This is a genomic window from Haemophilus parainfluenzae T3T1, assembly GCF_000210895.1.
Lineage (GTDB): Bacteria > Pseudomonadota > Gammaproteobacteria > Enterobacterales > Pasteurellaceae > Haemophilus_D > Haemophilus_D parainfluenzae_A.
Window position 1 is genome coordinate 1,864,394 of the sequence record NC_015964.1, and the last position, 222,482, is coordinate 2,086,875.

General features: G+C 39.5%; 185 protein-coding genes, 7 tRNA genes, 3 rRNA genes, 1 pseudogene, 1 CRISPR repeat array and 2 riboswitches (1 of these 199 cut by a window edge). Of the genes and pseudogenes, 74 read left to right on the forward strand and 122 right to left on the reverse strand.

Going from position 1 to position 222,482, the window contains the following annotated elements:
• Positions 1 to 950 carry the 5' portion of a metalloprotease TldD gene (gene tldD, locus PARA_RS09200; RefSeq protein ID WP_014065530.1) on the reverse strand. It extends 499 nt beyond the left edge of the window, so only the first 950 of its 1,449 coding nucleotides appear in the window; it begins with the start codon at positions 948 to 950; the stop codon falls past the left edge of the window.
• 79 nt (positions 951 to 1,029) lie between these two features.
• Positions 1,030 to 1,878: a 16S rRNA (cytidine(1402)-2'-O)-methyltransferase gene (gene rsmI / locus PARA_RS09205; protein ID WP_014065531.1), complete on the reverse strand. Its 849-nt coding sequence runs from the start codon at positions 1,876 to 1,878 to the stop codon at positions 1,030 to 1,032.
• A gap of 69 nt (positions 1,879 to 1,947) precedes the next feature.
• Between rsmI and PARA_RS09210 the strand changes: the two genes are divergently transcribed.
• From PARA_RS09210 to lysS, 8 genes are all read left to right on the forward strand, one after another.
• Positions 1,948 to 3,669, forward strand: a complete 1,722-nt coding sequence (locus PARA_RS09210) for a penicillin-binding protein activator (protein WP_014065532.1) — start codon at positions 1,948 to 1,950, stop codon at positions 3,667 to 3,669.
• Positions 3,670 to 3,672: 3 nt separating this feature from the next.
• Positions 3,673 to 4,032 (forward strand): YraN family protein, encoded by a 360-nt coding sequence (locus PARA_RS09215; protein WP_014065533.1) that lies wholly within the window; start codon positions 3,673 to 3,675, stop codon positions 4,030 to 4,032.
• 12 nt (positions 4,033 to 4,044) lie between these two features.
• The gene (locus PARA_RS09220) at positions 4,045 to 4,629 is read left to right on the forward strand and encodes a D-sedoheptulose-7-phosphate isomerase (protein WP_014065534.1); all 585 of its coding nucleotides are present in this window, start codon (positions 4,045 to 4,047) and stop codon (positions 4,627 to 4,629) included.
• An 84-nt stretch (positions 4,630 to 4,713) separates the two neighbouring features.
• Positions 4,714 to 5,295, forward strand: a complete 582-nt coding sequence (dolP, locus tag PARA_RS09225; RefSeq protein WP_014065535.1) for a division/outer membrane stress-associated lipid-binding lipoprotein — start codon at positions 4,714 to 4,716, stop codon at positions 5,293 to 5,295.
• A gap of 273 nt (positions 5,296 to 5,568) precedes the next feature.
• Positions 5,569 to 7,839, forward strand: a complete 2,271-nt coding sequence (gene nrdA, locus PARA_RS09230) for a class 1a ribonucleoside-diphosphate reductase subunit alpha (RefSeq protein ID WP_014065537.1) — start codon at positions 5,569 to 5,571, stop codon at positions 7,837 to 7,839.
• 11 nt (positions 7,840 to 7,850) lie between these two features.
• On the forward strand, positions 7,851 to 8,687 hold the full coding sequence (locus PARA_RS09235; RefSeq protein ID WP_014065538.1) for a DUF4393 domain-containing protein: 837 nt from the start codon (positions 7,851 to 7,853) through the stop codon (positions 8,685 to 8,687).
• 9 nt (positions 8,688 to 8,696) lie between these two features.
• Positions 8,697 to 9,827 carry a class Ia ribonucleoside-diphosphate reductase subunit beta gene (gene nrdB / locus PARA_RS09240; protein ID WP_014065539.1) on the forward strand — a complete coding sequence of 377 codons (1,131 nt, stop codon included), beginning with the start codon at positions 8,697 to 8,699 and terminating at the stop codon, positions 9,825 to 9,827.
• A 283-nt stretch (positions 9,828 to 10,110) separates the two neighbouring features.
• Positions 10,111 to 11,619 carry a lysine--tRNA ligase gene (lysS, locus tag PARA_RS09245; RefSeq protein ID WP_014065540.1) on the forward strand — a complete coding sequence of 503 codons (1,509 nt, stop codon included), beginning with the start codon at positions 10,111 to 10,113 and terminating at the stop codon, positions 11,617 to 11,619.
• A gap of 138 nt (positions 11,620 to 11,757) precedes the next feature.
• Here lysS and PARA_RS09250 read toward each other — a convergent pair whose 3' ends face one another.
• The 7 genes from PARA_RS09250 to pxpB form a co-directional block, all read right to left on the reverse strand.
• Positions 11,758 to 12,903 (reverse strand): 5-methyltetrahydropteroyltriglutamate--homocysteine S-methyltransferase, encoded by a 1,146-nt coding sequence (locus tag PARA_RS09250; protein WP_014065541.1) that lies wholly within the window; start codon positions 12,901 to 12,903, stop codon positions 11,758 to 11,760.
• Between the two features lie 188 nt (positions 12,904 to 13,091).
• Positions 13,092 to 14,354: a cytosine deaminase gene (locus PARA_RS09255; protein WP_014065542.1), complete on the reverse strand. Its 1,263-nt coding sequence runs from the start codon at positions 14,352 to 14,354 to the stop codon at positions 13,092 to 13,094.
• Between the two features lie 9 nt (positions 14,355 to 14,363).
• Positions 14,364 to 15,590 (reverse strand): cytosine permease, encoded by a 1,227-nt coding sequence (codB, locus tag PARA_RS09260; RefSeq protein WP_014065543.1) that lies wholly within the window; start codon positions 15,588 to 15,590, stop codon positions 14,364 to 14,366.
• Positions 15,591 to 15,719: 129 nt separating this feature from the next.
• Positions 15,720 to 16,913 carry an NRAMP family divalent metal transporter gene (locus PARA_RS09265; RefSeq protein ID WP_014065544.1) on the reverse strand — a complete coding sequence of 398 codons (1,194 nt, stop codon included), beginning with the start codon at positions 16,911 to 16,913 and terminating at the stop codon, positions 15,720 to 15,722.
• A 48-nt stretch (positions 16,914 to 16,961) separates the two neighbouring features.
• Entirely contained in the window at positions 16,962 to 17,699 is a 738-nt protein-coding gene (gene pxpA, locus PARA_RS09270; protein WP_014065545.1) for a 5-oxoprolinase subunit PxpA, read from the reverse strand.
• The gene (locus PARA_RS09275) at positions 17,686 to 18,615 is read right to left on the reverse strand and encodes a 5-oxoprolinase/urea amidolyase family protein (protein WP_014065546.1); all 930 of its coding nucleotides are present in this window, start codon (positions 18,613 to 18,615) and stop codon (positions 17,686 to 17,688) included. The genes pxpA and PARA_RS09275 overlap by 14 nt, the downstream gene beginning before the upstream one ends.
• Entirely contained in the window at positions 18,612 to 19,253 is a 642-nt protein-coding gene (pxpB, locus tag PARA_RS09280) for a 5-oxoprolinase subunit PxpB (RefSeq protein ID WP_014065547.1), read from the reverse strand. The genes PARA_RS09275 and pxpB overlap by 4 nt, the downstream gene beginning before the upstream one ends.
• 212 nt (positions 19,254 to 19,465) lie before the next feature.
• On the opposite strand from pxpB, the gene fbp reads away from it, so the two are divergent.
• A complete protein-coding gene (fbp, locus tag PARA_RS09285; protein ID WP_014065548.1) occupies positions 19,466 to 20,470 on the forward strand; it encodes a class 1 fructose-bisphosphatase in 1,005 nt (334 codons plus the stop codon).
• Between the two features lie 86 nt (positions 20,471 to 20,556).
• Here the strand turns inward: fbp and lptG are convergent, their stop codons facing one another.
• Entirely contained in the window at positions 20,557 to 21,630 is a 1,074-nt protein-coding gene (gene lptG, locus PARA_RS09290; protein ID WP_041918328.1) for an LPS export ABC transporter permease LptG, read from the reverse strand.
• A gap of 11 nt (positions 21,631 to 21,641) precedes the next feature.
• Complete coding sequence (lptF, locus tag PARA_RS09295) at positions 21,642 to 22,733, reverse strand: LPS export ABC transporter permease LptF (protein ID WP_014065549.1); 1,092 nt, start codon at positions 22,731 to 22,733, stop codon at positions 21,642 to 21,644.
• A 104-nt stretch (positions 22,734 to 22,837) separates the two neighbouring features.
• On the opposite strand from lptF, the gene PARA_RS09300 reads away from it, so the two are divergent.
• Complete coding sequence (locus PARA_RS09300; RefSeq protein ID WP_014065550.1) at positions 22,838 to 24,313, forward strand: leucyl aminopeptidase; 1,476 nt, start codon at positions 22,838 to 22,840, stop codon at positions 24,311 to 24,313.
• Between the two features lie 59 nt (positions 24,314 to 24,372).
• Here PARA_RS09300 and PARA_RS09305 read toward each other — a convergent pair whose 3' ends face one another.
• A complete protein-coding gene (locus PARA_RS09305) occupies positions 24,373 to 25,224 on the reverse strand; it encodes an endonuclease/exonuclease/phosphatase family protein (RefSeq protein WP_014065551.1) in 852 nt (283 codons plus the stop codon).
• A gap of 221 nt (positions 25,225 to 25,445) precedes the next feature.
• Between PARA_RS09305 and ytfE the strand changes: the two genes are divergently transcribed.
• Positions 25,446 to 26,120, forward strand: a complete 675-nt coding sequence (gene ytfE, locus PARA_RS09310; protein WP_014065552.1) for an iron-sulfur cluster repair protein YtfE — start codon at positions 25,446 to 25,448, stop codon at positions 26,118 to 26,120.
• A 69-nt stretch (positions 26,121 to 26,189) separates the two neighbouring features.
• Here ytfE and PARA_RS09315 read toward each other — a convergent pair whose 3' ends face one another.
• Positions 26,190 to 28,115 (reverse strand): LTA synthase family protein, encoded by a 1,926-nt coding sequence (locus PARA_RS09315; RefSeq protein WP_041918329.1) that lies wholly within the window; start codon positions 28,113 to 28,115, stop codon positions 26,190 to 26,192.
• Positions 28,116 to 28,261: 146 nt separating this feature from the next.
• A complete protein-coding gene (locus tag PARA_RS09320; protein ID WP_041918330.1) occupies positions 28,262 to 29,536 on the reverse strand; it encodes a malic enzyme-like NAD(P)-binding protein in 1,275 nt (424 codons plus the stop codon).
• Between the two features lie 200 nt (positions 29,537 to 29,736).
• On the opposite strand from PARA_RS09320, the gene PARA_RS09325 reads away from it, so the two are divergent.
• The 3 genes from PARA_RS09325 to PARA_RS09335 are packed head-to-tail and all read left to right on the forward strand — an operon-like array spanning position 29,737 to position 32,266.
• Entirely contained in the window at positions 29,737 to 30,366 is a 630-nt protein-coding gene (locus PARA_RS09325) for a DUF1919 domain-containing protein (protein ID WP_014065555.1), read from the forward strand.
• A gap of 9 nt (positions 30,367 to 30,375) precedes the next feature.
• Positions 30,376 to 31,074, forward strand: a complete 699-nt coding sequence (rsuA, locus tag PARA_RS09330; RefSeq protein WP_014065556.1) for a 16S rRNA pseudouridine(516) synthase RsuA — start codon at positions 30,376 to 30,378, stop codon at positions 31,072 to 31,074.
• A 1-nt stretch (position 31,075) separates the two neighbouring features.
• Positions 31,076 to 32,266 (forward strand): Bcr/CflA family multidrug efflux MFS transporter, encoded by a 1,191-nt coding sequence (locus tag PARA_RS09335; RefSeq protein WP_041918277.1) that lies wholly within the window; start codon positions 31,076 to 31,078, stop codon positions 32,264 to 32,266.
• A 72-nt stretch (positions 32,267 to 32,338) separates the two neighbouring features.
• On the opposite strand, the gene PARA_RS09340 is transcribed toward PARA_RS09335, so the two are convergent.
• The 3 genes from PARA_RS09340 to PARA_RS09350 form a co-directional block, all read right to left on the reverse strand.
• The gene (locus PARA_RS09340) at positions 32,339 to 33,778 is read right to left on the reverse strand and encodes an alanine/glycine:cation symporter family protein (protein ID WP_014065558.1); all 1,440 of its coding nucleotides are present in this window, start codon (positions 33,776 to 33,778) and stop codon (positions 32,339 to 32,341) included.
• 137 nt (positions 33,779 to 33,915) lie between these two features.
• Positions 33,916 to 34,833, reverse strand: coding sequence for an N-acetylglucosamine kinase (gene nagK, locus PARA_RS09345; protein ID WP_014065559.1), 918 nt, complete (start codon positions 34,831 to 34,833; stop codon positions 33,916 to 33,918).
• A gap of 145 nt (positions 34,834 to 34,978) precedes the next feature.
• Positions 34,979 to 35,704 (reverse strand): phosphatase PAP2 family protein, encoded by a 726-nt coding sequence (locus PARA_RS09350; RefSeq protein ID WP_041918278.1) that lies wholly within the window; start codon positions 35,702 to 35,704, stop codon positions 34,979 to 34,981.
• 67 nt (positions 35,705 to 35,771) lie between these two features.
• Between PARA_RS09350 and ribA the strand changes: the two genes are divergently transcribed.
• Positions 35,772 to 36,419 carry a GTP cyclohydrolase II gene (gene ribA / locus PARA_RS09355; RefSeq protein ID WP_005696347.1) on the forward strand — a complete coding sequence of 216 codons (648 nt, stop codon included), beginning with the start codon at positions 35,772 to 35,774 and terminating at the stop codon, positions 36,417 to 36,419.
• A 44-nt stretch (positions 36,420 to 36,463) separates the two neighbouring features.
• Here ribA and PARA_RS10350 read toward each other — a convergent pair whose 3' ends face one another.
• Positions 36,464 to 36,607: a hypothetical protein gene (locus tag PARA_RS10350; protein WP_014065561.1), complete on the reverse strand. Its 144-nt coding sequence runs from the start codon at positions 36,605 to 36,607 to the stop codon at positions 36,464 to 36,466.
• A 123-nt stretch (positions 36,608 to 36,730) separates the two neighbouring features.
• A riboswitch (PreQ1 riboswitch) is annotated at positions 36,731 to 36,775 on the forward strand.
• Between the two features lies 1 nt (position 36,776).
• Between PARA_RS10350 and queC the strand changes: the two genes are divergently transcribed.
• From queC to gltS, 5 genes are all read left to right on the forward strand, one after another.
• Complete coding sequence (gene queC / locus PARA_RS09360; protein WP_014065562.1) at positions 36,777 to 37,454, forward strand: 7-cyano-7-deazaguanine synthase QueC; 678 nt, start codon at positions 36,777 to 36,779, stop codon at positions 37,452 to 37,454.
• Between the two features lie 195 nt (positions 37,455 to 37,649).
• Positions 37,650 to 39,548 (forward strand): DNA topoisomerase IV subunit B, encoded by a 1,899-nt coding sequence (gene parE, locus PARA_RS09365; protein ID WP_014065563.1) that lies wholly within the window; start codon positions 37,650 to 37,652, stop codon positions 39,546 to 39,548.
• Between the two features lie 16 nt (positions 39,549 to 39,564).
• The gene (gene nirK, locus PARA_RS09370; protein WP_014065564.1) at positions 39,565 to 40,758 is read left to right on the forward strand and encodes a copper-containing nitrite reductase; all 1,194 of its coding nucleotides are present in this window, start codon (positions 39,565 to 39,567) and stop codon (positions 40,756 to 40,758) included.
• A gap of 11 nt (positions 40,759 to 40,769) precedes the next feature.
• On the forward strand, positions 40,770 to 43,025 hold the full coding sequence (gene parC, locus PARA_RS09375) for a DNA topoisomerase IV subunit A (RefSeq protein ID WP_041918279.1): 2,256 nt from the start codon (positions 40,770 to 40,772) through the stop codon (positions 43,023 to 43,025).
• Between the two features lie 36 nt (positions 43,026 to 43,061).
• The gene (gene gltS / locus PARA_RS09380) at positions 43,062 to 44,276 is read left to right on the forward strand and encodes a sodium/glutamate symporter (protein WP_014065566.1); all 1,215 of its coding nucleotides are present in this window, start codon (positions 43,062 to 43,064) and stop codon (positions 44,274 to 44,276) included.
• A gap of 55 nt (positions 44,277 to 44,331) precedes the next feature.
• Here gltS and folC read toward each other — a convergent pair whose 3' ends face one another.
• The 4 genes from folC to rplY form a co-directional block, all read right to left on the reverse strand.
• Positions 44,332 to 45,636, reverse strand: coding sequence for a bifunctional tetrahydrofolate synthase/dihydrofolate synthase (gene folC / locus PARA_RS09385; RefSeq protein ID WP_014065567.1), 1,305 nt, complete (start codon positions 45,634 to 45,636; stop codon positions 44,332 to 44,334).
• 4 nt (positions 45,637 to 45,640) lie between these two features.
• Positions 45,641 to 46,531, reverse strand: coding sequence for an acetyl-CoA carboxylase, carboxyltransferase subunit beta (gene accD, locus PARA_RS09390; protein ID WP_014065568.1), 891 nt, complete (start codon positions 46,529 to 46,531; stop codon positions 45,641 to 45,643).
• Between the two features lie 65 nt (positions 46,532 to 46,596).
• Entirely contained in the window at positions 46,597 to 47,391 is a 795-nt protein-coding gene (truA, locus tag PARA_RS09395) for a tRNA pseudouridine(38-40) synthase TruA (RefSeq protein ID WP_014065569.1), read from the reverse strand.
• 103 nt (positions 47,392 to 47,494) lie between these two features.
• On the reverse strand, positions 47,495 to 47,782 hold the full coding sequence (rplY, locus tag PARA_RS09400) for a 50S ribosomal protein L25 (RefSeq protein ID WP_014065570.1): 288 nt from the start codon (positions 47,780 to 47,782) through the stop codon (positions 47,495 to 47,497).
• A 226-nt stretch (positions 47,783 to 48,008) separates the two neighbouring features.
• Between rplY and PARA_RS09405 the strand changes: the two genes are divergently transcribed.
• From PARA_RS09405 to cas2, 4 genes are all read left to right on the forward strand, one after another.
• Complete coding sequence (locus PARA_RS09405) at positions 48,009 to 48,614, forward strand: DedA family protein (RefSeq protein ID WP_014065571.1); 606 nt, start codon at positions 48,009 to 48,011, stop codon at positions 48,612 to 48,614.
• A gap of 327 nt (positions 48,615 to 48,941) precedes the next feature.
• The gene (gene cas9 / locus PARA_RS09410) at positions 48,942 to 52,100 is read left to right on the forward strand and encodes a type II CRISPR RNA-guided endonuclease Cas9 (RefSeq protein WP_014065572.1); all 3,159 of its coding nucleotides are present in this window, start codon (positions 48,942 to 48,944) and stop codon (positions 52,098 to 52,100) included.
• Positions 52,101 to 52,155: 55 nt separating this feature from the next.
• Positions 52,156 to 53,073 (forward strand): type II CRISPR-associated endonuclease Cas1, encoded by a 918-nt coding sequence (cas1, locus tag PARA_RS09415; RefSeq protein ID WP_041918280.1) that lies wholly within the window; start codon positions 52,156 to 52,158, stop codon positions 53,071 to 53,073.
• A complete protein-coding gene (gene cas2, locus PARA_RS09420) occupies positions 53,066 to 53,392 on the forward strand; it encodes a CRISPR-associated endonuclease Cas2 (RefSeq protein WP_014065574.1) in 327 nt (108 codons plus the stop codon). The genes cas1 and cas2 overlap by 8 nt, the downstream gene beginning before the upstream one ends.
• A 61-nt stretch (positions 53,393 to 53,453) precedes the next feature.
• Positions 53,454 to 54,545: a CRISPR direct-repeat array (repeat unit 36 nt; unit sequence ATTATAGCACTGCGAAATGAAAAAGGGAGCTACAAC).
• Between the two features lie 67 nt (positions 54,546 to 54,612).
• On the opposite strand, the gene PARA_RS09425 is transcribed toward cas2, so the two are convergent.
• Complete coding sequence (locus PARA_RS09425) at positions 54,613 to 55,224, reverse strand: riboflavin synthase (RefSeq protein ID WP_014065575.1); 612 nt, start codon at positions 55,222 to 55,224, stop codon at positions 54,613 to 54,615.
• A gap of 44 nt (positions 55,225 to 55,268) precedes the next feature.
• Between PARA_RS09425 and PARA_RS09430 the strand changes: the two genes are divergently transcribed.
• Positions 55,269 to 56,666: an MATE family efflux transporter gene (locus PARA_RS09430; RefSeq protein WP_014065576.1), complete on the forward strand. Its 1,398-nt coding sequence runs from the start codon at positions 55,269 to 55,271 to the stop codon at positions 56,664 to 56,666.
• Between the two features lie 39 nt (positions 56,667 to 56,705).
• On the opposite strand, the gene rng is transcribed toward PARA_RS09430, so the two are convergent.
• Positions 56,706 to 58,181 carry a ribonuclease G gene (rng, locus tag PARA_RS09435; RefSeq protein WP_014065577.1) on the reverse strand — a complete coding sequence of 492 codons (1,476 nt, stop codon included), beginning with the start codon at positions 58,179 to 58,181 and terminating at the stop codon, positions 56,706 to 56,708.
• Positions 58,182 to 58,298: 117 nt separating this feature from the next.
• Here rng and putP point away from each other — a divergent pair, with 117 nt between their 5' ends.
• The 4 genes from putP (at position 58,299) to PARA_RS09455 (ending at position 62,220) form a co-directional block, all read left to right on the forward strand.
• A complete protein-coding gene (putP, locus tag PARA_RS09440; RefSeq protein ID WP_014065578.1) occupies positions 58,299 to 59,813 on the forward strand; it encodes a sodium/proline symporter PutP in 1,515 nt (504 codons plus the stop codon).
• Positions 59,813 to 60,778 carry a tRNA 5-methoxyuridine(34)/uridine 5-oxyacetic acid(34) synthase CmoB gene (gene cmoB, locus PARA_RS09445; RefSeq protein WP_014065579.1) on the forward strand — a complete coding sequence of 322 codons (966 nt, stop codon included), beginning with the start codon at positions 59,813 to 59,815 and terminating at the stop codon, positions 60,776 to 60,778. Before putP ends, cmoB begins: the two co-directional genes overlap by 1 nt.
• Before the next feature lie 114 nt (positions 60,779 to 60,892).
• Complete coding sequence (locus PARA_RS09450) at positions 60,893 to 61,705, forward strand: hypothetical protein (RefSeq protein ID WP_014065580.1); 813 nt, start codon at positions 60,893 to 60,895, stop codon at positions 61,703 to 61,705.
• A 116-nt stretch (positions 61,706 to 61,821) separates the two neighbouring features.
• On the forward strand, positions 61,822 to 62,220 hold the full coding sequence (locus PARA_RS09455; RefSeq protein WP_197534113.1) for an ankyrin repeat domain-containing protein: 399 nt from the start codon (positions 61,822 to 61,824) through the stop codon (positions 62,218 to 62,220).
• A 50-nt stretch (positions 62,221 to 62,270) separates the two neighbouring features.
• Here PARA_RS09455 and rlmM read toward each other — a convergent pair whose 3' ends face one another.
• Complete coding sequence (gene rlmM / locus PARA_RS09460) at positions 62,271 to 63,359, reverse strand: 23S rRNA (cytidine(2498)-2'-O)-methyltransferase RlmM (RefSeq protein ID WP_014065582.1); 1,089 nt, start codon at positions 63,357 to 63,359, stop codon at positions 62,271 to 62,273.
• Positions 63,352 to 64,245 carry a transcriptional regulator GcvA gene (locus PARA_RS09465; RefSeq protein ID WP_014065583.1) on the reverse strand — a complete coding sequence of 298 codons (894 nt, stop codon included), beginning with the start codon at positions 64,243 to 64,245 and terminating at the stop codon, positions 63,352 to 63,354. Before PARA_RS09465 ends, rlmM begins: the two co-directional genes overlap by 8 nt.
• A 481-nt stretch (positions 64,246 to 64,726) precedes the next feature.
• Here PARA_RS09465 and PARA_RS09470 point away from each other — a divergent pair, with 481 nt between their 5' ends.
• The 4 genes from PARA_RS09470 to PARA_RS09485 all read left to right on the forward strand — a co-directional run bounded on the left by PARA_RS09470 (position 64,727) and on the right by PARA_RS09485 (position 69,412).
• Positions 64,727 to 65,758, forward strand: a complete 1,032-nt coding sequence (locus PARA_RS09470; RefSeq protein WP_014065584.1) for a branched-chain amino acid aminotransferase — start codon at positions 64,727 to 64,729, stop codon at positions 65,756 to 65,758.
• A 266-nt stretch (positions 65,759 to 66,024) separates the two neighbouring features.
• Positions 66,025 to 66,291, forward strand: coding sequence for an oxaloacetate decarboxylase subunit gamma (locus PARA_RS09475; RefSeq protein ID WP_041918282.1), 267 nt, complete (start codon positions 66,025 to 66,027; stop codon positions 66,289 to 66,291).
• A 15-nt stretch (positions 66,292 to 66,306) separates the two neighbouring features.
• Entirely contained in the window at positions 66,307 to 68,097 is a 1,791-nt protein-coding gene (gene oadA / locus PARA_RS09480; protein WP_014065586.1) for a sodium-extruding oxaloacetate decarboxylase subunit alpha, read from the forward strand.
• A gap of 10 nt (positions 68,098 to 68,107) precedes the next feature.
• Entirely contained in the window at positions 68,108 to 69,412 is a 1,305-nt protein-coding gene (locus PARA_RS09485; protein ID WP_014065587.1) for a sodium ion-translocating decarboxylase subunit beta, read from the forward strand.
• Positions 69,413 to 69,503: 91 nt separating this feature from the next.
• Here PARA_RS09485 and PARA_RS09490 read toward each other — a convergent pair whose 3' ends face one another.
• From PARA_RS09490 to PARA_RS09505, 4 genes are all read right to left on the reverse strand, one after another.
• A complete protein-coding gene (locus PARA_RS09490; protein ID WP_014065588.1) occupies positions 69,504 to 72,953 on the reverse strand; it encodes an acyl-[ACP]--phospholipid O-acyltransferase in 3,450 nt (1,149 codons plus the stop codon).
• Positions 72,950 to 73,591: a MerR family transcriptional regulator gene (locus PARA_RS09495; RefSeq protein WP_014065589.1), complete on the reverse strand. Its 642-nt coding sequence runs from the start codon at positions 73,589 to 73,591 to the stop codon at positions 72,950 to 72,952. Before PARA_RS09495 ends, PARA_RS09490 begins: the two co-directional genes overlap by 4 nt.
• A 126-nt stretch (positions 73,592 to 73,717) precedes the next feature.
• Complete coding sequence (locus PARA_RS09500; RefSeq protein WP_014065590.1) at positions 73,718 to 75,289, reverse strand: peptide ABC transporter substrate-binding protein; 1,572 nt, start codon at positions 75,287 to 75,289, stop codon at positions 73,718 to 73,720.
• A complete protein-coding gene (locus PARA_RS09505; protein ID WP_041918331.1) occupies positions 75,282 to 75,653 on the reverse strand; it encodes a YbaN family protein in 372 nt (123 codons plus the stop codon). The genes PARA_RS09500 and PARA_RS09505 overlap by 8 nt, the downstream gene beginning before the upstream one ends.
• 206 nt (positions 75,654 to 75,859) lie before the next feature.
• Here PARA_RS09505 and prlC point away from each other — a divergent pair, with 206 nt between their 5' ends.
• Positions 75,860 to 77,899 carry an oligopeptidase A gene (gene prlC, locus PARA_RS09510; protein ID WP_014065592.1) on the forward strand — a complete coding sequence of 680 codons (2,040 nt, stop codon included), beginning with the start codon at positions 75,860 to 75,862 and terminating at the stop codon, positions 77,897 to 77,899.
• Positions 77,900 to 78,007: 108 nt separating this feature from the next.
• Here prlC and rpsO read toward each other — a convergent pair whose 3' ends face one another.
• The 5 genes and pseudogenes from rpsO to PARA_RS09535 all read right to left on the reverse strand — a co-directional run bounded on the left by rpsO (position 78,008) and on the right by PARA_RS09535 (position 81,936).
• Positions 78,008 to 78,277 carry a 30S ribosomal protein S15 gene (gene rpsO / locus PARA_RS09515; RefSeq protein ID WP_005628925.1) on the reverse strand — a complete coding sequence of 90 codons (270 nt, stop codon included), beginning with the start codon at positions 78,275 to 78,277 and terminating at the stop codon, positions 78,008 to 78,010.
• A 132-nt stretch (positions 78,278 to 78,409) separates the two neighbouring features.
• Positions 78,410 to 79,255 carry a ModD protein gene (gene modD, locus PARA_RS09520; RefSeq protein WP_014065593.1) on the reverse strand — a complete coding sequence of 282 codons (846 nt, stop codon included), beginning with the start codon at positions 79,253 to 79,255 and terminating at the stop codon, positions 78,410 to 78,412.
• 9 nt (positions 79,256 to 79,264) lie between these two features.
• A complete protein-coding gene (locus PARA_RS09525; RefSeq protein WP_014065594.1) occupies positions 79,265 to 80,014 on the reverse strand; it encodes an ABC transporter ATP-binding protein in 750 nt (249 codons plus the stop codon).
• Positions 80,011 to 80,935: pseudogene (locus PARA_RS09530) on the reverse strand (FecCD family ABC transporter permease). Before PARA_RS09530 ends, PARA_RS09525 begins: the two are co-directional and overlap by 4 nt.
• 2 nt (positions 80,936 to 80,937) lie before the next feature.
• Positions 80,938 to 81,936, reverse strand: a complete 999-nt coding sequence (locus PARA_RS09535) for an iron ABC transporter substrate-binding protein (protein WP_014065597.1) — start codon at positions 81,934 to 81,936, stop codon at positions 80,938 to 80,940.
• A gap of 145 nt (positions 81,937 to 82,081) precedes the next feature.
• Here PARA_RS09535 and PARA_RS09540 point away from each other — a divergent pair, with 145 nt between their 5' ends.
• A complete protein-coding gene (locus PARA_RS09540) occupies positions 82,082 to 82,597 on the forward strand; it encodes a hypothetical protein (protein WP_014065598.1) in 516 nt (171 codons plus the stop codon).
• Positions 82,566 to 84,554, forward strand: a complete 1,989-nt coding sequence (locus PARA_RS09545) for a TonB-dependent receptor plug domain-containing protein (RefSeq protein WP_014065599.1) — start codon at positions 82,566 to 82,568, stop codon at positions 84,552 to 84,554. Before PARA_RS09540 ends, PARA_RS09545 begins: the two co-directional genes overlap by 32 nt.
• Positions 84,555 to 84,607: 53 nt before the next feature.
• Here PARA_RS09545 and hldE read toward each other — a convergent pair whose 3' ends face one another.
• A complete protein-coding gene (gene hldE / locus PARA_RS09550; RefSeq protein ID WP_014065600.1) occupies positions 84,608 to 86,038 on the reverse strand; it encodes a bifunctional D-glycero-beta-D-manno-heptose-7-phosphate kinase/D-glycero-beta-D-manno-heptose 1-phosphate adenylyltransferase HldE in 1,431 nt (476 codons plus the stop codon).
• Positions 86,039 to 86,135: 97 nt separating this feature from the next.
• On the opposite strand from hldE, the gene PARA_RS09555 reads away from it, so the two are divergent.
• The 4 genes from PARA_RS09555 to rnb all read left to right on the forward strand — a co-directional run bounded on the left by PARA_RS09555 (position 86,136) and on the right by rnb (position 90,990).
• Positions 86,136 to 87,071 (forward strand): Kdo(2)-lipid IV(A) acyltransferase, encoded by a 936-nt coding sequence (locus PARA_RS09555; RefSeq protein WP_014065601.1) that lies wholly within the window; start codon positions 86,136 to 86,138, stop codon positions 87,069 to 87,071.
• 243 nt (positions 87,072 to 87,314) lie between these two features.
• Complete coding sequence (locus PARA_RS09560) at positions 87,315 to 88,070, forward strand: Nif3-like dinuclear metal center hexameric protein (protein ID WP_014065602.1); 756 nt, start codon at positions 87,315 to 87,317, stop codon at positions 88,068 to 88,070.
• An 85-nt stretch (positions 88,071 to 88,155) separates the two neighbouring features.
• Entirely contained in the window at positions 88,156 to 88,944 is a 789-nt protein-coding gene (locus tag PARA_RS09565; RefSeq protein WP_014065603.1) for an SDR family oxidoreductase, read from the forward strand.
• Between the two features lie 66 nt (positions 88,945 to 89,010).
• On the forward strand, positions 89,011 to 90,990 hold the full coding sequence (rnb, locus tag PARA_RS09570; protein ID WP_014065604.1) for an exoribonuclease II: 1,980 nt from the start codon (positions 89,011 to 89,013) through the stop codon (positions 90,988 to 90,990).
• Positions 90,991 to 91,191: 201 nt separating this feature from the next.
• On the opposite strand, the gene PARA_RS09575 is transcribed toward rnb, so the two are convergent.
• Genes PARA_RS09575 through malQ form a run of 4 tightly spaced genes read right to left on the reverse strand, consistent with a single transcriptional unit; the run spans position 91,192 to position 97,442 of the window.
• Complete coding sequence (locus tag PARA_RS09575) at positions 91,192 to 92,856, reverse strand: PTS transporter subunit IIBC (protein WP_014065605.1); 1,665 nt, start codon at positions 92,854 to 92,856, stop codon at positions 91,192 to 91,194.
• A 10-nt stretch (positions 92,857 to 92,866) separates the two neighbouring features.
• Complete coding sequence (locus PARA_RS09580) at positions 92,867 to 93,658, reverse strand: endonuclease/exonuclease/phosphatase family protein (RefSeq protein ID WP_014065606.1); 792 nt, start codon at positions 93,656 to 93,658, stop codon at positions 92,867 to 92,869.
• Positions 93,659 to 93,669: 11 nt separating this feature from the next.
• Positions 93,670 to 95,937 (reverse strand): glycogen/starch/alpha-glucan family phosphorylase, encoded by a 2,268-nt coding sequence (gene glgP / locus PARA_RS09585; protein ID WP_080557647.1) that lies wholly within the window; start codon positions 95,935 to 95,937, stop codon positions 93,670 to 93,672.
• Positions 95,937 to 97,442, reverse strand: coding sequence for a 4-alpha-glucanotransferase (malQ, locus tag PARA_RS09590; RefSeq protein WP_014065608.1), 1,506 nt, complete (start codon positions 97,440 to 97,442; stop codon positions 95,937 to 95,939). The genes glgP and malQ overlap by 1 nt, the downstream gene beginning before the upstream one ends.
• 192 nt (positions 97,443 to 97,634) lie before the next feature.
• Between malQ and PARA_RS09595 the strand changes: the two genes are divergently transcribed.
• Positions 97,635 to 98,348 (forward strand): UTRA domain-containing protein, encoded by a 714-nt coding sequence (locus PARA_RS09595; RefSeq protein WP_014065609.1) that lies wholly within the window; start codon positions 97,635 to 97,637, stop codon positions 98,346 to 98,348.
• Positions 98,349 to 98,428: 80 nt separating this feature from the next.
• On the opposite strand, the gene tehA is transcribed toward PARA_RS09595, so the two are convergent.
• Positions 98,429 to 99,373: a dicarboxylate transporter/tellurite-resistance protein TehA gene (gene tehA / locus PARA_RS09600; RefSeq protein WP_014065610.1), complete on the reverse strand. Its 945-nt coding sequence runs from the start codon at positions 99,371 to 99,373 to the stop codon at positions 98,429 to 98,431.
• Between the two features lie 156 nt (positions 99,374 to 99,529).
• A complete protein-coding gene (gene serS, locus PARA_RS09605) occupies positions 99,530 to 100,819 on the reverse strand; it encodes a serine--tRNA ligase (RefSeq protein ID WP_014065611.1) in 1,290 nt (429 codons plus the stop codon).
• 238 nt (positions 100,820 to 101,057) lie between these two features.
• Between serS and PARA_RS09610 the strand changes: the two genes are divergently transcribed.
• Positions 101,058 to 101,276 carry a YdcH family protein gene (locus PARA_RS09610; RefSeq protein WP_014065612.1) on the forward strand — a complete coding sequence of 73 codons (219 nt, stop codon included), beginning with the start codon at positions 101,058 to 101,060 and terminating at the stop codon, positions 101,274 to 101,276.
• Positions 101,277 to 101,328: 52 nt separating this feature from the next.
• On the opposite strand, the gene PARA_RS09615 is transcribed toward PARA_RS09610, so the two are convergent.
• Positions 101,329 to 102,207, reverse strand: a complete 879-nt coding sequence (locus PARA_RS09615; protein ID WP_014065613.1) for a DMT family transporter — start codon at positions 102,205 to 102,207, stop codon at positions 101,329 to 101,331.
• On the reverse strand, positions 102,207 to 103,007 hold the full coding sequence (locus PARA_RS09620; RefSeq protein WP_014065614.1) for a hypothetical protein: 801 nt from the start codon (positions 103,005 to 103,007) through the stop codon (positions 102,207 to 102,209). The genes PARA_RS09615 and PARA_RS09620 overlap by 1 nt, the downstream gene beginning before the upstream one ends.
• Positions 103,008 to 103,140: 133 nt before the next feature.
• Here PARA_RS09620 and PARA_RS09625 point away from each other — a divergent pair, with 133 nt between their 5' ends.
• Together PARA_RS09625 and proA are read left to right on the forward strand one after the other, a co-directional pair.
• On the forward strand, positions 103,141 to 103,800 hold the full coding sequence (locus PARA_RS09625; protein ID WP_014065615.1) for a trimeric intracellular cation channel family protein: 660 nt from the start codon (positions 103,141 to 103,143) through the stop codon (positions 103,798 to 103,800).
• 15 nt (positions 103,801 to 103,815) lie between these two features.
• Positions 103,816 to 105,069, forward strand: coding sequence for a glutamate-5-semialdehyde dehydrogenase (proA, locus tag PARA_RS09630; RefSeq protein WP_014065616.1), 1,254 nt, complete (start codon positions 103,816 to 103,818; stop codon positions 105,067 to 105,069).
• A gap of 65 nt (positions 105,070 to 105,134) precedes the next feature.
• Here the strand turns inward: proA and PARA_RS09635 are convergent, their stop codons facing one another.
• From PARA_RS09635 to seqA, 10 genes are all read right to left on the reverse strand, one after another.
• Entirely contained in the window at positions 105,135 to 105,983 is an 849-nt protein-coding gene (locus PARA_RS09635; RefSeq protein ID WP_014065617.1) for a DUF808 domain-containing protein, read from the reverse strand.
• Between the two features lie 40 nt (positions 105,984 to 106,023).
• Positions 106,024 to 108,168 (reverse strand): DNA polymerase III subunit gamma/tau, encoded by a 2,145-nt coding sequence (gene dnaX, locus PARA_RS09640; protein WP_014065618.1) that lies wholly within the window; start codon positions 108,166 to 108,168, stop codon positions 106,024 to 106,026.
• Positions 108,169 to 108,184: 16 nt separating this feature from the next.
• Complete coding sequence (gene apt, locus PARA_RS09645) at positions 108,185 to 108,727, reverse strand: adenine phosphoribosyltransferase (protein WP_014065619.1); 543 nt, start codon at positions 108,725 to 108,727, stop codon at positions 108,185 to 108,187.
• Positions 108,728 to 108,840: 113 nt separating this feature from the next.
• On the reverse strand, positions 108,841 to 109,800 hold the full coding sequence (gene lpxM / locus PARA_RS09650) for a lauroyl-Kdo(2)-lipid IV(A) myristoyltransferase (RefSeq protein ID WP_014065620.1): 960 nt from the start codon (positions 109,798 to 109,800) through the stop codon (positions 108,841 to 108,843).
• A gap of 9 nt (positions 109,801 to 109,809) precedes the next feature.
• Positions 109,810 to 110,577, reverse strand: a complete 768-nt coding sequence (locus PARA_RS09655) for a TSUP family transporter (RefSeq protein WP_014065621.1) — start codon at positions 110,575 to 110,577, stop codon at positions 109,810 to 109,812.
• Between the two features lie 10 nt (positions 110,578 to 110,587).
• Complete coding sequence (mepA, locus tag PARA_RS09660) at positions 110,588 to 111,460, reverse strand: penicillin-insensitive murein endopeptidase (RefSeq protein ID WP_014065622.1); 873 nt, start codon at positions 111,458 to 111,460, stop codon at positions 110,588 to 110,590.
• 64 nt (positions 111,461 to 111,524) lie between these two features.
• Complete coding sequence (gene aroC / locus PARA_RS09665) at positions 111,525 to 112,598, reverse strand: chorismate synthase (RefSeq protein WP_014065623.1); 1,074 nt, start codon at positions 112,596 to 112,598, stop codon at positions 111,525 to 111,527.
• A 15-nt stretch (positions 112,599 to 112,613) separates the two neighbouring features.
• On the reverse strand, positions 112,614 to 115,958 hold the full coding sequence (gene mscK / locus PARA_RS09670) for a mechanosensitive channel MscK (protein WP_014065624.1): 3,345 nt from the start codon (positions 115,956 to 115,958) through the stop codon (positions 112,614 to 112,616).
• Positions 115,959 to 115,971: 13 nt separating this feature from the next.
• On the reverse strand, positions 115,972 to 117,324 hold the full coding sequence (gene menE / locus PARA_RS09675; RefSeq protein ID WP_014065625.1) for an o-succinylbenzoate--CoA ligase: 1,353 nt from the start codon (positions 117,322 to 117,324) through the stop codon (positions 115,972 to 115,974).
• Positions 117,325 to 117,328: 4 nt separating this feature from the next.
• Positions 117,329 to 117,970 (reverse strand): replication initiation negative regulator SeqA, encoded by a 642-nt coding sequence (gene seqA / locus PARA_RS09680; RefSeq protein WP_014065626.1) that lies wholly within the window; start codon positions 117,968 to 117,970, stop codon positions 117,329 to 117,331.
• A gap of 70 nt (positions 117,971 to 118,040) precedes the next feature.
• Between seqA and PARA_RS09685 the strand changes: the two genes are divergently transcribed.
• The 3 genes from PARA_RS09685 to fur all read left to right on the forward strand — a co-directional run bounded on the left by PARA_RS09685 (position 118,041) and on the right by fur (position 119,943).
• On the forward strand, positions 118,041 to 118,826 hold the full coding sequence (locus tag PARA_RS09685) for an alpha/beta fold hydrolase (protein ID WP_014065627.1): 786 nt from the start codon (positions 118,041 to 118,043) through the stop codon (positions 118,824 to 118,826).
• Between the two features lie 126 nt (positions 118,827 to 118,952).
• The gene (gene fldA, locus PARA_RS09690) at positions 118,953 to 119,477 is read left to right on the forward strand and encodes a flavodoxin FldA (protein ID WP_014065628.1); all 525 of its coding nucleotides are present in this window, start codon (positions 118,953 to 118,955) and stop codon (positions 119,475 to 119,477) included.
• A 31-nt stretch (positions 119,478 to 119,508) separates the two neighbouring features.
• Positions 119,509 to 119,943, forward strand: a complete 435-nt coding sequence (fur, locus tag PARA_RS09695) for a ferric iron uptake transcriptional regulator (protein ID WP_014065629.1) — start codon at positions 119,509 to 119,511, stop codon at positions 119,941 to 119,943.
• A gap of 97 nt (positions 119,944 to 120,040) precedes the next feature.
• Here the strand turns inward: fur and argG are convergent, their stop codons facing one another.
• The 3 genes from argG to PARA_RS09710 form a co-directional block, all read right to left on the reverse strand.
• Positions 120,041 to 121,375, reverse strand: a complete 1,335-nt coding sequence (gene argG, locus PARA_RS09700) for an argininosuccinate synthase (protein ID WP_014065630.1) — start codon at positions 121,373 to 121,375, stop codon at positions 120,041 to 120,043.
• 51 nt (positions 121,376 to 121,426) lie between these two features.
• Entirely contained in the window at positions 121,427 to 122,257 is an 831-nt protein-coding gene (locus PARA_RS09705; protein ID WP_014065631.1) for an NAD-dependent dehydratase, read from the reverse strand.
• Between the two features lie 72 nt (positions 122,258 to 122,329).
• Entirely contained in the window at positions 122,330 to 123,190 is an 861-nt protein-coding gene (locus PARA_RS09710; RefSeq protein ID WP_014065632.1) for a phosphoribosylaminoimidazolesuccinocarboxamide synthase, read from the reverse strand.
• 222 nt (positions 123,191 to 123,412) lie between these two features.
• On the opposite strand from PARA_RS09710, the gene prfC reads away from it, so the two are divergent.
• Together prfC and PARA_RS09720 are read left to right on the forward strand one after the other, a co-directional pair.
• Entirely contained in the window at positions 123,413 to 124,996 is a 1,584-nt protein-coding gene (prfC, locus tag PARA_RS09715) for a peptide chain release factor 3 (protein WP_014065633.1), read from the forward strand.
• 156 nt (positions 124,997 to 125,152) lie between these two features.
• Entirely contained in the window at positions 125,153 to 125,479 is a 327-nt protein-coding gene (locus PARA_RS09720; protein ID WP_014065634.1) for a hypothetical protein, read from the forward strand.
• 85 nt (positions 125,480 to 125,564) lie between these two features.
• On the opposite strand, the gene PARA_RS09725 is transcribed toward PARA_RS09720, so the two are convergent.
• The 7 genes from PARA_RS09725 to gloB all read right to left on the reverse strand — a co-directional run bounded on the left by PARA_RS09725 (position 125,565) and on the right by gloB (position 128,965).
• Positions 125,565 to 125,639 (reverse strand) — tRNA-Gln (locus PARA_RS09725).
• A 47-nt stretch (positions 125,640 to 125,686) separates the two neighbouring features.
• Positions 125,687 to 125,761, reverse strand: a tRNA-Gln gene (locus PARA_RS09730).
• A gap of 27 nt (positions 125,762 to 125,788) precedes the next feature.
• Positions 125,789 to 125,873: transfer RNA gene (locus tag PARA_RS09735), tRNA-Leu, on the reverse strand.
• Between the two features lie 5 nt (positions 125,874 to 125,878).
• Positions 125,879 to 125,955: transfer RNA gene (locus PARA_RS09740), tRNA-Met, on the reverse strand.
• A 123-nt stretch (positions 125,956 to 126,078) separates the two neighbouring features.
• Positions 126,079 to 126,762, reverse strand: coding sequence for a phosphodiester glycosidase family protein (locus tag PARA_RS09745; protein WP_231844650.1), 684 nt, complete (start codon positions 126,760 to 126,762; stop codon positions 126,079 to 126,081).
• A gap of 43 nt (positions 126,763 to 126,805) precedes the next feature.
• On the reverse strand, positions 126,806 to 128,128 hold the full coding sequence (hemA, locus tag PARA_RS09750; RefSeq protein WP_014065636.1) for a glutamyl-tRNA reductase: 1,323 nt from the start codon (positions 128,126 to 128,128) through the stop codon (positions 126,806 to 126,808).
• Between the two features lie 135 nt (positions 128,129 to 128,263).
• Entirely contained in the window at positions 128,264 to 128,965 is a 702-nt protein-coding gene (gloB, locus tag PARA_RS09755) for a hydroxyacylglutathione hydrolase (RefSeq protein ID WP_014065637.1), read from the reverse strand.
• Positions 128,966 to 128,975: 10 nt separating this feature from the next.
• Between gloB and PARA_RS09760 the strand changes: the two genes are divergently transcribed.
• Complete coding sequence (locus PARA_RS09760; RefSeq protein WP_041918283.1) at positions 128,976 to 129,692, forward strand: class I SAM-dependent methyltransferase; 717 nt, start codon at positions 128,976 to 128,978, stop codon at positions 129,690 to 129,692.
• Here PARA_RS09760 and PARA_RS09765 read toward each other — a convergent pair whose 3' ends face one another.
• Positions 129,693 to 130,031: a YegP family protein gene (locus PARA_RS09765; protein WP_005695704.1), complete on the reverse strand. Its 339-nt coding sequence runs from the start codon at positions 130,029 to 130,031 to the stop codon at positions 129,693 to 129,695.
• Between the two features lie 179 nt (positions 130,032 to 130,210).
• On the opposite strand from PARA_RS09765, the gene ycaO reads away from it, so the two are divergent.
• Both ycaO and gyrA read left to right on the forward strand, forming a co-directional pair.
• The gene (gene ycaO, locus PARA_RS09770) at positions 130,211 to 131,974 is read left to right on the forward strand and encodes a 30S ribosomal protein S12 methylthiotransferase accessory factor YcaO (protein WP_014065639.1); all 1,764 of its coding nucleotides are present in this window, start codon (positions 130,211 to 130,213) and stop codon (positions 131,972 to 131,974) included.
• 153 nt (positions 131,975 to 132,127) lie between these two features.
• Positions 132,128 to 134,773 carry a DNA topoisomerase (ATP-hydrolyzing) subunit A gene (gene gyrA / locus PARA_RS09775; RefSeq protein ID WP_014065640.1) on the forward strand — a complete coding sequence of 882 codons (2,646 nt, stop codon included), beginning with the start codon at positions 132,128 to 132,130 and terminating at the stop codon, positions 134,771 to 134,773.
• A gap of 97 nt (positions 134,774 to 134,870) precedes the next feature.
• Here gyrA and PARA_RS09780 read toward each other — a convergent pair whose 3' ends face one another.
• The 6 genes from PARA_RS09780 to sstT are packed head-to-tail and all read right to left on the reverse strand — an operon-like array spanning position 134,871 to position 140,269.
• Positions 134,871 to 135,428: a TorD/DmsD family molecular chaperone gene (locus PARA_RS09780; RefSeq protein ID WP_014065641.1), complete on the reverse strand. Its 558-nt coding sequence runs from the start codon at positions 135,426 to 135,428 to the stop codon at positions 134,871 to 134,873.
• A 23-nt stretch (positions 135,429 to 135,451) separates the two neighbouring features.
• A complete protein-coding gene (locus tag PARA_RS09785; RefSeq protein WP_014065642.1) occupies positions 135,452 to 136,057 on the reverse strand; it encodes an NAD(P)H-dependent oxidoreductase in 606 nt (201 codons plus the stop codon).
• A complete protein-coding gene (locus PARA_RS09790) occupies positions 136,054 to 136,509 on the reverse strand; it encodes an NfeD family protein (protein ID WP_014065643.1) in 456 nt (151 codons plus the stop codon). The genes PARA_RS09785 and PARA_RS09790 overlap by 4 nt, the downstream gene beginning before the upstream one ends.
• A 52-nt stretch (positions 136,510 to 136,561) precedes the next feature.
• Positions 136,562 to 137,476: an SPFH domain-containing protein gene (locus PARA_RS09795; RefSeq protein WP_014065644.1), complete on the reverse strand. Its 915-nt coding sequence runs from the start codon at positions 137,474 to 137,476 to the stop codon at positions 136,562 to 136,564.
• Positions 137,477 to 137,520: 44 nt separating this feature from the next.
• Complete coding sequence (modF, locus tag PARA_RS09800; RefSeq protein WP_014065645.1) at positions 137,521 to 138,969, reverse strand: molybdate ABC transporter ATP-binding protein ModF; 1,449 nt, start codon at positions 138,967 to 138,969, stop codon at positions 137,521 to 137,523.
• Between the two features lie 58 nt (positions 138,970 to 139,027).
• Positions 139,028 to 140,269, reverse strand: a complete 1,242-nt coding sequence (gene sstT / locus PARA_RS09805) for a serine/threonine transporter SstT (protein WP_014065646.1) — start codon at positions 140,267 to 140,269, stop codon at positions 139,028 to 139,030.
• A 273-nt stretch (positions 140,270 to 140,542) separates the two neighbouring features.
• Here sstT and PARA_RS09810 point away from each other — a divergent pair, with 273 nt between their 5' ends.
• Positions 140,543 to 140,992: a LexA family protein gene (locus tag PARA_RS09810; protein WP_014065647.1), complete on the forward strand. Its 450-nt coding sequence runs from the start codon at positions 140,543 to 140,545 to the stop codon at positions 140,990 to 140,992.
• 77 nt (positions 140,993 to 141,069) lie between these two features.
• Here the strand turns inward: PARA_RS09810 and PARA_RS09815 are convergent, their stop codons facing one another.
• The 4 genes from PARA_RS09815 to aceE form a co-directional block, all read right to left on the reverse strand.
• Complete coding sequence (locus PARA_RS09815) at positions 141,070 to 141,621, reverse strand: NlpC/P60 family protein (RefSeq protein ID WP_041918284.1); 552 nt, start codon at positions 141,619 to 141,621, stop codon at positions 141,070 to 141,072.
• Positions 141,622 to 141,784: 163 nt separating this feature from the next.
• Positions 141,785 to 143,209, reverse strand: a complete 1,425-nt coding sequence (gene lpdA / locus PARA_RS09820; RefSeq protein ID WP_014065649.1) for a dihydrolipoyl dehydrogenase — start codon at positions 143,207 to 143,209, stop codon at positions 141,785 to 141,787.
• Positions 143,210 to 143,300: 91 nt separating this feature from the next.
• Positions 143,301 to 145,211, reverse strand: a complete 1,911-nt coding sequence (gene aceF, locus PARA_RS09825) for a pyruvate dehydrogenase complex dihydrolipoyllysine-residue acetyltransferase (protein ID WP_014065650.1) — start codon at positions 145,209 to 145,211, stop codon at positions 143,301 to 143,303.
• Between the two features lie 87 nt (positions 145,212 to 145,298).
• Complete coding sequence (gene aceE, locus PARA_RS09830; RefSeq protein ID WP_014065651.1) at positions 145,299 to 147,965, reverse strand: pyruvate dehydrogenase (acetyl-transferring), homodimeric type; 2,667 nt, start codon at positions 147,963 to 147,965, stop codon at positions 145,299 to 145,301.
• A 307-nt stretch (positions 147,966 to 148,272) separates the two neighbouring features.
• Here aceE and mgsA point away from each other — a divergent pair, with 307 nt between their 5' ends.
• Positions 148,273 to 148,731, forward strand: a complete 459-nt coding sequence (gene mgsA, locus PARA_RS09835) for a methylglyoxal synthase (RefSeq protein ID WP_014065652.1) — start codon at positions 148,273 to 148,275, stop codon at positions 148,729 to 148,731.
• 85 nt (positions 148,732 to 148,816) lie between these two features.
• Here the strand turns inward: mgsA and PARA_RS09840 are convergent, their stop codons facing one another.
• Positions 148,817 to 150,316, reverse strand: a complete 1,500-nt coding sequence (locus tag PARA_RS09840; protein ID WP_014065653.1) for a YdgA family protein — start codon at positions 150,314 to 150,316, stop codon at positions 148,817 to 148,819.
• A 271-nt stretch (positions 150,317 to 150,587) separates the two neighbouring features.
• Between PARA_RS09840 and dnaK the strand changes: the two genes are divergently transcribed.
• The 4 genes from dnaK (at position 150,588) to dnaJ (ending at position 155,629) form a co-directional block, all read left to right on the forward strand.
• The gene (gene dnaK, locus PARA_RS09845; protein WP_014065654.1) at positions 150,588 to 152,489 is read left to right on the forward strand and encodes a molecular chaperone DnaK; all 1,902 of its coding nucleotides are present in this window, start codon (positions 150,588 to 150,590) and stop codon (positions 152,487 to 152,489) included.
• 120 nt (positions 152,490 to 152,609) lie between these two features.
• On the forward strand, positions 152,610 to 153,008 hold the full coding sequence (locus PARA_RS09850) for a GyrI-like domain-containing protein (RefSeq protein ID WP_014065655.1): 399 nt from the start codon (positions 152,610 to 152,612) through the stop codon (positions 153,006 to 153,008).
• Between the two features lie 75 nt (positions 153,009 to 153,083).
• Complete coding sequence (locus PARA_RS09855; RefSeq protein WP_014065656.1) at positions 153,084 to 154,352, forward strand: O-acetylhomoserine aminocarboxypropyltransferase/cysteine synthase family protein; 1,269 nt, start codon at positions 153,084 to 153,086, stop codon at positions 154,350 to 154,352.
• Positions 154,353 to 154,492: 140 nt separating this feature from the next.
• Entirely contained in the window at positions 154,493 to 155,629 is a 1,137-nt protein-coding gene (gene dnaJ / locus PARA_RS09860) for a molecular chaperone DnaJ (protein ID WP_014065657.1), read from the forward strand.
• 59 nt (positions 155,630 to 155,688) lie between these two features.
• Here dnaJ and modC read toward each other — a convergent pair whose 3' ends face one another.
• The 3 genes from modC to modA all read right to left on the reverse strand — a co-directional run bounded on the left by modC (position 155,689) and on the right by modA (position 158,303).
• A complete protein-coding gene (modC, locus tag PARA_RS09865) occupies positions 155,689 to 156,744 on the reverse strand; it encodes a molybdenum ABC transporter ATP-binding protein ModC (RefSeq protein ID WP_014065658.1) in 1,056 nt (351 codons plus the stop codon).
• Positions 156,731 to 157,420 (reverse strand): molybdate ABC transporter permease subunit, encoded by a 690-nt coding sequence (modB, locus tag PARA_RS09870; RefSeq protein ID WP_050797954.1) that lies wholly within the window; start codon positions 157,418 to 157,420, stop codon positions 156,731 to 156,733. The genes modC and modB overlap by 14 nt, the downstream gene beginning before the upstream one ends.
• Before the next feature lie 121 nt (positions 157,421 to 157,541).
• On the reverse strand, positions 157,542 to 158,303 hold the full coding sequence (gene modA / locus PARA_RS09875; protein ID WP_014065660.1) for a molybdate ABC transporter substrate-binding protein: 762 nt from the start codon (positions 158,301 to 158,303) through the stop codon (positions 157,542 to 157,544).
• A gap of 137 nt (positions 158,304 to 158,440) precedes the next feature.
• Here modA and PARA_RS09880 point away from each other — a divergent pair, with 137 nt between their 5' ends.
• On the forward strand, positions 158,441 to 159,208 hold the full coding sequence (locus PARA_RS09880; protein WP_014065661.1) for a TOBE domain-containing protein: 768 nt from the start codon (positions 158,441 to 158,443) through the stop codon (positions 159,206 to 159,208).
• A gap of 52 nt (positions 159,209 to 159,260) precedes the next feature.
• Here the strand turns inward: PARA_RS09880 and yfbR are convergent, their stop codons facing one another.
• The 9 genes from yfbR to PARA_RS09925 form a co-directional block, all read right to left on the reverse strand.
• Positions 159,261 to 159,857 (reverse strand): 5'-deoxynucleotidase, encoded by a 597-nt coding sequence (gene yfbR / locus PARA_RS09885; RefSeq protein WP_041918286.1) that lies wholly within the window; start codon positions 159,855 to 159,857, stop codon positions 159,261 to 159,263.
• Between the two features lie 6 nt (positions 159,858 to 159,863).
• A complete protein-coding gene (gene degS / locus PARA_RS09890; protein ID WP_014065663.1) occupies positions 159,864 to 160,886 on the reverse strand; it encodes an outer membrane-stress sensor serine endopeptidase DegS in 1,023 nt (340 codons plus the stop codon).
• A 3-nt stretch (positions 160,887 to 160,889) separates the two neighbouring features.
• The gene (ribD, locus tag PARA_RS09895; RefSeq protein ID WP_014065664.1) at positions 160,890 to 162,020 is read right to left on the reverse strand and encodes a bifunctional diaminohydroxyphosphoribosylaminopyrimidine deaminase/5-amino-6-(5-phosphoribosylamino)uracil reductase RibD; all 1,131 of its coding nucleotides are present in this window, start codon (positions 162,018 to 162,020) and stop codon (positions 160,890 to 160,892) included.
• A 1-nt stretch (position 162,021) separates the two neighbouring features.
• Positions 162,022 to 162,471, reverse strand: a complete 450-nt coding sequence (nrdR, locus tag PARA_RS09900; RefSeq protein WP_005695670.1) for a transcriptional regulator NrdR — start codon at positions 162,469 to 162,471, stop codon at positions 162,022 to 162,024.
• 77 nt (positions 162,472 to 162,548) lie between these two features.
• A complete protein-coding gene (gene recC / locus PARA_RS09905; RefSeq protein WP_014065665.1) occupies positions 162,549 to 165,908 on the reverse strand; it encodes an exodeoxyribonuclease V subunit gamma in 3,360 nt (1,119 codons plus the stop codon).
• A gap of 37 nt (positions 165,909 to 165,945) precedes the next feature.
• Positions 165,946 to 166,212: a DUF5374 domain-containing protein gene (locus tag PARA_RS09910; protein ID WP_014065666.1), complete on the reverse strand. Its 267-nt coding sequence runs from the start codon at positions 166,210 to 166,212 to the stop codon at positions 165,946 to 165,948.
• Positions 166,213 to 166,225: 13 nt separating this feature from the next.
• A complete protein-coding gene (locus PARA_RS09915) occupies positions 166,226 to 166,912 on the reverse strand; it encodes a DUF2572 family protein (RefSeq protein WP_041918287.1) in 687 nt (228 codons plus the stop codon).
• A complete protein-coding gene (locus PARA_RS09920; protein WP_014065668.1) occupies positions 166,909 to 167,625 on the reverse strand; it encodes a PulJ/GspJ family protein in 717 nt (238 codons plus the stop codon). The genes PARA_RS09915 and PARA_RS09920 overlap by 4 nt, the downstream gene beginning before the upstream one ends.
• The gene (locus PARA_RS09925) at positions 167,622 to 168,140 is read right to left on the reverse strand and encodes a hypothetical protein (RefSeq protein ID WP_014065669.1); all 519 of its coding nucleotides are present in this window, start codon (positions 168,138 to 168,140) and stop codon (positions 167,622 to 167,624) included. Before PARA_RS09925 ends, PARA_RS09920 begins: the two co-directional genes overlap by 4 nt.
• Positions 168,141 to 168,339: 199 nt before the next feature.
• Between PARA_RS09925 and suhB the strand changes: the two genes are divergently transcribed.
• A complete protein-coding gene (suhB, locus tag PARA_RS09930) occupies positions 168,340 to 169,140 on the forward strand; it encodes an inositol-1-monophosphatase (RefSeq protein WP_014065670.1) in 801 nt (266 codons plus the stop codon).
• 44 nt (positions 169,141 to 169,184) lie between these two features.
• Here the strand turns inward: suhB and bioB are convergent, their stop codons facing one another.
• From bioB to ompA, 9 genes are all read right to left on the reverse strand, one after another.
• Complete coding sequence (bioB, locus tag PARA_RS09935; RefSeq protein ID WP_014065671.1) at positions 169,185 to 170,201, reverse strand: biotin synthase BioB; 1,017 nt, start codon at positions 170,199 to 170,201, stop codon at positions 169,185 to 169,187.
• A gap of 73 nt (positions 170,202 to 170,274) precedes the next feature.
• Positions 170,275 to 170,904 (reverse strand): thiamine ABC transporter ATP-binding protein, encoded by a 630-nt coding sequence (thiQ, locus tag PARA_RS09940; RefSeq protein ID WP_014065672.1) that lies wholly within the window; start codon positions 170,902 to 170,904, stop codon positions 170,275 to 170,277.
• Entirely contained in the window at positions 170,897 to 172,501 is a 1,605-nt protein-coding gene (gene thiP, locus PARA_RS09945; RefSeq protein ID WP_014065673.1) for a thiamine/thiamine pyrophosphate ABC transporter permease ThiP, read from the reverse strand. Before thiP ends, thiQ begins: the two co-directional genes overlap by 8 nt.
• Before the next feature lie 5 nt (positions 172,502 to 172,506).
• Positions 172,507 to 173,505: a thiamine ABC transporter substrate binding subunit gene (gene thiB, locus PARA_RS09950; RefSeq protein ID WP_014065674.1), complete on the reverse strand. Its 999-nt coding sequence runs from the start codon at positions 173,503 to 173,505 to the stop codon at positions 172,507 to 172,509.
• 35 nt (positions 173,506 to 173,540) lie between these two features.
• A riboswitch (TPP riboswitch) is annotated at positions 173,541 to 173,633 on the reverse strand.
• Positions 173,634 to 173,777: 144 nt separating this feature from the next.
• Entirely contained in the window at positions 173,778 to 174,104 is a 327-nt protein-coding gene (gene grxD / locus PARA_RS09955; protein ID WP_005699458.1) for a Grx4 family monothiol glutaredoxin, read from the reverse strand.
• Positions 174,105 to 174,179: 75 nt separating this feature from the next.
• Positions 174,180 to 174,980: a TPM domain-containing protein gene (locus tag PARA_RS09960; RefSeq protein WP_014065675.1), complete on the reverse strand. Its 801-nt coding sequence runs from the start codon at positions 174,978 to 174,980 to the stop codon at positions 174,180 to 174,182.
• The gene (locus tag PARA_RS09965; RefSeq protein ID WP_014065676.1) at positions 174,973 to 175,422 is read right to left on the reverse strand and encodes a TPM domain-containing protein; all 450 of its coding nucleotides are present in this window, start codon (positions 175,420 to 175,422) and stop codon (positions 174,973 to 174,975) included. The genes PARA_RS09960 and PARA_RS09965 overlap by 8 nt, the downstream gene beginning before the upstream one ends.
• Before the next feature lie 9 nt (positions 175,423 to 175,431).
• Positions 175,432 to 176,013 carry a LemA family protein gene (locus PARA_RS09970; protein WP_014065677.1) on the reverse strand — a complete coding sequence of 194 codons (582 nt, stop codon included), beginning with the start codon at positions 176,011 to 176,013 and terminating at the stop codon, positions 175,432 to 175,434.
• Positions 176,014 to 176,114: 101 nt separating this feature from the next.
• Entirely contained in the window at positions 176,115 to 177,200 is a 1,086-nt protein-coding gene (ompA, locus tag PARA_RS09975) for a porin OmpA (RefSeq protein WP_014065678.1), read from the reverse strand.
• A gap of 411 nt (positions 177,201 to 177,611) precedes the next feature.
• On the opposite strand from ompA, the gene PARA_RS09980 reads away from it, so the two are divergent.
• Genes PARA_RS09980 through hemH form a run of 3 tightly spaced genes read left to right on the forward strand, consistent with a single transcriptional unit; the run spans position 177,612 to position 182,083 of the window.
• Positions 177,612 to 180,683, forward strand: coding sequence for an FAD-binding and (Fe-S)-binding domain-containing protein (locus tag PARA_RS09980; RefSeq protein ID WP_014065679.1), 3,072 nt, complete (start codon positions 177,612 to 177,614; stop codon positions 180,681 to 180,683).
• A gap of 15 nt (positions 180,684 to 180,698) precedes the next feature.
• Positions 180,699 to 181,115, forward strand: a complete 417-nt coding sequence (locus PARA_RS09985) for a hotdog fold thioesterase (protein ID WP_014065680.1) — start codon at positions 180,699 to 180,701, stop codon at positions 181,113 to 181,115.
• On the forward strand, positions 181,112 to 182,083 hold the full coding sequence (hemH, locus tag PARA_RS09990; protein WP_014065681.1) for a ferrochelatase: 972 nt from the start codon (positions 181,112 to 181,114) through the stop codon (positions 182,081 to 182,083). The genes PARA_RS09985 and hemH overlap by 4 nt, the downstream gene beginning before the upstream one ends.
• Positions 182,084 to 182,485: 402 nt before the next feature.
• Here the strand turns inward: hemH and PARA_RS09995 are convergent, their stop codons facing one another.
• The 9 genes from PARA_RS09995 to PARA_RS10035 all read right to left on the reverse strand — a co-directional run bounded on the left by PARA_RS09995 (position 182,486) and on the right by PARA_RS10035 (position 189,818).
• A complete protein-coding gene (locus PARA_RS09995) occupies positions 182,486 to 183,532 on the reverse strand; it encodes a porin (protein ID WP_014065682.1) in 1,047 nt (348 codons plus the stop codon).
• A 317-nt stretch (positions 183,533 to 183,849) separates the two neighbouring features.
• Positions 183,850 to 186,714 (reverse strand): valine--tRNA ligase, encoded by a 2,865-nt coding sequence (gene valS, locus PARA_RS10000; protein WP_014065683.1) that lies wholly within the window; start codon positions 186,712 to 186,714, stop codon positions 183,850 to 183,852.
• A 90-nt stretch (positions 186,715 to 186,804) separates the two neighbouring features.
• Positions 186,805 to 187,194, reverse strand: a complete 390-nt coding sequence (locus tag PARA_RS10005) for a hypothetical protein (protein WP_014065684.1) — start codon at positions 187,192 to 187,194, stop codon at positions 186,805 to 186,807.
• A gap of 2 nt (positions 187,195 to 187,196) precedes the next feature.
• Positions 187,197 to 187,520: a N(4)-acetylcytidine aminohydrolase gene (gene yqfB / locus PARA_RS10010; RefSeq protein WP_014065685.1), complete on the reverse strand. Its 324-nt coding sequence runs from the start codon at positions 187,518 to 187,520 to the stop codon at positions 187,197 to 187,199.
• Between the two features lie 217 nt (positions 187,521 to 187,737).
• Positions 187,738 to 188,064, reverse strand: coding sequence for a YceK/YidQ family lipoprotein (locus PARA_RS10015; RefSeq protein ID WP_080557648.1), 327 nt, complete (start codon positions 188,062 to 188,064; stop codon positions 187,738 to 187,740).
• Positions 188,061 to 188,366, reverse strand: coding sequence for a DUF2975 domain-containing protein (locus tag PARA_RS10020; RefSeq protein WP_014065687.1), 306 nt, complete (start codon positions 188,364 to 188,366; stop codon positions 188,061 to 188,063). The genes PARA_RS10015 and PARA_RS10020 overlap by 4 nt, the downstream gene beginning before the upstream one ends.
• Positions 188,367 to 188,389: 23 nt before the next feature.
• The gene (yqfB, locus tag PARA_RS10025) at positions 188,390 to 188,698 is read right to left on the reverse strand and encodes a N(4)-acetylcytidine aminohydrolase (protein ID WP_014065688.1); all 309 of its coding nucleotides are present in this window, start codon (positions 188,696 to 188,698) and stop codon (positions 188,390 to 188,392) included.
• A gap of 75 nt (positions 188,699 to 188,773) precedes the next feature.
• Complete coding sequence (locus PARA_RS10030; protein WP_014065689.1) at positions 188,774 to 189,355, reverse strand: hypothetical protein; 582 nt, start codon at positions 189,353 to 189,355, stop codon at positions 188,774 to 188,776.
• Positions 189,356 to 189,386: 31 nt separating this feature from the next.
• Complete coding sequence (locus tag PARA_RS10035) at positions 189,387 to 189,818, reverse strand: DNA polymerase III subunit chi (protein ID WP_014065690.1); 432 nt, start codon at positions 189,816 to 189,818, stop codon at positions 189,387 to 189,389.
• Between the two features lie 238 nt (positions 189,819 to 190,056).
• On the opposite strand from PARA_RS10035, the gene fumC reads away from it, so the two are divergent.
• Both fumC and PARA_RS10045 read left to right on the forward strand, forming a co-directional pair.
• Entirely contained in the window at positions 190,057 to 191,451 is a 1,395-nt protein-coding gene (fumC, locus tag PARA_RS10040) for a class II fumarate hydratase (protein WP_014065691.1), read from the forward strand.
• Positions 191,452 to 191,564: 113 nt separating this feature from the next.
• The gene (locus tag PARA_RS10045; RefSeq protein WP_014065692.1) at positions 191,565 to 192,167 is read left to right on the forward strand and encodes a chalcone isomerase family protein; all 603 of its coding nucleotides are present in this window, start codon (positions 191,565 to 191,567) and stop codon (positions 192,165 to 192,167) included.
• A 37-nt stretch (positions 192,168 to 192,204) separates the two neighbouring features.
• Here the strand turns inward: PARA_RS10045 and PARA_RS10050 are convergent, their stop codons facing one another.
• Complete coding sequence (locus PARA_RS10050) at positions 192,205 to 193,104, reverse strand: RimK family alpha-L-glutamate ligase (RefSeq protein ID WP_014065693.1); 900 nt, start codon at positions 193,102 to 193,104, stop codon at positions 192,205 to 192,207.
• Between the two features lie 130 nt (positions 193,105 to 193,234).
• On the opposite strand from PARA_RS10050, the gene PARA_RS10055 reads away from it, so the two are divergent.
• Positions 193,235 to 193,498, forward strand: a complete 264-nt coding sequence (locus tag PARA_RS10055) for a GrxA family glutaredoxin (protein ID WP_014065694.1) — start codon at positions 193,235 to 193,237, stop codon at positions 193,496 to 193,498.
• Positions 193,499 to 193,554: 56 nt separating this feature from the next.
• Here PARA_RS10055 and PARA_RS10060 read toward each other — a convergent pair whose 3' ends face one another.
• The 6 genes from PARA_RS10060 to rsgA form a co-directional block, all read right to left on the reverse strand.
• Complete coding sequence (locus tag PARA_RS10060) at positions 193,555 to 196,581, reverse strand: glycoside hydrolase family 2 TIM barrel-domain containing protein (RefSeq protein WP_014065695.1); 3,027 nt, start codon at positions 196,579 to 196,581, stop codon at positions 193,555 to 193,557.
• A gap of 121 nt (positions 196,582 to 196,702) precedes the next feature.
• Positions 196,703 to 197,902, reverse strand: coding sequence for a mannose-6-phosphate isomerase, class I (gene manA / locus PARA_RS10065; RefSeq protein ID WP_014065696.1), 1,200 nt, complete (start codon positions 197,900 to 197,902; stop codon positions 196,703 to 196,705).
• Between the two features lie 73 nt (positions 197,903 to 197,975).
• The gene (gene crr, locus PARA_RS10070; protein ID WP_005695636.1) at positions 197,976 to 198,476 is read right to left on the reverse strand and encodes a PTS glucose transporter subunit IIA; all 501 of its coding nucleotides are present in this window, start codon (positions 198,474 to 198,476) and stop codon (positions 197,976 to 197,978) included.
• Between the two features lie 59 nt (positions 198,477 to 198,535).
• Positions 198,536 to 200,263 carry a phosphoenolpyruvate-protein phosphotransferase PtsI gene (gene ptsI / locus PARA_RS10075; protein ID WP_014065697.1) on the reverse strand — a complete coding sequence of 576 codons (1,728 nt, stop codon included), beginning with the start codon at positions 200,261 to 200,263 and terminating at the stop codon, positions 198,536 to 198,538.
• Positions 200,264 to 200,341: 78 nt separating this feature from the next.
• Positions 200,342 to 200,599 (reverse strand): phosphocarrier protein Hpr, encoded by a 258-nt coding sequence (gene ptsH / locus PARA_RS10080; protein WP_005695633.1) that lies wholly within the window; start codon positions 200,597 to 200,599, stop codon positions 200,342 to 200,344.
• 162 nt (positions 200,600 to 200,761) lie between these two features.
• On the reverse strand, positions 200,762 to 201,799 hold the full coding sequence (gene rsgA, locus PARA_RS10085) for a small ribosomal subunit biogenesis GTPase RsgA (RefSeq protein ID WP_014065698.1): 1,038 nt from the start codon (positions 201,797 to 201,799) through the stop codon (positions 200,762 to 200,764).
• 75 nt (positions 201,800 to 201,874) lie between these two features.
• On the opposite strand from rsgA, the gene orn reads away from it, so the two are divergent.
• From orn to glnE, 8 genes are all read left to right on the forward strand, one after another.
• The gene (gene orn / locus PARA_RS10090; RefSeq protein WP_014065699.1) at positions 201,875 to 202,423 is read left to right on the forward strand and encodes an oligoribonuclease; all 549 of its coding nucleotides are present in this window, start codon (positions 201,875 to 201,877) and stop codon (positions 202,421 to 202,423) included.
• 93 nt (positions 202,424 to 202,516) lie between these two features.
• Positions 202,517 to 202,592: transfer RNA gene (locus PARA_RS10095), tRNA-Gly, on the forward strand.
• Positions 202,593 to 202,612: 20 nt separating this feature from the next.
• Positions 202,613 to 202,688, forward strand: a tRNA-Gly gene (locus PARA_RS10100).
• A 116-nt stretch (positions 202,689 to 202,804) separates the two neighbouring features.
• Complete coding sequence (tsaE, locus tag PARA_RS10105) at positions 202,805 to 203,275, forward strand: tRNA (adenosine(37)-N6)-threonylcarbamoyltransferase complex ATPase subunit type 1 TsaE (protein ID WP_014065700.1); 471 nt, start codon at positions 202,805 to 202,807, stop codon at positions 203,273 to 203,275.
• Positions 203,276 to 203,286: 11 nt separating this feature from the next.
• Positions 203,287 to 204,900, forward strand: coding sequence for an N-acetylmuramoyl-L-alanine amidase (locus PARA_RS10110; protein ID WP_014065701.1), 1,614 nt, complete (start codon positions 203,287 to 203,289; stop codon positions 204,898 to 204,900).
• Between the two features lie 8 nt (positions 204,901 to 204,908).
• Entirely contained in the window at positions 204,909 to 206,759 is a 1,851-nt protein-coding gene (gene mutL / locus PARA_RS10115; RefSeq protein ID WP_014065702.1) for a DNA mismatch repair endonuclease MutL, read from the forward strand.
• Between the two features lies 1 nt (position 206,760).
• Positions 206,761 to 207,714: a tRNA (adenosine(37)-N6)-dimethylallyltransferase MiaA gene (gene miaA / locus PARA_RS10120; protein WP_014065703.1), complete on the forward strand. Its 954-nt coding sequence runs from the start codon at positions 206,761 to 206,763 to the stop codon at positions 207,712 to 207,714.
• Between the two features lie 3 nt (positions 207,715 to 207,717).
• Positions 207,718 to 210,651, forward strand: a complete 2,934-nt coding sequence (gene glnE / locus PARA_RS10125) for a bifunctional [glutamate--ammonia ligase]-adenylyl-L-tyrosine phosphorylase/[glutamate--ammonia-ligase] adenylyltransferase (RefSeq protein ID WP_014065704.1) — start codon at positions 207,718 to 207,720, stop codon at positions 210,649 to 210,651.
• Positions 210,652 to 210,822: 171 nt separating this feature from the next.
• On the opposite strand, the gene rrf is transcribed toward glnE, so the two are convergent.
• From rrf to gmk, 9 genes are all read right to left on the reverse strand, one after another.
• Positions 210,823 to 210,938, reverse strand: a 5S ribosomal RNA gene (gene rrf / locus PARA_RS10130).
• Between the two features lie 147 nt (positions 210,939 to 211,085).
• A 23S ribosomal RNA gene (locus PARA_RS10135) occupies positions 211,086 to 213,983 on the reverse strand.
• A gap of 180 nt (positions 213,984 to 214,163) precedes the next feature.
• Positions 214,164 to 214,239: transfer RNA gene (locus PARA_RS10140), tRNA-Glu, on the reverse strand.
• A gap of 112 nt (positions 214,240 to 214,351) precedes the next feature.
• Positions 214,352 to 215,891: ribosomal RNA gene (locus PARA_RS10145) — 16S ribosomal RNA — on the reverse strand.
• The 16S, 23S and 5S rRNA genes sit together here with 1 tRNA gene alongside, the layout of an rRNA operon.
• Positions 215,892 to 216,211: 320 nt before the next feature.
• Entirely contained in the window at positions 216,212 to 217,003 is a 792-nt protein-coding gene (gene murI / locus PARA_RS10150; protein ID WP_014065705.1) for a glutamate racemase, read from the reverse strand.
• A 30-nt stretch (positions 217,004 to 217,033) separates the two neighbouring features.
• Complete coding sequence (gene recG, locus PARA_RS10155; protein WP_014065706.1) at positions 217,034 to 219,115, reverse strand: ATP-dependent DNA helicase RecG; 2,082 nt, start codon at positions 219,113 to 219,115, stop codon at positions 217,034 to 217,036.
• A complete protein-coding gene (spoT, locus tag PARA_RS10160; protein ID WP_014065707.1) occupies positions 219,115 to 221,235 on the reverse strand; it encodes a bifunctional GTP diphosphokinase/guanosine-3',5'-bis pyrophosphate 3'-pyrophosphohydrolase in 2,121 nt (706 codons plus the stop codon). Before spoT ends, recG begins: the two co-directional genes overlap by 1 nt.
• A gap of 75 nt (positions 221,236 to 221,310) precedes the next feature.
• Complete coding sequence (gene rpoZ, locus PARA_RS10165) at positions 221,311 to 221,577, reverse strand: DNA-directed RNA polymerase subunit omega (RefSeq protein ID WP_005698386.1); 267 nt, start codon at positions 221,575 to 221,577, stop codon at positions 221,311 to 221,313.
• Positions 221,578 to 221,637: 60 nt separating this feature from the next.
• The gene (gene gmk, locus PARA_RS10170) at positions 221,638 to 222,264 is read right to left on the reverse strand and encodes a guanylate kinase (protein ID WP_041918290.1); all 627 of its coding nucleotides are present in this window, start codon (positions 222,262 to 222,264) and stop codon (positions 221,638 to 221,640) included.
• Positions 222,265 to 222,482 lie beyond the last annotated feature (218 nt).

Consider the following 222,482-nt stretch of genomic DNA (forward strand, 5'->3'; position numbering starts at 1 on the left):
ACGCCTTCATCATCAATGGTTAGAGAACCACGGCGGTTTTGTAATGTACCATCATCCACAATTGTACATAATGGCGACGTCACCAACTCACCAATTTTACCCGTAAATAAGGAACTTTCTTTGCGGTTGAAATCCCCTTCCAAACCGTGTCCTACTGCTTCATGAAGCAACACACCTGGCCAACCAGCCCCTAATACCACTGGCATTAATCCTGCCGGTGCTGCGACCGCACTTAAATTCACAAGGGCTTGACGAACCGCTTCTTTGGCAAAATTAACGGCACGAATATCCCCATTTACCACTTCAAAGAACCAATCTAAGCCAAAGCGGCCACCTGAACCACAACTACCACGCTCACGTTTGCCATCTTCTTCCACGAGAACCGAAATGGATAAACGCACAAGCGGGCGAATATCTGCAGCAAGTGTGCCATCTGTTGCGACCACTAACACTTCTTCATAAATCGAACTTAATGCTGCAGAGACATGTGTAACACGAGGATCTTCGGCTCGAGCTGTACGATCCACGAGGTGCAATAACTCGATCTTTTTCTCTTTGCTTAAACTTTCTAATGGATTAATCGCCGCATAACGCTGAACCGCATTCACCGCATTAAATGCTTGAGGCGAAATTAAATTGCCTTCTTTAATTTGTGCAATACCTTTTACGGCCTCTGCACATTGTTGTAATGAGGCTAAGTTGATTTGGTCAGAATACGCAAAGCCTGTTTTTTCGCCAGAAACTGCGCGTACACCGACACCGCGATCAATATGAAAGCCACCTTCTTTAATAATACTATCTTCTAATACCCAGCTTTCATCTTGGCTTAATTGAAAATAAAGATCTGCATAATCAATATGACGATGTGACATCACATCAAAAATATTAAGCAATGATTGATGAGATAAATTGCTTGGTGCAAGTAAGGTATCTGAAACCTGTTTTAACATTTGTTCTCCGACATTTATAAAATTTAATTCTGCCAAATCACCCCTCGCCGCTCTTTGCTAAAAAGGGATAGTTTTTTGACTAATCTAAATTATCCAATCCAAATTGGTATAAGGCATTTTTCTTATAACCATAAAGTTCAGCCACAATTGCCGCGGCTTTTTTTAAAGGGAGCTCTTTGGCAATCAAAGTAAGTGCTTTAATTGCTTGCGGTGAAAACTCTTCGCTATCTTCTGATTTTGGTTTACCTTCCACAATTAACACCATCTCACCTTTCGTGCGATTCGGATCTTCACTTAACCATTGACGAAGATCACTTAATTTATCCCCTGCAATGGTTTCCCATGTTTTCGTAATTTCACGGGCAAGTACAACATAGCGTTCACCACCTAATACATCTTGCATATCGGCAAGGGTATCTAAAATGCGGTGGGTTGATTCATAAAAGATTAAAGTGCGGTCTTCTTCTGCGATATTTTCTAACTTATCTTTACGCGCCTTGGTTTTGGCCGGTAAAAAGCCTTCAAAGCAAAAACGGTCAGATGCGATGCCCGATGCGCATAATGCAGTAATCGCTGCACAAGCACCGGGTAATGGCACCACTTTAATGCCAGCCTCACGACATTGACGCACTAAATGAAAACCTGGATCGCTAATTAAAGGGGTTCCCGCATCTGAAATTAATGCAATATTGGTGCCTTGTTTTAGCTTTTCTACCAATACATGAGCTTTTTCTTGTTCATTGTGATCATGCAAGGCGAAAAAAGGCTTTTTGATACCATAATGGCTGAGCAATAAACCACTGTGTCGCGTGTCTTCCGCAGCAATTAAATCCACTTGTGAAAAGGTTTCTAAAGCACGTTGTGTTATATCTTGTAAATTCCCGATTGGCGTGGCGACAATATATAAAATTCCGGTTAAATCATTCATTTTTGTTTGCTTTTACATTGTGAGATAAGTAAGATCGACCATTATTGATTTATTCATTATGGAGCGAATATGTCTATTCTATTACAAGGCGGTCGTTTTAAAAAACGTTTAATGCCGATTTTATTGTCTGTTGCATTAGCGGGTTGTTCTAACTTATTTGGCAGCAGCTTTACTCAAACATTACAACGTGATGCCAATGCAAGTTCTGAATTTTATATGAACAAATTAGGACAAGTACAAGATAAAGAAGATCAACAAACTTACAAACTCTTAGCAGCACGTGTATTAATTACTGAAAATAAAGTGCCACAAGCCGAAGAGTTATTAAATGAATTGGTTGACTTAAACGAAGCACAACAATTAGACCGCGCTTTAGTCGAAGCACGTATCGCTGCGGCGAAAGGCGCTAATGAGATGGCTGAAAGTAAATTACGTGCACTCGATCTGACTAAATTAAGTCCATCACAAAAATCTCGCTATTACGAAACCTTTGCTCAAACAGCTGAAAATCGTAAAGATGTGATTGAAGCGGTGAAAGCGCGTATCAAAATGGATGAAAACTTAACAGACATTCAACGTCGTAAAGATAATGTTGATAAAACTTGGTCGTTACTCCGTTCTGCAAATACTGCTGTTATCAATAATGCCTCAGATGAAGGTAGCGTAGCATTAGGTGGTTGGCTCACCTTGATTAAAGCTTATAACGACAACATCCGTCAGCCAGTACAATTAAGCCAAGCGTTACAAAGTTGGAAATCCGCTTATCCAAACCACGTTGCGGCAACCTTTTTCCCTAAAGAGCTAGAAAGCTTGTTGAATTTCCAACAAACAAATTTAGCTCAAATTGGTTTAGTCTTACCTTTAAGTGGCGATGGCCAAATTTTAGGTACAACGATTCAATCAGGTTTCAATGATGCAAAAGGTGACTCAACCATTCCAGTACAAGTGTTTGACTCATCAACTACCCCGATTAATGACATTATTGCACAGGCAAAAGCATCGGGTATTAAAGCGTTAGTGGGTCCATTACTTAAACAAAACGTCGATGCCATCATTGCGAATCCAAGTGCAGTACAAGGCATGGATGTGCTCACATTAAATGCAACAGCAAATACTCAAGCAATTAACCAAGTATGTTATTACGGTTTATCTCCAGAAGATGAAGCAGAGTCTGCGGCGAACAAAATGTGGAAAGATGGTGTTCGTAACCCAATTGTGGCAATGCCACAAAATGATTTAGGACAACGTGTTGGTAATGCTTTCAACGTACGTTGGCAACGTTTAGCGGGTACAGATGCAAATATTCGCTACTATAACTTACCGGCTGATATTACCTACTTCTTCCAAGGTGCGCCGCAAGATACAAGTGCACTTTATGTCATCTCTTCACCAGATGAATTGGCTGAAATTAAAGGTTATTTAGATACCAGCAATCCGAATGTACGCATTTATGCAAGCTCTCGTTCTAACGCAGCAAGTAATACACCAGAATACTATGCGAAAATGAATGGCGTTCAATTTAGTGATATTCCATTCTTTAAACAAAGCGATTCTTCACAATATCAAAAAGTGGCCGGCTCAACTGGTGGTGAATTCCAATTAATGCGTTTATATGCAATGGGTTCTGATGCATGGTTGCTCATCAATCACTTTAATGAATTACGCCAAGTACCAGGTTATACCTTAAGCGGTTTAACCGGTCAGCTTAGTGCTGATTCAAACTGTGATGTGGATCGCGATATGACATGGTATCAAGTACAAGATGGTAACGTGGTAGCGGTTGCGAACTAATCCATGTTTTCATTAAAACGTCAACAAGGGGCGGGCTTTGAACATCAAGCCCGCCTTTTCTTAGAAACCAAAGGTCTCAAATTCATCGCTGCGAATCAATATTTCAAATGCGGTGAATTGGATCTTATTATGCAAGACGGTCAAACGATCGTTTTTGTTGAGGTACGTCAACGATCCAACTCAGCATTTGGATCCGCTGTTGAAAGCGTGGATTGGCAAAAGCAACAAAAATGGCTGAATGCTGCAAACTTATGGCTTGCTAAGCACGATCTGAGCCTTGAAGATGCGGATTGCCGTTTTGATCTTATCGCCTTTGGTAAAACAGCCAGCGATATTCAATGGTTTCCTAATTTCCTCGATTAATCTTTTCTAATTATGTTACAAAAAGTCAAAGATATTTATAGCGAAAGTATTCAAATTCAAATTTCTGCTTCTAGCCTACTATCAGAAAATATTGCCACCGCCGCACAAATGGTGATGCAATGTTTACTGAGTGGTAATAAAGTCATTGCTTGTGGAGTCTCTCGCTCTTATGCTAATGCACAATTTTTAGTATCAAATCTGCTTAATCGCTATGATTTTGAACGCCCTAGCCTGCCTTCTGTACTGCTTAGCCTTGAAAGTGCGGTCGGTTCTTCACTGGTTTTTGATCAACCTAGTGATCAACTTTATCAACATCAATTTAACGCTATTGCTAAACCCGGCGATTTATTGCTCGCCTTTGCCCCTTTAGGCACAGAAAAAGCCGTGCTAAATACGATTTCCAATGCAGTCAATAAAGAAATTCAGGTGATTGCTTTAACGGGTTCAAATAACGATGCTATTCAAGGTGTATTAGCTGAAACTGATTTAGAAATCTCCATTCCTGCCACTAAAGAAACACGTATTTTAGAAAATCATTTATTCGTGATTAACGCACTTTGTGAGCTTGTTGATAGCACACTTTTCCCAAGAGCTTGACATTAAAGGATTTTCCAACCAAACTATTTCTAAAATTAATTGACTAATTAATTAGCTCACTCATTTATAAAAAGGAGATTAATAATGAAATTGACCCCATTTAAAAAATTAGCCTTCGTCCTAGGCGCATCAATTATGTTACAAGGCTGTGTAGCTGCGGTTGTTGGTGGCGCAGCGGCTGGCGCAAAAGTTGCAACAGATCCTCGTACCATGGGTACACAAGTAGATGACGAAACCCTAGAAATAAAAGTTGAAAACGCATTAGATAAAGATGCACAAATTAAATCTGAAGGTCGTGTAAATGCTGTTTCTTACAGTGGTCGCGTCTTATTAATTGGTCAAGTACCGAGTGAAAGTGTAAAAGAAACCGCAACCAGTCTTGCAAAAGGTGTAGAAGGTGTAAACGACGTATACAATGAATTACGTGTTGGGCCAAAAATTACTTTTGGACAAATTACAAAAGACAGTTGGATTACGACACAAATTAAATCTAAACTCTTTGTAGGCGATAATGTAAAAGCAACAGATGTGAAAGTGATCACCGAAAACGGTGAAGTATTCTTACTCGGAAACGTCACTCAATCACAAGGTGACTCAGCTGCAGAAATTGCAAGCAAAGTCTCTGGTGTTCAAAAAGTTGTCAAAGTATTTAAATATTTGAATTAATTAATTTTTTAACTCTTAAAGTGCGGTCAAAAATCATCTTGTTTTTGACCGCACTTTTTCTTTACAAAGATTTACAAAAAAGATCCTGCCTAAAAAAACATCACTTAGAAGATAAGTCATTTATTTTAAATGACTTATCTTTTGTCAATAATGTAAGTAAAAAATTTACTGCTTGAATTCAATTTTAAAACACTCTATCTTGTGCATCGTTATTTTTCATAACACTATATCTTGTGTTTTTTAAAGTCATCTCTCTAGCAGGTTTTATCTCCCATGAACAAAGGATTAATGGTTACAAAGCGCGATGGTACGCTTGAACAAATCAATTTAGACAAAATTCACCGTGTGATTACTTGGGCGGCTGAAGGCTTGGAAAACGTCTCTGTTTCTCAAGTTGAATTGCGTTCTCATATTCAATTCTATGAGGGTATTCGTACCTCCGATATTCATGAGACCATTATTAAAGCAGCAGCAGACCTAATCAGCAAAGATACCCCTGATTATCAATATCTTGCTGCACGTCTTGCGGTTTTCCATTTACGTAAAAAAGCGTATGGCCATTTTGATCCACCTCGTTTATACGATCATGTGAAAAAATTAGTGCGTATGGGCAAATACGATCCTGCCCTTTTAGCCGACTATACTCGTGAAGAATGGGATGAAATGGATGGGTTTATTGATCACTGGCGTGATATGACCTTTTCTTATGCCGCAGTAAAACAATTAGAAGGAAAATACTTAGTTCAAAACCGTGTAACTGGTGAGATTTATGAATCTGCACAATTTCTTTATTTATTAGTTGCAGCGAGCTTATTCTCAAAATATCCACAAGAAACCCGTTTGGATTACATTCGTCGTTTCTACGATGCAACCTCAACCTTTAAGATTTCTTTACCAACGCCTATTATGGCGGGGGTTCGTACGCCTACGCGTCAATTCAGCTCTTGCGTATTGATTGAATGTGGTGACAGCTTAGACTCTATCAATGCTACCTCTGCAGCAATCGTAAAATACGTTTCACAACGTGCAGGTATCGGGGTGAATGCAGGTGCAATTCGTGCGTTAGGTAGCCCAATTCGTGGTGGCGAAGCCTTCCATACTGGCTGCATTCCATTCTATAAACACTTCCAAAGTGCCGTCAAATCTTGTTCACAAGGTGGCGTACGTGGTGGCGCGGCGACAGTTTACTACCCGATTTGGCACTTAGAAGTTGAAAGCTTATTAGTATTGAAAAATAACCGTGGTGTGGAAGATAACCGTGTTCGTCACATGGACTACGGCGTACAGTTAAACAAATTAATGTATCAACGCTTAATTAAAGGCGCAGACATTACTTTATTCAGTCCTTCAGACGTACCTGGACTTTATGAAGCCTTCTTTGCTGATCAAGATAAATTTGAAGAACTTTACGTGAAATACGAACAGGATCCAAATATCCGCAAACGTTCTGTAAAAGCCGTTGAGTTATTCTCTTTATTAATGCAAGAACGTGCATCAACCGGTCGTATTTATATCCAAAACGTGGATCACTGTAATACCCATTCACCGTTTGATCCGCTTGTTGCACCAGTGCGTCAATCTAACTTATGCTTAGAAATTGCATTGCCAACTAAACCATTACAACATTTCCATGATGAAAATGGTGAAATTGCCCTTTGTACACTTTCAGCATTTAACTTGGGTAAATTAGAGAATTTAGATGAGTTAGAGAGCCTAGCAGATCTTGCAGTACGTGCATTAGATGCATTACTTGATTACCAAGACTACCCTGTTCCTGCGGCGAAACGCTCTTCATTAGGTCGTCGTTCACTTGGTATCGGTGTAATTAACTATGCGTATTATTTAGCGAAAAATGGCGTGCGTTATTCTGATGGCTCAGCGAACGATTTAACTCACCGTACGTTTGAAGCAATTCAATACTATCTATTGAAAGCTTCTATGAACTTAGCAAAAGAATTAGGTGCATGTGAATACTTCAATGAAACCAATTACGCAAAAGGTATTTTACCAATCGATACATATAAGAACGATATCGATAGCTTAACGCAAGAACCATTGCATTATGATTGGGAAACGTTACGTCAAGAAATCAAAGAGTTTGGTTTACGTAACTCGACCTTAACCGCATTAATGCCGTCAGAAACCTCTTCACAGATTTCTAACGCAACAAATGGTATCGAACCACCACGTGGTCATGTAAGTATTAAAGCGTCAAAAGATGGTATCTTAAAACAAGTCGTACCGGATTATGAAAACTTAAGCGACAACTACGAGTTACTTTGGGATATTCCAAGCAATGATGGTTACTTACACTTAGTGGGCATCATGCAAAAATTCGTAGACCAAGCGATCTCTGCAAACACCAACTACGATCCAAAACGTTTTGAAGACGGTAAAGTACCGATGAAAGTGTTGTTAAAAGATCTTTTAACCGCTTACAAATACGGCTTAAAAACCCTCTACTATCAAAACACTCGTGATGGTGCTGAAGACAGCCAAGAAGATTTAGATGACGGCTGTGCAGGCGGTGCTTGTAAGATTTAAAGGGGTATATTATGAGTACTGAAGACATTGAAAAAGCCCTAAATCTTCTAAGAGCTGACTCTCCTACTAATATTCAAGCTATGTTAAATAGTGATAATCCTGATTTGAATGAAGCAGGGAAAATAGAAGCTAGATTAAAAAGAAAGGATGCTGAGAATAAAGAGAAAGTTAGAAACTTTTTTCCCTCACTCATTAATACAATAAAGGGGGGAAAAGCCCTTAAAAAGATTTCTGATAATTTTAATGAGCTTCCAGAATCAAGAAAAGATAGTATTGCAAATAAATATTTAAGACTAGCTGAATGTGATAAACACATTGAAATATCATCAATTCCAGCATTTGCAGATAGTGTAGAAAGGTTACACTATCTGGAAGATGAGCCTAACTTAGCTGAATTATTTGAAGAGCTACTAATAAGTACTATTGACTCATCCCAAAAAGAAGTTAATCATCCTGCTTATGTTGAGGTACTTAAGCAAATAAATAATCAAGAAGCAAAGAATCTTAAACTTATATTCCAAGAACATGAAACTCAGCTAGCTATATCTAATATAAATTTAGTAGTTAATGAAAAAGGGCACTACATAAGTCAAAGACAATACTTATTACCTCAGCCCTATTCATCTATTACCAAAAGAGAATTAGAAAATTGGGAGCGTCTAAAATTAATATCTATAAATATGGATGCATACTTAACTGATGAATCAGAATACATAGATTTAGAAGATAAAATTGAAGAAACTAATAAGACCCTCCCCTCTCCTAAAAGGTTAGAGATAAAAAAAGGCATATTATCTTTTACCGATTTCGGTAAAAACTTTGCTAAAGCAGTTGGCATTATAAAGTAGGAAAATAAAATGGCATACACCACTTTCTCACAAACTAAAAACGACCAATTAAAAGAACCGATGTTCTTTGGTCAAAACGTTAACGTTGCGCGTTACGATCAACAAAAATATGAGACTTTTGAAAAGCTCATTGAAAAACAACTTTCTTTCTTCTGGCGTCCAGAAGAAGTGGATGTGTCGCAAGACCGTATCGACTATGCCGCGTTACCTGAGCATGAAAAACACATTTTCATCAGTAACTTAAAATATCAAACCTTATTAGATTCGATTCAAGGCCGTAGCCCGAACGTCGCATTATTACCGTTAGTGTCTATTCCTGAATTAGAAACCTGGATCGAGACTTGGACATTCTCTGAAACCATCCACTCTCGTTCTTACACACACATTATTCGTAACATTGTGAACGATCCATCTATCGTATTTGATGACATCGTGACGAATGAAGAAATCATCAAACGTGCACGTGACATTTCTTCTTATTACGATGATTTAATCCGTGATAGCCAACTTTATAGTCTATATGGCGAAGGTACATACACGGTAGATGGTAAAGAATGTGTGGTGACATTACGTAACCTGAAAAAACAACTTTACCTTTGCTTGATGAGTGTGAACGCACTTGAAGCGATTCGTTTCTACGTATCGTTTGCTTGTTCCTTTGCCTTTGCAGAGCGTCAATTAATGGAAGGTAATGCAAAAATCATTAAATTCATCGCCCGTGATGAAGCCTTACACTTAACTGGTACACAGCACATTTTAAATATTATGGCTGCAGGTCAAGATGATCCTGAAATGGCTGAAATTGCAGAAGAATGTAAACAAGAAGCCTATGATTTATTCTTAGCCGCAGCAGAGCAAGAAAAAGAATGGGCGGATTACTTGTTCAAAGACGGTTCAATGATTGGTTTGAACAAAGACATTTTGGTGCAATACGTGGAATACATCACCAATATCCGTATGCAAGCAGTAGGTCTTCCATTACCATTTGGTGCGCGTTCTAACCCAATTCCATGGATTAACGCATGGCTTGTTTCTGACAACGTACAAGTAGCGCCACAAGAAGTCGAAGTGAGTTCTTACCTTGTTGGTCAAATTGACTCTAAAGTCGATACTAATGATTTCGGCGATTTCGATCTTTAATTAATCACTCTACGTAAAGACCGGTCAGTATTTTCAGAGTTTAAAACCTTTGGAAAATTGACCGCTCTTTTGTTTGTATGAATATCAAGACATGATGATAAACGTTTTGATTAAAAAAATAGCACAATTTTGCTTTCCTGCATTTATCACCAACACTTCCCCTATAAAACAGATGACTTCATTAAAAAAGGCTTAACAAAAAACCATGCTATGGGTAGAATAGAAGAAACCTTTTTATTTTCAATAAATCACATTCTAATTACAAACTAGCGAGGTAAAGGATATGTCTGAACAAGAAGTTAAAGAATTAGATCTCAATGGTGAAATGCAAGTTCGCCGTGAAAAATTAGCCGCATTACGTGCAAAAGGTAATGCGTTCCCGAATCAATTCCGCCGAGATGCCCTTGCTCAAGATTTACATGATAAGTATGAAGCCGAAGATGGCGAAGTATTAAAAGAAAAAGCCATTGAAGTGGCCGTTGCTGGTCGTATTATGACTCGTCGCGCAATGGGTAAAGCCACCTTTATTACTTTGCAAGATATGAGTGGCAAAATTCAATTATACGTTGCTCGTGATAACCTTCCAGAAGGCGTTTATGAAGAAGATGTAGGTAGCTGGGATTTAGGCGATATTATTGGGGTGAAAGGTACACTTTTCAAAACCAAAACCAATGAATTAACCATTAAAACAACGGAAGTTCAACTTTTAACCAAAGCGCTTCGTCCATTACCAAACAAATTCCATGGTTTAACTGACATGGAAGCACGTTATCGTCAACGTTACTTAGATTTAATTTCTAATGAAGAATCTCGCCGCACATTTATTATTCGTTCAAAAGTGATTGCGGGTATTCGTGAATTCTTTATTTCTAAAGGTTTCATGGAAGTAGAAACCCCTATGCTACAAGTGATTCCTGGCGGTGCATCTGCTCGTCCATTTATCACTCACCACAATGCATTAGACGTTGATATGTATCTTCGTATTGCACCAGAACTTTACTTAAAACGTTTAGTGGTTGGTGGTTTTGAACGCGTATTCGAATTAAACCGTAACTTCCGTAATGAAGGGGTTTCTGTTCGCCACAATCCAGAATTCACTATGCTTGAATACTACCAAGCTTATGCCGATTATCATGATTTAATGGATAATACCGAAGAATTATTGCGTAAATTAGCGATTGATATTCTTGGTACCACCATTGTGAAATACGGTGATTTAGAATTTGACTTCGGCAAACCATTTGAGCGTATTACACTACATGATGCAACCATTAAATATGGTGCAGATAAAGGTATCGTAAAAGAAGATCTTTATGACTTCGATCGTGCAAAAGCAACAGCTGAGCGCTTGGGTATCGAAGTACAAAAATCTTGGGGCTTAGGCTCTATCGTGAATGCGATCTTTGAAGAAGTGGCTGAACATCACTTAATTCAACCAACCTTCTTAATGGCACACCCTGCAGAGATTTCTCCGCTTGCACGTCGTAACGATGAAAACCCAGAAGTAACAGACCGTTTTGAATTGTTCATCGGTGGTCGTGAAATTGGTAACGGTTTCTCAGAATTAAACGATGCCGAAGACCAAAACGAACGTTTTGATGCACAAGTTGCAGCGAAAGAAGCGGGTGATGATGAAGCGATGTTTAAAGATGATGACTTCGTTGTGGCACTTGAACACGGTTTACCACCAACAGCAGGTGAAGGTTTAGGTATTGACCGCTTAGCAATGCTTTATGCTAACGCGCCATCTATCCGTGATGTGATCCTATTCCCTGCAATGCGTCAAAAATAATTAAATTGAAATAACATAAAAGGAAGTCTATTGACTTCCTTTTTTATTGTTTAATAAGTGCGGTCATTTTTTACCGCACTTTCATGAAAAAAAGAGATAACCATCTTAACGATTATCTCTTTTACATTCTAATTGAAATTATTTACCCCAAACTTCTTCCACGATACTACGGATAAATTCGAGTTTCTTCCATTGTTGTTCTTCCGTCAAGATATTACCCTCTTCCGTTGAAGCAAAACCACATTGTGGACTTAAGCAAAGTTGATTGATATCCACATATTGTGCCGCTTCTTTAATACGAGCAATAATTTCATCACGGTTTTCTAACTCGCCCGATTTAGAAGTGATTAATCCTAATACTACTTGTTGATTTTTAATAAAGCGTAAAGGTTTGAAGTCTCCTGCACGATCACTGTCGTACTCTAAGAAGAAACCATCTACATTACAATGACCAAATAAGGTTTCTGCGATAGGTTCATAACCACCTGCCGAGAACCAAGTTGAACGGAAGTTACCACGACAAATATGCATTGTAATCGCTAAATCAGCAGGTTTCGCAGCTACGATTTTGTTTAACATATACACATAATCTTTAGCAATTTGATCTAAATCTAAACCGCGTTCAGTATAGGTTTTACGTTTATCTTCAGCACAAAATTCGCCCCAACTGGTATCATCCAACTGTAAATTGCGGCAGCCTAATTTATAGAATATATTCATCGCATCAATATAAGCATCAGCAATATCATCTAATAACAACTGATTGTTATCTTTATAACGTTCAATTGGCTGATAATCTGTGGCACGTACTGTACAAATTAAATGAAGCATAGACGGAGAAGGAATCGTTAATTTGACTTCAGTCTCCCCTGCTATTTTTTGTAATGAGCGGTAATGTTCAACGAAAGGATGGCTCTCTGAAAAACCAACTTTATCCACAATTTTTAACGTTTTTGGACGTACATTATCGTGTTTAAATTGCACTGAGAATTTTTCAGCATCCACTTCTTTCACACCATCTAATGCGGCTAAGAAATCCAAATGCCAAAAAGTACGACGAAATTCACCATCGGTCACCGCATGTAATCCAACATTTTTTTGATGTTCTACCAATTTAGCAATTTCTGCATCTTCAACTTGCGTTAAATCAGTACAAGAAATATCACCACAACTACATTGATAACGAGCCTGTTTTAAAGCCTCTGGGCGTAAAAAACTGCCTACAATATCAAAACGATATGGCGCAGAAGTACGAATAGTAGCATTTGGAAAAAGTTTACTCATTTTGCTTTCCTATATTTAATTAATTTTAAGATAGATTGAGTGTAACAAAATTAACGTCCTCATTAAAGATTTAGACGTCTAGATGGATGTGAATTTTATTATGATTTTATATGAATGGAATTGATATAAAATTTAAAAAGAAAAGTGCGGTTTAAATTTCTCTTAAATTTTGACCGCACTTTCAATGATTAACGATAGTTTACTTGTTCACTATCGGATAAATGAATGGTGGTTTTTGCCAGCTGTGTCTCAGAAATCACTTTACCATGACGAATAGAATAACGTGTAGGAACTTGACGGCGTACGGCATCAAAGCCATTTTCTGCTGGCAATACAATAAAGTTTGCACTGTTACCTTCTTTGATTCCATAATCCGTTAAACCCAATGCTTTTGCACTATTTTCAGTGACTAGTTTCAAACCATCATTAATTTGACCATATCCCATTAACTGGCAAACATGTAATCCCATGTGTAATACCTGCAGCATATTCGCTGTGCCTAGAGGATACCAAGGATCAAACACATCATCATGGCCAAAACAAACATTGATGTTATTTTTGAGCATCTCTTTTACTCGTGTTACACCACGGCGTTTTGGATAGGTATCAAAGCGTCCTTGAAGATGAATATTCACTAATGGATTTGCAACAAAATGAATTTTTGACATTTTTAGTAGTCGGAAAAGGCGTGATGCATAAGCATTATTATATGAGTGCATGGCCGTTGTATGGCTTGCTGTTACCTTTTCCCCCATGTCATATTTCAAGGCTAATGCCGCGACAGTTTCAACAAAACGAGATTGTTCATCATCAATTTCATCACAGTGGATATCAATCTGTTTGTTGTACTTACGAGCAATATCAAAAGCGATATGCATGGATTCCACGCCATATTCACGGGTAAATTCAAAGTGTGGAATACCTCCAACAACATCAGCGCCCATCTCCATAGCCTGATCTAATAGTTTCTCGCCATTTGGATAAGACAAAATACCTTCTTGTGGAAACGCTACAATCTGTAAATCTACCCAAGGGGCGATTTCTTTTTTGACTTCAAGCATGGCTTTTAATGCTGTTAATGTTGGATCAGAGACATCAACATGAGTACGAACATACTGAACCCCATTTGCAATCTGCCATTTTAATGTCTTCCATGCTCGAGATTTTACATCTTCATGGCTTAATAATGATTTACGCTCAGCCCAACGCTCAATCCCTTCAAATAAGGTACCCGATTGGTTCCAATTAGGCTGCCCAGCTGTTTGTGTTGCATCCAAATGAATATGAGGCTCTACAAATGGCGGATAAATAATACCTTCTTCACCATCGAGTATCTCACCTGAATAATTAAAAACCTCATCTTGAGGAAAAATTCGACTAATTTTTCCTTCTTCAATTAAAATCTGCCATAACCCTTCTCGATTATGAATGTGTACATTTTTAACTAACATCCGTTTTCCTTATTTCATCGCTAATTTTTTACCGAGTAATGGTGTTAAAACCAAATAGGTAACTGCCCCACCAATCACCGCATTCACAGGGATAATGCCTGGTAATAATTTACCACAAGCCACACCAATAATGACTGAAACGATCGCAGTCCAATTTATATTTAAGAATTTAGCTTGTTCAAAATTTTCATAGGCTTTACGACGTAAAATATAATCAGCAATAATGACACCACCAATAGGAGGAATTGCTGAAGATAAGAAAGTCAGCCAGCCGACAAAATTATTATATAACCACAAGGCACATAAGGTTCCGATAATACCATTAACGACAGATAAAGTGCGGCTACTTAATCCCGTAATATTCGCAAAACCTAAACCTGAAGCATAAAGCGCATTATCATTTGTCGTCCAAATGTTTAAGCCGAGTACAATGATAGCTGGAATAATAAGACCTTGAGCAACCATCACATCAGAAATATCTGACATTCCCGTTACTGCCGCGCCTGCTGCACCAAAAATAAACATTAATGAGTTACCTAAAAAGAAAGCAATCATACTAATAATGATTGCTTGCTTTGCTTTTCGACCAAATCGAACAAAATCGGCAGTTAATGAGCCCGCACTAATAAAGGAGCCTACAACTAATGTGATCGCCATTGAGAGAGAAATGCTTTCTTTTGGCACAATATGTTGCAATACTTCTAAGCCACCGGCATTCGTAACGGCAAGGTAAACTGAGTAAGAACCTAATATGGCAATAGCTGGTACCGCAATAGTGGAAAGAATAGTTAGCGCTGAAATACCAAAGAAGACCGTAATCGTCATCAATAAACCAGAACCCAGAATTAAATAATTAACATCAATACCAGTTACTTTATTAACTGGGATTGCAAACATCGCCACGCCAACACCAAACCAACCGACTTGAGTGCCCCCAAGCAATAAAGATGGTAACCACGAACCTCTAATACCAAATGAATAGCGCGCTAAAATATGCGTGGTTAATCCTGTTTTAGCCCCAATATAGCCAAGAAAAGAGGTATAAATACCTAACATTAGGTTACCTAAAATAACGGCAAGCCAGAAATCATTATAGGTTAACGATGTCCCTAATGTTCCCCCTGTCCACATACTCGCTGAAAAGAATGTTAAACCTAACATGACAAATGTTAACGCTATCGCACCTTTTCGCTCATTATAGGGGACGGGCTTTAAACTAAAATTTTCCGAACTCATGAAATAGTCTCCTTCCTAATAAAAATCGAGGCATTCTAATACTAAGAAAACCAAAAGGCAAACGTTTGCGTAACCGCATAATCAAGAAATAGATAAAAAAATACCCGCAATTTCGCGGGTATTTTATCGTTAGCTAAGAAAACTAGATACATAAGAAATTATGGTTTTTCCACTTAATATTGCCATAATAATCACTACAAACCAGCCAGCAAAAGCTAAACAAATTGGGTGTTTATAGCTACCAACAATATTGCTTCGATAAGCGGCTAATAAAATCAAGGCTAGTGCTATTGGTAAAATTAAACCATTTAGGGTTCCCACAAAAACCAGTACAGCAGCAGGTTTCCCTACAGTGACAAGAACTGCTGTAGAAACCACTATAAACCCAATAATCCAACAGTTTCTATTTCGTTCAATTGTCGGACAAAGGCTCGTGAGGAATGATACCGATGTATAAGCGGCACCAATAACTGATGTGATAGACGCTGCCCAAATCACCACGCCAAATAAGATTTGGCCAAAATGGCCTGCCACGTATTCGAAAGGCGTTTCTGCTGGATTTTTAGGATTCAACGGAATCCCTTTGGCGACAACACCAAGCACTGCAAGAAATAATACAACACGCATGGTAGAGGCGATTAAAATAGCCGATACAGAGCTACGACTCACTTCAGCCATTGCTTTTTCACCCTGGATCCCCGCGTCTAATAAGCGGTGAGCTCCAGCAAAGGTAATATATCCCCCTACGGTTCCTCCAACTAATGTCACAATTGCGATAGGATCAACTTGCTCTGGAATAAAGGTACGATATGCTGCTTCTACTACTGGCGGTTCTGTTTTAAACATAACATACAAAGTCAGTGCAATCATAATAAAACCCATTAATTGGGCAAAGCGATCCATTAACAATCCTGCTTCTTTACGTAAAAAAATTAAAATTGCAATGATGCCACTGATAACAGCTCCTGTTTCTGGGGCGATACCAAAGATTGAATTAAGCCCTAGGCCTGCGCCCCCTACATTACCAATATTAAAAGCCAACCCTCCCATCACGATAAGTGACGCAAGAAAATAGCCCGCGCCTGGAAAAACAGCATTAGAAATATCCTGTGCTCGCTTTCCTGATACCACCACAATTCGCCAAATATTAAGCTGAGCACCAATATCTAACAAAATCGATAATAAAATCACAAAGCCAAAACTGGCTAATAAGGTGTTTGTAAAGGTTGCAGTTTGAGTTAAAAAGCCAGGACCAATTGCTGAAGTCGCCATTAAAAATGCCGCCCCTAGCACTGCATTTCGGCGGTGATTGATTGATGCCATAAAGCACCTCCCTTGTTAAGTTGATGTTGTGTGTTATGTTTATTCGGCTTATACCGTTATTGTTATATGATTTTTTTCTAATTCTTCCACAATGCGTGCTGCAAATTGTAGAGAATGTTGATTATCGCCATGTAAACAGATACTTTCTGCTTTTACTGGCACAAGGCTTCCATCAATGGCTTTGACTTGACCTTCTGTTACCATTTGTAACACTTGTTGAATGGCTTCCTCATCAGACTCCACCATTGCATTCGGTTGCGAACGAGGTACTAAACTCCCATCAGCCATATAATGGCGATCCGCAAACACTTCAGAAATGGTTTGTAAACCTTCTTCCTCAGCTACGCGTAACATTAAGCTGCCTGCTAATCCCATTAATTTTAAACTCGGATCAAATTGATAAATAGTTTGTGCAATTAAACGGGCTAACTTTTCATCTTTAGCAGCTTGATTGTATAAAGCACCGTGAGGTTTAACATAACTAATTTCCGTGCCTTCCCCATCACAAATTGCTTTTAAGGCACCAAGCTGATAGCGCAAATGTGCAATTAATTCCTGTTCAGGTAAATCCATCTGAGTTCGCCCAAAATTTTCTCGATCAGGGAAGCCTGGATGAGCCCCTATACGCACCTGGTTTTCTTTCGCAAATCTGACCGCACTTTGCATTTCTTTTGCTCCACCGGCATGTAAACCGCAAGCAATATTGGCAGAAGAAAGCAATTTTAATAAGGCCTCATCAAAAGGAAAACCTTCAGCAATATCGGCATTTAAATCAATTTTTTTCATCGACAATTCTCCTAATTTGATCGAGGTATATCTCATTTTTACGACGCAATTTTGCGGCTTGTTCTAAACTAACTGCCTCGAATTGAATGGTTGAGCCTAAACGTACCTGTGCCAACGCACCAAGATCCGCATCGATCACATTGGCAATTTTGGGATAACCGCCCGTAGTTTGTGCATCAGCCATTAAAATAATTGGTTGACCACTTGGTGGCACTTGTACGCTACCAAATTGAATAGCATGAGAGAGCATTTCCAGCGGTTGCTTTAATTCTAATTTTTGCCCTTGAAAACGATAACCCATGCGATCACTGTTGCTTTGCAACGTCCATTTACTTCGCCACCAATAATATTGGGATTTTCGTTTAAATGCCTGATATTCAGAGGACGGTAACGCATGAATAGTATGTTTAAGTGGAATAGGTGCAATCCCAATTTCACTACGCAAAATAGGATCATTTACCGTTTGCAGTTGATCGCCCACTTGTAAACCACGTCCTTCTATTCCTCCTATTTGAGCTCGGAGATCTGTACTACAAGAGTTCAATTCTTGGGGTAAGGTAAAACCACCTTGAACACATAAATAGCCATGCATACCAATTTTTGCACGTATCATTTTCAGAACTTGCCCAGCTCGTACCTGATAACGCCAGTAAGCAAAAACCGGTTTATCATCTAAGGTCATTTCATAAAATGCCCCAGTGACACAAAAATTCATATCCTGCTGGAATTGCAATGTAATACCACCTAAAGGGACTTCGATTGCCGGGGCATCCTCTGCATTACCTAGTAAAATATTACCAGCGCGTAACGCCAATTTATCCATTGCTCCACATTGACTAATCCCAAATCGACGTAAACCAAAACGGCCTAAATCCTGAATTGTTGCGCGGGATTGCACATCAATAACATGAATCATAATTCAATCCCCTCCACCACAAATTTCACCGTATCTCCTGCTTGTAATAAAGTAGGTTGTGCTTGATTTTTGTCAAAGAGCGCATGCTTAGTATGACCGATTAATTGCCATCCGCCAGGAGAGGAAAAGGGATAAATGCCCGTTTGAGCCCCACCAATACCAACAGAACCGGCAGGAACAAGTGTTCTTGGGACAGCACGACGTGGCGTGTGCAGGCTTTCAGGTAAACCACCTAAATAGGGAAAACCAGGTTGGAAACCAATCATATATACCGTATAAATCGGTTCGCTATGCATTTGAACAATTCGTTCTGGTGTGGTGTTATGTAATTTGGCTACTTCAGATAAATCTTGGCCTAATTCGCCGCCATAAATTACCGGGATCTCGATATGACGACCTTGAAAAGTGGATACTTTCAATTCTCCCCAACGTAGTTCCAAGCGCTGAATAAGCGGCTCAAAATCTACGTAAAAATCAGTGAAGACCGTGAGATTATTCATTCCCACGACAACTTCTACAATATCTTTCTCAGACTGTAGTTGGTTGGCAAACGCCCAGAGTTGGCGTTGTTGTTGAAGTGAAGCTGGTGGCGGTAAAGAGCAAACCACCGCCGACTCGCTGATCGGGGTTATATTCATAAGGTACCCTTTATTCTGATGTTGTGTTATTTGTTATTTTTTTGTTACACCTCTCTTTTAAAGGATATTTATAGGTTTTGTCAAGGTTTTGTATCAAAAATAAAATGTGACAAAGATCTCATTCTTCACATTTTGATCTCAATCAAAAGTGCCAAATAACATATAATAAAAGGGTCTATTATTTATTTAACAATTATAAAAAAGGAATAAACATGAAAACATTGAGTGAATTTATTGTTGAACGCCAAGCAGAGTACCCAAATGCAAAAGGGGAACTTAGTGGTATTTTGTCTTCTATTCGTTTATTAGCAAAAATCATTCATCGTGATATCAATAAAGCAGGTTTAACCAATATCCTTGGTCAGTCTGGTGTCGAAAACGTGCAAGGTGAAAGCCAAATGAAATTGGACTTATTCGCCCATAACACCATGAATGCAGCCCTCATGTCACGTGAAGAAGTGGCGGGTTTTGCTTCTGAGGAAGAAGAAAGCTTTATCGCTTTTGATACTGAACGTGCTCGTAATGCGAAATATATTATTTTGACTGACCCACTTGATGGTTCATCCAATATTGATGTGAACGTTTCTGTTGGTACGATTTTCTCTATTTACCGTCGTGTATCCCCTATTGGCTCACCTGTTACCTTAGAAGACTTTATGCAACCAGGTAATAAACAAGTCGCGGCGGGTTACATCGTGTATGGTTCTTCCACTATGTTGGTTTATACCACTGGTCATGGTGTAAATGGTTTCACTTATGATCCATCTATCGGTACATTCTGTCTTTCTCATGAAAATATGCAAATGCCAAAAGACGGTAAAATTTACTCCATCAATGAAGGACAATATCTTAAATTCCCACAAGGGGTAAAAAAATACATTAAATATTGCCAAGAGGAAGATAAAGCAACTAACCGACCTTATGCGTCACGTTATATTGGTTCATTAGTGGCAGACTTCCACCGTAACTTATTAAAAGGCGGTATCTACATTTATCCAAGTGCAACTAACTATCCAAATGGTAAGCTTCGTTTGCTTTATGAAGGCAATCCAATGGCATTCTTAGCAGAACAAGCGGGGGGTATTGCATCTGATGGTTACAATCGAATTTTAGATATTCAACCAAGTGAACTTCACCAACGTGTACCACTTTTCATCGGTTCCGCAGAAATGGTGAAAAAAGCCGAAGAAATGATGAGAGAATTTAAAGAAGATTAAATTCCTAAAGTGCGGTCAATTTTAACCGCGCTTTTTTAGCGAACAAAAAAGCGAACTTTATATGTTCGCCTTTTTCATTTTTTGTATTAATCTCGTTTTCTTGCAAGTAGCCACCAAATAATCGCCATAAACAAGAGGCTTGGCATTAGTGCACCTAAAAAAGCTGGCGCATTAAATACCACACTCATTTGTCCAAAAATTTCATTGACGACATAGAACAAGAAACCAAAACAAATCCCCGTTACGATTCTCGCTCCTGCAGTGACACTACGTAATGAACCAAAGATGAAAGATAACGCAAGCATCATCATTACACCTACAGAAAGGGGCTGAAAAATCTTACGCCAATAGGTTAATTCAAAACGGCGAGAATCCTGTCCTGTTTGTTTTAAGAAAGCAATATATTCATACAAACCGGAAATAGATAATGACGTTGGACGTAATGAAACTGCGCCTAATTTATCTGGCGTTAAGCTTGTTGCCCAATCTTCTGTTAAACGGTTTGTTGTGGTAATTTGTTCTTTTGATACCGCTGAATTATTCACTTGACGCAACTGCCATTGATTATTTTCAGCAGAATATTGTGCTTGATTTGCATGCTTCAAATGAGTGAGATTACGCTGTTCATCAAAGGTATAAATATAAATATCTTCTAATTGTGCATCATCGGTAATACGACGAACATACACGAAATTATTACCATCTTTTGCCCATACACCATTTTTTACCGAAAGCATTGAACCACCGGAAAGTGCACGAGTACGCATATCACGAGCAAACTGTTCAGTTTGTGGAATCCCCCACTCACCAATAATCATAGTAAAAAGCACCAGTGGAAGTGCCGTTTTCATGACAGCTAATCCAATTTTAAAACGAGAAAAACCTGCGGATTGCATGACCACTAATTCACTGCGGCTGGCTAAATTACCTAAAGCAATTAAGGCACCTAACAAGGCCGCCATTGGGAAAAAGGTTTCCACATCTTTAGGAATGGTTAATCCTGTATAAGCCACCGCTTGCCAAATATCATAAGAACCTTTACCTACGCTACGAAATTGTTCTACAAATTTGATAATTGCCGAAAGGCCAACCAACGTAAATAACGTGGCAAAAATTGCCCCTAAGATGCTTTTACCGATATAACGATCAAGAGTATTCATTAACATTGTTATTACCCTTTTCTGAATACACGACGGAATTTATGCATAGCAGTGCTATCCCAACTATTCAGCACAATCCCTAAAATTAAAAAGGCGATATTTACCAACGGCATTAACAAACCTGCATCAAGCTTATCAGCCCCCCCCGCAGATTTAAATGAGCTTTGTAACAAGAAGTAAATTAAATAAAGCAATAATGCTGGTAAGATTTTTGCGAAACGACCTTGACGAGGATTCACTTTACTCATTGGTACAGCAATAAGCGCCATTAAAGGCACCGCTAAAATTAAGGTAATTCGCCAATGCAACTCTGCTTTTGCGGCTGCACTTTTATCTTTTAATAATTGCTCAAAAGATAATTCAGCGGCTTCATCACTTTCCGAGTTTGTCTCTTGATGGCCTAAATACGCTTGGTAGTCATCAAAATGTGTAATACGAAAATCAGGAAGTACGGATGTGCCTTCTACACGCAAGGTATTCTGTAAATTCAAGACTTGGTCACCATTCGGTAACGCTTTTAATTCACCTTTTTCAGCCGTAACCACTGATGGTTTAGTTTGGCCTTTGGCTTTCATTTGGAAAAGATAAACATCACTGATTTGATTACCGTTAATCTTATCAATGAATAAGACGAAATTATTGTTGCTTGTGGACATGAATTGACCAGAAGCCAATGCCCCCATGGTTGGGTTCGCTTTAGCATCTTCGACAATCGCCGCTTGCTTTTGAATGGCCCATGGAGAAAGCCACAATGCATTGTAAGCAGCCAAGCCAGCTGTGAACAAAGAAAGAATTAACGCCACACGAACAAGGATACGTTGTCCCACACCACAAGCCCGCATTACCGTAATCTCACTTTCTGCGTAGAGTCGACCGAAAGTCAGCAAAATGGCGATAAACAAACATAATGGCAACATTAATTGCGCCATTGTCGGCATCCCTAAACCAAGTAAAGAGAACACCAGATCGGCGGGAACCTTACCATTTGCCGCTGAACCAAGTACGCGAACAAGTTGTTGGCTGAAGAAAATTAAAAGCAAAATAAACAAAATCGCAATCTGGCTTTTAAAGACTTCTTTCGTTAAATATCGGGTTAATATCATTCTTTTTTCTAACTAAAAAACACGGGAAACTGGCTAATTTAGATGGCGTATGATACCTTATTTTGACTGATTTAAATAGCAAATTAGCAACATAAGGAAATAACATGAAATATCAAGCAAACTCAACCGCACTTTCTCAATCAACCGATTGCCTTATCATCGGCATTTATGAGAACAACGAATTGACAAAAAGTTTCAATGAAATCGACCAAATCACAAAAGGTTACCTCAGTCAGTTAGCCCAAAGCCAAGATCTTTCAGGCAAAATTGGCCAAGCGACTCTGCTTCATTCGTTACCAAATCTTGCCGCTAAACGCGTGTTAGTCGCAGGTTGTGGCAAAAAAGGTGAAACGACTGAACGCCAATTTAAACAAATCATCCAACGTGTTACCCAAACATTAAAAGAATTAAATATTCAACAAGTGGTAAATAATTTAACGGATGTGGAAATCAAAGACCGCGATCTATTTTGGAATGTGCGTTTTACTGTTGAAACCATCGAACATAGCCTTTATCAATTTGATGAATTTAAAAGTAAAAAAGCGGATGCTATCTCACTTCAAGAAATCATTTTTAATATCGATGACGCACAAGCTAAGCAAGCCATCGCAGAAGCGCAAGCCATTGCAAATGGTGTAAAAGCTGCGCGTAATATCGCGAATATGCCACCTAATATTTGTACACCGGCTTATTTAGCAGAACAAGCTAAAAAATTAGCTGAAACATCAACCGCACTTTCCCTCGATGTGGTTGATGAAGAAGACATGACAAAACTTGGCATGAATGCGTATTTAGCCGTATCTCGAGGTTCGCAAAATCCAGCTTATATGTCTATTTTACATTTCAACAATGCGCCTGATAAAAACGCGAAACCAATCGTGTTAGTAGGTAAAGGCTTAACCTTTGATGCGGGCGGTATTTCTTTAAAACCTGCCGCAGATATGGATGAAATGAAATACGATATGTGCGGTGCGGCTTCGGTATTCGGTACGATGAAAGCCATTGCTGAATTAAATCTGCCACTCAATGTTATCGGCGTATTAGCAGGTTGTGAAAACTTACCTGATGGCAATGCTTATCGTCCAGGTGATATTCTCACCACGATGAACTGTTTAACCGTAGAAGTATTAAATACCGATGCGGAAGGACGTTTAGTACTTTGTGATGCGCTCACCTATGTAGAACGTTTTGAACCGCAATATGTGATTGATGTCGCAACCCTAACAGGTGCTTGCGTGGTGGCGTTAGGTCAACATAACAGCGGCTTAGTTTCAACTGATGATGCCTTGGCTGAACAGTTATTAAAAGCGGCACAGCAAACTACCGATAAAGCTTGGCGTTTACCGTTGAGTGAAGAATATCAAGAGCAATTAAAATCACCATTTGCCGATTTAGCCAATATTGGCGGGCGTTGGGGCGGTGCAATTACTGCGGGGGCATTCCTCTCTAACTTTACGAAAAAATATACTTGGGCGCATTTAGATATTGCTGGGACAGCTTGGCTTCAAGGCGCCAATAAAGGTGCAACAGGTCGTCCAGTATCTTTATTAACACAATTCTTAATTAACCAAACTAAATAATTAATATATAGGGCTAACATTACGTTAGCCCTAAATTTTTCTCAAAATCTGACCGCACTTTATTCCAATTCGAACTCCATCAGTAATGGATTATGATCTGACGAAGTAACCACTTCTGATGTTGCGCTGACCACCTTTACGCCTCGCATAAAAATATAATCCAGTGGATAACCTAAGAATCGCACTCGCTCATCTTGAGAGAGCGCCACAGAATTCAATCCATATTTTTTGATCAGATTATTCACTAAATTAAGACGCTCTTCATTCCATGCATTAAAGTCCCCCGCCATAATGATGGGACCTTGATGATTTTCAACAAAGGAAAAAAGCTGTTTTAACTGTGCTTGATAAGCGGAAATCCCCCACTCAAAATTAATTAAATGCACATTGATAATCAGCAAGCTATTGCCTTTTTCTAATGGCAAATTCATTATACTCGCGACTTTAGGAATTTGAATTATTGGTTCTGCTACACCACCACCGCAATACCATTCGGGTTGTGTTTGGGTAAATGTCTTTACTCCTGATAAGAGCTCGTTAAAAGAAAAAGAGGACACAAAAAGTGCGGTCGAAAATGTACTTAAATTTTGATGCTGCGTCGCTTCTTGCAATAACACAAAATCAGCCCGTTTAGAGAGTCGTTCTAAATCCTCTTGCCATCCTGTATCTTGCCCCTTATGCACATTCCAAGTTATCAAATGAAAACGAGAAGCGGCTAATTTAGGCACTAAATCATCAGCCTTGTCACATTGCATATTTAACTTGTTTTCAAAAGGAATATAACTTGTTTTTTGTGACGTATTTAATTGAATTAATGTACGATCAAAAATTGTTAAATTCGTAAAAAAATACCCAGCCCCTAAAATGGCTAATACTAAGCCAATCTTTAAAAATCGGTTAATTTGCTTCATCCTCTCCCCTTCTCATCTATCCTCTACGCACGAATGATAACAGCTCATCAAAGCAATGCAACTTCCACCTAAATACTCATCGACATCTACCTACAACATGGTAAGTTTAAATTTTCTCTTTGATTTAAATCATACTTTGTTAAAAAAACCTTTGCATTTTTCTCTTGTTATCTTAGTATTTTACTCAACTTCTAACTCTACCATTAATAAGGAGATTCATTATGTCTTTTGGAGATAAAAAATTAAGTGAAATCGCTGTCAGCGTACCCGGCTCAACTTCCCTACTTCGTAAATACGATTTGGATTTCTGCTGTGGAGGTTCTGATACGCTTGCAAACGCCGCCGCAGAAAAAGGATTAAATTTAGCCGAAATTGAAACCCGTTTAACCGAGCTTCAAAACAGCAAAGCAGAAAACCCAGAGGAATATTGGGTTAATGCAACTTATCCTGAAATTATCGATCATATTTTAGTTCGTTATCATCAACGTCACCGTGAACAACTTCAAGAATTAATCGTCTTAGCAGATCGTGTAGAAAGTGTTCATGGCGATCGTGAAGATTGTCCAATGGGCGTTGCGGCTGAATTACGCAATGTCTATGAAGATTTAAGTAATCATATGATGAAAGAAGAGCACGTGCTTTTCCCAATGATCAAAGCCGGTAATTATATGATGGCGCAAATGCCAATTCGCATGATGGAAATGGAACATGCAGAACACGGCGAACATTTAGACGTATTGAAATCATTAACAAACAATATGACGCCTCCTGCAGATGCTTGTAACACATGGCGTGCGCTTTATAGCGGTATCCAAGAATTTGCAGATGATTTAATGATGCATATTCATCGTGAAAATAATGTTTTATTCCCTCGTGTGATTGCTGAAAATCACTAAGAACAAATCATATAAAGAAAAAGGGCGAAATCATTCGCCCTTTAAAATTAGCCTAAAACTGACCGCACTTTACTTCTCTTCACTGCCTTTATATAAACGGTTTTTATACAAATAGCTGCCAAGTAAGGCATGTGCCAAGGCTTCTTTTTTCATTTCTTCCGGTACTTCTTTTTCAGTTAATGTGTCTTTTTCTTTATCGTAAACATAACCTTTTGCTTTGCTATTTGGTGTTTGGATAACGACATCATGATTGCCTTTCATTAAAGCTTGGGTTTGATCAAACTGCATAAACGCACGATCTGGATTAGCGTCTTGCGTTAAATCAAAACCAATCATCGGATAATTACCACTTACGCCCGCAATAGAAAGTAAGGTTGTCGGCATATCAATTTGACTCACTAAACGACTGTCTCGGCGTGGCTCAACATGATCACCTAAAATTAACGCAGGAATATGGAAATGCTTAATTGGCACTAAGCTTGCCCCTGCAGCACGGGAGTCGTGGTCTGCAATCACTAAGAACACGGTATCTTTCCAATAATTAGATTCTTTCGCTAACTTGAAGAAATGACCAATCGCATAATCCGCATATTTTGCGCTGTTATTACGTGTTGCTTTTGGTTGTTCATAAAGCTCAATTTTGCCATCTGGAAACTCGAAAGGATCGTGATTGCTCGAACTAAATACGAGGCTAAAGAATGGTTTCCCTTCATTCTGTAATTGGGTAAAGGTTTCGTTCGCTTTATCAAATAGATCCTCATCACTCACCCCCCAAGTCGCAGTAAATTTCGGATTTTGGTAATCTTTCTGATCGATAATGGTTTGGAAACCATTGCCATAGAAAAAGCTTGCCATGTTATCAAAGTGTTTTTCACCGCCATAAATAAAGGACGTGTTATAACCTTGTTTGGCGAGTAAATCTGCAATGGTAAAGAAACCACTTTGACTGTTATTTAATTTCACCACTGCACGTGCTGGAGTGGGGGTGAAACCTGCAGTCGTAGCTTCAATACCTCGCACAGAACGAGTTCCTGTAGCATAGAGATTTTCAAATAACCAGCCTTCTTTGGCTAACTTATCAAATTCAGGTGAAAGTGGTTTTCCGCCTAACGTACCCACAAATTGCGCCCCAAAACTTTCTTCCAAAATAATGACGATATTTTTCGGTTTACCTTGGTAAGTGGCTTGGTTTTTCGTTAATGTTGGAATCTTCTCAGAAATATAATCACTTTCAGGACGGCCACGGCTGGCTTTGACAATACGCAACATTTCATCAGTATCCATTTTGCCGTACACTTCGGAAGATGAACCTTCATCTTTAAATTGCTGTGCCGCATAAAGGACAGAATAGCCAGAGTTCAACACTAGAGAATTCACTAAACCATCGGAAGAAAAGGCGACCATTGCAGGGTTAACACCACGGTGTTGGAAACTCGAACGCGCACCTAAAAAAGCAACTGCAATCACAAGCAATGCTACTACAGGACGTAATTTCCAGCTCATTGTGCGTAAATTTTTGACCGCATAACCAGATAGTTTCCAATAACAGAAGAAAGCCGTAACAGTAAAAATGAGGCTAAAAATGACCGCAGTTAAATGGCCTTCCATCAACATTGAAAAGACTTCTTTCGGATAAATGAGATATTCGATAAATAGACGGTTTGGACGGAAATCATAGGTTTCGATAAATGCGGGCGTAGCCAATTCCATAAATAGAATAAACACACTACCGAGAGTAAGCCAAATGCGTAAAATCATTTTCCAAATTCGGCTATGATGAAATAGCACCGTAAATAATGCTGGCACACCAAATAAGTAGCACAAGGCTACGATATCCATACGTAAGCCTTGTAAGAATAATTGCCCCCATCCCTCTACCGCAGATACGCGATCAGCTTGCCACAGTGCAAGACCAAGACGAGATAAGGTGAAAATAATCAGATTAATGATGACGAAGAGGAAAATCGGATATAAAGGAGAACGTGTTTGTTTCATTTTGACACTCATAAGTCCTAAGGGAATCGCTACCCTTTGATTAATTTAAAGTACGCTAATGCGCTATTCCTTCCATAGACAGATAAAAAAACACAAAGTGCGGTTAAAAACATCATCATTTTTGACCGCACTTTGAGAAAGTAAAATTATGCTGCAACTAATGCTTTTAATTGTTTTTCATAAGCTGCCCAGTCTGTGATTGGTCGCGTTGCAACGCCTGTTTCCATCGCTTTTTTCGCTACCGCAGAAGAGACAGTAAACAATAAACGAGGATCAAACGGAGTTGGAATCACATAATCTGGACCAAATGATAACGCACCATAACTTGCAATAATTTCTAACGGCACCGGTTCTTTCGCCAAACCTGCAATTGCACGAGAAGCCGCTAATTTCATTTCTTCATTAATCTCTGTTGCACCCACATCTAAAGCACCACGGAATAAGAATGGGAAACAAAGCACATTATTAACTTGGTTTGGAAAGTCTGAACGACCAGTACAAACAATCGCATCCGGACGTACTGCTTTCGCTTCATCTGGGGTAATTTCAGGTACTGGGTTAGCCAATGCTAAGATTAATGGATTTTCTGCCATGGTTTTCACCATTTCAGGTTTTAATGCACCTGCTTTAGAGCAACCTAAGAACACATCGGCTCCCTTAACGGCATCCGCTAATGTGCGCCAACCATTATCTTCAATGGCGTAGAATTGTTTGGTTTCATCCATGTTATCGCCACGGCCTTTGAAAATCACACCTTTAGAGTCACACATAGTGATATTTTCTTTTTTGAAACCCAATGCACGAAGCAAGTTAGTACAAGCAATAGCAGAAGCACCTGCACCATTTACTACTAAGCGTACATCTGCAATGTTTTTTCCAATAATTTCTAATCCGTTTAATGCTGCCGCACCAACGATGATAGCTGTACCATGTTGGTCATCATGGAATACCGGAATGCCCATACGTTCACGCAATGCTTTTTCAATGTGGAAACATTCCGGTGCTTTGATATCTTCAAGGTTAATGCCACCAAAAGTAGGTTCTAATGAAGCAATAATATCGATTAATTTATCTGGATCATGTTCATTGATTTCAATATCGAATACATTGATTCCGGCAAATTTTTTGAACAATACACCTTTCCCTTCCATAACAGGTTTTGAGGCAAGTGCACCAATATTTCCTAAACCTAATACAGCAGTACCATTTGAAATCACGGCCACTAAATTAGCACGAGCAGTATAACGGCTTGCAGCAGAAGGATCTTTTTCAATTTCGAGACAAGGCTCTGCAACACCTGGAGAATAAGCAAGGGCTAAATCATGTTGGGTTTCTAGCGATTTGGTTGGGGTAACGGCAATTTTCCCCGGAATTGGGAATTCATGAAAATCTAATGCGGCTTGGCGTAATTGTTCGCTCATATAAAATACTCCATTTTCACTTAGGTTAAATAAAATTTGCGCCATTATACTCTCTTTTTAAGAGAATTTTGTGACATACCGCAAAAATTTTACAAATTTATTACAAAATATGAGTGAAATCGACCGCACTTTTTGTCTTTTCTTCACATTTAGAGCCAAAAACGTTACTATGTCGCAAAAAAACATGCAGGATGTAAATAATGAGTTTGTTTTCTAAATTTAGAAGTGCCATCAATAAATTACAACGGAAAGCGATTAACAAAACCTTCCAACAACGGTTAACCAACCAAGGCATGTCAGTAATTTCGGCAAACTGTGTCGGTGCATTTATTTTGCACGACCTCAATCAGCCTTTTAATTCTCCGTTTGTTAACCTTTATTTAGACCCAAGCGATTTTGTTCGCTATCTACAGAACATCGCATTCTATCAAGCACAACCGCTTCAATTTATACAAACAGAAAAACCATATCCCGTTGGTCTATTAGGTGATCTTAAAGTACACTTTATGCACTACCACTCTGAACAAGAAGCTCAGGAAAAATGGGAAGCTCGCTCACAACGTTTAAACCTCGATAACTTGTTTATTATGATGACAGATAAAGATGGTGGAAAAGGTGCAAAATATGAAGACTTGCAAGCCTTCGATAACTTGCCTTATCCAAACAAAGTCGTCTTTACCCACAAGCCATATCCTGAATTAAAATCCGCTTTCTACATTAAAGGCTTTGAAAACGAAGGCGAAGTGGGCGATTTATTTACTTTTTCCGGTTGGAATGGCGAAAAATATTACGATCAGTTTGATTACGTCAGCTGGTTCAATCAAAAATAAGAGTTTACGATGCGACTAGATAAATTTATTGCTGAGAATACAGGCTTAACCCGTTCACAAGCCACCAAGGCCATTCGCCAAAGTGCGGTCAAAATTAATGGTGAAATTGTGAAAAATGGTGCGACCAAAGTAAGCCTAGAAGATGAAATTTATTTTGAAGATGAATTGTTGCCTTGGGTAGAAGAAGGGCAATATTTTATGTTGCATAAGCCACAAGGCTACGTTTGCTCTCACGATGATGGAGACTACCCAACCATTTATCAGTTCTTTGAACCGCCTCTTTCTGGCAAGTTACACAGCGCTGGACGATTAGATGTGGATACCACCGGGCTCGTGCTATTAACGGATGATGGTCAATGGTCACATCGTATTACTTCACCAAAACATCAATGCGAAAAAACCTATTTAGTCACTTTAGCCGATCCAGTTGAAAACCATTATGCTTCAGCCTGTGAAGAAGGCATTCTGCTACGTGGTGAAAAAGAACCCACTAAGCCGGCGAAATTAGAAGTATTAGATGATTACAACGTTAATTTAACTATCTCTGAAGGACGCTATCATCAGGTGAAACGAATGTTTGCTGCACTTGGTAATAAAGTCGTTGCGCTACACCGTTGGAGAATAGGTAACGTTGAATTAGATGAAAGCTTAGAAGAAGGCGAATTTCGTCCACTCACTCAGGAAGAAATCGACAATTTAGTGAAATAATATGAGCCAAAATATTAAACCTACCTTTATTTTTATCGCCACGCTCGGCATCCTCTCGATGCTACCGCCTTTGGGCGTGGATATGTATATTCCGTCCTTTTTAAATATTGCTGAAGACCTAAATATCAACTCCGAGCAAGTTCAGCACACGCTGACATTCTTTGCTTACGGCATGGCTGCAGGACAATTATTCTGGGGGCCCTTTGGCGATAGTTTTGGTCGTAAACCAATTATTCTGTTAGGTGTCATTATTGGTGCTATCACCGCTATTATTTTAACCGGTATCCATTCTATTGGTAGTTTCACTGCTCTGCGTTTCATTCAAGGTTTCTTTGGTGCAGCACCCGTTGTGCTTTCTGGGGCGTTATTACGGGATTTATTTAGCAAGGATCAACTCTCTCGAGTCATGTCCACCATCACGCTTGTCTTTATGATCGCGCCGCTTGTTGCACCTGTGATTGGCGGATATATTGTGAAGTATTTCCACTGGCACATGATTTTTTATGTGATTGGTACGATGGGATTTCTTGCAGCATTACTCGTCTTTTTCATTATTCCTGAAACCCATAAGCAAGAAAATCGTATTCCACTTCGCCTAAATATCATTGCTCGTAACTTTATGATGCTTTCAAAACAAAAAGAAGTGTTAGGTTATATGGCGGCCGCCTCTTTTGGATTTGGCGGTTTATTTGCTTTCGTCACAGCAGGCTCTATTGTCTATATCGGTATTTATGGCATCCCTGTCGATGAATTCGGTTATTTCTTTATGATCAATATTGCCATCATGACAACGGCTTCTTACCTCAATGGGAAATTTGTATTGAAATTAGGTGCTGAAACCATGTTACGAATTGGTATTGCGGTACAATTCATATCAGGAATTTGGTTATTTTTAACCGCACTTTTTGATTTTGGTTTTTGGCCAATGGCAATTGGTGTAGCCTTTTTTGTCGGTCAAAACCCATTAATCTCATCCAATGCTACCGCCTCTATTCTAGAAAAATTCCCAACGATGGCAGGAACCGCAAATTCATTAATGGGAAGTGTACGTTTTGGTGTCGGCGCAGTGATGGGCTCCTTGGTAGCGAGCTTTAAAATGGAAACCGCTGCACCAATGCTCTATACAATGACAGCTTGCGTGGTTATTTCAGCTCTTTCTTATTACTTCCTGACTTATCGAAATGAACGATAAAGTGCGGTCAATTTTCGAGTCAATTTAAAGCAATAAAGGCGGGAACTCCCGCCTTTTTTATGTCATCAAAATTTATTTCCAAATTCGATGCTCTAATACTCGTTTTTTAATTTCAGGATAGAGGTCAATTTTAAATTCAGGCTCTTTTCCTGCTTTTAATTGACGTTGATAGTCTTTCATTAACTTCCACACAATCGGGGAAAGTAAAACAATCGCGACTAAGTTGATAATAGCCATCACTGCCATCACGGTATCTGCAAAATTCCATACCACATTGCCCGATTTTACTGAGCCAAAATAAACAAAGAATAAGACAGCCAAACGGAACGACCACACAAACCACGGTTTATTTTTTATAAAACGAATATTACTTTCCGCATAAGCATAGTTACCGATAATAGAGGAATAAGCAAAAAGCAATAAAATGAAAGCCAAGAAATGCACACCAAAGTCGCCAACATGATATCGCAATGCATTTTGCGTTAAGGAAATGCTTTTCAGTGTTTCACCGCCATAGTTATCGGAAAGTAAAATAATCACTGCCGTACAAGTACAGACGATCATGGTATCTACAAATACACCTAGCATTTGGACTAAACCTTGACTAACTGGATGTTTTACATGAGCTGCAGCCGCAGCATTTGGTGCAGAACCCATCCCCGCTTCATTAGAGAATAATCCTCGCTTGATCCCCATCATCATGGCTTTAGACACTAAAGCACCAAACATACCACCAGCTGCAGATTGGAAAGTAAAGGCACTTTTGTAAATATTGGCGATTACCGTTGGGATCATATCAATATGCATGCCTAAGATAATTACCGCCATAATTAGATAAAAGAGTGCCATCATCGGTACTACGCTACTAGAAATGGTCGCAATACGTTTCACGCCACCAAAAATAATTGCGGCAGTTAGTACCACTAAAACCATACCAACATATTCACCTTGCCAATCCCAAGCATTTTTAGTCGCTTCTACGATTGAGTTTGCTTGTACTGAATTAAATGCAAAACCAAAAGTAAAAATGAGTGAAATAGCAAATGCTACCGCTAAGCAACGTGATTTTAAACCTTGTGTAATATAGTAAGCGGGGCCACCACGGAAAGAGCCATCTTTATCTTGAATTTTGAATACCTGTGCTAAAGTCGATTCCGCAAAAGCACTCGACATGCCAATAAATGCCGTTACCCACATCCAAAATACGGCACCTTCACCACCAAGTGCAATGGCTGTTGCTACACCGCTGATATTACCGACACCAACTCGACTTGCAAGCCCAGTTGCAAAAGCTTGGAATGGCGTTAGAGAATTACCCTCTGCCGCGCGACCAAACCACATTTCACGTATACTTGCAGGGAAAAGACGTAACTGTACTAAGCCTGTAGTAATTGTAAAAAATAGACCTACACCTAATAAAATAACAATCGTTATATTCCATAATGGCTCATCTAAATGTTCAACAACCCATGTTAAACCTTGCTCAATCCAGTTCCCAAATTCTGTCAACATAAAAACCTCGCTTAAAAAAATCAATATTTTGATTGTAGAGAGATAAAAGAAAAAATCCAGTTTTCTTAAAAAGAAACTGGATTTTTATCCTATAACACAAAATTTATTCAAATTTTTGCTGTATTTTTAGATTAAATCTATTCACGTTTTAAAAATAACGCTGCAGCACCACGAACCCCACCAGAATCGCCATGTTTTGCTTTTTTGATTGGTGGCACTTTTGCACTACGCATTAAATGAGGTGGCAATGCTTTTGGTAACGCCTCATAGAGATAATCAAAATTCGATAAACCACCACCAAGAACAATCATATGTGGATCAAATGCAGTAATAATGTTACCGATAGAAATAGCCGCTAACTCTACAAAAATGCGAACAAAATCAACCGCACTTTCCTCTTTCGCATAAAAACGATCGATAATTTCTTTCGCTGATAATTCCTCGCCTTTTAAGTCACGGTACAACATTTCAAAACCGCGACCTGAAATATACGTATCCAAACAAGCGTGATTACCACAACCACATTGATAAATAGGGGCTTTATCCCAACCCAATAATTTTAAGGCATGATAATTTAATTGAAGATGCCCTAACTCCCCTGCCATCCCCACTTGTCCTGAGTGAATTTTGCCGTTAATCACAAAGCCACCACCAAAACCAGTGCCTAAAATCAGCCCTAATACGGAAGGATATTGGGTATTCTCTTCGTCCCAAGCTTCAGAAAGCGCGAAACAATTTGCATCATTTTCAGCTCGCACTTCACGCCCGAGTATTTTTTCAAGATCAGTTAAAATGGGCTTATTATCTGCGACACGAATATTCGTCACTTCAGCAAGCCCTGTCGTTAAATTAACAAATCCTGGCAACCCAAGACCTACCGTGCCTTTTTCACCAAAATGAGCATCCGCACGTTCGACTAAAACTTTGATCGCTTGCAACCAATCTTGATAATCTGTCTGTGGTGTTGGCACGCGCTCAGTATAAAGTTTTTCTAATTTTTCATTAAAGGCAGCCAATTCAATCTTTGTGCCACCAATATCAATACCGTAATACATATTGTCTCCTTAAAAGAGCAGTCAAAATTATTGAAATTTATAGGTTGTATTTTCCTTGAAATCAAAATGAAAATCCATGATAAAAATCATATTTTCTACAAGCAATAAAAAAGACCGGCTTTATTACTAAAACCGGTCTTTGATGCTATTTATTGTTAAATAAGCCTTTCTTCTGTAAGAAACCAAAAATAATCAAATGAACAATCCATGCCGAAACTATCGCCACAAATAAATCGATAGGATAATGCATTCCAAGGCGTACACGACTAATTAACATTAATACCCCCCAAATGGTCATGGCTCCAATCAGTAATTCCGCTTTAAAAGAACGCTTCCCTAATAATTGACTAAATCCAACGGCTAACATTAGCCAAGTGGCGGCAAAAATAGAATGTCCTGATGGGAAAGAATAACCCGTTTCATCTTCATAATGGGCTTTTAACCAGGCTGGCGTATCGGCTTGTGTAGAATAAAATTTATCCACTAATTTTGCACGTTCTGAACGATCTTGATGATAAAAAGCATCCGTCGTACTTTCTGTTTTTTCTGCTAAATAGACAGTGAAAGGACGCGGCTCGGCAAAAACCGTTTTTAAACCTGTTTTAATTACTTGTGTAGATAATACCGACAGGCCCATTACAATCACGCCCATAATCCACTGTTTACGATTTTCAAAAAGAAAACGGAAAAGTAAAGCAAACACACCACAGGTAATTAAAGCATAAGGCACGCTACCGGTTTCGGTTAAAAGATAAAGCCAATAATCCCATTCCATTAATTGGTTGTTTCCATGCCAATGATAAGCAAAACCCCAAACAAAAAATGGTACAAGACAAAGGAATAACGTATATAATGACAGCCTTTTAAACATTGTTGCCTCTTGATAATAAAAATAAAGTGCATATTTTAGCAGAATAAAGTTGAAAAAAGGATAAGTTATGTCGAAAATCCAACTGGTTGCTCAAGCCAATTTGCCTACCGAATATGGCATATTTAAAATGGTCGGATTTGAATTTCCCGATACAAAAAAAGAACATGTCGCTTTAGTGATGGGTGATATTTCAAACCAAGATGAACCTGTGCTCGCCCGCATTCATTCTGAATGCTTAACGGGTGATGCATTACACAGTTTAAAATGCGATTGTGGTTTCCAACTAGCAGCCGCATTACGTCAAATTAGCGAAGCGGGTCGTGGTGTTTTAATCTATCATCGTGAAGAAGGCCGTGGCATTGGTCTAATTAATAAAATTCGTGCTTATTCATTACAAGATCAAGGCATGGATACCATTGAAGCCAATCTTGCATTAGGTTTTAAAGCCGATGAGCGTAACTTTAATGTGTGTGCCGATATGTTTGAATTATTAGGTGTGAAACAAGTTCGCTTGATGACAAACAACCCGCAAAAAGTAGAAACGATGAAAAAAGCGGGCATTAATATTGTAGAACGCGTGCCATTAAATGTGGGTGAAAATCGTTACAATACGAAATATCTTGATACCAAAGCAAAAAAAATGGGTCATTATATTGTGCATAATAATGAAGAGCATTTAATGACTTGCCCACATTGCCAAGAAGAAGTGATTTAATAAAAAAGCCATACAACTGTATGGCTTTTCTTTTATCAAAACAATTATTGATTAACGCCCCAATGACGAGTATCTTTATCAAATTTCATGCCTGAATGGGAGCCTTCTGAACCATTAAAATAAACGTCTTTATTTGCGCAAGCTGAAATTACTAATGCACCAATAACAATAAGAATTAATTTTTTCATTGTGTTTACCTTTTTAAAACTAACTTGCCAAAATTGTATCACAACTTCCCCAGCTTTTTCCTGCTTAAATTAGTCATTTTCTTGCAAAAGTTATCCTTGGCTTCTACAATACCGCCTCATTTTTAACTTGTAGTTCGCAAACCTCCTACATAAAAAAACTAGGTATCCTATGAATACTTCAAATCCTAATCACAATCGTAAAGCCCTTGTGATCTTCTCTGGTGGACAAGATTCCACAACCTGTTTAATTCAAGCCATTGCTGAATATGGCGTGGAAAATGTCGAAACCGTCACCTTTCAATACGGCCAGCGCCATGCCATTGAATTAGAAAAAGCCCGTTGGATCGCTCAGGATCTCGGTGTAAAACAAACGTTGATTGATACGTCTGTTATCAAATCCATTACCCATAATGCCTTAATGGATGTAAACGCTGACATTGAGCAAAAAGACGGGGAATTACCGAATACCTTTGTGGACGGTCGAAATGCACTCTTCTTATTGTATGCCGCGATCTATGCTAAAGGACAAGGTATCAATGACATTATCACGGGTGTATGTGAAACAGATTTCAGTGGCTATCCCGATTGCCGTGATGTGTTTATCAAATCCATGAATGTCACCCTTAATTTAGCCATGGATTATCCTTTCAATTTAAAAACACCGTTAATGTATCTTACCAAAGCACAAACTTGGTCATTAGCCGATGAGTTAGGCGCGTTAGATTATATTCGTCAGCACACTCACACTTGCTACGAAGGTGTTGAAGGAGGTTGTGGGGAATGCCCGAGCTGTAAATTGAGAGATAAAGGTTTGCAGGAATATTTAGCCACAAAAGCAAAAGCTTAGTATTGAGATAAGTCAATCTATAGCAGATTAAATAGGTTCAAATGAATCCAGAGTGCGGTCAAAATTCACATCAAATTTTGACCGCATTTTTACTTGATATAGTATCCTTCTCTTTTCTCATCTTTGATTTTATAAACGCGTCATTTTTTGATAAAATCACGCTAATTTTTTATAAATAAGTAACTAATTTTAAAAATGACTACAAATTATTCTGCTCAAGAAATTACGGTTCTGAAAGATCTCGAACCGGTGCAAATTCGCCCCGGCATGTACACGGACACCACCCGTCCAAATCATCTTGCACAAGAAGTTATTGATAACAGTGTGGATGAAGCCCTTGCAGGTTTTGCCACCAAAGTTGAAGTGATTTTACACGCTGATCAATCGCTTGAAGTCATTGATAATGGCCGCGGAATGCCTGTGGATATTCACCCAACTGAAGGCGTTTCTGGTGTCGAAGTGATCTTAACCAAACTTCATGCTGGCGGTAAGTTCTCGAATAAAAACTATGAATTTGCCGGTGGTTTACACGGGGTGGGGATTTCTGTCGTCAATGCCCTTTCAGAACGCGTTGATATTCAAGTCAAACGTAATGGCGAAGTATATAAAATTGCCTTTGAAAATGGCGTAAAAGTAGAAGAATTGGAAGTCATCGGGACTTGTGGCAGACGTACAACCGGCACCACCGTTCACTTCAAACCGAATCCAAAATATTTTGATAGCAAGAATTTTTCTGTTAGCCGTTTACGCCACTTATTGCGTGCCAAAGCCGTGCTTTGTTCAGGCTTAGAGATTAAATTTGTCGATAAAGTGAATAACACCGAAGATGTGTGGTGTTATCAAGATGGTTTATCCGATTACTTAACCGAAGCGGTGAATGGTTTTGAAACCTTGCCTGAAAAACCATTTGTCGGTGAATTTAAAGGCTCCACCGAAGCGGTAAGCTGGGCATTGTTATGGTTACCTGAAGGTGGCGAGCTTATTGCTGAAAGCTATGTAAACTTGATTCCAACAGTCCAAGGCGGAACACACGTAAATGGTCTTCGCCAAGGCTTGCTCAATGCCATGACCGAATATTGCGAATTCCGCAATAAATTACCACGAGGGGTGAAATTAACAGCAGATGACATTTGGGATCGCTGTGCTTATATTCTTTCACTCAAAATGCAAGATGCTCAATTTGCTGGCCAAACAAAAGAACGCTTATCTTCCCGTCAAAGTGCGGTCTTTGTTGCGGGTGTTTTAAAAGATGCCTTCAGTTTATGGTTGAATCAAAACGTACAAGATGCGGATCGCTTAGCTGAAATGGCGATCAGTTCTGCACAACGTCGTCTGAATGCAGCCAAAAAAGTCGTGCGTAAAAAATTAGTGAGTGGTCCTGCTCTACCGGGTAAATTAGCCGATTGTGCATCACAAAATTTAGAAAAAACCGAATTATTCTTAGTAGAGGGTGACTCTGCGGGCGGCTCGGCCAAACAGGCGCGTGACCGTGAATATCAAGCGATCCTACCGTTACGCGGAAAAATCTTAAATACTTGGGAAGTCGCCAGTGATCAAGTGCTTGGCTCAACGGAAATTCATGATATTGCTGTGGCGCTTGGTATCGACCCTGATAATGAAGACTTATCTCAACTTCGTTACGGGAAAGTTTGTATTTTAGCCGATGCGGACTCTGATGGTTTGCACATCGCCACCCTACTCTGTGCCCTCTTTTTACGCCATTTCCCGAAATTGGTACAAGATGGACACGTTTATGTGGCAATGCCACCACTCTATCGTATCGACTTAGGCAAAGAAGTGTTTTATGCCCTCGATGAAAGCGAAAAAGAAGCCATTTTAGAACGCTTAAAAGGTAAAAAAGGTACCTTAAACGTACAACGTTTCAAAGGTTTGGGTGAAATGGATCCGTCACAATTACGTGAAACTACCATGGATCCGAATACACGCCGTTTAGTTCAATTAACCTATGAGCTAGGCGAAGATCAAGGGGCAGAAACATTAGAATTAATGGATATGTTACTCGCTAAAAAACGAGCGGAAGATCGCAAAAATTGGTTGCAAACTAATGGCGACCAAGTGGATTTAGCCGTTTAATTATTTGAGGTCAATCATGAACGAACAACGTCGAGATTTTTTTAAAAACAGTGCACTAGGCCTAGCAACAATTACATTAGGTGCTGGTTTAAGCCTTATTCCTTCTGCTCAAGCGGAAGAAAAAGCCTCAAATACAGCAACTACTGCAGTTGAGAATTTACCAGAAATTGAAGCTGAACTAACGCTTGCGCCAAATGTACCAAAACCGATTGAACGTAATTACCCTGCAAAAGTTGTGGTAAAACTGACCGCACTTGAGCAAATTATGGATTTAATGGATGGTGTGCAATTTAAATTCTGGACATTAAACGGCAGCGTGCCTGCGCCATTCATTCGTGTACGTGAAGGCGATATGGTGGAAGTGCAACTTTCCAACTCAGCCAGCTCAATGATGCCGCATAGTATCGATTTTCACGCTGCCGCTGTGCCAATGGGTGGTGCTATTGCGAGTGAAACCCCACCAACCCGCACATCAACCTTCCAATTTAGAGCATTACGTTCGGGGATTTATCTATACCACTGTGGCAGTCAGCCTGTGGATATTCACCTTGCCAAGGGGATGTATGGCTTAGTTTTAGTTGAGCCGAAAGAAGGCCTGCCAAAAGTGGATCGTGAATTTTACATTATGCAAAGTGAATTCTATACCAAAGGTGAGTTTGGCGATCCAGGCTTACAACCATTCAGTATGCAAAAAGCCATTGATGAACGTCCTGAATACGTACTCTTCAACGGTAAAGTCGGTGCAACCATGGATGAAAATGCCTTAAAAGCAAAAACCGGTGAAACCATTCGCCTATTTGTAGGAAATGCGGGGCCGAATTTATGCTCTTCTTTCCACTTAATCGGTGCGGTATTTGACAATGTGTATGTGGAAGGCGGTACACTTGTTAATCACAATGTTCAAACGACCTTGATTCCATCTGGCAGTGCCACCATGGTAGAAACGCGAATTGATGTGCCGGGTACTTATGTCTTTATGGATCATTCCATTTTCCGCGCTGTAAACAAAGGCACAATGGGACATATTGTGGTTGAAGGCGAAAAAAATCCGAATATTTATTCTGGCAAGTTAAAAGACGAAGCCTTTAAAGAAGCCAACCCACAAAAACCACAGCCCGTTCCTTATGAAATAGATAGTCATAAAGGAATCGATATGGGACATTCTCCTCACGAACATTCTGATGGGAATTCCGGTGCAACCAGAAAATAGATTAGAAGAATATGAGCAATATTAATTACGAAGGCATCGAGCAGATGCCACTTCGCACCTTTACAGAAAAGGCTTACCTTAATTATTCAATGTACGTCATCATGGATCGTGCATTGCCTTTTATTGGCGATGGCTTAAAGCCTGTTCAACGTCGTATTGTCTATGCGATGTCTGAACTGGGTTTAAATGCCGCGGCAAAATTTAAAAAGTCCGCGCGTACCGTCGGTGATGTGTTAGGTAAATTCCATCCACATGGTGACTCTGCTTGTTATGAAGCCATGGTATTAATGGCTCAGCCTTTTTCTTATCGTTATCCTTTGGTAGATGGGCAAGGAAACTGGGGGGCGCCAGATGATCCTAAATCATTTGCGGCAATGCGTTATACAGAATCTCGCCTGTCCAAAATCTCTGAAATTTTATTATCTGAATTAGGCCAAGGCACTGTTGATTTCCAACCGAACTTTGATGGTACCTTAGAAGAACCTCAATATTTGCCTGCACGTTTGCCTCATATTCTGTTAAACGGCACCACCGGGATTGCCGTCGGGATGGCAACCGATATTCCACCACATAATATTAATGAAGTGGCGGATGCCGCTGTTATGCTATTAGATAATCCAAAAGCAGGATTAGATGATGTACTCAATATCATTCAAGGCCCGGATTTCCCAACTGAAGCGGAAATTATTTCACCAAAAGATGATATTCGCAAAATGTATGAAACCGGTCGTGGTTCTATCAAAATGCGTGCAACATGGCATAAAGAAGACGGTGAAATCATCATTAGTGCACTTCCTCATCAATCTTCACCATCAAAAATCATTGCGCAAATTGCTGAACAAATGACAGCAAAAAAATTGCCAATGGTGGAAGATATTCGTGATGAAGCAGATTATGAAAACCCTGTACGTATCGTGCTTGTGCCACGTTCAAATCGTGTTGATACGGATGCCTTAATGGCGCATTTATTTGCGACGACTGATCTCGAAAAAAGCTATCGTGTAAATATGAATATGATCGGACTTGATCATAAACCAGCCGTAAAAGGCCTACTTCAAGTTCTTATCGAATGGCTGACATTCCGTCGTACTACCGTGACACGTCGTTTACAACATCGTTTAGATAAAGTACTCGCTCGTTTGCACATTTTAGATGGTTTGATGATTGCCTTCCTCAATATTGACGAAGTGATTGAGATTATTCGTACTGAAGATGAACCAAAACAAGTTTTAATGGCTCGCTTTAACTTAAGTGATGAACAGGCAGAAGCCATTTTAAACTTACGTTTACGCCATTTGGCCAAATTAGAAGAACATCAATTACAAGCTGAAAAAGATAAACTCGAAGAAGAGCGGTCAAATTTAGAGTTAATTTTAGGATCTGAACGTCGCTTAAATACCTTGATCAAAAAAGAAATTCAAGAAGATGCGAAAAAATACGCCAGCCCTAGAATGTCTCAATTAGTTGAACGTGAAGAAGCGAAAGCCATTTCTGAAAGTGAAATGACTCCGGCTGAACCCGTTACCGTTATCTTATCTGAAATGGGCTGGGTACGCTGTGCAAAAGGTCATGACATTGATCCGGAAGGATTAAGCTATAAAGCAGGCGATAAATATCTGGCTCACGCTTGCGGTAAAAGTAATCAGCCTGTAATCTTTATTGACAGCACGGGGCGTAGCTATGCTTTAGATCCATTAAGCTTGCCTTCTGCGCGTTCACAAGGTGAACCACTCACCGGTAAACTGACATTACCGGCCGGTGCGACCATTGAACAGGTTATTATGGAACCTGAAAAACAAGAATTATTGATGGCATCAGATGCAGGATATGGTTTTATTTGCAAATTTGAAGATTTAATTGCGCGTAATAAAGCAGGAAAAGCCTTGATTTCTTTGCCAGAAAATGCGAAAGTCTTGAAACCTGAGACACTTTCCGAGTCGACCTCACTTCTTGTGTCCCTCACTTCAGCGGGTCGAATGCTGATTTTTCCGGTACGGGATTTACCGGCATTATCAAAAGGGAAAGGCAACAAAATCATCAGTATTCCAGCAGCGAATGCAAAAGCGCGGTCAGAATTATTAGTGAAATTGTTCTTAATTTCAGAGCAAGCTAGCCTTGAGTTCCATTCCGGTAAACGAAAAATCACATTAAAACCGGAAGATCTGCAAAAATTCCGAGCGGAACGCGGCAGAAAAGGCTCCCAATTACCACGTGGATTACATAGCAATGTTGATATTGTGGTAGTTGAACCCGAACACAACTCATAAGAATTCTCGAAACCAAACTAAATAGGAGGATATTTCGTGAATATTGTTTTTGATACCTATCAAACTCTTGCTTTAGCAAGCTTTGTATTATTACTTGGTTATTTTCTAGTAAAACGTATTCGCGTTTTACAAACATTCAATATCCCTGAGCCTGTTGTTGGTGGCTTTATTGTGGCTATTGCATTAACCATTTTATACAAAGTAAACGGCACCTCATTCACCTTTGAGAAAAGCTTACAAACATCTATGATGTTAGTATTCTTCTCCTCTATCGGTTTAAGTGCAAACTTTGCCCGCTTAGTTAAAGGTGGAAAACCATTAGTTATTTTCCTACTTGTCGCGGCCCTTCTCATTGTTTTCCAAAATTTCATCGGTATTTTAGGTACTCAATTATTAGGCATTGATCCTGCTTACGGTTTACTTGCAGGTTCTATTACCTTAACGGGTGGTCATGGTACAGGTGCTGCTTGGGCAGAAACATTCACCAAAGAATTTAACCTACCTGCTGCAACAGAAATTGCCATGGCATGTGCCACATTTGGTTTAGTCTTCGGTGGTATCTTAGGTGGTCCAGTATCTCGTTATTTATTAAATCGTCAAAAACAAGGTGAAAACCCAGAGAATGATGAAGTAGATGACGTACAAGAGGCATTTGAACACCCGACTTACAAACGTAAAATAAATGCGCGCTCAATCATTGAGACCATCGCAATGCTTTCTTTATGTTTACTCGTCGGTCAATACTTAGATGGCTTAACAAAAGGTACACAAATGCAATTACCAACATTCGTATGGTGTTTGTTTACTGGTGTAATTATTCGTAACAGCTTAACCAATTTATTCAAATTCCAAGTGGCTGATTCAGCGATTGACGTATTAGGTAGTGTAGGTTTATCTATCTTCTTAGCCATCGCCTTAATGTCTCTCAAACTTTGGGAATTGGTAGGTCTTGCAGCAGATGTACTCATTATCTTAGCGGTTCAAGTTGCCTTCATGGCTTTCTTCGCCATCTACTTCACATACCGTATTATGGGTAAAGATTACGATGCGATTGTATTAAGTGCGGGTCACTGTGGTTTCGGTCTCGGTGCAACACCAACAGCCGTTGCTAACATGCAAGCGATTACTAGTCGTTTCGGACCTTCTCACAAAGCGTTCTTAATCGTACCAATGGTAGGAGCGTTCTTTATCGACTTATTAAATAATGGTATTTTAAAAATGTTCTTAAGCCTTGTTAAATACCTTCACTAATAAAATATAAAAAGAAAGGCTGACATCTTGTCAGCCTTTTTACTTTGTAAACCCATTATGCTAAATATTCTAAAAACTCCCCTACCGTGTGGAAAGATCCAAATACCAGCACAATGTCATTTTTATCTGCATTTTTAACCGCACTTTGCAGACCTTCAACTACAGAATCTTCAGAAAAACTTTTTGCTGATGGGTAAACTGATGTTAATTTTGCATTTAAGTCATCACCCGATTGACCACGGTAACCGCCTAGTGTTACACAATGCCATTGGTCAATAACGGAAATAAGCTGAGTAAACACCGACTCGGCATCTTTATCTTTTAACATTCCACAAACGGCAATAATACGCCCTGAAATTTGTGTTTTAAGTGCGGTCAATTTTTCGGCTAAATATTTTGCCGCATGAGGATTATGCCCAACATCGATGATCACTTTTGGCAACTGTGAATAGGATACATTCAAGCGTTCTGCCAGCTTTTCTAACTGATTACCTTTCAATCGTTGAAAGCGTCCCACCAATTCCACTTCAATTAATGAACGTTTAATGATATCGACAGAAATATTAAAAGGTAGCTGTTCAACGGCAGCCAAAGCTGTTGCCGCATTGGCTAATGGAATGTGGCAAAACGGCAGATTTTCTAACCGCACTTTATTGCTCTGCCACATCCAAGTTTGCTCATTGGCTTTAAACGACCAAGTAACATCTCGACGTGAAACTAGGCAATGTAGCTTCTCAGCTTGTTCTATCATAGGTTGCGGGACATTGGGTTCGCCAATCACAACCGGTTTATTCGCGCGGAAAATACCCGCTTTTTCAAAGCCGATTTCTTCTCGAGTTGACCCAAGAAAATCCGTATGATCAATATCAATACTGGTGATAACCGCCAGATCATTATCGACAATATTGGTTGCATCTAAGCGTCCACCAAGCCCTACTTCTAAAATCACGACATCAAGCTTTGCTTGTTTGAATAAATGCAAAGCTGATAAGGTGCTAAATTCAAAATAAGTGAGGGACTGCGTTTTATGCTTTTCAATAAAATCAAAAGAAGCAGTATGCATCTCATCCGGCAAGTCTTGATTTTGAATACGAACACGCTCGTTATAACGCAATAAATGAGGTGAGGAATACACACCCACACGCAAACCATGATTTAACAAAATAGTTTCAAGCAAACGGCACGTTGTGCCTTTGCCATTTGTGCCCCCCACCGTGATCACATAAGGTGCGGGATTCAAAAGATCCAATTCTTCTGCCACCGATTTAATACGATCTAGCCCTAAATCAATGGCTTTAAAGTGACTGTTTTCCAAATAAGAAAGCCACTCAGCGAGTGGCGAAGTGGCTTTTAAATTCATTGTATTACTCATGTTCAACAACTTCTACTTCAACAAAAGGTGAAGGTTGATTGGTGAGTTTGCTTAAAAGGTTTCCAAGGGTTGAACGCATTTCTGAACGTTTCACGATCATATCAATCGCCCCTTTCTCGAGTAAGAATTCACTACGTTGGAAGCCTTCCGGTAATTTTTCACGTACAGTTTGTTCGATAACACGTGGGCCTGCAAAACCGATTAATGCTTTTGGTTCAGCAATGTTCACATCACCTAACATCGCAAAACTTGCAGAAACACCACCTAATGTTGGATCCGTTAATACAGAAATAAACGGCACACCTTTTTCACGCATTTTCGCTAACACCGCACTGGTTTTCGCCATTTGCATTAATGAGAAAAGGGCTTCTTGCATACGTGCACCGCCACTTGCAGAGAAACACACAAATGGACAATTTAATTCAATTGCTTTTTCTGCCGCTTTTACAAATTTTGAACCCACAACAGAGCCCATTGAACCGCCCATGAAACTAAAGTTAGAGGCAGCAACAACTACAGGCATGTTGTAAAGTGTACCGGTCATTGTGATTAACGCATCTTTTTCACCGGTTTCTTTTTGTGCGGCAGTAATACGATCTTTATATTTTTTTAAATCTTTAAATTTAAGAATATCTTTTGGTTCTAAATCAGCCGACAATTCTTGGCTTGAACCTTCATCTAATAAGGCTAAAAGGCGCTCACGAGCATCAATGCGCATATGATGGCCGCATTTTGGGCAAACATGTAAATTACGTTTTACTTCTTCGCCGTAAAGGACTTGTTCACAAGAGGTACATTTCGTCCAAACCCCTTCTGGCACGTTTGCTTTACGTGATGTAGAGGAAGAGGTTCCTTTGCTAAAAATTTTATCAATCCAGCTCATTTTTTACCTTTTTTATTAACTAGAAAAGTCTGTGTATTTAATCATAATTTAGCGAAATTTGCTAGTCAGATGAGATTATCTTCTAAAAACAATGGCCCTAAATTTTTCTGTGGAATCGCAAATTTTTCAGGGTAAATGACATTCACTAAATATAAGCCTTCGGGTTTCGCTGTTGGCGCGGCCAATTTACGATCTTTTTGCTCTAACAACCATTTCATCCACTCAACAGGTTGGTTACCGGCACCGACTTCAATCAAGCTTCCCACGATGTTGCGTACCATATGATGCACAAAAGCATTGGCTTGAATATCCACAATAACAAACTGCCCTTTTCGCACCACATTTAAATGATGCACATTTCGCCAAGGCGTATTCGATTGACATTGTGCCGCACGGAAAGAAGAAAAATCATTTTCCCCCAATAAGAACTGCCCCGCTTGGTGCATTTTCTTTTCGTCTAAATCTAAATGGCAATGAGTAATCCCTTCCGGCAAAATGGCTGAACGTAATTTATTGCAATACAAGATATAACGATAACGACGCGCGGTTGCCGAAAAACGAGCGTGAAATTCATCATCCACCACTTTTGCCCAACTTACTGAAATATCATCAGGCAAATTTGCATTAGTCCCAAATGCCCAAGCTTTTTCAGGACGAACCGCTGTGGTTTCAAAATGCACAACTTGCCCCGTGCCATGTACACCAGAGTCTGTTCTGCCCGCACAAAACACTTCAATTTTTTCATTTGCCACGAAAGATAACGCTTTTTCTAATTCTTCTTGTACGCTACGCACTTTCTCTTGTCGCTGCCAGCCACAATACTGTTTTCCGTTATATTCAATGCCTAAGGCTATCTTCATTGGAAAATACTCCTAAAACGATTTCAAATTTGACCGCACTTTGCCCGAAAAGAAAAAACACCAATAACTCATCATTATTGGTGTTCTTATCACAAGCTAAAAATTAAGCACGTTTGAAGTCAATGTGAACCAATTTTGGTTTGAATGGGTGACGTTGCATTGCTTGAACTTTCACTGCAACTTCTTTACCTTCAACCACTAAAGTGATTACATCGCTATAGAAAGAATCGTGAACTTGTGCGTTGTTTAATTCATCGTGATTTAAGATGATTGAAACAGGTGCTTCGCTGCCACCATAAATGATTGCAGGGATTTGACCGTTGTGACGCAGGCGGCGGCTCGCACCCTTACCTTGCGCTTGACGAACTTCAGCGTTAAATTTAAATGCCATTTTAATGTTCTCTTGATTAAAAGTTTAAAATAAAAAATTGCAGGCGACCCAGCAATTTTCCTAAATTTGCTCAAAGACAAACTTTGAGAGCGACGGATTATAAAATATTCAGCCCCACAATGCAAATTTACACAGCAAATTTTTTCTAGGCTTTTCAAGGTAAAGCGATTAAAATAAGCCCCAATTTTTAATTAATTTTAACTAACTGATTGTAAGTGGGTTTCAAATGGAATTTCTTATCAGCTTTTTTACCGATTACGGTTATTGGGCGGTGCTATTTGTTCTTATTATTTGTGGCTTTGGTGTACCCATTCCAGAAGATATCACGCTTGTATCCGGTGGCGTAATTGCTGGTCTTTATCCTGAAAGTGTAAACTCCCATTTAATGTTATTAGTCAGTATGATCGGCGTACTTGCTGGTGACTCTTGCATGTATTGGCTTGGTCGCATTTACGGCACCCGAATTCTTCGTTTCCGCCCAATGCGCAAAGTGCTTACCTTACAACGCTTAAAAATGGTGCGTGAAAAATTTGCTCAATACGGCAACCGTGTTTTATTTGTGGCTCGTTTCCTTCCAGGATTACGCGCGCCAATTTATATGGTTTCTGGTATTACCCGCCGCGTCAGTTACACACGCTTTGTATTAATTGATTTCTGTGCGGCTATTATTTCCGTGCCAATTTGGGTTTACCTTGGCGAATTAGGTGCTAAAAACTTAGATTGGTTACACGAACAAATTCAAAAAGGTCAGCTTGTGATTTATATCCTTGTTGGCGCATTAGCGGTTTTCTTATTCTGGAAATGGAAAAAAGCGAAGAAACAGGCTAAATAATTTTCTATAAAGTGCGGTTAAAATTTTATAAATTTTCGTCAATAAAAAAACGCTTAATAATTTTATTAAGCGTTTTTTGTTTTTGTTAACCTACTATCACATCTTTATTTTCTAAATAAGCAGAAAAAAGATGTCCCTTGAAACTTACATTTCAAGGGACAGAGCTTTGCGAGAAATCTTTTCTCTTATTGTAACAACGTTTTTCATTTCGCAGTGCCATTACAACGAGGTGAATTCTATCTATTTATTTTTTTATCGTCAATATATTTTTTATACAAAAATCTGTTAAAATTTAAACAAAAAAACTAATAAAAAGGAACCAACCTTATGGAAAATAAAAACTTACATTATATCCTTGGTCTCGACCTTGGTATCGCCTCTGTTGGCTGGGCTGTAGTTGAAATTGACGAAAAAGAGAATCCTCTGCGTTTAATTGATGTTGGTGTACGTACTTTCGAACGAGCAGAAACGCAAAAAGGTGAGAGCTTAGCTCTTTCTCGCCGTTCAGCCCGCTCTGCTCGTCGATTAACTCAGCGTCGCGTTGCTCGTCTGAAAAAAGCAAAACGACTTCTAAAATCAGAAAATATCCTATTATCCACTGATGAACGTCTTCCTCATCAAGTTTGGCAGCTACGTGTCGAAGGTCTAGATCGTAAACTAGAACGCCAAGAATGGGCTGCAGTATTATTACATTTAATTAAGCACCGTGGTTATTTATCTCAGCGTAAAAATGAAAGTAAAAGCGAAAATAAAGAGCTAGGCGCGTTATTAAGCGGTGTAGCCAGTAACCATGAATTACTGCAACAAGCTACATATCGCACGCCTGCGGAACTTGCTGTAAAAAAATTTGAGGTCGAAGAAGGTCATATCCGTAACCAGCAAGGTGCCTATACTCATACGTTTAGCCGACTAGACTTGCTCGCTGAAATGGAACTTCTCTTCTCTCGTCAACAACACTTTGGTAATCCATTCGCTTCAGAAAAATTATTAGAAAATTTAACCGCACTTTTAATGTGGCAAAAGCCTGCCTTATCTGGTGAAGACATTTTAAAAATGCTCGGTAAATGTACTTTTGAAGATGAATATAAGGCGGCTAAAAATACCTATACTGCAGAACGCTTTGTTTGGATAACAAAATTAAATAATTTGCGTATTCAAGAAAATGGCTTAGAGCGTGCTTTAAGTGATAATGAACGTTTAATGTTAATCGAGCAACCTTATGAAAAAGCCAAATTAACTTATGCACAAGTGCGTTCAATATTAAATTTATCTGATGATGCAATATTTAAAGGTGTCCGTTATTCCGGTGAAGATAAAAAAGCCATTGAAACCAAAACAACGCTGATGGAAATGAAAGCCTATCACCAAATTCGTAAGGTATTGGAAGGTAATAACCTAAAAGCTGAATGGGTAGCATTAAAGGCAAATCCAACATTATTAGATGAAATTGGTACGGCATTTTCATTATATAAAACTGATGAAGATATCAGCGCTTACTTAGCAGGAAAACTCTCTCAACCTGTATTAAATGCCTTATTGGAAAATCTTAGTTTTGATAAATTTATCCAATTATCTCTTAAAGCTTTATATAAACTTCTACCATTAATGCAACAAGGACTACGCTATGACGAGGCTTGCCGTGAAATTTATGGCGATCATTATGGTAAAAAAACAGAAGAAACCCATCACTTCTTACCACAGATTCCAGCTGATGAAATCCGTAATCCTGTGGTTTTAAGAACACTCACGCAGGCTCGTAAAGTGATTAATGGTGTAGTGAGATTATATGGTTCACCTGCTCGTATTCATATTGAAACAGGACGAGAAGTTGGCAAATCTTACAAAGATCGCCATGAACTAAAAAAACGTCAGGAAGAAAATCGTAAACAGCGTGAAAAAACAATTAGTGAAATAAAAACACTATTCCCTAATTTTTCTGGTGAACCTAAGGGCAAAGACATTTTGAAAATGCGCTTATACTATCAGCAAAATGCAAAATGTTTATATTCCGGTAAACCTTTAGAATTACACCGTTTGTTCGAACAAAAGTATGTAGAAGTAGATCACGCTTTACCTCTTTCCCGTACTTGGGATGATAGCTTTAATAATAAAGTGCTAGTGCTGGCTAATGAAAACCAAAACAAAGGCAATTTAACACCTTTTGAATGGCTTGATGGTAAAAATAACAGCGAACGTTGGAGAACATTCAAAGCATTAGTTGAAACGAGCGCATTCCCTTATGCGAAAAAACAACGCATCCTAAGCCAAAAGCTTGATGAGAAAGGATTTATTGAGCGTAACTTAAACGATACTCGCTATGTTGCTCGTTTCTTGTGTAACTTTATTGCAGATAATATGCACTTAACTGGCGAAGGAAAACGTAAAGTATTTGCTTCCAATGGACAAATTACAGCTTTACTTCGTCGTCGTTGGGGACTAGCAAAATCGCGCGAAGATAATGACCGACATCATGCTTTAGATGCGGTTTTGGTTGCTTGCTCAACAGTCGCCATGCAGCAAAAAATCACACGTTTTGTTCGTTTTAAAGCAGGCGATGTATTCACTGGTGAACGAATAGATCGTGAAACGGGTGAAATTATTCCATTACACTTCCCTACACCATGGCAATTTTTCAAGCAAGAAGTTGAAATTCGTATTTTTAGTGATAATCCTAAACTGGAGCTAGAAAATAGATTGCCGGATCGTCCACAAGCCAATCATGAATTTGTCCAACCTCTGTTTGTATCTCGAATGCCAACACGCAAAATGACCGGTCAAGGACACATGGAAACCGTGAAATCAGCGAAACGTCTCAATGAAGGGATAAGCATGATTAAAATGCCACTCACTAAATTAAAATTAAAAGATTTAGAATTGATGGTAAATCGTGAGCGTGAAAAAGATCTTTATGATGCTTTAAAAACTCGTCTAGAGGCATTTAATGATGATCCTGCTAAAGCATTTGCTGAACCTTTTATGAAAAAAGGTGGAGCTATTGTTAAATCAGTGCGAGTAGAGCAAGTACAAAAATCTGGCGTATTAGTTCGTCAGGGTAATGGTGTCGCAGATAATGCCTCTATGGTGAGAGTAGATGTCTTCACTAAAGATGGAAAATATTTCCTTGTGCCAATTTATACCTGGCAAGTAGCTAAAGGTATTTTGCCAAACAAAGCTGTTATTCAAGGAAAAGATGAAGAGGATTGGGAGGATATAGATGATGCTACTTTCCAATTTTCATTACACCCAAATGATTTAATTAGCGTTAAAACTAAAAAAGATGAATTTTTGGGGTATTTTAACGGACTAAATCGACATACTGGAGGGATAAATATAAGAACCCATGATTTAGAAAAATCAAAAGGCAAACAAGGTATTTTTGAAGGTATTGGCGTTAAAATAGCCCTTTCCTTTGAAAAATATCAAATAGATGAGCTTGGTAAAAATATTCGTTTATGTAAACCAAGTAAACGCCAACCAGTCCGTTAATCTCAATTTAATCCTCATACGTATTGCGTATGGGGATTTTTTATAAGGATACATTATGACATGGAGAAGTCTTCTTATTAGTAAAGGAGGCAAACTTTCTTTGCATCAACAACAAATGCTGATTCAACAAGAAGGAAATGAATTTACCGTTCCTTTGGAAGATATTGCTATTGTCGTTGTAGAAAGCCGAGAAACAGTGATTACCCTTCCGTTGCTCTCGGCATTTGGTTTATACGGGATTACTTTATTGAGTTGTGATGAACAATTCTTACCTTGTGGTCAATGGCTCCCGTTTAATCAATATTATCGACAATTAAAAACCCTTAAATTACAACTTGAAACGAGCTTGCCACTGAAAAAACAACTTTGGCAACGTATTGTGCAACAAAAAATTCGTAATCAAGCAAAAGTCTTATCACTCTGTCAGCATCAAGAAAAATCAAAACGGTTACTCCAACTCGCTAATTTAGTGAAATCAGGTGATAAAGATAATCTTGAGGCACAAAGTGCGATCATTTATTTTTCCGGATTATTCGGCGCTCATTTCAGACGAAAAGAAGAAGATAATGCGATTAATATACATCTGAACTATGCTTACACCGTTGTGCGTTCAGCTGTAGCGAGAAGTCTTGTACTCTATGGTTGGCTACCTCAATTAGGCTTATTTCATCATAGCGAACTCAATGCCTTTAATTTAGCGGATGATTTTATTGAACCGTTTCGCCCTCTTATTGATTTACTGGTATGGAACTTGCTCGAAAAAGGATTACTCTCCCAAAGTCTCAGTCCTCTATCAAAACAGCGATTAATCAAAATCTTGCATCATCAAATGCGCTTTAACCAGGAAAAAGTGAGTGTTTTGACTGCTATTGATAAAACCATTGCCTCTTTACAAATTGCACTTATTAAAAAAAACGCAGCATTATTGCAGTTACCAGAGATTGATATATTGCAGGAATATCAATATGAGTGAGGGGGTATTTATGCGTATGATCGTTTTATTTGACTTACCGGTTACCACTAAAGCGAAAATGCGGGCAGCAAACCAATTTCGCCAATTTTTACTTAAAGATGGTTATCAAATGTTGCAACTTTCTATTTACACGCGAATTATTAAAGGGCGAGATGCGTTAGAAAAACATCATAAAAGACTCGTCGCACACTTACCTGAAGAAGGATCTATTCGATGTTTATCTATTACAGAAAAACAATTTGCAAGTATGGAAATTTTAGTAGGAGAGAAAAAACCACAAGAAAAAAAGGTCAATTCAAATCAATTATTGCTTTTTTAGCCGTTTTTTAGACAAAACAAAAGCCCCTAAACCTTACGGCATGGGGCTTTTTGCTGTCCCTATTATAGCACTGCGAAATGAAAAAGGGAGCTACAACAATGAAAACGATTAATGCAAAGATTGAGATATTATAGCACTGCGAAATGAAAAAGGGAGCTACAACTGATGTCCGTAAACTGTCGGACTATATGACATTATAGCACTGCGAAATGAAAAAGGGAGCTACAACACTGTTATATTGTGTTTACATTTTAATTTTATTATAGCACTGCGAAATGAAAAAGGGAGCTACAACTAATCTGTTTACATTTCCAACCTTTCCACAATTATAGCACTGCGAAATGAAAAAGGGAGCTACAACTTTCAGCCGAGCTGCATCAATATCTAATTGATTATAGCACTGCGAAATGAAAAAGGGAGCTACAACTTTCTTGTTGTTCTAATGTTTTATGTTTTTATTATAGCACTGCGAAATGAAAAAGGGAGCTACAACATTTAAGTTTAGCATCTTTCGCAATAGAAAATTATAGCACTGCGAAATGAAAAAGGGAGCTACAACTGAAATGCTAACAAATGTTGGTGCCTTATCATTATAGCACTGCGAAATGAAAAAGGGAGCTACAACCGTAATAGACATTTTGAAGAATCCGAATGTATTATAGCACTGCGAAATGAAAAAGGGAGCTACAACCTGTAACCGTAGCGGTTTTATGCCTGAAAAATTATAGCACTGCGAAATGAAAAAGGGAGCTACAACTGCTCGCTTAGTATTGCCTTGGGATTTTGTATTATAGCACTGCGAAATGAAAAAGGGAGCTACAACAGCAGAACCACCCGAACCAATCGTAGATAAATTATAGCACTGCGAAATGAAAAAGGGAGCTACAACATAAGCTGTGTTCTTTGCTCTCTCGCCTCGATTATAGCACTGCGAAATGAAAAAGGGAGCTACAACACTTCTCGGCTGTTATACAGTCTATCTAAAATTATAGCACTGCGAAATGAAAAAGGGAGCTACAACAAAAATAGTATCTAATTCGATACGTGTAGTATTATAGCACTGCGAAATGAAAAAGGGAGCTACAACTGAGTTAGATCAGGTTAAATTCCAAAGTGAATTATAGCACTGCGAAATGAAAAAGGGAGCTATCCCTTCCTTCGGAGGAATAAAAAGTGCGGTAAAAAACAACATTGTTTTCTACCGCACTTTTTTATTCTCATTAAGCTTTAGCTGCTAAATATCGTTCCACTGTATCCACGATTGCTTGTGTTTGCGGATCAATTTCAATATTCACTAAATCGCCAATTTGGCGTTTACCGATCAGGGTTCTGTGTAAAGTTTCAGGAATTAAATTCACGCAAAATTCATCATCTTTTACTTCACCGATAGTAAGACTGATACCATCAATCGCGATAAATCCTTTCGTAAGGATATATTTCATCACGTCTTTATTGGGTAATTTAAACCAAACCTGACGATTGTTTTCGCTTTCGATAATTTGTGAAACGCTTGCGGTACAATAAACGTGACCCGATAAAATATGCCCGCCAATCTCTGCGCCCATTTGCATTGCACGTTCGATATTCACAAAATCTCCTGCTTTTAAGCTACCGAGATTGGTGATACGCAAGGTTTCCTGCATTAGGTCAAAGCTCACAAGATCGTCATGAATTTCAGTTACTGTTAAGCACACACCGTTATTCGCCACGGATGCACCGATTTCTAAGCCTTTTCGCATTTCAGCTGGTAATTTTACGATCTGTGTTCTAAAATTATCACTGTCTTTAATTGCATAAATTTGGGCGATGCCCTGTACAATACCTGTAAACATTATTATTCCTTCATTAAAAATTTTTCCAATATTATAGCAAATTTATGAATTCTCGTCTTTTTTCTCAATACCGTATTGATATTCAAAAACTTATCCGAATTGCGACACCTATCGGGCTTGCCCAGTTAGCTCAAACTGGCATGGGTACCGTGGATGTGATTATGGCAGGACGTGTGAGCTCGGCTGATGTAGGCGGTGTCGGTATTGGTGCCTCTATTTGGCTACCTTTGGTGCTTTTCGGACAGGGTTTATTACTCGCCTTACCACCAACAATTTCCTATTTAAATGGTTCAGGGCAGCGCCATCGCATTGCTCACCAAGTAAGACAAGGTCTTTGGATTTCATTTTTAGTGATGATTCCCCTTGCACTGATCATCTATCATAATGATTTCATATTACAGTTTATGAATATGGATGCCCACATGGCTGATGTGACGATGAACTATTTGCGTGCGATGGTGTGGGGCTTGCCTGCCTATTTATTGCTGATTAATTTCCGCTGTTTGAATGATGGCATTGCTAAAACAAAACCTGCCATGGTGATTACCTTCATGGGGTTAATGCTAAACATTCCGCTGAATTATATGTTTATTTACGGCAAATTTGGTGCGCCTGCATTAGGTGGTGTCGGTTGTGGTGTAGCAACGGCTATTGTCAACTGGGCAATGGCAATCTTGATGATTACCTATTCTGCCAAAAACTATAATGAACGTAGTTTGAAAGTCTTTGAAAAGATTATTGAAAAGCCAGATATCAAAACACTGAAAAAATTGACCGCACTTGGTTTGCCTATTGCCATTGCTCTGTGCAGTGAAGTCTCACTGTTTGCCTTAAGTAGTTTATTACTTTCCCCATTAGGTGCAGATGTGGTCGCCAGCCACCAAATTGCCTTAAATACTAGTGCCGTAGCCTTTATGTTCCCCATGTCTATTGCCATGGCTGCCACCATTTTAGTGGCGCAAGAACTGGGTAATCATGCACCGCAAAAAGCCAAAATTATGGCTCACGCGGCTATTATTCTTGGCTTGATTGCGGCAAGTGTATTGGCGTTGGTGATTTGGGTATTTAGTGCAGAGATTGCCGCATTAATTGTTGGCGATAATGCTACCGTTATTGCCCTTTCTGGCAGCTTATTAGCGATGGCGGCGATTTATCAATTTTCAGATTCAGTGCAAGTCGTCGTGAGCGGTATTTTACGTGGCTATAAAGACACTAAAATTATTCTCTACATCACATTACTTGCCTATTGGGGCGTAGGTATCCCTGTTGGTTATATTCTTTCCCGCACGGATTGGATTGTTCCAAGCATCGGTGCAAAAGGCTTCTGGGTTGCGTTTATCATTGCATTAACTATTGCTGCTGCTTTACTCTTTATACGTATGCGAAAAATCCAATCACAATCTGATGAAGCCATTATTCAACAATTAGAAAGATTGAAGTAGTTAAAAAAGTGCGGTCTATTTTGACCGCACTTTTGTCTTTTACATCACCACCACATCAAATTGTTCTTGGTTGTAGTACTGTTCTGTTTTGACTTGAACCTGTTTGCTGATGAACATTTCAATCTCTGGCAATAAACCATGCGATTCTTCTTTGATTAAGTAATCCGCTACGGCTGGAGAGGCATAAACCACAAATTGTTCACTCGAGAATAAGTGATTAACGCGAATAATCTCACGCATAATTTCATAACATACCGTTTCGACGGTTTTCACGCGTCCACGACCTTGGCAAGTTGGGCATTCATCACATAAAACGTGCTCTAAACTTTCGCGAGTGCGTTTACGGGTCATTTCCACTAAACCAAGTTGAGTAAAACCATTCACATTGGTTTTCACGCGATCTTTTGATAGCGCCTCTTCCAAGGATTCAATCACGCGATTGCGATGCTCATCGGTTTGCATATCAATAAAATCAATAATGATAATTCCGCCTAAATTACGCAGTTGTAGTTGCTGTGCAATGGCTTTAGTGGCTTCAATATTAGTGTTAAAAATCGTTTCATCTAAATTTCGATGACCAACGAATGCACCGGTATTGATATCAATGGTTGTCATGGCTTCGGTTTGCTCAATGATAAGATAGCCACCCGATTTTAAATTCACGCGTTTTTCAAGTGCATTTTGAATGCCTCGTTCTACGCCATAAATATCAAAGATCGGCTGATTTCCCGTATAAAGCATTAATTTTTCACTTAACTCAGGCATAAATTCATCGGTAAATTCTTTGACTTCGTTAAAACAAAGTTTGGAATCGATATGAATTTTCTCTAAATTGGCACCGATAAAATCACGCAAAATACGTTGCGGCAATGCGGGTTCGCCATAAATTTTAGAACGGGTTGGATATTTGCCTTTACGTTCAAGTACTTTACGCCATAAACGTTTTAAAAATTCTGCATCTTGGCGTAACTCTTCTTCCGTTGCCCCTTCGGTGGCTGTACGAATAATAAAACCGCCTAACTCATCACAAAAAGGCTCAACAAGCGCTTTTAGTCTTGCGCGCTCTTCTTCACTTTCAATACGTTGCGACACACCAACATGGCTATTTTCTGGCATAAAGACAAGATAACGAGAAGGCAATGTAATATCAGTGGTTAATCTTGCACCTTTGGTGCCTAAAGGATCTTTTACCACTTGCACTACGATATCTTGCCCTTCGCGTACGAGCTCAGAAATGGTTTTTGCACGGAATTGCTTTTGTTCGTTCACATCTACACACTCGGTATGTGAAACAATATCGGAAGCGTGTAAAAATGCGGCTTTTTCTAAACCGATATCCACAAATGCGGACTGCATCCCCGGTAAAACTCGGGTTACTCGCCCTTTATAAATATTCCCCACGATGCCACGTTTGGCTTGACGTTCAATGTGAACTTCTTTTAAAACGCCCGTTTCCACCAACGCAACGCGGGTTTCATTGGGCGTAACATTCATTAATAATTCAACAGAATTCATTTTTTCGACCTTAGTTTTAATGATATAAGTCTATCGAAAAGGGAAATAGAATAATAGCCCTAAATAAGGTAAAATATGACCTTTCTCAAATTTTCATGACTTATTTTGGGGCATTTAATGTTTGGTTTAGACCCAACACTTATTACTTTTAGTATTTATATTTTCGGCATGATTTTAATCGGCGTTCTTGCCTATTATTATACAAACAATTTATCCGATTACATTTTAGGTGGCCGTAAACTCGGAAGTTTTGTGACAGCCATGTCTGCGGGTGCATCCGATATGTCAGGCTGGCTATTAATGGGCTTGCCAGGTGCAGTATATGTATCTGGTTTAGTAGAAGGTTGGATAGCTATTGGTTTAATCCTCGGGGCTTATTTTAACTGGTTACTCGTGGCGGGTCGTTTACGGATCTATACCGAATTTAACAACAATGCGCTCACATTACCGGAATATTTCCATCATCGTTTTGGTACATCACACAATCTCTTAAAAATTGTTTCAGCGACAATCATCTTAGCATTCTTCACTATTTATTGTGCTTCAGGTGTGGTTGCGGGTGCGAAATTATTCCAAAACCTGTTTTCTATCGAATACTCTACGGCGATTTGGTACGGCGCATTAGCGACGATTATTTATACCTTTATTGGTGGATTCTTAGCGGTAAGTTGGACGGATACTATTCAAGCTACATTGATGATTTTTGCCTTAATCTTAACGCCGTTATTCATCTTTTTAAGTTTGGGTGATGCATCACAATTTACGGAAGTACTCCATCAAGCGGAAATTGCCGCAAGTAAAGACTTCACTGATTTATTCATGGCAACCACGCCATTAGGTTTATTAAGTTTAGCGGCTTGGGGCTTAGGTTATTTTGGTCAGCCACATATTCTGGCTCGATTTATGGCAGCTTATTCGGTGAAATCATTAATCAAAGCACGCCGCATCAGTATGACATGGATGGTAATTTGCCTCGCAGGTGCAATTGGTATTGGTTTCTTCGGTATCCCTTATTTCTTTGCAAATCCTGGTGTTGCGAGCGTAGTAAATAATGAACCAGAACAAGTGTTTATTGAACTGGCTAAATTGCTCTTTAATCCATGGATTGCAGGTATTCTACTCTCTGCGATCTTGGCGGCTGTAATGAGTACACTTTCCGCACAATTATTAATTTCTTCTAGCTCTATTACTGAAGATTTTTATAAAGGTTTTATTCGTCCAAAAGCGCCAGAAAAAGAATTAGTGTGGTTAGGCCGTGCAATGGTTTTAGTTATTGCCGCTATCGCCATTTGGATTGCACAAGATGAAAACAGCAAAGTATTAAAACTCGTTGAATTTGCGTGGGCAGGATTTGGTTCAGCATTTGGTCCTGTGGTGCTTTTCTCCTTATTCTGGAAACGTATGAGTTCTTCTGCAGCTTTAATTGGAATGATTGTGGGGGCTACCGTCGTATTTTCTTGGAAATATGTGATTCCTAAAACCAGTGAGTGGTTTAACGTCTATGAAATGATCCCAGGTTTTACGCTTGCTAGCCTGGCAATTATTGTGGTTTCTCTCATTTCTTCAGAACCGGAAAATGAAGTCAAAGAAACCTTTGAGAAAGCAGAAAAAGCTTATAAGGAAGCAAAATAATGATTGATTTCCGTCCTTTTTATCAGCAAATTGCTACTACAAATTTATCTGCTTGGCTAGAAACATTACCCTTGCAGTTAAAAGAATGGGAAAAACAAACCCATGGTGATTATGCAAAATGGTCAAAAATCGTGGACTTTCTCCCTGATTTGCAGGCAGATACCATCGATTTAAAAAATGCGGTGAAATCTGACCGCACTTCCCCACTTTCAGAGGGCGAAAAACAACGCATTATCCATCATTTGAAGCAATTGATGCCATGGCGAAAAGGACCTTATCATTTATTTGATATTCACGTGGATTGCGAATGGCGTTCTGATTTCAAATGGGATCGTGTTTTGCCTCATCTTGCACCATTAAAAGATCGTACCATTTTAGATGTGGGCTGCGGTAGCGGCTACCATATGTGGCGAATGGTTGGTGAAGGCGCAAAAATGGTCGTTGGTATTGATCCTACCGAGCTTTTCCTTTGCCAATTTGAAGCGGTTCGAAAATTACTAAATAACGATCGTCGAGCTAACTTAATCCCATTAGGTATTGAAGAAATGCAACCACTTGCGGCATTTGATACCGTGTTCTCAATGGGCGTGCTTTATCATCGTAAATCACCGCTTGATCATCTCACTCAACTAAAAAATCAATTAGTAAAAGGTGGCGAATTGGTGTTAGAAACCTTAGTGGTTGATGGTGATGCCAATACAGTCTTAGTGCCATCAGATCGCTATGCAAAAATGAAGAACGTGTATTTTATTCCTTCTGTTGCGGCACTCATTAATTGGTTAGAAAAAGTCGGCTTTACTAATGTGCGTTGTGTGGATGTCGCCACCACAACATTAGAAGAACAGCGTAAAACGGATTGGTTAGAAAATGAAAGTTTGATTGATTTCTTAGATCCAAACGATCACAGTAAAACCATCGAAGGCTATCAAGCCCCAACTCGCGCAGTGATTTTAGCCAATAAATAATTGTTTAAAAAAAAGAGCGGTCAAAAAATTCAATGTTTTTTTGACCGCTCTTTGCTTTTCTATTTAAGGCTGTTACTCTAAGTAATGATAAAGATAAATGTACCAGGAAATGACATGGTAAGCGAAAAATTTTCAAATTTTGATGCTTTTTTAGCATGTAAAAATTTATCAAAGACAGAATTATTGAACAAAGTACTAAATTCTAATCCTGTTTTTCAATATGAAGCAGCCCGAAAACTACAATTTTTTCAGTATAATGAAATTAGAGATATAATTAAGAATATTCTTTTAGCCAGTCGATATAGCCGACACAGAGAAATTGCAGTTTTTATCTTGGGGCAAATACAGGTACAGCTTAATGATGTTGAACTAAATGAGATTTTATCTATATTAGTTTATTCTATTTGTCATGATAAAAGTATAAGTGTAAAGTCATCAGCAATATTTTCCTTGGGGCATCTATTTCGACATTATAATTTAGGAGAAAAAGAGTTTTACGAAATAGAAAAGGATATTAATTTAATTTGGGATATAAATAGATATTCTATCATTTTAGCTGTTGCATTTAGTTCGGCATACTTCCCACACAGAAACTATATAAAAAAATACCTAATAAAAAACTTAAATAGCAAAAAATCACAAATTATTTCATGGATTTTATATTCATTAAGAGAAAAACACTATAAATCAAAATCAATTGAGTTACTATTAATTAACAGACTAAATCAAACCAATATAAATTCTTACATATACAATGAGATAATTGCATTCTTGATTTCAATTAACTCTGTGATAGTTATACCTTATATTGAAAACATGCTATTAACTCAAAATAGCGTTGACAATGAAATTTATCTAGCGCTTAAAAATAATTCATCAAAAAATCTTACAAAATTAAGAAAAATGATGCTAGAAAAATTTGAATAATCATTAATTAGTTGTGACCTCAACAAACTATCAAAATTACGAATAGCATTGACATTAAAACGATGGGTAAAGCCGGATTTATCCTACTTTGACCTGATTAGATAATTTAGAGAACAATGATGAATGACGATTTAACAAAACTTTTTTTTAAATATCAAGATCACCCAACTTTTTTCAGTTACTCTCCTATTACTTCCGTACATGATTTAGGATGCATGGGTGAAACATTATTAAACTTAGCAGTTAACTCTCAAAATAAAAAAGATGTTATCTTATTAATAGAAAATGGCGCAAATGTGAATCAACAAGGTGAGCTGAACTTTACTCCAATTCAAAATGCCTGTTTTTATGGAAATCTTGATATTATTGAAGTTCTTTTAGAGAATGGCGCCAAGCCAAACATAAAAAATGAATTCGGATATGATGCGTACCATTATGCAACAGAAGAACATCATGATAAAAAAAGAGCTAAGGAAATAATGAGCTTACTAAAAAGTTATAAATATTATAGATAGCATACTCAATATTAAACGGAGACAGTCCTAGATATCTAGGACTATCTCTTCTATTTTAAGGCAATATGCACTGTAATCTCTTCGCGATCGTGATACAAATGTTTTGCTTGAATATCAAATTCCAGTTCTTTTTCTGCCAACATCACTGCAAGATTTTCTAAGCACAACATCACTTCTTGATAACGTTTTTTCATTGGCAATTTCAAGTTGAAAATGGTTTCTCGACACCAGCCGTTAATTAACCATTTTCCAATTAAATTGGCTATGCGGCTTGGTTGCTCCACCATGTCACACACAAGCCAATCGATATGCTTACGTTTTGGTGGTTGGAATTTAAATCCATCTTCTGGGCAGTGTTCTATTCTACCAGAATCATGCAAACTAGCTGCCATTTTGCCGTGATCAACCGCATACACAAATAAACCACGTTTCACTAATTGATAGGTCCAACCGCCAGGGCATGCACCGAGATCAACGCCAACCATATTTTCATTTAAGCGTTTACTTTCTTCATTTCGAGGAATAAAGGTTAAAATCGCTTCTTCCAATTTTAAAGTTGAACGGCTTGGAGCATCCGCAGGGAATTTTAAACGTGGGATACCCATAAAATGCGTAGAGTTATTACCAAGATAGGAATACCCTACATAGCAACAATTCGGCTGCGTGAAAAAACAATGCAAAATCTGACCGCGCTTTGCATTCGGTTTGCCTTGTAACCAACCTTTCTTTTTCAACGCTTGGCGCAACGGCACGGTAAATTTTCGGCAAAATGTCGAAAGCTCTTTGGCTTCATTAGTATCTGCTGTTTCAACAAACAGCTCTACCGCTTGCTTAAGATTAATCTCTTCTGCAATGCGTTCATATTGAGCCTGAATTGGCGAGATACGATCTTGAGGATCGAGATTTTCTAAGAGATCTGAAACAACGATCATTTGACGCGCAAAAATTAAGCGATTAAAAGGGATTTCTCGTGCTAAACGATCCGCATCGCCCGGTTGATAACATTCAAAAATGACATAGCCGCTATTTTCAATTACACGCGCAAAACCAAATACGCCACGCTCAGAGGCTCGGTCGGTAATTTCTGCGGCGACTTCTTTTTCAAAGCCAATTCGACAATATAAGGCTAATTTATTCATATTTTCCTAATTTAATTGAATCTTTAATCCATGTTCTAAAGGCTTGAATTTGTTCATCATCTAAACGATCTAAATGATTGACCACATAGAATGATTTTGGATCCCGCAATTCGGTCGGTAACACAATTTGCAGATGACCGTTTTCAATTTCTTGCTGAGCTAAAATACGATTAGCTAACGCAATGCCCTGCCCATGAACGGCAGCTTGCAATGCCATAAAGGTGTGGCTAAATAATGGGCCTTGCTGAATATTCAAATCATCTAATTTGAGATAATCCGCCATCGCTTGCCAGTTATCTCGAGTATGCGTATGAATCAGCGTATGCTTTTTCAAATCATCAGGGCAACGCACCGGCGTTTTCTCAAGCAATGAAGGTGCAGCTAAAATCACGAGGTTTTCTTCGCCTAAACGATCAACCTGTAAGTTCTCCCAATCACCTTTGCCATAATAAATGGCAATATCAATTTCTTTATTCAATAAACCTTCATCTTGATCGACGCCCTTCAAGCGTACTTCAATTTCAGGGTGTTGCTTATTAAAATCACTCAAATGTGGCACAAGCCATTGAATACCAAAGGTTTGTGGCACGCTAATGGCCAAATGAGGTTCAGCTTTAAGCGTTAATAAACGTTCAGTCGCTTCATTCAATTTTCGTAACACTTTATTAATATCAACAAAATAGGCTTTCCCAAATTCAGTCAATTCGAGCGAACGATTTTTACGAATAAAAAGATCGACACCTAAAAAATCTTCTAATAATTTTATTTGATGGCTCACAGCAGCTTGTGTCACAAAAAGTTCATCCGCTGCTTTTGTGAAGCTTAAATGTCGCGCGGCAGACTCAAAAGACTTCAATGAATTAAGGGGAGGCAAACGTTTATACATAATTCTTCCCAACGGCTAATTTTTAGTTTATAATGGTTAAGATTTATATCGGATTAGTTTTTTTTATGCATCAAATAAAAAAACATCATTTGTCCTTTCACAACCTTCTACCTACAATACCCTCATACTTAATGATTGGTAATTCCTTACAAGTTAATGAGTTTCAGACTTAAGTATGATGTTGTGTTTGCATATAGTTCGGTTCTCCGAACTGGAGTAACAGTTAAGTTACTCATTTACTTCCTGTATATATTAAACCATTCTGGTTAAGCGCTGCTCATTTCGAGCGGCGTTTTTTTATTCCCGCATTCTAACATAAGCAAAATTTTATTTCCTGACCAACTTCACAAATTTAAAAATCCAATAAAAATTTTGAGAAATCACAATATTTTTGTGTTTAAAGGTTTTCATAGTAGCCGTTATGGTGTAGATTAACCGCATTTCCATTCATAAAATTATTTATACAAATTAAGGAAGCAAAATGAAAGACTTAGACTGGAACAATCTTGGATTTAGTTATATCAAAACAGATTATCGTTTCATCGCACATTGGAAAGATGGTAAATGGGATGAAGGGAAACTTACCACTGATAATATGCTACATATCCACGAAGGTTCAACTGCAATTCACTACGGTCAACAATGCTTTGAAGGCTTAAAAGCCTATCGTTGTAAAGACGGTTCAATCAACTTATTCCGTCCTGATCAAAATGCAAAACGCATGCAACATACCTCTGATCGTTTATTAATGCCACAAGTGCCAACAGAGTTATTTATCCGCGCTTGTAAAGAAGTGGTGAAAGCCAACCAAGAATGGTTAGGTCCTTACGGCTCTGGCGCAACATTATATTTACGTCCATTCCTCTTTGGTACTGGCGCGAATATCGGTGTAAAAACCGCACCAGAATTTATTTTCTCTGTATTCTGCTGCCCTGTTGGCGCATACTTCAAAGGTGGTTTAGCACCATCTAACTTCATTACGACTGATTACGACCGTGCTGCACCTATGGGAACCGGTGGTGTAAAAGTGGGTGGTAACTATGCAGCAAGTTTACTTCCTCATGAATTAGCGGCTGAAGCTGGCACACCTGAGCGTAAATTTGCAGATGCGATTTATCTTGATCCAAAAACTCACACGAAAATTGAAGAAGTGGGTGCGGCAAACTTCTTTGGTATCACCAAAGATAATAAATTTATCACTCCTGCATCTGAATCCATTTTACCAAGTATCACCAAATACTCTTTGCTTTATATTGCAAAAGAACGTTTAGGTATGGAAGCAATTGAAGGTGATGTGTATATTGATCAACTCGATCAATTCGCCGAAGCAGGGGCTTGTGGTACTGCTGCAGTAATTACGCCAGTAGGCGGCATTCAACACAAAGGTAAATTCCACGTGTTCTATTCAGAAACTGAAGTGGGCCCTGTTACACGTAAACTTTATAACGAATTAACGGGTATCCAATTCGGTGATATTGAAGCACCTGAAGGTTGGATTGTAAAAGTAGAATAATTTTTGCGTCCTATCAAAAAAGTAAGACTCACGTAATTCAAGGGCTAAGTTCTGTCATCTACAGGGCTTAGTCCTTTTAGTTTTACGTACAGCGATATCCTTTATTAATAATATTTGTCTCACACAAAATATCTTCAAAATTGACCGCACTTTTCCCTTTTTCTTGTGTGCCTATCGTTCAAACTATGATCTGAATCACAGTTTTATTAAAACAAATCGATTAGAATAAAATTGTCTATTTTTTCAAGCAAATAAGGAAGAAAATGATGAGTCCCTCTGAGCTTATAGGCGAAGGAATTAATCTGATGTTTTCAGGGATGGGTTTTGTGTTGGTCTTTTTGCTCATTTTAATTTGGGCGATTGGAATGATGTCTAAACTTATCAATCGATTCTTTCCTGAACCTCAACCCGAACCAAAAACTTCCCAAACTTCAACCGCACTTTCTGCGGCACCTACTGACGATTTTGAGCGTTTACGTCCTGTGATTGCAGCGGCTATCGCACACCATCGCCGTACCCAACAGTTCAAATAATATAAGGATTTTACTATGACTAAAAAAATTAAAATGACAGAACTGGTGCTTCGTGATGCCCACCAATCACTTTTCGCAACTCGCTTGCGTCTTGATGATATGTTGCCAATTGCTCATGAATTAGATGATATCGGCTATTGGTCATTGGAAGCTTGGGGCGGTGCAACATTTGATAGCTGTATTCGCTTTTTAGGTGAAGATCCTTGGGTTCGTTTGCGTGAATTGAAAAAAGCCTGTCCAAAAACCCCATTACAAATGTTATTACGTGGTCAAAACCTATTAGGCTATCGCCACTATGCTGATGATGTGGTAGAACGTTTCGTAGAACGTTGTGTAGCGAATGGTATGGATGTTTTCCGCGTATTCGATGCGCTCAATGACCCGCGCAACATGAAAGCCGCGTTGCAAGCAGTACGTAAATTTGGTGGTCATGCTCAAGGGACTTTAAGTTATACCACCAGCCCTGTACATACTATGCAAACCTGGCTTGATACCACTGAACAATTGCTTGAAATAGGTATCGACAGCTTGGTCATCAAAGACATGTCAGGTATTTTAAATCCAATGGCGGCGGCAGAGTTAGTACGCGAAATCAAAAAACGTTTCGACGTAGAATTGCATTTACACTGCCACTCCACCACTGGTATGGCAGAAATGGCGTTATTAAAAGCGGTTGAAGCAGGTGTAGATGGTATTGATACAGCAATTTCTTCTATGTCAGGTACTTATGGTCACCCTGCAACAGAATCCATGGTCGCTACCTTACAAGGCACTGAATATGACACCGGTTTAGATATTCCTCGTTTGGAAAAAATCTCGGCCTATTTCCGCAATGTACGTAAAAAATACGCTAAATTTGAAGGCCAATTACGTGGTGTCGATAGCCGTATTTTAGTAGCACAAGTGCCAGGCGGCATGCTTACAAACTTAGAAAACCAATTAAAACAACAAAATGCGTCCGATAAATTAGATTTAGTGTTAGAAGAAATCCCACGCGTACGCAAAGACTTAGGCTACATTCCACTCGTTACACCAACCTCTCAAATTGTTGGTACACAGTCGGTTATTAACGTACTTACTGGCGAACGCTACAAAACTATCGCCAAAGAAACTGCTGGTATTTTAAAAGGTGAATATGGTAAAACGCCTGCACCAGTAGATAGTGCGTTGCAAGCTCGAGTATTAGAAGGCGCTGCACCAGTAACAGACCGTCCAGCCGATCACATTGCGCCTGAAATGGCGAAAATTGAAGCTGAAGTTGCAGAACAAGCTAAAGCGAAAGGCGTGAAATTAGCGGACAATGCTGTGGATGATGCCTTAATCGTAGCACTCTTCCCTCAAATTGCGTGGAAATTCTTAGAAAACCGCAACAATCCTGCAGCCTTTGAACCTGCTCCAACTGGTAATGAAAGTGCGGTGGAAAATAAACCAGTTTCTAAAGCTACACCATCTGTTTCTGGCTCCGCTATTTATACCGTGGAATTAGAAGGTAAAGCTTTTGTGGTGAAAGTAAGCGAAGGCGGTGACATCTCTCATGTCGCGACTACAGCTCCTCAAGCTGCGCCACAAGCGACTCCAGCTCCAGCAACGGGTGGTACACCAGTAACAGCGCCGATGGCGGGTAATATTTGGAAAGTTGTTGCAACAGAAGGTCAAACTGTAGCAGCTGGCGATGTATTATTCATTCTCGAAGCCATGAAAATGGAAACCGAAGTGAAAGCTGCACAAGCTGGTACCGTACGCGGCATTTGCGTCAAAGCTGGTGATGCTGTCGCCGTAGGTGATACCGTGATGACCTTAGCATAAGGAATGGTCTATGGAGAGTATTATTGCGTTAATTAAAGGGATGGGCATATTCCATCTGCAATGGGGGCAAGCAGTAATGATCGCTGTGAGCCTGCTGTTGCTATGGCTTGCCATTTCGCGCAAATTTGAACCTTTGCTGTTGCTACCAATTGGTTTCGGCGGATTATTGTCAAATATTCCTGAAGCAGGGTTAGCCATGACAGCATTAGAGAATTTGCTTCATCTCGGCTCACCGGAACAAATTGCGGTAATCGCCGCGCAGTTGGGTGTTTCACCTGATCTTGCTGCAATTAAAACAGCGATGACTTCTGCACCAATATCCGTGATAAATCAATTAGAAGCTTTATCTGTGGATATGGGTTATAGCGCCGGTATTTTGGCTTTGTTCTATAAAGTTGCGATTGGATACGGCATTGCGCCATTGGTCATTTTTATGGGCGTAGGTGCAATGACAGACTTTGGTCCGTTATTAGCCAATCCAAAAACATTGCTACTTGGTGCAGCTGCTCAATTCGGTATTTTCGCTACCGTACTCGGTGCGCTAGCGTTAAATTATTTCGGTATTATCGAATTCACACTGCCTCAAGCTGCCTCTATCGGTATTATCGGTGGTGCGGATGGTCCGACTGCGATTTATCTTACGAGTAAGCTCGCGCCTGAATTGCTTGGTGCTATTGCGGTGGCGGCTTATTCTTATATGGCATTAGTGCCGTTGATTCAACCACCGATTATGAAAGCATTAACCACAGAAGAAGAACGCAAAATCCGCATGACGCAAATGCGCCATGTGAGTAATCGTGAAAAAGTCTTGTTCCCGGTGATTTTGCTGTTGCTCGTTGGTTTACTCTTACCTGATGCAGCCCCATTGCTTGGGATGTTCTGTTTCGGTAATCTCATGCGCGTAAGTGGCGTAGTTGAACGTTTAAGCGATACCACACAAAACGCCTTGATTAACATTGTAACCATTGTGCTTGGCTTGTCTGTAGGCTCTAAACTTATCGCCGATAAATTCCTACAACCGCAAACATTAGGCATTTTAATTCTTGGTGTAATTGCTTTCGGAATCGGTACAGGTAGCGGTGTATTAATGGCAAAATTGATGAATAAATTCAGCAAAAACAAAATTAACCCGCTCATTGGTTCTGCTGGTGTATCTGCCGTTCCTATGGCCGCCCGTGTTTCTAACAAAATCGGATTGGAAGCGGATAACCAAAACTTCCTCCTTATGCACGCGATGGGGCCGAACGTTGCCGGTGTAATTGGCTCGGCGATTGCCGCTGGGGTCATGTTAAAATATGTCGGTACGTTGATGTAAGGTGAAAGATGCTGAAAACACCTAAATAAGGTTCATTAAATAACAAAAAGAGCGGTCAAATTGACCGCTCTTTTATTTATTACGATGTTCTTTACTTAACCAGACTCATCGCCAGATTCTTCGCACCTTTGAAATCTACTTTACCACTTCCTAACATCGGAATTTCATCCACTAAGAAGACTTGGCTTGGTAGCATAATCGGCGGTACATTTAATCCTTTAATACGTTCATTGATCTCATCTAAAGAAAGCGCAGACTTGATTAAAAGCACAATGCTCTCGCCTTTTTTATCATCACTCAAGGCAACGGCAACAAATTGATTTTCCTCATCAAATACTTGTGAAAGTTTCTCTTCCACGCTGCCAAGACTGATCATTTCGCCACCGACTTTAGCAAATCGAGAATAACGATCCACAATGGTAATAAAACCGTTATGATCGATATGGCCTTTATCGCCGGTTTTGTAATAACGTACACCGTCAATTTCAACAATCACTTCTGCTGTTTTTTCTGGGGCATCCAAATAACCTTTCATGACTTGTCCACCACCAATCAAGATCAAACCGTCTTCGCCGACTGGTAATTCCTGCAAGCTTTCTGGATCCACAATTTTAATAATGGTGCCTGGTAATGGCATACCGACTGTACCAGCTTGATTGAAGGTAAATTCCTGTAAGGTTTCTGGATCAAGTAAATTAGGCATATTAACACTGGCTACCGGTGCTGTTTCAGTTGCGCCATAACCTTCGTAAATTTCTAAGCCAAATTTAAGTTTAAAGGCTTCTTTTACATCTGCTTTCAATTTTTCAGCGCCCGCAATAACCATACGTACGTTTTGTAGCATTAACGGATGGAATTTCTTATTGCGTACATACAATCTAAAGAAAGTTGAAGTACCAAATAAAATACTCACACGATGTCGAGCACACATTTTTCCGACTGTCGCCCCATCTGTCGGATCCGCGACACTCACCATTTTAATGCCTTCACACAATGGCAATAAGGTTGTCACGGTTAATCCGAATGAGTGGAAAATTGGTAAGGAATTTAAAATGACATCATCTTTGTGGAAATTTAATAATTCACCAATCTGTTTAATGTTCGTCAGTAAATTTTTATGGCTTAATTCAATGCCTTTCGGATCACCTTCACTACCACTACTGAATAGGATGGTGGCATTATCTTCCAAGCTTACGTCTGCAAAGTAGCGTAATTTAATCCACCATTGTGGCGCTAAAAACGCCGTTAAAAATGACCGCACTTTATTCGCTTTAGTGATCGATTTCCCTAAATTTTCCATAAATAGGGCTTTATCAGCCACCACTTGGTTAAAGTCAAAACCTTTTACGTTCAATTTATCCAAGAATTTTTCAGAGGTAATGACTTGCGAAATGTTGGCTTTTTTCAACGCTTTTTCCATCACTTCAGGGCTTAGCGTGTAGTTTAAATTTACCGGTACTTTGCCCATCACCATTAAGGTCATATTGATAATTGCCCCGATTGATGAACTTGGTAATAACACGCCAACATTTTTTTCATTCCCTAAAGCGGCTTTCAAGGTTTTCACAAACATTAGCACTGCAGCAATAAATTTCAGGTTATTGAGTTTAGTGCCTTGCGCATCCACCACGGCTTCTTTGAATAAATTCGATTTTGCCGAATTCAACCAATGGTGCATAAGTGGTTTACGTTTACTCATGACTTTTTCCCATACGGAGAAAGAAAGTTCGAGCACTTTTTGCTTCATGGCTGTCGCATCAATAAAGCCATGAATTGGTTTACCAAATGCTACTAAAATTTCACGCTTACCTTGGCGTTTAGTTAAATTCTTATAGAAAGAATCCGCACGGGAGAAGCTGCTGCCCCACAATCCACGTAAATAGAAAGGAACCGTCGTCACATTCTCCAAATCTTTTAATACGTGCTCAAAGCCTTTTTGGAACTCATTAATTTGACCGTTATAGCTGATATGACCTTCTGGGAATAAAGCCACCACTTCACCACGCGCTAAATATTCACGAATGGTTTCAATAGATTCACGACTTGAACCGCCACCAATTGGGATGACTTTGAAAATACGGAAGAACCAAGTGAGATACCATTTGTTGTAAATCGGACGATACATCACAAATTTAATCGCACGAGGGCTAGCCGCTTGTAACACCAACCAGTCAATCCAGCTAATATGGTTACCTAATAACAACACGCCACCACTTTGTGGAAGATTTTTTAACCCATCCACATGAAAACGGTAATTTGCTTTTAACGCAAAGAGCAAGAATAAACGCGTAAATAAATGGGGTACTTTCGACATGGTATATAAACTTGCAGCAAAACATGCAGCAGAAGTCACTAAGAATAAACCTTGAGTCGAAACATTAAGTTGTACAAAAACAATGCTTAATAGCAAAAAGACCACCATGAACACGTTTTGCATAAAGTTGTTACCCGCCATGATTTTGCCACTGATTTTCTCAGGTGCGAAATACTGAATCGTTGCATTTAATGGCACGATCAATAAACCGCCAGAAAAACCAAAGACAAAAGAACAAAGTGCCAATACCACTCCACTTTGAGCTAGAGTTAAAAAGAATAACGACACACAAATACCCAATGCACCAAGTGGAACAATACCTAACTCAATATGCAAACGAGAAGCACGTCCTGCAAGATATGAACCAAGCGCAAGCCCTATTCCACTCACCGCAAGAATCGCTTGAATAACAACCGCATTATCTTCATTGAACATCGCTTTATAATGCGCAGGGAATGCCGCCACAATAATTTGTGACACGCCCCAAAAGAGACTTAATCCAATGACACTCAACCAAATATTTTGATCTGCTTTTAATGTGCGAACGTTATCTTTTAAATACCCTAAAGAAAGGTATTTTCTCATATCGAACTGACCATCCGTATTTTCAGCTTCTTGCTTAAAGAATGGGATTTTAAACGCAAAATAGGCTTCGAGTGCACTCAGTAATACTAATGCTACACCTATCACCCAAACACTTTGTAATACTTCATTCGGATCATCTGATGCCACATAATGCGCTTCAAAGAAGAAAGAAAAGGCAAAAGAACTAAATAGAATGGCCACAATAGTAAGCGCTTGAATGACACCGTTTGCCATACCGATATTTTCAGTGCCCACAATTGATTTAATAATGCTATATTTGGCTGGAGAATAGACCGCACTTTGCGCGGCTAAAATCAATGTGAGTACAAAGGAAAGTGCAAACATGCCCGTCATATAACTCAATAAAATCCCCGCACTGATCACCACCGCCGCTAAACTGCTATAACGAATCACATTGGTGCGGGAAAATTTATCGTTAATAAATGCCGAAGGGGAAAATAAGAAAATAAACGGCAATAAAATCATGGCATTAATTAACGCTGTTAAAACGACCAAGCTCTCCCCTGAAAAGCTTTTCAGTAAAACATTTTGAATAGTAATTTTATGTGCCAAATCCACACTGGCATTAATAAAGGCAATGGCTAAATAAGGCACAAAGCCAGCATATTTTAAGAGTTTCATTTCGCACTCTCCGCTTGGTAAAGATTAAAGGTTTTCATATTCAAGAGATAAGGTTTTAACACCAACAATAAATCAAATAAGTGTTTTAATTTTTCATCTTTTTGTTCACTATTGGCTAATGCCGCTAAAGTCACATTCACCTCTTTTTCCGCTAACATTTTTGCAGCAGCCAAATAAGCTTTCACTACATCCATTTCGGCTTCATCACAACGAGCTAAGATCGCCAAAATATCACGTTCTTTTGCTGTAAAAATGCCTTCACGAGGATTCAATAATCCTTCCGCTACCATCTCTTCGATTTGCTGAGTAGAAAGATGAAATTCTGCAGAGAGTTGCTCCACTGAAAATACTTCATTTTCAGCGCCCATGATGATGTCTAATAATCCAATAAGACTTTCATAAGGATTATTCCAATCAAAATGAGGATGTGCAAAAAGTGCTTTAATTTGTGAAATTGTCGCATTGAAATTGCTTTGTAGATATTTAATAAAGCTGAGTAACTTCACACAATGTTCATCATAGAGATGAAAATTCGGTTTATCTTTCACCGGCTCAGGCAACAAACCTTCTTTCACATAGTACAGCACCGTGGATTTTGGTGTCTGACTAAGCTTAACTAAATCATTCATTTTTAACATCAGGATTTCCCTCTAGGTTGATTTGTTGTGTATTGTAGCGGATAAAAATAAAAAGTAAATAGTGTTACTTTACACTTTTAATTAAATTTAATAAAAAAGTTGTTTATCGCATGATAAACAACTTTCTTAATCAGCTTTAGCTTCCACTTTTCGCCATAGATCTTTGCTATAAATGACCCCTACTGGATTTTTCTTCGCCCCCATAATAGTTGGAGAAATATAAACCGGTGTAGTGTATTGGAAAAGCGGTAAAGCAAGGTTTTCCTGTTGGATCTTCTCACTTAATTTTAAGTAAATTTCTGACCGCTCTTTTTCATTTAAGCTTCTCAGTGCTTGCTCAAAAAGTTGATCGTATTCTGCATTAGCATAGCCATTTTTATTATCGGGACTTTTAGAATAGAACAAGCCTAAAAATGCCATAGGATGATTAAAGTCTGCACACCAGCCAGAACGAATGACTTGGAAATCACCCTTTTGGCGTTTCATTTGTAATGTTTGCCAATTGACGGGTTGGGCATCCACGCGCAACATATCGGATTGCGTTAATTGCCCCACTACACGTTGCGCGATATTCACATGCAAGGGTGCATCATCATAAAGCACATTTAAATGTAGCGGATGTCTTTCATCAATTTTATTTTGAGCCAATAACTGCTCGGCAACAACGGGCTCCCATCTTGAATCCTGTCCATTTAGCATAGCTTTCGGTAAAAAATAAGAACTTGGAATTTCCGCTGGAATCTCATTATTCACAATATTCGTAACCGAAACCAACGAAGCAATCGCCTTACGCACATCTGCCTTAGCAACTTTAGGATCGTTTAAATTAAATTCATAAAAATACTCACAAAGCTTCGGAAAATGCTGAAGATCTGAATGAAATTCAGGCACATCAACCACCACATCAAATTCAGCCAATTTAGGCGCAACAAAAGGTAGATAAGCTACACGTTCAAAAGCGACATTATTTTTCTGCCAATAATAGGGATTTTTCGCTAAGTGTATGCTTCTCACACTTTCACTTTCGATCATATAAGCCCCATTAGTTACAGGGGAATCAGGATCGCTATATTGTGGCACGAGGCTAATATGCGCCAACATTTCCGGCAAATACGGTGTTGGTTTATCAAGCTCAATGCGTAAAGTGCGGTCATTTTCCGCATAAATGCCTAAACTCTTAAAAGGTTTATTTTTTTCTAAAACGCCTTTCGCATTTTTTAGATTAAGATAAGCCAAATAAGATCTTAATGGACTATTGGATTGAGACAGTGCTTGCCAAGAAAGCATCACATCTTGGGCGACTAAAGGTTCACCGTTTGACCAACGAAGCCCTTCACGTAAGGTAAAGATCCAGGTTTTGTTGTCTTTTGTTTGCCAACTTTCTGCAATACCTGGCACAATTCGTCCTTCCTGATCATAAGCCGTTAAGCCTTCATATAAATCGCGCAATAAGTTTTCTTGTTCAGGATAACGCACAAACCAAGGCTCAAAAGAAGGAGAATGAGTAAACGCCCGAGTCAGTAAAGTTCTGCTCGGTTTTGAAGTATTTTCTTGTTCAATAGACTGGCTTTGTGTTGGTTGCTCTTCTGATACCGTGTTTGTAGATTTCGGGCTATTTAATTTATCACAACCGCTTAATCCAAAAACGATACCTAAAATGACCGCACTTTTAAGCCAAGTAAGGAAAGCATTATCCATTTTCAACGTCTTCTGTTTTAATCCAAAAGAAAAAGAACCAATATTTTACCGCAATTAAAATCGCAATGATCGTTCGTCCCACAACACTTGGAGTAAAATAAAAACCAATTAAAAGCATCGTGGTTGAAAAGGTTAAAATAGAGATTTTTGTTTTTTTCGTTAATGAACGTCGCTCATTAAAGGATTTTAGGTATTTTTGATAAAGTTTCGTCTCCAAGAACCAACGTTCTAAACGAGAAGAACCTTGCGCAAACGAATAAAGCGTGAGTAATAAAAAAGGTGTGGTCGGCAGAAATGGTAGAAAAACACCAATCACGCCTAAAACCAAAGAAATACAGCCTAGTATAATATAAATGGCTTTAATTAAAGAATTTTTTGGAAAAAATTTAAGTGCAACAAAACCGACTATAATCGAAAAAGTGATTAAGCCAGAAAACAATAACACGCCGTTCATTATTATTCCTAAATAAAAGTGATACGCAATTATTACTGATTTTTTAGATTTTTCAACCTTGATATTATAGAATTTGTCGCAACTTACTAAAGAAACTGTTAGTAAAAGGAATATTTATGTCTAATCCATTACTTCATACTGAAGGCTTACCTCCATTTTCTCAAATCAAACCAGAACATATTCAACCGGCAATCAAAAAACTCATCGAAGAAAATCGTCAAGCCATTGAACAAGTTTTAAAACAACCGCACTTTACTTGGGAAAACTTTATTGAACCGCTTTCTGAAGCAGGCGAACGCCTAAGCCGCGCTTGGTCACCAATCTCTCATTTAAATTCCGTGAAAAATAGCCCTGAATTACGTGATGCGTATCAAGCCTGCTTACCACTACTCTCTGAATACAGTACCTGGGTAGGCCAACACAAAGGCTTATACAACGCTTATTTAGCCTTAAAAAATAGCCCTGAATTTGCGGCTTATTCAGTGGCTCAAAAGAAAGCCATTGAAAACGCACTACGTGATTTTGAGCTTTCAGGTATTGGTTTATCCGAAGAAAAACAAAAACGTTATGGTGAAATTGTGGCTCGCTTATCAGAATTGAGCGCTCAATTTAGCAATAATGTACTCGATGCCACCATGGGTTGGGAAAAAGTCATTGAAGATGAAAGCCAATTAGCGGGTCTTCCTGAATCTGCATTACTTGCAGCAAAACAATCTGCTGAAAGTAAAGGCTTAAAAGGCTATCGTTTTACGTTAGAAATTCCAAGTTATTTGCCAATCATGACCTATTGCGAAAATGCAGCACTACGCGAAGAAATGTATCGTGCTTATGCAACTCGCGCTTCTGATCAAGGTCCAAACGCAGGTAAATGGGATAACACAGCGATCATTGAAGAAATCATGACGTTACGCGTGGAACTAGCGAAACTGCTAGGTTTCAATACCTATACTGAACGCTCACTTGCGACCAAAATGGCAGAAAATCCACAACAAGTGTTAGATTTCTTAAATAACCTTGCAGATCGTTCAAAAGCACAAGGTGAGAAAGAATTAGCAGAACTTAAAGCTTATTGTGAAAAAGAATTTGGCGTAACGGAACTTGCCCCTTGGGATATCAGTTTCTATTCTGAAAAACAAAAACAACATTTATATGCGATCAATGATGAAGAACTTCGTCCTTATTTCCCTGAAGATCGAGTTATTTCGGGCTTATTTGAATTAATTAAACGTATTTTTAATATTCGTGCAGTTGAACGTTTTGGCGTAGATACTTGGCATAAAGATGTGCGTTTCTTTGATTTAATTGATGAAACCGATGAAGTACGTGGTAGTTTCTATCTCGATCTTTATGCGCGTGAAAATAAACGTGGCGGCGCATGGATGGATGATTGTATCGGCAGAAAACGCAATGCTGACGGTTCAATTCAAAAACCGGTTGCCTATTTAACGTGTAACTTCAATGCGCCTATTGGTGATAAACCTGCGTTATTCACCCATGATGAAGTCACGACTCTCTTCCATGAGTTTGGTCACGGCATTCACCATATGCTCACCAAAGTTGATGTACCGGATGTTGCGGGTATCAATGGTGTACCTTGGGATGCAGTAGAACTTCCAAGTCAATTTATGGAAAACTGGTGTTGGGAAAAAGAAGCCCTTGATTTTATCTCTGGTCACTTTGAAACGCACGAACCGTTACCAGAAGAAAAATTAAATCAACTTCTCAAAGCAAAAAACTATCAAGCAGCGATGTTTGTGTTACGTCAGCTTGAATTTGGATTGTTTGATTTTACCCTTCATCATACTTTTAAAGTGGGTAAAGCTAACCAAGTCCTTGATACCTTAAAAGCGGTGAAAGATAAAGTTGCCGTGATTAAAGGCGTTGAATGGGCAAGAACACCACATAGCTTTAGCCATATTTTTGCCGGCGGTTATGCAGCAGGTTATTACAGCTATTTATGGGCTGAAGTGTTATCTGCAGATGCATTCTCTCGCTTTGAAGAAGAAGGGATTTTCAATCCGGTTACGGGTAAATCCTTCTTAGATGAAATTCTCACTCGCGGCGGCTCTGAAGAACCAATGGTATTATTCAAACGTTTCCGTGGACGTGAACCTCAATTAGACGCATTGCTTCGCCATAAAGGCATTGCGAACTAATAACTAAAAAAGAGCGGTTAAATTTTTGACCGTTTTTTATCTAATATGCAGAAAATAAAAAAGCCCTCGGTAATCCGAAGGCTTTTATTTTTACTATCGTAATAAAAATTAGCGACGTAAACCTAAACGAGCGATAGTGCTTTGGTATAAAGCAAGATCAGTACGTTTTAAGTAGTCTAAAAGTTTACGACGACGAGAAACCATACGTAATAAACCACGACGACCATGGTGGTCTTTTTTGTGCTCAGCGAAGTGAGCTTGTAAGTGGTTGATTTGTGCAGTTAATAATGCGATTTGAACTTCAGAAGAACCAGTATCTTTCGCATCGCGACCAAATTCAGCAACGATTGCTGCTTTTTTTTCAGTACTTAGAGACATTTTTTACTCCTAAAAGGTAGTGTTATTAATACATCATTCGCCGATCTCTAACTCAGCGATGACAAGGAGCCTGAATTTTAACGATTGAAGCCAATAAAAGCAAGGAATTATTGTAAAGAAGCACTTTAAATTCTATGCTTTAGTAATTACAACCTTAATATCCTCCGGTGCAGCATAGTAAGGCGCAGAGGTAATAAACAAATTAATGCCTAACTTGGCATAATCTGCCACATTATTTTTATTCACCCCACCGGCGACGGAAAGCGTAATTGCTTTGCCTTGCGCCTTGATGAGCTCCAAAGCCGCTTTCACGTCTTCAACCGACCATTTATCTAGCTGAATAATATCTGGAGAAGCGATAATCATTTGTTCAAATTGTGCAAAATTGTCTGCTTCAAGGGTAACCTTATTTTCTGGCGCTTCACGCTTCAAGGTTTCCACAATATGTGTCCAGTTATTCGGTTCAGCCAATAAATTACGATGATTAGTGAAGACCAGTAAGGTTTCACTCACGCCTTGACGATGAATATGTCCGCCAGCAGCCAGCACCGCATTGGTCGCCAGTTTACGGGTATTCGGGATACTTTTACGGGTACAAGCCACCACCGCATTCGGGTTAATGGCTTTGGCATTAGCAATCATCTCCGCCGTGTATTGCGCTACGCCACAAGACCATTCCAATACAAGTTGCACCACTTTCCATGCCTGCTGTAATTTGTCCGCAGAATCGACCGCACTTAGCAACACTGCACCTGCTTCAACGGATTCCCCTTCATTCACATAGACCTGAGGCGTAATGCCTAATTTTTTCAGTAATCGTTCTGCCACTGAAATCCCCGCCACCACGCCGGCATTTTTACGTTTGAATTCAATTTTTGCCGAGACTTTCTCCAGCCCCAACGCATGCGTGGTTAAGTCACCTCGATAAATATCTTCCAATAAAAAATCATCGAGTTCTTTGTCTGAAAAATAAATCATAGTTTGTCCTTAAATGTTGAGATGTTTTTGCAATTCCTGAACTGAAGTACGGTAAATTTTGGCGAGGTTTTCAAAGGTCATCAGTTCACTTTTCTCACCTTGATGGAAACCAAATTCTTGATCGAGCATTGCAATATTTTCGGCTAAATAGACTGCTTGTTGTGGGTTGTGAGTGGTAATCAACAAGGCGATATTTTGATGTTGTAACTGTTTAATTTTTTCCAACACTCTAATTTGGTTACCAAAATCAAGACTGGCTGTCGGTTCGTCCATAATCAATAATTTCGCCTGTTGAGCGATAGCTCGTGCAATGAGTACAAGTTGTTTTTCGCCACCACTAAGTTCGTGGTAATAACGTTTGGCAAGATGTGTGATTTGTAATTCATCTAAGGCAGAAAGGGCAAGATCTTTATCTTCAGCTTTCGGCGTTTGATACCATTTCAAATAAGCAGAACGCCCCATCAATACCATATCTTGCACAAGAAAAGGAAAAAGTTGAGCATGTGCTTGTGGTACATAAGCGATTTCACGTGCTAATTCAGCGGCAGAATATGTAGCAAGCGGTCTATTTTGAAAGAAAACTTGCCCATTGAGAGCAGGCTGCAAACCAAGCAAGGTTTTTAAGAAAGTGCTTTTCCCTGCACCATTGGCGCCAAGTAAACAGCAAATTTGCTGAGGTTTTAATGCAAAATTGATCTTGTCTAACAGAGGTTTATTGCCATAACCAATCGTCAATTGTTGCGTTTCAATTAAATTCATTTTCGCCCTCTCAACAATAAATAGAGGAAAAACGGTGCGCCACAAGCAGAGGTTAAAATCCCGATGGGAAGTTCAATGCTTGCAACCGTGCGGGCGAGTGTATCGGTGAGAAGTAAAAAGCTCGCACCAAGCAACAAGGATGTCGGCAGCAATAAAATGAAATTGGCACCCACCAATAATCGAGCGATATGGGGCACAAGCAATCCAACCCAACCAATAATCCCCGTAATGGAGACCGCACTTGCCGTACAAAGTGTGGTGAAAATAATCAAAATATAGCGCGTGCGTTGGATAGGAATACCGAGGCTTTTAGCCTCATCTTCTTCTAAGGCGAGCAGATTTAAGCGCCAACGCAATAAGAAAAGTGGCAGAATGCCGAGTATCAAAATAGGGGAAAGTTGAGTTAATTCTTTCACGCCAACAGCCGTGAAACTGCCTAATAACCAAAAGGTAATCGAAGGTAATTGGGTGAAAGGATCGGCTAAAATTTTTAACAGTGAAATACCTGCACCAAGTAATGAACCGATAGCAATCCCTGAAAGTACTAAGACCAAAATCGGATCTTGATTACGGCTTCTGGATGCGACCATCGAAACACACAGCACCGCTTGAAACACCTAAGATATCAGGAGAAACCAACGGATTTTTAAACATCCCTTGATAAGTCGCGCCTGCGGCGGCTAATGCGGCACCTACTAAACAGGCGACCAAAATACGTGGTGTACGAATATGCCAAAGCACCGTTTCAACGGAAGAAGGCGTTTGACATTCCGTTTCAAATAGACAACGAATCGCTTGTCCAAGTTGAAGGGGAGAAATCGGAAATCGCCCCACATTCAACGAAAGCAAAATGGTGCTAACTAATAAAATTACTAGCGAAGTGAAAAACAGTTTAGGATTACGCTGAACAAAATATGGCATAGCTATTTCACATCATGTAGCAATTGAGTCGCTTGTGCTGGCGTTAATTCAATCTGATAGAACACGTGATAAAACGTTTGTACTTCTTTTGCAAATTTAGTCATAGGTTTACCGCTAACTAAATGCGAGGCCCAACGCACCCCAAGTAAACGGTTCACACTAGGTGGCGAATCTAACCAACCAAATGGATTATTCGGGATTAAAAAAACTTGTCCATTTTTGACCGCACTTAACTGTTGCCATTGCGGATTCTCTTTTAAGGTTTGCAAAAACTCAGGATATTGGGTGAAAATCACATCAGGATTCCATAATAAAAGCTGCTCCATCGAAACCTGCGTGAGCCCTTTATGATCGCCTTCCACCACATTTTTTAAACCAACCATTTCAATGGCTTCTGTATGAATAGAGCCTTTTTGTCCTGTTTGTAAGCCATCTGCACTACGAGCTAAATAGAAGGTTTTAGTAAATTTAGAAGCATTTTCGACCGCTTGTTTGAGGGTTTCTTCTGCATACTTAGCTTGAGGTTCTGTGAGGCTTTCTACGCCTAGTACTTTCCCCAAGTAACGCAAAGTCGTCGGTGTTTCGCTAAGTTTGCCATCTAGCAACAAATAAGGCACGCCCGTTTGTTCAAAAGTACGTTTTGCTTGATCGATATAATTTGGGGTGACATTACCTACATCAATAATTAAATTCGGTTGCAATGCCACAATTTTCTCTGGCGAGAGCGTACTGCCTTTTCCGGCAATTTTTCCCAAGGTTGGTAGAGATTGTTGTGCTGCAGGAAACAATTTTCCACGTTTTTCCATATTAAATCCCGACAATCCCAGTAATTTATTGGGCGCGCTTGAAAGGAGCAACACATCAGCCGGATTACCCGCACTTAATACTTTTTCAATTTTAGTTGATGGAGGTAATTCCCCTGCCAAATAAGCGATTTCTTCTGTTGCAAATGCACTGGTTGATACACAAAGCGCAAGTGCAATACCTATCCATTTTTTCATGTTTTCTCCCTCTTTTAGCCGTTCAAATTATACAACTTAATTTTAACGTTATATATTTTTTAACATATTAGATAAATTTTGTTAGAATAGCATCGTTATGTTTTTTATTATATAACATTTGTTATTCATAGCTAAAGGTGAAAAAATGAAATGGGATGTGATTTATAAGTTTTGCTTGCTTTGCATGCTCATTGCGGGATTGGCTGGCATATTGTTCAGCGGCTTAGGGATCTATTTTCAGTGGCCCATTCAGGGCATCTTTCAGTGGCATTTAGGTTCTGCTTTACTGTTTATTTTGGGCGTGGTTTTGCACTTCTTCAATCGTAAAAATAAAGCGGTCAAAATTGTGCAACAATTTAACGATTTGGTGACACATAATCGCTATCCCACCTATTGCAATTTAGACCGTTTGATCATGACGTTTGAGCACTTTTCAATTCTACAAATTGCGGAGCAACTTCAACTCACCCCTTCGATTTTACTCACCGAATTAGCTAACGGAAAAATAAACTTCAGCGATGCTAACCGCACTTTGCGAGAAAATTTCCCTCATAATGATGAAAAAATTTTCGCCGCGATCACCATTGCATTGAAGTTACGCTTCACCCCTAACCTAAAAGGATGTTCCAATGGAAAAGAAACTGCTTTGCATCGCCATTAGTTTGGCTTGCTTGCCTGCTTATGCCGAAAATGTATTTACTCTTGGTCAAATTGAAGTTATCGGTGAAAAAGCGAGTGATCTCAGCACCGCGCATATTGATCAAGCTGAATTACAAAAAAATAACCAAGATCGTGTGTCTGATATAGCCAAAAGCACACCAGGTGTATTTGTCGAACATGGCGGCGCACGCAACGAATACAACTTATTAGTACGTGGTTTTAATGCTCGCCGGGTACCCGTATTTATGGATGGTATTCCTGTTTATGTCCCTTATGATGGTGAAATGGACTTAGGTCGTTTTACCACCTTTGATTTATCTCGCATTGATATTTCTAAAGGCGCAAGCTCTGTGCTTTATGGCGCCAATACGATGGGTGGTGCAGTAAATTTAATTTCCAAAAAACCAACTCAACCCTTCGAAGGTTCTATTGGCTATGGCTTTTCACACGGTAAAAGTGGTGGCACAGCAACCAATAAAACAGATTTTAATTTAGGCACTAAACAAGAACTATTCTATGCGCAAATAAGTGGTTCTTTTGTTGAAAAACAAGGCTTACAACTTTCTCACCATTATCAACAAATCAATCCAAAAGGTGATGATGGCGGTCGAGCCGAAAATTCTAAACAACGTGATAAAAAATTAAGTTTAAAAGTCGCTTATACGCCAAATGAGAATGATGAATACGCACTGGCGTTCTCCACACAAAAAGGCACCAAAGAATCACCTTTCTATTCTGGCGCTGATAGCTTTGAACGCTATTGGCGCTGGCCGATGTGGGACAAAGACAGTATCTATTTCCTTTCCCATACTGAATTTGACGATCATCATCTCACATTGAACACGAAGGCATTTTACGACACCTTTAAAAATGACCTACGTGCTTTTGATGATGCCACATTCAGCACTCAAAAGAAAAAATCGAGCTTTAATAGCTATTACCGTGATTATTCCTACGGTGCAGGCTTTGATTTAGGTGGCGATTTAACCTCCAAAGACCGCTTAAAATTCTCTACCCTCATTAAATATGACGTGCATCGCGAACATAATGATGATGAACCGACCGCAGTCGATAAAGATCGTACCTACAGCTTTGGTTTAGAAAATACTCATCGTTTTAATGAGCAAACCTCTCTGATTACAGGCATCAGCTACGACAAACGTGATTCACACCGTGCAGAGAAATTTGAAAAACAATGTGCATCAACTCACCAAAAAAATGCGATTTGTCCATTTGATATCGGTAATAAACACGCCTTTAATTATCAAATCAAACTTGCTCATCATTTCTCTGAACATGATGAATTTGCACTAAGTTTTGCGAAGAAAACACGTTTTGCTACCATGAAAGAACGTTATTCTCGCCGATTTGGTCGTACTGAGCCGAATCCATTCTTAAGCCCAGAAACCGCTTACCATTACGAAGCTAGCTATATGCACACCTTCAACGATTGGTTAAGAGTGGATAGCGCACTTTTCTATTCTGAAGTGAAAGATGCTATTGAAGAAGTCGCGATTAGCAAAAAACTCAATCAATATCAAAATGTGGGTAAAGAAGCCTTTAAAGGTGTTGAATTAGCCGTGAATGTTTTTGCAACCGATAATTTAACGTTAGGGGCAAATTACACCTATACTCATGCAAAAAATAAAACCCAAGATACCATTGTGAAGAATGTGCCAAAACATAAATTCTTTGCATTTGTTGATTGGAAAATATTACCAAATCTTTCACTTTATGTGAGCCAAGAAGCGGAACATGGCCGTTATTATTTAGATGGTGGTGAAACTGTGAAACTCTCTGGTTTTGGAAACAGCAATGCGAAATTGATCTATGAACCTGTTTCTGGGTTAAGTTTAGAAGCGGGTGTATCGAACCTCTTTGATAAAAACTACTACTATCAAGCAGGTTATCCGGAAGAAGGTCGTGTTTATTTCGGCAATATTCGATATAAATTCTAAAATAAAAAACGGGCAACTTGTAAAACAGGTTGCCCGTTGTTTTTATAAAGCCATTAATCTTTCAGCGCTTTAATTTTTTCAATTACGTTCGTGGTTGAACAGCCATTTTCGAAATTCAATACACGAACATCACCGCCGTTTGCCCATACTTCTTTACTGCCTGCAATCTCTTCTGGTTTGTAATCGCCGCCTTTCACCAATAAATCCGGTAAAATCTCACCGATTAAACGTTGTGGTGTATCTTCATCAAAAGAGACCACCCAATCTACTGAAGCTAAACCGGCTAATACTGCCATACGTGCATTCAGATTGTTAATTGGGCGACTTTCACCTTTTAAACGTTTTACTGAGCTGTCAGTATTCACCGCAACAATTAAACGGTCACCAAGTTTGCGAGCATTTTCTAAATAAGACACGTGGCCAGGATGAAGAATGTCAAAACAACCATTTGTCATCACAATTTTCTCACCGCGTGCTTTAGCATGAGCTACCGCAGTTTTTAATTGGCTTTCTGACATAATACCGAAGCCTGTTTCAGAACGGCCATGGATTGCATTCTCTAATTCCACAGTAGAAACGGTTGATGTACCTAATTTACCGACCACAATACCTGCTGCCACATTGGCTAAATAGCAAGATTCTTCAAAAGAACGCCCATCTGCAAGTGCGGTTGCTAATACGCTGATTACGGTATCGCCTGCCCCCGTTACATCAAATACTTCTTTTGCAAGCGTTGGTAAATGAAATGGCTCCTGATTTGGACGAAGTAATGTCATGCCTTTTTCAGAGCGCGTCACTAAAAGTGCGGTCAATTCGATGTCTGAAATTAATTTTAAACCTTTCTCAATGATTTCTTCTTCAGAATCGCACTTACCTACCACTGCTTCAAACTCTGACATATTTGGTGTGAGTAAAGTCGCACCACGATAACGCTCAAAATCTGTACCTTTTGGATCGATCAATACGGGTACGTTTGCTTTGCGTGCAATTTGAATCATTTTTTGCACATCTTTTAACGTACCTTTACCATAATCCGACAGCACTAACGCACCAAAATCTTTCACTTCAGCTTCCAATTTCGCTAGCAACTCTTGGCATTCTACGTTTTGGAAATCTTCTTCAAAATCTAAACGAAGTAACTGTTGATGGCGAGATAAAATACGCAATTTCGTAATGGTTGGGTGAGTATCCAATGCTACAAAATTACAATCAATTTTTTGATGCTGTAATAAATTCGTTAAGGCTGAACCTGTTTCATCCTGACCAATTAAACCCAAAATTTGCACGGGCACATTAAGAGAAGCAATATTCATCGCCACGTTTGCTGCACCACCTGCTCGTTCTTCGTTATTTTGCACGCGAACCACAGGAACCGGTGCTTCTGGCGAAATACGATTAGTTGCACCAAACCAGTAACGGTCAAGCATGACATCGCCTAACACTAATACTTTCGCTTGATTAAAATTGGCAGAATATTGAGCCATTTTGAAATCTCTCTGTTGGAATAATAAAAATTTGGTGCAATTTTACCACAACTCAAATTTGCGATAAACTAGACACCGAACTAACCAGAAAAGAATTATGAAAAACGAAAAACTCCCTCAATTTCAACCGCACTTTCTTGCCCCTAAATACTGGGGCTTTTGGCTTGGTGTGGCGATTTGGCGAAGCCTTTTGTTACTTCCCTACCCAATTTTACGTCACATCGGCAACGGCTTAGGTTGGCTTTTCTCAAAATTAAAAGTGGGAAAACGCCGTGCAGCGATTGCCCGCCGAAACCTTGAACTCTGCTTTCCAAAAATGCCTGAGCAAGAACGCGAAGCCATTTTGCAAGAAAACTTGCGTGCCGTTGGTATGGCGATTATTGAAACCGGCATGGCGTGGTTTTGGTCTGATGCTCGCATAAAAAAATGGTCAAAAATTGAAGGGTTACATTATTTAAAAGAAAACGCCCAAGACGGCATCATATTTGTAGGCGTCCATTTTCTTACGCTTGAGTTAGGCGCGCGTATTGTGGGCTTACATCATCCTGGCATAGGTGTTTATCGTCCCAATGACAATCCTGTATTGGATTGGTTACAAATTAAAGGTCGCTTACGTTCAAATAAAGATATGCTGAACCGAAAAGATCTACGTGGAATGTTCAAAGCTTTACGCAAAGGTGAAACCATTTGGTATGCGCCCGATCATGACTACGGACGAAAAAATGCCGTATTTGTGCCTTTCTTTGCTGTAAAAGAAGCGGCAACTACTACGGGCAGTTATTATCTACTTAAGTCCGCGCCAAATTGTAAAGTTGTGCCTTTTGCCCCATTGCGTAATAAAGATGGTTCAGGCTATACGGTCAGTATTTCTCCTCCAATGGATTTTTCTGATCTTTCAGATGAAAAAGCGATTGCAGAGAGAATGAATAAAGTCGTGGAAAAGGAAATCTTAAAAGGCATGGAACAATACATGTGGCTACACCGCCGATTTAAAACGCGTCCAAGTGAAGATGAACCAAGTTTGTATTCATAAGTGCGGTTGATTTTTTATCTGTTTTTGAATACTAAAACGACATATCGAAAAATAAGGAAAATTTTCCTTATTTTTTTCTTGATCTTTATATAATTAAATATATAATGAATCTCGTTTTAGATAGTAAACTTGTGTTATGACAGACACTCTACTGGCTAGTGCATTCCCCCCACTCCTTTTGCACTAGCCATTTTTTTTGAAATCTCTTACCATATCTCACCCTTTTCTTTTTTCTTAAAAATCATGAACAACTTAGAACTTGAACGTTTACTAAACGAAAAACTTAGCACAGACAGAATTAACGATTACGCGCCTAACGGTTTGCAAGTAGAAGGCAAAGCGGAGATCAAAAAGATCATCACAGGTGTCACCGCAAGCCAAGCTTTGATTGATTATGCCGTTGCACAACAAGCTGATGCGGTACTTGTCCACCATGGCTATTTTTGGAAAAGTGAAAATCCATGTATTCGCGGCATGAAAGGCAAACGCATCAAAACCTTGCTTGTGAATGACATTAATTTATACGGCTACCACTTGCCTTTGGATGTTCATCCAGAATTAGGCAACAACGCAAAACTTGCTCAGTTATTAGGGATTGGCAATCTTCAACCTTTAGAAAATAGCGCAACCAGCATTCCTGTCTGGGGAACCTTAAAAGATCCTGTTACCGCTGAAGAATTTGTGCAACGTATTGAACAAGTGCTTCACCGTAAACCGTTAATTTGCACCGAAAACGGACCGCACTTAATCCGTAAAGTAGGCATTTGTACCGGTGGCGGACAAGGCTATATTGATTTAGCTGCAACACAAGGCTGTGATGCTTTTATTACCGGTGAGGTTTCGGAGCAAACAATTCACTCTGCTCGTGAGCAAGGTATTCATTTCTTTGCAGCTGGTCACCATGCAACAGAACGCTACGGCATTAAGGCATTAGGTGAATGGCTAGCGGCTGAATATGGCTTGGATGTAGAATTTAAAGATATTGATAATCCCGCCTAACTGGTACAAAGTGTGATTGATTGCCGAAAGCACACAAAACAAGTATAATCTCGTCGATTTTTTTAACTCAAACATAGGAAAAAATATGGGTTTCTTAACTGGTAAACGTATTTTAGTAACAGGTCTTGCAAGCAACCGTTCTATCGCTTACGGGATCGCAAAAGCAATGAAAGAACAAGGTGCTGAACTTGCTTTCACTTATTTAAACGATAAATTACAACCGCGCGTAGAAGAATTTGCAAAAGAATTTGGTTCTGACATCGTCCTTCCTTTAGACGTAGCGACCGATGAAAGCATCCAAAATTGCTTTGCAGAATTAAGTAAACGTTGGGAAAAATTTGATGGTTTCGTACACGCTATCGCATTCGCACCAGGCGATCAATTAGATGGTGATTACGTAAACGCAGCAACTCGTGAAGGCTACCGTATTGCTCACGACATCAGTGCATTCAGCTTCGTTGCTATGGCACAAGCGGCACGTCCTTACTTAAATCCAAATGCTGCGTTATTAACCCTTTCTTACTTAGGTGCAGAACGCGCAATTCCTAACTACAACGTGATGTGTTTAGCGAAAGCATCTCTTGAAGCAGCAACTCGCGTAATGGCAGCTGACTTAGGTAAAGAAGGTATTCGTGTGAATGCAATTTCTGCAGGTCCAATCCGTACTTTAGCGGCATCAGGTATTAAAAACTTCAAGAAAATGCTTGCTACATTCGAGAAAACCGCAGCATTACGCCGCACAGTTACTATCGAAGATGTGGGTAATTCAGCTGCATTCTTATGCTCAGATTTAGCATCTGGTATTACTGGTGAAATCGTTCACGTAGATGCAGGTTTCAGCATCACTGCAATGGGCGAATTAGGCGAAGAATAATTTTTCGTACAATCTATTTTTAGGCAGGCTTTTCAGTCTGCCTTTTCTCTTTTTTTAAATATAACTATGTTCCAAGATAATCCACTACTCGCACAACTTAAGCAACAAATCCACGATAGCAAAGAACACGTTGAAGGCGTGGTAAAAAGTACTGATAAAGCTTATGGTTTTTTAGAGTGCGATAAAAAAAGCTACTTTATTGCCCCTCCTGCAATGAAAAAAGTGATGCATGGTGACAAAATCAAAGCCACCATTGAAAAGCAAGGCGATAAAGAGCAAGCTGAACCTGAAGAATTAATTGAACCAATGCTCACGCGCTTTATTGCCAAAGTGCGGTTCAATAAAGACAAGAAATTGCAAGTTTTAGTTGATCATCCAAATATCAACCAACCAATTGGTGCACAACAAGCTAAATCTGTAAAAGAAGAATTACAAGAGGGTGATTGGGTTGTAGCAAATTTAAAAACCCACCCATTACGCGATGATCGCTTTTTCTATGCCACCATCAATCAATTTATCTGCCGTGCTGACGATGAATTAGCCCCCTGGTGGGTCACGCTGGCACGCCATGAACAATCTCGTCATCCTGTGCAAGGTGCAGAAAGCTATGAGATGTTAGATCAACAAACACGTGAAGATCTGACCGCACTTCATTTTGTTACTATTGACTCTGAAAGCACACAGGATATGGACGATGCTCTTTACATCGAACCTATCGAGCAAGATGGTACGCAAACCGGCTGGCGATTAGTCGTTGCCATTGCGGATCCCACAGCTTACATTGCATTAGATTCACAAATTGAAAAAGATGCAAAACAGCGTTGTTTCACCAATTATTTGCCAGGCTTCAACATCCCAATGTTGCCACGTGAATTATCTGATGAATTATGCTCATTAATGGAAAATGAAACTCGCCCTGCATTAGTATGTTACATTGAAACGGATCTTGCAGGTAACATCACGGCTAAACCGCGTTTTGTGTCCGCTTATGTGCAATCTAAAGCAAAATTAGCCTATAACAAAATTTCAGATTATTTAGAACAAGTACCGGATGCATGGCAACCGGAAACACCTGAAATTGCCCAGCAAATTGATTGGTTACATCAATTTACTCAAGCGCGTATTCAATGGCGTAAAACCCATTCATTGTTATTTAAAGAGAAACCGGATTATTCCTTTATTCTCGCTGAAAATGGCAAAGTAAAAGAAATTAAGGCGGAATATCGTCGTATTGCAAATCAAATCGTGGAAGAATCCATGATTATTGCCAACATTTGTGCCGCTCAATTCTTAGCGGAGCATGCACAAACAGGTATCTTTAATACACACACGGGATTTGATAAGAAATTCTTAGAAAATGCGCATAATTTCTTAATGGCAAATTTAGCCAATGAAGAAAATCAAGCTGAACTTGCTGAACGTTATTCGGTGGAAAATTTGGCAACCTTAAAAGGTTATTGCCAAATGCGTCATGATATTGAACCGATTGAAGGTGACTATTTAGAATTCCGTTTACGTCGTTATTTAACCTTTGCGGAGTTTAAATCCGAACTTGCTCCACATTTTGGGCTTGGATTAGAAGGTTATGCGACCTGGACATCGCCTATCCGTAAATATTCCGATATGGTGAACCATCGTTTAATTAAAGCCGTGCTCACACAGCAAGCTTGTGAAAAACCACAAGATGAAGTCCTTGCTCGCTTACAAGAAGCCCGTCGTCAAAATCGCTTGGTTGAGCGTGATATTGCCGATTGGCTATATTGTCGCTACCTTGCTGATAAAGTAGCTGAAAATGTGGAATTTGATGCAGAAGTACAAGATGTGATGCGTGGTGGTTTACGTGTTCAATTATTAGAAAATGGCGCATCTATGTTCGTACCAGCTTCTACATTGCATCCAAATAAAGATGAAATGCAAGTGAATGCTGATGAATTAGCGCTGTATATTCAAGGGGAGCGCCGTTACAAAATCGGTGATTTAGTGAAAGTAAAACTCACCGAAGTTCGAGAAGAAACTCGTAGTATTGTCGGTCAATTAATCATTTAATGACCACTTCCCTCTATTTAGAAGTACCGCTCGTTACACAACAGGCGGTATTTTTTTATAGAACCTAAGTTATAAAAATATTTTGTACGTCTATAGTATTAAATAAAAGGATTATTGGGATATATTGAAGAACATCAAGATGAGATATTGATATGATATCCCCGCCTTGAAGGCGGGGATAAAATAGATATTTAGGTAGAATTACATTTTAGGAATTTCTACGCCAGATGAAAGCACGTCTTGAATATCTGATTTTAAAACATCTGCTTTTGGTCCATAAATCGCTTGGATACCAGAACCTTTCACAATAAAGCCCATTGCGCCTGCTTGTTTCCAGCTTGCTTCATCACCGACTAAATCTGGATTATGTACAGTGATACGTAAACGAGTCATACAAGCATCAACATCTGCAATATTATTACGTCCACCAAGTAAGTTGATGATTTGAATAACTTGCGCGCTAGCATCCGCCACTTTTGGCTCATTGCTAGAAGCTTCATCTGAACCTTTTGCATCATAGTTACCATTACGGCCTGCTGTGGCAAGATTAAATTTCTTAATCATAAAGTTCGCGATAAAGAACATAGCAACGGCAAATAGGATAGATACCCAAATAAAGTTGATTACATCCATACCAATGCCAGCTTTAATCGCCATTGGTGTACGCGTTAAGAACTCAATGTTACCGAAGGAATGCACACGTAAGTCCACGATATCTGCCATTGCGAAAGCACAACCTTGTACTAAGGCATAAACAATATAAAGCGGTAATGCGACAAACATAAACATGTATTCGATTGGCTCTGTTACGCCTGTTAAGAACACGGCAAGTGCAGATGAAAGGAAAATACCTTTATAAAGTTTTTTCTTATCTTCATCTACGTTGATATACATCGCGAGTGTCAAGCCCATTAAGATACCAGTTGAACCAATCATTTGTCCTACTTTGAAGCGAGCAGGTGTCACAGTTGAAAGAAGTTCGTTATATTGCGTTAAATTACCTGCATCTTTAAGGTTGATTAAGTCAGTCACCCAGGCAAGCCAAAGTGGATCTTGACCAAATACTTGTTTACCTTGTTGTGCACCAGTTAAGAACTCATAAGTACCGCCTAATGAAGTGTAGTTCATTGGGATGGTCAACATGTGGTGTAAACCAAATGGAAGCAATAGACGCTCTAAGGTACCGTAAATAAATGGTGCTAAAATTGGCGCTGAGTTTTGTGAGTTAGCAATCCATTGACCGAAATGATTAATTCCTGTTTGAACTAAAGGCCAGAATAATGATAGGAAGATCGCCACTAATACAGAACGATAAATGACGACGAAAGGAACAAAGCGTTTACCATTAAAGAAAGTGAGTACTTCAGGCAATTTACGGAAATTGTAGTAACGGTTAAAAGTTGTTGCACCCACAAAACCGGCGATAATACCAACGAACACACCCATATTTAACGCAGGTTGCCCAAGCACATTCACAAAGTAATTCGCCACAGGAATTTCACCGGCCAATACTGTACTTACATGTGCATTTGGATCCGCTAGCATTTCAAGTTTCACACCGAAAAAGTTACCGGTAATTAAGTTAATTAAAATGAAAGCCAGGCCTGCTGCAAATGCCCCACCCGCACGCTCATTTGCCCAGCTACCACCAATCGCTAAAGCAAATAACAAATGAAGGTTACCAATAATCCCCCAACCAATTTGGGCGATAATGTTTCCGACAAGCGCTAGCCATTCTGCGTCACTAATCAAAGGCAGTGAGTTACCAATACTCACCATTAAACCCGCTGCTGGCATAACGGCAATCACAACCATTAGGCATTTACCGAATTTTTGCCAAAACTCAAAACTGAGTAGTTTTTTCATATCAATCCTCCTACAAGATGAGATCTACTTCTACGCCAAAATGGTCGGAAACAATCGGTTTATTTTTGCCATTAAAAATAACCTGATTGGATAAAACCCTTTTTGCTTGGTTTAAAAAAATATAATCTAACCGCTTTTCTTGACTATGGCCTTTCCAGCCGTCAATCGCTTTCTCTACAGTGATGCCGCTATCCTTCTGCTCTGCCATTTCAAAAGTATCGAATAAGCCTAAGGATTTAATTTGCTGATAAGCTTTCTGATCGCTTATTGCATCGGTATTGAAATCCCCCATCAGAATTTTAAGATTCGCACTTTGACTTCGCTCTACAATATAACGAACATTATCGAGTTGGTTTTCCCCATCACAATTTGGCAAATTGATATGGCAAGAATAACATTCAATTAACTGACCTTGATATTCTACCGTCAAACCAATGATTTTACGCGAGAGAATCGAGTCAAGACGTTGGTGTTGGCTACAATAAAACGCATCAACATCATAAACAGGCAAACGGGTTAAAAACGCAATACCTTCATCATATTTATCATAACCAATATGCGAATTGCTCCAAAAAAGCGAGTATTTCTGTGCAACGCGTTGATTGATTTTATTTAACAGAATGACACCATAGTTATCTTGCTTTAACGTTGGCGAAATAGCAGGAGCCGACATCAATTGATTCACCTCTTGTAAGGCAATAATGTCATAGTCCTTTTCCACAATAGTATCAGCAAGAATCTCTATTTTTTCCGCTTGGTTAGCTTCTAACCAAGCGTGTACATTCAGGGTAAGTAGTTTCATTGCTTCCCCCCTTAGCCCTCACAATGCCAAATGTCTGCATTATATTGAGCGATCGTGCGGTCAGATGAGAAGAAGCCCGCTTTGGCGATATTGTGAACGACTTTCTCATTCCAACTATCTTGATCTTCATAATCGGCTAAGATTTGTTCTTTCGCTTCAACATAAGCATTAAAGTCGATTAACGTCATAAACCAGTCTTTATTCAATAATTCGTTATAAAGACGTTCTAAACGTGTTTTATTGCCTAATTTCACTACTGCAGGATTCAGAATAAAATCGACCGCTCTTTTAATATCTTTGTCGTTTTCATAATACTCTTTTGAAACATAACCTGCTGTTTCATAAAGTTTAATAATGCTTTCTGAATCTTTACCGAATGTATAGATATTTTCAGCGCCGGCTAATTCTGCAATCTCAACATTGGCGCCATCCATCGTACCTAATGTTAACGCCCCATTAAGCATAAATTTCATATTCCCTGTACCAGAAGCTTCTTTAGAGGCAAGTGAAATTTGTTCTGAAATATCGGTTGCTGGAATCAGTTTTTCCGCCACGCTCACATTATAGTTTTCCACTAAATGGACGTTTAAATACTTGTTCACTTTAGGATCATTATTGATTAACTCAGATAAGCAAAGAATTAAGTGAATAATATCCTGTGCAATCACATAAGCAGGTGCCGCTTTTCCGCCGAAAATCACGGTAATTTTACGTTTTGGTAATTTACCTGCTTTAATTTCTAAGTATTTATGAATCACATAAAGCGCATTCATTTGTTGGCGTTTATATTCATGGAAACGCTTAATTTGCGTATCAATGATTGAATTTTCATCTAACTCAATACCTTTATTTTCTTTAAGGTACGCTTTTAGTGCTAATTTATTTTCAAACTTAATTTTCGCTAATTGTTTATGAACCTTTTTATCATCTTTAAAGGCTAACAATTTCTCTAATTTCGTTGCATCATGCAAATACTCATCGCCAATCAATTCTTTAATGTAAGCGGCTAATGCTTGGTTAGAAAACTCTAACCAACGACGGAAGGTAATGCCGTTTGTCTTATTATTGAATTTTTCAGGATATAACGCATAGAACGCTTTAAGTTCTGAATTTTTCAAAATCTCCGTATGTAATGCTGCCACACCATTTACAGAATTTGAAAAGTGGATGTCCATGTGCGCCATATGCACACGTTTTTGTTTATCAATAATTTGTACGGCAGGATCTTTATATTCTGCACGCACTAATTTATCTAATTTTTTAATGATCACCACCAAATGAGGTACCACTTCATCTAGATAATCGAGTGGCCATTTTTCTAATGCTTCAGCCAAAATGGTATGGTTTGTATAGCCCACCATATTACGTACGATTTCAACAGCTTCAGCAAATTTAATCTGATGTTTTTCAGTTAATAAGCGAATTAATTCAGGAATCACCATTGAAGGGTGTGTATCATTGATCTGTACATACGCATAATCGGCTAAATCATGTAAGTTACTACCACGCGCAATCGCTTCATCAATTAATAATTGTGCCGCATTTGATACCATGAAGTATTGTTGATAAATACGTAATAATTCCCCGTTTTTATCTGAATCATCTGGGTAAAGGAATAAAGTCAGATTTTCTTCAATCGCAGTTTTATCAAACTCGATACCTTTTTTAATCAGTTTAGGATTCACTGATTGAATATCAAACAAATTGAGATAGTTCTTCGTATCTTTCTTATAACCTAAAATATCAATACGATCTAATTTAGAGGTTAATGTAAATTTCTTAAATGGTACTTCATAGCTAATATCTGTTGGAATTAACCAAGAGTTATCCTCAATCCAATCATTAGGCTCGGCATGTTGTTCATTCTTTTTAAAGACTTGTTTGAACAAACCATAATGATAATTTAAACCTACCCCCTCAGCATTTAAGCCAAGCGTAGACATTGAATCAATAAAACAAGAAGCCAAACGCCCTAAACCACCATTTCCTAAAGACGGTTCTGGCTCAATATCTTCAATATAGCTTAATGATTTACCCACACTTTCTAATTCCGCTTTGATATCTTGATACACACCAAGGTTAATCAGGTTATTAGAAAGTAATTTACCAATTAAGAATTCTGCAGAAATATAATAAACCTTACGTTTACCTGTGTTTTTAGGTTTATCTGCTGAAAGTGTTTTTACGTAATTTAATAATTGAATATAAGTTTCTTTATCGCTTAATTGTTCAAGCGATTTATTGGTTTCGTTTTTTACAAAGGTACTAAATTTCATTATTATTTTTCCTGATTCGCACGTTGATATAACGTGGTCATTTTTGCTAAAAAGTCTTTTTTATCTTGCGTTAAATCTGATTGCTGCATTCTCCATTGCCAGTTTCCACCAATTGTTGAAGGCACGTTCATTCTTGAACTCGCTGGCAAATCTAAAACATCTTGCATTGTTGCAATCGCGGTATTGCTAACGGTTGCAAAAAGCTGACGAATCATCGCTTGACAAATCGATTCATCCTCATGGCGATGCGTATAATCATTGATATATTGCTGCTGTTGTTCAGTCAGGCTGTTATACCAACCATTGGTCACATCGTTATCATGTGTGCCGGTATAAACAATGGAATGCGGGATGCAATAATGCGGGCTATCTAAGCTTTCTCCGCTAACATCTTCAAAGCCAAATTGCAGAATCTTCATGCCAGGATAGTTACAGTCTGTAAGCAATTTTCTGGCTTTGTCATCAATATTACCTAAATCTTCGGCAATAATCGGTAAATCGCCCAATTGCTCTTTAACGGCTTTAAATAAGTCATAACCTGGGCCTGGCTGCCAGCTACCATCTTTAGCAACCTCTGCTTTTCCGTCTACTTGCCAATAATCAGAGAAACCTTTGAAATGGTCGATACGTAGTACATCATAAATTTTGAAGCTTTCTTCAATGCGGTGAATCCACCAAGCGTAGCCTTGTTTTTTATGTTCTTCCCAAGCGTAAAGCGGATTGCCCCAAAGTTGTCCTGTTGCACTGAATTGATCGGCTGGGACCCCCGCGACAAAAAGCGGATTGCGTTCTTCATCTAATTGGAAGAGTTCTGGTTTTGTCCAAACCTCTACGCTATCTGCAGCCACGTAAATCGGCATATCACCGATGATCTGAATGCCTTTTTGATTTGCGTAATTTTTTAATTCAGTCCATTGTTTGAAGAAGAAATATTGCGTCACTTTAAAGTACTGAATTTGCTCCGCTAACATGGTGCGATATTTTTCCAATGCACTTGGATCTCGAGCCACAGCTTTTTTATCATCCCATTTTTGCAATGCTTGATTGCCAAAATGCTCTTTAATTGCCATAAACTCAGCAAAATCATCCAACCATAAACGATTGCTTTTCTCGAAGTGTTTGAAATCAGCTTGGAATGATTGATTCTCTAAAAAATTTTTCACGGCTGTTTCTAAAATCGGACGGCGCGCGTAGAAGATACGTTCATAATCCACGCTAGTTGGATCATCACCAAAATTGACCGAAGCATAATCCGATTCTTTCAACAAGCCCATTTGGGTTAATAAATCAAAATCAATAAGATGAGTATTACCTGCAACCGCAGAGAAAGATTGATAAGGAGAATCACCATAACTGGTGGTAGTGAGTGGAAGAATTTGCCAATAAGTTTGTTTGGTTTCAACTAAAAAATCGACAAAATCATAAGCGGATTGCCCAAAACTACCAATCCCAAATGCATTTGGTAGTGAGGTAATGTGCATAAGAACACCACTTGAACGAGTAAGCATAATATCTCCTTTAGGAAGTCATCATTTTTCGCTTATTCTAACCTAAACATATTTTAATGCAACAACATATACGTAAAAGTTTAAAACATTTTCGTAAAAGATTGGTTTTCATTAAAATTTATACGTATAACATTAAGGATTTTATGATATGCTATTAACACATTTATGGAGCGGCTGATAAAAGGATAAGAAATGAGCAAGTACAAGCAGGTCTATAACGAGATAAAAAGCCAAATTAATAATGGTAATTTAGCGCCATTGCAAGAACTCCCGAGTGAAAATGAACTCATGCAAAGCTATGGTTTTTCCAAAGATACTATTAGAAAAGCGCTTTCTTTACTTGAAATCGATGGTTATATTCAAAAGCAACAAGGCAGAAATTCGATTGTTTTAAAACATGATTTATCTAAACCACAAATGCTTTCCGAAATTAAAACCGTCAGCGAATTAAATAGTGCCTCAACACATCAAGTGAAAACCACATTAACCAGCTTGTATATTGTGCAAGGCGAAGAAGAATTGATGGATATCTTTAACGTCAATGATCAGATCGATTTCTATCGCATTGCTCGTCTCCGTGAAATTGATGGTGAAGCGGTTGAATATGAGGTTTCTTATTTTGATCGCCGCATCGTGCCGTTTATTAGCCGAGAAATCGCAGAGCACTCAATTTATCACTATTTGGAAAACGAATTAAAATTAAAAATTAGCAACTCACAACGAAAAATTGTCTTTCGCTATGCGAATGAAGAAGAAAAAAATGCGATCGATCTTGGTGAGTATGACATGGTTGTGAATGTGACGAGTACCACTTATTTAGCGGATGGTCGACCGTTTCAATATGGGAGTATTAGTTATCGACCAGATAAAATTGCATTTACATCGACAGCAAAACGACATGTCTAGTTTTTTTGTAAATGATAGGTCGTTATTTAAAAAATTCATAAAAAAAGTGTGGTCATTTTTAACCGCACTTTTTGTTTACACTACTTTAACCAAAATTGTCCTTTTAAGAGCTTTCCTAGCGTCATCAGTACTAACCCACCAATCATCAAATTAGCAAAGATAAACGCACCGTTTGCCAACCCGCTCAGTACGTTATGATGAACAAAAGAAACCGCCCCATTTGCTAAAGAAGCTAATCCGAATGAAAAAGACCAAAAACCAATATTCAGCCCTTTTTCACTAATCCAAGGAAAAAGGCGAATTAAAAAGAACATTTGTAAAAAGCCGTATCCCCATAAGAGCTTAACGAAAAGATCAACCTCTCCCCCATTAAGCGATAAGTAAGCCGACGATCCCACAAATGCCGGTGCTAAAATGATCCCCATGGTTGGACGAAATTGAGGTTCAATCTGCAACACACGTAAGCGCTGTAATAATGCCGGTTCATAAATAATCCACGCAATCATCCCAGCCCCTAAAAACAAATAGCCTAAATCTTGATAGCCTAGCAAGCCCAATGAAGCCGCACTGGTAAAGTTAGTGGCTACAGAGGGTAAATAAAATGGTGGTAGTGTCGATTTCTGCTCAAATGTGCCATCTTTCCATAATGCACTAATACGCACTGAAGCAAACAATAATTGTCCAATTGTCCCAATCCAAATTAATCCCTCACCGAGAGTAGGAAACCAACGATATAGAACATCCCCGCTTAACATGGTTGTAATCGGTATTAAGGCGATAAACGAAAAACGTATCGGACAACAATATTCATCTCGTACTTCTTGAGAGAAATAAATCATTTTATAAATATAGAGCAAGACGAAAAGTGCCCATACTGAAACAGAAATTAATCCAATAATATCACTTACATTCCGAGAAAAAGAGAGCGTATCGCCCATATGCAGCCAGGCTAAAGACAAGGCACCCAAGCCTAATGGAATCGCGAAATACCCAGTTGGCAAAGGAAAAGGTCGTTTATCAGTCATTATTATTCTCCTAAAATTGATATCTTATAAGATTACCTATAAATGCGTGAATATTGATGTGGATTTATCTCAAAGACTAGAATAAAAATCTCATTTCTCTAAATGAAAGAAAGGGCTAATAAAAATTAGCCCTAAATTGAATTAATATATTGTTAATTATTTGCATATCACTTCTAATCCGCCCATGTAAGGACGTAATACTTCTGGCACAGTAATCGAGCCGTCTGCATTTTGATAGTTCTCAAGCACGGCCACTAATGTACGGCCTACCGCTAAACCAGAGCCGTTTAATGTATGCACTAAGCGAGTTTTCTTATCCCCTTTCGCTTTGCAACGAGCCTGCATACGACGCGCTTGGAAATCCCACATGTTTGAGCAAGAAGAAATCTCACGGTAAGTATCTTGTGCAGGCACCCACACTTCTAAGTCGTAAGTTTTGCAAGAACCAAAACCCATATCACCAGTACAAAGTAATACCTTACGATATGGTAGATTTAAAAGTTGTAATACTTTTTCTGCATGGCCTGTCAATTCTTCAAGCGCTTCCATAGATTTATCTGGATCGACGATTTGTACCATTTCCACTTTATCGAATTGGTGCATACGAATTAAACCACGGGTATCGCGACCATAAGATCCCGCTTCAGAACGAAAACATGGTGTATGTGCAGTCATTTTGATTGGCAAATCTGCTTCATCAACAATCACATCACGTACAAGGTTAGTAACCGGCACTTCCGCTGTTGGAATTAATGCGTAAGGTTGTTCGCCTTCTAGCGCTAAAGTATGGAATAAATCTTCACCGAATTTTGGCAATTGGCCTGTACCATAAAGAGTCGCATGGTTAACTAAATAAGGCACATAGGTTTCTAAATAGCCATGTTGTTCGGTATGAAGATCTAACATGAATTGCGCTAACGCACGGTGCATTTTAGCAATTTGACCTTTCATCACCGCAAAGCGCGCACCTGCTAATTTAGCCCCTGCGGCAAAATCTAAGCCATTGGCATCTTCACCTAATGAGACGTGATCCTTGATCTCAAAATCAAATGTACGCGGTGTACCCCAACGTAAAATTTCTTTATTTTCAGTGTCATCTTTACCTAGTGGCACTTCATCCGCGGGAATGTTTGGAATGCTTAACGCGATTTGATTGATTTCTGCTAACACGGCATCAAGTTGAGTTTTCGCTTCGTTAAGCTGTTCACCCATGTTATCTACTTCAGCCAATAATGGTGCAATGTCTTCACCACGTGCTTTTGCTGCACCAATAGCTTTGGAACGCGCGTTACGCTCTGCTTGTAATGTTTCAGTTTTTACTTGTAAATCTTTGCGTTGTTCTTCTAATGCGGTAAGTTTTTCCGTATCAAGAATAAAGTTACGTTTTACTTTTAATTTTTCTGCTACTTCAGCCAGATTATTACGGAGTAAATTTGGATCGATCATTGGAATTCCCTATTTTTCATTATGAAACAGATACCTTTATTCTAGCGCGCTTTCGCCAAATAAACCAGTTAAAAGCCTGATTTTTCTTTTATTAACTCTTTCAAAAACATCAAATTTTATGACCGCACTTTGCCATGATTTAATTTTGTGATCTCTGTCAAATTCTGAGAATGAGACACTAGAAACAGCAAAAAAAAGTTCTATAATGAAAATGAACGTTAACCAAGAGGAGTAACCTATGTTTCCTGAATTTCGCGATTTAATCACTAAGCTTAAAAACAAAGATGCTTATTTTGATCGCTTGTTTGAAAAACACAATGCATTAGACCAAGAGATCAAAAATAAGATCGATAACATAGAACTCGCAACTCATACGGAAATTGAGAACTTGAAAAAAGAAAAATTACGGATTAAAGACGAGCTCTATCAATACTTGAAAAAGAAAGTAGCTGAGTAATTGGTTTAATGTAAAGACAAAGTGCGGTTAAATTTACCGCACTTTTTTTGTTTTAAGCGGTTTTGCTTTTTTGAGAGCCCAGATAAATCGCGACTAATGTCAGCACTGCTCCCGTCCATTGCCAATGATTGATTGGCTTATCCAATCCAAAATAATCAATCACAAGCGCCACCACTGGTTCAGAAAGAAGTAATAAACCCGTTAAACCTAACGATAAATAAGGGATTGTATACGCAATCATGCCCCATGCGACACATTGCATCACCGCCCCATAAATAAACACCAATCCCCAATCGGTGAAGGTGGTTGGATAAAGACTATCAGGATTAAAAATCAGCGAAGGAATAATTAAGACGAAAGCACCACTTAAGCTCAGAATAAACATGAGTGAGAATAAAGCCGTTGGTTCTTCTTCATGCACTTTTTTAATCATAACCATTGAGGCGGCAAGCAAGCCAGCAGAAATGAGTCCAATGATAATGCCGTACATGCCTTCAAAATTATGCTGTAGCTCTTCCCCTGAGATTAAGACAACACCCACAACCGCTAAAAATAGGCTTAACATTTGTAGTTTAGTTTGGCGTTCGCCAAAGAAAAAATAGCCAATTGCTGCCAAAAAGAAAATCTGCAAACTATTCAGCAATGTTGAAATACCCGGCCCTACGGCATATACACTTTCATGCCAAAAGGATAAATCAAAGGCTAAAAAGATACCAGAGAATACGGCATACATCATCGCTTTACGACTTTTAGGAAAACGTTGTCTTTTTAATTTCATTAAAAACCAGAAAATAAAAGAGGCAATGAGTAAGCGCCAGAATGCAATGGCATAACCACCTACTGGCACAAACTTAACAATTAGGCTTCCTAAACCGAATAGTACGCAGCCCACGACTAGCATCGGAGCGGCGTAAGATTTTATTTTATCCATTAAATAAACATCGCCCAGACAGCCAAACTCGCCGCCATAAAGAACAAAATGAGTAAGCTGTTATAGCTGAGTTTCCATTTATTCACACTATGTAAAAGCAGAATGCCCGCTATCACTAAGTGAAGCAGAAAATAAATGCCATATGCAAAAACAACGGCAGAACTGACCGCACTTACACCTTGATAAATAATAAAAATCAGTACTGCCAACGCATTCAGTGCAAGCAGTAAAATCATCAATAATGGCAGTAATGCTATAAAACCTTGTAAACGATTACGAGAAACAGACAAACATAAATTCGCTAACAATACGCCCATTAAAGCTTGTGCCAGTGGGTTATATTGCATGAAATTGGGTGTTGGATTGCCGAAGAAAATCATCAAATAGGCAATGACACCAAATCCACTCACCAAAGATGACATTAAGAGAAAACCGCGGCGAGCGACTTCATCTTTAGGTTGTTTCCATACTGCATATACGGCAGATAATCCAGATAAGCTAACAATATCAGTTATCACGTAATGATGTGGTGAGGCCAGGCTCATCCCTAACCAAATGAACCAATAAAGCGCAAAACAGACATTTGCTTTGATTAAACGTCCACGCTGCCCAGGGCAAATTTCCCCTTTAATAAAAGCAACCAAACAAAGCAATTGGGCAATCAGCACACCAAAGGCTAAATGGGGAATCAGTTTTTCAGCAAGTTGCAAAGCTTCTACAAAAAACTCGATCATTAATAGCAACCCAATTGGTAATAGTGCAAGAAATGCGGCCAAGGGTTTGGATTGTTCTTCTGACATAAAATTCTCGATTAGAAAAAGAAGGCGTCATTATGCCAAAATTTACGGCTTTTTTTAATGGCTTTCGTGCATTTTGCCTCATTCCCTTTTAAAATAAGCAAAATGATAACCGCACTTTAGGAACCACAAAAAAATGCTATTAAGCGTACTTTATATTATTGGAATTACCGCCGAAGGAATTACCGGCGCATTAGCCGCTGGACGAGAAAAAATGGATATTTTCGGGGTAATTATTATCGCCTGCGTGACGGCGATTGGCGGAGGTACAGTACGCGATGTCTTACTTGGACACTACCCTGTTGGCTGGGTTAAACATCCTGAATATTTCATCATGGTAGCTGGTGCGGCAGTATTAACAGTTTTTATTGCGCCCTTCATCAAACATTTTATGCGCTACTTTCGTACCATTTTCTTGGTGTTAGATGCCTTAGGATTAATCGTGTATTCCATCATCGGTGCGCAAATTGCCATTGATATGGGTTATGGCTTTACCGTGACATCCATTGCGGCAACCGTGACAGGGGCATTTGGTGGTGTATTACGTGATTTACTTTGTAACCGCATTCCTCTTGTATTCCAAAAAGAACTTTATGCTAGCGTGTCATTCTTCTCCGCGGCTATGTATATGGCATTCCAACACATTCAAGTAGAACACACGCTTTCAATTTTACTCACGTTATTCAGCGGTTTTGCACTGCGTTTACTTGCTGTTAGATTTGGTTGGGGACTACCCGTTTTCGATTTCCAAGAGCAAGAAGAAACAAATGATAAATTACCGAAGAAAACGAAATAATTAAAAGGAATAATTATGTTAGAACAAATGGGCAAACAGGCTAAAGATGCAGCCTTTATTTTAGCGCAGTTAAACACCACTGAAAAAAATCATGCGCTAAGCATTATTGCAGATCAATTAGAACAACAAGCGGAGCGTATTCTTGCTGCAAACCAAAAAGATATTGAAATTGCGAAACAAAATGGTTTATCCGAAGCCTTAATTGACCGTCTTTTATTAACAGAAGATCGCCTAAAAGGCATTGCGAATGATGTGCGTCATGTGATTTCGCTCGCCGATCCTGTGGGAAAAATTATTGATGGGGGCACCTTAGATAGCGGATTAAAGATCGAACGAGTTCGTACTCCGCTTGGTGTGATTGGAACCATTTACGAAGCACGTCCCAATGTCACCATTGATGTGGCGAGCCTTTGCTTAAAAACCGGTAATGCCGTGATTTTACGTGGAGGAAAAGAAACGCAACATTCCAACCAAATTTTAGTAGAAGTGGTACAAAATGCCCTTGAACAAGCGGGATTACCACGCCATGCAGTCCAAGCCATTACCGATCCGAATCGTGAACTTGTAATGCAATTGCTTAAATTGGATCGCTACGTGGATATGATTATTCCTCGCGGGGGCGCAGGTTTACATGAGCTTTGTAAACAACATTCTACCATTCCAGTGATTGTCGGTGGTGTGGGGGTTTGTCATCTTTTTGTGGAAGAAAGTGCTGACCAAGAAAAAGCCCTTGCAGTGATTGCGAATGCAAAATGCCAACGTCCAAGCACATGTAATACGTTGGAGACGCTTTTAGTTCAACGCTCGATTGCAGAAACCTTCCTACCAAAACTTGCGAAATATTTAGCCGAGAAAAAAGTAAAATTCCATGCAAAATCAACCGCACTTTCGATTCTTCAAGCTGCAAATGTCGATGTGCAAGAAGTGACTGAACAAGCACTACGCCAAGAATGGGGCTCATTGGATCTCAATGTTGTGGTGGTTGAAGATATGAATGCGGCGATTGCTCACATCCGTGAATATGGCACACAACATTCAGAAAGTATCTTGACGGAAAATCAACGACTAGCCACACAATTTATCAATCAAGTGGATGCGGCAGCCGTGTATGTTAATGCAAGTACTCGATTTACCGATGGCGGACAATTTGGTTTAGGTGCAGAAGTGGCGGTAAGTACTCAAAAACTTCATGCTCGTGGCCCAATGGGATTAGAAGCCTTAACCAGCTATAAATGGGTTTGTGTTGGCGATTACACTTCCCGCAAATAATCTGTTTCATCTATAAAAAAACCGCACCTTGAAAGCATCAAAGTGCGGTTATTTTTTATCTCGTTTTAGTGTTTACCGAATAATTTCATCGAGGGTAATACAATCGCACAAGCAATCGCGCCTACAATCACACCCACGACTAACGTTGCCACATTACCTAGTAAACCATCTGCTAATTGATAATCAGCGAGCAAATGATGAATGAAATCTACATTATGTACGAAAATACCACCACCGACTAAGAACATCGCAAGCGTACCGATAAAACTAAGTGAACGCATAAATTTAGGCATAATCACTAAAATTGCATTTCCGATTGACTTCGCCACACCACCTTTTTTGATAAGGTATAAACCGAAATCATCCGCTCTAACAATCAATGCGACCAAGCCATAAACAAAAATAGTGATTCCGATACCGACTATTGAAAGGGAAATAATGCGGGTCAGCAAGCCCGCTTCAGTTAATTCACCTAATGCAATAATGATAATTTCAGCGGAAAGAATAAAATCAGTACGAATTGCCCCCTTAATTTTAGCGGCTTCATTAAAGGTTGTTTTTTCTTCATGCTCTTCATGAGCAATAAATTTATGTAGAATTTTCTCTACACCTTCAAAACACAAATACGCCCCACCAATCATCAGAAGCGGCACGATCAACCAAGGTAAAAACGCAGAAAGCAGTAAAGCAATTGGAATTAAAATGATTTTATTGACTAACGACCCTTTGGTGACAGCCCAAACAATGGGTAATTCACGATCGGAAGATGCCCCTGTTACCTGATTAGCATTTAAGGCTAAGTCATCACCTACTACACCAACGGTTTTCTTGGCTGCTATTTTGGTCATCAAGGCGACATCATCAAGAATCGATGCTATGTCATCAATAAGAGTAAAAAGAGAGCTAAACGCCATATTTTTTCCTTTATAAAGTTAAAATTTAGAGAAATGAGTTTTAAACTGGTCGAATGCTTTCGACATCCAACTTCGCATCAAACTCTTTTTGTAATAAAAGCAGTTTTTTATCTTGCTGTAAATCCGTACGTGCCTGTTCACGCAAGTCTTGATAAACTTTTTTGCGGTAATCCATTGGCGTTAAAACATCGGAATCTTCAACAAAAATCGACAATTTGACTGGTTTTTCATATAAACGTTCAAGATGTTCCACTAAATTTTTAATATTGCGATCTTGTTTTAAATGGGCTTTTTCAGAATGAAGCCCGAGTTGAATTTCATCTTCGGTTTGCGACTTAATAAAGCAATTTAATGCCAATTCTTTTGAAAAGCCAATCACACCAGAACGTTCGACAATATCCGTCCAAGGATCTTGTTTTTGCGTAATTTGAATAATTTTCTCACGCAATTCTGGTGTCACATCTTTTAAAATCGCCTGTTTAATATCAGAAGGACGCACACCGCTATCCACTTTGGCTAAATCCGGATTACTCCACTCCCAACGATAGGTTTCCGCGTCCAGAATTTCTTGCTCTTCCGCATCCATTTCAGCATTGTCATCAATGGTATTTTCAACCGTTTCAACACTTTGCTTTAACGCTTCTGCTTGTTGAGTAATTGGATTTGACACTGCTACTTTCGTTTGCGTCGCTTTTGGTGGGGTCATTTCTCGCACAGGAAGTGCGGTCATTTTTGGTGAATTTTTTTGCTCATCTAACGCTTGGAGATGATGCAAGGTTTCTTCTACGGCGGCTTGCTGTTCATCATGATGATGTTGGCGCTCTGATTGCTCAATTTTCGTTAATTGATTCAATGCTTCTAGCGCAGCAAGGCTAGCTAAATTCAATGAAGATGTGGTTTGAGTGGAAACAGGTTGAGAAGGTGAAGAATGCACAACCGCCGATTGAGCCATCGGCTTTTGCGCTTGTGCAGAATAATTTGCTTTGATATTTTGCGACAGCACCGGCATATCCACATAACCAGAAACAGGCTGATTTTCAACCGCACTTTTCTGTGTATTTTGTTCAGGGGATAGCCCGCCTTGTTTAGGCGTTTGTGCTGCCGTAAGGAACTTTGGGTGGAATGCCAACGCCCTCAATAATGTCATTTCTGCACCAATTCGACGATTTGGTGCGGAGGCTAATTCTTTTCGACCTGATACAATCACTTGATAGAAGAATTGTACGTCTTCCGGTGAAATATGTTTGGCTAGAAAACCTAAGTGATCGTTTTCATCTGTAGCACTTTTAACGAGCAACTGCATTAATGCAATTTGATGTAATTTCTCAGCCGTTTCTGCCAGTAACTCATCCCAATCGCCCGTTTTTTCTGCCACCGTTTGGATGGTTTTCATTAAACGCTCACCGTTACCTTGATGTAAGGCGTAAATGATTTCAATCGGTTGGTCTTCATCTAATAGCCCAAGCATGGTATTCACCACATCGGTGGAAACTTTACCGTTACCCATGGCAATGGCTTGATCCGTTAAGCTTAAACTGTCACGAATACTGCCCTGTGCAGCTTTGGCTAATTTATCTAATGCTGGCGCATCAAAAGGAATATTTTCGTCAGTAAGCACGCGATTAAGATGTGCTGAAATTTGCGGTTCATCTAATGCTTTAAGATGAAATTGCATACAACGGGATAAAATCGTAATCGGTAATTTTTGAGGATCCGTTGTAGCGAGTAGGAATTTCACATATTCAGGCGGCTCTTCCAAGGTTTTTAACAACGCATTGAAAGAATGGCGAGAAAGCATATGGACTTCATCGATAAGATAGACTTTATAACGCCCCACTACCGGCTTATATTGCACATTGTCTAATAGCTCACGGGTATCTTCTACTTTAGTACGAGAAGCCGCATCGATTTCAATTAAATCAATAAAGTTGCCCGCTTCGATCGCTTTACAGTTTTCACATTCACCGCAAGGATCGGCAGTAATACCGTTTACACAATTCAAGCCTTTCGCAAATAAACGAGCAATGGAGGTTTTACCCACGCCACGGGTGCCGGAAAATAAATAAGCATGATGTAAACGGTTTTCTTTTAAACCGTTTTCCAAAGCAGTGAGCACATGGCTTTGCCCCACTACTTCAGAAAAGTTTTTTGGTCGCCATTTTCTGGCTAAAACTTGGTAGCTCATCGCATCCCTTTAAAAATTAATGGCCTTCAAAATTCACTAAGGTGTAGCAATCAATGCCTAAATCACGTAAGCGTTTTTCGCCCCCTAATTCTGGCAAATTAATTACAAAGGCAGCATGTTTCACATCACCACCTAAACGTTGAACTAATTTCACGGTGGCTTCAACTGTACCGCCCGTTGCTAACAAGTCATCAATGATTAACACATTATCACCTTGTGAAATCGCATCTGTATGCAATTCAAGGGTGTCTTGACCGTATTCTAACTGATAAGACTGTGAAATCACTTCACGAGGTAATTTGCCCGGTTTACGAACGGGGATAAATGGCAAGCCTAATGCTAATGCAACTGGCGCACCAAAAATAAATCCACGAGACTCAGTACCAATTACTTTTGTGAGTCCTTGATCTTTATACTTTTCAACGATCAAATCGATTGTGGCTTTAAAAGCCGCAGGCACTTCAAGCAAGCTCGTGATATCACGGAAAATAATGCCTTCTTTTGGATGATTTGGGATAGATTTGATAGAAGATTTGATTAATTCAAGTTGTTTGTTCATAAATAATTGCTCAAAAAAGAGTAAGAAAAAATCCTGTTTTTAGGCTCGCATTCTAGCATATAAAAATGCAAAAGTGCGGTGAATTTTGACCGCACTTTTGTAAATAAAATGAATTAATCTGGGTAAATATCTTCCCCGTCTTTTCGAGTACGAAGAAGCTGTAAAATCCAGACATATTGTTCGGGTGTTGGCGTAACGAAATACTCAATTTCTTCGTTCATCGCACGGGCTGATTGCTCAGGATCTTCGCTTAATTGCATCGGTGGGCGAATTTCCATTTCATATTTCCCACTCTTGGCGTTATAGCGAGGGAACATTGGAATAACCACCGCTTTCGCTAATTTTGCCATTTTGTTTAACCCAGGAAGCGTGGCCTTATAAGTAGCAAAGAAATCCACAAAGACACTTTGCTCAGCACCAAAATCTTCATCAGGAAGATAATACCCCATTTGACCTTGTTTGATGTGTGCTAAAAATGGCTTAATCCCATTTTGGCGAGCATGCATTTTCCCGCCAAAACGCTGACGCGCTAAAGTCCACAACCAGTCCACCAACGGATTTCGGTGCGGGTTATACATTGACGTCATCGGCATGCCGTGTGTATGCAAAATAATGCCAGAGGCATCAATCGCCCAACCATGCGGCACCATCAAAATGATGTTATGTCCTTCAGCTTTGGCTTGTTTGATATGCTCAAGACCAATGAATTCGCTACGTTTTTGTAAATGTTTTTTAGAACGAATGGCAATTTCACCAATACCGAGCATCACTTGTGCAACCGTCACAAACATGTCTTCAATTACTTTGTTACGTTTCTCATCTGTCCAATCTGGGAAACAGAGTTTCAAATTAATTTCTGCACGAATACGCGGTTTACCGATTTTTTTCGTGAGTGCTCGTGCCAATTTCTCAGCTAATTTATCGCGTAAACGAAATGGCACAAAAGCAAGTAACAAAAGCACAAAAATACCAAGCCAAATCCCCCAATTTTTTGGATGCAAATATGACCATGAAAAATGTGGTTCATAGCCCGTTCGTGCCGTAATACGTAATTTTTTTTGAGAATCTGTCATAATCAATCGTTAAAAATGAAACCAACCTTGATCATACGCCATTTTTATCGTCATGATAAATGACATAATCACCACCATCGGTCTAATCAGTTGTTTGCCTTTTGCCATCACCATTTTAGCCCCTAAATTGGCACCTATCAGGCTTCCTGCCATCATGACTAACCCAACGGTCCAAATCACATGACCACCAATAAAGAAGAAAATTAATGAAGCAAAATTTGAGGTTAAATTCATCACTTTCGCATGGGCGGTCGCTTTAGTGAGGTTAAATCCAAGTAGTGTCACACAAGCCAGATTCATTAATGAACCCGTCCCTGGTCCGAAAAAGCCGTCATAAAAACCCAGTAATGAACCAAAACATAACGCAAAAACAGCGTAAGAAATTTGTTGTTTACGATCACTTTCACCCAATTTAGGCGTAAATAAAAAGTATAAGCCGATCGCTAAAATGAGAAATGGAAGCCCTTTTTTAATTAATGACGCATCTAAACTTTGAATAAGCAAGGTACCAATCACTGAACCGATAAAAATCACCAGTAAGATGAAAGAAAACTCCGATAAATTGACTGCTCTTTTACGCAAAAAGTAAATACTTGCCGACAACGCACCGCCAAATGCTTGTAATTTATTTGTGCCTAATGCCATTGCAGGTGGCATACCTGTCATTAATAAGGCAGGGATTGTAATTAAGCCTCCGCCTCCCGCTATCGCATCAATAAATGCGGCAATAAAGGCAGCTGCAAAAAGCATGGCTAATATATCAATCCCCAATTCCATTATTTCACTCCTACTCTAACCATTCGCTACTATTTGGCGAACTCAACACTTGTTGGCATAAAAACGGTTCTGGTGGTGTCACTTTTGGTTTAGAAGAGCCTGAACCTGGTTTTGCGGGTTCAAACCAAGAATAAAGTTCATCACCACAACCATCGCCTGCTGGTACAGGTGCTTGATCTTCACAATAAGCGGCATCTTTCGGACAAGCAATGCGCACGTGGAAATGTGAATCATGACCAAACCATGGACGAATTTTGTGCAACCAAGCCCGATCATCTCCTGCAGTTTGACAAAGTTTTAATTTAATCGCTGGGTTCACAAAAATACGGGTGACTTTTGGATCTTGCGCAGCCAATTTAATTAGCGTTGCATGATTGTTATTCCACACATTTTCATCAACACGTTGTGTTTGACGGTTCACCACAAGCAAGCCTTTTCCATCCGAATTTAGCGCTTCGCTGTCTGTCATAGTGCCCATACGCAACCAAATATCCGCATCTAATCCCATTTGATGGCTTGCATGCCCCGTTAAAAAGCGACCACCGCCTGGCATAGCAATATCCCCAACTAACATGGTTGGTAAGCCTGCAGACTTCGCTTTTTGCCCAAGACGCTGTAAATAGGCAATCATATCCGGATGACCATAATAGCGGTTTTTATTCATACGAATGACTTGGTACCCCTCACCTTTATAAGGCAAAGGTTCAGCACCAATAATACAACCGTTCGAATAGCTACCAATTGGATTCGCTTTACCGTCTGTTGCTGGAATTGGACGTTTAATTCGTTGCCAGTCTTGTGGCGAGGCCGTTGTTTGTAGCGAGAAAAAAACACTCCCTAAAACAACCGCACTTGAAAGTAATTTTGCTAAAGATTTATTCATAAGATTTCCTAAAACGAATGACCTTATCTTCAATAAAAGAAAAAATAAGCTTAATTTAAAAGAGTTATTTGCATTGCGCTTTAAAACGTAATAAATGATCGAGTAACACAATTGCGACCATGGCTTCTGCAATAGGGACTGCACGGATTCCCACACAAGGATCATGACGGCCTTTTGTTACTACTTCAACAGGATCGCCCGCTAAATTAATGGAACGACCTGGAATAGTGATACTAGACGTCGGTTTTAGTGCAATGGTCGCAATAATTGGCTGACCAGTGCTAATGCCACCTAAAATACCGCCAGCATGGTTGCTTTCAAAACCATTGGGTGTCATTTCATCACGATGTTCACTGCCACGCTGTTCAACCACCGCAAAACCATCGCCAATCTCGACACCTTTAACGGCATTAATCCCCATTAAGGCATGGGCTAAATCAGCATCAAGTCTATCAAAAACGGGCTCACCTAAACCAACAGGGACATTCTCTGCAATCACGGTTAGTTTGGCACCAATCGAATCCCCTTCTTTTTTCAATTCACGGATTAATTCATCAAATTTTTCGACCGCACTTTCATCTGGACAGAAAAATGGATTGCTGTTGACTTTATCCCAATCAATTTTGCCGACAGTCTGTGGTGCAATCTTTACTTCGCCGATTTGGCTTAAAAAACCACGCACTTCAATGCCAAACTGCTCACGTAGATATTTCTTCGCAATCGCACCCGCAGCAACACGCATGGCGGTTTCTCGTGCAGAAGAACGACCACCACCGCGATAATCACGAATACCGTATTTTTGTTGATAGGTAAAATCCGCATGTCCAGGACGGAAACGATCTTTGATATCGCCATAATCTTGTGAACGTTGATCACCATTTTTAATGATCATTCCAATGCTGGTACCGGTTGTTTTACCTTCAAATACCCCAGATAAAATCTGTACTTCATCGTTTTCACGACGCGGTGTGGTATAGCGTGATGTACCCGGTTTACGACGATCTAAATCAGGTTGAATATCGGCTTCCGATAATTCAAGATTCGGCGGTACGCCATCTACGATACAGCCTAATGCAATACCATGTGACTCCCCAAAGGTTGTCACACGAAAAAGTTGTCCGATAGTATTCCCTGCCATATTCTCTCTCTTTAATTAATGATTTTTGGCTAATTTTGCCACATCAATAAATGGAATTTCTTCACCCGTATCTTTATTCTTAATAAAAATATCTAATTGGTTGAATGCAATATCAATATTATTTTCAGCAAATAACTGATTTACGCGGCGATTAAGTGCATCAAGCGTATCATTTCGCTCAGATACTTGCCCTACATAAACACGTAATTCGTGATCTAATGTACTTGCCCCAAAGGTCAAGAATAATGCTCTTGGTTCTGGATCTTTTAAGACACTTGGTTGCTCATGCGCGGCTTGCAATAATAAGCGTTTCACCAGTTCTAAATCTGATCCATAAGCCACCCCAACGGACACGACTAAACGAGTAACGGTATTAGATAATGCCCAGTTAGTCACTTGTCCAGTAACAAAAGATTTATTTGGCACTATTACTTCTTTTCGATCCGGATCAATCATGGTAATAGCGCGAATACGGATTTTTGCCACAGTACCCGTTACATCATTGATGGTTACGGTATCGCCCACACGAATTGGACGTTCAAATAATAAAATGATACCGGAAACAAAGTTCGCAAAAATTTCCTGCATACCAAAACCGAGACCAACGGAAAGGGCGGCAAATAACCACTGTAATTTAGACCATGACATCCCTAGCGTTGAAAATGCCCATGCGCCACCCACTGCAACCAAGATATAGGTTAATAATGTTGTAATGGTATAAGGAGTACCTTGCGAAAGTTTCACTCGCGAGAAGATTAATATTTCTAAAATACCTTGAATGTTACGCACTAAAATATAGGTAATCACAACAATGATTAACGCAACAATCAAGTTAAAGAGTGAAATCGTTTCTGTCACCACGCCAGCTTCAGTTGTTGAAGTTTGTTGCCATAAAGTAATATCACGCAAATAGCTTACAACGGTCACTAAATCTGACCAGACATAATAGAAGATGGCAAAAAGTGCGGTCCAAATAAAGAGATCGGCAAAGCGTAGTAACTGGCTACGTACTTCATTTAAGGCTAATCCCTCTTCTTGTTCGGTAATCACGACCACATCATCAGAGGCTGAAGCATCACTTGAATCTTGTTGTTTTTGCTGACGCTTTTCTTGTAAACGACGATAAGCTAAACGTCTTGATGCAACAGTCACACCGCGATAAATTGTATGACGCACCAACGACCACACCACCCATGCAATGTAGGTATTAATAATATGCGTAATTAAATTTAAGGCGGTGTAATAATATCCTAAAGCAATTAGCGCAATTAAAATAACAGGGACCAATTGCAATAAAACGCGCATAATTTTTAAAAGCGTTCTATCACGCTGATCCGTTGTGCTTGAACTCAAGGATTTTTCTGTACGAACAAAACGTGGTGCAATAATCACAATACAGAAAAGCAAAGCAACAATCGTATTAATTTCGCCGAGGACATCATTGGCTAAGCCGGTATCCATGACATTACTGAAAATCGACGTATTCAGTAATAACACAACAGAAACAATAATACGTTTCGTAACATCTTGTAGGCTAGCTGCACTCTCTTTAGCAAAACCAAAATGGCGTACTAAAATACCATTCGGACGAAGAATAGCTAAAACAAAACTAAAGAACCACCAATAGCCCGCCATACTGAGCGACCATTCCCAAAACTCTTGTGGATTTTTTACAAAGAAAAAGCCTAAAAGTTGGCAAGCTGCTAAAAACCAAAGGGTACCTGATAACGATAAAAGCGCCGTATAAAATAACGCAAGCGGCGTATGCCACTGGCTATCAGAACGAAGCTTATTAATTTCGCCATTAATCACGCTCAAACGTTGTTTAATCGATTCTTTAAATTTGAAAATCAACCCACCAATCACAAACAAAATAAAGACATAAGTGAGTAAATACGGCAAATTATCAAAGTTTGTTGGAAAACCTAATTTTTTACCAATACCATCAAATTGCGCTTTGAGTGACATCGGTAATTTCTTGAACCAATCTAGATTAATTGGGTTATTACTTTTTACCCAGAAACTTTGTTGATCAAGTTTAGACTGGATCTGATCACTGATTTGTGTAATTTGTTGTTGGGTTAGCTCTAAGGAAATCGCCAAATTCAACTGATTATTCAATGACTTAATCAAATCAGAGGCAACTTTACGACGTTCTGTCAATAAACTGGCTAATTGTGCTTTTTCCGCCGGTGTAAACGATTTGTTTTCATCCTGCTCAATTTTACTGATGTAGGCATCAATATCATAAAGCTCATTACGTTTTTGCGTGATATCAAAGATCTGTACACGTAAATCTGCAATTTGTTTTGAAAGACCTTGAATATTTAAATTGGTCGGTAGTTTTTGTTTTTGTTGCTGAATAATGCGAGAAAGCACCAACGTGCCTTGTAACGCACTGATTTGCTCATCAATGGTACGTTGTGTCTGCGTTAAGTTATCCAACACATTTCGCATGCGTAGTTCATCTTGCGTTAATGTATTGGTTTTCTCTGTTTGCTCAAGTAAATATTGGCTAAGTTGCGAATTTAAACCCAACTCTTTCTGGATCAGCGGATTTTGCTCAACACTTTGGTTTTGTTGTTGCGCTTGCTCAACTTGGTTTTGTGTTTTAGCCAAATTCTTTTGATTAATCGCTTCTTGAATGGCTGCAATTTGTTGCTGCAATGCTTGAACACGAGTATTTAATAGTTCATATCGGCTTTGATAAAGCACCGTCAACTGATCGCTATTTTTTAATAGTACTTGATTATAGATATTTTTTAGCTCAATCAATTGCAATTCCAACTGAATTTGCTGTTTTAACAATGCACTTGTCGTTGGATCAGCTAATTTCTGATTCAATTCTTGCGTACGTTTAACATTGTCTGTTAAGGCTGTTTGAGCTCGTTCAGACACTGAGCTCTGTCCTGCAAGTTGCGTATTCACGGCACTTAAGGCAGATTGTGCATCTTGTTGTTGATTGGTCAGTTTCTCAACCTGAGCCTGTAGATTGGCTAAGCTTTGTGAAGCATAATTGGTGTTACTTGGCGTGCTTAGCTGTTTTTTAAGATTTTGAAGATCAGCGCTATTCTTCTGAATTTCAGAATCAGCATCAATAAGCGTATCTTGCAAATCGTTATTATTTTTTTGCTGTGTTTGAATTTGTTGCAAGAAATCAAGCGAAGCCTGGATTGTCGCAATATTATTTGTCTTTTCATCACCATCCGGTAATTTTTGTGCCTCGGCTAATTCACTTTTTAGCGTTTTTTCCGACGGTAAATCAGCATTACTATTCTCTGCCCAAACAGGCTGAGAAAGTGCCAGCGTAAAAACAAATGAAAGACCAAGTGCGGTCAAAACACGAGAGATTTTTTTCATTAAACTAACTTTCCTATTGTTGCGACAGCCAATCAGCGAGTGCTTTGCGAGAAATCTTTATTGCCCCTTGGATTAAATTCGTCGGGAGTTCATAGTAGGCAATGGGTTGCTTAAATCGTTCCAATCGCCCTTGTAAAAAAACATTGAGAGATTCAACCGCACTTTCATTAAATGAGGTATGAAATTCAACAATCGCGACAGGACGATGGCCAAATTCCTCATCATGTTTAGGTAAAACAAAGACTTGTTTCACCAAATCTGATTGTGCAATCACTTTTTCAATTTCTTCCGGCTGAATATTTTCACCGCCGGAAATAAACATATTATCTAATCGGCCTTGAATGACTAATTCGTTATCGAGCCATTGACCTTTATCTTTGGTTTGGAACCAACCTTCAGCATTAGTAAGCGGATCAACATACCCATTGCGCCAATATCCCATGGCAAGCCCGGCACCTTTTAGCCAAACTTCTTCATTCACTAACTTGAACTCTCGACCAAGCAAAGGCTGCCCCACACCGATTTTTCCATCTGATTGTTTAGCGAATGTGGTAGAAGCCATTTCGGTCATACCATAACCTGAATAACTGCGAATCCCTAATTCATTTAATGCTTGGGTTAATTTAACAGGGATTTGTGTTCCACCCAATAATACCGCTTGAGTTTGAGTAGATTGTGGATGTTCGGCCAAATAATCAAACCAACGCTGCAATTGCGTTGGCACGAGAGAAACATGGGAAACCTCTCCAATAGATTGATAAAAATCTTCTTTCGGTAAAACTAAGGTTGCACCTGCGTAAAGCCAGCGCCACACAATGCCTTGTCCGGAAACATGATAAAGCGGTAAAGAAAGTAGCCACGATTGCTCTTTGCCAAAATTCATTAAGGCACAAACGCCTTCCGCATTAGCTAAATGAGCAGACACATTATGCACCGCTGCTTTAGGTAAACCAGTTGAACCCGATGTTAGCGTCATCGTTGCCGCTTTTCTAAAATCCGCTGTATGTTCGGGTAATACTTCAGCCGCTAAATAATGAATATCTTCGGTTTGATAACAAAAATCCACCCCATACACGTGGCTCAATTCTTCTCTTTTTTCTTGAGGAAATGCAGGGTTGATACCTAAAATTTTCGCGCCTAGCTGAATAACGGCTAAATAAAGAAATAAGATCTTTTCTGAATTTTTACCACAAAAAGCAACCGCACTTTGCGCTGTCACACCTTGTTGTAAAAGAAAGGCTTCCACCTGATTAATTTTCTCAGCAAGTTCTGCCCAAGTAAAAGGATCGCCCTGCGAATTTCGCAACGCGACCTGATTTGCATACGCTGAATTTTGGGCAAATGCTTGCCAAGGGAATTTTTGCATTGACTTAGTTGCTAACGAAATAAGGGCGAACTTCGTCAATTAAATATTCCGGCAAATGCATAGATTGCATCGCCCCTTCTAGCATCAGCATCTTACGACCACTATTGGTATTGGTAATCACCCAATATGGTGTATCTGGGATTTGTTTTGGTTTCGTATGATTCCCCGCCACAAGCAACGTTCCTTCATCACGAGCAAAATACACACGAGTACGGCCTTGCAAGCTTTCTGTTGCCTGCGCAAAACTTTCTGGATTGGTACGATAAAGCGTACGCAATATACTTAAAAAACGCACAACTGCTTTTGGTTCTTCTTTAAATTCGGCAGAATTCAAGAGCGCACGAACTTTATCAACAATATGATTAATTGCTTCATCCGATTGTTTTTTCACTGCTTTTGGTGGCTCAACAGGTTCAACTTTTGGTTGAGATACTTCGGTTGTTTTTTCCGTTAAAACAGGCTCAGCATGCACCGCACTTTTTGGCGTTTCAGCTGACGCAACTGATTCAAAGAAATCAACTGAGCTTGTTGCGTGAGTGGGTAAATTCAACAAACGGCGAAGAATATCAGACGCACTTTCTCCAATAGATTGAGTTTGCGCCGCAATGTATTGATATAATTCTTCATCAACTTCAATTATCTTCATTTTTTTCTCTCCGTTTGCTAAAATTTTCACCCATTATAACGATTTCTAACCAAATTCTCACGCAAAATATATGTCATCTTCCCAATTATTAAACTATCAATTTCATCAAACAAAACAAGCAATTAATTCACCTACCTTAGTTTTTATTCACGGCTTATTTGGGGATATGAATAATCTTGGGGTTATTGCCCGTGCATTTAGTGATCACTATAATATTTTGCGTGTAGATTTACGTAATCATGGGCATAGTTTTCATTCAGAAACAATGAATTACGGTGTCATGGCTGATGATGTATGGCAACTTATCGATCACCTTCAATTAGATAAGGTTATCTTAATTGGTCATTCAATGGGTGGAAAAACGGCCATGAAAATGACCGCTCTTCAACCACAACGCGTGGAAAAATTAGTTGTTATTGATATTGCCCCAGTCGCAAATAGCAGTGCTGGACATGATGATGTGTTCCGTGGTTTGTTTGCCGTGAAAAAAGCGCAGCCACAAACTCGTCAACAAGCTAAGCCTATTTTAGAAACTGAAATTGCCGATCCGAGTGTGGTGCAATTTATGTTGAAATCTTTTGAGCCGACTTCAAGCGAATATTTTCGTTTCAATTTGACCGCACTTTTTGAGCATTATGCGGAACTGATGGATTGGCAGGAAGTTTGCGCTAATACGCCTACTCTCTTTATTAAAGGCGGACTTTCCTCCTATATTAAAGAAGAATACACGGATGCAATTTTGAAACAATTCCCGAATGCCACCTCCTTCACTATCAATGGTTGTGGGCACTGGGTTCATGCGGAAAAACCTGATTTTGTGATACGTGCAATTGATAGGTTTCTAAATAAGAATTAATCGTTTTAAATGAGAATTATTCTATTCAAATGAGAATTCATTTATGTTATAGTTCGCACAAATTGTGGGTCTTTGATCCCTTATCTTTTTTCTACTCACCTAATTTTATTTCAAAAGGAAAGAACAATGGCAGTTGTCGGTTTATTTTATGGTAGTGACACAGGTAATACAGAAAACATTGCAAAAATGATTCAAAAGCAATTAGGCAGCGAACTCGTTGATATTCGTGACATTGCAAAAAGCTCTAAAGAAGATATCGAAAGTTATGATTTTTTACTTTTTGGTATTCCTACTTGGTATTACGGTGAAGCACAAGCTGACTGGGATGATTTTTTTCCTACCTTAGAAGAAATTGATTTCACTGACAAGTTAGTCGGTATTTTTGGCTGTGGCGATCAGGAAGATTATGCTGATTACTTCTGTGATGCGATCGGTACAGTACGTGATATCGTTGAACCACGTGGCGCGATTATCGTGGGCAATTGGTCAACTGATGGTTACACCTTTGAAGCATCAAAAGCATTATTAGACGACGGAAACTTTATCGGTTTATGTATCGATGAAGATCGTCAACCAGAACTCACTGCAGAACGTGTAGAGAAATGGACGAAACAAATCTACGATGAAATGTGTTTAGCAGAATTAGCTTAACCATCTCTATTTAGCAAATTAAGGGAACATTATGTCTGAAGAAAATATCAAATTACTCAAAAAAGCTGGGTTGAAAATCACCGAACCTCGGCTGACTATTCTTGCATTAATGCAAGAACATAAAAACGAGCATTTCTCAGCTGAAGAAGTGTATAAGATCTTGTTAGAACAAGGTAGTGATATTGGTCTTGCAACTGTATATCGCGTGCTTAACCAATTTGATGAAGCGCATATCTTAATTCGTCATAATTTTGAAGGTAACAAGTCTGTTTTTGAACTTGCACCAACAGAACACCACGATCACATTATCTGTGAAGATTGCGGTAAAGTATTTGAGTTTACTGATAACATCATTGAACAACGTCAAAAAGAAATCAGTGAGCAGCATGGCATCAAATTAAAAGCACATAGTTTATACCTCTACGGTAAATGTAGCGATATCAACAAATGTGATGAGAAAAAGTAATTCGTGCTAAAAAACGAAAACCTTAGGCTAAAATCTAAGGTTTTTTATTATCTCAATCAAAAGTGCGCTCAAAATCGACCGCACTTTTTACATACAATTATTTTTTACCTAATTGTGGTAAAACGGAATCTTTCCCTGCGGTTAATAACCCCACTTGAGAGTAGATACTTAATTTGCCGCGTGTATCTGCTACGTCTAAGTTACGCATGGTTAATTGACCAATACGATCGATTGGATCAAATGGTGCATTTTCCACTTTTTCCATACTTAAACGTTCTGCCGCATAAGTTAAGTTTGGTGACTCAGTATTTAAGATTGAGTAATCATTACCACGACGAAGTTCTAATGTCACTTCACCTGTCACCGCACGAGCAACCCAACGTTGTGCTGTTTCACGTAACATTAACGCTTGTGGATCAAACCAACGACCTTGGTATAACAAACGACCTAAACGTAAACCGTTGATACGATATTGTTCAATAGTATCTTCATTGTGAATACCAGTCACTAAACGCTCATAAGCAATGTGGAATAATGCCATTCCCGGTGCTTCATAAATACCACGTGATTTTGCTTCGATAATACGGTTTTCAATTTGGTCTGACATGCCTAAACCATGACGACCACCAATACGATTTGCTTCTAAGAAAAGCTCTACTACGTTATCAAATGTTTTACCATTTAATGCAACCGGCACCCCTTCTTCAAAGCGAACAGTTACTACTTCTGGTTTCACTTCAACATTTTCATCCCAGAATGCCACGCCCATAATTGGTTTCACAATTTTGATGCCTGTGCTTAATTCTTCTAAATCTTTCGCTTCGTGTGTTGCACCTAACATATTAGAGTCAGTTGAATAGGCTTTTTCTACTGACATTTTGTAGTCAAAACCATTTTCGATTAGGAACTGTGACATTTCAAAACGGCCACCCAACTCATCAATAAATTGTTGATCTAACCACGGTTTATAGATTTTTAAATTTGGGTTAGTTAATAAGCCATAACGATAAAAACGCTCAATATCGTTACCTTTGAAAGTTGAACCATCCCCCCAGATATTCACATCATCTTCTTTCATTGCTGCAACAAGCATCGTACCTGTTACCGCACGACCAAGTGGTGTGGTATTGAAATAGGTTGCTCCACCAGTAGAAATATGGAATGCACCACATTGAATAGCCGCAATCCCTTCATGGGCTAACTGCGCACGACAATCCACTAAACGCGCATTTTCCGCACCATATTCCATTGCTTTTTTGGGAATTGCATTGTAATCATCTTCATCTGGTTGACCTAAGTTTGCTGTATAAGCATAAGGTACTGCACCTTTTTGACGCATCCAAAGTAATGCCGCACTGGTATCAAGCCCGCCTGAAAAAGCGATACCAACTTTTTGACCTTTAGGTAAATGTTGCAGAATCGTATTTGACATATTTTATTTCCTTCATTGTGGTTATGGTGAGTGAGTCTTTAAAAAGTGCGGTCAAAAATCACTGCGCTTTTCTAACATATCATCGGGATTTGGATAACGATAAGCGAAACCTAAATCTCGACAAATTTTATCTGCCATAATGATTCGTTTCGGATCCGAATCACTACATTCAAATTGTGGTATGGATAAATCATAAAATACCGCTGCTTTTGTGTAATATTCTGCTCGCGTAGGATGAACTGTCGCGCAAAGATGGTAAGTTCGCAATCCATTTGGATTCATAAGTAAGGCTGTAATAGCTTGAATGCAATCCTCAAGATGCACCAAATTAACAGGCGAATTGCCCTGTTTTAAATTGCGTTTTCCTGCTAAGAATTTAACCGGATGGCGTTGTTTACCAATTAATCCTGCAAGTCGAAGAATATCGCAATGCGATATTCCTGATTGGAACAAGCACTTCTCAGCTTTTATCAGGGTTTTGCCTATTTCTGTTTCAGCTGAAAGTGGAGAACTTTCATCAAATTGCCCCGAAATATCAGGAAAAACAGAAGTTGAACTGGTAAAAATCAAGTGCTGTGCACCTTGTTTCTGGGCTTGATTCGCTAAAAAAGCAAGATATTCACAATACTGTTGAGAAGAAAAACTGCTAGGTGGTAAGGTGATAATGAGAGCATCCACATCAAAAAGAGATTGAATATTATCAGGCAAACTACTCATTTTTTCTGAAAAAGAAAAAGGATAAGCTTCAATGCCTAACAGATGCAATCGTTGAGCATCCGCTAAGGATTGTTTTGAGCCTTTTACACGCCAACCGAGTTTTTTTAAGTGTTGCGCCAGCGGTAAACCTAACCAACCTAAACCAACTATCGCAACAGATTTCATTTTCTTTTATTCACAATATTTTATCCATAAAAATCCCTGCCATTCTAAAGCATAGCAGGGAGATTGTTAATGTTATTTTGTTAATAAATCCAACGCCTCTTGATATTTAGCCACTGTTTTTTCAATCACTTCTTTTGGTACTTTAGGCGCTGGCGGTTGTTTATTCCAACCACTTTGCTCTAACCAATCTCGTACAAATTGCTTATCAAATGAGGGCGGATTTGTTCCTTCTTTATAAGTATCAACTGACCAAAAACGACTAGAATCTGGTGTTAATACCTCATCCATTAAAGTGAGAGTGCCATTTTCATCTAAACCAAATTCAAATTTAGTATCACAAATAATAATGCCTTTAGTCAGCGCATATTTGGCAGCCTCAGTGTAAAGAGCTATCGCTTTTTCTCTCACTTGTGCCGCCAATTCTACTCCAATTGCTTTTTCACATTCTTCATAGCTAATATTGATATCGTGATTACCCACTTCTTCTTTACTTGATGGTGTGAAAATCGGCTCTGGTAATTTACTTGCCTCAACTAATCCTTCCGGTAATTTCAAACCACAAATGGTCCCTGTTTGCTTATAATCTTTTAGTCCACTACCCGTTAAATAACCACGAACGATAGACTCAATTTTAATTGGATTCAAACGTTTGCAAACCACTGCGCGATCTTTTACTAAATCAGCTTCTTCTTTTGGTAACACATCATAAACTGAATCGCCAGTAAAATGATTCGGCATAATATGGGCTAACTTATTGAACCAGAAATTGGAAATTTGAGTCAGAATTTCACCTTTGCGTGGGATAGGATCATCTAAAATCACATCAAATGCAGACAAACGGTCACTGGCTACCATTAACATCCGTTTATCATCGATCTCATAAAGATCACGCACTTTTCCCGAATAGATTTTTTTTAGACTAAGTTGTGTCATTGTTTGCACCTTTTATTATAAGAATAAAAAATCGGCACATATTATACCGCATTTCTTACGCAAACGTTTGCTTTTTTTTTGTCAAAAATTTTTAAAGAAAAAAAATTACAGAGTCATACACCTAAATAAGCTATAGATAACAAAAGAAAAACAATTTAATTTGAGCTCAATCTGAAAATCAGCGACAATACAGCATTATTTAAAACAGAAGAAACAAGACAAATGAGTTATCCATTAGAAGAAGTGAATAAACGTCGCACATTTGCGATTATTTCCCACCCTGACGCGGGTAAAACCACCATCACCGAAAAGGTATTGTTATACGGCAATGCCATTCAAAAAGCGGGCTCTGTTAAAGGTAAAGGCTCTGCACAACATGCAAAATCTGACTGGATGGAAATGGAAAAACAACGTGGTATTTCTATTACGACTTCCGTGATGCAATTCCCTTACAATGAGTGCTTAGTGAATTTATTGGATACGCCGGGGCATGAGGATTTCTCGGAAGATACCTACCGCACTTTGACGGCTGTGGATAGCTGCTTAATGGTTATCGACTCGGCAAAAGGGGTTGAGGAACGAACCATTAAATTAATGGAAGTGACCCGTTTACGCGATACGCCAATTATCACTTTCATGAATAAACTTGACCGTGATATTCGTGATCCAATGGAATTATTAGATGAAGTGGAAAACGTATTAAAAATCCATTGTGCGCCGATTACTTGGCCGATTGGTTGCGGTAAATTGTTTAAAGGGGTTTATCATTTATATAAAGATGAAACCTATCTTTATCAAAGTGGCCAAGGCTCGACCATTCAAGAAGTACGAATTGTGAAAGGCTTAAATAGTCCAGAATTAGACGCTGCCGTAGGTGATGACTTAGCCCAACAATTACGTGATGAATTAGAGCTTGTAAAAGGTGCAAGTAATGAATTTGATTTGGATTTATTCTTAAGTGGTGAATTGACGCCAGTCTTTTTCGGTACGGCATTAGGTAACTTCGGTGTCGATCATTTCTTAGATGGTTTAACCGAATGGGCGCCTGCCCCACAAGCTCGTCAGGCAGACACGCGTAAAGTCTCAGCTGAAGAAGACAAATTCAGCGGTTTCGTGTTTAAAATCCAAGCCAATATGGATCCAAAACACCGCGACCGTGTGGCGTTCCTACGCGTAGTTTCTGGCAAATATGAAAAAGGGATGAAACTTAAACATGTGCGTATTGGTAAAGATGTGGTTATTTCCGATGCGCTCACCTTTATGGCAGGAGATCGTACTCATGCTGATGAAGCCTATGCTGGCGATATTATCGGCTTGCACAATCACGGTACAATTCAGATTGGTGATACCTTCACACAAGGTGAAGAGCTTAAATTTACCGGTATTCCAAACTTTGCCCCTGAATTATTCCGTCGTATTCGTTTGAAAGATCCTCTTAAACAAAAACAATTGTTAAAAGGCTTAGTACAACTTTCTGAAGAAGGTGCTGTTCAAGTGTTCCGCCCATTAAGTAATAATGATTTGATTGTTGGCGCAGTCGGTGTATTACAGTTTGATGTGGTTGTTTCTCGTTTGAAATCAGAATATAACGTTGAAGCCATTTACGAAACGGTCAATGTCGCAACGGCTCGTTGGGTGGAATGTGCGGATAACAAAAAATTTGAAGAGTTCAAACGTAAAAATGAGCAAAACCTTGCATTAGATGGAGGGGATAATCTCACTTATATCGCACCGACTATGGTAAACCTAAACCTTGCACAAGAACGTTATCCTGATGTGACCTTCTTTAAAACAAGGGAACATTAATTGCAATACGAAGTGCGGTCAAAATTTATAGTGAATTAAGTACCGCACTTTATGAGAAATAAAATGAAAAAACGACACTTCATCTGTATCGTTCTTATACTAGTTTTTGCATTCAGTTGGCGATGGCGTAATGTTTGTCGAGATATGGAGTATTCAATGAACTCGACTAATCATTGTGTAAACCACAGCTTTCCAGAATTCAAGCGTAATATTTCTGTTTGTGCAGGTTTCATTCCTAATGGGTTTTCACTTAATTTGGGTTATCGTGCCACAGTTTTTGTGTTTGATCTTAATAAGAATTTGCTTGGCTTTTACGATCTTGGCGAAGAATACATGGATGGAATAGGAGATAAGTCTGGTCCATACGTCGATGAAAACACTTTTGATCTTGGCTTACTGGGGCAAGGTAGTGAATTTGATACGACACCATGGTTTCATCGCCGATTAGAAGCAAAACTTATCGAGAGAATGTGTAAAAAATAAATACTACCTTAAACAAAAATGAAATAACTAAAGTGCGGTTAAATTTAATCGCATTTTTTGTTTAAAAGAAATAGAGAAAATAAGATGGCTGGGGTACTAGGATTCGAACCTAGGGATGCCGAGATCAAAACCCGGTGCCTTACCGCTTGGCGATACCCCAACAGAAATTCTTTGATTGGAAATAAAGAAGATTTTATTTAGATAGTATGGCTGGGGTACTAGGATTCGAACCTAGGGATGCCGAGATCAAAACCCGGTGCCTTACCGCTTGGCGATACCCCAACTACTATTTGACTGCAAGCTGATAAATGGTGCGGGACGAGGGACTTGAACCCACACACCTCTCGGCGCCAGAACCTAAATCTGGTGCGTCTACCAATTTCGCCAGTCCCGCAAACTTGGTGGCTACAGCGAGATTCGAACTTGCGACCCCAACATTATGAGTGTTGTGCTCTAACCAACTGAGCTATGTAGCCATCATTTGCTTTACCTTATCGGCTTTGCGGGGCGTATTATCCTGATTTGACCTATTCTCGTCAATCATTTTTTTGCAAAAAACGGATTTTTTGATTTAGTTGATTATAAATAAAACGCTTTTGCTATTTTTTGTTCACATCAAGAACGGAGATCATTCCAACAAAACGTTTCCAATGCAAGGTGTTAAATTGCCCTGGAATGTACCAATTAGAAATGGTTCCATCAAGATATAAAGCATCATAGCAACCAATTTTTAACAAACCTTGACTCAATGTATAAAGATTTGGCTCACCTTTTATCGTCATCAAGAACAGTAATTCATTCTGCTTCGTTAAACACACTGCATTACGCTTATGATAGCTTTCTAGGCTTGCTCGAAATTGCGGATTCATTTTTCCATGAATAATCAACATCGGGCCTGATTGCAAAGCAAGGTCTGGCTTGAGTTTGCTTTTCTGATACGCAGCAGTTGTTAAAATATAGGGTTTATTTCCAGCAATGGCAAATACCCCATTAGGCTGTACATGGAAGTTACCTTTGCCTGATTTTGTATTTAACGCATTAAGCTCTTTTCCTTGCTCAATCCATAACCCCGCAGGCACATTATTCATACTATAAATGCCCGCATTCATCACCATTTTCACGTTATAGCTATCTTCTAAGGCATTTTTGAGGCGCGTTAAACTTTGATAATCGTTACCCTCAGAATCTTTCCAATGTAGCTGCACTTCTTCTGGTTTAGCTTGGAAAATCCCGTAAGTAACATTGCCATCATTAAAGGTTCGATATTCAGCTAGGGCTGACACACTTATTAATAGTGATGAACTGCCTAAAAGTGCGGTCAAAAATCTAATCGTTTTTTTCATTTAAAGGATGGGTTAAATGCAAAGCATTGGAAAAAGCGTGCAAGCCTTCCGCATTACCAGATTTCATCATGGCTTGCATAGTTTGGGTTGGCGCATGAATGAGTTTATTCGTTAATTTATAACTCAATTCTTGCAGAATTTTTTCAGCATTCTCACCTTGTTGAATTTGGTGTAAGGCTTTTTCGAGTAATTCTTGGCGAGTATTCTCCGCCTCATCACGATAATGACGAATCAAATTGGAGAACTGATGAACCTTCAACCACTCAAAGAAATCCGTGCATTCTTGTGTAATGATGTCTTGCGCTTGCTCTGATGCTTGCTCACGTTGAGAAAGATTACGCTGGATAATATCTTGCAAATCATCCACGGTGTAATGATACACACTTTCTAATTCCGAGACGTTTTCATCAATATCACGCGGCACCGCAATATCCACCATCAAAGTCGGTTTAAATTGGCGTGCTTTTTCCGCAATTTCAGCCATCGCTTTGGTGATTAAAACATTTGGGCTGCCTGTTGAGCTGATAACAATATCCGCTTGATTTAGTGCTGTTTGCAACTCATCGAGAGAATATACTTCAATCAGCGTATTGGAGGCCAAAGTCTCCACCAACTGTTCAGCGCGAGATAAAGTGCGGTTAGCAATCATCAATTTTTTTACGCCGTGGCGTAATAAATGACGGCTTACCAATTCAATAGTTTCCCCTGCCCCAACAAGCAAAATTTGTAATTCACGTAAAGATTCAAAAATCTGACGCGCCAAGCTACAAGCCGCATAAGCCACCGATACAGCGCTTTCACCAATATTGGTTTCAGTACGAACACGTTTTGCCGTTGCAAAGGTTTTTTGGAATAAGCGAGAAAGCGTGCTTGAAAGTGGAATATTCGCCGCTTGATAATAATCTTCACTGATTTGGAAGGCTTGTTTCACCTGTCCTAAAATTTGCGGCTCACCCAAAATTAATGAATCCAAACCACACGCCACGCGCATTAAATGATTCGCTGCTTGTTGATTTTGATGTGTGTAAATACTTTTATTTAATTCATCGACAGAAAGCTGATGAATGTTAGCAAACCAATTTATACAGTTCGTTTGCCATTGTTTACACTCTTGGGGTGAAATTTGACGATGGTGAAGATAAATCTCTGTACGGTTACAGGTAGAAAGAATAACCGCACTTTCTGCCAAATCTTGTTGGTGAATTTGTTGTAAGGCAAGCTGCCGCTTTTCTTCAGAAAAAGCGACTTTCTCACGAACAGCGACAGAAGCTGTTTTATGATTAATGCCTAGAACAAGAAGGGTCATAAAAACCTAATAAAAACAACCGCACTTTTATGAATAGGCGGCTTAAGTAGAAAGTAAAAGTTTCGCTATTTTAATGAATTGTTGAGAATTGAGCAAATTTCAAGAGAAAAAACTCAAACAAATAACTAAAATGAGTTAAAAGTTATCTTTAGCTAAACGCCATTGTGTAAATTCGTCTAAATTTTTTGCTTGTAAAAACGGATTAATTTGTTTCTCTAATTCAATCGTTGTCGGCAAACTCGGTTTACCCTCTGCTCGATAACGTTCCACTAAAACACGTTGATTTTTGACCGCACTTTTATCCGCCAAGACGGTTTCCGCAAAAGCTAAATTACCCAGCGTATATTCATGAGCAGGGCAAACAACGGTTTCATTCGGTAATTGATTAAAACGCTGCATGGTTTCAAACATTTGAGTAAAATCCCCTGTAAACACGCGTCCACAACCACCTGAAAATAGCGCATCGCCGCAAAATAGATGTCCATCCACCAAATAGCTGACATGCCCTGCCGTATGTCCACCACTTGGTAAAACCTCTATATGATAATGTGCCGTATTAATCACACCACTATCCACGATATTGGTTGCCCCTTTATCTGCGCATTCTGTTGGACCGAAAACTGGCACATTGGGATAATATTGCTTAAACGCCGCGACACCTTGCACATGATCATCGTGATTATGGGTTAATAACACCGCCTCTACGCCTAGCTTATGGGATTCTAAATATGGAATTAAACGCGTTATTTCTGGGATATCGATCACAATTACGGGGAAATTTTCTCGTCTATAAAGCCAAATATAGTTATCATTGAGTGCAGGAATAGGAACTAACATAAATTACCTTATGAAAATAGGATTAACATTGAATTGGAAAGCCAAATGGCACAAACCACTTCTTTCACCTGAAAGTTGGCAAGTGTTACCGCAAGGTGAAGCCTATTGTAACGTATTAACCGATTATTTTGCCCAATGGACACCAAAAATTTTAGGCTATCAAATTCTGAAAGTCGGTGCCTTAAGTGGAGAAATCGCCTTTGATTTACCTTTACGTCATCAAATTGTATTAGCTGAAAAAACAGCGTATTTTTCTACCGCACTTTTAAATGAAAGTGACAGTTTGATCCAAGCCTCACCATTAGCCTTGCCTTTTATTGAAAAAGAAATGGATGCTTGTTTGTTGGCAACCACCTTAAACTTTGCGCAAGATCCTCACCAAATATTGCGTGAAGCACATCGCGTTTTAAAGGATGACGGCTGGATTTTCATCACGTTATTTAATCCGATGAGTCCATTACTTTTCAAACCGAAGTTAGGTGACTTCAAATTCCGACAATATGCTACTTGGCGAGTCATTGACTGGTTATCCTTATTAAATTTTGATGTGATTGCAGAAGAAAGACTATCTATAAAACAAGAAAAGACCACGCTCTGCTCTCCGCTCACGGTCATCATTGCTCAAAAACGAACCTATCCATTAACACTGAATCCGGAGAAAGCGCGGTCAAAAATGCCGGCGTTTTTAGAGCCGGCAGGTGCATTTAAAGAAATAAGAACAGAATGATTATTCTGTGACTTCTTTGATTACTGCAGAAGATGCGTTATTGATCACTGACTCAACGCCTTTTTCTGCTGCAGCTTGAGAAGAATAATATTGGCTACGGCCAATTTCTTGGTGGTTAGCTGCTTTTAATACGAAATAAGGTTTATCATTTTTTGCTACGCGATATTCAAAGTTTTTCGCATCCACACCATTTTTTTGTACTGATGCAATACCGTTTTCAGCTGATGCTTTGGTTTTATAAAGTTCGCTAGTTAAAATAACTTGTCCATTTGCTGCTTTTAAGTTGAACATAAATTGTCCGTCTTTAGCCACTTTTAATTCATAAAATCCTTGAGCCATGATATCTCCCAATTGGTTGATTTGTTTATAATTTTACCCACGCAGAAAATGCCTTTCTGCGCCAAGCTAATTTACCCTTAAAAATCAATGAAAACAAGAGCAGAAGTGCATAAATTTTATGCTTGATTAGCTCACTAAACTCCCCTATGATGCTGGGGCTTTTTATAACAGGAACAATTATGACCGAACAAACATTTATTCCCGGCAAAGATGCCGCACTTGAAGACAGTATTTCAAAATTTCAACAAAAATTGACCGCACTTGGTTTCAATATTGAAGAAGCCTCTTGGCTTAATCCTGTGCCAAATGTATGGTCGGTACACATTCGTGATAAAGATTGCCCACAATGTTTTTCTAACGGCAAAGGCGCAAGCAAAAAAGCCGCATTAGCGTCTGCATTAGGTGAATATTTCGAGCGTCTTTCAACCAACTATTTCTTTGCTGATTTCTATTTAGGACAAGAAATTGCTAACGGTGATTTCGTTCATTACCCCACTGAAAAATGGTTTCCAATTGAAGACGATTCCCTTTTACCAAAAGGGATTTTAGACGATTATTTATGGGATTATTTCGATCCTAACCAAGAACTAACGCCTGAATTACTCGTGGATCTGCAATCCGGCAATTACGATCGTGGTATCGTCGCGATGCCTTATGTGCGCCAATCCGATCAACAAACCGTCTCTATTCCACAAAGTATCATTGCGAATTTATATGTTTCTAATGGGATGTCAGCTGGCAACACAAAAAATGAAGCACGTGTGCAAGGGCTTTCAGAAGTCTTTGAGCGCTATGTAAAAAATCGCATTATTGCAGAAGCCATCAGTCTTCCTGAAATTCCAAAATCCGTGATGGATCGTTATCCATCTATTCAAGCTTCTATTGCGAAATTAGAGGAGGAAGGCTTCCCAATTTATGCTTTCGATGCCTCATTAGGTGGCAAATATCCTGTCATTTGCGTGGTATTGCTTAACCCAAATAACGGCACGTGCTTTGCCTCTTTTGGTGCACATCCGAACTTCCAAGTGGCATTAGAGCGTACCGTAACGGAGCTTTTACAAGGTCGTAGCTTAAAAGATCTCGATGTATTCTCGCCTCCATCATTCAATAATGATGATGTGGCGGAACACGCTAACCTTGAAACACACTTCATTGATTCTAGCGGTTTAATTTCTTGGGATTTATTTAAAAATACGCCAGACTATGAATTTGTAGATTGGGATTTCTCAGGTTCAACGCAAGAAGAATATGAAAACTTAATGGCAATCTTTAATGCAGAGGAAAAAGAAGTCTATATCATGGATTACAACCATTTAGACGTTTACGCTTGCCGCATTATCGTACCAGGCATGTCTGATATCTACCCTGCTGATGATCTCATTTATGCTAATAACAATATGGGGATGGACTGGCGCGAGATTTTATTAGATCTACCACACCATCATCATGATGCTGAAACTTACGAAGAGTTATTAGCAGAATTAGATGAGCAAGATATTGACGATGCCACACGTGTTCGCGAATTTATCGGTATCGTTGCACCAAAAGCAAGCGGTTGGACCACATTACGTGTTGGTGAGCTCAAATCCATGCTTTACTTAGCATTAGGTGAATTAGAATTAGCCTTAGATTGGGCAAACTGGACGATGAATATGAATAGCTCTGTGTTTACACCAGAACGTGTGAATTACTATCGTGCCTTAATCAGTATCATTGAATTGCATTTAGACAACACTCGCGATCCACAACAATATCGCACTGTGTTTGAAAGAATGTATGGCAAAGAAGCTGTTCAACAAGCTTGGGCTGTGGTGGCAGAAAAGGGTAACCCCTTCTATAACTTGCCAGCCAGCGATGAAACGCTTGAAAACTTCAAAGAACACCAAGCTTTACTTGGTGCCTATGCGAAATTACAAAAAGCTAAACGAGAAAATTGGAAATAGACGATTTTCTCTCAATTATAAGGCGGACTTCATGTCTGCCTTATTTATTTCTGCATTAAAAAACTGCTTTAAAATCAACCGCACTTTTCACACAAAAACGCTTAAATTTGTGCTATAATTCGTCGCAATTTTTTGATCAAAAAAGGAATAAAAATGACGGATTCAATCCATTCCTCTATTACCCCAGTCAATATTGAAGAAGAACTAAAATCTTCTTACCTTGACTACGCCATGTCGGTGATTGTTGGGCGTGCTTTGCCTGATGTGCGTGACGGTTTAAAACCGGTGCATCGACGTGTGCTTTTCTCCATGGATCAATCTGGCATCACTGCCGGCAAAAAATACGTAAAATCTGCCCGTGTGGTAGGTGATGTAATCGGTAAATATCACCCGCACGGTGATTCTGCAGTGTACGACACCATTGTGCGTATGGCACAGCCGTTCTCATTGCGCTACATGTTGGTAGATGGGCAAGGTAACTTCGGTTCAATCGACGGTGATGCGCCAGCGGCAATGCGTTATACCGAAGTCCGTATGCAAAAAATCACCCAAGCGTTATTAACTGACTTGGATAAAGAAACCGTAAATTTCTCGCCAAACTATGATGGCGAATTAATGATTCCGGATGTATTACCAACTCGTATTCCTGCACTTTTAGCAAACGGTTCTTCCGGTATTGCGGTGGGGATGGCAACCAACATTCCACCACACAACTTAAATGAAGTTTTAGATGGATGCTTGGCTTATATTGATAACGAAAACATCACCATTGATGAGTTAATGCAATATATCCCGGGCCCAGACTTCCCAACAGCGGCATTAATTAATGGCCGTAAAGGGATTGAAGAAGCTTATCGCACTGGTCGCGGCAAAGTGTATGTTCGCGCTCGCGCTAGCGTAGAAACCACAGATAAAGGCAAAGAGCAAATTATTGTGACCGAATTGCCTTATCAAGTGAACAAAGCCAAATTAGTGGAAAAAATTGCTGAGCTTATCAAAGATAAAAAAATCGAAGGCATCAGCAATATTATCGACCTTTCGAACAAAGAAGGGATTCGCATTGAAATTGACATCAAACGTGATGCCGTAGGCGAAGTAGTATTAAATCACCTCTATGCGCTTACCCAAATGCAGGTAACCTTCGGGATTAACATGGTGGCCTTGGATCACGGTCAACCACGTTTATTCAACTTAAAACAAATCATTGAAGCCTTTGTGATGCACCGTCGCGAAGTGGTGATTCGCCGTTCTTTATTTGAATTGCGTAAAGCCCGCGAGCGTACCCATATTTTAGAAGGTTTAGCGGTTGCAACATCAAATATCGATGAAATCATCGATATCATCCGTCAATCGAAAGAGCGTAAAGAAGCGGCAGAAAAATTAATCTCTCGCCCTTGGAAATTGAATAACGAAATTTTAGGTTTACTTGATGCAGCGGCACGTCCAGCTGAGTTAGCGGCTGAATTTGGTATTAAAGGTTCGGATTACTATCTTTCTCCAGAACAAGTTGATGCAATCTTAGAACTTCGCTTGCATCGTTTAACCGGTCTTGCTACCGAAGAAGTAATCAATGAATACAAAGAGTTATTGGTTAAAATTGCAGAACTTCTCCACATCATCAACAGCCCTGAGCGTTTGATGGAAGTGATTCGTGAAGAGCTTGAACAAGTACGCGCACAATTCGCGGATGAACGTCGTACCGAAATTACTGCGGCTTCTGGTGATATTGATTTAGAAGATTTAATTGCTCAAGAAGATGTGGTAGTGACCCTTTCTCACGAAGGTTATGTGAAATATCAACCGCTTACCGACTACGAAGCACAACGTCGTGGTGGTAAAGGTAAATCCGCAACGAAGATGAAAGATGAAGACTTCATTGAAAAACTCTTAGTAGCGAATACTCACGATACGATTCTCTGTTTCTCTAGCCGCGGTCGCTTATATTGGTTGAAAGTCTATCAATTACCACAAGCAAGCCGTGGTGCGCGTGGTCGTCCGATTGTGAATATTCTACCGTTGCAAGAAAACGAGCGTATCACCGCAATCTTGCCAATCTCTGCTTATGAAGAAGATAAATTCGTCATCATGGCAACGGCTGGTGGTATTGTGAAGAAAATTGCGCTAACCGAATTCAGCCGTCCACGTTCAAGCGGTATCATCGCCTTGAACTTACGTGATGAAGATGAATTAATCGGCGTGGATATCACCGATGGTTCTAACGAAATCATGTTGTTCTCTTCGCAAGGTCGCGTAGTACGTTTCGCTGAAAGTGCAGTGCGTGCAATGGGTCGTTTAGCAACAGGTGTACGCGGTATTAAACTCGCCCTAACCAACGACATCGCTGACGATGAAAGTGCGGTCGAAATTGAAGAGGTTTCCGATGATAATGCAGAAGAAACCCTCGATCTCAATATCGATAAAGTGGTTTCCTTAGTTGTGCCGAAAAATGACGGCGCAATCCTTACGGCGACGCAAAACGGTTACGGTAAACGCACACAATTAAGCGAATACCCAACCAAATCCCGTAATACCAAAGGGGTGATTTCGATTAAAGTGAGCGAACGTAACGGTAAAGTCGTTGCGGCGACACAAGTGGAAGAAACCGACCAAATTATGCTTATCACTGATGCGGGTACCTTAGTGCGTACTCGTGTAAGTGAAGTGAGCATCGTTGGCCGTAACACCCAAGGGGTTCGTTTAATTCGTACCGCAGAAGATGAGCACGTAGTCAGTCTTGAACGTGTTTGTGATGTGGATGATGAAGACGAAGGCACTGAAGATGTGACTTCTGAAGAATAATTGATCTTCCATTAAATAAAAGCCCCGCGTTTTGATTCGCGGGGCTTTTTTATTGCATCTAAAAACCTCTTTTAGAGATCTATTCTATTGATGAAAACTACTCGCCTTCTTCTAATTCATCAGCCATTGCAGCCAAGATTTCACGGGTTAAATACGCCAATGAACGATAGAAAGGAAGTGTGGCATAAGTTTCCACTTGGGTTAAGAATTTCGCTGCACAAGGTAATAAGAAATCACCGAATAAATCTTGTTGAGCAGATAGCGATTCCGTGTTGTCTTCTAACCAAGAAGCTGTAAGCAATAGCAAAGCGAAATGATCCACGTTTTCTGCTTCCGGTACATTACGGGTATTACGAAAATCCACAAAACGTTGCACATCTATATCGTAGCTTGAGATAGCTGTCGGCACATTACCATTTGGACCAAACAATTTTTGATATTCTTGATCAAGCAACGTTAAATCAATTTTCATTTGTAAATTATCAATGGCTGCTTCGCTTTCTTTATCCGTAGAAAGCGCCCACACTTGACTTAAACCTTGTTGTTGCAGCCAATCAAATACCCCACTTAAAATTGGATCTGTGGGACTACGGTAAAATAAATTGCCGAATAAGCGACTAATTAAAGAGAAATTATTCATTTGAGTTTCTGACATCTGTTGCTTTCCTATAATTGTGCTCAAGATTGAGCTAAAAGTGCGGTCAATTTTGCCGTTGTTTTTTCGGCGACTTCGTCAAGCATTGCTTGGCGAGCAGCATTATCGATAATATGAATATCACCGAACAAAGTGTAATCCACATTCTCGATACCGCAATAATTAAACAAACCATTGATCAAACAATGATTGAGGGATTTATCCACACCGTACTCTTGATATTTTGCTACGCTACTCCCTATGGTGATAAATTGTTGCATCGCTTTATCTTGAAGCAGACCTTTGGATTCACCATTCTCTGTTTTATAAGCAAAACCATGGCTTAATACACGATCCAAATAGCCTTTCAACATGGCGGGAAACCCCATCCACCATAAAGGATAAACCATCGTCATCAAATCTGCTTGACGGATAAAATCATGTTCCTGCTGAATTTCCGCTGGGATAATCCCCTTATTGGCCGATTGTAATTCTTCAAAGGAAATAATCGGGTTAAATTCCATCGTGTACAGATCACGCAAATGGGTTTCAACACCAAGCTGTTGGCTTGCTTTTACAATGCGATCCACAATGGCTCGACCAAAACTTTTTTGGCTATTGGGATGCGCAAAAATAATCAAATGATTCATTCTGTTACCTTTTTAACTAACAATGTAATGCCATCAACGCGTTCAACCACCACAAGATCATTCACCGTTAAATGCTCGCCTTGAATGCGCCATGTGGTGTCGCCAAAGGCACCGCGACCAATACCGTTAGAACCAATTTCTAACACCGTGCCTTTTTTACCTAATAGTGTATGATCCCGTTGATTTAAGGTTGTACGTGATTGATCCTGATTATCTTTGCTATGCTGGTATTTCCACCAAAGCAACGAGAGAATAATCGCTAAAATCGCATAAAAAACGGCTAACGCGGTTAAGGATAAACTCGGCACCAATGCCATTACGCCTGCTGCCACAATCGCAGCCAAGCCCCACCATAATAAAAACACGCCAGGTACGAGAGTTTCAGCGATTAATAATACAAAACCTAATACTAACCAATGCCATACCGACCAAGTTGTTAACCAATCTGCCATATCAACTCCTTGAGAGAAAAAGTGCGGTCATTTTTAACCGCACTTTAGGAAATTACGCTTTTTTGTCGCCTTTTAACAGTTCGGCAATACCCGCTACCGAGCTGATTAAATTACCGGCTTCAAGCGGCATCATGACCACTTTGCTATTTGGTGAACCACCGATTTGTTTTAAGGCTTCTGTGTATTTTTGAGCGATGAAGTAATTGATCGCTTTAGTATCACCGCTAGCTATCGCTTCTGACACCATTTGGGTTGCTTTCGCTTCTGCTTCTGCTGCACGCTCACGCGCTTCTGCTTGTAAGAAGGCTTCTTGACGCTCCCCTTCCGCTTTCAGAATTCGGGCTTGTTTTTCCCCTTCTGCACGTAAAATTTCCGCCTGACGAATACCTTCCGCTTCCAACACTTCCGCACGTTTATTACGTTCTGCTTTCATTTGGGCATTCATGGAATCAATCAATTCACGTGGTGGACGCACATCGCGAATTTCAATACGAGTAACTTTAATCCCCCAAGGGTTGGTCGCTTCATCCACAATTGCCAGCAAGCGACCGTTAATAGAGTCACGTTGGGAAAGCATTTCATCCAATTCCATCGAACCTAATACGGTACGAATATTGGTCATAGTTAAATTGATAATCGCCTGTTCTAAATGATTCACCTCATAAGCCGCGCTACGGGCATCAATCACCTGAACGAAACAGACCGCATCAATAGATACGTTGGCGTTATCCTTAGAAATGACTTCTTGTGATGGAATATCTAATACCTGTTCCATCATATTGATCTTACGGCCAACACGATCCACAAATGGTACAACGAAGTTTAAGCCCGGCATTAAGGTGTGGGTATAACGCCCAAAACGCTCAATCGTCCAGTTATAACCTTGCGGTACGGTTTTGAGTGCTGAAAAAAGTACGACGACGACTAATACAATAAAGACGATTGCGGCAATAGATAAGCCTTCCATAGATTGCTCCTTAATGTGAGGAAATATAAGAAAAGTCTATCAAATTAGACCGCACTTTGTACATAAATATATTTATCGTTTTCTCTTATAAATTCAAAAAGATGCGTAATGCAATTTGGGGCATCTAAATCTTGATGAGAGACAAATAAAAGTTGGGTTTTACTATTATTAACCAGTTGCTCAATAAAATATTTCACGAGCTTGCGATTTAATCCATCAAGCCCTTGAAAAGGCTCATCTAAAATCAAAACAGGCGGATATTTCACCATCGCACGAGTAATGAGCAATAAACGTTGCTGTCCCCAAGAAAGTGAACGAAATGGCTTTTTTGCTAAATGAGTAAGATTTAAACGAGCCAACCACTGCATGGCTTTCAAACGAATTGCCTCTGGTACGTGTTGATAAATCCCTATACTGTCAAAAAAGCCAGAAATAATCACATCAAGCACAGAACAATTCACGCGATAATCTAAATGCAGTTGGCTGCTTACGTAACCAATTTTTTGTTTGATATCCCAAATGGTTTCGCCTGAACCACGTTGTTTACCAAAAATCACCACATGATTCGCAAAGGCTTGAGGATGATCACCTGTAATTAATGAAAGTAAGGTAGATTTCCCTGCGCCATTTGGTCCTTTAATCCACCAATTTTGATGAGGTTGCACAATCCAGTTTAAATGATCCAAAATCACTTTATCGCCATACTGAACCGTGACATTTTTAAGCTCAAAGTGCGGTTGGTTTTCAGGTAGTTTTAGTAATGGTGACGCTGGTTCTGGCAAAGCCACATCAACAGATTGCTCCGCATAAACTAATTGTTGATAAATACTTTGTTGCTCAATAGATTGGCGTTCACCTTCTAGTACTACTTCTAAATTTTCCAACATAGCTAAATGGGTCGCTTGGGCTGGAATATTCGCTAGACGATTAACAATTAGAACGATTGCACATTCTTTTTTCAGTTCGTTCAGCATCGCCATCCAATCTTGCACAGATTGCTGATCTAGCCCTTCAAAAGGTTCATCTAAAATTAATAGATCAGGCTTTTGTAATAATGCTTGTGCCAATAAGACTTTTCGAGTTTCCCCAGTGGAAAGTTTGATAAAGAAACGATCTAAGAGATAAGTAATCCCTAATTTTTCTGCAATCTCTTCGCAAAAATCTAGCGATGAACTGCCATTTAAGATCATTTCCCTTGCGGTTTTACCAAAAAAATCTGGATCGGTATCATCATTATTTAAATTCTTTAATGTCGCTTCAAGAATTTCTCGCTGTTTTTCAAAAGAGAAAGATTGAACATTTTTGAAAGTATTACGATACTCCCCTTCCTGTAAAGGCAATTCATTTTGCAAAGCTAAAGCAAACGCTGATTTTCCACTCCCATTACTGCCCACCACAACCCAATATTGTCGTGGCTCAATCGCAAAGTGCGGTAAGTTTAAGGTCTGTTTTTGATGAAGTTCAAATTTTGCTTGCTGAATTAAAAGTGTCATTCTCTTTCCCTTAAAAACAAAAGGCGAGCAATTTGCCCGCCTTGTCAGATTCATTTAATTAACCGTTTTTACGCTCTTCTTCCATACATACTGCCGCAGTAAATAATACGTCAGTTGAAGAGTTTAGCGCGGTTTCTGTTGAATCTTGTAAGATACCAATCACGAAACCTACACCGATCATTTGAGCTGCAATGTCATCATTAATACCAAATAAGCTACAAGCTAATGGAATTAACAATAATGAACCACCAGCCACACCAGAAGCACCACATGCACAAAGCGCCGCAACAATACTTAATAACACCGCACTGATGAAAGATACTTCGATGCCTAATGTATGAACAGCTGCTAAGGTTAATACAGTAATTGTAATCGCTGCCCCCGCCATGTTGATATTCGCACCTAATGGAATCGCCACAGAATAGGTTTCTTCATCAAGATTTAAGCGTTTTGCTAATTCAATGTTTACAGGAATGTTTGCTGCAGAGCTACGTGTAAAGAATGCCGTTACACCACTTTCGCGTACACAAGTCCAAACTAATGGATATGGATTACGACGAATTTTCCAATAAACGAGAATTGGATTAAGTACAAAGGCAGTAAATAACATTGTACCGATTAACACGAATAATAAGTGAACGTATCCACCTAACGCTGATAAGCCTTTGTCAGATAATGTTTCAGCCACTAAACCGAATACACCGAAAGGTGCAAATGAAATAATCACGTGAACAATTTTAGAAATGCCTTCTGCAAAATCAGCCACAACTTGTTTAGTTGCATCTGATGCATGACGAAGGGCTAAACCTAAACCGATAGACCACGCTAAAACACCGATAAAGTTTGCTTTGAAAATTGCATTTAATGGGTTATCCACCACATTCAATACTAACGTTAACATGACTTGACCAACAGATTGAGGTGCTGAACTCGCATCCTCTTTTACTGCAAGAGCCACATCTGATGGGAATGCCATACTTGCAATTACCGCAGCAACGGCGGCTAAGAAAGTACCTAAAAGATAAAGCATGACAATTTCTTTCATGTTGCTTTTAGAGCCCACTTTCTTATTAGCGAGTGCTGCCATAACAAGGAAGAAAATCAAAATTGGTGCAACAGCACGCAATGCTTTAACGAAAATTTGACCCAGCACGCCAAAGCTAGATGCAAGATCAATGCCTGATGAATTCTTAACACTCTCATTCACCAATGCAACAAGGATCCCGAGTACCAAACCAACGGCAATTCGTTTTACCAAATTACCTTGGAAAAGAAAATGAAATAAACGTGATGTATTCATAATAGTTTTAAATAAAGATTAAGTTGAACTTCAGATCGTTACGATCCACCGAAACAGAGTAAAGATAGCTTAAATTTTGTTTAAAAGAAAATTTTTTCTTTATTATTTTATTAAAAAATTGAACTTTTTAAGCTTGGAATGAATTTTTTCTAAAATTTTCGCCTATAAAAAAATTTTTTCTATGCCCTATTGACATACTGTATCTAACTACAGTATATTACAACTGTATAAACAACCAATGATTAAAAACACATTAACTAAAAGGAACACAAGATGATGAACTACGCAAATATAGTTGCACAAAATGATATGACGTTTTCTTATCATCCTATGCCATTTTTCAATGATGTTGAAAGCAAATCGACATTTAATAAAAAATTAGATCTCAACCTTTATTGCATCAAACGTCCACAACAAACTTGTTTTATTCGTGTAACGAATCCTAATATGCTTGCTTGGGGAATTGAAATGGGCGATATGTTAGTTGTTGAAAAAAATGACAGCCTTTTCATCGGTGATCTTGTAGTATTAGAAAAACAAGATGAATTCCATATTTATGAATTTGCCGGCGTAAGCGGTAATGAATTTGTATTCATGGCATTAGATTCCAAAGTGGAGAATATTAAAACAACACAATGGACAAGCCTACCATTGGTTGGAACGGTAACAAATACCATCCACCAAATGAAACCAAGAAGAGATTTAATGAAATTTGCGGCTTAAGCCAATAAACAGATAATCTATGTAAAAAAAGTGCGGTTAATTTTAACCGCACTTTTTGTTGAAATAAAAAATTGTTATTACATCACTCGACGTGATTGTGTGTAAGTTCTTGCCCAGTAATCTTCATCTAATGAACTAATTGTTACACCTTGGCTTGAACTTGCATGCATAAATTGGTTATTACCAATATAAACACCTACATGGTTATTTCGACGGAAGAACACTAAATCGCCTTTACGTAATTCATGTTTTTGGATTTGACGACCTAAATAGCGTTGTTCTGAAGTTGTGCGAGGAAGTTCCACACCATAAGCATCAAGGAAAGCGGTTTGCATAAATGCAGAACAGTCAATACCACGTTTTGTGCTTCCGCCCATTCTATAACGTGTACCACTCCATTCGTTATAAACTTGAGCAAGTGCTTTATCACCAATTAAACCAGATTTAGGACGGTTTGTTCTTAATTTAGGGTGAAGTCCACCTTGTTTCCCATCTAAACCTGCAATTAAACCCGTTAGCTCCGCATCATCGCTCTCTGTAATTACTCCATTATGAGCCTGCCTAGAGCCATTAGAACAGGCTGTTGTCAACACTGCCAATCCTACAATAATCAAAATCTTCTTTAACATAGCTTTTAAATAATAAAAAAATATAAAAACAAAACTGGTCGGATTTTATCAAAAAGTCATTTTGACCGCCAGTTTTTATTGAATTTTTATGCAATTTTGTGAGCTATCTCTCAAAAAATAAAGGCCACTCATTCGAGTAGCCTTTATGGAAGATTTCAATTAATTATTTTTTCTTCGCTTTTGCGTTTGGAAGGTCAGTAATTGAACCTTCAAACACTTCAGCCGCAAGACCAACAGATTCGTGAAGTGTTGGGTGAGCATGGATGGTTAATGCGATATCTTCTGCATCACAACCCATTTCGATCGCAAGACCGATTTCACCTAATAATTCACCACCGTTAGAACCAACGATTGCCCCACCAAGTACGCGGTGAGTATCTTTATCGAAGATTAATTTGGTCATACCTTCAGCACATTCTGAAGCAATCGCACGACCAGAAGCAGCCCAAGGGAATTTAGCAACTTCGTAGTTTAAACCTTCTTGTTTACATTCTTTCTCAGTTTTACCTACCCAAGCCACTTCTGGTTCAGTATAAGCAATAGAAGGAATGACTTTTGGATCGAAATAATGTTTTTGTCCTGCAATCACTTCTGCCGCAACGTGACCTTCGTGAACACCTTTGTGAGCTAACATTGGTTGACCAACGATATCACCGATTGCGAAGATATGAGGCACATTGGTACGCATTTGTTTATCAACATGAATGAAACCACGCTCATCCACTTCAACGCCTGCTTTACCTGCATCGATCAATTTACCGTTTGGTGTACGACCGATTGCCACTAATACGGCATCATAACGTTTAGTATCGTTACATGCTTTGCCTTCCATTGAAACATAGATACCATCATCTTTTGCTTCAACTGCGGTCACTTTAGTTTCAAGCATTAACTTGAATTTTTTCTCTACTTGTTTGGTGTAGATTGCAACAACATCTTTATCTGCTGCTGGAATCACTTGATCAAACATTTCAACGACTTCAACTTCAGAACCTAATGCATGATACACGGTACCCATCTCTAAACCGATGATACCACCACCCATGATTAAAAGTTTTTTCGGTACTTCTTTTAATTTAAGTGCATCTGTTGAATCCCAAACACGTGGATCTTCATGTGGGATGAATGGTAATTGAATTGGGCGAGAACCCGCTGCGATAATCGCATTATCGAATTTGATTGTTGTTGGTTTACCATCACGATCACGTGCTACTAATGTATGTGGATCGGTAAACGCCGCTAAACCTTCAACAACGGTGACTTTACGTTGTTTAGCCATGCCAGCAAGACCACCGGTTAATTTCGCCACAACCGCTTCTTTACCTGCGCGCACTTCATCTAAATCAATGCGAGGCTCAGCGAAATACACACCGTTTTTGCTTGCGTGTTTTGCTTCTTCAATTACTTTCGCTACGTGAAGTAATGCTTTAGAAGGGATACAACCTACGTTTAAACATACCCCACCTAATGTTGAATAACGTTCAACAAGTACTGTTTCTAAACCTAAGTCCGCACAACGGAATGCCGCTGAATAACCTGCAGGACCTGCACCAAGTACCACAACTTGGGTTTTAATTTCTTTACTCATTTTTACCTCGTAAAAACGTTCAAATTGTTGACCGCACTTGCGATCCTTTCTGTAAGATGTGAGCCTAATCACTCACATCTTACCGCGTTAATTACATCACTAAGCGGCGTAAGTCAGCTAATACGCCATTGATATAGCTTAAGAAACGAGCACCATCAGCACCATCGATCACACGGTGGTCGAAAGATAATGATAATGGAAGCATTAAGCGTGGCTCAAATTCTTTACCATTCCAAACCGGTTGCATTTCTGATTTAGACACACCTAAAATTGCCACTTCTGGTGCATTTACGATTGGCGTAAAGTGAGTTGTACCAATACCGCCTAAGCTTGAAATAGTGAAACAACCACCTTGCATATCAGAACCTGAAAGTTTACCGTCACGTGCTTTTTTGGAGATTTCCATTAATTCACGAGAGAGTTCGATAATACCTTTTTTGTTCACATTTTTAAATACAGGTACCACTAAGCCGTTTGGTGTATCTACCGCTACGCCAATGTTGATGTATTTTTTAAGTGTTAATTTTTGACCGTCTTCAGAGATAGAGCTATTGAAACGTGGGAACGCTTCTAATGCTTTCGCTACCGCTTTCATAATGAACACAACTGGCGTAATTTTCACATCCAATTTTTGTTTTTCAACAATCTTGTTCTGTTCTTTACGGAATGCTTCTAAATCAGTGATATCTGTGCGATCGAAGTGAGTAACATGTGGAATCATTACCCAGTTACGATGTAAGTTTGCACCAGAGATTTTGTTGATTCGGCTTAATTCAACTTCTTCGACTTCACCAAATTTGCTGAAGTCAACTTTCGGCCATGGTAATAAACCTAAGCCTGCGCCATTTGCTACACCATTACCCGCTGCTGCAGAAGATACAGTGCCTGTTTCAAACGCTTTAACAGCGGTTTTCACGTAAGCTTGGATATCTTCTTTCACGACACGACCTTTACGACCGGTACCTTTTACGCGATCAAGGTTGATACCGTATTCACGCGCTAAACGACGAATCACTGGAGTTGCATGTGCATAGCCTGCGCTTGCGACAACTTGTTCCTGGCTTAAGCCAGATACATTACCTGATTGTGCTGCCGGCGCTGCTGCAGGTGCTGCTTGATGAGCAGGAGCTGCTGCCGCTGGAGCCGCTGCTGGAGCAGGTGCTGCACCCGCCACTTCAAATTTCATAATTAATGAACCAGTTGAAACTTTATCACCTGATTTCACTAAAATTTCTTTTACCACACCCGCGAATGGAGCTGGTACTTCCATTGAGGCTTTATCGCCTTCAACGGTAATTAAAGATTGCTCTTCAGAAACGCTGTCGCCAACTGCAACCATGATTTCAGTTACGTTAACTTCATCGCCACCAATATCAGGTACATTCACTTCTTTAATGGCTGAAGCTGTTGGTGTTGGTGTCGGTGCTGCTGCAGGTGCTGCCGCCTGTTGAGCTGGCGCTGCGGCTGGTGCTGCACCCGCCACTTCAAATTTCATGATTAATTTGCCTGTAACAACTTTATCGCCTACGTTGATTAAAATTTCTTTTACCACGCCAGCAACAGGAGCAGGTACTTCCATTGACGCTTTATCACCTTCAACATTGATGATTGATTGATCAACTTCAACAGTATCACCAACTTTCACCATAATATCTGTTACGTTTACTTCGTCTGAGCCGATATCGGGTACATTAACTTCAACTACACTTGCAGCTGCTGGTGCGGCTGCCGGCGCTGGTGCTGCAGCGGCTGGAGCAGGTGCTGCCGCCTCCGCTGACTCTAAAACAAGCATTGGTGTGCCAGTTGTGACTTTATCACCCACTTTCACTAATACTTCTTTTACCACACCGGCTTCTGGTGCAGGGACTTCCATTGAGGCTTTATCACCTTCAACATTAATAATACTTTGATCAGCGGTAATGGTATCACCTACTTTCACCATCACTTCTGTTACGGTAACTTCATCACTACCGATATCAGGAATTTGAATTTGTTTTGACATGTTATCTTACCTTTAAAAAACGCAGTTAAAATCAACCGCACTTTATTTGTAGATGATCCTGTGCGTTTTGCGCACAGGATGTTTTTATTAAGCGTAAAGCGGGTTTAAAACTTCAGTTTTTAAACCAAATTTCGCGATTGCATCAGCCACCACTTTCGCATCAAATTTACCTTGTTTTGCAAGCTCATGTAATGCTGCAACCACAACATAACGCGCATCCACTTCGAAGTGTTCACGTAAGTTTTCACGGCTGTCTGAACGACCGAAACCATCAGTACCTAATACGTGATAGCTTTGTGCAGGAATGAATGCACGAACTTGTTCTGCGAACAATTTCATATAGTCAGTAGCCGCAACAGCTGGCGCATCATTCATCACTTGTGCAATATAAGGAACGCGTGGTGTTTCTGTTGGGTGTAACATATTCCAACGTACAGCATCCGCACCTTCACGAGCGACTTCAGTGAATGAAGGCACGCTATAAACATCTGAGCTTACACCATATTCATTTGCAAGGATTTGTGCTGCTTCACGAACATGACGGAAGATCGCACCAGAACCTAATAATTGAACATGGCCTTTGTTGTCTTTCGCTTCAACGGTTTCAAATTTATAAAGACCCTTACGAATACCCTCTTCAGCACCTTTTGGCATTGCTGGTTGTTCGTAAGTTTCGTTTAATGTGGTGATGTAGTAGAACACATCTTCTTGTTTTTCACCGTACATACGATTAATACCGTCTTGTAGGATAACTGCCACTTCATAAACGTAAGCAGGGTCATAAGACACACAGTTAGGAATAACAAGAGATTGAATATGGCTATGACCATCTTCGTGTTGTAAGCCTTCACCATTTAATGTTGTACGGCCAGAAGTACCACCAATCATGAAACCACGTGCTAATTGGTCACCGGCTGCCCACATCAAGTCACCCACACGTTGGAAACCAAACATTGAGTAATAGATGAAGAATGGAATCATCGGAAGGTTATTGACAGAGTATGAGTTCGCTGCAGCTAACCAAGATGATGCCGCACCTAATTCATTGATACCTTCTTGTAATACTTGACCATCTTTCGCTTCACGGTAGTAAGCCACTAAATCACGGTCAGAAGGCACATAGTTTTGACCATGTGGATTGTAAATACCGATTTGACGGAATAAACCTTCCATACCAAAAGTACGTGCTTCGTCAGCAATAATTGGCACAATTTGTTGACCAATATTTTTATCTTTCAATAAAGTATTTAAGAAACGCACGAATGCCATTGTAGTTGAAATTGGACGAGCTTGAGCTTCCAATAATGGGGCAAATTCTTCTAAAGCCGGAACTTTAAATTCAGTGGTGAATTTTGGTAAACGTTTTGGTAAGTAACCGTTTAACGCTTTACGTCTGCCGTGAAGATAATTGTACTCTTCCGAACCTTCTGGGAAGGTGATATACGGATAGTTAGGGATATCTTCATCTTTAATATCTAGGTGGAAATGATCACGGAAGTATTTAAGACTTTCGATCGACATTTTTTTAGATTGGTGAGCCGTATTTTTACTTTCTGCTTCAGGAATTTTATAACCTTTAACCATGTGTGCAAGGATTACTACAGGTTTACCTGCTGTTTGTGCTTTATGGAATGCCGCATAAAGTTTTTCTGAGTCATGACCACCGCGTCTTAATGCCCAGATTTCATCATCTGTCATATCCGCTACTAATGCTGCAGTTTCTGGATAACGACCAAAGAAGTGTTCACGAACATAAGCACCATCTTTAGATTTGAAGGTTAAATAGTCGCCATCCAGCACTTCCATCATCAATTGAGTTAACTTACCTGAGGTATCTTTGGCAAATAATTTGTCCCAGTTAGAACCCCACATGACTTTGATCACTTCCCAACCTGCACCCGCAAATAAACCTTCTAATTCTTGAACAATTTTACCATTACCTGTTACTGGGCCATCTAAACGTTGCAAGTTACAGCTTACGACGAAGATTAGGTTATCTAAACCTTCACGTGCTGCGAAGGTTAAATCACCTTTTGCTTCGATTTCATCCATCTCACCATCACCAAGGAAAGCATATACTTTTTGATCTTTGGTGTCTTTTAAGCCACGGTTATCTAAGTATTTTAAGAAACGAGCAGTACGGATTGCATTTACAGGACCTAAACCCATCGATACCGTAGAGAATTGCCAGAATTCAGGCATTAATTTCGGGTGAGGATAAGAAGAAAGACCTTTACCCGGTTCACATTCCTGACGGAAGTTATTCATTTGTTCTTCAGTAATACGACCTTCAACAAATGCACGCGCATACATACCTGGTGCTGCGTGGCCTTGGAAGAAGACTAAGTCACCGCCATTTTTATCAGTCGCCGCTTTGAAGAAGTGGTTAAAACAGACTTCATACATGCTTGCTGCAGATTGATAAGTTGAAATGTGACCACCTAATTCAAGATCTTTTTTCTGGCCACGTAATACCGCCATGATCGCATTCCAACGTACAGCACTACGAATACGACGCTCAATAGCTTTATCACCTGGGTATGCTGGCTGTTCAGAAAGTGGGATGGTATTAACATAAGGGGTTGTTACGCCACCTTTTGCAATGTTCACACCACCATTACGTGCCTGCTCAATCACCTGATTGATGATGTAATGCGCACGCTCTGCGCCTTCTGCACGAATTAATGAATCAACAGCTGACAACCAATCCTGTGTTTCAATTGGGTCAATATCGTTTACTAAGGTATCTGACATAGTCTTTCCTTATTTTACTGAGTGAAAATGAAGTTTGGTTATAACCAAACACGAAAATCAAGCTTGTTAATCTATGTTACAAACATTTAACAAATCTTGTAAATTTTAGAAGATTTTTTGCAAGAAAGATAGTAGATTTTGACTGTTCTTATGGTTTTCTTCCTGTTATTTCCATACTTGTGATTAAAAGTGCGGTCATTTTAGGAAGATTTTCTGATTTGAGTTAAAGCATGCTTTACATATTGCATTCAATACCCGCTTTGATCTAAAGTGCTCGCATACTTTTTAGCTTTATAGAGGATAAAATATGAATACTACAACTCGCCCAATCTTTTCTCATAAACGAATAGCGCTCGTTGCACATGATAGCTGCAAACAAAACCTGCTCAATTGGGTAAAGAAACATAAAGAAGCTCTCGCTCCCCATCAACTTTATGCAACAGGTACAACTGGCCATCTATTAGAAAGAGAAACGGGACTCAAAATAGCCTCACTATTAAGTGGACCGATGGGCGGAGATCAGCAACTTGGCGGACTGATTGCTGAGAAAAAAATTGATATGATGATTTTCTTTTGGGATCCGATGAACGCGGCACCCCATGATCCTGATGTAAAAGCCTTAATGCGTATCGCCACAGTGTGGAATATTCCCGTTGCGATCAACCAAAGCACCGCTGATTTTCTTTTAACATCAAGCTTATTTGATCAAGAAATTAGCATTGATATCCCCGATTATGAAGGATATTTAAAAGCTCGCTTAGACTAAACGATGATACCTTAGCCAAATAATCTCAACCTAATAAAAAAGGAGATAAATGACTTTATCTCCTTTCTAATTATTTCGTTGTTAATTACTGACCTTGTGCCGCCATTCCCATCATTAACATAAATAACACGCCTTGAACTTGCTCTTCTGGAATCACTTGACCATTAAGTTTGAGCTCTCCCTTTTCAAGCACTAAGTTAAGCGTCACATTTTTATCATTATTCACCACAATATTTTGTGCTGCCGCTTGCTTAGCTTGCTCTTCAATTTGTGCTTTAATCAAAGCTCTCTCTTCTTCTGGTACAAATTGTGCAAGATTTTTTTCAACCATTTCTTTATCTACGTGAATATTTAACGCAAAATCCGTAAATTGTTTATATAAACTCCCCGCCATTAAATCAAATTTCGGATCTTTCGCTAACGCTACATTTAAATCTAATGAGACTTTACCCTGGCTATTTGAAATTGACATTGGGTTTAGTTTAATTTGAGGTTGATTATTAAAAATAGCCATACCATGATTTTCAGCCCATGAGCTTAAAATTTCGGATACCATTTCCTCATTAGAAGAATTTTCCTCATCACTTATTGATTCGAAGACAGTAAAAAGTGCTTCAATCAATGCATTAATCGCATTTGCTTCAATATGGTTTAACTCAACGTTGTAAGTTAATTTACCAAAATCTTTCCCATCAATAGCTATCGAGTCTACCGTATTTTCACTTTTGGCACTCACGAAATCACCATCGAGTGAAATATCAGATTTTGCTTTAAAACCCTTTTGGACTACAGTGCTCTCTTTTCCCGCATGATAGAGCGTAGCCATTTCAAAACTGTCAATTAAAGAAGTGCTGTTTCCCGTATAAATGTAAGCCCATTTAGTTGGATTATATGAACCTTCGACTTTCATGCCTTTCATTTTCATTGTGATTGATTTAGGCATATCTTCGCCATCTTGCTCCTCCATCACTTCTGGCAAGACAGTAGCACTCACTTCATTTAAGGTCATATCATATTTGCCAGCGAGATCTTTATTGATATCAAAGCCCATATTGATATTTGACCAAGTGACTTTCGTTCCTGGTGACTCTGGATCAGTTAGCTCTCCACCCGCTAATTCAACTTTACCTTTTGTCGATAAGTTATAGCCAGTAGTTGCTTGATATTGAACAGGTTTATCCGATTTAAGCAAATCAAATAAAGGTTGGGTGGTTTCATTTTTACCAATCACACCTTGTGCTGAAAACATTGCTGGCATGAAATTAAATTTGGTTAATTGATCGAGTGGGAATGGACCATGATAAAGCTTTGTTGACAATGGAATAGTGAAAGTCTCACCTTCTTCAGGTAAGGAAATCACGAGTTCATCTTCCACTTGAGAGGTAAATAAACCACGGTCAAACTGTTTATTTTTATAAACAACCTTAAATGAATCAGATAAGCCTAAAGCCTGAGCTTGTTTATTTGCTAATTCAATTTGACGTAAATATTCAGTTTGTGCTTTTTCGCCTGTAAACCACGCGCCACCGACACCTACCGCACCAAGAGCCACAATCACACCTAATGCTACGACTGATTTTTTCATTTGGATTCCTTTGTTAAATTAATAGATGATCAAAATTGTCGGCAATTTACCACAAAACACAATTTTTTTCTTATTTTTTCAAAATAATTTTATATTTCCCCCTTGAACTTTGTTCAGCTGGACTTATTTTGTGAAACAAGAACGGAAATGACCGCACTTTAACAGGAAGAAAAAATTTTAAATCTTGCCTCTTGAAATGCGGAAAAGTATCCACATCTTATTCATCGTAATGATTTACAACGAATTAAAAATTTTACTTAGGAGTAACAAAATGGGAAAAATTATTGGTATTGACTTAGGTACAACAAACTCTTGTGTGGCAGTAATGGATGGTGATAAACCACGCGTAATTGAAAACGCAGAAGGTGATCGCACTACTCCGTCAATTATTGCTTATACAAATGATAACGAAATTTTAGTGGGTCAACCGGCAAAACGCCAAGCAGTGACCAACCCGAAAAATACATTATTTGCAATTAAACGTTTAATCGGTCGTCGTTTTGATGATGCTGAAGTAAAACGTGATATCGACATTATGCCATTTGAAATCACCAAAGCAGACAACGGTGATGCATGGGTAAATGTAAAAGGTGACAAACTTGCGCCGCCACAAATTTCTGCAGAAGTATTGAAAAAAATGAAGAAAACTGCAGAAGATTTCTTAGGTGAGCCAGTAACTGAAGCCGTAATTACTGTTCCAGCATACTTTAACGATGCTCAACGTCAAGCGACAAAAGATGCGGGTCGTATCGCTGGTTTAGAAGTTAAACGTATCATCAACGAACCTACAGCTGCAGCATTAGCTTACGGTTTAGATAAAGGTCAAGGCAACAAAACTATCGCCGTATATGACTTAGGTGGTGGTACATTCGACTTATCTATCATCGAAATTGATGAAGTAGGTGGCGAAAAAACCTTTGAAGTATTAGCAACCAACGGTGATACTCACTTAGGTGGTGAAGACTTCGATAACCGTGTAATCAACTACTTAGTGGATGAGTTCAAAAAAGAACAAGGCGTTGATTTACGTAATGACCCACTTGCAATGCAACGTTTAAAAGAAGCGGGCGAAAAAGCGAAAATTGAACTTTCTTCTGCACAACAAACTGATGTTAACTTACCTTACATCACAGCAGATGCTACAGGTCCTAAACACTTAAACATCAAATTAACTCGCGCTAAATTAGAATCTTTAGTAGAAGATTTAGTGGCGAAATCACTTGAACCTGTAAAAGTGGCATTAAACGATGCTGGCTTAAGTGCATCACAAATTGATGATGTTATCCTAGTGGGCGGTCAAACCCGTATGCCATTAGTACAACAAAAAGTAGAAGAATTCTTCGGTAAAGCACCTCGTAAAGACGTGAACCCGGATGAAGCCGTTGCTATCGGTGCTGCAGTTCAAGGTGGTGTATTAGCGGGTGATGTAACTGATGTCTTATTGTTAGACGTAACACCATTATCTTTAGGTATCGAAACCATGGGTGGTGTGATGACTACCTTAATTGAGAAAAACACGACGATTCCAACTAAAAAATCACAAGTGTTCTCAACAGCAGAAGATAACCAAAGTGCAGTAACCATTCACGTGTTACAAGGTGAACGTAAACAAGCATCAGCGAATAAATCTTTAGGTCAATTCAACCTTGAAGGCATCAACCCAGCTCCACGCGGTATGCCACAAATTGAAGTAACCTTCGATATCGACGCTGACGGTATTATCCACGTTTCTGCGAAAGATAAAGGCACAGGTAAAGAACAACAAATCACCATCAAAGCCTCTTCTGGTTTAAGTGATGAAGAAATTCAACAAATGGTTCGTGATGCAGAAGCAAACGCTGAAGCTGACCGTAAATTTGAAGAATTAGTACAAGCTCGCAACCAAGCAGATCATCTTGTACACGCTACACGTAAACAATTAGAAGAAGCGGGTGATAAAGTTCCAGCTGAAGATCGTGCAGCAATTGAAAGCGCATTAAGCGATTTAGAAACTGCAGCGAAAGGCGAAGATAAAGCGGCTATCGAAGCAAAACTTCAAGCGCTTGCAGAAGTTGCTCAAAAACTTGCTCAAGCGGCTCAACCACAAGGTGATGCACAACAAGCTCAAAGCAACAGCAAACCAAATGATGATGTTGTTGATGCTGAGTTTGAAGAAGTGAAAGACAACAAATAATTTCACTTGAACCTAAATCAAAGGGCGTAGCGATACGCCCTTTTGGCATATTCATTAAATGCCATTTTTCCTGACTTTATTTAAAAAAGTGAAGTCAGGAAAAATAAACCCGGAGGATAAATGGCGTTAAAACTCTACCCAATCGTACAACAACGCTTAAATAACAACATAGCAAATGAGATAATCTCAACCCTTTGGCAAAACAATCTTGATAAACTACCACAAGGTCACTGTTGTTATGGCATCTATTTTAATTATGCTACGAATCACCTAGCAGACTATGATTTTGCGATTGCAAGTGAAGTAGTATTAGAGACAGATATTCCGGTGATTAAAATTGAAGATTTGAGTTTCTACGAAGTTTTTCGTTGCAAAGTAAATGAAATTTATCAAACATGGCAACTAATCTGGAAAAAAGAACAACAAGGTTTACTTAAGCGGGCTTATTCGGTGGATTTTGAAAAATACCACTCTGATGGTTTGGTAGAAATTTATATCGCTGTTGTACCACATTGCTAAGCTCAAAAGTGCGTAAAATTTTATAAAAAACGACCGCACTTTATCCCGAAACAAACCCAATTCAAGGGGAAAATAATGAAATTCGAAACAAAATGTCTCCATGCCGGTTATAGCCCAAAAAATGGAGAGCCACGTGTTCAACCAATCGTACAAAGCACCACTTATACTTACGATTCTGCAGAAGAAATTGGCAAGTTATTTGATTTACAAGCAGCCGGTTATTTCTATACTCGCCTAGCAAACCCTACAACTAATGCTGCTGAAGAAAAAATCACGGCACTTGAAGGTGGCGTGGCAACAATGTGTACTGCCTCAGGCCAATCTGCGGTTTTCTACGCAATGCTGAATATTTTAGAAGCGGGCGATCACTTCATTTCCTCTTCTTATGTGTACGGCGGTTCCTACAATTTATTTGCCCACACATTCAAAAAAATGGGCATCGAAGTGACTTTTGTGGATCAAGATTTACCACTTGAAGAGCTCAAAAAAGTAATCCGTCCAAATACAAAAGCCGTCTTTGCTGAAACCATTGCGAACCCCGCTTTACGTGTGTTGGATATTGAAAAATTTGCTGCCTTAGCGAAAACTGCGGAAGCACCATTATTAGTTGATAACACCTTCGCAACCCCTTATTTTTGTCGCCCAATCGAATTTGGCGCGAATGTGGTCATTCACAGTACATCTAAATATTTAGATGGTCATGCTATTGCCTTAGGTGGATCCATTACTGATGGTGGTAACTTTAATTGGAATAACGGCAAATATCCGCAATTAAGCACACCAGACCAAACTTATCATGGTTTAGTTTATACCGAAACCTTTGGCCCTGCGGCTTACATTGTCAAAGCGCGTGTTCAATTAATGCGTGATTTGGGTGCCACACCCGCTCCACAAAATAGTTTCTTATTGAATGTAGGTATGGAAACCCTTGCGCTTCGCATGCAACGTCATAATGAAAATGCTCAAGCCGTAGCCGAGTTTTTAGAAAAACATCCGCAAGTCGCTAAAGTGAATTATCCAGGCTTACCAAGTTCGCCAGATTATGCCCTCAAACAAAAATACTTACCGAACGGTTTGTGTGGCGTTATTTCCTTTGAGATTAAAGGTGACAAAGAAACCGCGGCAAAATGGTTAAACGCATTGCAAATGACCTCTCGTGAAGTACACGTAGCCGATATTCGTACTTGTGCATTACATCCAGCGACTTCAACGCACCGCCAATTAAGTGAAGCTGAATTAGAAAAAGCGGGGATTTCTGCAGGACTTATTCGCCTTTCTTGCGGTATTGAAAATATTCAAGATATTTTAGCTGACTTAGAGCAAGCATTCGCAGCAGCGAAATAAGTCATAAATTAATGAATTTACCCTTGATATTTCTGACTTCGACATTATTTTTATTCTTAGGTATGTTGTTAACGCAATACCATACAATAACAAAATTAAATTTTTTAAATTTATATTTTTAAACGGAAAACGAAAACATTATGGCAAAGAAAGATTATTACGACGTTCTTGGTGTTGAACGTGGCGCAGATGAAAAAGCAATTAAACGTGCTTACAAAAAACTCGCCATGCAATATCACCCTGATAGAACCAAAGGTGATAAAGCCAAAGAAGAAAAATTTAAAGAAATCCAAGAAGCCTATGAAATCCTAGGTGATAAAGAGAAACGTGCCGCTTACGATCAATACGGCCATGCAGCCTTTGAACAAGGCGGCATGGGAGGCGGTGGCTTCGGTGGCGGATTCAGCGGTGCTGATTTCGGTGATATTTTTGGTGATATGTTCGGTGATATCTTCGGCGGTGGCGGACGTGGTCGTCAGCGTGTAGTACGCGGTGAAGATTTACGTTATGACATCCAAATTACGTTAGAAGAAGCCGTAAAAGGCACAACCAAAGACATCCAAATCAATACGCTTGCTCACTGTGATAGCTGTGATGGCTCTGGCGCAGAAAAAGGCTCAAAAGTTGAAACATGTCCAAGCTGTCATGGCTCTGGTCGTGTTCGTCGTCAACAAGGTTTCTTCGTAACTGAAGCGGTTTGTCCAACTTGTCATGGCTCAGGTAAGAAAATTGAAAAACCATGTAAAAGCTGCCATGGCGAAGGTCGTGTTCACAAGAAGAAAAACCTTTCCGTTAAAATCCCAGCAGGTGTGGATACCGGCAACCAATTACGTTTAAGTGGTGAAGGCGCAGCAGGCGAAAATGGTGCACCTGCAGGCGATTTATATGTGGTGATTCACGTTAAAGAACATCATATCTTCGAACGTGATGGCAATAACCTCTACTGTGAAGTGCCAATCAGTTTCTCAATGGCTGCGTTAGGTGGTGAAATTGAAGTCCCAACCTTAGACGGTAAAGTGAAACTCAAAATCCCTGCTGAAACCCAAACAGGCAAACTCTTCCGTATGCGTGGTAAAGGGGTAAGCTCTACTCGTAGCGGCTACGCAGGCGATCTCATTTGTCGCGTAGTGATTGAAACACCGGTGAACTTAAATAAAGAACAAAAAGAATTATTAGAAAAACTGGAAGAAAGTTTGAAAGGACAAAAATCTCATAGCCCAAAATCTTCAAGCTTTTTAGACGGTGTGAAGAAATTCTTTGATAACTTAGGTAAGTAATCCTAAACAGAAAGTGCGGTCAATTTTAAAACTATTTTGAAATTGACCGCACTTTTACTTTATACAACTGAAATCGCTTTTATTTGTACATAAACATCCATGCCTTGAGCAAAATGCAATTCATTAAATGCCCATTTACTGATACTTGCCCAAACTTTATGCCCTTCCACTAACACCGCAATATCAACACGATTCTCTTGTGGGACAATCTGTACAATTTGTCCTCGTAAAATATTACGAATGCTCGTTTGTTCTGGCTTACTTAAAGTAAGCGATACATCAGAACTGTAGATACAGATACGTACCTTTTCATTTGCTTGATGATGCACTTCGTTGATCCAAAGCTGTTGTTCGCCCAAAGAAAGTGCGGTCATTTTATAGGTTGGATTATGCAAATAGACAGGCAACGCCAACACACTACTCTGCTCTGATTCGCCTTTCCAAGGGGCAAATAACGGACTGTTCCACACATTTTCTAAGGTGTCATAGGCTTTCACTTTGCCGTTTTCCATCAGCACTACACGATCGGCCAAGCGTAATAATTCATCTAAACTGTGCGTCACATATAAAATCGGCACATTAATTTCTTTAGATAAACTTTCTAAATATTGCATAAGCTCACGTTTACGAGGCACATCTAAAGCAGAAAGCGGTTCATCCATTAATAAAATATCAGGATCCGTTAATAAGGCTCGCCCAATCGCCACACGTTGTTTTTCGCCTCCCGATAAAGTAAGCGGATAGCGTTTGAGTAACGGTTCAATACCAAGTAGCTGAACGATATAGTCAAAATCTTCACGGCTGACATGCTTCATGCCATAACGCAAATTACCTTTGACATTGTAATGCGGGAATAAACGCGCATCTTGGAATACATAACCAATTTTGCGCTGATGCACAGGGAGATTCTCACCATTTTCCACATCCACCAAAGTTCGGTCATTTAAACGAATAAATCCTTGATCAGGATGAGTTAAACCACTCACCAAATTAATCAATGAGGTTTTCCCCGAGCCCGATAAACCAAAAATGGCGGTTACACCTTGAGTTGGCAGTTGTAAATCCGCTCGTAAGGTTAGGCGACCTAATTGTTTTTGAACATTAATGTGTAACATCACCTTGCCCCAATTTTTTCTGCATCCGTTTGCTTAACGCTTCCGAAAGCAATAAAGAAATTAATGAAAGGATAACGGCAAACAAGCAAAGTCGAGCCGTTTGTGCTTCCGCACCTGGCGTTTGGATAAATGAATACATCGCTAAAGGAATGGTTTGAGTTTCCCCTGCAATATTGGATACGAAGGTAATGGTTGCGCCAAATTCCCCTAAAGAGCGAGCAAAACCTAATACTAAACCCGCCAATACACCAGGTAAAGAAAGAGGCAACGTGATTGTAAAAAAGACTCGCCAAGGCGAAGCGCCAAGTGTTTGTGCGGCTTGCTCTAACTTAAAATCAATGCTTTCCAAGGAAAGACGAATCGCCCGCACGACTAATGGAAATGCTACCACCGCTGAAGCTAATACCGCTCCCTTCCAGCTAAAGCCAAAGGATAAGCCAAACCATTGATATAAATACTTACCGATAAAGCCGTTACGCCCCATGGCGACTAATAATAAATAACCGATAACCACCGGCGGTAACACCAAAGGCAGATGAATAAGTCCAGTAATCAGCGACTTACCGTAGAATTCCTTACGAGCTAATAACCAAGCGATAAAAATCGCGAAAGGCAAACTCCAAAGCATAGAACTCAATGCAACACTCATGCTTAAGTGAATCGCATCCCATTCCATCGGACTTAATTGAAACCAAGAGAGCAAAATATTTCCTTGTATGTATATCGATATAACTAAATTTCTTTAGAGATAACAAAAAGGACAGTTTCCTGTCCTTTCTTTACCAAACGAAGTCTCATTATTTCACAGAGAAACCATATTCAACAAATATTTTTTTCGCTGCGCTCGATTCTAAGTAGTTAAGGAAATCACGGGTATCCGCATTGTCATGATCTTTTAAAATCGCAACTGGATATTCAACCGGTTTATAACTATCTTTCGGGAATACACCTACTGCTTTCACGTCTTTACTCACTTTTGCATCAGTGCTATACACGATACCGTAAGGCGCTTCAGCACGTTCAACTAAGGCTAACGCACCACGTACGTCTTTCGCTCGCGCTAATTTATCTTTAACTTGATCCCATAAATTTAATTTGGTTAATGACTCTTCAGCATATTGTCCTGCAGGAACATGCGCAGGATCACCCACAGATAAATAGCTGTCTTTTAAGCCTTTAATCCATTCACCTTTGGCAATATCCACTGAATTAACAGTACTTTTAGCCGGCGCAATTAATACTAATTCATTGCCTGCTAATACTTTTTCCGTTTCTTTTACGGTGAGATTTTTATCTGATAAATATTTCATCCATTTGTTGCTAGCTGAAATAAATAAGTCTGCAGGTGCACCTTCTTCAACTTGTTTTGCAAGAGTAGAAGAAGAAGCAAAAGAGAAAACAACGGTATTATTCGGCTTTTCAGTTTGATATTGATCCGCAATTTGTTTTAACGCATCAGTCATTGAAGCGGCAGCAAACACAGTCACTTTTGCTGATGCAGCAAAAGATACACCCATACCAGCAATTAAAAGTGCGGTTGCAAATTTAGTTAATTTCATTATTTATCTCCTATATAAATGAAACTATATATAAAAAAATATACTACGGATAAATTATAACTTGAATTTTTAAATAAGCATACAGAAAAACTTAAAGATCAAGTAAAATAAGCAGAATTGTGTATTAGGAGGAGATGATGAAACAAACTGAAATTTTACTGACGATCAAACTTCATCAAGAATTATTTATTGACCCAAAACGTGTTCGCCTCTTAAAAGAAATTAAAGAATGTGGCTCAATCAACCAAGCGGCCAAAAACGCCAAAGTGAGCTATAAAAGTGCTTGGGATCACCTTGAAGCGATGAATAAAATCAGCCCCAAACCGCTTTTAGAACGCAATATCGGTGGGAAAAATGGGGGCGGTACCTCATTAACCACTTATGCCGAGCGTTTGCTGCAGCTTTATGATTTGCTCGAACAAACACAAGAGCACGCGTTCCATATTCTGCAAGATGAGACGATCCCGTTAAACAGCCTGCTTTCAGCAACAGCAAAATTCTCCTTACAAAGTAGCGCGCGCAATCAATTTTTCGGTAAAGTGGCAAGCCAACATATTGTGGACTCCCGCTGCATTGTTGCAGTAAACATTCAGGATTTAGCTCATCCATTACATGTTTCAATCACAATGCGCAGTGCTGAGCGCCTCAGACTCATTACTGAAAAAGAAGTGATGGTCATGTTTAAAGCCCCTTGGGTGAAAATTAGCGCCACCCCATTAGAAGAAAAAAATAACCTTTTCCAAGCGACGATTCTTTCTATGCAGAATGAAGAAGCGATTCTGCAAATAAAGGACAGCTCAATTGAATTTTGTGCGAGTATTCATAGCAAAGATGGTTGGAAAGTGGGACAAGAAGTGTGGTTACACGTAGATCCTGAACAGATTATTTTAGCAACATTGAAATAATCCTCGAAACAGAAAGTGCGGTCAAAATTAACCGCACTTTTTTTATTTTCGCTTATAACGCAATCTCATCAATTGAGCGCCCAAAACTCGGCAAAAAGACCTGTAAAAAATAATCCATTTCTTGGCTGTGCCATTGTTCCATTAAATTTTCTAAGCGTTTTTTCGCTGTTTTAAATTCATGATTACCATGCTCTAATTCAAATTGGGCTTTAATATAGGCACAAATCAAATCCGCTTGTTTTACTATATGCTTTTCTTCAGGACTAAATTGCTCACTATCTAAATATGGTGCAAAACTCTCTTGCAATTCTGTCGGAAGCAAACTAATTAAATGTAATTCAGCTGCCGCTTCAATATCTTTATAAGCATGCGTGATTTCAGAATTGAAATACTTAATTGGGGTCGGCAAATCACCCGTAAAGATTTCAGAGGTATCATGATACATCGCCATCACCGCAATACGCTCAGGATTCACTTCCCCACCAAAAAATTGATTTTTAATAATGGCTAAGGCTTGTGCTACAAAGGCAACTTGCAGACTATGCTCTGCTAAGTTTTCCTTTTCAATATTGCGCATCAATGACCAACGCTGAATTAAGCGAAGACGATCTAAACAAGCGAAAAAGTGACTGGTTTTAACTTCCACAATATATCCTTAATTAGACGGCAACTCTTCAATAATCACAGGGAGATCAATCACTTTACCTAAGCGAGAAATTGTGATGATGACTTTTGTATTCGGTTTAGTATCACTAATAATTTGCATCATTTCACGAATAGATAAGTTATCTTGTTTATTTAAACGTAAAATCACATCACCCACTTGGATGCCTGCTTTCGCTGCCGGGCTATTGGCGGTCACACCTGTAATCACAATGCCACCGTTTGAGTTAGCGGTGATTTCACTTTGTACCCCAAAATAACCACGAATCACACGACCATCGCGAATAATTTTATATAACACATCATTGGCAATGCTAATTGGAATCGCAAAATTCAGACCTTCCGCAATTTCATTGGCTGTTTTACCAATACTTAACGTGCTGATCCCCACTAATTCGCCCGCAGAGTTAATCAACGCGCCACCAGAGTTGCCACGGTTAATTGATGCATCTGTTTGAATAAAGTTTTGACGACCTAAAGAATCCCCTACGGCACTACGCCCTACCGCACTGATAATCCCTTGGGAAACACTTTGACCAAGGTTATACGGGTTACCAATAGCAAGAGCAATATCACCAACTCGTACTTGGCGTTCTTTATTTTGTGGAATGGTAGAAAGATTGGTTGCTTTGATTTTTAATACCGCAAGATCTGTCAAATTATCCGAACCGATTAAATTCGCTTCATAAATATTGCCGTTTTGCAGTGCCACCACAATTTGATCAGCATTTTGGATAACGTGTTTATTGGTAAGAATATAACCGTCTTTGCTCATAATCACGCCAGAACCTAAGTTATTTACCTGTAATTGATCGCTATCATTAATACTGGCAGAAGAAAAAGATCGGTTGTACACATTCACCACAGCAGGAGAAGCAATTCTCACGGCACTATTGAACGAAACGATATCATCAGCAGAGAAAAGGCTGCTGTTATTGAGCTTAGGAACGGCAAATAAAATAACACCTGCCGCAGCAAGCCCCCAAAGGGCGGAGTGGAAAAGTTTTTTAAACATTTTTTATTCTTTTATTAATAAGTTAGGTAAATAACTGAGCTTTAAATCATCCCCAATTCTTTCACATTCTTGCAATTGCCACAATGGGACATCCGCAAGTTTTTCCAAATGCGGGAGTTGGCATAATCCTCGAGCGTTATCTCCCAAGAGTTTCGGGGCAACATAAATGATTAATTCATCTACAGCATGTTGTTCAATCAAGCTACCCGCTAAATTAGCGCCGGCTTCAACCCAAACAGAATTCACTTGTCTCTTGCCTAATTCTGTCATCAATAGATCAAAATCATAGTTTTCTGGCAGTAAAATTTGCTCACAGAAATCAGGGAATACCGACATATCTCGTGGAATTGAACCCACAAGCCAAACTGGCGAATGGGTATGGAATAATTGATGGCTTGGTTGAACTCGATTTTTAGAATCTAAGATTATGCGAATAGGCTGACGCACAGTATCTTCCGCATATTCCGCTTTTAAATCATCAGGGAATTGATTCCAACGCACGTTCAAGCTTGGATCATCGGCTAACACGGTGGCACTGGTTGATAAAAGTGCGGTCGCTTTGGCTCGCATTTTTTGTACATCCGCACGAGCTGCTTCTCCTGTGATCCATTTGCTTTCACCGCTCGCCATGGCTGTTCGTCCATCTAAACTCATGGCTAATTTCAGCTGCACATAAGGCTTGCCGGTTCGCATACGTTTAAGAAAACCTTTATTTAAGGCTTCTGCTTGTTCATTCAATAAATTGACCGCACTTGGAATGCCTGCATCGGCTAGCATTTTCAGGCCCTTGCCTGCTACTTGCGGATTAGGATCCGCCATAGCTGCCACAACTCGACTGACACCCGCTTCAATTAACCCTAATGCACAAGGTGGTGTTCGTCCATAATGAGAACAAGGTTCAAGCGTCACATAAGCAGTTGCGCCTTTCGCCTTCTCACCGGCATCTGCCAACGCTACACGTTCTGCATGAGGCTGACCAGTCTTAAAATGAAACCCTTTCCCGACAATTTCACCGTTTTTAACTAACACACATCCCACCGATGGATTCGGCGTAGTGGTGTACTGCCCTTTTGCCGCAAGCTCAAGAGCCAGTTGCATAAATTTCACGTCATCAGGGGAAAAGGTGTCACTCATACTAATCCTTTAAGCTTTCAATTTCTTTGGTGAATTCATTGATATTATCAAAGCTCAAATAAACGGACGCAAAACGGATATACGCCACTTTATCTAATTCTTTCAGCTCATTCATGGCTAATTTACCCACGAGATGACTTGGCACTTCGCGCTCTCCCGTCGCACGTAATTGGATGATAATATGGCTGATGGCTTTTTCCACATCATCCGAACTTACAGGACGCTTTTCTAATGCATGTTGAATGCCGCTACGCAATTTATCTTCGTTAAACGGCTCGCGTGATCCATCATTTTTAATAATTTTTGGCACTACTAATTCGGCCGTTTCAAAGGTAGTAAAGCGTTCATGACAATTCCCGCATTCCCGACGACGACGCACTTGATACCCATCAGAAACCAAACGGCTGTCAATCACCTTAGTTTCTTCAGTTGAACAAAACGGACAACGCATTTTAGCTCCTTTTCAAAATGATTCTTAAGTCAGTATCTTATCAAAAATCCAGGATCTTTTCGATCTGAAGATCCGCGTTAAGACAACATTTCTCCAAACCAAGATGTGGTTTGTTTCACCAACTGCGAAATACCTTCCTGCGATTTAAATTGTTCTGTTTGACCCAATACCCTCGCCCAATAAGGATCGGCTTTTCTATAACTATAGTTATCGTCTTTCGCAAGAGATTCGATATTCGTTAAAACATTGTCAAAATTGACCGCACTTTCATCTTTTTCAATAAACTTCGCTATATTTTCCGTTGGAATAAGCTGAATTTGTTGCTGGCTTTGTAAATAAGCCTCGACATACATTTTCAGTTTCTCAAGTGCGGTTGATTTTTCTATTGTTTTTAATGTTAAATCCTTATCTTTAGCGATAATACGTGGTGGCTGAACGTTCTCTTTTGTCGCCAGTTGAATGAGATAATAAAGCCATGGACGAATGCGATAACGATCCTTATATTTTGCAAATCGCCATTCGATTATCTGATTTTCATCACCAAATAATGGCTCCATATAGCCAAACAAGCGAATATTGCCTTGTACCGTTTCCACCACAAAATCGACACTCTCACTATGTGGTGAAGAATAATCCTTAATTTTCTCTTTAAAAGCCAATACATCGGCACGAATGGATTGCGCACAGACTTCCGCAAACTCACCGCGTGGCATGATGCCTTTTACTCGTTGTTTGGCGAAATAATCGTTAAATTGCGCTTCCTCTAAATGCAATAACTCATTACTAATACGATAATGCTCCAAACCATTTAACGTGAAGTTTTCACTTTCTTCAATGCGATCGTCTTCATCTCGAAAATACACGCCAAGCTGCTTTTCAAAAAAGAATTTCACTGGATTTTCAACAAAACTCACAAAACGATCGAGCTCAATTTCCGTTATTGGCGCTTGATTTTCGCCCATCGGTACAACAAATTCATGACATTTTCTTTCTTGGAATTGAGCAATTGGCAGCCATTTTTTCGCAAAAGAGCGGTTAATTTTCCCTTCATTTTGGAAATTGCTTGGACTAAACGCCGTCATTGGATGTTGTTCAATCCTCAAGCTATCGTCCGAATAATGATTAATATAATCAACCAACTGACTCACTAATACAGAAGGCTCTTTGGGTTGATTATCAATAATTGAACAGCCCACATAACTCACATAAAAATGGGATCTTGCGGCTAGCAAAGCCTCAAGGAATAAGTAACGGTCATCATCTCGACGAACACGATCGCCTTTTTGATGATGATATTGCATTAAGTCAAAACTATTTGGGGTATGACTGCGTGGGTAATCCGCTTCATTCATTCCGAGCAAACACACCACTTTAAAAGGAATAGAGCGCATTGGTAAAAGCGTACAGAAATTCACTTTTCCCGCTAAGAAACGAAGGCTATTTGGTGTTTCTTCTAAACGCGCAGACATCACTTCCGCAATCACATCCGCTTGCAAGGTTTCTTCAAAATTGACGGCCTGCAAATCATCGGCAAAGGCATTGATACAATCTTGAATATAAAATAAAGTATCCGCCGTTTCTTCATTTTGCACAAAGAAATCCGTCAAAAGTGCGGTCAATTTTTCACGCCATTTTTCAATATTGTGTGCCTTTTGCAAATCTTGATGCCATTTATTTAGGGCCGTAAAAAATTGATTCACTGCACCGACTAACTGCCCTTTCAATCCATAGCTACTATCAAGTCCAAGACTGTCTTGCCAAACGCCTTGCTCTTCACGCATCGCATAACCTAAGGTCATACGTTCAAGCCCAGCCTGCCATGCATTAAAATTCAGTGTATTCTGTCGTTTTTCCAAACCAAAGCGAATGCCCGACTCTTTTACCCACTCGCGAATTTGTTCGAGATCGGCAAGGGCAATATTAAAACGTTCACAGATAGCGGGTATATCCAATAAAGCCAGTACCTCTTCTGCGCCAAACTGACTTTCTTTTAAATTTAACAGGGAAAGATAGCTTGATACGATCACATCACTTTCAGACAATTTACTGTCAGAAATTGAGAACGGAATAACGGGTGCGTCCGCACTATTCGCACCAAAGACAGCCTGAATATAAGGCGTATATTGGTTAACATCTGCCACCATGACCACCACATCTTTTGGTGTAATCTGTTCTTCTTTTGGCTTATGCTGATTTTGATTGAATAAATCCAATAAATAATCATGTAAAACTTCAACTTCGCGCATGGCGCTATGGCAAGATTTCATCACCAAAGAGCGGTCATTTTTCGCGACATTTAATGCACCATGACTCAACGTCAAAATTTGATTTTGGATCTGCCCTAACAGCGTTTTTTCGGGAAGTTCTGCATAGTAATCACGGGAAATGGCTTGAATATTTTCTTCATCACGCACTAATTGATAGAGAAAATCCCGTCCCATTTTTCCCCAAGAGGCTAAAAGCGGATTCCCGCTGAACAATTCTTCTTGTTGATTGGTGTAATCAAGATCGGCAGGTTCCCATGACACTTGCTTGGCTGAAATTAAAGGCTTCACATCGTTAGTTTCTTGCACGAAACGCTGTCTTTCTAATAAATAGGATTTACTCAGATCTCGCAAATCGCCCCAATATTCTTGACATGGATTGTTGAAGAATAAATGTACATCTGTTTTAGCTGAAATACCTTGGAAAATATTGAGATAAACCGTTGGTAATGCTGGAATACCAAAAATAAAAATACGTTCCGGCAAGTTGAGTGTGGCATTGGGATCACGACATAATGCTAAAAATTGTTGATTGAGTGCAGCACGATGCTTTGCTTTTCCACCGAAATCACGTTGGACATCATCCACCAAGGCTCGCCATAAAATCCCTTGCCAATGAATATTGCCTTTAATTTGAGAAAGAAAGGTAGGATTTAACGCCGAAAGCCCCTGCTTTGGCTGATTAATTTGAGCTAAAATCTTTTCATCGTTATTTTCTTCCCATGAGGCAATCCATTCGGGACGATAGACGAGATATTGGTCAAATAAATCGGCAACTTTTAGGCTTAATTGATAAAGTTTTTGCTGTTCTGATGCAGGTGAAGACGCTAAATATTTTTTTAATGGTTCAAATTCTTTTTGCTGTAAAAAAGTAGGGATTAATCGCATTAATCGCCATAACGTTGAATCTTTTTCAAAAGGGTTTTGCGTGGAAACATTCGGCAAATTATCGGCGTAAAGTTTCCAAATAAAACTGGAAGGCATGGGGAATTGGAAATTCGCTGCAACGCCGCGTTTTTTAGCAATTTCCATTTGCAACCATTGTGCCATACCCGGACTTTGCACCAACACAATGTCAGATTGAAACGGATCATGTTGCGGTAAATTTCCCAACAGCGAAACTAAAATATCCTTTTGAATTTCTGGTTGGTTTGAATAATAAGTAACGAACAAAGTAACGCCCTTTTGAAAGCAAAAACAATGCGTTATTTTACTCGGTTTTCAATAAAAATTCACCTTGAGGATAGCGTATATTCACTTGATGATGACTGCATTGAATTGCAAATTGAATGCCATTTTGTTGTACGCTATTTTCACAAGACAAGCCTAAAAACTGACGTTGAGCCTGATTTTCAGCAATTTGAATCGCCTGAAATTCTTGAAAAATTCTGACCGCACTTTTCCGTTGTTCACTCGTCCATCGGTTAAAAATCAAAAATAACCCGCTGAAAATCGATAAGGCTAATAAAAGTGACATTAACGACATGCCTTTATTCACTTTGATCTTGCGCACTTAAATCACTCCAACTTTTATCCACCAAACGCCATTGGCTATATTCTTGTACGAGTTTTGCTACCACAGCTTTACCGTAAGCCACCGTCACGCCCTCCTCTAACTTAAGCGAACCACCTGTAATCACTGCACCACTAATTCGCCCTTTGCCAGTTAAAGTTAAATTCCCTTCTGCTAACAAAATGCCACTCACATTCCCTTTAATTTCTAATTGGCTTTGTGTTACCCAATATACTTGCGGTGTTTTTTGAACAGTTAAAATAGTATCTACTTTCACAAAGTGCGGTTGAAAATCAGCTTGTTTTTCGCTGGAAATAAAATCTCGCAGCATATTTTCATTAATGCCTTTTGTGGGCGACTTCTTAAATAACTCTGCTCGTTTACACCAAACAGAATAGGCCACTTTATCCTCTGCCACTGAAGACTCGAAAAAGACTTGTTTCACTTTTTCAGCACCATTTAAAGGCAAGTTTTGGCAAATGTGCGTTTGTTGCTGCTGACTGATTTTCTGTAAAGGAAGACTTTGTTCTACATAATATTTTCGCTGACTCATTTGAGATCGAAAAAATGCAAAGATCTGTTCATCAAATAATAAGATCAATGCCAATAATCCCGAAAGTAAAATAAGAGCCGTCAGTGTCACAATCCCTTTTTTCATCATCATTCTTCTTGATTTAATAAAGGCACCACCAGCGAAGTTTCATATTGAATATGCTTATGTGCGGCAAGATGCCCTGCGAGTTTAATTTCAATCCCTTTCCCAACCTTTAACCAATCAAAACGTAATTGAGAAATCTCAAACTCTTTTTCATCCAATAAATCAGTCCATCCACCACCAGCGTTACAAGTAGATTGAGCTAAGGCTCTCTGACACTCTGCTGAACGACAATCTGCATTTACTGCATTTTTGTAGGTTTGTTTAGTTTCAATCATTTTCCCGTTAAGTTTGTAACCAAATAGCTCTTTTTCGATATTTTTCGCCACATTTTTAACGCCATTTACGCAGGTATTTTTTGTGTATTTTTCACCAATACAACCATTGCTATTCAAATCATAAAAAAATAAAACACAACTATTTGACGGGGCATTATCTGCTTGAGCAATGGTTATTGCAGTGCCCTTTTCGTCTAATTCAAATAAAGTCAGATTATCTTCAATGAGTTTTTGGTTTGCGGCCCGAAAGCCTACGCGACGCAGATCTTTCCCGATGAGTTGAATTGTGCGTTGTAATTCCGCTTGTAATTTGAGTTGTAACATTAAACGCTGATTTTGCTGTTGAGTTTGGGCATAAAACTGTGCAACCAATAACAATAATAAAGCGGATAAGCCAAGTGAAATCAACAAACTCACCAATGTTTCGCCTTTTAATGGTTTCATCTTGTACATGCACTCGCTGCTTGATCAGACTTTAATTTGATACTGCCAACATTGAAAAAAGAAAACAATGTACGATGCTCTTCCGCCTGTAACATAAAACAATTCGTTTCCATGGTATTTCTTGCCCCATTAAATTTCACCGCCACTTCTGACGGATATAATTTAGGGCCTATAAGCATCGTTTTTCCTTCAAAATAAGGATAGTAAAAATGTGCATAAAGATTTTTAGGACAATTCTGGGGATGAAAACAATCACAAAAATGATCATTTTTTACTTGAGCAGTAATACACCAACGTTGATTCGCCCTATCTTGATTGGCCAAAATAAACCAAATCGCTGATGAGTTTTCTGCCCTCGCTTGAATATTGCGTAAGAAAAAATAAAGCCGTTGTTGCTCTTTTTCGAGAAAATATTTGGGATCGTTTTTCTGCCATTTAGGCAATGTAAACGCCAACGTTAAGCTTAAAATAAATAATACAATCAAGGTTTCTAATAAAGTTATCCCTTTATACATAAAATGCCTTCTTTTTTGACCGCACTTTAAAAGTCCTCTAGAAGAAAGCCAAATTTGCTACTTTATTTTTGCGATACTGATCGCAAATTTCCTTTAAAAAAAGGGAAAATCCGTGAATTAAACATTTTCAACTGGCTATTTACTAAAACTCCCTTATAATAGGCGACCTATTATCTGTTCTTTAAAATCTGGTGGAAATATGAATCCAATGTTAAATATCGCTATTCGTGCGGCACGAAGAGCGGGCAACGTGATTGCTAAAAACTATGAGCGCCGTGATGACATCCAAACAAGTAAAAAAGGTATTAATGATTATGTGACCAGCGTCGATAAAGCCGCTGAAGCTGAGATCATTGAAATCATTCAAAAATCTTATCCTGATCACACAATTATCAGTGAAGAACGTGGTGCATTAGAAGGCAAAGACAGTGATATTCAATGGGTAATTGATCCACTAGATGGCACAACCAACTTCGTAAAAGGTTTGCCACATTTCTCCGTTTCTATTGCTATCCGTGTAAAAAACCGTACCGAAGTGGGCGTGGTTTACGATCCTATTCGTAATGAATTATTCACTGCGGTGCGTGGTGAAGGTGCAAAATTAAATGAAGTGCGTTTACGTGTAGATAGCCAAAATGAACTTAACGGGGCGATTTTAGCCACCGGTTTCCCATTCAAACAACCAAGCTTGATGCCAGCTCAATTTGCTATCATGAATAACTTAATTGATGAGGCTGCAGATTTCCGTCGTACGGGTTCTGCCGCATTAGACCTTTGCTATGTGGCTTCAGGTCGCGTTGACGGTTATTTCGAAATGGGCTTAAAACCTTGGGATTGCGCAGCGGGTGATTTAATCGTGCGTGAAGCTGGCGGTTTAGTGTGTGATTTCAATGCGGGTCATGGCTATTTACGCTCAGGCAACATCGTGGCTGCTCCAGCGCGTATTTTAAAAGAAATGCTAAATAAAATTCAGCCTTGCCTAACTGAACAAGTGAAGTAAGACTCAATAAAAAGTGCGGTGGATATCACCGCACTTGTTTATGACTAATTTCTGTCGAGTGGCTTTCTGTTTTCTTCCGTTTCCGGCTCAAGATCTAATTTAGCCATAAGAAGCTGATCGCCATCTTCTTCTGGATTACCTGTGACTAACAACTTGTCACCATAGAAAATGGAATTCGCACCAGCCATAAAACACATCGCTTGCATTTCTTCACTCATGCCTTGACGACCTGCAGAAAGACGAACATAACTTTTTGGCATGGTAATACGCGCTACAGCAATGGTGCGAACAAACTCTGTCCAATCTAGATCAGCCGCATCAGCCATTGGTGTACCTTCCACTTTCACTAATTGGTTAATCGGCACTGACTCCGGCTGAGGATCAAGATTTGCCAAACTTGCGATGAGGCCTGCTCGCTCTTTACGGGTTTCATTCATGCCTACAATACCGCCACAGCAAACTTTCAAACCGGCATGACGCACTTTTCCTAATGTGCTTAAACGATCATCAAAACGGCGCGTGCCAATGACATTGTGGTAATTCTCTGGTGCCGTATCAAGATTGTGGTTGTAATAATCCAATCCTGCATCTTTTAACTCTTCTGCCATACCATCTTGCAACAACCCAAAGGTGCCGCACGTTTCTAAGCCAATATCTTTTACCGCACGAATAATCGCCGTCACTTTTTCCATATCTTTAGGTTTAGGACCACGCCATGCTGCGCCCATACAAAAACGTCCTGCACCACGTGCTTTAGCAATTTTGGCTTTTTCGACAATTTCATCAATATCCAAGATCTGCTGATTTTGTACGCCTGTTTGATAACGTGCTGATTGTGGGCAATAACCACAATCCTCTGGACACCCCCCCGTTTTAATCGACATCAACGTTGATAACTGTATCGCACCAGGGTTGAAATACTCTCGATGCACTTGAGCCGCACGATAGACTAATTCTAAAAAAGGTGTTTCAAACAACGCTTCTACTTTACAAACAGACCAATACTCTACTGATGGATGGGGTGTAATAGATGAAAGCTGTACTACATTTGTTGTGGTCATTATATTTTCCTCGTTTAAGCTACATAGCTTTTATTAAGTTGAGCATATTACTCTGCAATATGATAAAAAGAGATCAGATCACTTTTCCTTGATGAATTTCAATCACTCGATCAATATGCCGTTCAATTTCTTTGGGTTGATGTGTCACCAGTAACATGGTGAGCTTTTTTTCTTCACATAATTGATCCATTAAATCTTGCATCTCAATGCGTAATTTAGGATCGAGGGCTGAAAAAGGCTCATCCAATAATAAAATGGGTTTATCTCGTAGCAAACAGCGCGCTAACGCTACTCGTTGTTTTTGTCCACCTGAAAGTGCGGTTGGTTTTCTCGTTAAAAAACCCTGTAAATTAACTGCTCCTGCAGCTTGTTCTACAAGTGCTTTTTCTTCTGCATTTAAGGCTAAATTCGGTTTTAAACCTAAAGCGATATTCTCTTCTACAGAAAGATGAGTAAAGAGATTATTTTCCTGAAATAGCATGGAAACAGGGCGTTCAAAAGGTGCCGTTTTGGTATGATTTTCATCATTGAGCCAAATCTCGCCACTATCGGCATATTCAAAGCCGGCAATTAAATTCAGTAAGGTACTTTTTCCTGCGCCACTTTCACCAATAATGGCGATTTTTTCCTGGGCTTGAATATGTAAATCAAATACCATCGGCATGGATTGATAATTGAAGACCACATTATCTAATTTAATCATGTTGTTCCTTCTGCCCTTCAATAAACATAAATAACCCTAAGCATAAGCCCAATAAAATCAATGCCGTCACTGCCGCTTCTTGGCTTCGATATTGCCCGATTTGTTGATAAAGCAAATGAGGCAACGAAGTAAAATCAGGGCTACCAAATAAAGCTATTGCCGTAAAATCGCCGAGTGATAAAGTCGTTGCGAGCGCCAAGGCATATTTCAACGGGGCTTTTAGTAGCGGATATTCAATTAAACGAAAACGCTGCCAGCCTGTAATATTCAGCGATAAACAGAGTTTTTCATAATATTGCATCGATTGATTCATTGGTGTATTGAGAATTTTGATGACAAATGGCAAGGCGGCCAAGGCGTTACAAACCGATACTACAACAAACAAATGCCCTGCCGAAAAATCAATATCTTGCAACCAAAGGAATAACCCTACTGCTAAGACAATCGTCGGAATGGCTAAAATCATCATGCCCCCCGTTAAAATTAAGTGAGCTAATTTAGGGTGATATAACCATTGTAGCTGACGGGAGAGTAACAATAAGAAGAATCCAAATAATACTGATAAAATCCCGGCTGTCGGTGCCATGGTTAATGAATAAGCAAGTGCCTTCCATAATTGTGGATTTTGCCAATAGCCAAATAATTGGGTAGCTGACAAACCTTGAAAAACAATATTGAATAAGGGACTTAAAATAAATAAGCACACCGAGAATAAGACAAAAATATGTCCAAATTTGACCGCACTTGAAGAAGGCAAAACCCATCGATAACGTTGCGAAATCTGCGTTTCAGGTGCTTTCGCCCAATATTGTGAAAGCGAAAATAACGCAAAACAAAACGCAAATTGCACTAACGCAAAAAGTGCCGCTTTGGGTAAATCGAATTCAAAGAAAATGGCTTGGTAAATGGCGACTTCTAGTGTGCTATTTTGTGGCCCTCCACCTAGCGCCAAGACAATCGTAAAACTGGTGAAACACAGCATAAAAATCAATACAAAGGCTGACACGATTTGGCTTTTCAAATAAGGCCATTCAATTAAACGGAAAAATGTGAAACCTTTGATATTCAATTGTGCCGCGAGTTGATGCTGTTCGGTCGGTACACTTTGCAAAGCCTGCAAACTCATTCGTGCCGCTAAAGGAATATTAAAAAATAAATGGGCAATGAGAATGCCACTTAAACCATAAATGGAGGGTTTCCACGAAATACCTAAGGTTTGCAGCAGTTGTGTTAGCCAACCGGCTGTGCCATAAATACCAATTAGACCGAAAATAGCCAGTAATGCTGGCAAAACAAACGTGAGAGAAAAAATGCGTAAAATGAGCGATTTGCCTTTGAAATCTAAATAGAAAAAAGCACGCGCAAATAAAGTTCCAATTACGCTAGAAAGCAAGGCTGACAAGAATGCCTGCCCGACACTAAAGGCGATAACTTGATGCAAATAATCGTCTTTTAAGAAATCAGATAAGGCATAATCACTTCCTACTGAAAAAACCGCAGAAAGTGAAAATCCATAGAGTAAAACAATGAAAAAAATGACAGCACTTCCGCCCAAATAATGGCGAGGACGAAAATGCGGATGTTGCAATAAGCTCATTAATACTATTTAGATAAGGCTTTTTGCCATTGATTGATCCAGCCTTTAAGCTGCTCGCTTGTCACCGTGGTGGTATCTAAAATACGCATTGATTTTGCGCGAGAATTAAGCGCATCAATATGACTTTCAATATTGGTCTCTACTACGGGTAACATCACATTATTTTTGGCAATATCCGCTTGAGCTTGCGGTGAAAGTAAGAATCCTAAAAATTCATCAGCACAGGCATTATTACGGTTAGCGACTTTTGCCGCGACTTCAACTTGTAATACGCTACCCTCTGCAAATTCCGTTGCCACATAATTGTCTTTTTGTTCAGAAAGAATATGGTAAATCGGTGAAGTATTGACGCTTAAAACCACATCCCCTTCGCCTTTTAAGAAAGCCCCATAAGACTCAGTCCAACCTTTGGTGACCGTGACCGTATGTTTAGAAAGGGTTTTCCAGGCATTTGCGACATCTGCTTCTGGATAAACTACATTCATCCAAAGTAATAAACCACGTCCAATACTGCTTGTACGCGGATCTTGATATAACACTTTAAGATCTTGACGCTCAACTAATTCTTTTAGGCTCTTTGGTGGATTAGTCAGTTTATTTTTATCATAAATAAACGCGTATTGTGCATAATCGAATGGTAAGAACGTGTGGTTTTCCCATTTAATTGGTAAACGTAACAGGCTTAAATCCACTTTATTTGGCTCAAAAATATTGAGTTTTTGTGCATCTTCAATTTGATAGCTATCTAAACCGAGCACCACATCTGCTTTAATTTTTTTACCTTCTAGACGAACACGGTTAAACAAGGTGCCATTATTATCAAAAGCCACATAATTCAGCTTACATTGCGGGAATTGTTGTTCAAAAGCTGCTTTAACCTTTGGTCCAGCACTCCAATCGGCACTAAATGAATCATAAGTATAAACATCTAATGTTTGAGGTGCGGCTTGTGCGAAAGCGGAAGCGGTAAAAAGTGCGGTTAAAATGGGAAGCGTTTTGTTCATTATGCGTTCTCCTTATTTTTGCATAACGAAACAGCATAATGAGATGATTAGTTTCCTACGCCAGCATTATCTGTTTCAGGTTCACGGGTATTTCTCAGCCATTAATATAGGCACCCCGACTAACGCGACGTAGTCTATCTTAAGGAAATTTAATCAACAAGTTATTTCATTTAAAAATGTTAATCCGATCACACTTTTATATCCGGTTTATCATTTTTTGAGCAAAAGAAAACCTGCTAAAAAGCAGGTTTATCTTGGTAATCTATCATCAATTAAGCTTGATGTTTAGCCGCTACTTCGCTTAATAAAGTTTGAAGTTCGCCAGCTTGATACATTTCTAAAATAATATCACAACCACCAATTAACTCACCTTCTACCCATAATTGTGGGAAAGTTGGCCAGTTTGCATAAGCCGGCAATTCAGCACGAATATCTGGGTGTTGAAGAATATCAACATAGCCGAAAGGCACTTTGCAATTCATTAATGCTTCAGATGCACGTGCAGAGAAACCACAAGAAGGTAATTTTGGTGAACCTTTCATGTAAATTAAAATTGGGTTTTCAGCGATTTGTTTTTTGATTTTGTCTAACGTTTCCATAATGTTCCTTGTTCAAATAAATATGAATAGGGCGCTATTCTAGCATAAGATAGAACCTGAGTGAAAGACTTGGTCTTACCAACTTCCACCCGCTCCGCCGCCGCCAAAGCCACCGCCACCAAAGCCACCACCGGAAGAACCACCTCCGCCGAAGCCTCCGCCAAATCCACCTCCGAAACCGGAACCGCCACCACGGCGACGAGAAATCGTACTTTGACGAATGATTTTATTCAGTTGGTCACGTTGATTCGGGCTAATATAGACTTCATCTTTGTGATATTGGAATTCACCAAATAGTACAATGGCAATAAACGCCAATACCATTAAGAATGGAATGTACTTATCGAACGCATCTTCTTCAACTTGTGCTGCATCAAACTCGCCTTTACTTGCTGCAATAATTTGGTTTAAGCCATCATTAATACCTTGCGCATATTGGCCTTGTTTAAATTGTGGCAAAATGGCCGAACGGATGACTTGCGATAAAAAAGCATCGGGCAAAACACCTTCTAAACCTTGCCCTGTTGCAATAAAGACTTTGCGATCATCCTTCGCAATCAGCATCAACACACCATTATTCAGATTTTTACGTCCAATGCCCCATTTATCACCTAAAGCAAAGGTATAATCAGCAATTTCATATTCACCGGTTGTCGGAACTAAAACGACAGCGATTTGTGAACTCGTTTCTTTACTATAAGCAATCAGTTTATTTTCTAAAATTTGCTTATGTTCTGATGAAAGTGTGTTGGTGTAATCGTTTATGTAATGGAAAGGATTTGGTGCAGGCGGAAATTCTGCCGCAACAACCATTTGAGCAAAAAAAACAAGGCTAAAAACAACCGCACTTTTCATAAAAGATAAAAGCTTAGCCATTAATAATTACCTCATTAGATAATTCATTCACATCATCAGGCTGAATAGGGAAATGGCGAGATAAAATATCACTGATACGATCAATCGCATCGACAATACCTTGTGTATAAGCTTTTTGTTTAAACTGCTCAATCATTAGATCGCATTGTAACTGCCAATAAGCCACGTCAACAAATTGATGAATGCCTTTATCACCTACGATTGCACAGAGATGATTTTTATATCCCACATAAATCAACACGGCATTTTGTGCCGCTGTTTTATGCATTTCCAGTTCATCAAACACTTCTAAAGCACGTTCCATTGCAGACAATTGTGCTGAAGCCTTTGGCACTTTGCGTTCAATATAAACACGTAACTCAGCCGAACTTAAGCTTTCGAGGCGACTAATCGCCGCCTCGATTTGCTTTTTATCTACCGGAATTCTGGAAAAGAATGGCATAGATAAACCTTAGTTAAAGTTTACAGTCGGTGCGTTTTCAGCGCCAGTAGCTGATTTAAAGTAAGGTTTAGCTTTAAAACCAAAAATCATTGCCGCTAATTTAGTTGGGAATTGACGTACTTTTTCATTATAAATACGCGCTGCTTCATTAAATTTATTACGAGCGACATTGATACGGTTTTCTGTACCTTCAAGTTGCGCTTGTAAGTTCATAAAACCTTCATTCGCTTTTAATTGTGGGTATTGTTCTACAGTAACAAGTAAGCGAGATAATGCTGAACCTACTTGATTTTGGTTTTGTTGGAATTCGTTTAATTGTTCTTCCGTTAAATTAGACGGATCAATTTTAGTTTGTGTCGCTTTTGCGCGAGCTTCGATTACATTGGTTAATGTCTGTTGTTCAAAATTAGCTTGACCTTTTACAGTATTCACTAAGTTTGGAATTAAATCAGCACGACGTTGATAAGATGATTCAACATTTGCCCAAACAGAATCAATTTCAGTTTCTGCTTTTACTAAGCCATTGTAGCTAGACATTAAGCCAAAACCTGCAGCAACGGCGATAATAATCAAGATAATCCACTTTTTCATTCAAAAATTCCTTCAATTATAGGTTTAATTTATATAAGAAAAGACCTAAACCGAAGTTTAGGTCTTCTAATATTAATCCGTTAATGGATAACTAAATAAAATTATTTAGTACCGTTAACTGCGATTTCAACACGACGGTCTGGTGCTAAACAAGCGATAAGCGCTTTACGACCTTTAACCGCGTCACAAGTAGAACCTGTAACTGGGTTAGCTTTACCGTGACCAACTGCAGAGATGCTTTGAGCTGGAACACCTTTAGCTACTAAGTAGTTAGCTACAGAGTCTGCACGGCGTTGTGATAATTTCACGTTTGGTGCATCTTTACCGATACGGTCTGTATAACCAGCAACAGCTACGTTAGCGTTGTTGATTTGAGCGATTTCGCCGTAGATACCGTCTAAAGTTGCTTTAGCTTGTGGTTTTAAGTTAGCTTTACCGAAAGCGAAAGTTACATCAGAGCTTAAGTTGAAAGTTTTGCTTACAACTTCAGGTGCAACAACTGGAGCAGCACCTTGACCGAAACGGTAAGATAAACCAGCGTTGATAGAACCGATCCATGGGTTGTAGTCTACTGAGCTATTTGGACCTGTTTGAGTACGTAATTTACCCACGCGAGCTAACCATTGATATTCAAGACGTAATGCTAACTCTGGTAATGAAGGTAATGCATATTCGAAACCAGCAGCGAACACTGGAGAAACGCGTAAGCTGTGACGACCATATGCGTGCTCACGAGCACCAGTAGTTTCATCGTAGACTTTATAGTCAGAACGAACTAAAGCTGCACCAGCACGACCGTAGAAGTCTAAACCTTCTGTTAAACCATAGCTACCTTTAAAGCTTAAGTGTGTACCGTGGTTAGTGTGTTTGAATACAGTTTTACCAGCATCTTTGAATTTAACACGACCGAAGTCATCGTAACCTAATTCAACCGCTAAACCTAAGTTATCACGATTTAAGATTTGGTAACCACCAAACACACCGTAAGTAACAGAGTTACGATTGTAACCAGTACCGAAATCTAAGCTACGAGGGTTAGTAGCATCAGTGTTAGCTTTGATACCATCGTGGAAAGATGCTAGACCAGCTTTAGCACCCACATAGAAAGTGTTTTCTTGTGGAGCTGCTTGAGCTACTGAAGCTGCTGCTAAACCAGCAACGACTAATGCGATTGCAGTTTTTTTCATTTTGATGTCCTCTATTTAGTCATCGTTATTAATAAGAAAAGTTTCCTTGTTTATTGTGAACTTTATAAAAAAGAAACACTCTAAACATTGCTTAACTAGGGTTTTGAATTTGCCCTAACTTATCCTTTTGACAAATTCAATTCCTTTGCCATAGCCAAAGGAACGTTCAAAAGTATGGTTATTATCCTATAAAAACATCAAAGATCAAACCTTTTTTGCCTTTTTTGATTATTTTATAGACAAACACCCTCTAAAATGAACGTTCATTCACAAAAAACGGGTTAATTTTTAACCCGTTTTCTATTCTAACAAAAAATATCTTTTGTTCAAATCGACTTTTTTTTGAGCTTCATATATCATCAAATTCACTTTCTTCTCTATTTATATTTATATTTATGTGTGAGTGATTTTATGTTGCCCCGTCTTTCTAATGTGCCACAACTTAATAATGTGGTAAGTGATTATCTTAGCGAACTCCAAAAACAGCATTTTGAAGGTGATATTGCCTCAAATTATGCGGACCGTTTAAGTCTCGCTACGGATAACAGCGTCTATCAACAACTTCCACAGGCTATTTTGTTCCCTAAATCTGTTGCAGATGTGGTACGCATCGCCAAATTAGCCAATAAAGAGAAATTCCTTCACTTAACCTTTACACCTCGCGGTGGCGGCACGGGCACAAATGGGCAATCTATTAATAACAATATTATTGTGGATCTCTCTCGCCACATGACTGGCATTTTAGAGCTTAATATAGAAGAACGTTGGGTTCGCGTTCAAGCAGGTGTAGTAAAAGACCAACTAAACCAATTTTTAAAACCTCACGGTTTATTCTTTGCACCAGAACTCTCCACCAGTAATCGAGCAACCCTCGGTGGCATGATTAATACCGATGCTTCCGGTCAAGGTTCATTACAATATGGTAAAACCTCCGATCACGTTTTAGCATTACGTTCTGTTTTGATGAATGGTGAAATATTAGATACAAGTGCGGTCAAATCCGACGATGTTTTAGAAAACTATCCACTAGCAGAAAATGGAAAAACACTACATCAAACGATTTTCCAACGTTGTAAAGAAAAGCGCGCCTCAATCATTCAAGATTTACCACAACTCAATCGCTTTCTCACTGGTTACGATCTTAAGAATGTCTTTAATAAAGATGAAAGTGAATTTAACCTCACCCGAATTCTGACAGGGTCAGAAGGATCACTTGCGTTTATCTGTGAAGCTAAACTTAATTTATTACCGATTCCGAAATATCGTACCTTAATTAATGTGAAGTACAGCTCATTTGATGCAGCCCTTCGCAATGCGCCTTTTATGGTGAAAGCCAATGCCCTTTCCGTTGAAACCGTCGATTCCAAAGTGCTGAACCTTGCTAAGCAAGATATTATTTGGCATTCAGTGAAAGAACTTTTAACAGAAGAACAAAATCCAATTCTGGGTTTAAACATTGTGGAATATGCGGGTAGCAATCAAGCCAAAATCGTCAGCCAAGTGACCGCACTTTGTCAGCAATTAGATGAAAAAATTGCACAAGGCAAAGATCATATTATCGGCTATCAACTTTGTTCTGACTTGCCTTCTATTGAACGTATTTATGCTATGCGTAAAAAAGCGGTGGGGCTATTAGGTAATGCGAAAGGCGCTGCCAAACCGATTCCTTTTGTGGAAGATACCTGTGTACCACCAGAACATCTTGCGGATTACATTGCAGAATTTAGAGCTTTATTAGATAGCCATAATCTGCAATACGGGATGTTTGGCCATGTTGACGCTGGCGTATTGCACGTTCGCCCCGCTTTAGACCTATGCGATAAAGAACAAGTCAAACTCTTTAAACAAATTTCAGATGAAGTGGCAGAACTCACGGTGAAATATGGCGGTTTGTTATGGGGAGAACACGGCAAAGGCGTACGCTCTCATTATGGGGAGAAATTCTTTACCCCCGAACTTTGGCAAGAGTTGCGTTATGTGAAGTTCTTATTTGACCCAAACAATCGTCTCAATCCAGGTAAAATCTGTACACCACTTAATAGCGATGCGGAGCTCTATTCGATTCTCTCGCCGATGCGTGCGGACAATGATCGCCAAATCCCAATTCAAATGCGAGACGAATTCAAAGGCGCGATAAACTGTAACGGCAATGGACTTTGCTTTAACTTTGATGAGCACAGCATTATGTGTCCTTCTATGAAAGTGAGTAAAAACCGCATATTCTCGCCAAAAGGACGAGCCGCCATGGTGCGTGAATGGTTGCGATTAATGGCCAATGAAAACGTATCGCCTGATCAATTAGATTTTCATAAAACACAAGTCAAACTGACCGCACTTGTGGAACGTTTCCGCAATAGCGTGCAGAAATGGCGTGGTGAATATGACTTCTCACATGAAGTAAAAGCGGCAATGGATACTTGTCTGGCTTGTAAAGCCTGTGCAAGCCAATGTCCGATTAAAATTGACGTACCAAGTTTCCGTGCGAAATTTTTCCATTTCTACCACAGCCGTTATTTGCGTCCAGCTAAAGATCATCTTGTGGCAAATTTAGAAGTTGCAGCATCTTATATGGCGAAACAACCGGCATTATTCAATTATTTCACCAAGCTGAAAGTCACTCAAAGCTTGGTTGAAAAAACACTTGGCATGACTGATTTACCTCTCCTTTCAGAGCCAAACCTTCAACAACAATTGGTAGAAATTGGTTATCAAGGTAAAAAATTAGAAGAGTTGGAAAGTCTCAGTGCCACAGAAAAAGCCAATATGCTCTTTATCGTACAAGATCCTTATACCTCTTATTACGATGCTAAAGTGGTGCGAGACTTTGTCGCTCTCACACAAAAATTAGGATTCTCACCAATCCTTCTGCCTTTTAAACCGAATGGCAAAGCCATGCATATTAAAGGTTTTTTAGCTCGCTTTAGTAAAACCGCTAAAACACAAGCGGAATTTTTAAATCGCGTCGCCAAATTCAATGTGCCTTTGGTCGGAGTTGATTCCGCTATTGTGCTTTCTTATCGTGATGAATATAAAGAAGCCTTAGGGAATTCTCGCGGTGACTTCCATGTACTCACGGCACATGAATGGCTGACCAATCAATTAGAAAGTAACACATTACAAAGTGCGGTAAAAAATATCGCAAAATCTGACCGCACTTTTGAGTGGCATTTATTCCCTCATTGTACTGAATCCACCTTTATGCCAAACAGCCCAAAAGAATGGCAGAATATTTTCGCGCAATTTGGACAAACCTTGAAGGTAGAAAAAGTTGGCTGCTGTGGTATGGCGGGCGTATTTGGTCATGAAGTACAAAATCAAACCATGTCGAAAGATATTTACGATGTATCATGGGGCAAAAAATTACAAGGTAAAGATCCGAATCATTGCCTCGCGACTGGCTATTCCTGCCGTAGCCAAGTGAAGCGATATGAAAAAGCCATCTTGAAACACCCTGTTCAAGCATTGCTTGAGATTTTAAATTAGATCTAGGAAGAATATATGATTTGGAAAAAACACTTCACCCTTGAGCAACTTAATGAAATGGGGAAACATTGTGCTGTTGAGCATTTAGGTATTGAAATCTCGGCTTATGGTAAAAACTGGATTGAGGCAAAAATGCCCGTGGATCATCGCACCACTCAGCCTTTCGGCTTATTACATGGTGGGGTGTCTGTTGCGTTGGCAGAAACTATTGGTTCATTGGCGGGATTTCTCAGTATAGAAGAAGGTCAAGTTGCCTTAGGGTTAGATATCAATGCCAATCACCTTCGCCCAGTGAAACAAGGTTTTGTGACGGCAAAGGCTACGCCAATTGCTTTAAATCAAAATACCCATGTTTGGCAAATTGACATTCGCGATGAACAAGATAAACTCTGTTGCGTTTCTCGATTAACGCTTTCTATCAAACATTTATGAATACAATAAAAAAAATCGGCATCATTTTAGCGAATCTTGGTACGCCAGATGCCCCTCAACCCGCGGCGATCTCTCGTTATTTGTGGGAATTTTTAATGGATCCTCGCGTGGTAGATTTACCTCGTTGGAAATGGTATCCCCTTTTAAAAACCATTATTTTACCAATGCGTTCTAAACGTATTGCACGAAATTATCAATCTATTTGGACAGAACAAGGCTCTCCCCTGCTTGCGATTACAAAGCAACAACAAGCGGATTTACAACCTTATTTGACTGAACAAGGTATCAATGCACACGTCGAAATTGCCATGACTTACGGCAATCCTTCGATGCAAAGTGCGGTCAAAAATTTACTCAAAAATGACGTGGAACGCATAATTGTGTTGCCACTTTATCCGCAATATTCCAGCACGACAACGGGTGCATTAATCGATTCCTTCAATCGTGCGATTGCGCAAGAGCGCAATATTGTGCCTTTTGAGTTTATTCATTCTTATCATCTTGATGAAAACTACATTAATGCGTTGGTAGATTCCATCAAAGTGCGGTTAAAACCAGATGAGTTTTTACTCTTTTCTTACCACGGCATTCCATTACGTTATGAGAATATGGGCGATTATTATCGTCAGCATTGTAAACAAACCACGATTGCCATTGTGGATAAATTGGGTTTAACCGAAAACCAATGGAATATGACGTTCCAATCTCGTTTTGGTCGTGAAGAATGGTTACAACCTTATACGGATCACTTTTTAGAAGAAGCCGCTTCTCAAGGTATTCAAAAAATAGCGGTGATTTGCCCGGGCTTTTCGGTGGATTGTTTAGAAACCTTAGAAGAAATTGAGGTTGAAAATAAAGAAACATTCTTAAATCATGGTGGTGTGTCTTATCACTACATCCCTGCATTGAATGCTGAAAAAGCACATATTGAAATGATGGGGAAACTGGTTTTGGATAAGTTGAAATAGTGAATCTCCCCCTAGCCCCCTCTTTGCGAAAGAGGGGGGCGCTTAATAGCAAATGAATGCTCTCCGTTCTTAACTATCCCTTAAAGATATTTCTAATAAAATTAAAAAATCCTCTTTTGCAAAATGGGATGAGGGAAATTAATTTTAAATAAGTTGCAGTAGTTAAATCTCCCCCTGCCCCCTCTTTGCAAAAGAGGGGGGAGCTTAATAGCAAATAAATGCTTTCCTATTCTCACTTAATAAATATTTTCTAATTAAATATTTTATCTATCAAAACCTTTAACATCTTCCCCTCCAATAAAAAAAGCCCCTCTTTTGTAAAGAGGGGTTGGGGAGATTTAAAAAATAAACAAAAAGGCGAACCTTTCGATTCGCCTTTTAAGATTCTTTTCTAATCAAAGATTAGAAGAATACACGCATACCTACACCGATAGCTTTGTCAGTTGTTTTGCCAGTCTCTGCATAACCACCTTTAGCTGTTTGTTCGAATTCTTTAGTACGTACGTATTTACCTTCTAAGAACACCACAACTTGTTTGTGAAGTTGATAGTCAGCACCAAGTAAGAAACCGTGAGTTTTCTCTTTATCAGATTCGCCTTTCGCGCGTTCGTATAAGTAGTTACCATATACTTTAGATGCTGGGCTTACTTGATATGCAAAACCTGGAGATACATAGAATTTGTTAGTTTTTGCATCAGCAACTTTTTCATGTCCGTAGCCTAAATCAGCAATAACTTTGAAATCACCCATAGTGTAGCCAAATGATGCTAACACACCATCTAAACGGTGAGCATCTTTTGTACTAGTTTCATAATTAGTATGACCGTAAGCAAAACGAGCATCTAAATCGCCTGCATTAAATAACGCACCTAAAGCGAATGCATTTTTGATGCCTTGTTTAAGTACCATACCCTTATCAGAGTAATGTTGTTTGAAGTTGTAGTTCGCACTTAATTGTACGCCTTCAATACCTTTGTAGTCGTAACGAACTACACTGTGGCCTGAAGTAAGAACATAGTCACCTTTTGGATTGATTCCGTATTCATAGTCAACAGTTTGGCTTAAATCATCAGCGATGGTTAATTGACGACCAAATGTTAAATCACCATGAGCTTTGCTACCTAAACCTACGAAAGCACGTTTAGTATAAACACCACCAAATTTATCGTTAGAAGAAGTATCATCGAAACGAGCTTCATAACGACCTAATGCATAGTATTCCCCATCTAAGTTGTGTTTTACAGTAACACCTAAACGTGAACCCGCATTACGTAATGCTGAGTCAGTTTCTGATTTGTTAGAACCTTTTTTTACGCTAGTTTTTTCCATGATTAAACGAAGAGAACCGTTTAATTCAACTTTACTACCTTCGTTGTCATAAATTACTGCTGCGTTTGCTGCTGAAGCTGCAACTGCGGAAACGATTAATGCTGCTAGTGTCTTTTTCATAATTGTTATTCCTTTTGGTTGTTACCGATGATTTTTGATTGAAACTATTTTTCATAAAGAGTTCAATCTCCGAAATAGACGCCGCAAATATTACAAAATAAACTTATAGTGTCAATGGGAGGAACCGCACCAATTTTCTAAAATTGGATCAAGATCACATTTTTCGAGTAAAAAAGATTGTTTTTTGAACTAAACAATCAAGTATTTAAAATTATTCTTACCAAGATAAGATAAAATGCTGTACAGAATTTTGGCGTATTGTAAAGAAAAAAGCGGCCAGATTTTAAATCTGACCGCTTTCTTACTTCGTTTTAAAACTACAACGCTTCAATCGCTTTATACTGTTCTTGGATTTTTTCTAATCCAGATTGGTATTCCGCTTGTTTTTCACGTTCTTTTGCAATCACTGCTTCAGGTGCTTTAGCCACAAAAGCTTCGTTGCTAAGTTTGTCCTCGATACGTTTAACTTCATTTTGATATTTTTCAATCTCTTTGGTTAAACGGGCAAGCTCTGCTTCTTTATTGATAAAGCCAGCCATTGGCACAAGCAATTCAGCATTGCCAACAAGTTTCGCTACCGCAAGCGGTGCAGCTTCGTTTGTGGCTAATACTTGAACGTTGTCTAACTTCGCCATGGCTTTTAAAAGAGCGGTCTGTTTTTCGAGAATTTTTGCATTTTCCGCACTTAAATTACGGAATAACAGATCTAAGCCTTTGCTTGGTGCGATGTTGCTTTCTGCACGGATATTACGCACCGCAACGATCACTTCTTTTAACCACTCAATTTCAGCTTCTGCTTCTGGATCAAAGCCGTTCTCTTCCACTTGTGGGAAAGGTTGTAACATAATGCTATCAGCCGTAATGCCGACAAAACCTTTCACTTTTTGCCAAATTTCTTCGGTAATAAATGGAATCAGCGGATGCGCTAAACGTAATAATTTTTCTAACACATGAACCAAGGTTTGGCTTGCCGCACGGATTTGTGCGGCATTACCGTTTGCAAATACTGGTTTAGTCAATTCTAAATACCAGTCGCAGAATTGGTTCCAAGTAAACTCATAAATCGCATTGGCACAAAGGTCAAAACGATATTGGCTTAATGAATTACGGAACGTTTCCACGGTGCGATTGAATTCTGATTGAATCCAACGATCCGCTAATGAGAACTCGATCTCGCCTTCGCTTAAATCCAATTTGTCATTCGTTAAGACGAAACGGCTTGCATTCCATAATTTGTTACAGAAGTTACGGTAACCTTCTAAGCGTTTCATATCCCAGTTGATATCACGACCGTTTGAAGCCAATGCCGCTAATGTGAAACGCAATGCGTCTGTACCGTGAGCGGCAATACCTTCAGCAAATTCTTTGCGCGTTGCTTTAGCAATTTTCTCCGCTAATTGCGGCTGCATCATGTTGCCGGTACGTTTTTCAAGTAAATCTTCAAGGCTGATGCCATCAATCATATCGATTGGGTCAAGCACGTTACCTTTTGATTTAGACATTTTTTGACCTTGCTCATCACGGATCAATCCTGTTACGTACACGGTTTTGAATGGTACTTGTGGTTTGCCATTTTCATCTTTCACGAAGTGCATGGTAAACATAATCATACGTGCAACCCAGAAGAAGATGATGTCGAAGCCGGTAATTAACACATCTGTCGGGTGGAACATTTTAAGTTCTTTGGTTTGCTCTGGCCAACCTAAAGTTGAGAATGTCCACAAGCCTGATGAGAACCACGTGTCTAACACATCTTCATCTTGTTTGAGTTCAACCGCAGAATCTAAGCTGTATTTTGACCGCACTTCTTCTTCGTTACGCGCGACATAAACGTTGCCTTCCGCGTCATACCACGCTGGAATACGGTGTCCCCACCAAAGTTGACGAGAGATACACCAATCTTGAATATCACGCATCCAAGAGAAGTAAAGGTTTTCGTATTGTTTTGGCACGAATTGGATTTCGCCGTCTTCCACTGCTTTAATCGCCACATCGGCAAGCGGTTTCACACTCACATACCATTGGTCAGTTAGCATCGGCTCGATTGGCACGCCACCACGGTCACCATAAGGCACTTTGAGATCGTGTGGTTTAATTTCGTCTAATAAACCTAGCGCTTCAAAATCTGCCACGATTTTCTTACGTGCAGCGAAACGCTCTAAACCACGGTAATCCGCAGGAATAGTTGCTTCATAGCCGGCAAGTGGTTTGCCGTCTGTGCCGATAATTTCCGCTTCATCACGGATATCTGCATTTAAAGTTAACACGTTAACCATCGGCAAGCTGTGACGTTTACCCACTTCGTAGTCATTGAAGTCATGTGCAGGGGTAATTTTCACGACACCAGTACCGAATTCACGATCCACATATTCATCAGCAATAATAGGAATTTCACGATTAGCCAATGGCAGAACCACGGTTTTACCGATTAAAGATTGATAACGCTCATCTTCAGGATGCACCGCAACCGCCGTATCGCCCAACATAGTTTCTGGACGTGTAGTTGCTACCACTAAATAATCTTTACCATCTGCCGTTTTTGCACCGTTTGCTAACGGATAACGGAAGTGCCAAAGGGAACCTTTGCTCTCTTTGTTTTCCACTTCTAAATCAGAAATCGCAGTGTGAAGTTTTGGATCCCAGTTTACCAAGCGTTTGCCACGGTAAATCAAACCCTCTTCGTGCAAGCGAACAAACACTTCTTTTACAGCATTCGATAAACCATCGTCCATCGTGAAACGCTCACGTTCCCAGTCGATTGAGTTACCTAAACGACGCATTTGTTGGCTGATTGTGCCACCAGAATAAGCTTTCCAATCCCAGATTTTGTTGATGAACGCTTCACGACCATAATCATGGCGAGTTTTGCCTTCTTCTGCGGCGATTTTACGTTCCACCACCATTTGGGTTGCAATACCCGCATGGTCTGTCCCCGCTTGCCATAATGTATTATGCCCTTCCATACGGTTAAAACGGATTAAGGTATCCATTAAGGTTTGTTGGAAAGCATGCCCCATGTGTAGGGAACCGGTTACGTTCGGTGGCGGAATCGCTATGCAATAGCTCGGCGCATTTTCATTTTCAGACGGTTTAAAATAACCACTCTCTTCCCAATGTTGATAAAGGGCTTGCTCTACCGCAGACGGATTAAAACGGTCTGCCATTTCGAATTTTTGTGTCATTTATATCTTCTCTTTTTGTAGGATGAGCTTTAGCCCACCGTTTAAATTGAAGTGGTAGGCTAAGACCTACCCTATATTATTAAAATTAAACTAAGAAAAGTTTAACCAACTTAATTCACTTATATTGATTTCTAAGTCTTTTAATAATTTATTTGTTTCAATATATTTGAATGGATTTCTTTGATTATTAGTTATTTTTTGCCATGCATTTGGAATATTAATTTTCGCATAGGAACTAAACTCCAAACATTTACGATTACTATCAATAGCTTTACCAACTATTCCCGTAAGCTTGCAAACCATAATTGCAGTTCCCTGCTCGGCATCGTGAGTAGCCCACTCTTGAGTTAAACAACGAGTTATCACAGCATATTCTAAATTTTCAGCTCTCTCTTGACTAACACACCACCAACCAATGCCACCATCTTCTTTCATTTCTTTTAAGCTTTTTCCACCAAAAATTAAAATTGATTCGCTCATTTTTACTCACCTACAAATTTTAATATAAACTCAATAATGTAAAACCGTCCTTCCTTCGGATAAATCCTCCGAATCACTTCTTTCAATTCATCCAATCCCATATTTTCCTGCTTGGCATGCTGTTCCGTCAGTTCATCCAGAGTAATTGGTGAAACACTTAACACTTCAATGGTGCAGAAATATTGATTATCTTCAAATCGCCCCACTCGCAGAATATCACCTGCTTTAAAATGGCTTTCGGATTTACCCCGAATGGTGATGGTTTTACGCCCTGCGAGAATATCGGCTTCGAAACGTTGGTAAAAAGTGATGTCGTTTGGTTGCATTTTATTCCTTACAAGCGGTTAAATTTAAGCAATTTTTTGCAAAATCACTTACTAGCTGATGTTTGATTCTGCCAAATCTCCCCTAACCCCTCTTTGCTAAAGAGGGGAATGGATTTCAAATTTTTGTGTCATTTATTTTTCTCTTGCTTAGTAGGGTGAGTATAAACACACCGTTATATTAAATACTTGGCACGTAATATACGCACCCAACAAATAATTAATTTTCTTTTTTATCTTTTATCCAAGGATGTTTATTATGTGGGTCACCGTATTGCCCACACGATTTTCTTGCTTCATCATCTGATAGATAGTAACGAGGAATATTGATCGGTAACAATGCTGTATCAGCCACAACAGATAAAGGCCAATCGATAAAATATAATGGTCTGGTCATATGCTTAAAGCCAACACCATCATAAAAATTACCAGCCACCATATTGTAATCGTATCGAGTTCCAATATAAGGACAAGGATCTTTCAATGTCGTTAAGGTGCCACATCCATAGAGAAACATACTTAATAATATAAAAACGATTTTTTTCATTTTCGAGCCTTATGTTCTTCATCAGATTCCGTATAGTAACGAATAATATCGTGATATTTATCTTCTTTAATTTGGCTTAAATCAAAAGGCTTGTCATCATTCTCTTGTTTCACTTTATTTTTAAAACGTGAATTCAGCATTACACCTAAAATAACAAAAACAATAAACGCAATAACGGTATAACCTATTCCCACACCAAGACAACCTAGACCGCCAGGCCCCATGCCAGCATCCATACAAGCAAAACTCATTAAAAAAGGAAAAGAAATAAATGCTAATATGGCGGACAATACAATAATCATAAGCCCCCCCTTGGATATCTTAGTTACTTAACTAGGTCAAACTCAATCACCCAAAACTCATTTTCATTGGGATAAATTGTTTTAATCACTTCTCGCAATTCCGATAAACTCATATTTTCCTGAGCTGCTTGCTGTTCTGTGAGATTATCAAGCATGATCGGCGACACACTTAACACTTTAATGGTGCAGAAGTATTGATTATCTTCAAAGCGCCCCACACGTAAAATATCACCTGCTTTAAAATGGCTTTCAGATTTATCCCGAATGGTAATCGTTTTACGCCCTGCGAGAATATCGGTTTCGAAGCGTTGATAAAAGGTAATATCGTTCATAAAGTGCGGTCACAAAAAATCTATTTTTTATTTTGAGGGCGAATTGATCACGCCCTCATATTGGTCAGGATGAGATTATTCCTCAATCCCTCTTAATTCATCTTTAATACGTTGAATTTCTAAGAATAAACGGCGTTCTTCTTGACGGCAGAAACTATCACCGCTTACGTTTTTCGCATCGGCAGAACAACGAACTTCTTCGTATTGTTTTTCTAACACATTTAATACGGCTCTTTGCTGTTTACGTTCTGCACTTTCTTTTGGTGCTTTTTCAGTCACTACCACACGTGGTTTTTGAGGGGTTGTTGCTTGTTGAGCGACAACCATCTCTTTTTTCTCAGATACTTTTTCTGCCACATCATCCGCTTTTGCTTCTTTTTTAACTTCGGCTTTCACGGCGTCAGATTTTTCATCTACTTTGTTAGCGTCTGCTTTAACTTCGGTGGTTTCTGTTTTCTCAGCGACTTTTTCGGCTGATTTAGTTTCAGCCACTAATTTTTTTGATTTTTCAACCGCACTTTCTGCTTTTTCTGTTGATGTCGGTATTCTTACTGCTTTCTCAACTTGAGTTGAGGTATTTTCTTTATTGTCACAAGCAGATAATAAGGTGCTTGCGCCAAGAATAAGGCTTAAAGCCACTTTAGCGTTTAAATTCATGTTAATTTCCTAGGTTTTAAAGTTAAAAATATTAAGTGTTTTCAGTAGAAAGCATCCAACCTTGCGAGCGAAGGATTTTATAACGTTCACGCGCTTGAGCTTTTTGCGTTTCTTCTACCGGTACAAAATCAATTAATTGTGTAAAGCTGTGACTAAAATCCGGCACTTCCATTTGTAAATTGATCAGCAAATCACGACGCTGGGCATTACGTTTGCCTTTCCAACTAATCTCAATTGGCGGTGCATATTGTGTTGCTTCGCCCGAAAGATTATGGGGAACAAACTCATTTGGATCCCGTTGCCATAATGCTTCATCAATTAAAAATGCTTGCTCTTCTGTTTCACACGCGATTAAAACTCGCTTACCTAAACGCCACGCTTGAGCGGCAAGATCACAGGCAAGTTGCTCAACTGTTATCTTCTTTTCTGGATTTAAGAGATAAAATTGTGCGTTTTTTGCCATGATTGCGACTTCCCTATTTATCGTTTTGTAAACTGGCGGATTTTATCAAAAAAGCAGCAAAAAATAAATCATCTACAAGGTGATTAAGGCAAATAGAAAAAACACGGAAATTTTTTACCGCACTTTTATGATCTACATCACAAAACTAACTTTTAACCTTTATGTTACATTCCATTCATAACTCGCAGGTGTTAGAATTTTCAAGATTTATTTTTATTTTCGATGATAGGAGTATCACATGGCATTTCGTATTGAAAAAGACACTATGGGCGAAGTTCAAGTTCCTGCAGATAAATACTGGGCAGCACAAACCGAACGTTCTCGCAACAACTTCAAAATTGGTCCGGCAGCCTCTATGCCGCACGAAATTATTGAAGCGTTCGGTTATTTGAAAAAAGCCGCTGCTTTCGCAAACTGTGATTTAGGTGTATTACCTGCAGAGAAACGTGATTTAATCGCAACCGCCTGTGATGAAATCCTGGCAGGAAAATTAGACGACCAATTCCCATTAGTCATTTGGCAAACCGGTTCAGGTACACAATCAAACATGAATGTGAACGAAGTGGTGGCAAACCGCGCTCACGTTTTACATGGTGGTAAATTAGGTGAAAAATCTTTCGTTCACCCAAATGATGATGTGAACAAATCCCAATCTTCAAATGATACTTTCCCAACTGCAATGCACATTGCGGCATACAAAAAAGTGGTTGAACACACTATTCCTTGTGTAGAACGTTTACAAAAAACCTTCGCTAAAAAATCTGCAGAATTTAAAGATGTGGTAAAAATTGGCCGTACTCACTTAATGGATGCAACCCCATTAACATTAGGCCAAGAATTCTCTGCATACGCCGCACAATTAGATTTTGGTTTACGTGCACTCAGAAATACCCTTCCACACTTAAGTCAATTAGCACTTGGTGGTACTGCTGTGGGTACTGGTTTAAACACACCAAAAGGCTATGATGTGAAAGTAGCGGATTACATTGCAAAATTCACGGGCTTACCATTTGTAACTGCAGAAAACAAATTTGAAGCGTTAGCCGCACACGATGCGATTGTGGAAACTCACGGTGCAATTAAACAATTAGCGATGAGCTTATTCAAAATTGCAAACGACATTCGTTTATTAGCGTCAGGTCCTCGTTCTGGTATCGGTGAAATTTTAATTCCTGAAAATGAACCAGGCTCTTCAATCATGCCGGGTAAAGTGAATCCAACTCAATGTGAAGCATTAACCATGGTATGTGCACAAGTATTCGGTAACGATACCACTATCTCTTTCGTTGGCTCACAAGGTCACTTCCAATTAAACGTATTTAACCCTGTCATGGTGGCGAATTTCTTACAATCTGCACAATTATTGGGTGATGCTTGCGTATCATTTGATGAACACTGCGCAACCGGTATTCAACCAAACTACCCTCGCATTAAACAACAATTGGAAAATTCATTGATGTTAGTAACCGCACTTAATACACACATTGGTTACGAAAATGCAGCGAAAATTGCTAAAACTGCACACAAAAACGGTACAACCTTACGTGAAGAAGCGATTAACTTAGGCTTAGTTTCAGCCGAAGATTTCGACAAATGGGTTCGTCCAGAAGATATGGTGGGTAGCTTAAAATAAACTCACCCAATAATTTGATGTCAAAGGCAGGTATATCCTGCCTTTTTATTTGTGTTTTTTTAAAGGGCTTTTTTGTTATAATCACGGCAATATTTTTGACATGAAAAAAAACTATGAAACTGAAATTTATTATTGCTGCCATTTCAGCCTTATTTTCCACCGCACTTTTTGCCCAATGGCAACCGGTCGGCAATGCTGAATACACATGGGGGCCATTCCATGTTTATACTGTCGGCTTATATTCTGAAACGGGTTCCTATGAAAAAAATGAACGTCCGTTAATGTTTTCGATTAAATATGAAAAACCAGTAGAAGGAAAAAATTTCGCCATTGCGTTAACCAAAGAAATGGAATCACAAAATTTAAGTAAAGATGACACCACCGCATGGCTCAAAAAAATGCAGGAAATCTTCCCTGATTTTTCACCAAACGACATCTTAAATTTTGTTGCCTTAGCGGATAAAGGCTATTTTGTGTTAAATGACACCGTGTTAGATCACGAATTCGATCAAAAGTTTACACAAGCGTTTATTGATGTGTGGCTTTCAGATAAAAGTAGTTTTATCAAATTACAACCGCAATTATTAGGTAAAGAAAAATCGGCTCACGATAGCAAAGAATTTCAACATCAACCGGCTAGCGAGCCTTTTGATGAAGAAAATACAATGCCGGAATTACCACCAAATTACGATTTTAAACAAGACGCAAAAGGATAAAAACAAGGGCGAACATAATATGGTTCGCCCTTTTCTTTTATTGTTTCACTTGCTGTTCTAAAAACAAGATCATCTGCAATGCAATATCAATGCCACTGGTTTTCTCAATCATTTCTAAACCGGGACTGGCATTTACTTCAAGCACCAATAAACCTTCTTTTGAACGAATCAAATCAACACCAGCTACTACAAGCCCTAAGGCTTTAGTTGCACGAATAGCGATGGCTTTTTCGTCTTCATTGAGCTTAACTTTTTCTGCAGTGCCACCACGGTGAAAATTCGCACGAAACTCGCCGTCTTGTCCAATACGCTGCATTGTGGCGACGACTTTATCACCGATCACAAAACAGCGAATATCTGTCCCTTTTGCCTCTTCGACAAAATCTTGTAACAAGACAGGCACATTCGCATCTTTTAATGTTTCTAAAATACTGACCGCACTTAGTGGACGTTCGGCTAAGATCACGCCAATCCCTTGTGAGCCTTTTAAGGTTTTAATAATCATTGGGGCGGTTGTTTGCTTAATCGCTTGTTTCGGCGCAACTTCACAACCGGATAAGACTGAACTCGGTACTGCAATACCTTGCTCTAATAACATCTGCAAACTACGCCATTTATCGCGTGCGGCTAAAAATGCCTGTTCTTTATTAAGGCAATAGACACCTTTTTCTTGGAAATGACGCAACACGGCACAGCCCATTTGGGTACTTGTCGTCCCAAAGCGTGGTAGTACAGCATCATAATCAGGCAATAAATAAGGCTCACTTTCTGCATTTTGTTGATAATACAAAGAAAAGTGCGGTTGATTTTTGTCGAGTTTTAAAATGCAACGATTAGGATCCAAAATATCCATTTGATGCCCGCAACTTTCTGCTGCTTCTTTTAAACGCTGGCAGCTATAAAGGCGAGGCTCACGGCAAAGCATCAATAATTTCATTCAGTTATATCCTTAGGAAAAGAGGAGTTGATATATTACACCAATCACAATAATCCTGAAAAATGATTTCTGCTTTTGTGGAAATAGAGTAAAATCATTAGGAATTTTGTTTAAATAAAAGGAAAATTTTATGTTCGTAGTTATTTTTGGTCGTCCAGGCTGCCCTTATTGTGTACGTGCAAAAAACCTTGCTGAAAAATTAAAAGGTGAAGTAGCGGATTTCGATTATCGCTATGTAGATATTATCGCTGAAGGCATTTCTAAGGCAGATTTATCAAAATCTGTCGGTAAAGAAGTGGAAACTGTGCCACAAATCTTTATCGATGAAAAACCAATCGGCGGTTGCACTGATTTCGAAGCATTAATGAAAGAACAATTTAACGTTATTGCTTAATTTTTGCTAAAAATATAAAAGTGCGGTTAATTTCAACCGCACTTTTTTATTTCATCTTAGTTAATTTGCAATGAAATCGCCCAATCCCATTCTGTTTCATTCAAACGATATTGCGCTTTTAATGCTGGTCCACAAGAATTGGAGCCTACCCCACTCATTTTATAATCCACACACAAGATCGTACTGCCACTTTTCTCCAAATCATATTGGTGCTTTTTACTGCCCAATTCTTCTTGAGAATAAGGGGAAACATTCATGCTAAAAGGCGTATGACTTTGCACGGTAAAACAATCAGCCGAATTCACCACCTTCACCTCACGACAACCATAGTGACTGCCATTTTCTTGTGGTTTTAAATAAGGCACATGATTACTTTCTCGCGTTGTCTTATAACGACCGAAAACCGTGGCCTGATGTTTATCCAGATAACTTTCCGTTGGACCATAGCCTACATACTCCACTTGATTAAATCCTTGATTAAGGAAGAAACGCAAACCAAAGCGTGGTAAGAATGGCAAGTGCGGTTGTTTTTCAGCATGAATATTAATCTGAAGCAGCCCATTTTGTTCAATACGATACACCACATTCAATGTCAAAATTCGCGCTTTTGATACGGCGACTAGCCCCAATTTAAAGCTAATTTCAACCGCACTTTTCTGCTCGGTTAAGCGGTAATCATAAACACGACTCGTGGCACGATCGTAACCTGCAGCAAGCCAATGTGCTTTAATTAAACTATCATTATCTAAAGGCGCTCGCCAAATATTGAAATCAGTAGGTTGATTCAACCACGGCTTACCATCTTTACTAATTTGTTGAATAGTGCCTTTATATTGATCAAACTGATATTCAACATCTGCCACTTTAACTAAAATTAAATTAGCATATTCTGAAACAGAAATCGGTTGAAGATTTGACTTGAGCTCATCTGTGAAGAATTGTGATTGCTCTGACAAAATGATCTGATCAAATCCCAAACTATGCCCTTGGGGAATTAAGCCCGTTTCTGTTTTTTGATGATAGGTCAATGTTAAAACTTGTAATGAACCGTTACTTGCTGGCAATGGTAAAGGTAAAAGTGCGGTTGATTTTGGTGCAATGTTTAAATCATCTATTTGGCCTTCTTGTATAACAGCAAAATCTTCGGTGATTTGATAATGAATCGAAATAGCCTCTGCCGCATCCGTAAAATCCAAATAATTTTTGAGTTCAATATGACCATTTTTTAAGGTAGCGCGAAGTGGACGATACACATTTTTGTATTCCAACAAATTGCTTTGAATTTGACGGTCTGCCGTCACTAATCCATCAGCACAAAAATTACCGTCATTCGGCGTGTCATTAAAATCCCCGCCATAGCCCATCTTGCTTGAGTTTGACAAATAAGGGGAATGATTGCACCACTCCCACACAAAGCCACCACAAGCGCCTGCATGTTGTTCCATCGCTTGGAAATAATCTTCTGTATCCCCGCAAGAATTCCCCATCGCATGCAAATATTCACAGAAAAGATACGGCTTTTGATTTTGGGCATCGGTAAAATAAGCATCCAATTCTTCCGTACTGGTGTACATTTCGCTATGAAAATCTAAATTGGATGTGTCATTTTGATGTGCTGAATGTTGAAAGATCGCATTTTCATAATGCACTAAGCGACTTTGATCGCGCTGTTTCACCCAAGCGGCGGCTTGCTCAAAATTCTCACCATAACCACTTTCATTTCCCAATGACCAAATCACAACAGAAGGACGATTTTTATCTCGCTCAACATTGGCATAAGTGCGGTCTAAAATGGCTTGATTAAATTCAGGGCTTCGAGCCATATAGCAATAATTGTCGATTGTTTTTTGACGAATTGCGTCATGATCAATCTCTGTTTTTACCCCTAACAAAATGCTTGTTTCTGGCGACTCTACATAAACTGCATTCGTGCCGTGCGATTCAATATCACTTTCTGCAATCACATAAAAACCATATTCATCACATAATTCAGTAAACCAAGGTGCATTAGGATAGTGCGCTGTGCGAATGGCATTAAAATTATGCTGTTTCATTAAGCGTAAATCTTGCAACGCTTGTTCTCGACTAATGACATAACCGGTTTTCGGATCGCTATCGTGACGATTAACGCCTTTAAACTTAATCGCTTGCCCATTAAATAACATTACGCCATTCTTCACTTCGATATGACGCAAGCCGACCTTTTGGCAAATCACTTCTGATCCATATTGCAAAATCAACGTGTATAAACGAGGGTTCTCTGCATGCCATAATTGCGCATTTTCAATTTCAGCATGAAATGCATGCCCTTTCTGTTCAATTATCAATTTGCCTTGAGGATCAAATAATTGCCAAGAAATGGATTGTTCGCGTTCTGCAAACTGACAGGCTACATGTAATTGAGCTTTGTTAAGCTCTTGATTCAATCGCATTTGAATAAAGAAATCTTGTAAGTAATTTCTTTCTCGCGCTAACAGATAAACATCTCGAAAAATACCGGACATTCGGAATTTGTCTTGGTCTTCCAAGTAACTGCCATCACACCATTTCAGCACTAAAACATGTAAATGATTTTCCCCTTGTTGTAAAAAGTCAGTAATATCAAATTCGCTAGTGCAATGACTAATTTGGCTGTAGCCCACAAATTGTTGATTCACATAGACAAATAAGCAGCTATCTACCCCTTCAAAATTTAAGAGATACCGTTTTTCTGGATTGATTTCAACATTAAAAACGCGGTGATACAAACCGCAAGGATTTTCAATAGGCACATAAGGGGGATCAAAAGGGAAAGGATAATTTACGTTGGTATATTGATGATTATCGTAACCATGATTTTGCCAATTGGAAGGAACGGGGATTTTATCTGTAAATGAAAAATGAAGGAAATTTTGAGGCAAGTGAGTATAGCTTTCAAAATAAGCAAAATCCCATTCACCATTTAGTAAGGTAAAGTAAGGAGAAAATTCTCGTGTCTTTTTGACCGCACTTTCTGTTGAAGAAAAAGGAATAAAATAAGCATGATGTGGTGTGGTATTCACGTGCAAGGTTTGCGGATCTTCAAAATAACGAGGCAACGACATAAAAACTCCCAATGCAATTTAGACACATAAAAAAGGGCGCCTGAATGACGCCCACTATACCTAAAATCTTCGACTAATCTAGCGATAAGTTCACAAATCGTGATACTTATCACATTAATTTTTATGGCAATTTTGCCAAGAAGGCATAACCGCCTTTTTCACTCATTATCTCAACGTTAGAATCCGCTGTAATGAATGCTGACTCACCTTGTTTCAAGGTAAGTGCGGTTGATTTTTCTTGTATTTTCAACTCACCTTGCATCACCAACAAAATACCCGCACTTTGAAGATTCACTTTAGTATGCTTTTCGGGTTCTACACGAATTTGAGCTAAAGCAAAATCGTTTACTGGTGTTTTATAAGTAAATTCTGACTGATTTTGAGGCGCGGCTGATATAATTTGTGGTATCACTTCGCGACAATCCACAATTTTTAATAATTCAACAATATCGACATATTTTGGTGTTAAGCCACCACGAATCACATTATCAGAACATGCCATTAGCTCCACATTTTGTCCGCGAAGATAAGCATGAGGAATGCCTGCATCCTGGAAAATACCTTCCCCTTCTTTCAAATGTACGATATTAAAGAGATAAAAACACACCAAGCCAGCATCTAATTTTTCAGGCGAAATTGCCATGACTTCCATGGTATAAAGCACCCAATAATCAGGATTATCAAGTGCCAACTCGCCCTTTTTATAAGGTTGTTGGTTGGCTTCAATAATGGGTAATAGCCAATTTACGAGCGTGGACTGATCCGCCAACATCACATCCGCATAGAATTCAGCAAGGTTTTGTGTGCCAAGTTTTTCAGCCAAAGGTTGCAAAGAGGGGCGTGCATTTAATGTGGCAAGGATTTGAGCTTTTGTTTTAAAACCATGTAAAAGCCAGAAATCAGATAAGGCAATCATCATTTCTGGTTTATGATTTCTATCTTTATAAGTCCGCGTGCTGTCTGTTAATGCCACGCCTTTTGTATTTTCAGCCTCAAAGCCCTTTTCAGCTTGGGTTTTAGTCGGATGCAATTGAATCGATAACGGCTTTTCAACATCTAAAATCTTTAACAAATAAGGCAGTTCATCACCAAATTGCTGACGGCTTGCCTGTCCAAGTGCGGTCGGATTTTGCAATAAAAATTCAATAAGGGATTGTTTGCCTGTTATATTCTCAATTTCAGAAGGTGCTGATGGATGAGCCCCTAACCACCACTCTGCACAAGGTTGATCTTTCGCTGAATGTAATCCAATCAATGATGCAATATAGTTTTTTCCGCCCCATGCATAATGCTGTACTTGGCCAGTTAATCGATAAATCATCTTTACCTTCTTTAAAAAAGAATAAGGATAAAAAAATCCGCTTATTTAAAGCGGATCTTTTAGTCTATAAATCTTATTTTGTTAAACTTAAAACAACAGATTCCCCAGCAATCACTTCACCTGATTTTTTCTCGATAGATGAAATTTCATCCATGTTAGAGATAACCACTGGTGTTAAAACTGATTTTGCTTTTGATTCTAATGTTGCTAAATCAAATTCGATTACTGTGTCGCCGCGTTTTACACTTTGACCTTCGTGTGCGATGCGAGTGAATCCTTCACCTTTTAATTCAACGGTATCAATACCGAAGTGAACGAATAATTCAACACCCTCTTTTGATTCCATTGAAAAAGCGTGGTTGGTTTCAAAAATTTTACCAATTACACCATCAACAGGTGCCACAATTTTGTTACCTGTTGGGCGAATCGCGATACCATCACCCACGATTTTTTCAGAGAAAACAACATCTGGTACATCTTCGATATTTACAATCTCACCAGAAAGTGGCGCATAAATTTCTACTTCTACTGATTTGTTTTCTTTTGAACCAAATAATTTGTCAAATAAGCCCATTTTAATCTCCTATCTATTAAAGATGGCTGGTATTTTAACGTAAAACTCTGTTTTTGTATCTAGTTTAACGACTTTTCTGCTAAAAAAGCTTGAATTAATTGCTCAATTTCAGCTGCTGTTGGTTTTTGTAATGCTTCATCAGCCAATGCTTTCGCCTCTTGGTAACTCACATGACGCACTAATTTCTTAATATGTGGCACAGAAATCGCACTCATACTAAACTCATCTAAGCCCATACCAAGTAACAATAAAGTTGCACGTTCATCACCAGCTAACTCACCACACATCCCCGTCCATTTGCCTTCTGCATGGGATGCATCAATCACTTGTTTAATCAAACCAAGTACTGAAGGTGACATTGGATTGTATAAGTGAGAAATTAATTCGTTACCACGGTCAACGGCTAAGGTATATTGGGTTAAATCGTTTGTACCAATACTGAAGAAATCCACTTCTTTGGCTAAGAATTTCGCATTCACTGCTGCAGATGGGGTCTCAACCATGACACCCACTTGGATGTTTTCATCAAAGGCTTTACCCTCTGCGCGTAATTCTGCTTTTAAGGTTTCAAGCACAGATTTTAACTCTCGAATTTCTTCTACCGAAATAATCATCGGGAACATCACGGCAAGTTTACCAAATGCAGAAGCACGTAATACCGCTCTTAATTGTGCGTGTAAAATTTCACGACGATCAAGGGCAATACGTACCGCACGCCATCCTAAGAATGGATTCATTTCTTTTGGTAAATTTAAATATGGAAGCTCTTTGTCACCACCGATATCCATGGTTCGTAATACCACTAGACGACCTTCCATTGCTTCAACCACTTCTTTATAAGCAATGAACTGCTCTTCTTCGCTTGGCAATTGATCGCGATCCATAAAGAGGAATTCAGTACGGTATAACCCCACCCCTTCTGCACCATTACGATGTGCGCCTTCGCAATCACGAATCGTACCAATATTCGCAACCACCTCCACTTTATGACCATCAAGGGTCACTGCAGGCAAATCTTTTAATTTCGCTAATTCTGCTTTTTCTTCAGCAAGTTTTGCTTCTAGTGTTTTTAATTCATCGATTTCAGCTTGAGTCGGATTCACGTAAACACGGTTGTTCACGGCATCTAAAATAAGATAATCACCTGTATTCACTCGAGCTGTGACATCATTCGTCCCTACAATGGCCGGCAATTCAAGTGAACGAGCCATAATTGAAGTGTGAGATGTTCTACCACCAATATCAGTGATAAAACCTAATACTTTTTCTAAGTTTAATTGAGCGGTTTCTGATGGGGTTAAATCGTAAGCCACAAGGATAGACTCTTCGGCAATATCACCAAGATCTACAATGTGCATACCTAAAATATTTTTGATTAAACGATTACCGATATCACGAATATCACCCGCGCGTTCTTTTAAGTATTCATCATCAATTTCAGACAACATTTCAACTTGTTGATCGATGATTTTACTTGCAGCCACACTTGCATTCACTTTGTGTGAACGAAGGTAATCAAGAATTTCTTCTTCTAATTCTTCATCTTCAAGGATCATTAAATGGCCTTCAAAGATCGCTGCTTTTTCTTCACCTAAAGATTTTAATGCGCGTTGATGAATAGAATTAAGTTGCTCAACGGCAGCTTCACGGCCCGCATAAAAACGAGCAACCTCTGCGTCAATTTGATCTTCTGAAATTTTTTGGAAATCCAGAACAATTTTTTCTTCTTTTAATACTAAAGCTTTACCAAAAACGATACCTGGTGATGCTGGGATACCTGTAATCATAATTTTACATTCCGAAATAATTTATTAAAGGCTAAATAAACAATAGCCACAGAATAGGAATCCTGTGGCTATCGTCAATTATTCTAAAGTAGGAATTAATGCTACTAAATGTTCAACGGCTTGTTGTTCGTCTTCACCTTCAGCCGAGATGGTGATTACAGTTCCTTGCGTCAAACCTAAGGTTTGTAGCTTAAATAAGCTTTTCGCACTTGCACTTTTTCCACCAGAAGTGACTGTTACATCAGAAGCAAACGCTTTAGCTTCTTTAACAAATTGCGCCGCTGGACGGGTGTGTAAACCATTAGGGGCTGTAATTTCTACATCTTTTGAGAACATAATGTTACCTCTATTTAATAATAGTAAAATTTAAGCAATTTAATCTATAAATCGTTGGTAGTATCGCTATTAAATGCCCAATAATCAAGGCAAAACACAAAAAAAATTGAGCTACATCACAAAATTTAAACCTTTGCATACCTAATTTGAGTAAAAGATATACTACGCAGAAAAATGACGTTGTGATTTCGTCTCACTCAAGCTTTCAATGAGGCGATGATAATTCTCATAGCGTATCGGTGAAATCCGACCTGCTTCAACAGCCTCACGTAATGCACAACCTGGATCATTCAAATGTTTACAATCACGGAACTTACACGTGCCTAGGACATATTGAAATTCACGATAGCCTTTGGTGATCTGATCTGGCTCCAAATGCCATAAACCAAACTCACGAATACCTGGTGAATCAATCAAATTGCCGCCTTGTGGCAAATGATATAAACGAGAAGAAGTTGTGGTATGTTGCCCCAAGCCTGAGGTTTCACTGATGCCACCGACTTGCGCATTGACCGTTGGTAAAATATGGTTAATTAAACTGGATTTGCCGACCCCTGACTGTCCCACAAAAATGGATGTTCCGTCACTTAAAAGTGCGGTCAATTTTTCCATATTTTTTCCGGTTTCAGCAGAAATGATGATGGTCTGATAACCAATATCACGATAAATCTGTAACTGGCTTTCCACTTCCTGCTCTTGCTCGGCATCCAGTAAATCGCCTTTATTCACCACAATGACAGGTTCGATCCCCGCATTTTCACACACCACTAAATAACGATCGATAATATTGAGTGAAAGCACTGGCACAACGGCTGAGACAATAATAATACGATCGATATTGGCCGCAATCGGTTTCAGCCCATCATAATAATCTGGACGAGCAATTTCATTTTGTCTTGGGTGAATAGCTTCAATCACGCCACTCACACCTTGGAGCTGTTCATTACCTTGCCGCCAAATCACTTTATCTCCAACCACGAGACTAGAAAGTGTACGACGTAAATTACAGCGGAAAATTTCGCCTTGTGCATTTTCTACATCTGCATGAACTGAATAACGCGTAACGACTACCCCATCTTGACTTTCGCCTAGCATATCATCTTGCCATTCCACTTCTTTCTTCTTGTGGCGATGCAAGGCTTTCGCGTTATTTGATTGAATTCGACGAGTTTGATTTTGCGTTAGTTTACGTTTGCTCATAAAGTGCGGTCGTTTTTTCCGATGTTTTTCGTTAAAATAAACGGGATTAAAAATGTTTATAGGATACCTTATATTATGCAATTAGATAAACAAAATCTGATTTGGATCGATTTAGAAATGACCGGATTAGATCCTGAAAAAGAACGCATTATTGAAATTGCGACCATTGTGACCGATAAAGATCTCAATATTTTAGCTGAAGGACCTGTGATTGCGGTGCATCAAAGTGATGAATTATTAAACAAAATGTCCGAATGGTGCGTAAAAACCCACACAGCGAATGGCTTAGTGGAACGTGTTAAAGCGAGCAAAATTACTGAGCGTGCAGCTGAATTACAAACATTAGATTTTTTAAAACGTTGGGTACCAAAAGGCGCTTCACCGATTTGTGGTAATAGCATCGCCCAAGATAAACGCTTTCTTTATAAATACATGCCTGATTTAGCAGATTATTTCCACTATCGTCATGTGGATGTCAGCACATTAAAAGAATTGGCTTCTCGCTGGAAACCAGAGATTTTAGACGGGTTCAAAAAAGGTAATACCCATCTAGCCCTTGATGATATTCGAGAATCAATTAAAGAGTTAGCTTACTACCGTGAGCACTTTATTAATCTGGGTTGATGAAAACTTAGGCAAACTCAATCATTTGCGAAATCTGCGCTTGCGTTGAATAAATTTTTTCGTATAATGTTGCCTCATTCACCAATGTGAAATGCGGGAATAGCTCAGTTGGTAGAGCACGACCTTGCCAAGGTCGGGGTCGCGAGTTCGAGCCTCGTTTCCCGCTCCAAATTTTCACATGAATGCCCTGCGGGAATAGCTCAGTTGGTAGAGCACGACCTTGCCAAGGTCGGGGTCGCGAGTTCGAGCCTCGTTTCCCGCTCCAAATTCTCAATCCGTTGCTGAAAAGCAGCGGATTTTTTTATTGTATTTTCCCTACATATTCCCTTCAAAATACGATAAAATCCCTCAGAAACTTTAACCTAAAAAATCACTCTAAGAATGACCGAATTAACCCAATACATTCCTGATGAAGGCACGATGCTCCGTTTTGGTAAAAAACTCGCAGAAGTGCTTGTAAAACAACCGAAAGATAACGCCATTGTGCTTTATTTTAATGGTGATCTTGGTGCAGGGAAAACCACCCTGACTCGTGGAATGGTGCAAGGTTTAGGCTACCAAGGCAATGTCAAAAGTCCTACTTACACGTTAGTAGAAGAATATAGCATTGCAGGGAAAATGATTTATCACTTTGATTTATATCGTCTTGCCGATCCTGAAGAATTGGAATTTATGGGCATTCGTGATTATTTCAGCCAAAATTGTATCTGCTTAATCGAATGGGCAGAAAAAGGTGAGGGCATCTTGCCTGAGCCTGATTTATTGGTGAATATTGATTATTACGACGATGCTCGCAACATTACACTAATTGCTCAAAACTCAGTGGGCGAGCATATTTTGACACAACTATAAAATTGATTTACATGAAAGCAAAATTTTCGTTTCTTTTTGGAATATTTTCTCTAATTTCTACTACCGTATTTGCCGCACCACAATGGACAATTGCCATTGATCCCGGCCACGGCGGTAAAGATCCCGGTGCTATCGGAAAAAATTTAGGCATTTATGAAAAAAATGTCACCCTTTCTATCGCGCGAGAATTAAAAGCCTTATTAGATAAAGATCCTAATTTCAAAGGTGTTTTAACACGCAGTAGCGATTACTACATTTCCGTGCCAGAACGTTCTGAAATCGCACGTAAATATAAAGCAAATTTCCTTGTGTCTATCCATGCTGACTCCTCTCTCAATGCAGACCAACGTGGCGCATCTGTTTGGGTGCTATCCAATCGCCGTGCCAACGATGAAATGGGTCAATGGTTAGAAGATGATGAAAAACGCTCTGAGCTTTTAGGTGGCGCAGGAAAAGTACTTTCCAATAACAATGACAAATATTTAGATCAAACTGTACTCGACCTACAATTTGGTCACAGCCAACGTACAGGCTACGAACTTGGTAACAGCATTTTACGTCGCTTTGCTCGCGTAACCTCCTTAAGTCGCAGCACGCCACAACATGCGAGCCTTGGCGTATTGCGTTCACCCGATATTCCTTCTGTTCTGGTGGAAACAGGTTTCCTTTCCAATATGGAAGAAGAACAAAAACTGAATACCATTGCTTATCGTCGTCGTATTGCTTATATGATTTACGAAGGTTTGGTTGCTTATCGTAATGGTAATTTAAAAGCGATTGCAGTCCCACCTAGTGATGAGCAAGACAGCAAATCTACAAAATCAAACGATAAAAACAATGAAAAATCTGACCGCACTTCAGATGTCAAAGACAGCGGTATTCGCCATAAAGTGAAACCCGGTGAAAGCATTGGTAGTCTGGCGAACAAATATGATGTCAAAGTCAGCGAAATCATTGAGTTAAATAAACTGAAACGCAAAGAACTTTGGTTAAATGAAACCATTAAGATTCCTGATAATGGCAAAGGCAAAAAAGCGGAAGAGCCAACTAAAAAAGAAGAGAAAAACACTGAAAAATCAGACCGCACTTCCGATGTCAAAGACAGCGGCGTCCGTCATAAAGTGAAACCAGGTGAAAGCATTGGTAGTCTGGCGAACAAATATGATGTAAAAGTCAGTGAAATTATTGAATTAAATAAACTAAAACGTAAAGAACTTTGGCTGAATGAAACCATCAAAATTCCAGATAACGGCAAGGGTAAAAAGGTAGAAGAAAAACCTAAATCGGATGATAAAACCAAAGCCGATAATAAAGGAAAAAACAGCAAAATTGTTGAAGCTGAAAAAGCGGTTTCTAAAAAAGATCAAAAACAAGAAAAAGCTGAGAATAAAAAAGAGCCTGAGAAAAAAGGTAACGATAAAAAAGAGACTTCTTCAAAAGGAAATGAGAAGAAAGATGATGGCAAGAAAGAACCCCCGCTTTACCATACAGTGAAAGCCGATCAAACTATCTATGCCATCTCTCGTGAATACAATGTACCGGTTAACCGTCTTTTAAAACTGAACCCAACATTGAAAAACGGCAAAGTCGTGACTGGGCAAAAAATCAAACTTAAAGAAAAATAAGGAATCCTATGGCAATCAAAATTCTTTCTCCACAGCTGGCTAATCAGATTGCCGCAGGTGAAGTGGTCGAACGCCCTGCCTCTGTGGTGAAAGAATTAGTGGAAAACAGCCTTGATGCTGGTGCCAATAAAATTCATATTGATATTGAAAATGGTGGCGCCAGTCTGATTCGTATTCGAGATAATGGCAGTGGCATTCCTAAAGAAGAATTAAGCCTTGCGCTGGCTCGACATGCAACCAGTAAAATTGCTGTTCTTGATGATCTCGAAGCCATTTTAAGTTTAGGTTTCCGCGGTGAAGCCCTTGCCAGTATCAGCTCGGTTTCTCGTCTCACGCTTACCTCTCGCACTGCAGAGCAAAATGAAGCATGGCAAGTCTATGCGCAAGGGCGAGAGATGGAAACCACAATTAAACCTGCGTCTCATCCAGTCGGTACGACAGTTGAAGTGGCGAATCTCTTTTTTAATACACCTGCTCGTCGTAAATTCTTACGCACCGATAAAACGGAATTTGCTCATATTGATGAAGTCATTCGCCGTATTGCTTTAGCGAAATTTAATATCGCTTTTACGCTCACACATAACGGCAAAATTGTTCGACAATATCGCCCTGCAACAAATGAAGAACAACAACTAAAACGTGTTGCCGCTATTTGTGGCGATGATTTTGTTCAACATGCCTTACGTATTGATTGGAAACATGATGATTTACATCTTTCTGGTTGGGTTGCGACACCTGAGTTTACCCGTTCTCAGAATGATTTAAGCTATTGTTATATCAATGGGCGAATGGTGCGCGATAAAGTGATCACCCACGCCATTCGTCAAGCTTATGCGGAGCATTTGCATACTGAGCAATACCCTGCATTTGTGCTATTTATCGACCTCAATCCACATGATGTCGATGTCAACGTGCACCCAACAAAACACGAGGTGCGTTTCCATCAAGCGCGTTTAATTCATGATTTTATCTGCCAAGGCGTAACAAATGCACTCAATGCCATTCCTCAAGCTGAATTGGATTTAGCGCCAACGATAAATGAGACAAGAGAGCCTTCGGCTTCGTATCAAACCCACTATGAACTGAAACCCAATCGTGCGGCGGCGGGGCAAAATATTTTTGCCTCGAATTATCATCAGCCTCGTGAAAAACAATCAGAAAATCGACCGCACTTTTCAAACCGTAGTGATTACGTTCCGTCGTATGATTATCGTGAACAGCAGCCTACAAAGACTGAACAACGCTTATATGGGGAATTAGTACGTTCAACAGAAGCTTCTCAAGTTTTTACAAATTCTATTGTTGAACAACAACTCCCACAGACAAGTGAAACTGGCTATTTACGCGCATTGGCATTAATTGAAAATAAAGCATTGCTTTTACAACAAAATCAGCAGTTTTATTTGATGTCATTAGCTAAATTGCAAACCTTAAATTATGAATTAACCTTACAGCAGGGTGAAATTTCGCAACAACCGTTGCTCATTCCGATTATTTTTCGCTTAGATGAAAAACAATTTGAACAATGGAAAAAACAAAAAGCTTTTTTTCAGCAAAGTGGTTTTGAATTTATTGAAAATGAAGCACAGCTACGTCTTACATTAAATAAAGTGCCTGCAATTTTACGTACACAAAACTTACAAAAATGTGTGGTGAGCCTGCTTGCTGAACATGTAGAAAATATGCCTGATTTTCTGACCGCACTTTGTCAGACGCTAGAGATGAAACCGATTGAGGTGTTAGCGGATGCGGTCAGCTTATTAAGTGAAACGGAACGCTTACTGAATAAAACTTATCAAGAAAAATTTAATACATTACTGAAACCGATTAACTGGCAGCCTTTTTTAAGCGATTTGTAATATGACACAAAAAACTGACTCTAAACCAACCGCACTTTTTCTGATGGGACCAACAGCCTCAGGAAAAACGGATCTTGCTATTCAATTACGTCAAAGCCTGCCCGTGGAAGTGATCAGTGTTGATTCTGCATTAATTTATAAAGGGATGGATATTGGTACGGCAAAGCCTTCTAAAGAGGAACTAGCCCTTGCCCCCCACCGATTAATCGATATTTTAGATCCCGCTGAAAGTTATTCCGCGATGAATTTTCGTGATGATGCACTCAGAGAAATGGCTGATATTACCGCGCAAGGTAAAATTCCGCTTTTGGTTGGCGGCACTATGTTGTATTACAAAGCATTGATTGAAGGACTTTCCCCCCTTCCATCTGCTGATGAAAAGTTACGATTAGAAATTGAAGAAAAAGCGCAAAAACTTGGCTGGCCTGCTCTTCATCAAGAATTACAAAAAATTGATCCTATTTCTGCAGAGCGTATCAATCCAAATGATTCTCAGCGCATTAATCGTGCATTAGAAGTATTCTATTTAACGGGCAAATCATTAACGGAATTAACTGAACAAAAAGGCGAAGAATTGCCTTATCAATTTTTACAATTTGCTATTGCTCCAGAAGATCGTGCGGTGTTACATCAACGTATCGAACAACGTTTCCATAAAATGATCGAATTAGGTTTCCAAGAAGAGGTTGAAAAACTCTATCAACGAGAAGATCTCCATCCTGATTTGCCTTCTATCCGCTGTGTGGGCTATCGACAAATGTGGGAATATTTACGTGGTGACTATGATCATGAAGAAATGGTCTTCCGTGGCATTTGTGCGACTCGCCAATTAGCAAAACGACAAATCACCTGGCTGCGCGGCTGGAAAACACCATTAAATTGGCTAGATAGTCTGCAACCGCAACAAGCCAAAGAAATCGTACTACGCAAGATTGACGAACATTTTAAGGGGTAAATTATGGCGCTTTCACTTCCGCTTTCGACTGAAAAACTCATTCAACTTGGCGAAGTGCTTTGCCAACATTTCCCTGAAATGAATCTTGATAAAATAACCCAACAAATCGAGCGGGACGAAACAGATCTCACGACAGCAATCGGACAAATCAACTATGCCATCAGTCTGTCTGATTTCTTGGAAAAAGTCTTAAAAAAACACCCGCACTTTTTAGCTCAATGGTGGCAAACACCTCCTCAATTTTCAGATTGTCAACATTACGCTAACCATCTAGCTGACCAACTCTCCACTATCCAAAACGAAGAACAGCTTTACAAAACGCTACGAGATTTTCGAAATCAAGAAATGGCGAAACTAAGTTTCTGTCAAAGCTTGAATCTTGCTACCGTAGAAGAAATTTTTATTCGTCTTTCTCAACTTGCTGAAAGTCTTATCATCGGTGCGAGAGATTGGCTGTACAAACAAGCTTGCGAAGAAATGGGCACGCCTTGCGATGAAAATAGCAATCCTCAGCAACTCTATATTCTTGGTATGGGAAAATTAGGTGGTTTTGAGCTAAATTTCTCCTCTGATATTGATTTAATTTTTACCTATCCTTCACAGGGAGAAACCGTTGGTGCAAGACGAGCCGTTGATAACGCCAAATTTTTTACGCGTTTAGGACAACGTCTGATTAATGCATTGGATCAATTTACGCCTGATGGCTTTGTCTATCGTACGGATATGCGCCTTCGCCCTTTTGGCGACAGTGGTGCGCTTGCCTTAAGTTTTTCTGCGATGGAACAATATTACCAAGATCAAGGACGAGACTGGGAACGCTATGCCATGATCAAAGGGCGTATTTTAGGAGCCGATGAACAAGATCCCAATGTAAAAACCTTGCAGCAATTACTTCGTCCTTTTGTATATCGACGCTATATTGATTTTAGTGTGATTCAAGCTTTACGTGAAATGAAAGGTAAAATCGAGCGTGAAGTACGCCGCCGTGGCTTAAAAGACAATATTAAACTAGGTGCTGGCGGAATTCGAGAAATCGAATTTATTGTGCAAGTTTTTCAACTGATTCGAGGTGGACGTGAGATTAAGCTCCAACAACATGAATTGCTTAAACTTCTACCCGAAATACGGGATCTCGGTTTAATTACACCTCAGCAATATCATGAATTAAGAGAAGCTTATATCTTCCTTCGTCGCACTGAAAACGTGCTACAAGCTATTGATGATCAACAGACGCAACTTCTCCCAACAGATGAAGAAAATCGCCTTAGATTAATGGTCGCTTGTCGAGAATACACTTACTTAGATGAGAACAATCAGTCTACGATAAAATCTTATCCAATTGAAAACTGGGATGATTTCTATCAAACATTACAGGCTCACCAACAAAAAGTGCGGTCAGTTTTTGATACATTAATTGGTGAAGAAAAAGATGAACGTACCGATGACAGTAATCAGTGGATTGATTTTTTAGAAAGTGATCTCGACGATATTGAACAAATGTTGGTCGATAATCAAATTGATGATGACGCGATTTCCGATATCTTAGATAAACTTATTCAATTCAAAGAGGGGCTTGCGCGCCGTGTTATTGGCTCTCGTGGTCGAGAAGTTTTAGCTCACTTATTGCCAAATATCTTCACTCAAATATTTGAACAAAAAAATTACCGCACTTTATTGCCACGTATCCTCAATATTGTCGATAAAATTGCGAGTAGAACGACATATTTGGAATTGCTCTTAGAAAATCCTCAAGCCATTGAGCAGCTAATTGAGCTATGTGCGCAATCCCAGATGATTGCTGAACAAGTGGCTCGTCACCCTATTCTACTCGATGAATTATTAAATACTGAGGCGCTACGTAATCCATTGCCGTTCACGCAGTACCCTGACGAATTAAAGCAATATATGCTGCGATTACCGCAAGACGATGAAGAACAATTCATTGACGGTTTACGCCAATTCAAGCAATCTATTTTATTACGTGTTGCAGCCGCTGATATTCTCGGCGTATTGCCTGTTATGAAAGTGAGCGATCATCTCACTTATCTGGCAGAAGCAATCATTGATGCCGTTGTCAATTTTGCTTGGCAACAAGTCAGTCAACGATTTGGGGTCCCCGAACATCTTGTAGATAAAACTGAAAAAGGCTTTTTAGTTATTGGCTACGGTAAATTAGGCGGAATTGAACTCGGATATAAATCTGATTTGGATTTAGTCTTTTTATACCAAGCTGTTGAAGGAGTGACTGTTGGAGGGAAGAAATCCATTGATAGCAATCAATTCTATTTAAGATTGGCTCAAAAAATTGTCAGCATTTTTAGCATGAATACCAGTGCAGGTGTACTTTACGATGTTGATATGCGATTACGACCTTCAGGCGATGCAGGCTTACTAGGCTGTTCGCTTCAAGCATTTGAAAACTATCAACTCAATGAAGCATGGACATGGGAGAAACAGGCACTCGTCCGCAGTCGTGCCATTTTTGGTGAAATAGAATTAAAAGCAGAATTTGAAAAAATTCGCTGTAATGTACTTTCTGCTCAAAGAGATATTAATCAGCTAAAAATTGAAGTAAGAGAAATGCGTGAAAAAATGTACGAACATCTATCTCATACAAAAGAAGGCTTTTTTAATATCAAAACAGATCGTGGTGGTATTACCGATATTGAATTTATCGCCCAGTATCTGATGCTTGCAAATGCCCCAGCTAATCCAATATTAACTAAATGGTCTGATAACGTCCGCATTTTTGATTCCATGGCAGAATATCACATTATTTCTCTAGCTGAGTGTGAAAAACTCAAATCCTGCTACGTGACACTACGTAATAAAATTCACCACCTAAACTTATTAGGAAAGCCTGTCATTGTTGATGATTCGGTATTTGCAGAAGAAAGGGAATTTGTTTGTTCTTTTTGGAATAAGCTATTTTCTTAAAAGATTAAAGGAGTCTATCCCAATATATTTGGGATAAACTCCTTTTCATATATTCTCTACAGTAAAAACAGCCTAACTTTCTACCGTACTTTAACTTATCAAATTCAAATATAATAAAAATCCATAAACAAAACACCCCAAGCCATTCAGCTCGGGGTTCTTCTATTCAGTACCTGGCGGTGTCCTACTCTCACATGGGGAAGCCCCACACTACCATCGGCGCATCGGCGTTTCACTTCTGAGTTCGGTATGGGGTCAGGTGGGACCACCGCTCTATCGCCGCCAGGATTATTCCTTTAATAACTTCTTCTATCTCTTTCTGCTCTCACTATCTCTAGTGCTCACAACCAAACAAGCTGATTTAACTTCAAAACTTTCTCTTTCTTCTCTGAGTTTGTTTCGTCTTCTCAACACCCAAAACCCTTGAGCGTTGTATAGTTAAGCCTCTCGGGCAATTAGTATCTGTTAGCTCAACGGCTCGCACCGCTTACACACCAGACCTATCTACGTCTTAGTCTTAAACAACCCTTACTGTCTTAAAGACAGGGAGAACTCATCTCTTGGCAAGTTTCGTGCTTAGATGCTTTCAGCACTTATCTCTTCCGCACTTAGCTACCCGGCAATGCGTCTGGCGACACAACCGGAACACCAGTGGTGCGTCCACTCCGGTCCTCTCGTACTAGGAGCAGCCCCAATCAATTCTCCAACGCCCACGGCAGATAGGGACCGAACTGTCTCACGACGTTCTAAACCCAGCTCGCGTACCACTTTAAATGGCGAACAGCCATACCCTTGGGACCTACTTCAGCCCCAGGATGTGATGAGCCGACATCGAGGTGCCAAACACCGCCGTCGATATGAACTCTTGGGCGGTATCAGCCTGTTATCCCCGGAGTACCTTTTATCCGTTGAGCGATGGCCCTTCCATTCAGAACCACCGGATCACTATGACCTACTTTCGTACCTGCTCGACTTGTCTGTCTCGCAGTTAAGCTTGCTTATACCATTGCACTAACCTGACGATGTCCGACCGTCATTAGCAAACCTTCGTGCTCCTCCGTTACTCTTTGGGAGGAGACCGCCCCAGTCAAACTACCCACCAGACACTGTCCGAGACCACGTTTCGTAATCTTCGTTAGAACATCAAACGTTAAAGGGTGGTATTTCAAGGACGACTCCAACAATACTGGCGTATCATCTTCATAGTCTCCCACCTATCCTACACATCAAAATTCAATGTTCAGTGTCAAGCTATAGTAAAGGTTCACGGGGTCTTTCCGTCTAGCCGCGGGTACACCGCATCTTCACGGCGATTTCAATTTCACTGAGTCTCGGGTGGAGACAGCCTGGCCATCATTATGCCATTCGTGCAGGTCGGAACTTACCCGACAAGGAATTTCGCTACCTTAGGACCGTTATAGTTACGGCCGCCGTTTACTGGGGCTTCGATCAGGAGCTTCTCTTTCGATTACACCATCAATTAACCTTCCAGCACCGGGCAGGCATCACACCCTATACGTCCACTTTCGTGTTTGCAGAGTGCTGTGTTTTTAATAAACAGTTGCAGCCAGCTGGTATCTTCGACCGGTTCAACCTTCGCCCGCAAGGGACTACAATCTACGCCGGCGCACCTTCTCCCGAAGTTACGGTGCTATTTTGCCTAGTTCCTTCACCCGAGTTCTCTCAAGCGCCTGAGTATTCTCTACCTGACCACCTGTGTCGGTTTTCAGTACGGTTTAGATAAACCTGAAGCTTAGTGGCTTTTCCTGGAAGTGTGGTATCGGTTACTTCAGCTCCGTAGAGCCTCGTCATCATCTCTCAGTGTTAAAGAAGTCCGGATTTGCCTAAACTTCACACCTACAAACTTAAACGCACATATCCAACAGTGCGATAACCTAACCTGCTCCGTCCCCACATCGCAGTTTATCCAAGTACGGGAATATTAACCCGTTTCCCATCGACTACGCTTTTCAGCCTCGCCTTAGGGGCCGACTCACCCTGCCCCGATTAACGTTGGACAGGAACCCTTGGTCTTCCGGCGAACGGGTTTTTCACCCGTTTTATCGTTACTTATGTCAGCATTCGCACTTCTGATACGTCCAGCAGCCCTCTCGAGCCACCTTCATCCGCTTACAGAACGCTCCCCTACCCAACAGACTTTCGTCTGATGCCGCAGCTTCGGTGCTATATTTGAGCCCCGTTACATCTTCCGCGCAGGCCGACTCGACTAGTGAGCTATTACGCTTTCTTTAAATGATGGCTGCTTCTAAGCCAACATCCTAGCTGTCTAAGCCTTCCCACTTCGTTTCCCACTTAATATAGACTTTGGGACCTTAGCTGGCGGTCTGGGTTGTTTCCCTCTCCACGACGGACGTTAGCACCCGCCGTGTGTCTCCTGAGTATCACTCTTCGGTATTCGTAGTTTGCATCGGGTTGGTAATCCGGGATGGACCCCTAGCCGAAACAGTGCTCTACCCCCGAAGGTGTCCGCTCAAGGCTCTACCTAAATAGATTTCGGGGAGAACCAGCTATCTCCCGGTTTGATTGGCCTTTCACCCCCAGCCACAAGTCATCCGCTAATTTTTCAACATTAGTCGGTTCGGTCCTCCAGTTAGTGTTACCCAACCTTCAACCTGCCCATGGCTAGATCACCGGGTTTCGGGTCTATACCTTGCAACTAGACGCCCAGTTAAGACTCGGTTTCCCTTCGGCTCCCCTATTCGGTTAACCTCGCTACAAAATATAAGTCGCTGACCCATTATACAAAAGGTACGCAGTCACCCTTAAAGGGCTCCCACTGCTTGTACGTACAAGGTTTCAGGTTCTATTTCACTCCCCTCACCGGGGTTCTTTTCGCCTTTCCTTCACAGTACTGGTTCACTATCGGTCAATCAGGAGTATTTAGCCTTGGAGGATGGTCCCCCCATCTTCAAACAGGATATCACGTGTCCCGCCCTACTTATCGTTAGCTTAGTACCATGACCTGGACTTCGAGTACGGGGCTATCACCCTGTATCGCCAAACTTCCCAGCTTGTTCCTCTGTCTCTGTCATTATCACTAACAGGCTCCTTCGCGTTCGCTCGCCGCTACTAACGAAATCTCGGTTGATTTCTTTTCCTCGGGGTACTTAGATGTTTCAGTTCTCCCGGTTTGCCTCACTTACCTATGGATTCAGTAAGTGATAGTAGATTCTTCATCTACTGGGTTTCCCCATTCGGACATCTTGGATTAAACGCCTCTTATCGACTCATCCAAGCTTTTCGCAGATTAGCACGTCCTTCATCGCCTCTGATTGCCAAGGCATCCACCTTGTACGCTTAGTCACTTAACTATACAACCTCAAAAATTCTTGATGTTGTGTTTTCAACTAAACACTTGATTGCTTTTGTTCAATCAAGATTTTATTCTTACTCAGACTTTTTCTTATCCTTAAAGGACTTGAAAGTCTCTTCAGTTTTTCAGCTTGTTTCCTGGTTGTTAAAGAACAGAAGATAATAAAGTTATCTTTATTTGGCGTCCCCACGGGGATTCGAACCCCGGTTACCGCCGTGAAAGGGCGATGTCCTAGGCCTCTAGACGATGGGGACAACAAATAAAGATACTCTATCTTACATTTTGCTTACGCACTTTTCTCTCTTCATTCATTTTCTACAATATATCAATCAATCTGTGTGGACACTTATTGCCTCTCGTTTTTGGTAAGGAGGTGATCCAACCGCAGGTTCCCCTACGGTTACCTTGTTACGACTTCACCCCAGTCATGAATCATACCGTGGTAAACGCCCTCCCGAAGGTTAAGCTATCTACTTCTGGTACAACCCACTCCCATGGTGTGACGGGCGGTGTGTACAAGGCCCGGGAACGTATTCACCGCAACATTCTGATTTGCGATTACTAGCGATTCCGACTTCATGGAGTCGAGTTGCAGACTCCAATCCGGACTTAGACGTACTTTGTGAGATTCGCTCCAGCTCGCACTATCGCTTCCCTCTGTATACGCCATTGTAGCACGTGTGTAGCCCTACTCGTAAGGGCCATGATGACTTGACGTCATCCCCACCTTCCTCCGGTTTATCACCGGCAGTCTCCTTTGAGTTCCCGACCTAATCGCTGGCAACAAAGGATAAGGGTTGCGCTCGTTGCGGGACTTAACCCAACATTTCACAACACGAGCTGACGACAGCCATGCAGCACCTGTCTCAGAGTTCCCGAAGGCACCAATCCATCTCTGAAAAGTTCTCTGGATGTCAAGAGTAGGTAAGGTTCTTCGCGTTGCATCGAATTAAACCACATGCTCCACCGCTTGTGCGGGCCCCCGTCAATTCATTTGAGTTTTAACCTTGCGGCCGTACTCCCCAGGCGGTCGATTTATCACGTTAGCTACGGGCGCCAAACCTAAAGTTCAACCCCCAAATCGACATCGTTTACAGCGTGGACTACCAGGGTATCTAATCCTGTTTGCTCCCCACGCTTTCGCACATGAGCGTCAGTACATTCCCAAGGGGCTGCCTTCGCCTTCGGTATTCCTCCACATCTCTACGCATTTCACCGCTACACGTGGAATTCTACCCCTCCCTAAAGTACTCTAGCGACCCAGTATGAAATGCAATTCCCAGGTTAAGCCCGGGGCTTTCACACCTCACTTAAGTCACCGCCTGCGTGCCCTTTACGCCCAGTTATTCCGATTAACGCTCGCACCCTCCGTATTACCGCGGCTGCTGGCACGGAGTTAGCCGGTGCTTCTTCTGTAGTTAACGTCAATCACCTAGTCTATTAAACTAAATGCCTTCCTCGCTACCGAAAGAACTTTACAACCCGAAGGCCTTCTTCATTCACGCGGCATGGCTGCGTCAGGGTTGCCCCCATTGCGCAATATTCCCCACTGCTGCCTCCCGTAGGAGTCTGGGCCGTGTCTCAGTCCCAGTGTGGCTGGTCATCCTCTCAGACCAGCTAGAGATCGTCGGCTTGGTGAGCCTTTACTTCACCAACTACCTAATCCCACTTGGGCTCATCCTATGGCATGTGGCCCGAAGGTCCCACACTTTAATCTTTCGATATTACGCGGTATTAGCTACAGTTTCCCGTAGTTATCCCCCTCCATAAGCTAGATTCCCAAGCATTACTCACCCGTCCGCCACTCGTCATCAAAGAAGCAAGCTTCTTTATGTTACCGTTCGACTTGCATGTGTTAAGCCTGCCGCCAGCGTTCAATCTGAGCCATGATCAAACTCTTCAATTCAAGTTCAATCGCTCAATACTGCTGACATAAAATGTCACTACTTAAAAAAGTATTATGAATTTCTAGTTAGCACCTATTAAGACTTCAAAATTAAAAAATATTTTTAAAACAAGTCAATCAACAAGTGCCCACACAGATTGTCTGATATATTGTTAAAGAGCAAAAAACAACGACGCACTGGTTTTATAAAGCTTCACAACAGCGCGTCGTTGTGTGGGGCGTATTATAGGCATTTCAGATGCCTTTGCAAGATCTTTTTGTAAAAAAATGTAAATTTTTTTGCTATTTGCTTATAAACGCACCAACATGACGAGAAAAAATCATTTTAAAACGGTAATGCCATCAAATCCCCAAAGCGCTAATGCCTGTTCTAATTGATGTTTATTCTCTACATCTTGCGTACAAAAGACCTGATTTTTCACCTCAGATTTTGACTGCACTTCTAATTTATCAAGTAAGAACTGCAACCGCTTGGCAATAGCGAATCCTGGATCCATAAAATTCTTCACTTGAGGTAAGCAAATTTGAATTTCATCTTTAATTAAAGGGAAATGGGTACAGCCTAAACAAATCGTATCTAAATTCTCTATTGAGGCCCAAGGACTTAATTCATTTTTCAATGCAATCAAATCGACCGATTTTCCTTGGATTTTATGCTCTGCGATTTCAACCAATTTAGTTGAGCCTAATCGTTCTACTATGCAATGGGAGGCAAACTGATGAATAAGATCATTAACATAAGGGCGTTTAACCGTGCCCTTTGTTGCCAATAGACCAATATGTTTTGTTTGTGATATTTCTGCTGCAGGCTTGATGGCTGGTACGGTTCCTACAATCGGAATAGAAAATTGTTCACGTAAAGGCGGTAACACTACTGTACTCGCGGTATTACAAGCAATCACAATGGCATCAAGTGGATAATTCTGATTAATTTTTTTACAAATATCCAATGTTCGCTGAATGATTGTTTCTTCTGATTTTTCTGAATAGGGGAAACCCGCATTGTCAAAGCAATACAAATAATGGTTATCAGGCATGAGCTTTTTCGCTTCTCGATAAACGCTTAAGCCCCCCATTCCTGAATCAAAGAAAAGTACCGTTGGTTTATTCATTTATAAAACTCTTTCAAAAATAACCGCACTTTAGGCATTCGAATAAATTTCTCGATTATTTAGCCAACGGCGGATTAAACTTTCTGCCACATCCGGGTATTTCACTATTAATGCTTTAGCATAATGTTGAACGGTTGGAATCATTTTACGATCGCGCATTAAATTCGCCACCTTAAATTCGGCGATCCCTGTCTGCTTAGTGCCCAATACCTCACCCGGGCCGCGAATTTCTAAATCTTTTTCCGAAATCACAAAGCCATCTTGGCTATCGCGTAGTACCTGTAAACGTTTTTGCGACACTTTACCCAATGGCGGTTTATACATTAGGACACAAAAAGAAGCCGTGCTGCCACGTCCTACTCGCCCACGTAACTGATGGAGTTGTGATAAACCTAAGCGCTCAGCATTTTCAATGATCATAAGACTGGCATTCGGCACATCTACGCCCACTTCGATTACGGTTGTGGCCACAAGCAAATCGAGTTCTGCACTTTTAAAGGCAGCCATAATATCTTGTTTTTCTTGCGGTTTCATTCGCCCATGTACAAGACCAATTTTAAGCATCGGCAACGCTTTCGTTAAATCTTCCCAAATGGCCTCGGCTGCTTGCGCTTCTAATACTTCAGACTCATCAATTAAAGTACAAACCCAATAAGCCTGACGTTTTTCATTAATACAGGCATTCTTGACTCGAGCAACGATTTCATCTCGACGCTCTTCAGAAATAACCACTGTCGTAATCGGCGTTCGACCTGGTGGCAATTCGTCAATAATCGACGTATCAAGATCAGCATAAACCGTCATCGCTAACGTTCTCGGGATTGGTGTTGCTGTCATAATCAGTTGATGTGGATAAAATCCTGCTTTTTCGCCTTTTTCTCGCAACATTAGACGTTGATGCACACCAAAACGATGCTGTTCATCAATAATTACCAAGGCTAAATCAGCAAATTCCACTTCTTCTTGGAATAAAGCATGTGTACCCACCACCATTTGCACAGCACCTGATTTAATCTTTTCCAATTCGGTTTGGCGAGCTTTCCCTTTCACCTTACCCGCTAACCAGCCTACTTCAATACCAAAAGGTTCTAACCAACGGCGGAAATTATTTGCATGCTGTTCCGCTAAAATCTCTGTTGGCGCCATTAAAGCCACTTGTTTGCCATTATCAATCGCTAATAAGGCAGCTAAGGCTGCCACTAACGTTTTCCCTGAGCCTACATCCCCTTGAACAAGTCGCATCATCGGATAATCTTTTGCTAAATCCTGTTCAATATCGGCCACCACTCTATTTTGGGCATTGGTTGGTTGAAAAGGCAAAGATGCAAGAAAACGTTGCTTCAAATTAGTTTGATAATGCAATGGCAACGCTAAAAACTGCTGCGTACCCAACCGCACTTTTTGCATCGCAAGATTATGTGCAAGAAGCTCTTCAAAGATAAGTCGTTGCTGTGCGGGATGTTGTCCTTTCTCCAAAATATCTAATGAGATATCTGGCGGTGGACGATGCAAAAATCGAATAGCATCCTTTAGGCTAAAAGGATGTGGATTAAATTCATTAGGTAAAATTTCCGTTAATTGGATTTTATCGAGTAAAGCCAATGCTTGATCGGTTAGCTTACGTAATGAATTTTGTTTTAAACCTTCTGTTGTGGAATAAATTGGTGTGAGCGTTTCCTCTAAAACCAATGGAGCATTATCCCGTATAATTTGATACTCAGGATGATGAATTTCCGCCATAAAACGCCCGCGTTTAATTTCACCAAACGCTTTGACGCGCGTACCAATCTGAAAACTATTTTTCATCCCTACATTAAAATTGAAGAAACGAAGCATAATTTTGCTTGTTCCATCAGAGAGACTTACAGTTAAAATAGGACGGCGCCCAAAGGCAACTTCACAGGTTTGAACAACACCTTCAATGGTGGCATATTGTTCAGGACGAAGATCAGCAATGGGTGTTATTCTCGTGCGATCTTCATAACGGATAGGTAAATGAAAAAGTAAGTCTTGGAGATTATGAATTCCAAGACGGCTTAATTTATCGGAGATTGCCGCGCCTACACCAGATAAAGTGGTTAGAGGAACAGCATCGAGAAGTTGCGTGCTCATTATGCTTCATTAATATTGCGCTTCAAACGAATCACACTGGTAATTTGTTTGATTTTTCGCATAATGTTTTCTAAATGATAGATATCTCTTGCGCCGACTTGGATAATGACTAATAGCACATTATTCTCTAATTCTTCTGTCCAAATACTTTGAATATTACTTTCGCAAGTCGTGACGGCTGTCATGAGGCTACCTAATGCATTTTGCTCATTAAGCATTTCAATGTGTAATTCAGCATCAAAATTGACCGCACTTTCAGCCTCTTCCCATTTTGCGGCAGTAAAATCTTTCGTATTACTTGACGCTAAATTAGAACAAGCTTGATGATGTACCACTACACCTTTTTTCGCAGTGCTTAAGGCCACGATAGGATCACCCGGAATTGGATGACAACATTGAGCGAAAGACGCTTTCATTTCACCATCTCGGCTTAATGTTAGTGTGCTTTGCGTATTTTCAGAAACGCCATCCACATCAATTTCAATAGCTTCATCCATTAATTGGTGAGCAATAACGCTCGACATTTGATTGCCCACACCAATTTCCATAAAAAGCTCATTAAGACTTGAGAGATTCAATTCATTCAGTACTGCTTGGATTTTCTCTTCAGAAACCTCAGAGAGATAATGTGGTTTCAGGGCCATTTCTAGCTGTTTTTTACCCGTTTGAACGGCATCATCTGCACGCAATAATTTTAAGAAATGACGAATACGAGTTCTTGCGCGAGCGGTCACCACAAAGTTTAGCCAACTGACACTTGGATGAGTATTTTCACTGGTTACAATCTCAACAGTTTGACCAGACTCTAAAGCTTGTGATAACGGATAAGGTTTATGCTCTACCACTGCCGCAACGCAATGATTTCCCACATCAGAATGCACGGCATAAGCAAAATCGACAGCTGTTGCGCCCATTGGTAATTCAACGATACGACCTTTCGGCGTAAAGACATAGATTTCTTTCGGGAAGAACTCAGATTTTACATTTTCAATAAACTCAAAGGAGTTACCCACGTTTTGTTGAATATCTACCAGGCTTTGTAACCAACGTTGAGCACGTACTTGAGCAGTGGTGCTATCGTTTTTACCACCTTCTTTATACACCCAATGAGCGGTAACGCCCATTTCAGCAACCTGTTCCATTTCTTCAGTCTGAAGATGAACTTCTACGGGTACACCATGAGGGCCTATCATCGAGGTTTGTAGTGCTTGATAGCCATTTGCACGTGGCACAGCAATATAATCTTTCACTTTACCAGGGCGAGGCTTATACAAACTATGCATTTGCCCCAACCCGCGATAGCAATCATCCACCGAATTCACAATAACGCGGAAAGCATAAATATCCATAATAGAATGGAATTTCTGATCTTTCATGCGCATTTTTTGATAGATTTTATAGAGATGTTTTTCACGTCCCCAAATACGACTAGGAATGCCCGTATTCTCAAGACGTTGTGAAATATCATTAGAAATGCGTTGAATCAATTCTTGACGAGAACCACGCGCTTGTTCGACGAGCTTTTTAAGTACTTCATAACGGCGAGGATGCATTGCTTCAAAAGATAAATCTTCTAATTCATTCTTGATATGCTCGATGCCTAAACGGTGGGCTAATGGACAGTAAATCTCTAGAGTTTCTTTTGCGATACGACGACGTTTATCAGGACGCAATGAGCCCAACGTTCGCATATTATGGGTACGGTCAGCCAATTTGATTAAGACGACGCGAATATCTCGAGTCATCGCTAAAATCATTTTGCGGAAGTTTTCAACCTGCGCTTCTTGGCGGGTACGGAATTTCAATTTATCTAGTTTAGATACGCCATCAACAATTTCAGCTACACTAGCGCCAAATTCATCTTTTAATTGGGATTCGGTATAAGGGGTATCTTCGATAACATCATGCAATAATGCAGCCATGATTGCTTCATGGTCTAAATGCATTTCTGCGATGATTGAGGCTACCGCAACAGGGTGAGTAATGTAAGGTTCGCCGCTTGAGCGAAATTGTCCTTCGTGAGCATCTCGCGCAATGACGAATGCACGTTTGATTAATTCAATTTTATCGGCGGGCAAATACCCCTGAATAATTCGATCTAAATCGGCAAACAATTCCAAAGGACACCTGACTTTTTGTAGAGAGAAAGACTAGGCGATCAAAATAACTTTAATTTTGACCGCACTTTAATGAGATTATTCTGCGATTAACGCTACTGCCACTTCTTCATTACGTTGAGAAGCTGCCGCATCTAAATACTCTTTTGCATCCATGATTTCTTGGTTGATTAATCCTTTTTCGATTTCACGTAATGCGATTACAGTTGGTTTATCGTTATCTTCCGGCACTAACGGCTCACTTTGATGTAATTCTAATTGTCTCGCACGACGAGCGGCGGTTAAAATTAAATCAAAACGGTTACCAATTTTTTCTACTGCATCTTGCACAGTCACTCGAGCCATGTTTTACTCCGATGTTAAAAATAATGTCTATAAAGGGAAAATATTGTACTCAATTCAAGCTTATTTTGCTAGTAGCTGATGAATTAAGTCTGCATTTTCTGTCTGTTGATAAGCTTTGGTCAAGCGTTCTGCCTGCAAAATGCTTTGTAAATCTGCCAATGCCTGTTCAAAATTATCATTCACAATCACGTAATCATATTCATCATAATGCGAAATTTCGCTGATTGCTTTTGACATTCGCTCAGCAATAACCTCTTTGCTATCCTGTCCGCGTCCAACCAAGCGACGTTCTAATTCAGGTAATGAGGGAGGCAAAATGAAAATACTTTTTACAGAAGGTACTTTTTGGCGAATTTGCTGTGCACCTTGCCAGTCAATATCTAAAAACACATCAATGCCCTTAGCCAAGTTTTCTTCAATTGCTGGCAATGAAGTGCCGTAATAATTACCACCAAACACTTTTGCATATTCTAAGAAGTGGCCTTTTTCAATTAAGGTTTCAAATTCTTCTACGGAAACAAAATAATAATGCACACCATGACTTTCGCCTGGACGAGGAGAACGCGTTGTGTGTGAAATAGACACCATTTTTTTCGTGCCTTGATTCTTCTCTAATAACGCGGAAATTAATGATGACTTGCCCGCCCCACTTGGTGCAGAAAGAATATATAAATTACCTTGAGACATAATTGAAACCTCTTCTTGTTGTTTGTTTTTATTATACAAAAAGAAAATGAAAAGTGCGGTCAAAATTTCATTTGTTTTTCATCCTCGTTAAAAAGTGATCAAGATCACAAAAAAGTGGTATATACCCTTTTTTTTATCAAAATGCCCGTGCTATAATCCAGAAGAACTCGTTAGAGCAACGATTTTGTTTAACTTAAAAAAATAGAAGGTGAAAATCT

Bases quoted from the DNA above. Each gene is read 5' to 3' on its own strand.
- rsmI (WP_014065531.1), bottom strand. From the start codon at position 1,878: ATGAATGATTTAACCGGAATTTTATATATTGTCGCCACGCCAATCGGG.
- PARA_RS09210 (WP_014065532.1), top strand. From the start codon at position 1,948: ATGTCTATTCTATTACAAGGCGGTCGTTTTAAAAAACGTTTAATGCCG.
- PARA_RS09215 (WP_014065533.1), top strand. From the start codon at position 3,673: ATGTTTTCATTAAAACGTCAACAAGGGGCGGGCTTTGAACATCAAGCC.
- PARA_RS09220 (WP_014065534.1), top strand. From the start codon at position 4,045: ATGTTACAAAAAGTCAAAGATATTTATAGCGAAAGTATTCAAATTCAA.
- dolP (WP_014065535.1), top strand. From the start codon at position 4,714: ATGAAATTGACCCCATTTAAAAAATTAGCCTTCGTCCTAGGCGCATCA.
- nrdA (WP_014065537.1), top strand. From the start codon at position 5,569: ATGAACAAAGGATTAATGGTTACAAAGCGCGATGGTACGCTTGAACAA.
- PARA_RS09235 (WP_014065538.1), top strand. From the start codon at position 7,851: ATGAGTACTGAAGACATTGAAAAAGCCCTAAATCTTCTAAGAGCTGAC.
- nrdB (WP_014065539.1), top strand. From the start codon at position 8,697: ATGGCATACACCACTTTCTCACAAACTAAAAACGACCAATTAAAAGAA.
- lysS (WP_014065540.1), top strand. From the start codon at position 10,111: ATGTCTGAACAAGAAGTTAAAGAATTAGATCTCAATGGTGAAATGCAA.
- PARA_RS09250 (WP_014065541.1), bottom strand. From the start codon at position 12,903: ATGAGTAAACTTTTTCCAAATGCTACTATTCGTACTTCTGCGCCATAT.
- PARA_RS09255 (WP_014065542.1), bottom strand. From the start codon at position 14,354: ATGTTAGTTAAAAATGTACACATTCATAATCGAGAAGGGTTATGGCAG.
- codB (WP_014065543.1), bottom strand. From the start codon at position 15,590: ATGAGTTCGGAAAATTTTAGTTTAAAGCCCGTCCCCTATAATGAGCGA.
- PARA_RS09265 (WP_014065544.1), bottom strand. From the start codon at position 16,913: ATGGCATCAATCAATCACCGCCGAAATGCAGTGCTAGGGGCGGCATTT.
- pxpA (WP_014065545.1), bottom strand. From the start codon at position 17,699: ATGAAAAAAATTGATTTAAATGCCGATATTGCTGAAGGTTTTCCTTTT.
- PARA_RS09275 (WP_014065546.1), bottom strand. From the start codon at position 18,615: ATGATTCATGTTATTGATGTGCAATCCCGCGCAACAATTCAGGATTTA.
- pxpB (WP_014065547.1), bottom strand. From the start codon at position 19,253: ATGAATATAACCCCGATCAGCGAGTCGGCGGTGGTTTGCTCTTTACCG.
- fbp (WP_014065548.1), top strand. From the start codon at position 19,466: ATGAAAACATTGAGTGAATTTATTGTTGAACGCCAAGCAGAGTACCCA.
- lptG (WP_041918328.1), bottom strand. From the start codon at position 21,630: ATGAATACTCTTGATCGTTATATCGGTAAAAGCATCTTAGGGGCAATT.
- lptF (WP_014065549.1), bottom strand. From the start codon at position 22,733: ATGATATTAACCCGATATTTAACGAAAGAAGTCTTTAAAAGCCAGATT.
- PARA_RS09300 (WP_014065550.1), top strand. From the start codon at position 22,838: ATGAAATATCAAGCAAACTCAACCGCACTTTCTCAATCAACCGATTGC.
- PARA_RS09305 (WP_014065551.1), bottom strand. From the start codon at position 25,224: ATGAAGCAAATTAACCGATTTTTAAAGATTGGCTTAGTATTAGCCATT.
- ytfE (WP_014065552.1), top strand. From the start codon at position 25,446: ATGTCTTTTGGAGATAAAAAATTAAGTGAAATCGCTGTCAGCGTACCC.
- PARA_RS09315 (WP_041918329.1), bottom strand. From the start codon at position 28,115: ATGAAACAAACACGTTCTCCTTTATATCCGATTTTCCTCTTCGTCATC.
- PARA_RS09320 (WP_041918330.1), bottom strand. From the start codon at position 29,536: ATGAGCGAACAATTACGCCAAGCCGCATTAGATTTTCATGAATTCCCA.
- PARA_RS09325 (WP_014065555.1), top strand. From the start codon at position 29,737: ATGAGTTTGTTTTCTAAATTTAGAAGTGCCATCAATAAATTACAACGG.
- rsuA (WP_014065556.1), top strand. From the start codon at position 30,376: ATGCGACTAGATAAATTTATTGCTGAGAATACAGGCTTAACCCGTTCA.
- PARA_RS09335 (WP_041918277.1), top strand. From the start codon at position 31,076: ATGAGCCAAAATATTAAACCTACCTTTATTTTTATCGCCACGCTCGGC.
- PARA_RS09340 (WP_014065558.1), bottom strand. From the start codon at position 33,778: ATGTTGACAGAATTTGGGAACTGGATTGAGCAAGGTTTAACATGGGTT.
- nagK (WP_014065559.1), bottom strand. From the start codon at position 34,833: ATGTATTACGGTATTGATATTGGTGGCACAAAGATTGAATTGGCTGCC.
- PARA_RS09350 (WP_041918278.1), bottom strand. From the start codon at position 35,704: ATGTTTAAAAGGCTGTCATTATATACGTTATTCCTTTGTCTTGTACCA.
- ribA (WP_005696347.1), top strand. From the start codon at position 35,772: ATGTCGAAAATCCAACTGGTTGCTCAAGCCAATTTGCCTACCGAATAT.
- PARA_RS10350 (WP_014065561.1), bottom strand. From the start codon at position 36,607: ATGAAAAAATTAATTCTTATTGTTATTGGTGCATTAGTAATTTCAGCT.
- queC (WP_014065562.1), top strand. From the start codon at position 36,777: ATGAATACTTCAAATCCTAATCACAATCGTAAAGCCCTTGTGATCTTC.
- parE (WP_014065563.1), top strand. From the start codon at position 37,650: ATGACTACAAATTATTCTGCTCAAGAAATTACGGTTCTGAAAGATCTC.
- nirK (WP_014065564.1), top strand. From the start codon at position 39,565: ATGAACGAACAACGTCGAGATTTTTTTAAAAACAGTGCACTAGGCCTA.
- parC (WP_041918279.1), top strand. From the start codon at position 40,770: ATGAGCAATATTAATTACGAAGGCATCGAGCAGATGCCACTTCGCACC.
- folC (WP_014065567.1), bottom strand. From the start codon at position 45,636: ATGAATTTAAAAGCCACTTCGCCACTCGCTGAGTGGCTTTCTTATTTG.
- accD (WP_014065568.1), bottom strand. From the start codon at position 46,531: ATGAGCTGGATTGATAAAATTTTTAGCAAAGGAACCTCTTCCTCTACA.
- truA (WP_014065569.1), bottom strand. From the start codon at position 47,391: ATGAAGATAGCCTTAGGCATTGAATATAACGGAAAACAGTATTGTGGC.
- rplY (WP_014065570.1), bottom strand. From the start codon at position 47,782: ATGGCATTTAAATTTAACGCTGAAGTTCGTCAAGCGCAAGGTAAGGGT.
- PARA_RS09405 (WP_014065571.1), top strand. From the start codon at position 48,009: ATGGAATTTCTTATCAGCTTTTTTACCGATTACGGTTATTGGGCGGTG.
- cas9 (WP_014065572.1), top strand. From the start codon at position 48,942: ATGGAAAATAAAAACTTACATTATATCCTTGGTCTCGACCTTGGTATC.
- cas1 (WP_041918280.1), top strand. From the start codon at position 52,156: ATGACATGGAGAAGTCTTCTTATTAGTAAAGGAGGCAAACTTTCTTTG.
- cas2 (WP_014065574.1), top strand. From the start codon at position 53,066: ATGAGTGAGGGGGTATTTATGCGTATGATCGTTTTATTTGACTTACCG.
- PARA_RS09425 (WP_014065575.1), bottom strand. From the start codon at position 55,224: ATGTTTACAGGTATTGTACAGGGCATCGCCCAAATTTATGCAATTAAA.
- PARA_RS09430 (WP_014065576.1), top strand. From the start codon at position 55,269: ATGAATTCTCGTCTTTTTTCTCAATACCGTATTGATATTCAAAAACTT.
- rng (WP_014065577.1), bottom strand. From the start codon at position 58,181: ATGAATTCTGTTGAATTATTAATGAATGTTACGCCCAATGAAACCCGC.
- putP (WP_014065578.1), top strand. From the start codon at position 58,299: ATGTTTGGTTTAGACCCAACACTTATTACTTTTAGTATTTATATTTTC.
- cmoB (WP_014065579.1), top strand. From the start codon at position 59,813: ATGATTGATTTCCGTCCTTTTTATCAGCAAATTGCTACTACAAATTTA.
- PARA_RS09450 (WP_014065580.1), top strand. From the start codon at position 60,893: ATGGTAAGCGAAAAATTTTCAAATTTTGATGCTTTTTTAGCATGTAAA.
- PARA_RS09455 (WP_197534113.1), top strand. From the start codon at position 61,822: ATGATGAATGACGATTTAACAAAACTTTTTTTTAAATATCAAGATCAC.
- rlmM (WP_014065582.1), bottom strand. From the start codon at position 63,359: ATGAATAAATTAGCCTTATATTGTCGAATTGGCTTTGAAAAAGAAGTC.
- PARA_RS09465 (WP_014065583.1), bottom strand. From the start codon at position 64,245: ATGTATAAACGTTTGCCTCCCCTTAATTCATTGAAGTCTTTTGAGTCT.
- PARA_RS09470 (WP_014065584.1), top strand. From the start codon at position 64,727: ATGAAAGACTTAGACTGGAACAATCTTGGATTTAGTTATATCAAAACA.
- PARA_RS09475 (WP_041918282.1), top strand. From the start codon at position 66,025: ATGAGTCCCTCTGAGCTTATAGGCGAAGGAATTAATCTGATGTTTTCA.
- oadA (WP_014065586.1), top strand. From the start codon at position 66,307: ATGACTAAAAAAATTAAAATGACAGAACTGGTGCTTCGTGATGCCCAC.
- PARA_RS09485 (WP_014065587.1), top strand. From the start codon at position 68,108: ATGGAGAGTATTATTGCGTTAATTAAAGGGATGGGCATATTCCATCTG.
- PARA_RS09490 (WP_014065588.1), bottom strand. From the start codon at position 72,953: ATGAAACTCTTAAAATATGCTGGCTTTGTGCCTTATTTAGCCATTGCC.
- PARA_RS09495 (WP_014065589.1), bottom strand. From the start codon at position 73,591: ATGTTAAAAATGAATGATTTAGTTAAGCTTAGTCAGACACCAAAATCC.
- PARA_RS09500 (WP_014065590.1), bottom strand. From the start codon at position 75,289: ATGGATAATGCTTTCCTTACTTGGCTTAAAAGTGCGGTCATTTTAGGT.
- prlC (WP_014065592.1), top strand. From the start codon at position 75,860: ATGTCTAATCCATTACTTCATACTGAAGGCTTACCTCCATTTTCTCAA.
- rpsO (WP_005628925.1), bottom strand. From the start codon at position 78,277: ATGTCTCTAAGTACTGAAAAAAAAGCAGCAATCGTTGCTGAATTTGGT.
- modD (WP_014065593.1), bottom strand. From the start codon at position 79,255: ATGATTTATTTTTCAGACAAAGAACTCGATGATTTTTTATTGGAAGAT.
- PARA_RS09525 (WP_014065594.1), bottom strand. From the start codon at position 80,014: ATGAATTTAATTGAAACGCAACAATTGACGATTGGTTATGGCAATAAA.
- PARA_RS09535 (WP_014065597.1), bottom strand. From the start codon at position 81,936: ATGAAAAAATGGATAGGTATTGCACTTGCGCTTTGTGTATCAACCAGT.
- PARA_RS09540 (WP_014065598.1), top strand. From the start codon at position 82,082: ATGAAATGGGATGTGATTTATAAGTTTTGCTTGCTTTGCATGCTCATT.
- PARA_RS09545 (WP_014065599.1), top strand. From the start codon at position 82,566: ATGGAAAAGAAACTGCTTTGCATCGCCATTAGTTTGGCTTGCTTGCCT.
- hldE (WP_014065600.1), bottom strand. From the start codon at position 86,038: ATGGCTCAATATTCTGCCAATTTTAATCAAGCGAAAGTATTAGTGTTA.
- PARA_RS09555 (WP_014065601.1), top strand. From the start codon at position 86,136: ATGAAAAACGAAAAACTCCCTCAATTTCAACCGCACTTTCTTGCCCCT.
- PARA_RS09560 (WP_014065602.1), top strand. From the start codon at position 87,315: ATGAACAACTTAGAACTTGAACGTTTACTAAACGAAAAACTTAGCACA.
- PARA_RS09565 (WP_014065603.1), top strand. From the start codon at position 88,156: ATGGGTTTCTTAACTGGTAAACGTATTTTAGTAACAGGTCTTGCAAGC.
- rnb (WP_014065604.1), top strand. From the start codon at position 89,011: ATGTTCCAAGATAATCCACTACTCGCACAACTTAAGCAACAAATCCAC.
- PARA_RS09575 (WP_014065605.1), bottom strand. From the start codon at position 92,856: ATGAAAAAACTACTCAGTTTTGAGTTTTGGCAAAAATTCGGTAAATGC.
- PARA_RS09580 (WP_014065606.1), bottom strand. From the start codon at position 93,658: ATGAAACTACTTACCCTGAATGTACACGCTTGGTTAGAAGCTAACCAA.
- malQ (WP_014065608.1), bottom strand. From the start codon at position 97,442: ATGCTTACTCGTTCAAGTGGTGTTCTTATGCACATTACCTCACTACCA.
- PARA_RS09595 (WP_014065609.1), top strand. From the start codon at position 97,635: ATGAGCAAGTACAAGCAGGTCTATAACGAGATAAAAAGCCAAATTAAT.
- tehA (WP_014065610.1), bottom strand. From the start codon at position 99,373: ATGACTGATAAACGACCTTTTCCTTTGCCAACTGGGTATTTCGCGATT.
- serS (WP_014065611.1), bottom strand. From the start codon at position 100,819: ATGATCGATCCAAATTTACTCCGTAATAATCTGGCTGAAGTAGCAGAA.
- PARA_RS09610 (WP_014065612.1), top strand. From the start codon at position 101,058: ATGTTTCCTGAATTTCGCGATTTAATCACTAAGCTTAAAAACAAAGAT.
- PARA_RS09615 (WP_014065613.1), bottom strand. From the start codon at position 102,207: ATGGATAAAATAAAATCTTACGCCGCTCCGATGCTAGTCGTGGGCTGC.
- PARA_RS09620 (WP_014065614.1), bottom strand. From the start codon at position 103,007: ATGTCAGAAGAACAATCCAAACCCTTGGCCGCATTTCTTGCACTATTA.
- PARA_RS09625 (WP_014065615.1), top strand. From the start codon at position 103,141: ATGCTATTAAGCGTACTTTATATTATTGGAATTACCGCCGAAGGAATT.
- proA (WP_014065616.1), top strand. From the start codon at position 103,816: ATGTTAGAACAAATGGGCAAACAGGCTAAAGATGCAGCCTTTATTTTA.
- PARA_RS09635 (WP_014065617.1), bottom strand. From the start codon at position 105,983: ATGGCGTTTAGCTCTCTTTTTACTCTTATTGATGACATAGCATCGATT.
- dnaX (WP_014065618.1), bottom strand. From the start codon at position 108,168: ATGAGCTACCAAGTTTTAGCCAGAAAATGGCGACCAAAAAACTTTTCT.
- apt (WP_014065619.1), bottom strand. From the start codon at position 108,727: ATGAACAAACAACTTGAATTAATCAAATCTTCTATCAAATCTATCCCA.
- lpxM (WP_014065620.1), bottom strand. From the start codon at position 109,800: ATGACAGATTCTCAAAAAAAATTACGTATTACGGCACGAACGGGCTAT.
- PARA_RS09655 (WP_014065621.1), bottom strand. From the start codon at position 110,577: ATGGAATTGGGGATTGATATATTAGCCATGCTTTTTGCAGCTGCCTTT.
- mepA (WP_014065622.1), bottom strand. From the start codon at position 111,460: ATGAATAAATCTTTAGCAAAATTACTTTCAAGTGCGGTTGTTTTAGGG.
- aroC (WP_014065623.1), bottom strand. From the start codon at position 112,598: ATGGCAGGGAATACTATCGGACAACTTTTTCGTGTGACAACCTTTGGG.
- mscK (WP_014065624.1), bottom strand. From the start codon at position 115,958: ATGAAAAAAATCTCTCGTGTTTTGACCGCACTTGGTCTTTCATTTGTT.
- menE (WP_014065625.1), bottom strand. From the start codon at position 117,324: ATGCAAAAATTCCCTTGGCAAGCATTTGCCCAAAATTCAGCGTATGCA.
- seqA (WP_014065626.1), bottom strand. From the start codon at position 117,970: ATGAAGATAATTGAAGTTGATGAAGAATTATATCAATACATTGCGGCG.
- PARA_RS09685 (WP_014065627.1), top strand. From the start codon at position 118,041: ATGTCATCTTCCCAATTATTAAACTATCAATTTCATCAAACAAAACAA.
- fldA (WP_014065628.1), top strand. From the start codon at position 118,953: ATGGCAGTTGTCGGTTTATTTTATGGTAGTGACACAGGTAATACAGAA.
- fur (WP_014065629.1), top strand. From the start codon at position 119,509: ATGTCTGAAGAAAATATCAAATTACTCAAAAAAGCTGGGTTGAAAATC.
- argG (WP_014065630.1), bottom strand. From the start codon at position 121,375: ATGTCAAATACGATTCTGCAACATTTACCTAAAGGTCAAAAAGTTGGT.
- PARA_RS09705 (WP_014065631.1), bottom strand. From the start codon at position 122,257: ATGAAATCTGTTGCGATAGTTGGTTTAGGTTGGTTAGGTTTACCGCTG.
- PARA_RS09710 (WP_014065632.1), bottom strand. From the start codon at position 123,190: ATGACACAACTTAGTCTAAAAAAAATCTATTCGGGAAAAGTGCGTGAT.
- prfC (WP_014065633.1), top strand. From the start codon at position 123,413: ATGAGTTATCCATTAGAAGAAGTGAATAAACGTCGCACATTTGCGATT.
- PARA_RS09720 (WP_014065634.1), top strand. From the start codon at position 125,153: ATGAACTCGACTAATCATTGTGTAAACCACAGCTTTCCAGAATTCAAG.
- hemA (WP_014065636.1), bottom strand. From the start codon at position 128,128: ATGACCCTTCTTGTTCTAGGCATTAATCATAAAACAGCTTCTGTCGCT.
- gloB (WP_014065637.1), bottom strand. From the start codon at position 128,965: ATGTTAGTTCCTATTCCTGCACTCAATGATAACTATATTTGGCTTTAT.
- PARA_RS09760 (WP_041918283.1), top strand. From the start codon at position 128,976: ATGAAAATAGGATTAACATTGAATTGGAAAGCCAAATGGCACAAACCA.
- PARA_RS09765 (WP_005695704.1), bottom strand. From the start codon at position 130,031: ATGGCTCAAGGATTTTATGAATTAAAAGTGGCTAAAGACGGACAATTT.
- ycaO (WP_014065639.1), top strand. From the start codon at position 130,211: ATGACCGAACAAACATTTATTCCCGGCAAAGATGCCGCACTTGAAGAC.
- gyrA (WP_014065640.1), top strand. From the start codon at position 132,128: ATGACGGATTCAATCCATTCCTCTATTACCCCAGTCAATATTGAAGAA.
- PARA_RS09780 (WP_014065641.1), bottom strand. From the start codon at position 135,428: ATGTCAGAAACTCAAATGAATAATTTCTCTTTAATTAGTCGCTTATTC.
- PARA_RS09785 (WP_014065642.1), bottom strand. From the start codon at position 136,057: ATGAATCATTTGATTATTTTTGCGCATCCCAATAGCCAAAAAAGTTTT.
- PARA_RS09790 (WP_014065643.1), bottom strand. From the start codon at position 136,509: ATGGCAGATTGGTTAACAACTTGGTCGGTATGGCATTGGTTAGTATTA.
- PARA_RS09795 (WP_014065644.1), bottom strand. From the start codon at position 137,476: ATGGAAGGCTTATCTATTGCCGCAATCGTCTTTATTGTATTAGTCGTC.
- modF (WP_014065645.1), bottom strand. From the start codon at position 138,969: ATGACACTTTTAATTCAGCAAGCAAAATTTGAACTTCATCAAAAACAG.
- sstT (WP_014065646.1), bottom strand. From the start codon at position 140,269: ATGAATACATCACGTTTATTTCATTTTCTTTTCCAAGGTAATTTGGTA.
- PARA_RS09810 (WP_014065647.1), top strand. From the start codon at position 140,543: ATGATGAACTACGCAAATATAGTTGCACAAAATGATATGACGTTTTCT.
- PARA_RS09815 (WP_041918284.1), bottom strand. From the start codon at position 141,621: ATGTTAAAGAAGATTTTGATTATTGTAGGATTGGCAGTGTTGACAACA.
- lpdA (WP_014065649.1), bottom strand. From the start codon at position 143,209: ATGAGTAAAGAAATTAAAACCCAAGTTGTGGTACTTGGTGCAGGTCCT.
- aceF (WP_014065650.1), bottom strand. From the start codon at position 145,211: ATGTCAAAACAAATTCAAATTCCTGATATCGGTAGTGATGAAGTTACC.
- aceE (WP_014065651.1), bottom strand. From the start codon at position 147,965: ATGTCAGATACCTTAGTAAACGATATTGACCCAATTGAAACACAGGAT.
- mgsA (WP_014065652.1), top strand. From the start codon at position 148,273: ATGAATACTACAACTCGCCCAATCTTTTCTCATAAACGAATAGCGCTC.
- PARA_RS09840 (WP_014065653.1), bottom strand. From the start codon at position 150,316: ATGAAAAAATCAGTCGTAGCATTAGGTGTGATTGTGGCTCTTGGTGCG.
- dnaK (WP_014065654.1), top strand. From the start codon at position 150,588: ATGGGAAAAATTATTGGTATTGACTTAGGTACAACAAACTCTTGTGTG.
- PARA_RS09850 (WP_014065655.1), top strand. From the start codon at position 152,610: ATGGCGTTAAAACTCTACCCAATCGTACAACAACGCTTAAATAACAAC.
- PARA_RS09855 (WP_014065656.1), top strand. From the start codon at position 153,084: ATGAAATTCGAAACAAAATGTCTCCATGCCGGTTATAGCCCAAAAAAT.
- dnaJ (WP_014065657.1), top strand. From the start codon at position 154,493: ATGGCAAAGAAAGATTATTACGACGTTCTTGGTGTTGAACGTGGCGCA.
- modC (WP_014065658.1), bottom strand. From the start codon at position 156,744: ATGTTACACATTAATGTTCAAAAACAATTAGGTCGCCTAACCTTACGA.
- modB (WP_050797954.1), bottom strand. From the start codon at position 157,420: ATGGAATGGGATGCGATTCACTTAAGCATGAGTGTTGCATTGAGTTCT.
- modA (WP_014065660.1), bottom strand. From the start codon at position 158,303: ATGAAATTAACTAAATTTGCAACCGCACTTTTAATTGCTGGTATGGGT.
- PARA_RS09880 (WP_014065661.1), top strand. From the start codon at position 158,441: ATGAAACAAACTGAAATTTTACTGACGATCAAACTTCATCAAGAATTA.
- degS (WP_014065663.1), bottom strand. From the start codon at position 160,886: ATGTTTAAAAAACTTTTCCACTCCGCCCTTTGGGGGCTTGCTGCGGCA.
- ribD (WP_014065664.1), bottom strand. From the start codon at position 162,020: ATGAGTGACACCTTTTCCCCTGATGACGTGAAATTTATGCAACTGGCT.
- nrdR (WP_005695670.1), bottom strand. From the start codon at position 162,471: ATGCGTTGTCCGTTTTGTTCAACTGAAGAAACTAAGGTGATTGACAGC.
- PARA_RS09910 (WP_014065666.1), bottom strand. From the start codon at position 166,212: ATGTCACTTTTATTAGCCTTATCGATTTTCAGCGGGTTATTTTTGATT.
- PARA_RS09915 (WP_041918287.1), bottom strand. From the start codon at position 166,912: ATGATGATGAAAAAAGGGATTGTGACACTGACGGCTCTTATTTTACTT.
- PARA_RS09920 (WP_014065668.1), bottom strand. From the start codon at position 167,625: ATGAAACCATTAAAAGGCGAAACATTGGTGAGTTTGTTGATTTCACTT.
- PARA_RS09925 (WP_014065669.1), bottom strand. From the start codon at position 168,140: ATGTATAAAGGGATAACTTTATTAGAAACCTTGATTGTATTATTTATT.
- suhB (WP_014065670.1), top strand. From the start codon at position 168,340: ATGAATCCAATGTTAAATATCGCTATTCGTGCGGCACGAAGAGCGGGC.
- bioB (WP_014065671.1), bottom strand. From the start codon at position 170,201: ATGACCACAACAAATGTAGTACAGCTTTCATCTATTACACCCCATCCA.
- thiQ (WP_014065672.1), bottom strand. From the start codon at position 170,904: ATGATTAAATTAGATAATGTGGTCTTCAATTATCAATCCATGCCGATG.
- thiP (WP_014065673.1), bottom strand. From the start codon at position 172,501: ATGAGCTTATTGCAACATCCGCATTTTCGTCCTCGCCATTATTTGGGC.
- thiB (WP_014065674.1), bottom strand. From the start codon at position 173,505: ATGAACAAAACGCTTCCCATTTTAACCGCACTTTTTACCGCTTCCGCT.
- grxD (WP_005699458.1), bottom strand. From the start codon at position 174,104: ATGGAAACGTTAGACAAAATCAAAAAACAAATCGCTGAAAACCCAATT.
- PARA_RS09960 (WP_014065675.1), bottom strand. From the start codon at position 174,980: ATGGCTAAGCTTTTATCTTTTATGAAAAGTGCGGTTGTTTTTAGCCTT.
- PARA_RS09965 (WP_014065676.1), bottom strand. From the start codon at position 175,422: ATGCCATTCTTTTCCAGAATTCCGGTAGATAAAAAGCAAATCGAGGCG.
- PARA_RS09970 (WP_014065677.1), bottom strand. From the start codon at position 176,013: ATGAAAAAGTGGATTATCTTGATTATTATCGCCGTTGCTGCAGGTTTT.
- ompA (WP_014065678.1), bottom strand. From the start codon at position 177,200: ATGAAAAAAACTGCAATCGCATTAGTCGTTGCTGGTTTAGCAGCAGCT.
- PARA_RS09980 (WP_014065679.1), top strand. From the start codon at position 177,612: ATGTTGCCCCGTCTTTCTAATGTGCCACAACTTAATAATGTGGTAAGT.
- PARA_RS09985 (WP_014065680.1), top strand. From the start codon at position 180,699: ATGATTTGGAAAAAACACTTCACCCTTGAGCAACTTAATGAAATGGGG.
- hemH (WP_014065681.1), top strand. From the start codon at position 181,112: ATGAATACAATAAAAAAAATCGGCATCATTTTAGCGAATCTTGGTACG.
- PARA_RS09995 (WP_014065682.1), bottom strand. From the start codon at position 183,532: ATGAAAAAGACACTAGCAGCATTAATCGTTTCCGCAGTTGCAGCTTCA.
- valS (WP_014065683.1), bottom strand. From the start codon at position 186,714: ATGACACAAAAATTCGAAATGGCAGACCGTTTTAATCCGTCTGCGGTA.
- PARA_RS10005 (WP_014065684.1), bottom strand. From the start codon at position 187,194: ATGAGCGAATCAATTTTAATTTTTGGTGGAAAAAGCTTAAAAGAAATG.
- yqfB (WP_014065685.1), bottom strand. From the start codon at position 187,520: ATGCAACCAAACGACATCACTTTTTACCAACGTTTCGAAGCCGATATT.
- PARA_RS10015 (WP_080557648.1), bottom strand. From the start codon at position 188,064: ATGAAAAAAATCGTTTTTATATTATTAAGTATGTTTCTCTATGGATGT.
- PARA_RS10020 (WP_014065687.1), bottom strand. From the start codon at position 188,366: ATGATTATTGTATTGTCCGCCATATTAGCATTTATTTCTTTTCCTTTT.
- yqfB (WP_014065688.1), bottom strand. From the start codon at position 188,698: ATGAACGATATTACCTTTTATCAACGCTTCGAAACCGATATTCTCGCA.
- PARA_RS10030 (WP_014065689.1), bottom strand. From the start codon at position 189,355: ATGAATTTAAACGCTAAAGTGGCTTTAAGCCTTATTCTTGGCGCAAGC.
- PARA_RS10035 (WP_014065690.1), bottom strand. From the start codon at position 189,818: ATGGCAAAAAACGCACAATTTTATCTCTTAAATCCAGAAAAGAAGATA.
- fumC (WP_014065691.1), top strand. From the start codon at position 190,057: ATGGCATTTCGTATTGAAAAAGACACTATGGGCGAAGTTCAAGTTCCT.
- PARA_RS10045 (WP_014065692.1), top strand. From the start codon at position 191,565: ATGAAACTGAAATTTATTATTGCTGCCATTTCAGCCTTATTTTCCACC.
- PARA_RS10050 (WP_014065693.1), bottom strand. From the start codon at position 193,104: ATGAAATTATTGATGCTTTGCCGTGAGCCTCGCCTTTATAGCTGCCAG.
- PARA_RS10055 (WP_014065694.1), top strand. From the start codon at position 193,235: ATGTTCGTAGTTATTTTTGGTCGTCCAGGCTGCCCTTATTGTGTACGT.
- PARA_RS10060 (WP_014065695.1), bottom strand. From the start codon at position 196,581: ATGTCGTTGCCTCGTTATTTTGAAGATCCGCAAACCTTGCACGTGAAT.
- manA (WP_014065696.1), bottom strand. From the start codon at position 197,902: ATGATTTATCGATTAACTGGCCAAGTACAGCATTATGCATGGGGCGGA.
- crr (WP_005695636.1), bottom strand. From the start codon at position 198,476: ATGGGCTTATTTGACAAATTATTTGGTTCAAAAGAAAACAAATCAGTA.
- ptsI (WP_014065697.1), bottom strand. From the start codon at position 200,263: ATGATTACAGGTATCCCAGCATCACCAGGTATCGTTTTTGGTAAAGCT.
- ptsH (WP_005695633.1), bottom strand. From the start codon at position 200,599: ATGTTCTCAAAAGATGTAGAAATTACAGCCCCTAATGGTTTACACACC.
- rsgA (WP_014065698.1), bottom strand. From the start codon at position 201,799: ATGAGCAAACGTAAACTAACGCAAAATCAAACTCGTCGAATTCAATCA.
- orn (WP_014065699.1), top strand. From the start codon at position 201,875: ATGCAATTAGATAAACAAAATCTGATTTGGATCGATTTAGAAATGACC.
- tsaE (WP_014065700.1), top strand. From the start codon at position 202,805: ATGACCGAATTAACCCAATACATTCCTGATGAAGGCACGATGCTCCGT.
- PARA_RS10110 (WP_014065701.1), top strand. From the start codon at position 203,287: ATGAAAGCAAAATTTTCGTTTCTTTTTGGAATATTTTCTCTAATTTCT.
- mutL (WP_014065702.1), top strand. From the start codon at position 204,909: ATGGCAATCAAAATTCTTTCTCCACAGCTGGCTAATCAGATTGCCGCA.
- miaA (WP_014065703.1), top strand. From the start codon at position 206,761: ATGACACAAAAAACTGACTCTAAACCAACCGCACTTTTTCTGATGGGA.
- glnE (WP_014065704.1), top strand. From the start codon at position 207,718: ATGGCGCTTTCACTTCCGCTTTCGACTGAAAAACTCATTCAACTTGGC.
- murI (WP_014065705.1), bottom strand. From the start codon at position 217,003: ATGAATAAACCAACGGTACTTTTCTTTGATTCAGGAATGGGGGGCTTA.
- recG (WP_014065706.1), bottom strand. From the start codon at position 219,115: ATGAGCACGCAACTTCTCGATGCTGTTCCTCTAACCACTTTATCTGGT.
- rpoZ (WP_005698386.1), bottom strand. From the start codon at position 221,577: ATGGCTCGAGTGACTGTGCAAGATGCAGTAGAAAAAATTGGTAACCGT.
- gmk (WP_041918290.1), bottom strand. From the start codon at position 222,264: ATGTCTCAAGGTAATTTATATATTCTTTCTGCACCAAGTGGGGCGGGC.